This is a genomic window from Nostoc sp. ChiQUE02 (genome assembly GCF_034531305.2).
GTDB lineage: Bacteria > Cyanobacteriota > Cyanobacteriia > Cyanobacteriales > Nostocaceae > Nostoc.
The window spans coordinates 74,274-304,959 of the sequence record NZ_JAVRBN020000004.1; the positions used below are offsets into that span (position 1 = coordinate 74,274).

189 protein-coding genes and 3 pseudogenes (1 of these 192 running past the window's edge) are annotated in these 230,686 nt (G+C 41.5%); 96 read left to right on the top strand and 96 right to left on the bottom strand.

The annotated features are described in order from the left end of the window. A partial coding sequence (locus tag RM347_RS05515) for a hypothetical protein (RefSeq protein ID WP_428850517.1) occupies positions 1 to 455 on the bottom strand: 455 nt, incomplete at its 3' end. Between the two features lie 722 nt (positions 456 to 1,177). Continuing rightward, positions 1,178 to 1,327 carry a hypothetical protein gene (locus RM347_RS05520; protein ID WP_322717367.1) on the bottom strand — a complete coding sequence of 50 codons (150 nt, stop codon included), beginning with the start codon at positions 1,325 to 1,327 and terminating at the stop codon, positions 1,178 to 1,180. Between the two features lie 26 nt (positions 1,328 to 1,353). On the opposite strand from RM347_RS05520, the gene RM347_RS05525 reads away from it, so the two are divergent. Further along, a complete protein-coding gene (locus tag RM347_RS05525; protein ID WP_322717368.1) occupies positions 1,354 to 4,290 on the top strand; it encodes a DUF4157 domain-containing protein in 2,937 nt (978 codons plus the stop codon). A 165-nt stretch (positions 4,291 to 4,455) separates the two neighbouring features. Here RM347_RS05525 and RM347_RS05530 read toward each other — a convergent pair whose 3' ends face one another. From RM347_RS05530 to RM347_RS05540, 3 genes are all read right to left on the bottom strand, one after another. Continuing rightward, positions 4,456 to 6,384 carry an ABC-F family ATP-binding cassette domain-containing protein gene (locus tag RM347_RS05530; RefSeq protein WP_322717369.1) on the bottom strand — a complete coding sequence of 643 codons (1,929 nt, stop codon included), beginning with the start codon at positions 6,382 to 6,384 and terminating at the stop codon, positions 4,456 to 4,458. 72 nt (positions 6,385 to 6,456) lie between these two features. Further along, on the bottom strand, positions 6,457 to 6,873 hold the full coding sequence (locus RM347_RS05535) for a DUF1824 family protein (RefSeq protein WP_322717370.1): 417 nt from the start codon (positions 6,871 to 6,873) through the stop codon (positions 6,457 to 6,459). A 176-nt stretch (positions 6,874 to 7,049) separates the two neighbouring features. Further along, a complete protein-coding gene (locus RM347_RS05540; protein WP_322717371.1) occupies positions 7,050 to 7,898 on the bottom strand; it encodes a prohibitin family protein in 849 nt (282 codons plus the stop codon). A gap of 219 nt (positions 7,899 to 8,117) precedes the next feature. On the opposite strand from RM347_RS05540, the gene RM347_RS05545 reads away from it, so the two are divergent. Further along, positions 8,118 to 9,926, top strand: coding sequence for an ABC transporter ATP-binding protein (locus RM347_RS05545; RefSeq protein WP_322717372.1), 1,809 nt, complete (start codon positions 8,118 to 8,120; stop codon positions 9,924 to 9,926). A 38-nt stretch (positions 9,927 to 9,964) separates the two neighbouring features. Further along, positions 9,965 to 10,393 carry a beta-carboxysome assembly chaperone CcmS gene (gene ccmS, locus RM347_RS05550; RefSeq protein WP_322717373.1) on the top strand — a complete coding sequence of 143 codons (429 nt, stop codon included), beginning with the start codon at positions 9,965 to 9,967 and terminating at the stop codon, positions 10,391 to 10,393. Between the two features lie 66 nt (positions 10,394 to 10,459). Here the strand turns inward: ccmS and RM347_RS05555 are convergent, their stop codons facing one another. The 3 genes from RM347_RS05555 to RM347_RS05565 form a co-directional block, all read right to left on the bottom strand. Then, the gene (locus tag RM347_RS05555; RefSeq protein WP_322717374.1) at positions 10,460 to 12,178 is read right to left on the bottom strand and encodes a HEAT repeat domain-containing protein; all 1,719 of its coding nucleotides are present in this window, start codon (positions 12,176 to 12,178) and stop codon (positions 10,460 to 10,462) included. Positions 12,179 to 12,290: 112 nt separating this feature from the next. Next, a complete protein-coding gene (locus RM347_RS05560) occupies positions 12,291 to 12,698 on the bottom strand; it encodes a helix-turn-helix domain-containing protein (protein ID WP_322717375.1) in 408 nt (135 codons plus the stop codon). 227 nt (positions 12,699 to 12,925) lie between these two features. Next, positions 12,926 to 13,228: a type II toxin-antitoxin system HigB family toxin gene (locus RM347_RS05565; RefSeq protein WP_322717376.1), complete on the bottom strand. Its 303-nt coding sequence runs from the start codon at positions 13,226 to 13,228 to the stop codon at positions 12,926 to 12,928. 246 nt (positions 13,229 to 13,474) lie between these two features. On the opposite strand from RM347_RS05565, the gene RM347_RS05570 reads away from it, so the two are divergent. After that, a complete protein-coding gene (locus tag RM347_RS05570; RefSeq protein ID WP_322717377.1) occupies positions 13,475 to 14,068 on the top strand; it encodes an acyltransferase in 594 nt (197 codons plus the stop codon). A gap of 47 nt (positions 14,069 to 14,115) precedes the next feature. On the opposite strand, the gene RM347_RS05575 is transcribed toward RM347_RS05570, so the two are convergent. Next, on the bottom strand, positions 14,116 to 15,498 hold the full coding sequence (locus RM347_RS05575; protein WP_322717559.1) for a cytochrome P450: 1,383 nt from the start codon (positions 15,496 to 15,498) through the stop codon (positions 14,116 to 14,118). A gap of 261 nt (positions 15,499 to 15,759) precedes the next feature. On the opposite strand from RM347_RS05575, the gene RM347_RS05580 reads away from it, so the two are divergent. After that, positions 15,760 to 16,392: a ParA family protein gene (locus RM347_RS05580; protein ID WP_322717378.1), complete on the top strand. Its 633-nt coding sequence runs from the start codon at positions 15,760 to 15,762 to the stop codon at positions 16,390 to 16,392. A 2-nt stretch (positions 16,393 to 16,394) separates the two neighbouring features. Then, a complete protein-coding gene (locus RM347_RS05585; RefSeq protein WP_322717379.1) occupies positions 16,395 to 17,018 on the top strand; it encodes a hypothetical protein in 624 nt (207 codons plus the stop codon). Between the two features lie 78 nt (positions 17,019 to 17,096). On the opposite strand, the gene RM347_RS05590 is transcribed toward RM347_RS05585, so the two are convergent. Together RM347_RS05590 and RM347_RS05595 are read right to left on the bottom strand one after the other, a co-directional pair. Continuing rightward, positions 17,097 to 18,116 (bottom strand): acyltransferase family protein, encoded by a 1,020-nt coding sequence (locus tag RM347_RS05590; RefSeq protein WP_322717380.1) that lies wholly within the window; start codon positions 18,114 to 18,116, stop codon positions 17,097 to 17,099. A 463-nt stretch (positions 18,117 to 18,579) separates the two neighbouring features. Continuing rightward, on the bottom strand, positions 18,580 to 19,470 hold the full coding sequence (locus tag RM347_RS05595) for an alpha/beta fold hydrolase (protein ID WP_322717381.1): 891 nt from the start codon (positions 19,468 to 19,470) through the stop codon (positions 18,580 to 18,582). A gap of 293 nt (positions 19,471 to 19,763) precedes the next feature. Here RM347_RS05595 and RM347_RS05600 point away from each other — a divergent pair, with 293 nt between their 5' ends. The 6 genes and pseudogenes from RM347_RS05600 to RM347_RS05625 all read left to right on the top strand — a co-directional run bounded on the left by RM347_RS05600 (position 19,764) and on the right by RM347_RS05625 (position 27,114). Continuing rightward, on the top strand, positions 19,764 to 20,075 hold the full coding sequence (locus RM347_RS05600; protein ID WP_094352432.1) for a BMC domain-containing protein: 312 nt from the start codon (positions 19,764 to 19,766) through the stop codon (positions 20,073 to 20,075). An 81-nt stretch (positions 20,076 to 20,156) separates the two neighbouring features. Continuing rightward, positions 20,157 to 20,504 (top strand): carbon dioxide-concentrating mechanism protein CcmK, encoded by a 348-nt coding sequence (locus tag RM347_RS05605; RefSeq protein ID WP_012409276.1) that lies wholly within the window; start codon positions 20,157 to 20,159, stop codon positions 20,502 to 20,504. Positions 20,505 to 21,439: 935 nt separating this feature from the next. Beyond that, positions 21,440 to 22,627 (top strand): HetZ-related protein 2, encoded by a 1,188-nt coding sequence (locus RM347_RS05610; RefSeq protein WP_322717382.1) that lies wholly within the window; start codon positions 21,440 to 21,442, stop codon positions 22,625 to 22,627. 962 nt (positions 22,628 to 23,589) lie between these two features. After that, a pseudogene (locus tag RM347_RS05615) lies at positions 23,590 to 24,150 on the top strand (pilus assembly protein PilB); the annotation flags it as partial. Positions 24,151 to 24,337: 187 nt separating this feature from the next. Then, a complete protein-coding gene (locus tag RM347_RS05620) occupies positions 24,338 to 25,021 on the top strand; it encodes a Crp/Fnr family transcriptional regulator (protein ID WP_322717384.1) in 684 nt (227 codons plus the stop codon). A gap of 311 nt (positions 25,022 to 25,332) precedes the next feature. Continuing rightward, positions 25,333 to 27,114, top strand: a complete 1,782-nt coding sequence (locus RM347_RS05625) for a M61 family metallopeptidase (RefSeq protein WP_322717385.1) — start codon at positions 25,333 to 25,335, stop codon at positions 27,112 to 27,114. 82 nt (positions 27,115 to 27,196) lie between these two features. Here RM347_RS05625 and pyk read toward each other — a convergent pair whose 3' ends face one another. Beyond that, on the bottom strand, positions 27,197 to 28,966 hold the full coding sequence (pyk, locus tag RM347_RS05630) for a pyruvate kinase (protein WP_322717386.1): 1,770 nt from the start codon (positions 28,964 to 28,966) through the stop codon (positions 27,197 to 27,199). A gap of 380 nt (positions 28,967 to 29,346) precedes the next feature. Between pyk and crtR the strand changes: the two genes are divergently transcribed. Then, positions 29,347 to 30,237 (top strand): beta-carotene hydroxylase, encoded by an 891-nt coding sequence (gene crtR / locus RM347_RS05635; RefSeq protein WP_196511176.1) that lies wholly within the window; start codon positions 29,347 to 29,349, stop codon positions 30,235 to 30,237. A gap of 142 nt (positions 30,238 to 30,379) precedes the next feature. Here crtR and RM347_RS05640 read toward each other — a convergent pair whose 3' ends face one another. The 7 genes from RM347_RS05640 to RM347_RS05670 all read right to left on the bottom strand — a co-directional run bounded on the left by RM347_RS05640 (position 30,380) and on the right by RM347_RS05670 (position 38,851). Beyond that, positions 30,380 to 31,747 (bottom strand): diguanylate cyclase domain-containing protein, encoded by a 1,368-nt coding sequence (locus RM347_RS05640; protein ID WP_322717387.1) that lies wholly within the window; start codon positions 31,745 to 31,747, stop codon positions 30,380 to 30,382. 255 nt (positions 31,748 to 32,002) lie between these two features. Next, positions 32,003 to 34,657, bottom strand: a complete 2,655-nt coding sequence (locus RM347_RS05645) for a hybrid sensor histidine kinase/response regulator (RefSeq protein ID WP_322717388.1) — start codon at positions 34,655 to 34,657, stop codon at positions 32,003 to 32,005. Positions 34,658 to 34,666: 9 nt separating this feature from the next. Further along, a complete protein-coding gene (locus tag RM347_RS05650) occupies positions 34,667 to 35,647 on the bottom strand; it encodes an ABC transporter substrate-binding protein (protein ID WP_322717389.1) in 981 nt (326 codons plus the stop codon). A gap of 300 nt (positions 35,648 to 35,947) precedes the next feature. Further along, positions 35,948 to 36,499: an opioid growth factor receptor-related protein gene (locus RM347_RS05655; protein ID WP_322717390.1), complete on the bottom strand. Its 552-nt coding sequence runs from the start codon at positions 36,497 to 36,499 to the stop codon at positions 35,948 to 35,950. Between the two features lie 174 nt (positions 36,500 to 36,673). Beyond that, on the bottom strand, positions 36,674 to 37,087 hold the full coding sequence (gene aroH, locus RM347_RS05660) for a chorismate mutase (protein ID WP_322717391.1): 414 nt from the start codon (positions 37,085 to 37,087) through the stop codon (positions 36,674 to 36,676). A gap of 101 nt (positions 37,088 to 37,188) precedes the next feature. Next, positions 37,189 to 38,010 (bottom strand): signal peptide peptidase SppA, encoded by an 822-nt coding sequence (sppA, locus tag RM347_RS05665; RefSeq protein WP_322717392.1) that lies wholly within the window; start codon positions 38,008 to 38,010, stop codon positions 37,189 to 37,191. A gap of 544 nt (positions 38,011 to 38,554) precedes the next feature. After that, positions 38,555 to 38,851 (bottom strand): hypothetical protein, encoded by a 297-nt coding sequence (locus tag RM347_RS05670; RefSeq protein WP_322717393.1) that lies wholly within the window; start codon positions 38,849 to 38,851, stop codon positions 38,555 to 38,557. A gap of 541 nt (positions 38,852 to 39,392) precedes the next feature. Between RM347_RS05670 and RM347_RS05675 the strand changes: the two genes are divergently transcribed. From RM347_RS05675 to plsY, 4 genes are all read left to right on the top strand, one after another. Then, positions 39,393 to 40,187: an MlaE family lipid ABC transporter permease subunit gene (locus RM347_RS05675; protein WP_181930422.1), complete on the top strand. Its 795-nt coding sequence runs from the start codon at positions 39,393 to 39,395 to the stop codon at positions 40,185 to 40,187. A gap of 75 nt (positions 40,188 to 40,262) precedes the next feature. Further along, positions 40,263 to 40,679 carry a DUF3119 family protein gene (locus RM347_RS05680; protein WP_322717394.1) on the top strand — a complete coding sequence of 139 codons (417 nt, stop codon included), beginning with the start codon at positions 40,263 to 40,265 and terminating at the stop codon, positions 40,677 to 40,679. A 301-nt stretch (positions 40,680 to 40,980) separates the two neighbouring features. Beyond that, a complete protein-coding gene (locus tag RM347_RS05685) occupies positions 40,981 to 42,255 on the top strand; it encodes a DUF3086 domain-containing protein (protein WP_322717395.1) in 1,275 nt (424 codons plus the stop codon). Between the two features lie 108 nt (positions 42,256 to 42,363). Then, the gene (gene plsY, locus RM347_RS05690) at positions 42,364 to 43,044 is read left to right on the top strand and encodes a glycerol-3-phosphate 1-O-acyltransferase PlsY (protein ID WP_322717396.1); all 681 of its coding nucleotides are present in this window, start codon (positions 42,364 to 42,366) and stop codon (positions 43,042 to 43,044) included. Between the two features lie 56 nt (positions 43,045 to 43,100). Here the strand turns inward: plsY and RM347_RS05695 are convergent, their stop codons facing one another. From RM347_RS05695 to RM347_RS05745, 11 genes are all read right to left on the bottom strand, one after another. Continuing rightward, a complete protein-coding gene (locus RM347_RS05695) occupies positions 43,101 to 43,358 on the bottom strand; it encodes a hypothetical protein (protein WP_322717397.1) in 258 nt (85 codons plus the stop codon). A gap of 63 nt (positions 43,359 to 43,421) precedes the next feature. Next, positions 43,422 to 43,661: a hypothetical protein gene (locus RM347_RS05700; protein ID WP_322717398.1), complete on the bottom strand. Its 240-nt coding sequence runs from the start codon at positions 43,659 to 43,661 to the stop codon at positions 43,422 to 43,424. Between the two features lie 391 nt (positions 43,662 to 44,052). Next, entirely contained in the window at positions 44,053 to 44,625 is a 573-nt protein-coding gene (locus tag RM347_RS05705) for a hypothetical protein (RefSeq protein ID WP_322717399.1), read from the bottom strand. Between the two features lie 37 nt (positions 44,626 to 44,662). Then, positions 44,663 to 46,276, bottom strand: a complete 1,614-nt coding sequence (locus RM347_RS05710) for a TrbI/VirB10 family protein (RefSeq protein ID WP_322717400.1) — start codon at positions 46,274 to 46,276, stop codon at positions 44,663 to 44,665. After that, complete coding sequence (locus tag RM347_RS05715) at positions 46,273 to 46,977, bottom strand: hypothetical protein (RefSeq protein WP_322717401.1); 705 nt, start codon at positions 46,975 to 46,977, stop codon at positions 46,273 to 46,275. The genes RM347_RS05710 and RM347_RS05715 overlap by 4 nt, the downstream gene beginning before the upstream one ends. Positions 46,978 to 47,027: 50 nt before the next feature. After that, positions 47,028 to 47,852 carry a hypothetical protein gene (locus RM347_RS05720; protein WP_322717402.1) on the bottom strand — a complete coding sequence of 275 codons (825 nt, stop codon included), beginning with the start codon at positions 47,850 to 47,852 and terminating at the stop codon, positions 47,028 to 47,030. Between the two features lie 122 nt (positions 47,853 to 47,974). Further along, on the bottom strand, positions 47,975 to 49,024 hold the full coding sequence (locus tag RM347_RS05725) for a hypothetical protein (RefSeq protein ID WP_322717403.1): 1,050 nt from the start codon (positions 49,022 to 49,024) through the stop codon (positions 47,975 to 47,977). Between the two features lie 100 nt (positions 49,025 to 49,124). Continuing rightward, on the bottom strand, positions 49,125 to 49,958 hold the full coding sequence (locus RM347_RS05730) for a hypothetical protein (protein ID WP_322717404.1): 834 nt from the start codon (positions 49,956 to 49,958) through the stop codon (positions 49,125 to 49,127). Between the two features lie 110 nt (positions 49,959 to 50,068). Beyond that, positions 50,069 to 52,816 (bottom strand): hypothetical protein, encoded by a 2,748-nt coding sequence (locus RM347_RS05735; protein WP_322717405.1) that lies wholly within the window; start codon positions 52,814 to 52,816, stop codon positions 50,069 to 50,071. Beyond that, entirely contained in the window at positions 52,770 to 53,141 is a 372-nt protein-coding gene (locus RM347_RS05740) for a hypothetical protein (RefSeq protein WP_292718840.1), read from the bottom strand. Before RM347_RS05740 ends, RM347_RS05735 begins: the two co-directional genes overlap by 47 nt. Positions 53,142 to 53,155: 14 nt before the next feature. Next, the gene (locus tag RM347_RS05745; RefSeq protein WP_322717406.1) at positions 53,156 to 53,776 is read right to left on the bottom strand and encodes a hypothetical protein; all 621 of its coding nucleotides are present in this window, start codon (positions 53,774 to 53,776) and stop codon (positions 53,156 to 53,158) included. A 1,882-nt stretch (positions 53,777 to 55,658) separates the two neighbouring features. Between RM347_RS05745 and RM347_RS05750 the strand changes: the two genes are divergently transcribed. From RM347_RS05750 to RM347_RS05760, 3 genes are all read left to right on the top strand, one after another. After that, positions 55,659 to 57,149 (top strand): substrate-binding domain-containing protein, encoded by a 1,491-nt coding sequence (locus tag RM347_RS05750; protein ID WP_322717407.1) that lies wholly within the window; start codon positions 55,659 to 55,661, stop codon positions 57,147 to 57,149. Between the two features lie 783 nt (positions 57,150 to 57,932). Next, entirely contained in the window at positions 57,933 to 58,361 is a 429-nt protein-coding gene (locus tag RM347_RS05755) for a hypothetical protein (protein WP_229550465.1), read from the top strand. A 201-nt stretch (positions 58,362 to 58,562) separates the two neighbouring features. After that, positions 58,563 to 58,796: a DUF3134 domain-containing protein gene (locus RM347_RS05760; protein WP_322717408.1), complete on the top strand. Its 234-nt coding sequence runs from the start codon at positions 58,563 to 58,565 to the stop codon at positions 58,794 to 58,796. Positions 58,797 to 58,934: 138 nt separating this feature from the next. On the opposite strand, the gene mltA is transcribed toward RM347_RS05760, so the two are convergent. Then, positions 58,935 to 60,227, bottom strand: a complete 1,293-nt coding sequence (gene mltA / locus RM347_RS05765; protein ID WP_322717409.1) for a murein transglycosylase A — start codon at positions 60,225 to 60,227, stop codon at positions 58,935 to 58,937. Between the two features lie 109 nt (positions 60,228 to 60,336). Then, entirely contained in the window at positions 60,337 to 61,692 is a 1,356-nt protein-coding gene (locus RM347_RS05770) for a proton extrusion protein PcxA (protein ID WP_322717410.1), read from the bottom strand. 78 nt (positions 61,693 to 61,770) lie between these two features. On the opposite strand from RM347_RS05770, the gene RM347_RS05775 reads away from it, so the two are divergent. From RM347_RS05775 to RM347_RS05785, 3 genes are all read left to right on the top strand, one after another. After that, entirely contained in the window at positions 61,771 to 63,960 is a 2,190-nt protein-coding gene (locus RM347_RS05775; RefSeq protein WP_322717411.1) for a recombinase family protein, read from the top strand. Positions 63,961 to 64,813: 853 nt separating this feature from the next. Continuing rightward, positions 64,814 to 66,475 (top strand): AAA-like domain-containing protein, encoded by a 1,662-nt coding sequence (locus RM347_RS05780; protein ID WP_322717412.1) that lies wholly within the window; start codon positions 64,814 to 64,816, stop codon positions 66,473 to 66,475. 11 nt (positions 66,476 to 66,486) lie between these two features. Beyond that, positions 66,487 to 69,516: an AAA-like domain-containing protein gene (locus RM347_RS05785; RefSeq protein ID WP_322717413.1), complete on the top strand. Its 3,030-nt coding sequence runs from the start codon at positions 66,487 to 66,489 to the stop codon at positions 69,514 to 69,516. Positions 69,517 to 69,699: 183 nt separating this feature from the next. On the opposite strand, the pseudogene RM347_RS05790 reads toward RM347_RS05785, so the two are convergent. Next, a pseudogene (locus RM347_RS05790) lies at positions 69,700 to 70,125 on the bottom strand (YidH family protein); the annotation flags it as partial. Between the two features lie 170 nt (positions 70,126 to 70,295). Here RM347_RS05790 and msrA point away from each other — a divergent pair. Continuing rightward, positions 70,296 to 70,964 (top strand): peptide-methionine (S)-S-oxide reductase MsrA, encoded by a 669-nt coding sequence (gene msrA / locus RM347_RS05795; RefSeq protein WP_322717414.1) that lies wholly within the window; start codon positions 70,296 to 70,298, stop codon positions 70,962 to 70,964. 35 nt (positions 70,965 to 70,999) lie between these two features. On the opposite strand, the gene RM347_RS05800 is transcribed toward msrA, so the two are convergent. The 5 genes from RM347_RS05800 to RM347_RS05820 form a co-directional block, all read right to left on the bottom strand. Continuing rightward, positions 71,000 to 72,193, bottom strand: a complete 1,194-nt coding sequence (locus tag RM347_RS05800) for a serine/threonine protein kinase (protein WP_322717415.1) — start codon at positions 72,191 to 72,193, stop codon at positions 71,000 to 71,002. Between the two features lie 325 nt (positions 72,194 to 72,518). Next, positions 72,519 to 73,580 (bottom strand): dTDP-glucose 4,6-dehydratase, encoded by a 1,062-nt coding sequence (rfbB, locus tag RM347_RS05805; RefSeq protein ID WP_322717416.1) that lies wholly within the window; start codon positions 73,578 to 73,580, stop codon positions 72,519 to 72,521. Between the two features lie 378 nt (positions 73,581 to 73,958). After that, positions 73,959 to 74,957, bottom strand: coding sequence for a glycosyltransferase (locus RM347_RS05810; RefSeq protein WP_322717417.1), 999 nt, complete (start codon positions 74,955 to 74,957; stop codon positions 73,959 to 73,961). 89 nt (positions 74,958 to 75,046) lie between these two features. Further along, positions 75,047 to 75,748, bottom strand: coding sequence for a DUF6391 domain-containing protein (locus tag RM347_RS05815; RefSeq protein ID WP_322717418.1), 702 nt, complete (start codon positions 75,746 to 75,748; stop codon positions 75,047 to 75,049). Between the two features lie 434 nt (positions 75,749 to 76,182). Next, entirely contained in the window at positions 76,183 to 76,446 is a 264-nt protein-coding gene (locus RM347_RS05820) for a helix-turn-helix domain-containing protein (RefSeq protein ID WP_069073632.1), read from the bottom strand. Between the two features lie 364 nt (positions 76,447 to 76,810). On the opposite strand from RM347_RS05820, the gene RM347_RS05825 reads away from it, so the two are divergent. Beyond that, entirely contained in the window at positions 76,811 to 77,788 is a 978-nt protein-coding gene (locus tag RM347_RS05825) for a carbohydrate kinase family protein (RefSeq protein ID WP_322717419.1), read from the top strand. A gap of 68 nt (positions 77,789 to 77,856) precedes the next feature. On the opposite strand, the gene RM347_RS05830 is transcribed toward RM347_RS05825, so the two are convergent. After that, complete coding sequence (locus RM347_RS05830; protein ID WP_322717420.1) at positions 77,857 to 78,537, bottom strand: polysaccharide deacetylase family protein; 681 nt, start codon at positions 78,535 to 78,537, stop codon at positions 77,857 to 77,859. A 229-nt stretch (positions 78,538 to 78,766) separates the two neighbouring features. Here RM347_RS05830 and RM347_RS05835 point away from each other — a divergent pair, with 229 nt between their 5' ends. The 7 genes from RM347_RS05835 (at position 78,767) to RM347_RS05865 (ending at position 89,652) form a co-directional block, all read left to right on the top strand. Further along, entirely contained in the window at positions 78,767 to 79,645 is an 879-nt protein-coding gene (locus RM347_RS05835; protein ID WP_322717421.1) for an RnfABCDGE type electron transport complex subunit D, read from the top strand. 36 nt (positions 79,646 to 79,681) lie between these two features. After that, positions 79,682 to 81,061, top strand: a complete 1,380-nt coding sequence (locus tag RM347_RS05840) for a DUF2330 domain-containing protein (protein ID WP_322717422.1) — start codon at positions 79,682 to 79,684, stop codon at positions 81,059 to 81,061. Between the two features lie 213 nt (positions 81,062 to 81,274). Then, a complete protein-coding gene (locus RM347_RS05845; protein ID WP_322717423.1) occupies positions 81,275 to 81,925 on the top strand; it encodes a sigma-70 family RNA polymerase sigma factor in 651 nt (216 codons plus the stop codon). 462 nt (positions 81,926 to 82,387) lie between these two features. Next, a complete protein-coding gene (locus tag RM347_RS05850) occupies positions 82,388 to 85,039 on the top strand; it encodes a CHAT domain-containing protein (RefSeq protein ID WP_322717424.1) in 2,652 nt (883 codons plus the stop codon). Between the two features lie 226 nt (positions 85,040 to 85,265). Continuing rightward, entirely contained in the window at positions 85,266 to 86,234 is a 969-nt protein-coding gene (locus RM347_RS05855; protein WP_322717425.1) for a DUF1822 family protein, read from the top strand. Positions 86,235 to 86,416: 182 nt separating this feature from the next. Then, the gene (locus RM347_RS05860; protein ID WP_322717426.1) at positions 86,417 to 88,750 is read left to right on the top strand and encodes a CHASE2 domain-containing protein; all 2,334 of its coding nucleotides are present in this window, start codon (positions 86,417 to 86,419) and stop codon (positions 88,748 to 88,750) included. Between the two features lie 77 nt (positions 88,751 to 88,827). After that, entirely contained in the window at positions 88,828 to 89,652 is an 825-nt protein-coding gene (locus RM347_RS05865; protein WP_322717427.1) for a DUF928 domain-containing protein, read from the top strand. 61 nt (positions 89,653 to 89,713) lie between these two features. Here the strand turns inward: RM347_RS05865 and RM347_RS05870 are convergent, their stop codons facing one another. After that, positions 89,714 to 91,819, bottom strand: coding sequence for a M3 family metallopeptidase (locus RM347_RS05870; protein ID WP_322717428.1), 2,106 nt, complete (start codon positions 91,817 to 91,819; stop codon positions 89,714 to 89,716). Between the two features lie 36 nt (positions 91,820 to 91,855). Between RM347_RS05870 and RM347_RS05875 the strand changes: the two genes are divergently transcribed. The 4 genes from RM347_RS05875 (at position 91,856) to RM347_RS05890 (ending at position 94,207) form a co-directional block, all read left to right on the top strand. Beyond that, on the top strand, positions 91,856 to 92,026 hold the full coding sequence (locus tag RM347_RS05875) for a hypothetical protein (RefSeq protein ID WP_322717429.1): 171 nt from the start codon (positions 91,856 to 91,858) through the stop codon (positions 92,024 to 92,026). Positions 92,027 to 92,221: 195 nt separating this feature from the next. Then, complete coding sequence (locus RM347_RS05880) at positions 92,222 to 92,917, top strand: Uma2 family endonuclease (RefSeq protein WP_322717430.1); 696 nt, start codon at positions 92,222 to 92,224, stop codon at positions 92,915 to 92,917. After that, positions 92,898 to 93,062 (top strand): hypothetical protein, encoded by a 165-nt coding sequence (locus RM347_RS05885; RefSeq protein ID WP_322717431.1) that lies wholly within the window; start codon positions 92,898 to 92,900, stop codon positions 93,060 to 93,062. Before RM347_RS05880 ends, RM347_RS05885 begins: the two co-directional genes overlap by 20 nt. 188 nt (positions 93,063 to 93,250) lie before the next feature. Next, on the top strand, positions 93,251 to 94,207 hold the full coding sequence (locus RM347_RS05890; RefSeq protein ID WP_322717432.1) for a hypothetical protein: 957 nt from the start codon (positions 93,251 to 93,253) through the stop codon (positions 94,205 to 94,207). 62 nt (positions 94,208 to 94,269) lie between these two features. On the opposite strand, the gene RM347_RS05895 is transcribed toward RM347_RS05890, so the two are convergent. From RM347_RS05895 to RM347_RS05920, 6 genes are all read right to left on the bottom strand, one after another. Then, positions 94,270 to 94,917, bottom strand: coding sequence for a flagellar motor protein (locus RM347_RS05895; RefSeq protein WP_322717433.1), 648 nt, complete (start codon positions 94,915 to 94,917; stop codon positions 94,270 to 94,272). Between the two features lie 40 nt (positions 94,918 to 94,957). Further along, on the bottom strand, positions 94,958 to 96,133 hold the full coding sequence (locus RM347_RS05900) for a hypothetical protein (RefSeq protein WP_322717434.1): 1,176 nt from the start codon (positions 96,131 to 96,133) through the stop codon (positions 94,958 to 94,960). Between the two features lie 38 nt (positions 96,134 to 96,171). Further along, positions 96,172 to 99,327, bottom strand: coding sequence for a tubulin-like doman-containing protein (locus RM347_RS05905; RefSeq protein ID WP_322717435.1), 3,156 nt, complete (start codon positions 99,325 to 99,327; stop codon positions 96,172 to 96,174). Between the two features lie 29 nt (positions 99,328 to 99,356). Further along, on the bottom strand, positions 99,357 to 100,226 hold the full coding sequence (locus RM347_RS05910; protein WP_322717436.1) for a VWA domain-containing protein: 870 nt from the start codon (positions 100,224 to 100,226) through the stop codon (positions 99,357 to 99,359). 368 nt (positions 100,227 to 100,594) lie between these two features. Next, the gene (locus tag RM347_RS05915; protein ID WP_322717437.1) at positions 100,595 to 102,415 is read right to left on the bottom strand and encodes an ABC transporter ATP-binding protein; all 1,821 of its coding nucleotides are present in this window, start codon (positions 102,413 to 102,415) and stop codon (positions 100,595 to 100,597) included. Positions 102,416 to 102,503: 88 nt separating this feature from the next. Further along, positions 102,504 to 103,304: a DUF6816 family protein gene (locus RM347_RS05920; protein WP_322717438.1), complete on the bottom strand. Its 801-nt coding sequence runs from the start codon at positions 103,302 to 103,304 to the stop codon at positions 102,504 to 102,506. Positions 103,305 to 103,580: 276 nt separating this feature from the next. Between RM347_RS05920 and RM347_RS05925 the strand changes: the two genes are divergently transcribed. After that, a complete protein-coding gene (locus tag RM347_RS05925; RefSeq protein WP_322717439.1) occupies positions 103,581 to 103,919 on the top strand; it encodes a carbon dioxide-concentrating mechanism protein CcmK in 339 nt (112 codons plus the stop codon). A gap of 5 nt (positions 103,920 to 103,924) precedes the next feature. On the opposite strand, the gene RM347_RS05930 is transcribed toward RM347_RS05925, so the two are convergent. The 5 genes from RM347_RS05930 to ffh all read right to left on the bottom strand — a co-directional run bounded on the left by RM347_RS05930 (position 103,925) and on the right by ffh (position 108,029). Then, positions 103,925 to 104,329: a ChuX/HutX family heme-like substrate-binding protein gene (locus RM347_RS05930; protein ID WP_322717440.1), complete on the bottom strand. Its 405-nt coding sequence runs from the start codon at positions 104,327 to 104,329 to the stop codon at positions 103,925 to 103,927. 70 nt (positions 104,330 to 104,399) lie between these two features. Next, positions 104,400 to 105,353 (bottom strand): PhoH family protein, encoded by a 954-nt coding sequence (locus RM347_RS05935; RefSeq protein ID WP_322717441.1) that lies wholly within the window; start codon positions 105,351 to 105,353, stop codon positions 104,400 to 104,402. 360 nt (positions 105,354 to 105,713) lie between these two features. Beyond that, positions 105,714 to 106,148: a KH domain-containing protein gene (locus tag RM347_RS05940; RefSeq protein WP_322717442.1), complete on the bottom strand. Its 435-nt coding sequence runs from the start codon at positions 106,146 to 106,148 to the stop codon at positions 105,714 to 105,716. Further along, entirely contained in the window at positions 106,111 to 106,371 is a 261-nt protein-coding gene (gene rpsP / locus RM347_RS05945) for a 30S ribosomal protein S16 (protein ID WP_012409382.1), read from the bottom strand. Before rpsP ends, RM347_RS05940 begins: the two co-directional genes overlap by 38 nt. A 194-nt stretch (positions 106,372 to 106,565) precedes the next feature. Continuing rightward, a complete protein-coding gene (gene ffh, locus RM347_RS05950) occupies positions 106,566 to 108,029 on the bottom strand; it encodes a signal recognition particle protein (protein WP_322717443.1) in 1,464 nt (487 codons plus the stop codon). A gap of 81 nt (positions 108,030 to 108,110) precedes the next feature. Between ffh and RM347_RS05955 the strand changes: the two genes are divergently transcribed. Next, the gene (locus tag RM347_RS05955) at positions 108,111 to 108,287 is read left to right on the top strand and encodes a hypothetical protein (RefSeq protein ID WP_322717444.1); all 177 of its coding nucleotides are present in this window, start codon (positions 108,111 to 108,113) and stop codon (positions 108,285 to 108,287) included. A gap of 140 nt (positions 108,288 to 108,427) precedes the next feature. On the opposite strand, the gene RM347_RS05960 is transcribed toward RM347_RS05955, so the two are convergent. The 5 genes from RM347_RS05960 to RM347_RS05980 all read right to left on the bottom strand — a co-directional run bounded on the left by RM347_RS05960 (position 108,428) and on the right by RM347_RS05980 (position 119,020). Continuing rightward, complete coding sequence (locus RM347_RS05960; protein WP_322717445.1) at positions 108,428 to 111,631, bottom strand: GAF domain-containing sensor histidine kinase; 3,204 nt, start codon at positions 111,629 to 111,631, stop codon at positions 108,428 to 108,430. Between the two features lie 582 nt (positions 111,632 to 112,213). Next, on the bottom strand, positions 112,214 to 112,450 hold the full coding sequence (rpmB, locus tag RM347_RS05965; protein ID WP_292718775.1) for a 50S ribosomal protein L28: 237 nt from the start codon (positions 112,448 to 112,450) through the stop codon (positions 112,214 to 112,216). Between the two features lie 329 nt (positions 112,451 to 112,779). Then, a complete protein-coding gene (gene htpG / locus RM347_RS05970; RefSeq protein WP_322717446.1) occupies positions 112,780 to 114,771 on the bottom strand; it encodes a molecular chaperone HtpG in 1,992 nt (663 codons plus the stop codon). 260 nt (positions 114,772 to 115,031) lie between these two features. Beyond that, the gene (metH, locus tag RM347_RS05975; RefSeq protein WP_322717447.1) at positions 115,032 to 118,562 is read right to left on the bottom strand and encodes a methionine synthase; all 3,531 of its coding nucleotides are present in this window, start codon (positions 118,560 to 118,562) and stop codon (positions 115,032 to 115,034) included. Positions 118,563 to 118,798: 236 nt separating this feature from the next. Next, positions 118,799 to 119,020 (bottom strand): hypothetical protein, encoded by a 222-nt coding sequence (locus RM347_RS05980; RefSeq protein WP_322717448.1) that lies wholly within the window; start codon positions 119,018 to 119,020, stop codon positions 118,799 to 118,801. A 276-nt stretch (positions 119,021 to 119,296) separates the two neighbouring features. On the opposite strand from RM347_RS05980, the gene RM347_RS05985 reads away from it, so the two are divergent. From RM347_RS05985 to RM347_RS06005, 5 genes are all read left to right on the top strand, one after another. Continuing rightward, positions 119,297 to 119,923 carry a DUF4126 domain-containing protein gene (locus RM347_RS05985; RefSeq protein WP_322717449.1) on the top strand — a complete coding sequence of 209 codons (627 nt, stop codon included), beginning with the start codon at positions 119,297 to 119,299 and terminating at the stop codon, positions 119,921 to 119,923. Positions 119,924 to 120,139: 216 nt separating this feature from the next. Beyond that, entirely contained in the window at positions 120,140 to 120,340 is a 201-nt protein-coding gene (locus tag RM347_RS05990) for a hypothetical protein (protein ID WP_322717450.1), read from the top strand. Between the two features lie 168 nt (positions 120,341 to 120,508). After that, positions 120,509 to 123,280: a COR domain-containing protein gene (locus RM347_RS05995; RefSeq protein ID WP_322717451.1), complete on the top strand. Its 2,772-nt coding sequence runs from the start codon at positions 120,509 to 120,511 to the stop codon at positions 123,278 to 123,280. A 297-nt stretch (positions 123,281 to 123,577) separates the two neighbouring features. Further along, positions 123,578 to 124,456 carry an N-acetylmuramoyl-L-alanine amidase gene (locus RM347_RS06000; RefSeq protein ID WP_322717452.1) on the top strand — a complete coding sequence of 293 codons (879 nt, stop codon included), beginning with the start codon at positions 123,578 to 123,580 and terminating at the stop codon, positions 124,454 to 124,456. 142 nt (positions 124,457 to 124,598) lie between these two features. After that, a complete protein-coding gene (locus tag RM347_RS06005; protein ID WP_322717453.1) occupies positions 124,599 to 125,855 on the top strand; it encodes an FAD-dependent hydroxylase in 1,257 nt (418 codons plus the stop codon). 34 nt (positions 125,856 to 125,889) lie between these two features. On the opposite strand, the gene RM347_RS06010 is transcribed toward RM347_RS06005, so the two are convergent. Continuing rightward, positions 125,890 to 127,410: a site-2 protease family protein gene (locus tag RM347_RS06010; protein ID WP_322717560.1), complete on the bottom strand. Its 1,521-nt coding sequence runs from the start codon at positions 127,408 to 127,410 to the stop codon at positions 125,890 to 125,892. 189 nt (positions 127,411 to 127,599) lie between these two features. Here RM347_RS06010 and RM347_RS06015 point away from each other — a divergent pair, with 189 nt between their 5' ends. Together RM347_RS06015 and RM347_RS06020 are read left to right on the top strand one after the other, a co-directional pair. After that, positions 127,600 to 128,331 carry an MBL fold metallo-hydrolase gene (locus RM347_RS06015; protein WP_322717454.1) on the top strand — a complete coding sequence of 244 codons (732 nt, stop codon included), beginning with the start codon at positions 127,600 to 127,602 and terminating at the stop codon, positions 128,329 to 128,331. 370 nt (positions 128,332 to 128,701) lie between these two features. After that, positions 128,702 to 134,983: an ATP-binding sensor histidine kinase gene (locus RM347_RS06020; protein ID WP_322717455.1), complete on the top strand. Its 6,282-nt coding sequence runs from the start codon at positions 128,702 to 128,704 to the stop codon at positions 134,981 to 134,983. A 334-nt stretch (positions 134,984 to 135,317) separates the two neighbouring features. Here RM347_RS06020 and ctpA read toward each other — a convergent pair whose 3' ends face one another. Continuing rightward, positions 135,318 to 136,562 carry a carboxyl-terminal processing protease CtpA gene (gene ctpA / locus RM347_RS06025; protein ID WP_322717456.1) on the bottom strand — a complete coding sequence of 415 codons (1,245 nt, stop codon included), beginning with the start codon at positions 136,560 to 136,562 and terminating at the stop codon, positions 135,318 to 135,320. 406 nt (positions 136,563 to 136,968) lie between these two features. On the opposite strand from ctpA, the gene petB reads away from it, so the two are divergent. From petB to RM347_RS06055, 6 genes are all read left to right on the top strand, one after another. After that, the gene (gene petB, locus RM347_RS06030) at positions 136,969 to 137,616 is read left to right on the top strand and encodes a cytochrome b6 (protein ID WP_179064867.1); all 648 of its coding nucleotides are present in this window, start codon (positions 136,969 to 136,971) and stop codon (positions 137,614 to 137,616) included. Positions 137,617 to 137,871: 255 nt separating this feature from the next. Then, positions 137,872 to 138,354 carry a cytochrome b6-f complex subunit IV gene (petD, locus tag RM347_RS06035; RefSeq protein WP_322717457.1) on the top strand — a complete coding sequence of 161 codons (483 nt, stop codon included), beginning with the start codon at positions 137,872 to 137,874 and terminating at the stop codon, positions 138,352 to 138,354. 616 nt (positions 138,355 to 138,970) lie between these two features. Continuing rightward, on the top strand, positions 138,971 to 139,414 hold the full coding sequence (locus tag RM347_RS06040; RefSeq protein ID WP_322717458.1) for an ATP-binding protein: 444 nt from the start codon (positions 138,971 to 138,973) through the stop codon (positions 139,412 to 139,414). Positions 139,415 to 139,974: 560 nt separating this feature from the next. Continuing rightward, positions 139,975 to 140,967, top strand: a complete 993-nt coding sequence (locus RM347_RS06045; protein ID WP_322717459.1) for a GDP-mannose 4,6-dehydratase — start codon at positions 139,975 to 139,977, stop codon at positions 140,965 to 140,967. A 6-nt stretch (positions 140,968 to 140,973) separates the two neighbouring features. Beyond that, on the top strand, positions 140,974 to 142,164 hold the full coding sequence (locus RM347_RS06050; RefSeq protein ID WP_322717460.1) for a glycosyltransferase: 1,191 nt from the start codon (positions 140,974 to 140,976) through the stop codon (positions 142,162 to 142,164). Between the two features lie 79 nt (positions 142,165 to 142,243). Beyond that, complete coding sequence (locus RM347_RS06055) at positions 142,244 to 142,615, top strand: hypothetical protein (RefSeq protein WP_322717461.1); 372 nt, start codon at positions 142,244 to 142,246, stop codon at positions 142,613 to 142,615. 42 nt (positions 142,616 to 142,657) lie between these two features. Here the strand turns inward: RM347_RS06055 and RM347_RS06060 are convergent, their stop codons facing one another. Continuing rightward, complete coding sequence (locus RM347_RS06060) at positions 142,658 to 143,089, bottom strand: hypothetical protein (protein WP_322717462.1); 432 nt, start codon at positions 143,087 to 143,089, stop codon at positions 142,658 to 142,660. 390 nt (positions 143,090 to 143,479) lie between these two features. On the opposite strand from RM347_RS06060, the gene RM347_RS06065 reads away from it, so the two are divergent. The 12 genes from RM347_RS06065 (at position 143,480) to RM347_RS06120 (ending at position 154,657) form a co-directional block, all read left to right on the top strand. After that, the gene (locus tag RM347_RS06065) at positions 143,480 to 143,821 is read left to right on the top strand and encodes a hypothetical protein (RefSeq protein ID WP_322717463.1); all 342 of its coding nucleotides are present in this window, start codon (positions 143,480 to 143,482) and stop codon (positions 143,819 to 143,821) included. A gap of 185 nt (positions 143,822 to 144,006) precedes the next feature. Beyond that, the gene (locus RM347_RS06070; RefSeq protein ID WP_322717464.1) at positions 144,007 to 146,166 is read left to right on the top strand and encodes a pentapeptide repeat-containing protein; all 2,160 of its coding nucleotides are present in this window, start codon (positions 144,007 to 144,009) and stop codon (positions 146,164 to 146,166) included. Positions 146,167 to 146,308: 142 nt separating this feature from the next. After that, positions 146,309 to 146,800 carry a hypothetical protein gene (locus tag RM347_RS06075; RefSeq protein ID WP_322717465.1) on the top strand — a complete coding sequence of 164 codons (492 nt, stop codon included), beginning with the start codon at positions 146,309 to 146,311 and terminating at the stop codon, positions 146,798 to 146,800. Positions 146,801 to 146,944: 144 nt separating this feature from the next. Next, complete coding sequence (locus RM347_RS06080; protein ID WP_273769525.1) at positions 146,945 to 147,151, top strand: hypothetical protein; 207 nt, start codon at positions 146,945 to 146,947, stop codon at positions 147,149 to 147,151. 224 nt (positions 147,152 to 147,375) lie between these two features. After that, positions 147,376 to 148,614, top strand: a complete 1,239-nt coding sequence (locus tag RM347_RS06085) for a GNAT family N-acetyltransferase (RefSeq protein ID WP_322717466.1) — start codon at positions 147,376 to 147,378, stop codon at positions 148,612 to 148,614. Continuing rightward, positions 148,595 to 149,092: a Holliday junction resolvase RuvX gene (gene ruvX, locus RM347_RS06090; RefSeq protein ID WP_322717467.1), complete on the top strand. Its 498-nt coding sequence runs from the start codon at positions 148,595 to 148,597 to the stop codon at positions 149,090 to 149,092. Before RM347_RS06085 ends, ruvX begins: the two co-directional genes overlap by 20 nt. A gap of 141 nt (positions 149,093 to 149,233) precedes the next feature. After that, a complete protein-coding gene (locus tag RM347_RS06095) occupies positions 149,234 to 149,806 on the top strand; it encodes a DUF3727 domain-containing protein (protein WP_322717468.1) in 573 nt (190 codons plus the stop codon). A gap of 224 nt (positions 149,807 to 150,030) precedes the next feature. Continuing rightward, the gene (locus RM347_RS06100; protein WP_322717469.1) at positions 150,031 to 150,657 is read left to right on the top strand and encodes a hypothetical protein; all 627 of its coding nucleotides are present in this window, start codon (positions 150,031 to 150,033) and stop codon (positions 150,655 to 150,657) included. 54 nt (positions 150,658 to 150,711) lie between these two features. Next, positions 150,712 to 151,251 (top strand): YqeG family HAD IIIA-type phosphatase, encoded by a 540-nt coding sequence (locus RM347_RS06105; protein WP_322717561.1) that lies wholly within the window; start codon positions 150,712 to 150,714, stop codon positions 151,249 to 151,251. A 278-nt stretch (positions 151,252 to 151,529) separates the two neighbouring features. After that, on the top strand, positions 151,530 to 152,639 hold the full coding sequence (proB, locus tag RM347_RS06110; RefSeq protein ID WP_322717470.1) for a glutamate 5-kinase: 1,110 nt from the start codon (positions 151,530 to 151,532) through the stop codon (positions 152,637 to 152,639). A gap of 293 nt (positions 152,640 to 152,932) precedes the next feature. After that, on the top strand, positions 152,933 to 154,126 hold the full coding sequence (locus RM347_RS06115; protein WP_322717471.1) for a DUF262 domain-containing protein: 1,194 nt from the start codon (positions 152,933 to 152,935) through the stop codon (positions 154,124 to 154,126). A gap of 6 nt (positions 154,127 to 154,132) precedes the next feature. After that, entirely contained in the window at positions 154,133 to 154,657 is a 525-nt protein-coding gene (locus RM347_RS06120; protein ID WP_322717472.1) for a HEPN domain-containing protein, read from the top strand. Between the two features lie 93 nt (positions 154,658 to 154,750). On the opposite strand, the gene RM347_RS06125 is transcribed toward RM347_RS06120, so the two are convergent. Next, positions 154,751 to 155,713 (bottom strand): ROK family protein, encoded by a 963-nt coding sequence (locus RM347_RS06125; RefSeq protein ID WP_322717473.1) that lies wholly within the window; start codon positions 155,711 to 155,713, stop codon positions 154,751 to 154,753. 111 nt (positions 155,714 to 155,824) lie between these two features. Here RM347_RS06125 and RM347_RS06130 point away from each other — a divergent pair, with 111 nt between their 5' ends. Continuing rightward, complete coding sequence (locus RM347_RS06130; RefSeq protein ID WP_322717474.1) at positions 155,825 to 156,046, top strand: hypothetical protein; 222 nt, start codon at positions 155,825 to 155,827, stop codon at positions 156,044 to 156,046. Positions 156,047 to 156,064: 18 nt separating this feature from the next. On the opposite strand, the gene RM347_RS06135 is transcribed toward RM347_RS06130, so the two are convergent. Continuing rightward, complete coding sequence (locus RM347_RS06135; RefSeq protein ID WP_322717562.1) at positions 156,065 to 156,817, bottom strand: Mut7-C RNAse domain-containing protein; 753 nt, start codon at positions 156,815 to 156,817, stop codon at positions 156,065 to 156,067. A 1,140-nt stretch (positions 156,818 to 157,957) separates the two neighbouring features. Here RM347_RS06135 and RM347_RS06140 point away from each other — a divergent pair. Beyond that, a complete protein-coding gene (locus tag RM347_RS06140) occupies positions 157,958 to 158,935 on the top strand; it encodes a sucrase ferredoxin (protein ID WP_322717475.1) in 978 nt (325 codons plus the stop codon). A 242-nt stretch (positions 158,936 to 159,177) separates the two neighbouring features. On the opposite strand, the gene RM347_RS06145 is transcribed toward RM347_RS06140, so the two are convergent. Further along, entirely contained in the window at positions 159,178 to 160,767 is a 1,590-nt protein-coding gene (locus RM347_RS06145; protein ID WP_322717563.1) for a helix-turn-helix domain-containing protein, read from the bottom strand. Positions 160,768 to 161,887: 1,120 nt separating this feature from the next. Between RM347_RS06145 and fdxB the strand changes: the two genes are divergently transcribed. From fdxB to RM347_RS06190, 9 genes are all read left to right on the top strand, one after another. Further along, positions 161,888 to 162,181, top strand: a complete 294-nt coding sequence (gene fdxB / locus RM347_RS06150; protein ID WP_190730863.1) for a ferredoxin III, nif-specific — start codon at positions 161,888 to 161,890, stop codon at positions 162,179 to 162,181. A 506-nt stretch (positions 162,182 to 162,687) separates the two neighbouring features. After that, positions 162,688 to 163,677, top strand: a complete 990-nt coding sequence (locus RM347_RS06155) for a cytochrome c oxidase subunit II (protein WP_322717476.1) — start codon at positions 162,688 to 162,690, stop codon at positions 163,675 to 163,677. 175 nt (positions 163,678 to 163,852) lie between these two features. Further along, positions 163,853 to 165,544, top strand: a complete 1,692-nt coding sequence (ctaD, locus tag RM347_RS06160) for a cytochrome c oxidase subunit I (RefSeq protein ID WP_322717477.1) — start codon at positions 163,853 to 163,855, stop codon at positions 165,542 to 165,544. 252 nt (positions 165,545 to 165,796) lie between these two features. Continuing rightward, entirely contained in the window at positions 165,797 to 166,396 is a 600-nt protein-coding gene (locus tag RM347_RS06165; RefSeq protein ID WP_322717478.1) for a cytochrome c oxidase subunit 3, read from the top strand. Positions 166,397 to 166,510: 114 nt separating this feature from the next. After that, on the top strand, positions 166,511 to 166,996 hold the full coding sequence (locus RM347_RS06170; protein WP_322717479.1) for a hypothetical protein: 486 nt from the start codon (positions 166,511 to 166,513) through the stop codon (positions 166,994 to 166,996). A 32-nt stretch (positions 166,997 to 167,028) separates the two neighbouring features. Continuing rightward, the gene (locus RM347_RS06175) at positions 167,029 to 167,190 is read left to right on the top strand and encodes a hypothetical protein (protein ID WP_322717480.1); all 162 of its coding nucleotides are present in this window, start codon (positions 167,029 to 167,031) and stop codon (positions 167,188 to 167,190) included. Between the two features lie 5 nt (positions 167,191 to 167,195). Then, positions 167,196 to 167,807 carry a cupin gene (locus tag RM347_RS06180; protein ID WP_322717481.1) on the top strand — a complete coding sequence of 204 codons (612 nt, stop codon included), beginning with the start codon at positions 167,196 to 167,198 and terminating at the stop codon, positions 167,805 to 167,807. Between the two features lie 56 nt (positions 167,808 to 167,863). After that, positions 167,864 to 168,334: an ArsC/Spx/MgsR family protein gene (locus RM347_RS06185; protein ID WP_322717482.1), complete on the top strand. Its 471-nt coding sequence runs from the start codon at positions 167,864 to 167,866 to the stop codon at positions 168,332 to 168,334. Between the two features lie 204 nt (positions 168,335 to 168,538). Then, on the top strand, positions 168,539 to 174,058 hold the full coding sequence (locus RM347_RS06190) for a trifunctional serine/threonine-protein kinase/ATP-binding protein/sensor histidine kinase (RefSeq protein ID WP_322717483.1): 5,520 nt from the start codon (positions 168,539 to 168,541) through the stop codon (positions 174,056 to 174,058). Between the two features lie 94 nt (positions 174,059 to 174,152). On the opposite strand, the gene cysK is transcribed toward RM347_RS06190, so the two are convergent. Further along, positions 174,153 to 175,112: a cysteine synthase A gene (cysK, locus tag RM347_RS06195; RefSeq protein WP_322717484.1), complete on the bottom strand. Its 960-nt coding sequence runs from the start codon at positions 175,110 to 175,112 to the stop codon at positions 174,153 to 174,155. A 1,020-nt stretch (positions 175,113 to 176,132) separates the two neighbouring features. Here cysK and RM347_RS06200 point away from each other — a divergent pair. The 6 genes from RM347_RS06200 (at position 176,133) to RM347_RS06225 (ending at position 179,458) form a co-directional block, all read left to right on the top strand. After that, a complete protein-coding gene (locus RM347_RS06200; protein ID WP_322717485.1) occupies positions 176,133 to 176,555 on the top strand; it encodes a hypothetical protein in 423 nt (140 codons plus the stop codon). A 39-nt stretch (positions 176,556 to 176,594) separates the two neighbouring features. After that, complete coding sequence (locus RM347_RS06205; RefSeq protein WP_322717486.1) at positions 176,595 to 176,876, top strand: hypothetical protein; 282 nt, start codon at positions 176,595 to 176,597, stop codon at positions 176,874 to 176,876. A 2-nt stretch (positions 176,877 to 176,878) separates the two neighbouring features. Next, positions 176,879 to 177,190, top strand: coding sequence for a hypothetical protein (locus tag RM347_RS06210; RefSeq protein ID WP_322717487.1), 312 nt, complete (start codon positions 176,879 to 176,881; stop codon positions 177,188 to 177,190). Positions 177,191 to 177,576: 386 nt separating this feature from the next. Beyond that, on the top strand, positions 177,577 to 177,939 hold the full coding sequence (locus RM347_RS06215) for a hypothetical protein (protein WP_322717488.1): 363 nt from the start codon (positions 177,577 to 177,579) through the stop codon (positions 177,937 to 177,939). A gap of 147 nt (positions 177,940 to 178,086) precedes the next feature. After that, positions 178,087 to 179,094, top strand: coding sequence for an LLM class flavin-dependent oxidoreductase (locus RM347_RS06220; protein ID WP_322717489.1), 1,008 nt, complete (start codon positions 178,087 to 178,089; stop codon positions 179,092 to 179,094). Beyond that, positions 179,084 to 179,458 carry a hypothetical protein gene (locus tag RM347_RS06225; protein WP_322717490.1) on the top strand — a complete coding sequence of 125 codons (375 nt, stop codon included), beginning with the start codon at positions 179,084 to 179,086 and terminating at the stop codon, positions 179,456 to 179,458. The genes RM347_RS06220 and RM347_RS06225 overlap by 11 nt, the downstream gene beginning before the upstream one ends. A 107-nt stretch (positions 179,459 to 179,565) precedes the next feature. Here the strand turns inward: RM347_RS06225 and RM347_RS06230 are convergent, their stop codons facing one another. Continuing rightward, entirely contained in the window at positions 179,566 to 180,237 is a 672-nt protein-coding gene (locus tag RM347_RS06230; protein WP_322717491.1) for a Coq4 family protein, read from the bottom strand. 160 nt (positions 180,238 to 180,397) lie between these two features. On the opposite strand from RM347_RS06230, the gene RM347_RS06235 reads away from it, so the two are divergent. Next, the gene (locus tag RM347_RS06235; RefSeq protein WP_322717492.1) at positions 180,398 to 181,000 is read left to right on the top strand and encodes a hypothetical protein; all 603 of its coding nucleotides are present in this window, start codon (positions 180,398 to 180,400) and stop codon (positions 180,998 to 181,000) included. Positions 181,001 to 181,102: 102 nt separating this feature from the next. Here the strand turns inward: RM347_RS06235 and RM347_RS06240 are convergent, their stop codons facing one another. The 12 genes from RM347_RS06240 to RM347_RS06295 all read right to left on the bottom strand — a co-directional run bounded on the left by RM347_RS06240 (position 181,103) and on the right by RM347_RS06295 (position 193,598). After that, positions 181,103 to 182,686, bottom strand: coding sequence for an alpha-amylase family glycosyl hydrolase (locus RM347_RS06240; protein ID WP_322717493.1), 1,584 nt, complete (start codon positions 182,684 to 182,686; stop codon positions 181,103 to 181,105). Positions 182,687 to 182,889: 203 nt separating this feature from the next. After that, on the bottom strand, positions 182,890 to 183,750 hold the full coding sequence (hypB, locus tag RM347_RS06245; protein WP_322717494.1) for a hydrogenase nickel incorporation protein HypB: 861 nt from the start codon (positions 183,748 to 183,750) through the stop codon (positions 182,890 to 182,892). Beyond that, on the bottom strand, positions 183,741 to 184,082 hold the full coding sequence (hypA, locus tag RM347_RS06250; RefSeq protein ID WP_190940092.1) for a hydrogenase maturation nickel metallochaperone HypA: 342 nt from the start codon (positions 184,080 to 184,082) through the stop codon (positions 183,741 to 183,743). Before hypA ends, hypB begins: the two co-directional genes overlap by 10 nt. Before the next feature lie 20 nt (positions 184,083 to 184,102). Beyond that, positions 184,103 to 185,206, bottom strand: a complete 1,104-nt coding sequence (gene hypE, locus RM347_RS06255; protein ID WP_322717495.1) for a hydrogenase expression/formation protein HypE — start codon at positions 185,204 to 185,206, stop codon at positions 184,103 to 184,105. Positions 185,207 to 185,291: 85 nt separating this feature from the next. Beyond that, the gene (gene hypD / locus RM347_RS06260; RefSeq protein ID WP_322717496.1) at positions 185,292 to 186,470 is read right to left on the bottom strand and encodes a hydrogenase formation protein HypD; all 1,179 of its coding nucleotides are present in this window, start codon (positions 186,468 to 186,470) and stop codon (positions 185,292 to 185,294) included. Positions 186,471 to 186,653: 183 nt separating this feature from the next. After that, positions 186,654 to 186,914 (bottom strand): HypC/HybG/HupF family hydrogenase formation chaperone, encoded by a 261-nt coding sequence (locus RM347_RS06265; protein WP_322717497.1) that lies wholly within the window; start codon positions 186,912 to 186,914, stop codon positions 186,654 to 186,656. An 83-nt stretch (positions 186,915 to 186,997) separates the two neighbouring features. Then, the gene (gene hypF, locus RM347_RS06270; RefSeq protein ID WP_322717498.1) at positions 186,998 to 189,346 is read right to left on the bottom strand and encodes a carbamoyltransferase HypF; all 2,349 of its coding nucleotides are present in this window, start codon (positions 189,344 to 189,346) and stop codon (positions 186,998 to 187,000) included. Then, positions 189,336 to 190,553 carry a hypothetical protein gene (locus tag RM347_RS06275; RefSeq protein ID WP_322717499.1) on the bottom strand — a complete coding sequence of 406 codons (1,218 nt, stop codon included), beginning with the start codon at positions 190,551 to 190,553 and terminating at the stop codon, positions 189,336 to 189,338. The genes hypF and RM347_RS06275 overlap by 11 nt, the downstream gene beginning before the upstream one ends. Before the next feature lie 602 nt (positions 190,554 to 191,155). Beyond that, positions 191,156 to 192,001 carry a NifU family protein gene (locus RM347_RS06280; protein ID WP_322717500.1) on the bottom strand — a complete coding sequence of 282 codons (846 nt, stop codon included), beginning with the start codon at positions 191,999 to 192,001 and terminating at the stop codon, positions 191,156 to 191,158. Positions 192,002 to 192,064: 63 nt separating this feature from the next. Further along, entirely contained in the window at positions 192,065 to 192,289 is a 225-nt protein-coding gene (locus RM347_RS06285; protein ID WP_322717501.1) for a hypothetical protein, read from the bottom strand. Positions 192,290 to 192,297: 8 nt separating this feature from the next. After that, entirely contained in the window at positions 192,298 to 192,564 is a 267-nt protein-coding gene (locus RM347_RS06290; RefSeq protein ID WP_322717502.1) for a hypothetical protein, read from the bottom strand. Positions 192,565 to 192,629: 65 nt separating this feature from the next. Next, positions 192,630 to 193,598, bottom strand: coding sequence for a hypothetical protein (locus RM347_RS06295; RefSeq protein WP_322717503.1), 969 nt, complete (start codon positions 193,596 to 193,598; stop codon positions 192,630 to 192,632). 962 nt (positions 193,599 to 194,560) lie between these two features. Here RM347_RS06295 and RM347_RS06300 point away from each other — a divergent pair. The 5 genes from RM347_RS06300 to RM347_RS06320 all read left to right on the top strand — a co-directional run bounded on the left by RM347_RS06300 (position 194,561) and on the right by RM347_RS06320 (position 198,478). After that, positions 194,561 to 195,523, top strand: a complete 963-nt coding sequence (locus tag RM347_RS06300; protein WP_322717504.1) for a hydrogenase small subunit — start codon at positions 194,561 to 194,563, stop codon at positions 195,521 to 195,523. A 220-nt stretch (positions 195,524 to 195,743) separates the two neighbouring features. Continuing rightward, positions 195,744 to 197,339 (top strand): nickel-dependent hydrogenase large subunit, encoded by a 1,596-nt coding sequence (locus RM347_RS06305; protein ID WP_322717505.1) that lies wholly within the window; start codon positions 195,744 to 195,746, stop codon positions 197,337 to 197,339. Positions 197,340 to 197,459: 120 nt separating this feature from the next. Then, positions 197,460 to 197,699 (top strand): antitoxin family protein, encoded by a 240-nt coding sequence (locus RM347_RS06310; RefSeq protein WP_322717506.1) that lies wholly within the window; start codon positions 197,460 to 197,462, stop codon positions 197,697 to 197,699. Next, positions 197,696 to 198,091: a type II toxin-antitoxin system VapC family toxin gene (locus RM347_RS06315; RefSeq protein ID WP_179071789.1), complete on the top strand. Its 396-nt coding sequence runs from the start codon at positions 197,696 to 197,698 to the stop codon at positions 198,089 to 198,091. The genes RM347_RS06310 and RM347_RS06315 overlap by 4 nt, the downstream gene beginning before the upstream one ends. A 177-nt stretch (positions 198,092 to 198,268) precedes the next feature. After that, complete coding sequence (locus RM347_RS06320) at positions 198,269 to 198,478, top strand: hypothetical protein (protein ID WP_322717507.1); 210 nt, start codon at positions 198,269 to 198,271, stop codon at positions 198,476 to 198,478. A gap of 84 nt (positions 198,479 to 198,562) precedes the next feature. Here RM347_RS06320 and RM347_RS06325 read toward each other — a convergent pair whose 3' ends face one another. The 4 genes from RM347_RS06325 to RM347_RS06340 all read right to left on the bottom strand — a co-directional run bounded on the left by RM347_RS06325 (position 198,563) and on the right by RM347_RS06340 (position 200,543). After that, positions 198,563 to 198,835, bottom strand: coding sequence for a hypothetical protein (locus RM347_RS06325; RefSeq protein WP_322717508.1), 273 nt, complete (start codon positions 198,833 to 198,835; stop codon positions 198,563 to 198,565). Positions 198,836 to 199,135: 300 nt separating this feature from the next. After that, positions 199,136 to 199,624: a ParA family protein gene (locus tag RM347_RS06330; protein ID WP_322717509.1), complete on the bottom strand. Its 489-nt coding sequence runs from the start codon at positions 199,622 to 199,624 to the stop codon at positions 199,136 to 199,138. 297 nt (positions 199,625 to 199,921) lie between these two features. After that, entirely contained in the window at positions 199,922 to 200,278 is a 357-nt protein-coding gene (locus RM347_RS06335) for a hypothetical protein (RefSeq protein ID WP_428850518.1), read from the bottom strand. 55 nt (positions 200,279 to 200,333) lie between these two features. After that, on the bottom strand, positions 200,334 to 200,543 hold the full coding sequence (locus RM347_RS06340; protein WP_193946552.1) for a hypothetical protein: 210 nt from the start codon (positions 200,541 to 200,543) through the stop codon (positions 200,334 to 200,336). A gap of 240 nt (positions 200,544 to 200,783) precedes the next feature. Here RM347_RS06340 and RM347_RS06345 point away from each other — a divergent pair, with 240 nt between their 5' ends. Next, entirely contained in the window at positions 200,784 to 201,206 is a 423-nt protein-coding gene (locus RM347_RS06345; RefSeq protein WP_322717511.1) for a hypothetical protein, read from the top strand. Positions 201,207 to 201,436: 230 nt separating this feature from the next. Here the strand turns inward: RM347_RS06345 and RM347_RS06350 are convergent, their stop codons facing one another. Then, positions 201,437 to 202,183, bottom strand: a complete 747-nt coding sequence (locus tag RM347_RS06350) for a GNAT family N-acetyltransferase (RefSeq protein WP_428850519.1) — start codon at positions 202,181 to 202,183, stop codon at positions 201,437 to 201,439. A gap of 26 nt (positions 202,184 to 202,209) precedes the next feature. Here RM347_RS06350 and RM347_RS06355 point away from each other — a divergent pair. Beyond that, positions 202,210 to 202,305, top strand: a pseudogene (locus RM347_RS06355) (hydrogenase maturation protease); the annotation flags it as partial. Positions 202,306 to 202,327: 22 nt separating this feature from the next. On the opposite strand, the gene RM347_RS06360 reads toward RM347_RS06355, so the two are convergent. Beyond that, complete coding sequence (locus RM347_RS06360; RefSeq protein ID WP_322717513.1) at positions 202,328 to 203,689, bottom strand: cytochrome P450; 1,362 nt, start codon at positions 203,687 to 203,689, stop codon at positions 202,328 to 202,330. Between the two features lie 76 nt (positions 203,690 to 203,765). Continuing rightward, positions 203,766 to 204,719, bottom strand: a complete 954-nt coding sequence (locus RM347_RS06365; RefSeq protein WP_322717514.1) for a Rieske (2Fe-2S) protein — start codon at positions 204,717 to 204,719, stop codon at positions 203,766 to 203,768. A 333-nt stretch (positions 204,720 to 205,052) separates the two neighbouring features. Here RM347_RS06365 and RM347_RS06370 point away from each other — a divergent pair, with 333 nt between their 5' ends. Together RM347_RS06370 and RM347_RS06375 are read left to right on the top strand one after the other, a co-directional pair. Beyond that, complete coding sequence (locus RM347_RS06370; protein ID WP_322717515.1) at positions 205,053 to 205,709, top strand: TetR/AcrR family transcriptional regulator; 657 nt, start codon at positions 205,053 to 205,055, stop codon at positions 205,707 to 205,709. Between the two features lie 41 nt (positions 205,710 to 205,750). Then, positions 205,751 to 206,200: a DUF2442 domain-containing protein gene (locus RM347_RS06375; protein ID WP_322717516.1), complete on the top strand. Its 450-nt coding sequence runs from the start codon at positions 205,751 to 205,753 to the stop codon at positions 206,198 to 206,200. Between the two features lie 156 nt (positions 206,201 to 206,356). Here the strand turns inward: RM347_RS06375 and RM347_RS06380 are convergent, their stop codons facing one another. The 7 genes from RM347_RS06380 to topA all read right to left on the bottom strand — a co-directional run bounded on the left by RM347_RS06380 (position 206,357) and on the right by topA (position 215,758). Next, the gene (locus tag RM347_RS06380) at positions 206,357 to 206,725 is read right to left on the bottom strand and encodes a DUF1304 domain-containing protein (RefSeq protein ID WP_322717517.1); all 369 of its coding nucleotides are present in this window, start codon (positions 206,723 to 206,725) and stop codon (positions 206,357 to 206,359) included. 66 nt (positions 206,726 to 206,791) lie between these two features. Then, positions 206,792 to 207,844 (bottom strand): lipase family protein, encoded by a 1,053-nt coding sequence (locus RM347_RS06385; protein WP_322717518.1) that lies wholly within the window; start codon positions 207,842 to 207,844, stop codon positions 206,792 to 206,794. A 317-nt stretch (positions 207,845 to 208,161) separates the two neighbouring features. Next, a complete protein-coding gene (locus RM347_RS06390) occupies positions 208,162 to 210,924 on the bottom strand; it encodes an HD family phosphohydrolase (protein WP_322717564.1) in 2,763 nt (920 codons plus the stop codon). A gap of 255 nt (positions 210,925 to 211,179) precedes the next feature. Further along, the gene (locus RM347_RS06395; protein WP_322717519.1) at positions 211,180 to 212,127 is read right to left on the bottom strand and encodes an ADP-ribosylglycohydrolase family protein; all 948 of its coding nucleotides are present in this window, start codon (positions 212,125 to 212,127) and stop codon (positions 211,180 to 211,182) included. A gap of 118 nt (positions 212,128 to 212,245) precedes the next feature. Then, complete coding sequence (gene aroQ / locus RM347_RS06400) at positions 212,246 to 212,692, bottom strand: type II 3-dehydroquinate dehydratase (RefSeq protein WP_322717565.1); 447 nt, start codon at positions 212,690 to 212,692, stop codon at positions 212,246 to 212,248. A gap of 22 nt (positions 212,693 to 212,714) precedes the next feature. After that, positions 212,715 to 212,855 carry a hypothetical protein gene (locus RM347_RS06405; protein WP_012410890.1) on the bottom strand — a complete coding sequence of 47 codons (141 nt, stop codon included), beginning with the start codon at positions 212,853 to 212,855 and terminating at the stop codon, positions 212,715 to 212,717. 251 nt (positions 212,856 to 213,106) lie between these two features. Continuing rightward, positions 213,107 to 215,758 (bottom strand): type I DNA topoisomerase, encoded by a 2,652-nt coding sequence (gene topA, locus RM347_RS06410; protein WP_322717520.1) that lies wholly within the window; start codon positions 215,756 to 215,758, stop codon positions 213,107 to 213,109. Between the two features lie 443 nt (positions 215,759 to 216,201). Here topA and RM347_RS06415 point away from each other — a divergent pair, with 443 nt between their 5' ends. Further along, on the top strand, positions 216,202 to 216,495 hold the full coding sequence (locus RM347_RS06415) for a hypothetical protein (protein WP_322717521.1): 294 nt from the start codon (positions 216,202 to 216,204) through the stop codon (positions 216,493 to 216,495). After that, complete coding sequence (locus tag RM347_RS06420) at positions 216,482 to 217,579, top strand: DUF6745 domain-containing protein (RefSeq protein WP_322717522.1); 1,098 nt, start codon at positions 216,482 to 216,484, stop codon at positions 217,577 to 217,579. The genes RM347_RS06415 and RM347_RS06420 overlap by 14 nt, the downstream gene beginning before the upstream one ends. 29 nt (positions 217,580 to 217,608) lie before the next feature. On the opposite strand, the gene RM347_RS06425 is transcribed toward RM347_RS06420, so the two are convergent. Next, complete coding sequence (locus tag RM347_RS06425) at positions 217,609 to 218,298, bottom strand: Uma2 family endonuclease (protein ID WP_322717523.1); 690 nt, start codon at positions 218,296 to 218,298, stop codon at positions 217,609 to 217,611. A gap of 449 nt (positions 218,299 to 218,747) precedes the next feature. On the opposite strand from RM347_RS06425, the gene bchB reads away from it, so the two are divergent. Then, positions 218,748 to 220,274: a ferredoxin:protochlorophyllide reductase (ATP-dependent) subunit B gene (bchB, locus tag RM347_RS06430; protein WP_322717524.1), complete on the top strand. Its 1,527-nt coding sequence runs from the start codon at positions 218,748 to 218,750 to the stop codon at positions 220,272 to 220,274. Between the two features lie 62 nt (positions 220,275 to 220,336). On the opposite strand, the gene RM347_RS06435 is transcribed toward bchB, so the two are convergent. Together RM347_RS06435 and RM347_RS06440 are read right to left on the bottom strand one after the other, a co-directional pair. Next, positions 220,337 to 220,762, bottom strand: a complete 426-nt coding sequence (locus RM347_RS06435) for a type II toxin-antitoxin system VapC family toxin (protein WP_322717525.1) — start codon at positions 220,760 to 220,762, stop codon at positions 220,337 to 220,339. Further along, positions 220,752 to 221,009, bottom strand: a complete 258-nt coding sequence (locus RM347_RS06440) for a hypothetical protein (protein ID WP_322717526.1) — start codon at positions 221,007 to 221,009, stop codon at positions 220,752 to 220,754. Before RM347_RS06440 ends, RM347_RS06435 begins: the two co-directional genes overlap by 11 nt. A gap of 479 nt (positions 221,010 to 221,488) precedes the next feature. On the opposite strand from RM347_RS06440, the gene RM347_RS06445 reads away from it, so the two are divergent. Continuing rightward, positions 221,489 to 222,490, top strand: coding sequence for a DUF6745 domain-containing protein (locus tag RM347_RS06445; RefSeq protein WP_322717527.1), 1,002 nt, complete (start codon positions 221,489 to 221,491; stop codon positions 222,488 to 222,490). A gap of 305 nt (positions 222,491 to 222,795) precedes the next feature. Here the strand turns inward: RM347_RS06445 and RM347_RS06450 are convergent, their stop codons facing one another. Next, positions 222,796 to 223,005: a hypothetical protein gene (locus RM347_RS06450; protein ID WP_322717528.1), complete on the bottom strand. Its 210-nt coding sequence runs from the start codon at positions 223,003 to 223,005 to the stop codon at positions 222,796 to 222,798. 222 nt (positions 223,006 to 223,227) lie between these two features. Continuing rightward, positions 223,228 to 223,527 carry a hypothetical protein gene (locus tag RM347_RS06455; protein ID WP_322717529.1) on the bottom strand — a complete coding sequence of 100 codons (300 nt, stop codon included), beginning with the start codon at positions 223,525 to 223,527 and terminating at the stop codon, positions 223,228 to 223,230. Positions 223,528 to 224,501: 974 nt separating this feature from the next. Here RM347_RS06455 and RM347_RS06460 point away from each other — a divergent pair. Both RM347_RS06460 and RM347_RS06465 read left to right on the top strand, forming a co-directional pair. Next, positions 224,502 to 227,669, top strand: coding sequence for a plasmid replication protein, CyRepA1 family (locus RM347_RS06460; protein ID WP_322717530.1), 3,168 nt, complete (start codon positions 224,502 to 224,504; stop codon positions 227,667 to 227,669). Between the two features lie 238 nt (positions 227,670 to 227,907). Continuing rightward, the gene (locus RM347_RS06465; RefSeq protein WP_322717531.1) at positions 227,908 to 229,728 is read left to right on the top strand and encodes a tetratricopeptide repeat protein; all 1,821 of its coding nucleotides are present in this window, start codon (positions 227,908 to 227,910) and stop codon (positions 229,726 to 229,728) included. A 76-nt stretch (positions 229,729 to 229,804) separates the two neighbouring features. On the opposite strand, the gene RM347_RS06470 is transcribed toward RM347_RS06465, so the two are convergent. Beyond that, positions 229,805 to 230,686: the 3' portion of an FAD-dependent oxidoreductase gene (locus RM347_RS06470; protein WP_322717532.1), read on the bottom strand. The gene runs 318 nt beyond the window's last position; 882 of the gene's 1,200 nt are visible here — the last part of the coding sequence; the start codon falls outside the window, past its right edge; the stop codon is at positions 229,805 to 229,807.

Consider the following 230,686-nt stretch of genomic DNA (forward strand, 5'->3'; position numbering starts at 1 on the left):
CATAAGTTGTGGAACCATTCCCATAAGTTGTGGAACCATTCCCATAAGTTGTGGAACCATTCCCATAAGTTGTGGAACCACTCCCGTAAGTTGTGAGATTGCTCCAGTTTGTTGGGGAGTGCGTAGACGCAAAGTGATTTATTGCTAGATATCGCTGCGTAAGCAAAGCTCAACTTAGGCGATCGCGTAGTATTCTGTAGGAAAAACCGATATAGGCGATCGCATTTTATGGAAGGGCGATCGCGATCGCAAGTTAGGCAAATCCAATTGCTGTGTTGTACCCCACAAGCCTGAATCGCACGGGCAATTTCTGCCGTTGCTGTTTGACCCCCTAATGCAAAGATAACTGGAAACAATACTTTAATATCTTGCAGCAAATGAGAGCAAGTGCGAATAGATATAGCAATCCTATTTAATTTGTGAAAATTGCAAGCCGCAGATTCCCGACTTCTCAAAGAAATTGGGAATCTTGTTTCTCACAAGTGATTCAGGATTGCTATAATTCTTCATTTGTTAATTTCAGCAGTGAATAATTTCTAAGTATTTTTACCGTATATTTTTTCTTATCAACTAATCTTAATGACCAAACCAGAATGCGATCGCTCAATTTATGATTTTGTCTAAGGTTCAGATTGGGCATAGTATTTTTGTCTTTCCAGAGTGACCAAAGAGGGATTATAGTTAAAAAAAGCAAAAAGCCACGCGATCGTAAACGTAAGTATAGCAACAGAGTTAACGTATCTGATTTCACAAATTTTGTCTATCTTAAAGAGGTTGAGCCTGGTATCAATGGTATCAAACTCAACGCAACCAAAGTCTTGCATATCTCTTTAAAATAACTGGCGCGGCTGTGCAAATAAAAAAGTTGTAAAAACAAGGGAAAATATGAAATTGCCAAAAACTTCCTCATCCATCTTTTCCAATTCTCCAGCACCAGAAAAAAACCTTCAATTGGCGTATAGACCGTTTGGGAGCCAAATTCAAAAAGTATCAGTTTCACCCAAATTGCAAACAGACATAGATGATGTTGCCTTTACAGAGCAAAAAATGGAGGCAACGAGACTGGAGTTACAGGCCAAGCATAAGACGATTACACCAGAGGGGCAGGAACGGCTGACTGTATTGCAAGCCAAGATGGATGGATTATTGAATTCTCGACTGGAACACGCAACTCAATTTAGTCATAACTTTGCCAATATTCCACTAAGAAGACCAGATACACCAACACTAATTCAGGAAAAACTGACGATTGGGGAGCCTGGAGATAAGTATGAGCAGGAAGCTGACGCAACAGCACGTCAGGTGGTGCAAAAGATTCATCAGCCACAGAGTGAGAAACTTCAGCGAGAAGAATTGCCTGATGAAGAAGAATTGCGAATGACATCAGAGGGTAGTATCCAGCAAAAGGAATTGCCTGAAGAAGAGAAAAAACAATTACAAATGAAACCTTTGGGAGAAACTCCTCCACTGCAACGGGAAGAACTGCCTGATGAAGAAGATGAACTGCAAATGAAGCCGATGGTGCAACCTGTGACAGGCGGCGGTATGGCAGCATCACCTAATTTGTCAGCAGACATACAACGGGCTAGGGGTAGTGGACAGCCGTTGGCTGACAGCATCAGAGTACCGATGGAGCAGGCATTTGGTGCAGATTTTAGTGGAGTGCGGATTCATACTGGTTCCCAAGCTAACCAGTTGAATCAGTCGATACAGGCGAAGGCATTTACAACGGGACAGGATGTTTTCTTTCGGCAGGGGACGTATGAGCCAAGGAGCCAGGGAGGGCAAGAATTGTTGGCGCATGAATTGACTCATGTGGTGCAGCAGAGTGGTGGCGCAGTACAAAGAGAAACTACTGTTCAAGGTAAATTAAGAGACACTATAAAACCACCAGCGTATCAACAAGCGCCAGTTTACTCACCCGCTATTAGTATGGCTCAAACACAGAGTATCCAATGCTTGCGAACTACAAACGAGTTAAAGTCTGACTTCAGTCAAAGAAAATTAATGGGGCTATTCAACAAGCCAAACAAAGATTTGCAAGAAGTGTTCACTGCTCTTGATGCTTACCATACCCATTACAAAGCCAATGGGGTAATTAGTGATGATTCAAGAAATAGAGAAGAACAAGGAGAAAGTATAAAAACTTACTTGGGTATACTTCTCAATAAGACAAATACTTATGTTGATAAACACAAGAAAGGAAAAAAGACTCACGATATCAAGGAATTGTTAACTGATTCTATAAAAGAGCAGAGAAATATTGATGAAGTTGTCCACAGTCCTCAATACACGAATCAGGAGTGGAAAGATGTTCTTCCTAAATGGGAAGAACTGAAATTTAAAGAGATTGAAAAGCAGAAACCGAAAACTAAAGAAGACCTTGACAAGATTGCTGACCAATCAACTTATAAATACCTGTCAAAGATAGTAAATCAAGATCTATACGGTCAGGAATATAGAAGTTCATCTAAGACAACAGAGACTTTTATGAACACAGTCTTAGAAGATTTATCTGAAAGACAGGAAAAACTAAAGACATTAAAAAATCCAGAAGAAATAGCTGAACAAGAAGAATGGATAAAAATGCTAAAGGAAAAAATAATAGACCAAAAAATTAAATTCAATCCAGACACCGGGAAATTAGAAACAGATGTATCAAAATATAAAGTCGAATATCTAACAACAGAACACGAACAAAATCAATTTCGTCTCACTATTACAGGCGGTCAGCTATATCAGAATAAACTGAAGTTTGATACTACCAATATGTTTACTACATTTCAAGGTAGAGGATGGTCACTCTATGTAATGGATCCAAATGGAGAATTCTATGCAGGTTCTTCCAAAGTTGGGTTATTTCACCATTCCAGTTTCCTCGCTGGGGGTGCTGTGGCGGGTGCGGGTGAACTAAAGACAGATTCATCTGGATCTCTTAAGCAAATTAACAACAAAAGTGGTCATTACCAACCCGATCAAGATCAGATGTTCCAGGTACTGACTCAGTTAAAGAATAAAGGAGTAGATCTGAATATTCCACTTTTTCTGATGAATCAAACAGATACATACCCAGGTGGTGCAGCTAATTTTTATAAAGATTATGAAAAAGCGGAAGCTAACGACAAGAAAAGAAGAAAGGAAAGTGAAATCCGCTCGTCAATACCTCGTACTGATCAAGACCTAAATGAAATTGCCAAGAGTTCACTTTATAAAGATTTGCTAAAAGTAGAAGATCAATACATCAACCAAGGAAATGAAGAGTTTGTCTCGTCAGAGAAATCCGTACTAAAAAATGCCAAACAAACAATAGAAGATTTGATTAAACTTGAAAATGAGTTAAAAGAACTTGAGGAATCAATAAATTTAGAGGATCTAAACGAGCAAAGAAAAATACTCCTCGAAAAGAAAATAGCGGGGAAAAAGTCGTTAAAAGCATGGTATTTAAACAAATTAGAAGACCAAGGATTCAAACTAAAAGATTCGTCAACGAAGGAAGTAGATGAATCTCAGTTTGCTAATTACAAAACTCAGTACCTAACCACTCAACCAGAACGGGAGCAATTCCACCTCTCAATTAACAGTAAATTCTCCCAGAATGGTAAGCCTTTCAATACTACCAATATGTATACGGCATTCTGGGGCAGAGGTGCAGCTATCTATGTGATGGATCCTAATGGTGAATTTTATGCAAATTCGCACAAAATTGGACAATTCCATCATTCCAGTTTCTTTGCTGGTGGTGCTGTAGCAGGCGCAGGTGAATTAAAGACTGATTCATCCGGTGAACTTCAAGCGATTAGCAACAAGACTGGTCACTATCACACAGGTGAAGAACACATTTTCCAAGTTTTAGAGGAGCTTAAAAAACATAATGTAGATATTAAAGTGCCTCTATTGTTAGTGGTCAAGGGGAACAAAGATGGTAACGATCACCCAGGCGGAGCAGAAAAATTCTACACAGATAAAAAGCTGGAGAAGGAACAGGCTGAAAATAAATCAGCAGAGGAAAGCAAGCAGAAAGTTGAGGCTAAAAATAATGACAGCCATGAACGCACCCATAAGTTTGATGATGAAGTAGAGGGAAGCAAGCAGGAAATTAAGGCTGAAAATGATTCAAAAATAGATGTTGACGACTATTCCCGCACTCATAAGTTTGGTGATGAAGTAGAGGGAAGCAAGCAGGAAGTTGAGGCTGAAAATGATTCAAAAATAGATGTTGATGACTACTCCCGTACTCATAAGTTTGGTGATGAAACAGACGAATACAAGCAAGAAGATGACGAAGAATAGAGGATGTCTGAGAAGTATCAAATATTTGTTGATCCCCCCTAACTCCCCTTAAAAAGGGAGGAATAAGAGTCTTAAAGTGGTAGGGTGTGTTAGGCGGAACGCCGTAACGCACCGCAATAGATATTTAAATAGTGCGTTGCGCTTTGCGACAACACACCCTACTTATTAAGACTCTATCTCTGCCAATTCTAACCAGCGTTCAGTCGCCACATCGATCGCGTGCTTGAGCTTTTCTACATGATCATACAATTTCTGCACCTGGCTATAATTCCCCGGTGAGACATTCGCCAGTGTTTTCTCAGTTTCTTCTTTCTCAGCTTCTAGCTGGGCAATTTTACCTTCCAACTGCTCAAATTCTTTTTTCTCCCAATTGGATAACCTCCGCCGCTTGGTATTCTCTACATCCTTGGGTGCAGCCGCACCATTTTGGGTTTCGACATTTTTCGGCTTCTCCTTAGTGTTCGCAGCTTGTTGCTGTGCCTCTTCAGCCTTCTTATAGTCCAGATAAATCGAGTAATTACCTGGATATTGGCGGAGATTACCGCCTTCCTCAAAGGAAAATACTGTGTCGATGGTGCGATCGAGAAAGTAGCGATCGTGAGAAACTACAATTACACACCCGACAAAATCTTCTAAATAATCCTCTAGTACTGCCAATGTCTGAACATCTAAATCGTTCGTCGGTTCATCTAAAATCAAGACATTGGGCGCACTCATCAAAACCCGCAACAGAAATAAACGGCGTTTTTCACCACCCGAAAGTTTACTAATTGGGGCATACTGTTGATTACCAGGAAACAAAAACCGCTCCAACATTTGGGAAGCAGTAATTTGAGTACCATCGGTAATTTTGATAAATTCTCCTTCTTCTTTGATGTAGTCAATCACGCGCTGATTTTCGTTTAAGGCTGTGAGCAATTCTTCAGAATGCTGGTCAAAATAACCGATATGAATTGTAGTCCCAATTTCTGCAATCCCGGAATCTGGCTTAACCTGACCAGTAATAATATCCATTAAAGTGGATTTACCTGCACCATTAGCGCCGATAATGCCGATGCGGTCTTCTGGGCTAAATTCGTAGGTAAAATTATTGATGAGGGTGCGTCCATCATAGGCTTTAGAAATGTTATTTAATTCAATAACCTTTTTGCCAATCCGACGACCAACTGTCGAAATATCAACTTTACCCTGAACTTGTTTAAATTCAGTATCCCGCAGAGCATGAGCGCGGTCAATTCTAGCTTTTTGCTTAGTACTTCTGGCTTTCGGCCCTTTTTTGAGCCATTCCAACTCGCGCCGCAACAAGCCTTGGTGTTTACGTTGACTACTTACGGCAGATTCTTCAGCTAGAGCCTTCTTTTCCAGGTAATATGAGTAGTTACCTGTATAGGTGTAAATGTCGCCTCGGTCGATTTCCACGATCCGGTTGGTAACTCGATCTAGAAAATAGCGATCGTGGGTGATGAGAAAAAGTGCGCCGCGATAGCGATTTAAATAACTTTGTAACCACTCTACAGAAAGAGCATCAAGATGGTTTGTCGGCTCATCCATGAGCAAAACATCGGGTTCTGATAGCAAGGCTGATGCTAAAGCAATGCGCTTGCGATAACCTCCAGATAAAGTACTTATCTTGGCATCAAAGTCAGAGATTCCTAATTTTGTGAGGATGATTTTGGCATTTGTTTCTAGTTCCCAAGCACCAGTTGTATCCATCCGTTGCATTACGGCAGAAAGGCGAGACATTAGTTGACTATCATCTGGATAGTGAACCAATTTATCAGAAAGTTCTTCATACTCACCTACCAAAGCCATGTGTTCGCCACTGTCGGCGAAAACTTGCTCTAAAACTGTGTGATTTTCATCTAAATCTGGCTGCTGAGGTAAGTAGATAATTTTAGAACCGGAGTTGATTAAAATTTGACCGCTATCAATCGATTCTAGACCTGCGATCATTTTTAATAGGGTTGATTTACCAGAACCGTTAGTACCGATTAAACCAACTTTATCGGTAGCATCAAGGCTAAAGCTAGCATCTTTTAAAATTTCCTTGATGCCAAAGTCTTTTTTTACTGATTGTAGTGTAATAATACTCATAAGATTGAAGTAGTTAATTATTTTTCATTAGTGAGTAGGCAAGGCTCATACCCTACCTACATTTGCTGAATTTTATACAAATAAATCCAAGGGAAGGTGTCCATACATTTCGTTGATTCCCTGTTCGTCATAAGACTGGCAAGATACTAATACACCACGATGATGTCCATCATAGGAATCGAGATAACACAAACCATTTTTCCCATTTAATTTGATATAAACTGGGCCTTCAGGTGTAAGTAAATTGTTTGGTGGTTCATAACCCAAAGCCAAAGAATAGGTCTTCATTGCCAATATTCCTTCTTCTGCTGTATCAGCACAAATTCCTAAAATTTGGTAATCAGCAAGCTTGGTGAGCAAAATTAAGGCATTACGAACTACAACTTTTTCTGATAGCTTGAGGATAGGGGCAATGTCTAGACAGTTGAATTTGTTCAGTAATTTTTTCGCTTCTTCAGCGGTGAGATTCTGAGGATTGGGGGTTGACATAAACTTCGATTATTATCTTGTTGGTTTTTCTGTTGTGTTTGAGTTGGGACTAGCCCAACTTATACCATTTTGGATTTTAGATTTTGGATTGGGAATCGTCTAGGTGTTGTAAAACTTGTCTGAGGTGAGAGCAAATTTTAGAATTTTAGAGCTTGTTATTTAATGCTCACTCCCTTTTACGGTTGATTTTGGACATTCCCAAGGTTGAATATGAAGGGAACGCCACTTTTTGAGTCACCACCCATAACCAGGACTTTGGGCATCTGAGCACCGCCAGTCTTCCAAGCTTCAATTGCTTCTTTTTGCAGAACTAACTGCCCTCCTTGGGCTTTGAGTGTCTCTGCTAAGAGTCTTTGAGCTTCTGCCCTACCTTTGGCGCGATTCACATCTGCTTGTGCTTCTTGTTCTGCTTCACGTGCTACATAAACGGCTCTTTGCGCCCGTTGTTCAGCAATTTGTTTTTCTTCGACTGCTCTGGCAAATTCTGGTGAGAATGCTAAATCAACTACGCTAGTATCTAACACAATTATCCCATATTTGTCTAAGCGATCGCCTAAGGCATTATCAAAGTCTTCTTTCAATTCACTTCTTTTGGTAATCGCTTCTTCTACTGTTCTTCTGGCTGCGGCAATTTTAAATGCTTCTTGTGTCTGGGGGGCGATGATTTTCGATACAATATTCTCTAATGTTCCTTGTTTCCTTCTGACTTCAACTACCTTGATAGGGTCGAGGCGAAAGTTAATTGCAAATCTCGCAGATAAATTTTGCAAATCTTTAGTGGAACTTTCCGCTGGTACTTCAAACTTTTGCACCGTCAAATCATATACATCTATCACGGTGATAAAAGGTGGTTTTAAGTGAATACCTTCCAATAAAGCACCATCTCTCGCCTTACCCAAGATGCTGATCACTCCTGCTTGTCCTGGGTTGATAATGATAAAGGAATTTAACCCAATAATCACGAGTATTGCTAACACAATTCCGAAAACTGTGGTTTGCCAATTTCCCAATTGCTGATTTTTCAAATTCCTCTCTCCAATATGAATTAGTCATTGGTCATTGGTCATTTGTCATTTGTCATTGGTCATTAAGCATGGTTATTCCCCTTGTTCCCAGTCTTTGAGTAAACTCAGTTACTAGTTTAAGTTTCTCATTAGTCTGTCTGAATCAATCTTCAGACTCAGGATTTAAGACTCAAGACTTTGTTCCGTGGTAATATCAGTGACACGAAACCGCAAAAAGCCGTGGCTACTGCATTAAAATCTCATCGGGCATCAAGAAGGCGTAAACATTCAATGCATCCTCTCCAGCGTTTGCTTGAGTATGGACACCAATATCGTAAACAAATTTGGCTGGCGACTACTTATTCTATCCTCAATAAATTTTTCGACTTGGCACCACCCGGCTTAATTGGCGTGGCGGTGGATGTGGTAGTTAAGCAACAGGATTCCATAATTGCACAGTTAGGGGTACGGGATGTCTTTGGACAATTTTTGATTATTTCCTTCCTAACTGTGGTCATTTGGATACTAGAATCGGTTTTTGAGTATGCCTACGCTCGACTTTGGCGGAATTTGGCTCAGAATATTCAGCATGACTTGCGTTTGGATGCATACAAACATTTGCAAGAGTTGGAATTGGCTTATTTTGAAGAACGCAGCACTGGCGGTTTAATGTCTATCCTCAGTGATGATATTAACCAATTAGAGCGGTTTTTGGATGGAGGAGCGAATGATATTATCCAAGTTTCTGCAACGGTTCTAATTATTGGCGCTGCTTTCTTTATTCTGGCTCCTAGTGTAGCGTGGATGGCTTTGTCACCGATGCCATTTATCCTCTGGGGTTCTTTTGCTTACCAACGACTGCTTGCGCCTCGCTACGCTGATGTCCGCGAAAAGGTAGGTTTTCTCAATTCGCGGTTGTCGAACAATATCAGCGGAATTACTACTATTAAAAGCTTCACATCTGAAGCTTATGAAGCCTCTCGTTTGGAATTAGATAGTGACGCTTATCGCCACAGTAACTCTAAAGCAATTACTCTTTCTGCTGCTTTTGTACCGCTAATTCGGATGCTGATTTTGGTGGGTTTCACGGCATTACTTTTGTATGGCGGGATGGCAGCGGTTTCTGGAGCCATGTCTGTAGGTACTTACAGCGTATTAGTGTTTTTAATCCAGCGATTGCTGTGGCCTTTAACTAGATTAGGCGAAACTTTTGACCAATATCAAAGGGCAATGGCTTCTACTAATCGAGTTATGAATTTGTTAGATACTCCTATCGCTATTCATACCGGTGATGTAGCGTTACCTGTGGATGAAGTACGCGGTGAAGTGCAATTTAACAATGTTTATTTTGCCTATAAAGATAGATTTCCAGTGATTAAAAATCTGTCTTTGGATATTCCGGCGGGGAAAACCATTGCAATTGTCGGTTCTACCGGTTCTGGTAAAAGTACTTTAGTCAAACTTTTGTTGCGGTTATATGAAGTGCAAGCTGGAAGCATTACTCTGGATGGCATTGATTTGCAAAATTTGAATTTGCAAGATTTACGCCGCTGCATCGGTTTGGTGAGTCAAGATGTCTTTCTATTTCATGGCACTGTAGCGGAGAATATTGCTTATGGTAGTTTTGAGACTAGAGAGCAAGAGATTATCACGGCGGCGAAGGTAGCTGAGGCGCACGAATTTATTATTAACTTGCCCGAAGGTTATGAGACAATTGTGGGGGAAAGAGGACAAAAGTTATCTGGTGGGCAAAGACAACGGATTGCGATCGCACGCGCAGTCTTAAAGAATCCACCAATTTTGATTTTAGATGAAGCAACCTCGGCGGTAGATAATGAGACAGAAGCGGCAATCCAGCGATCGCTAGAACGGATTACAGTAGATAGAACTACAATTGCGATCGCTCATCGTCTTTCCACCATCCGCAATGCCGATTGCATTTATGTCATGGAACATGGGAAATTAGTAGAGTCGGGAACCCATGAGCAATTGCTGGAGCAAGACGGGATTTATTCCGGTCTCTGGCGTGTACAGTCAGGTTTGAGATAAGTTTCGCCTATTGTCTGTGTCTTCATTACGAATTATTTATGTTTTTTGGTAATAGTCAACCAGAATCAGGTGATAACAAGTGGCGTCGCCAGTTGGATAAGTTTGTGAAAGCAAATCAGCAAGAGTTGGCGGCGCTGTTTTGGGGATTGTGGTTAGCAAATGGTGATAGTAAGGGTACTGTTGGTATTGATTTGCAACCAACACCGCATTTTGTTTATTGTCCGAAAGTACAGATAGAGAATTTAAATATTAGAGTTGAGAATCGGCTGCAAGAAATATTGGGAATTGTTGAGAATCATAAGCCGGAAGTGGAAGTTGTGATGATTGGGATTGGGAAGGGGGAAATTAAGTTAATTCAGTTTGCACCGGAACCAGCGCCACCGATTTGTTTTGAGGAAGTTGGGAAAGATGTGGATGGGTTATTGGATGTGCTGGAAGAGAGGATGAGGGGGGAAATTGTTTTTTAACGCAAAGGAGCGCGGAGGGAAGCGCAGAGGTTCACAAAGGAAGAGGAAGAACTCTGCGCTTATTGTTTAGTTGATTGCTTTGTAGAAATCTTGGTAAGTCATATTCTCGGCACAATGCCAGATAATGTTAAACACAGCCTCGTAGCAATAAGAACTATTTTTGTAACATGGTTCGCTCAAATAGTCTTTTAACGCTATGACAAGTTCGGGTAAATGTTCGCTTTTGAGTATGTTTGTTAAGGTTTCTGCGATATTTAAAAGATATTCATCCTCAGAGGCTTGATGCTGAGTAGTTTCAAATATCTGGGATAACGTTGTGATAGCCACTTTATTACCTATAGCGATTCCAGTTTTATTTTCTGGATCGATTTTCAGTAAATACGTTACAACGCGATTTATAAGAGATGCACTTGCAGAAGTTTCGAGGATATAGGCTAGACTCTTGAGTGCAACTGCATTACCTGGATCGATTTGCCATAAAGCCTGAGCTGCATCAAAGCAGATTGTATCACCCTGGTTAATCTGCAAAAATTTTATCAAAGAGGCGATCGCAATTGAATTACCCACAGCAATTTTTCCCAAATCCCTGATTGCGAAAAAATTTATTTCTTCGCTCAATGTTGTCTCTATGGTTTGGACTAACGAGGCGATCGCAGTTTCATCACCAACTGATATTTCCTCAAAATTTTGACTTATTTGGCAGAATGTTTGTTTATTTTCAACAGCTGGTGTTAGCCTTGTTAAGTTCGTAGTGTTAATTGCTACTCTATTACCTGAATCCAATTCTCTTAGACGAAAAGTAGCTCTACGGCGCAATAATTCATTCTGAGTGGTTTTAATTCTCTCAGTTAGAATAGTAATTGCAGCTTTGTTACCTGGGTCAATTGCCATTAGATATGCGATAGACATATCGAGCAAAGATGGAGTCTCAGTAGTTTCGAGAATCTGGACTAAAGTATTTAACGCTATGGCATTACCTGGATCAATATCCCATAAAGCCTTAGCTGCATGTAAAAAAATCACATCATCTTTGTACTTTTGGATGAAATCAATCAGGGTAGCGATCGCAATTCGATTGCCATTAGCTATCTTTCCTAAAGCTCTAATCGCATCCTGATATATATCTTCTAAAGTCAAGTACCCATTTGTTGTGATCTCATCAGGCTTCATCTTAATAAATTTGATTAAAGCAGCGATCGCAGTTTCATTACCATAGCCAATTTTCCCTAAGCTACCAATTCCAAACCACCAATAGTCAGATTTATCTTGCTTCATTAGCAGTAATAAAGCTGTGATCGCACTTTTATTACTCAAATCGAGTTCTCCTAGCTTCTCGGCTGCAAGTCTAAGAACTGTGCGACTTTCAGTAGTATGAACCAAATGCACAAAGGCAGCAATTACTCGTTTTCTGTCAGTTAATTCCAGAGTTTTTCTGGCTGTCTTCACCAATGGTTTTGGTAGTATCTGCCAATCTCGCTTATCTTGCCGAAAATAGGCATAACTCCATTTGAGCAGTTGTTCTACAATTGCATCACCCAAGCTACATTCTGGGAACTGGGATAAAGCCTCAGCTGCCAAAAAGTAGGCGCGATAACGATAAAAATCTCCGCAACCGTCATCAAAATCTATTAAAGCTTGGATAAAATCTTCTTTTTGCTGCTTATCCACATCCTCTTGGCTGAACCAGTGGAGAATATCTGCTTTCCACTCCGGCTCAAAGATGCGGTAAATGCCTTGATTTAAATTGCTGCGATCGTGGTTAAAGAAATACTGCCAATCATGCATTGCCTCCTACCCACTTCGAGATGTGGGACGAAAGGGACTTAAATGAATCTTGCTACATCAGTTGGCTTGCTGTCAAGTCTGGACGCGATGAGGATCTGTAAAGTTTTCACTCTTATGATTCAAAAAAAGCAGCTGGGGAAATATGAAAAAACTCCGCAAGTTTGCCAATATGGTTAACTGTCAGCTTGCGCTGTCCACTCAAAACTTCAGATACAATAGACTCGGTTTTAAAGATAGGAATTAAGTCTTTCTGTCGCAAACCAAATTCGGCTATCAACGCTTGAAGTAATTCTACGCCATGAATATCAGGTATAGAATGATGTTTTTGTTCATACTCATAAACCAGAGTACCTAAAACATTGAGATAGTCTTGTTCATCTGGTGTTAATTCACCTTTATCAATCAAGGAATCAATGACTTCTTGCGTAGCCAGAAATTCTTCCTCGGAAGTTATGGGACGAGGAGGAAAAGATTTGAGTAATTTAATATACGTTTTAGTAACACGTGTTTCAGGGGTCATTTTGCCAGATATCTGATGTGTTTCAATCCCTAATAGGGATTTTGATTAATTGTAACTCAAACACTTTGGCTCATATTACCATCCAGATATCTAACAGTTTCAATCCCTAATAGGGATTTTGATTTATTATAACTTAGAAATTATATTTATACTGCTGTTCAAATATCTAATGGTTTCAATCACTAAAAACGATTTTTTAAAATGTTACCCTAAGAGAATGGTTAGCATCAAGCGAACCAACGATCATTTTTCCAGTCATCTTTGTCATATTCGGCATGTGTCAGTATATGGCGAATAAAAACTTTTTGATATTCGTAATCCACTAAAGTAATCAGTCGATAATTATTACCACTGATGTTAAAAACTGTGAAATTACCAACTTGATCTGCTGATGGAAAAGTTTGGCGTAACTCTACCAAATTCTGCCACTCTGCTACAGATGTAAGTTTGTACCATAAGCGTAGGCTAGTTTGTGCATTAGAGTGCTTTTCCCAGAACTCAGAAAGTCTTGCACGACTGATGATGTGCATAAATTTTTATTAAATAGTATTTTTTCATAGCAGTATCTTTTGGTTTTTGGTCGGATAGGAGATGATCTTAGCAAATTAGGAAATTATTATGGGCATTGTCTAGTCAGATTTTTAATAAAGGGTATTCACACGAGAGAAAATACTCTCATTGGGGAAAACTAATAAATATGAAGGGTGCTAAAGTACCTGCGTCGTTTTCTTTCCCTGGTTGAAAGCCAGAAAGTTCTTAAACTTCCGTGAGGTTTTATGAAAGAGATCAAAAATAAAATTACAAATAAATTAGAGCGGCTATTGGAACAATGGTTAGTACCTCGTCTGGTACGGTGGGGAGAATATCTAGAAACCAAAATCAGGCGCTACAAGCATCAAGAACTGAAGAGTCAATTAAAATTTAGTGGCTCAGGTCTACGATTTAAGCGAGACTTGAGAATTGAACACCCGCAAAATGTATCTCTGGGAAATAAAGTCTACATTGGACAAGATGTCATATTAGATGGACGTGGCGGAATTACAATTGGCGACAATACAACACTTGGATTTAACGTTGTTATTCTGTCTGCAAATCATGACTATCAAAGTAATGATTTGCCCTATGAACATAACGTCTACATTCATAAGCCTGTAGTTATCGGTCGCAATGTTTGGATTGGCGGCAATGTTTTAATTATTCCCGGAGTTTCCATTGGAGATGGTGCGATTGTGGCGGCTGGTACGGTTGTAACTGCTAATGTTGAACCTTTAGCAATTGTTGGGAATCAACCGATGAGAACAATTAAATACCGCGACAAAGAACATTATGAAGAACTCGCCCAGAAGCAAGAGAATCAGGATATCTCGTAATTATTACACGATAGTAGGGTGGGGATAAAAATCCCCACCCTAGTTGCCTAAACGAGGGCTGGCGTATTCGCACGCTTAACTTGAGGTGTTGCAACCATCCGCATTCCGGCGGGTGCGGCTAAAGTTAACCCACGGCGCACAGGACGCACAGGACGCTTATTCATTCGCGATACTTGAAATTCTGACAAAACAGTTGCCAAGACGATTTTCATTTCATACTGGGCAAATGCCATCCCAATACAGCGACGATTACCGCCACCAAAGGGTAAATATTCATAAGGTGAATATTGTCTTTCTAAAAAGCGTTCTGGTTTGAACTGTTTGGATTGTGGATAAACTTCTTCTCGATGATGCGCTAAATAAATACTGGGGATTATTACCGTTCCCTCTCGCAGTTCGTAGCCCATAATTGTAATTGGAGTTTTCACAATCCGCGGGAAAGCAGTCATGACAATTGGGTAAATTCGCAGTGTTTCTTGGCAAACTGCTGTCAAATAGGGCAATTTGGCCACACTACTCAAATCTGGGTTAACTCCAATGGTGTTGAGTTCGTGTAGCAACTTCTCACGCACCTCTGGTAAATAGTCAATCCAGTAAAAAGCCCATGTCAATGCAGAAGCGGTAGTTTCATGTCCCGCAACTAGCAGTGTCATTAACTCGTCGTGTAATTCTTCATCTGACATCCCTTGACCATCGTCGTAACGAGCCGCCATCATCAAACTTAGGATATCTTGGCGATTTTGTTCGGCTTGGGCCCGACGTTCTCGAAGTAAAGCATAAATCAGTTGATCAATTTTTTGCCGTTGTTGCAGAACCCAGCCCCACGGACTCCACGCACCGAAATCTTTTTGCATGAACTGGAAGAAGAAGGCGCTGGACATTATAGGCGAAGTGATGAAGTCTAGTAAGTCACTTAGCGATCGCCTCAGTTCCTCAAACAACTGTCCATCATTCAAACCAAATACAACCCGCAGAATAACACGCAAGGTAATTTCTTGCATCGACTCACGGATATTAAAAGGTTTGCCAATTTGCCATTCATTACTCACCTGTCGGGTTATTTCTCGGATTTCTTGGCCATAAGCCCGCATCCTTTCGCCATGAAAGGGAGGAGCTAAGAGTTGCCGTTGCCGCTGGTGGCGATCGCCATCTGATAACATAAAGGAGCGATCGCCAAGCAAAAAACTTAGTCCTACGTTCCCCCTGCCAACCTCAAAATGGCTGGAATCAGCAGTAAAAATCTGCTCAAGCGCTTGGGGTTGACTAAAGTACACAAGATGGTTATCAGACCGACTACTCCTGATTGTGAAAGTATCGCCATAGATTTTGGCAAAATCATCCACATACTTCACTGGCTGACCAATAAACTTGATCATCCGCAGCCAGCGCGGCATTTGAGGCCCATCAGGCAAATTGTAAGTTGCTGTCATAGAATTTTGGGGAATTGATGGCTGATGAATTTTATTGTTACGAGTTTTCATGATATTTAGGGACACAGAAAGCGGTATATTCATCAATAGAGAGTAGGGAGTGGGCACCGGGGAGTAGAGAGTGGGAAAAAAGGATAATAACTAATTAACTCCTAATGAATAACTCACTACTCGTCCACGATCAAAAAATCCCACAACCAAACATAAAACAGATTTTTTCCCCTACTCCCCATTCCCTACTCCTTTTTTCTAGCTAAAGCAGTGCCAAAAATCATCGCTATTCTCAACGGTAAAGGAGGAGTCGGTAAAACGACTACCGCAGTCAATCTGGCTGCAAACTTTGCGAAGAAAAAAAAGGTGCTGCTGATTGATGCAGATATTCAAGGTTCTGCCAGTTGGTGGTTTGGGCGCAGTCAGCAGGGAATGGGATTTGATTTATCTCAAGAAACAGATCCCACACTTTTAGGTGATTTAGCAAAGATAACAGGTTACGATTTAGTAGTGGTGGATACACCTCCCGCCCTGCGCTCTGAAGCATTAGTGGCGGTAGTTGCGATCGCAGATTATCTAGTTTTGCCTACACCCCCAGCCGCAATGGATTTAGCTGTCCTCGTGGAAACAGTCAAGGAAGCCGTCATCCCCTTGGGAACCGCCCATCGGGTATTGCTCACCAAAGTCGATACGCGCAGTCTGGGGGAAGCAGTAGAAGCAAAAAACACTCTCACTCGTTTAGGTATTCCTACTTGTAATACCTTCATCCGTGCCTATAAAGCTCATGAGCGAGCAGCACTTGAAGGTGTAGCGATTACTCAATGGCGAGGAGGAAACGCACGGGAGGCGGAATTAGACTACCGCCGTGCAGCTGATGAATTACAGCGTGATTGGAGAAAATAATAATGGCTAGGAAACAAAGTCTCTCTGACTTACTACAAGAAGAGGCACAAAAATTTACACCTCCAGATGGTGAATCTGCGATCGAAGTTCCAGCAGAAAAAATTCCCGAAGAACAGGCTTCATCTGATGAGGAATCCTCAGCACAGACACCTGAACTAACTTCTACTAAGCGCACAAGTCCCACTAAGGCTGATTTAGAAGCAACTGTTAAAGAGTTGACAAGTAATCTAGAAACAAGCCACAAAAAAGAAGCATCTCTGGAACAGGAAGTTGCTGATTTGCAATCAAAATTATCTAAACAAAAAACATTCGTATCGGAACAAAAATCATTACTAGAACAGCTAACAAAAGAACTTGACGCAACCAAAAAAACAGCACTGCAACTCGCAGAAGCAAATTCCCAGCTTATAGAAGAAATTAATGCTTTAAAACAAACAGCAGAAGATAAATCTAAACTTGCTGTAGCTGTAAAAGAAACTAGTGCTATAAAACCTGTAAAAGAACACTACAATCCACTTAACTACAAAAAATCACATCGCTCATCAGAAACACTAGCTCAAAATCAACCACAAAATCAACCAAATGAGTATCCTGATAGTTCTAATGAGATGTGGTTACTTGACTAGAGCCAATTAATTTTCGCTCCCCCTTCCCTACCAGGGAAGGGTACTGGAGGATTGGTTTTTGATTGCTGAATCGATTGGCTAAATAACAAACTGTTTTAAACGAGTTAACTTTAATAAATAAATTGATAACACAGTAAAAAATACAACAACAAATCCTTCAGTTAGAAAGATTGTACTCAAAGGAGTTCCAAAAGCTCCTGTATTTATGGCAATTTTATAATTATTAATTAACAAAAAGAACAAATATTGCCAGTATTTATGTAATGAAAATAAACCAAGAGAGTATTTGGATAGTTTTTGTACTAATAAATTATCTTTTATTTCTTTTTGGGAAAAAACATAACAGAAAATAGTCATGGCTCCACAAATAATGGCAATTCTTCCATAGATACTTGAGTAATAGCCAAATGTACGCAAATAGATGTCATGGAATGAAAACAATATAAATGCTATTAAGTAGTAAAATTTGAATCTTAATACTTGAGCGGGAAATTTAGCTAAGTAAAAAGCTATGGGAACATAAATAACAAAATTTATTAGCCAATAATAAGGAATACTGATATTGAGTAAGCAACTGGCTTCAAAATAAAACAAACAAAATATTACTACTGTATAAGATACAATTTTTTTTAGAGAATCTGATTTTATCAGTTGATATAAAAAAGCCAAAGTTGTTAAACAAATAAGATTAAATAGAAAATAGAAAACTGAATCACCGACAATTGGTAAGCTTGGTTCTAAACCTGTAATGAGTTCCCATGAAAAATTAGGAATTTCTCTCGTAGCTACAATAAAAAATATATTTTGAACAATCAACCAAAATAAATAAATTTTAATTAGCTTAGTAATTCTTGTCTGAAAGTATTTTACACCACTTGTTTTTTGAAAAAATAAATAAAGAGAAACAATATAAAAAATCGGAACGGCTGTTAAAGATAATTGCAGTTCCAAATCCCTAATAATTTTGGCTATAAGAAATACGGTAACATGAGTAGAATTATTTATAATAAATTGAAATGGTCGTAAATGCCAAATTAAAACAAAAGCAATGCTTAGTGCTTTTAAGATGTCCAGACTATTATTTCTTTCTATTTTCATAGCTATTTCTCTATAAAATGACTTTCTACAACTTTTCAAATCTATCCAGATTATCTGCATGGCTATAGCTATATAGAAATACCTTTAACCTAGCTCCAAGAGGTTGCAATACAAGGTCTCTACACATACTAAATTTCCACAAGCAATCCTTGACTGAACTGTATTGAGCTATATAGTTCCCTAAAATTAGGTGAAAGTAACAGGAAGAAAATAATGGCTTTTGTACAAGCCGTCATCAATAAAAGTTCAAGTTTGTCCCTCTCAGGCTCGGAGAAGGACGGTTTTACTAAGCAAAACCTCTTAGAAGTCTTTTGATTGGGCTAATGAGACAGACACTATATGAGGCGTCGAATTCACATTAAAAATGCTATAAAAATTAAAATCAAAACTAAGTGTGTTTACCATCCAGAAGATTGGAAAGTAATGGTTGAAACTATTAGAAATTATCTGTGATAACTTAATATCATTCACCACAAAAGTTTAAAATATGCTGGGCAGTGATTTGTGGTTGTTCTAAGTGAGGGAGATGCCCACAATCTTGAATCCAAATGAGGCTACTGTGTGGAATTGCTCTTTTAAACCTTGTGGCATCCCTAGTACCCAAAATTTTATCAGAATCGCCCCACAAAACTAGCGTCTGCTGCACAATTTGTGATAGTGTTTTAAATCTAAATGCACTGTAACCACCACTTTTAGTGAAAGCAATCAAAGCTTGATTCCAACTGGGCATTTGTAGGTGTAATGCGCCACAACACAGTGCATCGACAGAGGCAAGACTTTGATTTTTATATCCAATGCGAGAAACGCGATCGCGCACCTTCATATTACTCAAAAACTGAGTTGCTAAATAATCCAACGGGGGAAACATGAATTTAGTCAATGGTGAACCACCCGCTAACCCCGCACTATCAATTAACACCAGCTTTTTTACCACTTCCGGGTAAGTCAGTGTAAAATCAATCGCTGTCGCCCCTCCCATCGAAGCGCCCACCAAAATTACAGGTTGGTTAATCAGGCTTTTCCAGAAATAATAAAGATGGGTTTTAATCGCAGTTGGGCTATGGGTAATTCCTGAGAGTCTATCTGTAAATCCAAAACCCAACAAATCCACTGCCCACGTTTCATTATTTCCAGAAAGCAGTGGCAAAAGCCGCCGAAATTCTAATACAGAACTGTCAAAGCCGTGAATTAATAAAATAGGAGTTCCACCACTTCCTTGCTTGACATAGGTTGTGGTAACTGGTTGATTAATTAAAGGAGTAGCGATCGCAGTTGTTTGAATACTCCGAGCTAGTGCGATCGAAGTAGGTTCTGTGAGTTGCTCAACTGCCGTAGGAAGAAAATTCGGAAACATAAATTTCAGTTTATCGTACTAGCTTGCCTCGATGCATAACTGATTTTGTTAAACAATAAAGTTACACAATCTAAGATGCTGAGGTATTATTTGTAATATATAAAACTTAAACCAGTGAGTTATCAAAATATTCTAACTCCCAACAGACGCGATTAATCACAGACGCGATCAATCGCGTCTCTACCCACTCCCCAAAAAATATGGCATCAAAGAAAGTTTTCCAAAATGTCAAAATGGGGACTAAACCCACGTACAATTAAAGTCGCTTATCCCTTAATCCAGGAGCTAATGCCATGCCAATGGCGGTTGGCGTAATTGAAACTTTAGGTTTTCCTAGTGTTTTAGCAGCAGCAGATGCAATGGTCAAAGCTGCCGCAGTCACAATTGTGTATTATGGTCAAGCGGAAAGTGCTCGCTTGTTAGTCGCCGTCCGGGGACACGTTTCTGAAGTAAATAGAGCTGTTGAAGCCGGAATCGTAGCGGGAGAGGAAGTAAAAGTTGGTACAGTAATTACCTACTACATCGTTCCTAATCCCCCGGAAAATGTGGAAACCATATTACCAATCCATTTCACCGAGGAATCAGAACCTTTCCGTATGTTCTAAGCAATTTTGCTATCAAAATCTGTAGCGAAGCTTCGTACAATTAACTTGTAGCCCCCAGTTTATTCATACAGGAGATTAATAATGTCATTACAGGCAGTTGGAGCACTTGAAACTAAAGGTTTTCCTGCGGTGCTAGCAGCAGCAGATGCTATGGTAAAAGCTGGTCGAGTTACCCTCGTTGGTTATATCAGAGTAGGTAGCGCTCGTTTTACAGTTAATATTCGTGGCGATGTTTCTGAAGTAAAAGCCGCTATGGCTGCCGGTGTTGAAGCCGCAGAAAATGTTTATGGCGGTACACTTGAATCTTGGGTGATTATTCCTCGTCCCCATGAAAACGTTGAAGCTGTTCTACCAATTGCTTATACAGAACAAGTCCAAGGTTATCGAGAATCTGTAGAAAATCCCATTGTTAGATCGAACAATCGATAGATTTAACCTCCTGCGGGGGAATTCAAAACAAAAACTTCCCATAAATGAATTTAAAGAGAAGTTTTTTGTCAGGCTTCTGACCATCAAAACTTTAGAGGGTTGCATTCTTTCTGTTTTTAAATTTTGCATAAGTTGAATTTTGAAGCAGAGGGAAAGCAACAATCAGAGTCAATAGTCAAAATTAATATTGACTGTTGACTATTCATTTTTGGAAATCTAAAAGTTTTAAGAATAACCGCTAATTTACATATATAGATTTAATAAAATCAAAAATATTACGAAACTTAACTTAATAGGATCTAGTAAGGCTTAATCCTTTCTAACCCTCCTTAAAAAGGAGGGATTAAGCCCATTTTAAGAAGAGCCAGCACTGAAGACAAGTTTCCCGTCGCAGGTGACTGGCGTCTGGCTCTCTCTGCCGACTTTTACTCCTAGGTCGAAGTGTCTCCGAACAGGAGAAGCGATGGCGTAGGTTGGGAGAACCTTCCGGGGCAAAATATCACTAACATCAAGCATATTGAGATTTAACTAAGTATTTTCCTATGTAAAGGATTGTAGAAGGTTGAAACTTATACGGGTGAAATAACGTCAGACATTGAGTTAAATTAGATTCGTTCGTTGTATCTGTTACAAAATGTCAGATTTCCCCGATCCATCTCGTGTAAAGGTGTATCCTCACCACTCTAGGCAGATTTCTGTTCTCAGTTAAAAAACATAACTTTACAAAAAGTTTAAATTAACAGACTTGACCTAAATGCTTTATAGGCAAGGGTTATGGGCATTTTAAATTAAAAGCAAAACATTAATGTAGAAATTTCTGCATAATTTTAGTGAATTAAGACGTAATAAAAGTAGAATCACTGAGCTATTTTCATGAAATTCATGAAATTCATGAAATCTGGGGCAGCTGCCAGTTAAACAATTAGGTGGGGCGAATGGGGGTTGTAATGCAAACTTCAAAATTGAGTTTCGAGGAATGCAATCTCACTATGACAACGGATGTAGAAAAACTGGCTCTAGATTGGCGAAAGCGCTTGGCTGTGGAATGTCCAGACCAAAATGAAGCTACTAGAGAAAGCATCGTTCTCTGGCTGTTGGGATCTGACTCAAAACGGTTTGATCTGTTTAATCCGAAAGAACTCGATATCGCCAAGCAAGCGATGGAATATCGCTGGAGGATTTTACGTCAACGCTACTTGGGGCTGGGGCGAGAACGTGCTTATCGCAACTTGATAACCCGATTGGGGAGTTTAGTAACATTACGGAATAAGATTCAGACTTGGGTTTCCCTGAGCCGCGATCGCCAGCGGAGTGTAATGGATGTGTTACAAGAAGTCCTCCAAGAATTACTCCAAAGCGATAGCCAGATACAACAACAAATGGTTGATATTGCCAAATATACAACTGATAGACGACTGGGGGATGCTCTGCTATTTGCCAGTGTAGAAGAATATTGTCTGCGACCAGTACGCAATCAACCCCTATTAGCTTACCGATTTGTGAATTATTTACGTCGCACTCAGCGCGGTGGCTTAACCCAAGTGCCGGGTCGTGACTTGATTAGACTGGTGTCCGAAGAAGTTCTCACAGACGACAATGACAATCGAGTGAACTTAGTCGATAGTCAGGCGATCGCCGAATATCAAGAAGCACAACAACTAGAGGAACAACAAGCACTGCGTCAATCAGTACAAAAAGAGTTTGAAAATTATTTACAAGAAAATCTGGGAGCAGATGCAGTCGAATGGCTACGACTGTATCTTCAAGGTAAGTCCCAAGAAGAGATTGCCCAGAGATTAAATAAGCAGACAAAAGAAGTCTACCGTCTGCGAGAAAAAATTAGTTACCATGCTGTACGTGTTTTTGCTCTCAAAGGGAAACCAGAACTCGTAGACAACTGGCTCTCAATTTCCTTGCAAGAACATAACTTGGGGTTAACGCAAAACCAATGGCAGCAACTTGATGAAAAATTAACTCCTCTGGGGCGGCAGATTCTAGATTTGCGGAGAGCGGGAAACTCAATAGAAACAATAGCCCAACAGTTAAAACTCAAAACCCATCAAGTGTTAGGCGAATGGACAAAAGTCTATCTTGCAGCCCAAGCTTTAAGAACCCAGGAGTAAGCTGTGAGGAATCTAGCTGATCGATTAAGGTGGCGGGAGACAAAGCAGACAAGGGAGAAAATTGCCCCCTTGTCCTCCTTGTCCCCGTCAAAACTCAATATTATCCCCAATCCACAATCTAAAATTCATCTTCTACTTACGTCTACTTAGGTATATATAATTGAAATTTTAACAATCCAACAAAGTATCTTTATTAACTACCTACTAAATTAAAGGCAAAATATTATATAAATAAACACCAAGCAATCAAACCTATGTTGTCTTCAGAGGGTGAACTAACAGATACCACAGTAAATGGGTTACCAGTGCTAACCGCTACACAAACTAGGTGGGAAGAAGGAGGCGATCGCGAGCAAATATTCCAACTGATTGATAGTCTTTTGTCCTTTGAAGCTTGCCTCTACCACCAGATTTTGCCCTTGGGATTAGAAGACAAAAACCTCTTGCTAGGTATGGTTCATCCGCAAGAGGGCGAGGCCCTAGATTATATTGGTGGCATTTTGTCTTATATCAATTACACAATGGTGATTGAGGCGATCGCAGCCGACGCTCACCGCAGAATACTCTCAGCCTACCTCAACCATAAGAATACATCTCAGCTAGATGCCCAACAAGTGCATCAGCCAACAGTGGACTCTCCTTCAACAAATAGCCCAGCTAGCATTGCTGATACACCTATTCCTCCCCTAGATACTGACTCGGAATCAAATCAGCAACCAATATTGATGGTATTTCAAACACAAAAGCGTCAACATTCTGGGCAGCGCGTAGACTTGCCTCCGATCCCAGAGCTAGACCAATTATCTCAAACTACGACATTCTTACCCCCTATTTCCCGAGGTGAAGAGAACCAGACTTCCAAAGCAGCAGCACTAAACAATTTACCGATTTTACCCACGCCAGTTCCCGAACTATTTAGTCCTATTGAGGTGCTGCCAACATTACCACCCAAGAAATTATTAGAAGAATTACTAGGGCGAATCCTAGCTGGGGGAATTGGTCGGCTGTATTTAGAAAGACAAGCTTACCAAGGCAGAATACTGTGGAGTGACAATGGAGTTTTACAGTCTGTATTAGACAAACTGCCGCTCTCGGTTTTCCAAGGAGTACTGAATGAATTAAAGCGGTTTGCTTCCCTACCTGTCACCACGGTTGCAGAACCAAAACAGGTAGAGAAAGAATACGTATATCAAAAAAATCGCTTATTATTACGCTTGCGAGTCATGCCGGGAACCTACGGCGAAGAGGCAACACTCCAAGTGTTACGGGGAGCAGCATTAAAATTTTATCAACAACAACAGTTGGCGCGTCTGGGCCGCGATGCCTTAGGAATTTCTCAGCAACTAAGCATCAAGTTACATGATCTACAAGAACGGCTTTTACTAAATCCCAGGCTTGAGCCTCAGCAATTAGAGGCTTTGGTTACCCTGAATCAATTAGTGAAAAATTTAGATCAACAGATCAAAATACTGGCACTAGATAGCAATCCACCAACAACTAGCAATTCATCGGTCTGTCAGTGAAAACGCTGATTTCGATCGCATACATAATTGTTATGTTGTAATCGAACCTTAGACCGTTCAAGCTTAGAGGTTCATCTTAAATAAATACAAATTTTGCGATCGTATTCTGAGTAAGATTACGGTTTAAACAAACTTATAGTAGCAAAGTTAATTTCCCGCTCTTGAATCCATTTCTTGCAAATATTTCATGCTAACTGAGGTTTTTAGTGAACTTTTCCCCTTAATGAGTACAGCCAATCCACAGACTTTGGAATGGCTGCTCAATGTTGCAATTGAACATGAATACCCATCAGGGCGAGCCGTTGTGATGGAAGATGCCTGGGGTAACGCCGTTTACTTCGTGGTTTCTGGTTGGGTCAAAGTCCGGCGTACCGTTGGGGAAGATTCAGTAGCTTTGGCAATTTTTGGTCGTGGCGATTTTTTTGGAGAAATGGCAATTTTGGATGAATCTCCACGCTCAACCGATGTCATTGCCCTTTCACCCGTGAAATTGCTGAGTATCTCCAGAGAGCGTTTTATTCAAATATTGTTTAAAGACCCGCAGTTACATCACCGCATGTTGCAACTGATGGTGCGGCGATTGCGGCAAATTAACCTACGCTTACAAATGCGGTCTTCACCACCAGCAGTCAAACTCGCCCATACCTTAGTGACTTTAGGCGAAAGCTATGGTCAGGAATCAGATTTAGGAAGAGAAATTTTTAACATTCCCTTCAAAGATTTAGCAGAGGTGACAGAAATCGGCGTTGAAGAAACCACCAAAATCATGGAAAAGCTGCATGAAAAAGGGTGGATCAAGATTGATAGTACCAACAACATCATTTATCTTGTGAACTTCAAACAGTTGATGAACTTGGCTGGCAAGGTGTGATTGCTTTAAGGCACGAGACTCAAAAGATAATAAATATCTGGAATTAGCAGTCAGCGATCAAGCAGAGTGTATTGTTGGAGATGATAATTTGCTAGTGCTAAACCCCTGGAGGGGCATCGAGATTCTGACTACTCAATAATTTTTGGCAAACAACTAGCCTTTGAGATTTGAAAATCAAGTACGGTATATGGACTTTAGTGCCAATAAACTTGGTTCTGACTACCAGCCGCAGCAAATCAAAGTCAAAAGTTAAAAGGCAAATTTGTCATGATAGGAGAAATTACCTATCGACTATTAACTCAGCACGCAAGATGACTGAAGCAACAGCAACTCGTCCCAATGCCTACATCGAGGAAACCGGGCCAACGATTCATTACCTAGTGGCAATGCCCCAACCAGAAACCCATCTGTTTGAGGTGACTTTACGCGTTGTAGATTACCACTCGCCGATTCTCGATTTAAAACTACCCGTGTGGACACCTGGTTCCTACTTAGTTCGGGAATACGCCAAGAATTTACAGGATTTTGTGGCTTTTGCAGAGGATAAGCCTTTACCTTGCCGGAAGATCAGTAAAAATCACTGGCAGATAGACAAAATAAGTGTTTCAGAATTAACTGTACGTTACCGCGTTTTTGCGAATGAGCTATCGGTACGAACAAATCACTTAGATGCCACTCACGGTTATTTCAACGGTGCGGCACTATTTTTTAGAATACCAGGCTGGGAGAAGCAGCCTATTCGCGTCACCATCGTACCACCACACCCGGAATGGCAGGTAACTACTGCGCTACCAGCCGTTGGTGAGAAAACGAATACTTTCTTGGCTGGCGATTTTGATACTCTAGTTGATACTCCGTTTGAGATTGGTCGCCACCAATTATATAAATTTGAGGTATTAGGAAAACCCCATGAATTGGCAATCTGGGGGCAAGGTAATTACCAAGTTCAGCAGTTGATTGCTGATATCCAAAAAATTATTCAGGTAGAAGCGCAGATGTTCGGCGGTTTGCCATATCAACGATATGTGTTTCTGCTACATTTATTTAGCCAAGCTTTTGGCGGTTTGGAGCATAAAGACTCTTGCTCCTTAATTTACCAGCGTTTTGGGTTTCGCGCTCAAGAAAAGTACGATCGCTTTATCCAATTAGTTGCACACGAGTTCTTTCACTTGTGGAATGTGAAGCGAATTCGCCCAAAAGCATTAGAGGTTTTTGATTACGACCAAGAAAATTACACACCATCATTATGGTTTTGTGAAGGCACTACTAGTTACTATGACTTGTTAATTCCTTTGCGGGCGGGAATTTATGATGTTCAATCGTATTTGAATAACTTGGGTAAGGAAATTACCAGATATGAAATGACACCGGGGCGCAAGGTACAACCCGTTTCCGAGTCAAGTTTTGATGCCTGGATAAAACTCTATCGCCCAGATGCCAATAGCGGTAATTCCCAAATTTCCTACTATTTAAAAGGAGAAATGGTATCGTTATTGCTGGATTTGCTGATTCGTTCTACTCACAAAAATCAGCGCTCCCTTGATGACGTGATGCTGAAAATGTGGCAGCAATTTGGGGAAGCTGAAATTGGCTATACCCCAGAACAGTTACAGGAAGTTATAGAATCTGTTGCCGGAATCGATTTGACTGATTTCTTTAAACGCTACATTGATAGTACTGAGGATTTACCGTTTAATCAGTATCTGGAACCGTTTGGCTTGCAGTTAGTAGCAGAGCAGCAGGAAGAACCTTACCTGGGAGTGAGAATAAATACAGAGAATGGGCGGGAGATAATTAAGTTTGTGGAGACTGGTTCACCTGCACAAGTAGGGGGAATTGATGCAGGTGATGAGTTGTTAGCAATTGATGGGATTAAGGTAACGGCGGGTAGCTTAAGCGATCGCTTGAAAGATTACCAACCAAACGATACCATTCAAGTCACAGTTTTCCACCAAGATGAACTGCGTACCTATTCCATCACCCTTGCGTCATCACGTCCCACTCGATATCAGGTAAAGCCTGTTGAGCATCCTGATTCTACACAGCAGCAAAACTTTGCTGGATGGCTTGGGGCTGCGATCGCAACTGTTTAATAGAGGGGCGGGGGGCAGAGGAGAAACTCTTCTCCCTTGCTCCCTGCTCCCTGCACCCTTGCTTCTTCCCCACTCTCCAGTCCTAAGACGTTCTCACCGCCCCAGAGTAAATCAAACCCCGTTGTAGATCCAGCGTTATAATTGCCCCATCCCGAATCGCTTGTGTTGCTTGCTTCACACCAACAATCACTGGCACACCAAGACGTAAGCCAATTACTGCTGCGTGACTTGTGAGACTTTCATCTTCCGTAATAATCCCACCAGATTTACGAATTGCCTCGACAAAATCGGCACTAGTGCGAGGTGCAACCAATATGTCTCCGGGATTAAAGTTACTAACATCCATGCCAGTATTAGCCACCCGTGCGCGACCACTCACTGAACCTTGTCCCAGTCCAATTCCGTGACCTAATATCGCCGTCACCACCTCTACCTTAATCAAATCTGTGGAGCCGGAAATTCCCTGGAGTGTACCAGCGGTCATCACTACTAAATCTCCCTCAGACAGTAACTTAAGTTCCTGAGCCACATTAATCGCAGCTTGAAATGTCTGACCTGTGGAAGGTAATCCTAGTACTAACAGCGGTTTGACTCCCCATACCATCTGTAACTGCCGTGCCACATTCACATGGGGTGTCACTGCCAAAATCGGTGTATTGGGACGGAACTTAGAGACATTACGAGCTGTTGCGCCGGTTTGCGTTAGGGTCATGATTGCCGCTGCACCTAGTTGTTCGGCAATTTGACCTACAGCTTGACTAATAGCATTGGGAATGGAGCGTCGGGCATCTCTCGAAGAACGTAAGTTTAAGTGTTGGGATTCTTCCTGCTCCATCCGCTCGGCAATTCGCGCCATTGTCGCTACTGCTTCTACAGGGAAGCTACCCACAGCGGTTTCATTAGATAGCATCACCGCATCCGTGCCATCTAGAATCGCATTTGCCACATCCGATACTTCAGCGCGAGTGGGACGGGGATTGCTCACCATGCTATCTAACATCTGAGTAGCGGTGATGATGGGAATCCCCAAACGATTTGCTGTGGCAATTAGCCGCTTTTGGAGTACGGGAACATCTTCCGCTGGCAATTCAACCCCTAAGTCGCCTCTGGCAACCATCACACCATCACACAAAGCCAGAACCGCCTCCATTTGTTCGATGGCTTCGTGCTTTTCAATTTTGGCAACCACTGGCACTTGCTTGCCTGTACTAGAAATTAGTTCTTTAATTTCGATCATGTCCTGCGGATTGCGGACAAAGGAAAGTGCCACCCAATCTACACCCTGATCTAGACCAAACATCAGATCCTCTCGGTCTTTGTCGGTCATTGCCTTAATTGACAGGTAAACCCCAGGAAAGTTGACACCTTTGTTGTTAGAAAGTTTACCAGGCACGGTGATGCGACAATGCAAATCACCTTTGTCTCGGTTAATCTCCTCCACAACCATTTCTACTCGTCCATCATCGAGGAGGATTTTTGCGCCAACCGGGACTTCTTCGGCTAAATAATCGTAGGTGACGCAGCTAATTTCTTGAGTACCTACCACCGGACGATTTGTCAAGGTGAAGCGATCGCCTTTTGCCAAAACTATAGACCCGTTATCAAACTTCCCCAAGCGAATTTTTGGGCCCTGCAAGTCTTGGAGAATAGCCACTGGCTGATTTAATTCAAAGGCGGTTTGCCGAATTAAGCGAATACTACGCTGATGATCGGCATGAGTTCCGTGGGAGAAGTTTAGCCGCAGCGTCGTGGCTCCCGCTTCAATAATCGCCTTGAGCATTTCAGGACTGCTAGTGGCGGGGCCAATAGTAGCGACAATTTTTGTCCGGCGCAGAGAATCTCTTAATTGCATAGGGGCTGAAGTTAGGGAGCTATCTGGGAAGTCATCGTAACTTAAGTGGCATCTCCTTTTCAGTCACTGCTATATCAATAAGATATAAGCAGTTAGAGAGGGTTTATGGGAGAGTGGGGCTGTGGGATAGACTAGATATAGTACATCAATCTTGTATCCATCCTCCCCATGAAGGAGTTTATCCGATAAACTTCTTGTCGATTGTCATACCCCACTTACTTAGTAAAGACTAGCCCTCGTCTGGAATCATAGCGTTATTCATCTGCTGATATGCAAAGCTGTGGATAAATCTTGCTATACAGAACTTTGCAAAACTTTATTATTCTATAATCTTTATCGTATATTCGTAATGTTTGCTCAAGAAGGAGTCAATGTTAGAGATGATCACATCGGAGGCACAAAAGCCACTGACAATCCCGCCTAAGGAATTTTTAGCGCCTCCTGGTGATTTTAATCCCACGCTGCTGCTGTTTTCTGTAGCTGTGGCAATGCTGGTGTTATCCAACTTTGGTTACTGGCTTTGGGAATGGCCGCACTGGCTATGCTTTTGCGTTAATACTATTGCCTTACATTGTGCTGGGACTGTAATTCACGACGCTTGTCACCAATCAGCCCATCGCAACCGGGTAATGAATGCGATGTTAGGGCATGGTAGTGCGTTGATGCTAGCTTTTGCTTTTCCTGTATTTACGCGGGTGCATTTACAGCATCATGGACATGTCAATCATCCCAAGGACGACCCAGATCATTATGTCTCTACGGGTGGCCCGCTGTGGCTGATTGCGGTACGGTTTTTGTACCATGAGGTGTTTTTCTTTCAACGGCGATTGTGGCGTAAATATGAGCTATTAGAATGGTTTATCAGCCGCTTAATTGTCGGTGTAATTGTTTATATATCAGTGCAATACCACTTTTTGGGTTACATTCTGAATTTTTGGTTTATACCTGCTTTTGTGGTGGGCATAGCACTGGGATTATTTTTTGACTATTTGCCCCATCGTCCTTTTGCGGAGCGCGATCGCTGGAAAAATGCTCGCGTCTACCCGAACCAAGTTCTCAATATTCTGATTATGGGACAGAATTACCACTTAATTCATCATTTGTGGCCTTCTATTCCTTGGTACAATTACCAACCTGCATACTATGTCATGAAGCCGCTGTTAGATGAAAAAGGCTGTTATCAAACTTCAGGATTGTTGCAGAAAAAGGACTTTTTTGAGTTTGTTTATGACATCTTTTTAGGAATTAGATTTCATCATCAAAAAGAATAGATTTATTGCATAAAGCGATGCCTAGGTTGGGCTGCGCCAACACGTCAAAAATCTCTGATTTCAAAAACCACACCCGGAGCGATCGTTGGTAGAACACTGGGAACACTGGGTATCAATGAAAGTCGTACATGGCGTTATATATCTAATGAGTACAATAGCGATCGCGCCCCTTTTCTTTGGCATTGTACAGTGCTTTATCGGCTGAAGCGATGAGTGTATCTGGCTTGATGTCGCAAGTGGGTATGACAGAAGTAATACCTAAACTAACTGTGACGATATTCTTGATATCAGACTGTGCATGGGGAATGGCCTGATCGTGAATTGCTTGTTGAACCCTTTGTGCTACTTTGATCGCTCCTACTAAGTCAGTATTGGGGAGGAGTACCGAAAATTCTTCTCCTCCGTAACGCGCTACTAGATCGCCAGGACGACAAACCATCTGTTGCACTGTTTGTCCTATCCTGATTAGACAATCATCGCCTCCAAGATGACCATAGTAGTCGTTGTAAGATTTGAATTTATCAACATCAAATAAAATCAGTGACAAGGGTTGTTGTTCTCGTGCAAGGTGTTTCCATTCTGCTTGCAGTCGTCCATCAAAGCAGCGACGGTTGGCCACCTGAGTCAAACCATCTAGATTTACCAGTTGTTCTAGTTTCTGATTTGCATCTTGGAGAGCTAGTTCAATTTGTTTACGTCCAGTAATGTCGCGTATGGTAATAGCAAACCCATCACCTAGCTTTACTGCCACAAAGTGATACCAGCAAGAATTGCCTAATAGATGGTAAAAATCCCGTTTTAAAGGTTCCCCCGTTTCGACGACATTAATCAGGTGATTAAAGAGTTCTGGTTCTAGACGGGCTAATAATTTTTCGAGTAGTAATTTACCGATCATATCTTCACGGCTACTGCCGAAGACTCTGGCAATGACAGGGTTGACAACTAAACAACAGAAATCCTCGATGTCCCCGGTTGCGGGGTTACGGACAGCTTGCATAGCAGCAATACCATCCAGTGAACTATTCAAAATGCTGGCTAGCATTGCCCTGGACTGAAACAGTATCTCTTCTGTTTTCCTACGCTTAATATTTTCTTGTTCTAGAAGCCGTTGCTGGCGTTGAATGGTTAACTGATTTTCTAGACGCGCTACGACTTCTTGCATCTGAAAAGGTTTGGTAATGTAGTCTATGCCCCCTGACTCAAAGGCGGTTACTTTATCGAAAATATCATCTAAAGCACTAATGAAAATGACAGGAATAGTGCGTAAAACTTCATCCGCTTTGAGAGTTCTACAGACTTGATAGCCATCCATTTCTGGCATCTTGATATCTAAAAGGATGATATCTGGTCGCTTCACTTTTACTGTTTTTAGTGCCATCTGTCCACTAGTGACACTGCGAACTGTGTAGCCGAGTTTGACAAGAGAATCGCTTAATAATTGTAAATTTTCGGGAATATCGTCTACTAAGAGAATATTACCTTTATTTTCTTTGTGGAAATTAAGATTCATTGCTGATTAGAGATTCGGCTAAATCAATTAATTACTCAAATTTAAATTGCCGAGTAAGTTTTGTCAGTAATTGGATCAAACGAGTAGGAGCAATTCATAGGAAGTCGCGAGGAAACTCTATCCCCTTGATTAGGTGGAGAGGGACAGCTACCTGCCGACTTAGGCCAAACAGTGTAACTTCTTTCCCATACTTTATGCCCCATGTCCAAAAACTCCACCCACAAGGAAATGGATGGAGTTTTTGGTGAATTGCCCCTACATTAATAGGGGTTCAACTAAATCAACAAGCTGTTCAAATTCAAATTTACGGGCAAGTTTTGTTAAAGATTGGATTAAAAAAGTTTCTGTTTTGGGAACATCGCTAATTAATTCCATGACAAGATTAGTATTTGCTTCTAAAGCAGCTTCATAAAATTGATTAATCCATTCTTGAGACATACAAATTAGATTATCAGATGTTAAAGAATTTTCTTCTGTATATTCCAGATTTGAAGAATTATTTTCAGCAAATATATATTTAACACCTAGATGTTTCGCTAGTGTATCAAAAATACTGTGTTCTGTAAAAGGTTTACGCAGAAAGTCATCACACCCGGCTGAAAGCACGATCGCTCTCTCTTCTTCTAAAACACTTGCCGTTAAAGCTATCACAGCCGTAGCATTGCCTTTGGTGGTGGACTTGATGTATTTTGTGGCTTCGTAACCGTCCATAATCGGCATTCGCATATCCATCCAAATCAGGTGGGGTTCCCATTCATCCCAAATAGCGATCGCTTCTTTTCCGTTACTGGCTTCTTTCATCTCAAACCCTAACGGTTCTAAAAGTTTAATTAGTAATAGGCGATTAATAGATTTGTCATCTACTGTTAAGACTTTGTAAGTAGGCTGGCCGGGGGCAAGTGCCAACACGCGCTGCCGTACTTCTGCACCATTGGTATTTGTTAGTTGACCTAATTTAACCTGAATATTAAATTGAAAAGTTGTACTTTTTCCTAATTCACTTTCTACTGATATATCACCACCCATCAGTTGTACAAATTTGCGACTTATTGCTAAACCTAAACCTGTACCTTCTTGCATCTCTTTTCCCGCTTGTGCTTGGGTAAAGGCTTCAAATAAATTTGGCAATTCTGTGGCTGCGATGCCTACACCTGTATCACGAACTATAAAATTAAGGGTAAAAATATCTTCTGTTATTTTATTTTCATTAACTACAGTCAAACTAATAAATCCATATTGGGTAAATTTAATCGCATTACTTAATAAATTAATTAATACTTGATGAAGCTTGACGGCATCGGTGCATATATAACGCGGGACATTTTCACTTCGTTCAAATATCAATTTTAATCCTGCATTAGTTGCTCTAAAATGAAGCATATCTTCTAAATCATCCAGTAAGCAATACAAATCAAAATTGCTAGGATTCAGAGTGGTTTTACCTGCTTCGACTTTAGACAAATCCAGAACATTATTAATTAGTGTGAGTAAATAATCACCACTACGATAGATGATACCTGCATTTTCATATTGGTCTGCGGGGAGATTGTTAGCGCGTAACATCAATTGAGAAAAGCCGAGAATAGTATTGAGAGGCGATCGCAATTCATGACTCATGTTGGCAATAAAAGAACTTTTAGCTTGATTAGCAACTTCTGCTTTTTCCTTGGCAATGACTAACTCTGCTGTTCTCTCCTGTACCCGTTGTTCCAAAGTTTCAAAAGATGTTTGTAACTGAAGTGCCATGTTGTTAAACGATTTTGCCAGTTGACCTATTTCGTCTTTTGAGCTAATTTTGGCGCGGATATCTAAGTTACCTGCGGTAAACTGGAAAACTATATTGGTAAGGTAAATTATTGGCTTTGTGAGCAGTTGCCCAATGGCAAAAGCGATGATTGTCACTACTCCAGCAATAATTGCAAATAGAAACATTGCGTCACGAATTTGCTTTTTTACAGGTGCTAGAGCAATAGCAAGGGGCTGTGCGAACGACACAGACCAAGATTTATATTTTAAACGAGCGATCGCAATCAGATTAACCTGATTACCTGTTGCTGACAAAGATGAAATTAAATACGACTGTTTCTTATCCAATGCTTGCTTAAGTTTTGACTCATGAGTTGCCAATTCTTTGACAGGAGAATTAGGCAAACGCCCTTCCCGTTGCAGTTGAGTTACAACATCGGAAGGCAGAGGCACAATAGATTTAAAAAGCAGTTGGGGTGCAGTGCTATGTGCCAGATAAATATTATTTTCATCTAAAAGAATAGCAAAGGATTTTGCTCCAGCCCGTTCAGTTTCTCGAGTTACTAACTGCTGGACAACAGTAGCATTGTATGAAACACGTAATACACCTAATATATCTCCCTTGGCATTGCGAACCGGGCTGCTAAAAAAGAGGGTAACAAGGTCAGGAATTCTAGGCGATCGCTTCATGCTAGAAACAAAGGATAACCCAGTTTCCACTGGTTTTTTAAAATAATTTTGAACTGATTCATTTTTACCAATGTTCGGTGTATATGTATCCAATACATTTTTCCCGTTTAAGTCGAGCAAAGCGTATGAGAGAATATTGATCATATCTTTGCGACTGAGACGGATTAATGTTTCTGTCGCCAATTGCATTTCGGGGCTGTCATCTCGCTGTTTTGGAGTGAGGCTGAGGTAGCGTGCCAAACCTGGTAAAATCGCCTCTACCCGCACGGCATTGAGATTTCCATCAATAAAGGCATCTATTCTGTTAGCGGTTTCGTTAGCCGCCGCAGATAGGGCTTGTTTCGCGTTTTCCGTTAGTGCTTTTTCAGTTGTCTGTTTGTTGATAAATTCCAATAACAGCAATGGAACCAAAGCAACAATGAGAAATGAGGCAATCAACTTTGTCCGGATGCTGCCCAAAACAGAGTGCTGCATGGCTTTAAACTAGGAGGTAGGGTTCAAGAAGGAAGAATTGAACAAACTTTTTAGCTCAGGAATGCGCGTCACGTTTCCAGAGCGAATAAAAAAGTCTGCATATATCTTGGCAGTTTTGTAGATAGAGTTAGGGTTGCTAGATTGAAAGAATTTTTGATTTTCACCTAAATCAGTTAAGTATACTCCCTCCAGAGAGATTGTATTGCGAGGAATTTTTAACGCTTTGCTGATGATAGCGTTTCCTTCCTGAACATTTGCTTTCCAGTAAGTCGCGGCTTGTAACCATCCTCGCACAAATGCACGAACGTCTTCGGGGCGATCGCGGATTGTCTCACTGCGAAAGACAATCATATCTAAAATCAAGCCAGGGGTTTGTTTGCTGGTAAATAGGATATGTCCCCCTAATTTAATAGCTTCAGAAAGATGGGGTTCCCAAGTGTGTCCGGCTTGAATAAGATTATTTTTTAGACGTTGAGGAATTTCTGAAGCCTCTGATTTAACTAAGTTCACATCATCGCTAGTTAAGTTGGCAGTTTTCAACATCTCAGTCACAAAAACTTCGCTAAAACCGCCTAGATTTGCACCCAGCTTTTTCCCTTTCAAGTCAGCAATGGTTTTGATTTGTGATTGGGCGACTACCACATCTGCTCCTGTTGATTCATCTACAACCATCACGCCTTGTATATCTGGATTTGTGGCACTCAAGATTATAAAACTTCCCAAAGAAGACATAACACCATCATACTTACCCGCACTGAAATTTCCTTGTTCCAATTGGATGTATCGTTTATGAATTAGTTCCACATCTACCCCTTGGGCTTTGAAGAATCCTTTTTCTTGAGCAATGATACCTGGATACTCCCCAACAAAATATCCAAATGGTATTTTCAAGGGAGGGCGTTTTAATTGGGTCGGTGCCCAAGCATGACAAGCAAATACCAAACTGGCAGTAATGAGAAAAATACTAATGTATCTGAGTAGTTTAAACATAGAATATTTGAGATTTTTTAATCATTGTCAATCAAATATTCAACTAAATCAATTATCTGTTTAAATTAAAATTCACGAGCAAATTTTGTTAAAAACTAACTTAAAAAAGTTGAGATTTAGAGTTTTATCTAATTAATTATATGACAAGATTATTATTTACTTCTAAAACAGCTTCATAGAATTAATCCCTTATTAAAACATACAAACTAGATTGTCAGATGTTAAATAATTTTTTTCTGTATATTCAAAATTTGAAGAATTATTTTCAGCAATATATATATTTGATACCCACATTTTTCGCTACCTTGTCGCATTTGGTTTGACTGCAATTGTCCAATACTGAAATGTTTCACCTCCAATCCGATCGCTATCCTCACGGTAGATTTGCCGCAAGCATTCATAAAACGCTTGGGCTTCATTCTCCAACCCAAATGTTATTAAACACTTTAAGATACGGGTGATCCGAAGATAATTGTGGTCAAATGTACAGACCCATTCGCGTTTACGATTCGGATAGTCTTCTGACTGGCTGACAAGTATTTTTCCGTCATTACTCTCGTGGCGTTGCAATCCATAAAACTGAAGCATGACTGTGAAGGAACGCAGCAAATTTTGACGTAGGTGTGGGTTACTTTGAAATGCTTGAATTACTTCCTCATCAACAATGGGTGCATCACTATTGAATGCACTTCGCTCAGGCAAAGGGAACAACCACTGAATGTAATCGTGGGCACACTCTAATTCTTCAAAATTCCAAGTCCAAATATCTTGAATCATGCGACCTTCTGAATCTCGTTGCTCCCCTAAGTAGAACGGAACAAGCATTGCAGTGAGTTGTTTTTGATGATTCATTGCAAACTCCCTTTACAACTCAACATCTTGATTTTGGGCGCGATCGCCTCACCAATGACCTCAAATCACTATGAAAAACTAGTAATATTCTCCCACCAGCAACAGGTTGAGCAGCCGCATCAGCACACAATGATAGTTTTGTGCTGTTTATTACATATATTTTATTTAAGTAATTTACACTTTTGACTTAACAGCTTGCTGTGATGCTTGTAACGGCTGGGGTAAACTCCAGTCGGGACGCAAGCTAGCGGCGTTGCGTAAATAGATATGATGAATTGAGGCGGAGGCTGGCAGATAGGCGTGGATTAGGAACCGAATGCAGCGCTGTAAGCTGCCTTCGACGTGCATTTGCTGCACATCCAACATAGCCACATTATCCCAACCAGGACGCGCTCTAGCGATCGCAGCTGGAAAAATAACATCCAAATCGCGTGTCACTGAGAAAGTCACACTAATCATGTCTCTCGGCTGGAATTGATTCCGGTTTTCCAGTTCATCTAGTAGTTCTGTCACTACCTCTCGGACTGCCTCAACAGTATTTTCTGAAGCAGTTGTTGCTCCGCGAATAGCCCGCATTTGCCACTCCACGCCAAAATCCTCCTTAAAACACAAAAGTTAGGAGTTAGAAGTTAAGAGTTAGGAGTTAGGAGTTAAAACTCTCAACTTCTCACTCATAACTCCTACTCAAGCTAGGGTCGATATAACCACAACGGTAAACCACTAGTAGACATTTCAAATTCGAGCCAATCAATACCAGATCGAATTCCTGATGAAACTTGACGACTTCCTGGTAGAAGGCGACTCAATAAGGGTTTACGTTCTTCTAGGGTATAGCAGAGAGTTTTTTCTGGATCAAGTCCGACCAGTTCTGCTGTCCACCGACGGGCATCTTCTTCTGTGCCCAGGCGATCTACAACACCTAACTCTAGGGCTTGCTGTCCAGTAAAAATCCGGCCATCGGCGAAACTTTTCACAGCTTCTACTGTTAAAGAACGGCCATCAGCTACCGTTTGGACAAACTGCTGATAACTTGTGTCAATCAACTCTTGCAGGATGTTTTCTTCTGGTTGAGTCAGTTCCCGATCGAAAGACAATATGTCTTTGTAAGGCCCAGACTTAATTACCTTGAAGGAAACACCGATTTTTTCTAACAAGCGTTCCAAGTTATTCCCACGCAAAATCACACCAATACTACCCGTAATCGTACCCGGGTTGGCTACGATGTGTTCGGCTCCCATACCGATGTAGACTCCTCCAGAAGCCGAAATATTCCCAAAGCTAGCGACGATTTTAATTTTTTCGCGTAAACGCTTCAGGGCACTGTAGATTTCTTGGGAATCTCCGACTGTACCGCCAGGACTATCGATACGTAGCAATAATGCCGGAAACTTTTTTTCCTCTACAGTTTTCAGGGCTTCTAGGACGCGTTTGCGAGTAGCACCGGCGATCGCACCAGTAATTTCAATCCGCGCAATTTGTTTTCTAAACTTGGGCTTAAACGGCCAAACCATGAGCTGTCAACATACCTCGTAATAAATTCAATATAAGATGCCCAACGGTCAGACGACCTGCTTGGCTCTGTTAAGAAACATGAGCAGGCATTGTGCTCATCAGGATTTTAAGGAAAATTTTATATTTTGCAGTGAGTTTTATTTGATATTCTCAATAAATACTAATCAAGTCCTTAAAAATTACAGCTAACACAAAATGCCAAACTCTAGTCTAGCGTCCAACGTGATGATTTAGCACAGACTATTTTAGCTGTTTTGCGGAATCCAAAATTATAAAACCGTTGGTATTTTAACTTTTAGACTTTTTGAGAATTGGTTTACTATGGTCGCGTACCTGCACTAGTTGTCAGTAATTAATAACTAATAACTAAATAAATAATAAATATTTAATTAATAACTTCGGGACTCAATTTAATTAATAAAAATTCATTCAGCAACACTAATCTCTATCTAGGTTAAGACCAGTAGTACTTTCCCATGTGGAAATATTACTTTTTCCTCTCTTCTACAGCCTATGACCACCTGACGAAGCTACTTCCACTATTTATGAATCTATTCGTAAAATTTGACACCGATAATAAACGTACATATCAAACAGTGCTCCGACGAAAGTACAGGTCAAGCTAATTACAAATAATCCCCGTAGGGGAGTTCCACTGCCAAAGGTGGCGAGAAAATGCATAATCTCAGTAGCGATCGCCTCACTTAACTCTTGTAAGCCAGGGAAATGACCGATGAGGGATAGAAAAAGCAGTCCGCCGCCAATGAAGAACATGGGAGCGACAAAACTAAAAATGGTCGTCAGTAGTAGGGAGCGGAGAAAGTTAGTGAAAATAGTCATTTAAGACAAACTCCGTGAGTAGAGATGACAATTGCCCGATAGCGGTTTGTCATTTTCTACAATACGTGCGATCGCTCCTGAACAGACAATCTGTCAAGAATCTTAAGTTTTCATTAAAAGAAACAGCTACCAGTTACAGCACATGCTGGGTAGATCCAAAATGACTTAAATCTGTAAAAACCTTGCCAAATCAAGGTTAAAGCCAAGGTTAGCATCTATTTATTGTTTTGCAGTACGTTGAATCACAGCTTCATTTTCTGAGAGCATCTTTAATCTAAGTTAATGTTCAGGCTTCTTAGTGGAACAGGAAGAGGCAAGGGAGTACGAGCAGAGTGCAGGGTGCAAGGGGAGAGTGAAAGGCTTGATGCAGGTTCTTTTTCCCCTTTTCTCCCAGCAAGAACTGCCCCTTGTCCTCTTTCCCCCTGCCCCTCAGCCTCTTTCCAATTCCCCATTACCCCTTATCCTCAGAGGGTACTCCACCTTCCCCATTCCCCATGACTTCCGCTATTCTTAAGGCAGTTACCGAGTTAGCTACAGAACATTGAACCAGACTACATCCAAATCCAGTTTAGGAGAATGGAGTCAGCGGCTGCTGGCAGCGATTTTTCTGGGTGGGCAAGTACTAGTTCACCTATTGAGGGGCAAAATCCATCGGCGCAACACCTTAGAACAAATGGCAGCAGTTGGGCCAGATTCCCTATTTATTGCCCTATTGACGGCTATTTTCGTTGGCGCAGTGTTTACCATTCAGGTGGCGCGGGAATTTATCAACTTTGGCGCAGGAAACATTATCGGCGGAGTGCTTTCTGTAGCGTTGACACGAGAACTCGCTCCCGTGTTGACAGCAGTGGTTTTGGCGGGGCGAGTCGGTTCTGCCTTTGCAGCAGAAATCGGTACCATGCGAGTCTCAGAACAAATCGATGCCATGTTGATGTTAAGAACAGACCCAATCGATTACCTAGTTATCCCCCGCGTTCTTGCTTGCTGTTTAATGCTACCAATTTTAACCCTCCTCTCTTTGGTAACAGGGATGTTCGGGGGATTAATAATTGCGACAAATATCTACAACCTGTCTGATACGGTATTTCTAGATTCAGCCCGTAGCTTTCTTGGGATCTGGGATATTTTTAGCGCCATGATTAAGGCGTGTTGCTTTGGCATTTTAATTGCCGTAATTGGTTGCAGTTGGGGGTTGACGACAACAGGAGGAGCCAAAGGTGTAGGACAGTCAACTACAACTGCTGTTGTGACTGCCTTGCTGATTATATTTGTTAGCAACTTCTTTCTTTCTTGGTTAATGTTTCAGGGGACTGGCAGTGCATTCTTAGGCCTCTAAAATTGATGAGTTAGGAGTGAGGAGTTTTAACTCATAACTATTAACTCATAACTCCTGACTCCTAAAATAGGAGAGATGCCTAATAATAAAGCAGGATTTAAGACTGTGACCAGTTCATTTGCTCCTAACTCCACATCAACCGTGGAACTCAAGCCTAGTTACAATATACCTATAGTGTTGGTGATTGCCGCTATTCCACTACTGTTGGTACAACCGTGGGTAGGCTCCATTTTCACACTTTTTGGTTTGTTTCTCATGTTTCAGGCGTTAACGCTGCGTTTGCAATTTACCGCCAGCGACTTAGATATTTACAGAGGCGAAAAATTGATTCGGCGCTTTCCCTACCAGGAATGGCAAAACTGGCGAATCTTCTGGAATGGAGTCCCTGTCCTGTTTTACTTTAAAGAAATTAAAAGTATTCACTTTTTGCCAATTTTATTTGACCCCAACACCTTGAAAACTTGCTTAGAACAACGTTGTCCGCGTATTTAGTGCTGAGTGCCATCTTTGTTGAGTCGTTTTGATCTAGACTCATAACGAGCACGAGAAGTCGGAGCGGCGGCTACCCTGCGGTTTCTCCGAAAGAATTACCGCTGTAGGCGCAGCCCACTGTAGGGATCTGAACTTCTTCCTTGGCGTTAACGAGTCCGCTCGTCTGGGTTTCCCTAAGTGGAGCAAGTGGCGTGAGACGCCAAGGGCAAACAATAACTCATGACTCAGGACTTTTATGGCAGGTCAATTGTAATATTTCTGAAAGCTATTTATTCGCGTCATAGGAATTACACTATTGTTTATGAACCCAGAGGCATCTCAAACCCCAGAACCAATTGATGATCGATTGGCAGAAAAACAAGAAGAAAACAATGCAGTTGAACATCCAGTAAATCCATCTGTTGAGTCAGTGGTAGAAACAGGAGCTATTAGCTTATCAGAGGACTACGCAACTTCTGAGCCACTTATTTCTAATGCAGAAGTGGTAGATTCTACAGTAGAACTTACAGAAAATTCAAATGGCGAGTTTGTAGCGCAGTTAGAAGCGGAAAATGTCGCACTGGGGTCAGAAATAGAATCAGGAAATAAGTCATTATATGCAGAAGCAGAGCAGCGAGTGGCAGAGTTGCAGAGCGCTGAAGTAGCCCTCAAGGAAGAAATAGCCAAACTGCAAGCTTCTTACAAAAATCTTCAGGCACAAGTGAGTGAAACTCAAACCTCACTGGGACGACTCGTGCAAGAGTCGCTGGTGCAATTAGAACAACGCAAACAAACCCTACAAATTTCTGTAGAACAACTAGAACGCCGTCAAGAACGTATCCGCAACGAGATGCGAACCACTTTTGCTGGTACATCCCAAGATTTGGCAATTCGGGTGCAGGGTTTTAAAGACTATCTCACGGGTAGCTTACAGGATTTGGCCTCTGCTGCTGAACAGTTGCAACTGACACCAAGTGTGGTGGAACGAGAAAAACCATCTGTAAAAGAGGCTAAACCAGCTGAACCCCAACCTGGAATACCTCAATTTGCCCAACAGCAGTTTCAAGATACTACAAAACAAATTCGCCGCTTAATTGACCAATACCGCAATAAACCAGATTATTACGGTCCGGCGTGGCAACTGCGTCGCACTTTTGAACCAGTCCACGCTGAACGAGTTTCCAACTGGTTTTTTACCCAAGGGGGACGGGGTGGTTTGCGGACAATGGGTAGCCGCTTACAGAATATTTTGATTGCCTCAGCCGCAATTTCGATATTACACAAGTTGTATGGCGATCGCGTCCGTACTTTAGTCTTAGCTAATACACCAGAGCGATTAGGTGAATGGCGGCGCGGCTTGCAGGACTGTCTGGGAATCGGTCGCCCAGATTTCGGGCCAGACCGGGGCGTGGTATTATTTGAGGCGTCTGATGCTTTGGCTCAGAAAGCAGACCGATTGACGAAAGCGAATCAACTACCCTTAATTATCATTGATGATTCAGAGGAGCAAATCAGTCTGTCACTGCTGCAATTTCCTCTGTGGTTAGCTTTTGCTCCTGACCCCAAAACCGTGAGAAACTATGATGATGACTTTTAAATGAGTCATTAGTCATTTAGTCATTGGTCAAGAGTAATACCTCTTGACTTTTTTAAATTTTGTTAGCGTAGCGTTAGCGAGTCTTCGAGCGTCATTTTGAATTTTATTATGGCTATTTGGTTAACTCTGTGCGGGGCAATTATCGTCATAGCTTACCTATTGGGTTCTTTTCCCACTGGGTACATTGCTGTGAAGCAGTTAAAAGGTATTGATATTCGGGAAGTTGGTTCAGGTTCCACTGGTGCAACTAATGTACTAAGAACCTTGGGCAAAGGGCCGGGAGCATTCGTTTTAGTACTTGATTCTTTAAAGGGAGTATTAGCGATCGCTTTAGTTTATGGGTTGTTCAATTTTGATCCGATTCAAAATTATATTCCCCCAACAGTAGATGCACAACTGTGGCAACCGTGGCTGGTAACAATATCTGGGTTAGCTGCCATCCTGGGACATAGTAAATCAATTTTTTTAGGCTTTACTGGTGGTAAATCTGTTGCTATCAGCTTAGGGATTTTATTAGCAATGAGTTGGCAGATAGGTTTGGCAACAGCGGGTGTGTTTGCCGTTGTTGTGGCAATATCGCGGATTGTCTCTTTGAGTTCAATTGCAGGTGCGATCGCAGTTTCTATTTTTATGGTACTTTTGCATCAACCTTTACCCTATATTCTGTTTGGGATTGCCGGTGGATTGTATGTGATTTTGCGCCATCGCACTAATATTGAACGACTGCTTGCTGGTACTGAGCCAAAAATTGGGCAAAATGTAGCGACGGAACCAGAACAAACAGCATGATTGACCAACCGCAAATAAATATATTTTTTGCCCCTGTGCTTCAGCCGGGGTTAAGCTTACGAACTAACTTTGCCTTTAATTAAACGGTGGAAAAGGCGGCAAGGCCACAAAAAAGCTCCACAGATACTTACTGAGGCGATGGCGGCCACAACTCGCCAAGTCGAATTAGACCCAGTGGCAGACTCTGAAGGATGAGCTTGTGTGCTTTTAGCTAGTTCTGGTACCGAATGAGATAGCTGACTGGCTGTACTCACCCCTTCAATCGCTGCTCCAATTAGATAAGCTACTAGGGCAATTACTAGCCAGTGATTCATAATATTGCACTGTTTGAACTCTGAGCGTATGCTTGGCAGTGAGCAATCATTTGATTTCTCGTACTAATGATTGCCACCTTGCCCTAAAGATAATCGACCTTCAGCCGTGTCGCGAATTAGGGGCAGTTTAGATTTTATATAAGTATTGAGGGTGCTATCTGCCTGGGCATCAAGCCCCTGCTTTGCTTTTAACTGCTGGAGGAGCAATTGTACTAAAGCAGCATCGTCAAACTGGAGCAGGGTATTGACCTGGGTAGACTCGATTACAGCCCAAAGCTGTTGCATCATTTTGGCAGTGACCATGAGTCTGTAACCTCTTAAGCTTTTCTTTATATTTACACGAATTTGAAATTTATGGTTAGTTGATTATCTGAAGATTTATAAAGATGTAGGCTGGAAACGTCTGAGTAAGGCAATACACCTAAGTTCTGGCGTTTTTTAATTGATTGGATAAGGTTGGGGATTAGGAAGAGGCAGAGGGGCAGTTATTGCTGGGAGAAAAGGGGAAAAAGAACCTGCATCAAGCCTTTCACTTTCCCCTTGCACCCTGCACTCTGCTCCCTACTCCCTTGCCCCCTTGCTTCATCCCCACTCCCTACTCCCTTGACAAGCCGCAATGCAGACATACGTAGGTATCAGCGCTTTTTGTGGAGAGGAAACTTTAGTGATTGCATTGAGTACTTTTGCCAGAAGTTTATTGTGAAACTCTTGCACAAGAAGCTTCTTGACCAGAAGAATCGGGAAAAATTGCTAAGGTATGATAACCGGGGTTATCTGTTCCATATATGACTCGAAAAGTATACAACTTGTTTTTACCTTGACTTTCGGTAATAACTGTTAAAAGTGTATTGTTAGTGGGAGGAAGTCCAGGAATGTTCAGTTTTTTAATTCGTCTGAGTTGAATTACATTCGCTGCGGAGTTTTTACAATCTCCTGCATTAGTATTAGGTTTTGGGCCAAACTGCATACATACTGGCCCATCAAAATCCATAGTTACCTGTGATGGATCGTTTAACCAAACTTTTTTAATTACTTCTCCAGCCGGAATAAAGCTTAAATTTGTTCCTTGCTGATAGGAAACATCGATAGTAGGTATTAGTCCCCCTAAGCCTTGCGCTTGGCAGGAAAGTATGGAACGCAGAACGGCGTTATTCGCCACAGCGCGACCTACCAACAAGAACATAGCAACCGAGAAAATTAAGGAAGCTATAGGTAGGAAATAAGAACGTTCTGGATTATTTCCTGACAAGTTAATATTCTTTTTCATGGTTGCAAATATCTAAAATTGGTATAAATCCTACCCCTTAAAACTGGGTTGGTTGATTAACGTATATTTCAATATTTGTGCCTGCTGGTAAAAACCAAACACCAGTTTGTTGTGACATTTGGGCGATCGCCTGTTGATTACGTTGGGCAATTTGGGGTACTACAGAGTTCAAACCACCTTCCACAATCCCGGCTGCAAGGTCGCGTCTGTTCTTAGTGACAGTAGTCAGAGTTGTGCTGCTACTGGTGTTGCCGTCAACGGTAGTTTGTGAAGTAAGTGGTTGGAGTTCAGTATCACTACGATTTATTAACTCTGCTGCTTTACCGATACCTCCCAAAACAAATAGTCCTACATCCATCGATGCTATGGACGAACTTTGACCGGGAAATTTATTTGCAATTAAAGGTTTACCTTGGGTACCACGAAGAATAATTGCATTGTTGGGTAAGCTTCGTTCTATGGGGTTGCCATCATTTTGCGAGATAACTTTAACTATGTTCATCTGCAAAAGACCTTGTTCGGAAAGCGAACCAATTTCAGCTAGGAATTCGGTGTTTGCAGGGAGAGCGATCGCACCATCTGTAGATTTTAGTGGTTCTTTCAATCGGATCACAAATACGTTTTTCCCTTCACCTGCTTCATCACCACCACTTGACTTAGTAGTAGTTTCCCCAAATATCGCTGTTGCTAACACAGCTTTAGCACTACTCCCGACTGCTACAGATTTCTCTCCCTGCGCTTGCGCTTGACTCACCGCAGGAGCAGGAGTTTCCTGTTGTGAAGCTGGGGTTTGCTCAGGATTCGGGCTTGGCGTCTGTTCCTGCGGCTGCGGATTGTTTGCAGGTTCGGGAGCAGCTGCAATGTTATTAGGTTGATCGGTGGCATTTACTTGACCGTAACTACCTAACTTGGCTAATCTTGCCCACTCTTCAAGTGGGCTTGGTGGGGCTGGTGGAGTTGTATTAACTACCGGTTGAGTGTTTGGCTTCACAACTGGTGGCTGGGGTGATAGCGAAGGTTGATAAGTAGGTACTCTAACGATGCGTTCAACTGGCGCTGGCCGAGGCACGTAAGCTGTTGGTGGGGATGTTGGGATCACTGTCTGTCTACCTCTGGAAGAAACTGATGGTTCTTGTAAGGCTACTTTAGGCATTGTTTTGGCAATTCTAAGCTGTTGTTGAGCAGCTTTCACCATCTGTGCCTGTTCAGTCAGAGCTAATTTCGTTTTGAGAGTATCTATTTGGCCTTCCATCTGTTGAGATATGGATTCATTAGTGGGCTGCTCTTGCACTGGTGGAGAAACAATATTTTTTGGCTTTTGACTGCCGGTACCCATCAACTGGGACAAAAACACACCACCCACCAAAATGATCGCAAAAGTAGCAGCCCCTACCAAGCCTAACTTTGCAAAGGGATTAGATGAGAGTGCTTGCTTAGTCTGAACATCTTGTGGTTGAGAAAGCGACTCTTGCTGTGTTGCAGAGTCTTCCGATCCTTGGGTATCGCTAGAAGAAGATTCTTCTTCAAAGCCGACCAACCTTGACATCCGTGATTCCCAATCTAAAGATTCTACTTCTGGTTGGCGATCGTCGGTGGTTAGAGAAAATCCATTTTGGGGAGGTATTTGGGCAGGAATTGAGTATCGAGTCATGGTAAAGCTTGGTTGGGATTTCCAGAACAATTTTTATCTTGGATTTCACAGACATTATAAATTTCTAGTCTGGCTTCACCAAGGCGGTAAGTTGCGAAGTGCGATGGTAGTGGTGCATTTGGTAGTGAAGTTGCTGGTTCATCGATGGCTCTAACTAAAATTTGTTTATTAAAGGAAACTGATTTTCCCAACTTATCATAACTGCTAAAAATTAATTGATTGGCAAGCATCTCCACTTTCCACTTTCCATTGCCTATTTCTGTAGGTTGAGAAATTTTTTGGATTACTAATACATTCTCCGCTCCTCTGTTAACATTTTCAAATTGGCTATCTGGATCTAAATTAGTAAGCTCTGATTTAAGTTTTTGTTTAAAATCATCAGCTACAAGTTGAGAGGTAATTTCCCAGACTTGTGTTGGCGGCTGTTGCTGTGACCAGGTAAGCATTAAGCTCATAGTTTCACCCACAAAGCGCCGAATAGCCTCTGGCTGTCGTTCTAAATTTGGTTGGGGGTCTACGGTTATAGTACGTCCATCAACAAGTTGTACTAAACTTTGAGGTGTGAGTTGCCGACCTAACTGTTGTAACATAGACCCGTGAAATACTAGTAACAGCAAGGTAAATAGATGTAAACCAAATGTTCCTACTGCCAACAGTGGTAATGGGCTATTTTTTTTATTTTCTGGTTTGAGTAATTGCATTAACAATTGATTATATAAATTTAACTATCTTCAAATGAAATAGAAATCGTTTATCTGATAAAGCTATCAGATGTTTGTCCAGTTCCGCATTGTTTTGATTTAGCTTCGTTAAGGTTGTTGTAGTCATCTAGCAAACATAAGTTACGAATTTCATAAATTTCTAGTTTATCAGCGCGGACACTATAAATTGCTTTTTGTAAGTCTGTACCATTGTGGGCTTGAGGATTACCAAAATAATCTGCTGCCCTGACAAGTAAGTCTTTGTTAAAAGGAGTTATGAGTTTTGCACCACCAACTCGGTTTCTTTGAATTAAGTCGGCTACCATACCCACTCGCCACTTACCGGGTGCAATTTCTTTTGGTGGATAAACTCGCTTAATAACTAATTGTGATGTCATCGCTTGGCTGGGATTTTCAGAGAAAACTTCTGGCGGTGTCATTTCTGCAACTGTGCTTAAGAAACCTTTGCGAAAGTCTTCTGATAAAGCAAAACTAGCTACCCAACTGCTGGTACTAATCTTTTGACTACCACCTTGAGATGTGTTGATCAGAATTCCTAAATCTGCTTTGGGGTTTGCGACTTCTTCAATAGTTTGTGGTGGTAAGGTTCCAGACCAGCTAAACATTGATATCATCGTTTTGCTGGTGAATCGGCGAATTGCTTCTGGTTCTCTTGCTAAATCGTCAATATTAGCTACTGGTTTACCATCTATTAATTGTACAAAGTTAGGAGGTTTTCTCAGACTGAGTTGGCGAATATTTAGCCCTTGTAATAAGAACAAAAGCAAAACTAATATATGTAAACTGAAGGTAGCGATCGCAAAAAATGTCAAAGCACTTCCTGTTTTTTGTCTTTTTTCTAGTAAACGCACCATTTACTCATATCCTCCTACAAAAAAATTAGCTATTATGTATCATGTTTTGCATATAATTACTACTTACGATACTTACAACAATGTTATTCATTCTTAATTTTTAATTTTTAATTTTTAATTTTCTATATCCTCTCCTTTACTAAAGAAGCCGTATTGCTAATAGCGCTGAACACTGCAAAACCGCCAGCAGCAGCCACAAGTAAAGATAAAATTGGTGCTAAAATGCCTAGAAAAATTATGAACCACATCAAATCTGGATCAACATTAGCATTTTGACCTGGCCCATTGACAATAACTGCGGCAGTCAGTACAGCAATAATATTAAATGAAATCTTGGCGATTCCAATAGATAAAAATCCGGTCAGCCATGCAAAAATTGGTTTGCCAGCGACAGGTAGTAAAGAGCCACCTACAGCGAGTGGTCCTAAAGCTGCTATTAGCAACATAGTAGCTTCTATCAAATTCTGGAAGGCATATTGTAAGGAAACGAAAAAGTTTTTGATACTCGTTTGGACTGTAGAACCTAACAAAGAATTAAATGAGGTTTCTGATACAATCCCAGTCCCATATCTAATGTTATCTACCTTAGTTTGTAGTCTAGCTATCCACCTTTTATTTCCGTATATATCTCTATATTTCTGCCAGAGAATGTTGACTTTCTCCGCAGCTTTGACAAAGCATTGGCTTTGTTGTTCACCAGTTAGTGATTGGCAAGGACGCAGCAGAGAACCAGCTACTTCTTCAGCAACACTCATATTTAGTGCTTGCTGGTACATTTTGTCTGCATCTGCTGATACTACTACTTGCTGATTTACAGTGTTTAAAAAATTCCGCACTCCCAGTGTCAGATTAGAAAGGATACTTCCATTGCCTGAATTACTTAAGAGTACTACCACAATAAAAGGCCAAATTAAGGCTGATATTGGACGAGTATATTCATAGGATATTAAGTCTTTGAGGAATTGTATCATAAAAAATAACAGGGTTCCTACAGCAAAAAAAATGCCCAGATTTGTTAGTGCTCCATACAAGTTATTACTGGTGTTATTTTGTAATAAATCCAGCCATTGTTTGTCCCAACCTTCGGCAATACTTTGGGAAGTCGCGGCACCATTATCGAGAATCTGATCAATGCCTACTTGGGCAAAAATTAGTTGAATAGCAAGTTGCATTTTAAATTTATGGGCTGTTTTTTAGATTTCCTGTTGGTTAGTAAGAAGTTTAAGCATTAAAAAAAATGTATGTGAAATTAGAGTTTTTTATTCTAAAATCCTACTTATTACTTTTTCTGCCAAACAAATCTAGTTGAGAAGTCGCTCGCAAAAGTCGCGCTGCTTCTGTAGATGTTTCTACTCTCCGAGCGCGATTCGCCTCTTCTGTCTGTTGAGAAATGTTTGCTAAATTTAAGTTAGAATATTGTAAAGACTGATTCGTTTGTATTGTCTGAGCAAATGTTTCGCCAATAATTTTTGATTGTTCCTGTTGAATTTTAATGGTATCTTGGTTAGTAGTTAATAATGCTAATAACCCCTGACCTAATAAATTGTCCGCAATACTGATAACCTGTTTAACGGTTTTGTCAATTCCAGTACTTTCTAATTTATTCTTAAAGCTATCAATCTGGCTATCAGCATTATTTGAACCTGCGATATCTTGTAGACTTTTCTCTGTATTTTCTAACTTCGTTTTTGTCCGAATTTGCCCATTTTGACCGAGAATACCTACCGCTACTCCACGGGTAATTATACGGTTTAGTTCATTACTAACTAAATTTCCCCGCACTGCTGAATTATTCTCAAAGCGACCTGATCTAGAGTCTGAATTAGAAGAGTATAGAATCAAATTATCACGAACCTTTTGTCCCGCAGCGACAGGGTTAGGTATGTTCAATTCTCCTTTTGAATTACTCAGAGCATTTTGACTTTGTACTTCTACAGGCTTTAAAGTTTCGCTCAGATTATTATATTGAAGGTAGTTTTGCAAATCTGTGGAATATGATTGAAAATCAGTCCAAACCTGGCCTAATCCTCCTGTCTGAATTTGTGCCATTGCTGGTAGGATTGCCAGGGATAGCGACGCAAGAGTAAAAATGGTAATTTTTCGCATACATCTGTGCCTGAAAAAGGTAGACGATATTATTTTAGTGAGTTAGAAATTTAGCTTTCTAACTATGATTTATACTTTATGACTCACTGTTAACTGCTTACATAACTCAATTAACTACTACGTAAAGTAGCTACTAACTGACGTGCAAATGCAGAAATTGCTTCATATTTATCGCTGTGAAGTTGCATCATTTGGCTACGTGCAGTTTGTTCATGGGGATTATTAGCAACTGCTGCCAATTGTTCGTAACCTGGATAGTAACGACAGAATGTATAAATACCGTTATCATCTAGCAGCCATTGGCTATAAACGCCTTCTTTACGGGGAAAAAAGCTTTCTGAAGCATTACGAGAAATAACTTGGCGGGGATATTTTAAGATGTCTGCAAAACTGTCCACTGCAACTGGTTGAATGCGTCCAATCAATCGTGTTGTCAGGTTTTGCAAAATTTTAGATGCTGCTTTAGATTTAGCTATGGTGTCAGGATCTTGTCCTGATAAGATGACTCTAATCCCGGCTTTAGCGCCGTTAGCACAAATTCTGCCAACTAAGTCAGAAATTTGCTCGAATTCAAATAAAATTGGTGCTTCATCGATAAAGAATATGGAAGCTGGACTACTTAATGCGCGTCGGAGTGCGGCTGAATAGGCACTCAAGGATAGTACGGCTGCATCTTCACTATCTGATAGGTTTCTGAGAGCAAAAACTAAAAGTTGGGCATCGGTAGGAAAGCTGGATGGTGCAGAAATGGCTTGTCCCACGCGGCTAGAAAGCCAAAAGCGTAAGCGCAATTGAATTTGACTAAGGGCGTCTTCTACTCTGCCAGTTAAAGAACTTAGTTGCAAGTGTTCTGGTGAACAGAAATAGAGAAAATCTTTTAAGGTAGGGGTTTTCTGCCAAGCAAGAGTGCCAAATCCTCCCGCCATCGCCTGTTGATATCGCTCTTTTATACCTTCATCAGCAAAAAAGGCTTCTAAAGCGAGGTTGAGCAGCGATCGCACGGTTTGCGATAAAATTTGACTTTCAGTGGACGATCCTAAAACCATTGTCATTAACGCTGATTCTAGGAAGGCGGTATAATCTGTGAAGCGATCGCGCTGTTGTTCTGGATCTAGCGATCGTAAATCTGGCTGTTCAAATAAGTTATTCGATTGTTTGGAAATATCAAAATAGGCTCCATTTCCCTCCATAAACTCTGTGTAGTCAGTAAAAGTAGATGTCCCATCAGGTTTAGGGAAATCTAACGCCACAACTGGAATCCCATGCGCCAAAGCCTGAGTTAAAATTCCTGATACCAATACCGATTTTCCAGCACGAGTTGTAGCAAACAAAGCTAAGTTTTTGTGTTGATTAAATAAATCTAAATGTATGGGTGTTCCACCTTCTTCAGCAATCAACTCAAAGCCTTGCCTATCACCTCGTTTAGTTAAAACTAGAGGCATTAATCCGGGAACTTCACTTGTCAAATATAGCTGGCGACGATTGAAGGGTGTTGCTAATAAACCCTCCCAAACTATCGGTAGAGTTTGCAGCCAAATTTTCCAGGCGTATTCAGTTTCCCTAATTACCCTGGCTGGACGTTGAAAACAGTTTTCAATATATCTTGTTGCCTCATCTAATTTCTCTACAGTTGGACGATGTACCAAAATAGCAATACTCGTATAAATCGGGACTGCGCCTTCAAATAATTGTTCTTGCGCTGCTACCGATTTCTTCAACTTCAATTGAGCGTTGACATCAATAGTCTTACTTTTTTCTTGAGCCAAAATTGTTGTCATGTTTGACTGCTTTAAGACTCGTTGCAGAGTTGTTTTCACTAATGCTGGATTTGCGGCAGTCAACTCACAAAAAATCTCTGTATCTACTACTGTTTCTCTGGCCAACAGTTCCCATAAATAGCGTAGTTGAGCAGATTTATTTGGCCAACCTCCGGGTTTTTCCAGAAACGACAGTGCGCCAATATAACGATTGTTAACATTAACCCAGCGGCGATCGGCACAAGGTACGCTAGACTCCATCAACAAAGTTGTGCCGTGGATATTCTCTATCAGCAATTTAGTACTAGCTAAATCTGAATTAACTTGCTCATGCAGTCCTTGTTCATCTAAAGTCATTAACTGGGGAATATCTATTGGCTGCGTATCATTAAACCTTTTCCAGATGTCTCCCCATAGTTCATCAGCAGTCAAAGGCTTGACATCCAAACCCATTTTGTTGGATAAGATTTGTTCCCAGCGGAGAAAACCTTGATTGTAAGCATTTGTGATTAGAGTTTCAATTCGTTGGTTTTCTACTTCTGAGAGATCGCCTTTAAATTTCAACCACCAGGATTCAGCTTTAACTAAAAGCTTTTCTATCCAATCATCTGCATTTTGCGAGTTGGATTCAATTGTGTAAGTAACATAAATCCGCAAAAATTTGGGCTTACGAATCCCAGAAACAGTCAGTTCTTTAACTCTGGCTCTCTCCGCCATCAACAAATATTTGATGTCGCGTGATGGCGCATTTCTGATTAGTGTTGCTAATTCTTTTTGACGCTCTTTGTCTGAACTAAAAGAACCCAAGTGCAGTGTCATCCTTTCGCCGCTAGGGATGTCTTTTAAGCCAGCTTCAATATTATTAAAAAGTGTATCGATTTGTTCAGGTCTTAAGGTGGTATGAATTCCCTTACAATCAAAACCAAAAACAAAGCAGAACCGATCTTTTTGAGTGCCTTTTGCCAACAGGTAAGCGCCAATATCGCGTCCATTCATTGCGACACGCAGCATTGTCGCCAAGTGCAAGGCATCTTCAAATGGTGTTAATCTACTTTCACTTCCGGCGACGCCGACGCTTTGTTTTCCGATTTTTTGCTTCATGGTTAACTTCCAGTAAGCTTTGATAACGAGCAAAGCCTCTTGTCCAAGCGGGAACGCCAATAAATTTACTTAAAAAACTCCAACTCCTACCACCAGTTAAAATCCACCAAGTTCCTATTCCCCAACCAGTCATTAGTACTGTCCACAACCATTTTTGAAATTCTTCTTGGAAAAGACCCCCAAAAATTCCATTGATAATAAAGTAGGAGGCTAAGGCGATTACCGTCCAAGGAAGAATTTGATCGGCAGGAATTGGCCCTAATGAAGGTTGACTTCCCAGAACCTGATTGACTGGACGAAATTCTTGTTCCCGCTCTTGAGACATTTGAAATATCTGAATTATTTACTGCTATCGCCAATTACAAAGCGTGTGAGTACATCAGCAATGGTAACAGCAACAACCACTAATAGGGGAGTTCTGGCGATGCTTTGCCAATCTTCATCTTTACGCACTGCGTTAATCACACCAACTAGGGAGATGGCAATATAAAGTAAGTAAATTGCCCGCAACACATTAAATATCAAACTTACTGCTGTGTCGCTACCACCAGCATTGGTTGATGAACCATCTTGTAAGGTTTTTTTGAAAAACTTTTCAGCTTCCCCAAAAAACTGTGCTTGTGCGGGGGCTGCAAAACAGTCTAACCAATATAAACTCAGAATGATGGCTGCTGCTAAAATTTGTAATAATATTAGCGATCGCCTTGGTAAATTCACCTGCTGCCCAATTTGCTGGGTGATGACTGCAATTAAACTACCAACTAGTAAACAAAAGAGCAGGATAGGACTTTTTAGGCTGATAACGCTTACAAGTACAGCACAAGCAATCAAAAAAGGTACAGATTCAACCAGAACAATCAGACCGGATTCTAGCCCCCGTCTTAACTTATAAGATCCTTTGACTGCATTACCAGTTAAAGCTTTGAAAAAGTTTCTCTCGTGAGAACTTTGCCTAGACATTTGCTAATTTTCCTATGGTGTACTATGAATGTTGGTTGTCTAAAACTTTACAGTTAGTTACAATTTTACACGATTGAACATTCATTTTTAATGAAATTATGAAGTTGGCAGTAAAGTTCTACATTATATACAAACTATTATTAAGTTGAGTTAATAAAATATTAATTTTCGTTTAAAAGGTAAGTATGCGTGGTTCCAGAAACTAGGTTTCGAGCTTTAAACCAAAACTGCTATAATCCTCCTAAACTTCTTCTATCCCAGCGATTTTGCCTCAATTAGAGGTTGGGGAATCCGGTAGAAAGGCGAGACAATGCTTTGGAGCATAGTTACAAGTTCTATAGAAAACATTTTATTCCTCCAAGCAAAAGTTTTATAAGGTGTCATCCTTCTCCCGTTGTATTACCAATTACTACATTAGTTGCTACAAATTTAGGGAAGTTTGCAACCTAGTGGCTACAGTATCCCATTTGCAAAGGCCTTTGGGAATACTTTTGGAGATTATGTTAGCACTACCATTAATCTAGGCGTTAATTAGTCTACCGTTAATAGCATGAAATAGACTACGCTTTATCCTTTTACTTAAATATTCTGCATGTTTACAAATTGGTTTATTGTCAAGAAAAGATACTAAGACTAGCCCTTTCGAGGTTACTCGTAAAATCTCTTGTTTTTTCTCAGCACTTCAGCGTATCCCTACTCTTAAAGCTTGTTAGGCATAGGGGACTTCCAATTAAAAAAATATCCCATCGTTTTGAAGGCAGGGGAGCAGGGAGCAGGGAGCAGGGGGAGGGAAAGTTTTTTTGAAAGATTGAAATTGGATAATTTATTTTTTGGAGTTCCCTAGCGTCTGCCTTAGGAAAAGTTTTAATTTGCGGCTTTTTCTGCTCAGACTTCTCTCTGTGCATCTGCGACTTGGAAGTATTTTATTTAACCAAAGTTCCACAGAAAGAAGAGCTTAAAGAGAAATTTATGGATTAAAATTTCTACCCACCTGCAAAGGGCTAGGGCTAGATACTATGACTTACCCTTGACATAAAATACTAAATACAAAGTATAGGTTTCTGGTATTATAGCTAGATTTTTCAGCTATTTTTTTTGCAATGCCTGGCTTGGGCTACGCCTACACAACTAATAAAAGGATGATTGATAAAATGCTGAAACAACGTATTTTCGTTGATACACATGCTGATGAATTTGTAAACTGCATACACTCTATTAAATACTTATTAAAAATTTAAAAAAAGCTTAATAAACAAAACCATATATAAGTGAAAGTTTCAGATTTTACTCTGGCGAGATGAATAAAAAAGCGTTACAAAAACCACTTTTCAAGCAGTTATAAACTCCAAAAATATATTTAAGTTTTTTAATCATTCCATAATGTAATCATGATTTGAGCTTTACCTTAAGATTATACTGTTGATTCCGTTGGCAAAATTTAACAGCTATTAAGTTATAGCAGTCCTAAAAGATTCATGAAATCGGGATTTTCTTTACTTCGCACATTAGCGGTAGTTTGTAGCAAAGTGCTGCATATTTACATTAAAGAAACTGATTTTCATAATTCAGTTAAAATTGCCATTCAACATAAATAAGTAAGTAGGTAAAACTAAACATGGCTTTTTAAAAGGGAATAAGAGACTGAGAAAGGGAATTGAGGTGTGATTCATAGTACCTACTAACTAATCCCTTCCACTAAAGCCACTTAATGTTTATTTATACAAGCTTACTTTAGAGTCTAGAGTTTTTAACTAGCAAATAATCATGTTATAGGGTGAATTAGCAATAGCTAAATACCCTCTACATCTTTAAAGTTTTGTGCAAACTTTTGATTTATTAATAACCTTCTTCCTGCAAATTTGTTGTGCTTAGAGAAGGTTATTTGTCATCGCAAGTTTGGCACTTGATTTGGATTAAATCGGGTGTGGAACCAGAAATTAATTTGAAGGAGCTTGACATGGCTTTTTATCGCGGTCGTCAATTGACCTATTTGGCAAGTTCAATTTCTGTACTTGTCATTGCAACTGGTTTAGTAGTAGGTCAATCTGCTACTCAGAAATCTCTAGCTCAGACCTCCACCACTCCTCCCCCATCTGGAGTGACCTCAATAAATGGTGCAGGTGCAAGCTCTATAACTACTTTGTTTATAGGTACAGGAACTTCCTACCCTCTCGCGCCGAAAGACTCATGGTTTAATGCTTACGGTGTTGGAAATCCTCCATCCCTCAATAATAATGTACCTCCAGCCCTAGCCGGATTCCCAAACGGAACTTATGGCCCAGTCAATTCGGCCGTTACATTCAGATATGCTTCGGTTGGCAGTGGTACAGGGTTAACAGCTTTTTTCACTCAAACCCGACCACCAGTACCACCCAATACTGCTACCATTAATAACCCAGTCTCTTTTGCAGCTACTGACGACCCCGTATCAGGAACAGAAAGAGTTACTGGCGCTCCCAATGATGTTCCCACCCCCGCAGGCACCCCACAAAGCCCTCTTCCATACATCCAAGTGCCTGTGATCAGTGTCGGAATCGCATTAGCTTACAACCCCACTGGTCTAACTATACCAGCAGGTGGAATTAAGCTTTCACGAGCTACTTACCTTGGTATTCTTAACGGCACCATCACTAATTGGAATGCTCCCCAAATTAAAGCAGATAACGGCGGCGCAACAATTGCAGTAAATAAGCCCATCGTTGTAGTACGTCGTAGTGATGATAGTGGTACCACTTTTGCTTTAAGCAGTCATCTCAAAGCGGCATTTGGTGCTACATGGAACAGAGGAGTTGGTAAAAAAAGTATTGCTCAACCTGCTGGTGGTATACCCAATCCGCTACCAGCCGATACAGTTGTTTGGCCAGCTAGTTTCCAATTTGCTTCAGGAGGCGGAGGTGTAGCCACCAAGATTAAAACTACTGCTGGTGCAATTGGTTATGTGGATAGTGCTACGCGGTTAGCTAATAGTCTGCAAGCTGCTGTCTTACGCAACAAGGCAGGTACTTACAATACCATCTCACCAACTACAATTTCAAATGCTTTTGTAGGTGCGACTGACCAAGATACAAATGCTCGGCGGATTAAACTGGTAGTTACCGATCCAACAGCTGCAAATGCTTATCCCATTGTTACCGCGACTTACGTGCTATTTTATGACAAATACGCAGACGTTAAAGTAGCAAATGGTATTAAAGGATTTGTCAACTGGGCTTTAGGAGTACCACCTGTTCCAGCACCAGGAACAGATGTGACAATCGACCCGGACAAGATAGCTATAGCTCGTGGATATGCCCCTCTTCCCGCTACGATTAAAAATCTATCTCGAGGTCTTGTCAATACTTACGTGAATACTGTTTTTAATCCCGCTCCATAATTGCGTTAATACTGTTTTTAGTCTTAACTGCCCTTGCCTCCTTTAGATTTATTCATGAAGGCAAAGGGCAGTTCTTGCTGGAAGAAAACTGCTCTCTGGCTCAGTAAAGCATTTCCAATAACCGTAAGATAGGTAGTGCCCATAAGCTAAAAACCAGAGATATTTAGTAAAAATTAGAACTAGCTAGCAAGTATAATGATTTGTAATAAAGTCGTAATTAATACTATTTAACTGTTTTTAGTTACCGTATATCTATGGGTCAGAATAGTTGAAAAAAGTTCAGCCGTCAACTATGTTATGATTAGATATGTTGAGAAATATTTTCGGTCATGTGACTGACTATATAGACGCCTCTCCGAATCTAAATCTCTACATCCTTTGATTCTCAAGGTGTTTGATGTCAGTTAATCTTGCTAATCTATCCAATGAGGTTGAAGATGACGGTCTAAAACGGGTCTTCTCAAAGCATGGGTAGGGAGTTTTGCTGTCTACCAACTAGAAAAGTGGTAACAAGAGAGGATTTGCTGTTGTATAAATTGAAATAGATACTGAAGAAGTAACCTCTATTCAGGCGTTGAAAAATATCTTAGGGATAGGTCACAGTCTCAAAGTTAACAGAGCTAAGACCTTTAGAGATACAAAAATTGAAATTTTAGTTAGCCGGACTGTATTGGAATACATCGCGTGACGCTAATACATCTAACTGTCAAAAAAATGTGCTATGAAGAACGGACAGTAAAGTGTATCACAGACCCAGACAACATACGGATAGTATTTAAATTTATGCCAACGGATATAATTACCCGTCCTGAGTCCCTCACAGAAGATTGCTTCTTTACTTACGCCCTTGGGACTGATTTGCATGATACTAATTCGACAGCCAAATATTTACGCCGAATCAGAAAAGAAGATAAACCATATATTGACATAGCTGTTTCTCCCAGACCTGGCTATCGTTTTGAGGTTTGCCTTATCCCTGTTGAAGGGTTCGCTCAAGAAACAATATTGACAAAAGATGGATTCGCTAAAGCTTTAGCGATTATTTGTGCTGTATCTAATAAAGCTAGGAAGCGATTCCCTTCAGGAAATGGACAAGATATAGTTAGGTGTCAATTTAGTAACTTAGCTGATGCAGTCGCTGTAGCGAACAGATTGTCTGCATTGCCCTCTGATATGTATGAAACTCTTGCCAAGCTACCAAATGCTTTGTGAGATGGCATCCGCTTGAATATTTATTATTAAAACTGACGCAAAGACATTTTAATGGTAAGTATCTAGACGGACTTGAGATAAAAAACTCAATGGTTCATATTTTATCTGTTGAGAAAAAGCTTGTTATACAAGACTTTTAACCTTAAAGTACAGTTTTGATGTTTTTGCACAGTAACCTATAATTCAAAGTGAGTTTTTTTTATGCCTACAAGTCCTTTGCGTGAAGAACCTCGTAACCAGCGAGCGCCTGTAATTCGTACAAGTAATGAATTTATTCTCTTGGAATGGCTAAAGTCAACTGGTCGTCTAATCGAGCGTGAACATCAAGAATCTGAGTATCTAAATGAAGTAGAAGAAATTTCAGAAATGATAGACCTTGACGATATTCCTTACGATCATGACGATGACGATGCTGATATGGATTTAGAAGCCTAGTACTGTAATTTGTAATTCGTAATTACTGTGCAGCAAGCGTTTCGCCGAATTTGAATAGGTGCTTCATTTACCCCGAAAGCCTCAAATTCCCGACTTTTTCAAAAAGTCGGGAATCTTGGTATTAAAATGCAAGGGTGTTTAATTCTTGGACTTGAGTAATAGATAAAATAATTGTCCATTGCTGACTGTAACACCAGCGCGATCGCCTGCTAATTTCCCAGTACCTAAAAAATAATCTACTCTACCTGCACCTTTAATTGCACCTCCGGTATCTTGGTCAAGAACATAGCGACTAATAATGTGCTCCTGCATTTTTCCGGTAGGATTAACGAAGGGAATGGAAGCCCGAATCAACGCTAAAGCACCAGGAGGCATGAGAGATTTATCTGTAGCAATAGAACGCTCTGCCGTTAATGGCACGTTGATAGAACCTTGAGCTGGCTCACCGTGATTTTCTTGAAAAAAAACAAAGCTGCGATCGCGCGGAATATAAATATTTAATTCTTGGGGATGCTTTTGGAAATAGTCGAGAATAATTGGCATAGTCATACCTTGTAGCGGTAATTTGCCATCATTCGCTAGTTCTCGCCCAATGCTTTTGTAGTTATAAGCGTTATTACCAGCATAGCCCATTGTTGTTTGAGTCCCATCGGGAAGCTGAAGTCTTGCCGAACCTTGAATTTGAGCTAGATATGGTTCGAGGCGATCGCGAAACCAAAACAACTCTAATCCTCGCAATTTACCTTTTGCGCCTTGTAAACCATCTGCTCCTTCTAATTCCAAGCGGGTAGGATGAGGCTGAGGCCAGGAGTTCAAATCAGGAGGTAATCGATAAACAGGATAACGATATTCTGCTGTGGGGACACGACTGGCTGTGTAAAGTGGTTCATAATAGGCAGTGAATAAAACGGAACCTTTGGTGTCTTTACCGACTGACTGGTAAAGAATAAATTCCCGCTCGATGGCTTGGTGTAATTCTGTTGCAGAATTAGTTTTTAATAGGAGTTCGCGGAATCTTTTCAAGCTTTTTAAAACGCGATCGCGCGTAATCCCAGCCACCTGATAGTTTTGATAAGCAGCCGCAGCATTAGCTGTTTGCAGGTATTGGAGACTACGAGCGATCGCACTCATCAGTGCCTTTTTCTCTGGTATTTCTCCATAAATAACTTCATCCAAACAAGAGGTATCATCTTGACAACAAGTAACTGGTAGTCTTTCGATTAATGGTGCTTTTTGCTTTTCTGGAAATGCATTCTGATTTTCACCAGTCAATGACACTGGTAGATTCCACTTTTTCACACGACATTCTGGCGGACTGAGTTTCGGATGCGCTAAAGATTGCATCCGCACCAGCAAAATTGACAAAACCACAGGTAAGCTGATGGCGATAATTCTGTTAAACTTTCCTAACCCAGTAAGTGTGTTTTTCATCAAAATTAAAACTTTTGAGATTATCCCACTTCGCTCCAATTCAAAAATCAAAAGCCAAAAATAATTTCATTATTTTACAACACCAAAAATTTTCCTCAATGCCCAATTCCTATTCATTCATATTCCGGTAAGTAGCAACTGCGGAAGGCGATATCCGATTCAAATATCGGAATATCCAATACTTGAATATGGTATCTAAAATTACCGGAAAGGTGGCAATAAATAAGAAGATAAAATCTCGATTTGCCGGTAATCCCCAATGGCGCGATACACCTTCTAACAGTACTTCCCAGCCATGAGGAGAGTGGAATCCTACAAATATATCAGTAAACAAAATGATGATAAATGCCTTGGCACTATCACTAAGTCCATAGACAATATGATCGAAGAAATCTTTGATCACAGCAATAGAAGACTTGCTGACGAGCAAAAGCCAGATAAAAGCAACTACCGAGAAAACATCTGCAAAAACATTTTTAATCGCATTAGCGCTTTCTTTCCGAAATTCTTCAGCAAGCTCAACAGCCCTCTTTTTTAGTTCAGTTTCCATCTGCTCAGACGACAATGGAGGGGCTTTTATAATCAGATTTTCAAACTTGAGCTTTTCTTCAAATCTTTGTAATTCTACAAGGGCTTCCTCTTCCATTTCTGTATTGAGGAATATCTGCATTTGCTCAGTGCTTCTAAACCGCTCTATAATTGGGCCTACGACGAAAGCTTTTGCTATCTGATGCGTCAAAAGTGGTACAATAATTAATAGTAAAATAAACCTGATAGATATTATTGTTCTTCTTTGAGCCTGACGAAAACTCTGAATTACCTCTTGTTCCGAATTAGGATCTAATTCAACTTGCAGACGACTGATAGTACTTAAAATAGAGCGGGGTAAAACGCCCATTGTATCGGCTTTACGCTTTGTTTTTGGTTTTTTATCTGAGTCTTGAGTTGGTATTTTGGGTGGTAACGTTGGAGTATTGACAACCAGCGACTTGTCGTCAGATATCACAGAGTTAACTGGTAGATTTGGAGGTTTGACCACTAAAGCTTTGGAAGTTATTGGATCGGGAATTGTTGTGTATTTCGATGTAACTTGATCGATGAAGTTTAGCTTTTCCAAAACCAAAGAAGGGCTAGGATGCTCTATACCTGCTTTTTGAGCAGCTTTTTGATTTTCTTCATTTAGAAACCAACGGCTTGCTCTAAACTCCGTCAGCCGCATCCTGGCAATTTTTAATAGCTTGTTGAGGTCTGACTCAAAATAATCCATTACGCTATTACTGTACATGGTTGAGTCAATGTCTATTTTATTACCATTGAAATGCTTATCTTCTATTTCCTTAATCTTTAATGCTGCATCGTAAGCTTCATGTAAAGAACGTTCAGGAGTCTGTAAGTACCATCGATAAGCAGCAAGTAAGAAAGAATAGATTTTTTGGCTAAAAACAGAGTTTTTCATTGCAAACAATCATCCAGCATTATTCGGTGATTCTTAACCTTAAGTTAACGCACGAGGTATACTAACAAATCTACAAGGAGAAAGTTTGTGGTTTCTCATTCGGTTTGGATTGTTGGCACTAGCCGCAGTGGTAAGACGGCTCGCTTGGTAGAGCAATTTCGTAGTTGGGTAGAACCTGAAAAGCAGTATACTGAATCATTTTATACTAAAAAGAATGGACGTAAAAAAGGCGATCGCATACGCGAATTTTTATATCTTAAACAAACAGAGCCAGGAGTTTTAGTCTTAGCTGCCAATGATGATAATCGTCGAGAATTAGGTGATATAATTGTTACATCTACCTTAGGGAAATATCCGGTTCGTGCCAAGACGCCGCTAGGTTTTTTCCAGGACGAAGTTATTTTATTTTGGCCGTTGCTAATTAACTCATTGAACCTGAAGGCACAGTTTCCAGTGAGATTGCGGCCAGAAACAGAACAAGAGTTAGCAACCAAACTCTGGCGTCCCCAATTAGACGAAGAAATTTTACGGATTGCGGGAGTGAATGAATCTCGCTTGGTACGTCGCATCCTAGACTTATTGCAATTAGCAGCTTACAGTGGTACATCTTGCGAAGATATTGCCCAGATTTTGACAAGGGGTCTACGGGAAAATGCTACAAATTTAGAACCAGAATTTCTAGCCTCTTTGCTCCTAGACTGGCGTAACTGGTGTTTAGAGAGGGGGTTACTGACTTATGGCATTATTACTGAACTTTATAGTCAATATTTGTTAAGCGATCGCAATTACCAGCAACACCTAACTAAACGCTATCAGGCGGTACTAGCGGATGATGTAGATGATTATCCTAGCGTAGCGCGTCTTCTGTTTGAGTTGCTATTAGATCAAGGCGCAGTCGGGGCGTTTAGCTACAATCCCGATGGTGCAGTGCGATTGGGATTGGGAGCAGACCCCAACTACCTAGAAGGGCTAGCAGAGCGTTGTCGGGTAGAAATCTTGACCGGCCCGCCTCCTGAGTCCCTTGGTGAGCAACTCACTAAACAGATGGTGGAATTAGTCACAGAACCGATGGTAGTTTTGAGTTTACCAAAAACGGTGCATTCAATTCAAATCACCTCCCGCGCCCAATTGTTACGGCAAACAGCCGAGGTAATTGCTAATGCTATCCAATCACAGCAAGTACAACCAGAACAAGTGGCGATTATTGCACCAGGTTTAGATGCGATCGCTCGTTATACTCTAGTAGAAATTCTCGTCAAGCAAAATATCCAGGTCGAATCACTCAATGACCAACGTCCCTTAATTAGTTCACCCATCATTCGCGCATTACTCACCATGCTGGCACTAGTTTATCCCGGCTTGGGACGCCTGGTAGATCGAGATGCCGTGGCAGAAATGCTGGTTGTATTGAGTAGGAAACAACAACCATCAGAAAACTCCTCACTTCTAACAGACGCGATTAATCGCGTCTCTACTGATATTGACCCGGTACGTGCTGGTTTGATTGCAGATTACTGCTTTGTACCCCATCCCGATCGCCCCAACTTGCTACCAGTATCAGCCTTCGAGCGCTGGGATAGAATCGGCTATGCAGCTACTACAGCCTATACTGAGATATTACAGTGGTTAGAACAGCAGCGATCGCAGCAAGAACTGCGGTTAATTCCCAGTCCCATTTCCCTCTTAGACAGAGCAATACAGCGCTTCTTGTGGAATGGTAGCAATCTCCCCTACGAACAACTAGCAGCATTGCGGGAATTATTAGAAACCGCCCAACACTACTGGGAAATTGACACCAGATTACGACAAATTGGCCCAGTTGAGACAACGCCTTACACAACTATTATCGAATTCATTCAACTACTGCGACGTGGTACAATCACCGCCAACCCTTACCCTGTGCGCCCCATTGGTGGAGCCAGAAGGTCTGTCACCTTAGCAACTATATTTCAATATCGATCTAGTAGGCGATCGCACCGTTGGCATTTTTGGCTGGATGCTGGTTCACCTCTATGGGCGAAAGGTGGTGCAGCAACTTTGTTCGGTGCGCCCTTCTTTCTGCGAGACAGGTTAGGCGAACCTTGGACAGCAGAAGATGAGAAATTGGCAGAAGAACAACGACTGCAAAGGATTTTGACAGATTTACTATCTCGTGTATCCGAGAGAGTTTATTTGTGTCACAGCGATTTAGCCGTGAATGGACAAGAACAACTTGGGCCGCTGTTACCCTTAGTGAATTCTTGTGTGACGGTTATTTCTGAGGCTACTGTTAACTAATTACTAATTCATAATTCATAATTTTTGTTCAGTAAGATAGCGTGTACTTACTTCTACGGGTAAATGCTGCGATCAAGCCTGAGTAAACACATAGCAAGTATTTGGTTAAAGCTCTTCTATGACTTTAGTCAATTCACAGCAAGGAAGATATTTTGCCAAAGCTCGCCAAAGCGTGCTGTTGAAATCTTTACTACCAGCCACAAGTCTTCCTGCCTGTACCAGACACCGCCGAATCTAGCGCAGCGTTCCCAGTTGCGTCAATATTCCAGTCCCGGTTTTTGTTAACGATCGCTTGACTTTTAAGACAGTAGCTACAAATATTTTATTTTTTCAGAGTTAGGACTTACGCAAAATTTACGTAATTGCGTCATTACGAGCGATAACGACGTAATCACCTAAAACTCTGGGATTGCTTCTCTACACTACGTTCCGGTTGCAATGACAAATTTTGCTTGCGTAAGTCCTGAGAGTAATAAAAGAGCATTAAGCTTAACTACTATCGGAAATCTACTCATATTGCTAATATCAATCTGGAATCCTGTTCTGTACATTTGTATCTTTGTATAGATACTACCTAGAATAGTCGTTATGTATAACAATAGTACATAAATAATTTTATACAACAAACCATGTAATTTCTGTATTGACAAAAGTGACTAGACTATAAATAAAATTTTCACCTATTCAAGTTTGATTTTTAAATATTTAGACAGCGATGCCTGGGTTAGGCTACGCCTATGGTAGTGATCTAAGGTTAGTCGCCAATAACCTGAAACGACCGAATTTTGTTAATACACATGATAGTCATCAAAAAGTTAGCTAAATCTTAATCTCTAGAATTCCAAAATAAAGAATGAATAGTAACATCAGTCAATCCCGCAAAATCTTAATTTTGACGGCTATTCCAGACGGTCTGCGTTTGGATAAGGAAATTCGGGAAATTGAGGATGCAATACGAAGGGCAATCCGGCGAGAGCAGTTTGAGATTAAAATCAGGACGGCAGTACGTCCTCAAGATATTCGTAGGGCGATCGCAGAAGAATATCCCCACATCGTCCATTTCTGCGGTCATGGTACTTCAGATGGCTGCTTGGTTTTGGAAGATGATGGAGGAAACCACAAACCCGTACCACCCCAAGGACTGGCTGCGTTATTTAAGTTGCACGCGGAATATGTAAACTGCGTAGTGCTAAATGCCTGTTATTCTGAAAAACCCGCTTATGCAATTAGCCAACACATTAATTATGCTATAGGCATGAACCAACCCATTGGCGATAAAGCAGCCATTGTATTTGCTGTTGGGTTTTATGATGGGCTGGGATACGCAAATTTAAATAATCAAGATAATTTTCAAAGAGCTTATGACGAAGGTTTGGTTGCCATTCAAATGGAAGACCTAACGAGCGGGTCAATACCAGTTTTAAACAAAAAACTCCCAGCAGCCGAATCTCCACACCCAAGCTATTTAACAAACACTCCTTGTACATCAGAATTGAAATATCCATTGGAATATCCAGACGGCCATGTGCCGCTCTCTTCTACTTTTTATGTAGAGCATGATGGCATTGAGTCTCTTTGCTACGAAACACTGGTAAAACCTGGTTCTCTAATTCGGATTAAAGCACCAAAGCTGATGGGGAAAACTTCTTTACTGGCTAGGATTATTGCTCATGGCTCTCTTCAGAATTATCAAGAGATTTATTTAGATTTAGGCAGTATAGATAAAGCAGTACTTACCAGCCTCGATCGATTTTTGCGCTGGCTTTGTTCCAAGGTTAGCTCAGAACTTGACCTCGAAAATAAAGTGGACGATGCTTGGAATACAAAAATTCTTGGTAGTAATGACAACTGTACTGCTTATTTTAATAAATATATTTTGACTCAAATAGATTCTCCTTTGGTCTTAGCTTTGGATGAAGTAGATCGGTTATTTGCACATAGTAAAGTGGTTGAAGATTTTTTTGGGATGCTACGCTCTTGGCATGAAAAAGGAAAAATTTCTGATGTTTGGAAAAAACTGCGGCTGGTATTAGCACATTCCACAGAAGTTTATATTCCCTTGGATATCCATCAATCTCCCTTTAATGCCGGAGTACCTGTCGAGCTAGAAGAGTTTAGTCAAGAACAAGTACAAGATTTGGCACAAAAGCATGGACTAAAAAGAAAAAACACTCGCATAGAAGAATTAAGGTCAATGGTAGGAGGACATCCCTATTTGGTACGGTTGGCAATGTATCATATTGCTGCTGAGAAAGTCTCTCTAACAGATTTGTTAGAGTCGGCAACAACAGAAGCAGGAATTTACGCCAATCACTTGCGATCGCTACAAGACATCTTGCAACCAGTACCAGAACTAGCTCAAGCACTAAAAAAGGTAGTTAACTCAACTGTTCCAGTAGAATTAAACTCCATGCAGATTTACAAGTTACACAGTCTAGGACTGGTGCATCGACAAGGCAATCATGTTGTGCCCCGTTGCCACCTTTACCGTGAGTATTTCCGCCGCGTCTTGTAAGGAGCAACAATATGACAGCACCTATTTATAACTTCTATCAGGTTGGAGCAAGTCTCCCGGTTAATGCTCAAAGCTATGTCAAGCGAGTAGCAGACGAAGAATTTTACCAAAAATTGAAAGCGGGTAAGTTTTGTTATGTGCTTAACTCCCGGCAGATGGGTAAGTCTAGCTTGCGAGTGCAGACAATGCAAAGGCTGCAAGCCGAAGGAACAGTGTGTGCTGCGATCGATCTGACGGGGATTGGTAAGCATAAGGTAACGATGGAGCAGTGGTATGGAGGGATTTTTTACGCTTTGGTAGAAAGCTGTCAGTTAGAGGACACATTTGATTGGCAGACGTGGTGGCAGAAGCAGCAGGAAGTTCTTTCCCCTGTACAATGTTTGAGTTTGTTTATCCAAAAAGTATTACTGGTAAGGATTCAGCAACCAATAGTGATCTTCGTTGATGAAATTGACAGGGTGCTGAGTCAAGATTTTTCTCTGGATGATTTTTTTGCGCTCATTCGATTTTTCCAGAATCAGCGAGTCGATAATCAGGCTTTTGAGCGACTTACCTTTGCTTTATTAGGAGTGGCGACTCCCAACGATTTGATTACTGATAAAAGCCAAACCCCTTTTAATATTGGTGAAGGAATTGAACTGCATGGTTTTCAACTCCACGAAGTGCAGCCCCTGATTACAGGATTACAGGGAAGATTTAATAGTCCTCAAGAGGTAATTAAAGAAATCTTATACTGGACGGGAGGACAACCTTTTCTGACACAAAAGCTGTGTTTGTTTATGGTCGAGGAGTCGTTGAAAGAAAATCCGCGTACCGTTGAACAAGTCGTGCGATCGCGCATTATTGAGAATTGGGAATTACAGGATGAACCAGAGCATTTACGAACTATACGAGACAGGATTCTTAGAGATGAGCAGATGGCACCTTACCTGCTGGAGTTATATCAGCAGATTCAACAAAATGAGGAAATAAGTACTAATAATAATATTGAAATTAGCGAGTTACAGTTATCGGGTTTAGTTGTTAAACAACAGGGCAAGTTAAGAGTTTATAACCCTATATATAAACAAGTTTTTGACCAAAAATGGATTGAAACTAAGTTCAAGAATCTGCGACCCTACTCTGAGAATTTTAGGTTTTGGTTAGCTTCTGGTGGTAAAGACAAATCCCGACTGTTGCGAGGAAAGGCATTGCAGGACGCTTTGAAATGGGCAAAAGACAAAAACTTAAACTATCAAGATAAGCAGTTTTTAGCAGCCAGTCAAACACAAGAACGAGAAGAAAAAATTGCAGCATTGGAAAAAGAAGCTCAATTAGAACGTGAGAGGAAGGATAGGGAAGCAGTAGAGAAAAGAAATTTAGTACTAGATGAGGCCAATAAGAAAGCTCAACAACGTATTACTATTGGAACAGTTGCTCTATTGTTTACTTTAACAGGTGCAGTAATATTAGGTACAAGAGCAGCTAACCTAGCTATAGAAGTACAAGGAACACAGAAAGAAATAACAGATCAGGAGCGAAAAAATCTAGACTTAGAAAATAATCAAAAAAAATTATTAGCTAAGAAAAACGACTTTGAAACACAGGTTTACATTTTAAATAAACAAGCTACAGAAGCCAAAAAAGTAAATCAACAAATTCAGAGGGAGTTACAGAGAAAACAAGACACTTTAGATTTGATAAATGAACAAAACTTAGAATTGTCCAAAGCATCAAAGAGTAAACAAAACGAAATTTATTCATTAAGAGAAGATCAAAAAAAACTAACAACACAAAATGATCAGCTTAAATTTAAGGTTAACGAAAACAAGGAAAATTTGGATAAAACCCGACAAGAACTTGACAATGCTAATACACAATATGAAAAATTAAAAGAAGAATCGTCAAAAACACAAGAATATTTTACAGCAGCTCAAGAGCTAGTTAAACTAGCTGGACAAATTGCAGATCAGGGTTTCAACCCAATGGTCACTGAAGAGCTATTTTCACAAGCAGGTCAATCAGCAAAAATCAAAGATCATTATCTGAGACAAACTATTCTCAAATTGGGAATATCTTATGCCTATTTAAATATTGGAAAGAAAAACTCAGAGGAAATTACAAATGACTTAAGAAAAGCTAAAGATTATCTTGAAAAAATAAAAATAAACTATAAAGATGATTCTCAAGTAGCTTTACAAATTCGTATACTCTACTTTAAAACTCAAGCCAATTTATTTACGGAGCAGAAGCAAAATGCTGATGCAGCTAATGCTTACAAGGAAGCTTTCACTGCTTTGAAAACTCTTAAAGAAAACAATACAATTGAAGAAAATAATACAATTAAAAAAGTCAGCCCACCATTTAACGGCAAAATTGAACCTAGATTGTTATCTAGCAAAAATGTAGAAGCACTTCATCAAGAATTTATAACTTTAGCAGAATCTATAAGATCAACCAAACAAGACAATATCTTGAAAATAATCGAACAAGATGAGCAAGAAGTTAAGGAATCTTTAAAGGAACACTATTTTGATGAACTCAGTAAATATTTGACAGATTCTAAATGGAGGGAAGCTGACCTGCAAACAACAAAACTCATCTTCTATATTGCTGAGATAGGAGATAAAGCTACAGAATTGATGCTTGAGGTGGACAATGATAAGAAAGGAGAATTATTGACGAAAGTCGTCAATAATATTTCTTGCGAAGACCTCAACAAAATTGACTCATTATGGGTAGATAAAAGTAAAAGAAAATTCGGCTTCACCATTCAAATACCATTGTACAAAGAGACAGGAAATATACCGGGAGAATACGACAATAAAGCTTTCCTTCGTTTTGCCGAAAAGGTAGAATGGCAGAAAAACACTGATGATGGAGGCTTTACAATTACTTTTATTGGAAATGATAATACTAAAGGACATTACCCAAAGTTTACACCTCCCGATATAATACGCACTTCAACTCAATTCGGTGCCACTTTTGCTGTTAGGTTACTTCTGAGAAACCGTGAAACTTTATCCTACATACTTGGCCGCGTTGAAAAATGTAAACTCTAGCATATAAGCATTCCATGCGATTGGTTATGAGTGAATCACGGTATGCAGATTGAGCCTCTTCGGGCTGTAAGAAACTTAGATCCCCGACTTCTTAAAGAAGTCGGGGATCTTGTAAAATATTTGTTTGTATAAAGTAGTAATTGTCCCCTTTTTTGCATCGGATTTTGGGGTTGATATTTGCTTTCGGGACTGTGGTTGAATTGGAACAGGAGAATGAGAAGGGACTTTATCACGCCATAGAAGCAAAGGAATACTGAAAATTCCTAAAATCATTACTACTCCGGTCATTATCCAAACCATTAACCTATTTGGTTTATAATCTGCTCGTTCAATTTGCCAGAAAACTTGATTGTATCGCCATGCAGCTAAGGCAATAGTCGAAATTCCAAAAATTACCAAAGCAACACCCAAATTTTCCGAGTTGGATAGTTGATGTACCGGAGGTTCTTGTTGAGTAATAGCAATATTCAACTGGCGCAGAAATATACCAAATCGGGCAATAGCAAAACCAAACCCAATCAATGCAATAGAAGTGCGTAGCCAAGCCAGAAATGTCCGTTCGTTCGCTTGATGCTCCCTTTGGCGGTCAATTTTCGGTATTTTATCCATGAGTACTTTTGACGACTATTTACCCTTGAAAAGTATTCATAACGATGAATAGCATGAACTAGCGCCACAAGGTCAACACAGTCTAGGTAGGACTCTGAGAAAACCCCAAGCGATCGCTAGAATCTTTACAATAGTAAATAAGGTAAAGATATATATCAGAGTCAAAATCAATGGCACTATTCGGATTTGGCAAAAAAGCAGTTATGCCCACACCTGAGGAAGCTTTGTCAGGAAGGGCACAATCTATGTCAGTACCCGCAGGTCATTATGTCAACAAGAATCCCTTAAAACCTCCTTATCCCGATGGATTAGAGAAGGCAATTTTTGGCTTGGGCTGTTTTTGGGGTGCAGAACGCAAATTCTGGCAACTTAAAGGAGTTTACACCACCGCAGTGGGTTACGCTGCTGGGTTGACACCCAACCCCACTTATGAAGAGGTATGTAGTGGACGCACCGGTCACAATGAAGTGGTGTTGGTTGTCTTTGATCCCAAAGTAATTAGTTATTCTGAGCTGCTCAAAGTCTTTTGGGAAAGCCACAATCCTACCCAAGGAATGCGCCAAGGTAATGATACTGGCACTCAATACCGTTCGGGAATTTATGTATATTCTGAAAGTCAAAAGCAGCTAGCAGAAGCATCGCGGGAAGCTTATCAGCAAGCCCTCAACGGTGCAGGTTATGGTAAAATAACCACCGAAATCTTGGATGCACCTGAGTTCTACTATGCTGAAGCTTACCATCAGCAATACCTGGCTAAAAATCCCAACGGGTATTGTGGTTTAGGAGGGACAAACGTATCTTGTCCCGTGGGTGTAGTTGAATCGCAAGTTAGTAGTTAAGAATAGAGTAGGGGCGCACAGATGTGCGCTCCTAGTTAAAATGCAGATTTGAGTAAAACGATCGCTCGAACCCACAACATAATACTAATAGGCGCTCCAATTAGAATACCAACGATCGCCCAGCCTCTTTGATGTGCTTTGAATTGTTCAATACTGCGCCACGGTCTACTTTTCCAGGCCCATTCATTCCCTTTAGCGCCAAGAGCGATCGCCATTAGCCACCAACCGTGGGGTATAAAACAGAACAGTCCATACCAGACTTGATTCGGCCACATCCACAGCCAAGGCATCAAAAATGCGCCCCAATTCCAACCGAGAATTTCCTCTGGGACTGTTTCATTGTAATTATTTATCCCACATCCAGAATTGTTGATTATTTCTTTTAGCGGCAAAAGTTGATTCTTATTTGCAGATTTGACAGCCAAACCAGATTTGAGAGTACTTAGCGCTTCGCGGGCATTAGTAAATCTTTGTTCTGGAGCAGGTTCTATCAACTTTTGTAGCCAACTGACAAAACTGGGACTGAGGTTAACTCGGTCTGTAAATTGCAGTCGCAAATCCTGCTGGGGTAAATCTGAAGGGGAAGTTCCAGTAAGCAAATGAATTAAAGTCGCTCCCAATGCATAGAGGTCTGATGCTGCAACCGCCCGACCACCAAATTGTTCCATTGGGGCATAACCATAAGTACCCACAACAGTAAAAGTAACGCCTTCTTTTGCCGCTTTATCCTGAACTGCACCAAAATCAACTAAATAAATCCGATTATCTTCGCCCCAAATTAAATTACTCGGTTTAATATCTCTATGCAACACCCCTGGATTCAACTCATGTAGATACGTGAGAATATTTAAAACCTCAACAGCAATTTTTCTAGCTCGCTTTTCAGTAAACCTTTTGCCAACAGCAAGTTTCTCCTTGAGTGATTCACCAGGGATATATTCTTGTATTAAGGCAAACCAGAGTGTGCGATCGTCGATACAAAAATAATCAATATACTGGGGAATTCGGGGATGATTTAGCTGTTTGAGAATTTGTGCTTCCCTCTCAAAAAGTTTCAAATCATCCCACTGTACAGTACCGCCAAAGGCTAAAAGTTTGACCACAACGGTCGAATTTTCGCCATCAGAGGCTTGTAAATCCAATGCTTGCCAAGTTTGGCGAATTCCATTGTTGCCGAGTTGGCGTTGAATTTGATAACGGTCTTGTAATATCTGTTCTGGTTGCAGCATTTGACACCTGCTGGCAATTTACTCTGATTCCCTTACTATTTAAGGATAGTCATTATCTAGAGAAACTGTGAGAGCCAGATAATTGATTCAAAGCAGTTGAAGATTTCAACTTTGGGGTTTTTTAAAAAATGGGTGCGAATTGTGGAGGCGACAAAAGCATACAGTTTCAAGACATTGAGGGCACAAAAGCTTACTGGAAGGAGTACCTAAGCCGTGAGAAAATTTAAAACACTCGATGAATTTGAAGAAGAGTACTTCCACTAGCACCCAGAAGAAATCGACGATTATTTGAGCCAGATATTTCAGGAATACGGAAAAGACAACGTTACAGATAATTTTTGCCATAGTAAGCTTGATATTCCGCAGACAGCAGAGGTTCCCACCAATCACGATGATTCAGATACCATTCAACTGTTAAACGTAAACCCTCAGCAATTGTTACTGAAGGTGTCCAACCAAGCTGAGTTTTAATCTTGTTTGCATTAATTGCATATCTCCGATCGTGTCCCTGTCTATCCTTGACAAAAGTAATCAACTGCTTTGCCGGACGCACTGGTAAATCAGGTGCTAATTCATCCATCATCTGACACAAAAGTTGCACCAGGTTTAAATTTTCCACCTCATTGTTCCCACCAATATTGTATGTTTCTCCTGGTTTACCGTGATTGATTACCACATCTAAAGCACGACAATGATCCCGCACATAAAGCCAATCGCGCACATTTTTGCCATCACCATAAACAGGTAATGGTTTACCTATTAAAGTGTTGATGCACATCAGAGGAATTAGCTTTTCGGGAAACTGATAAGGACCGTAATTATTAGAGCAATTTGTGATAATAGTTGGAATTTGATAAGTATGATAATAAGCACGCACTAAATGATCGCTACCCGCTTTTGAAGCTGAATAGGGACTATTAGGAGCGTAGGGTGTAGTTTCACAAAAAGCTGGATCATCTGCGCCTAAACTACCGTAGACTTCATCTGTAGAAACGTGGAGGAAACGATAATCAGATGGCTTTGCTTTTGCCTCCCAATATTGTCGAAAAGCTTCAAGTAGGGTGAAAGTTCCTACCACATTAGTTTGCACAAAAGCAGCCGGCCCAAGAATCGAACGATCGACATGAGATTCAGCAGCAAAATGGGCGATTGTATCAATATTTTCTGTTGATAATAACTGATCTACAATGGTGCGATCGCAAATATCCCCCTGCACAAACCGAAAATTCTTTCTTTCCTCAACCAGTGCCAAATTCAGACGATTTCCCGCATAGGTAAGAGCATCTAAGACCACTACACGGTCATCTGGATAAACCTGACACCAATAATGCACAAAATTCGCTCCAATAAACCCCGCACCCCCAGTAACTAATAACCGCCGACTCATTCAATTTCCTCTCTTCTCGTTGTATTCTCTGCATCTGGAGCGATTCTTTTAAGTAAGCAAGAATAAATCAAATTATGTTACGCAATATAAAATTAATTAAATTGGCTTTTAGTAAGCGTCTCTAGCAATTGAAAACCTTATCTAGAGCTATTAATCGCTCACTGCGAAACAAATTTTTATCTTATAATTAATTACGTCTATAGGACTAGTATTTGATTTTTGAAATACACGTAGGGTGTGTTATGCCGTAGGCTAACGCACCAAAATCTTCGGATGGTGCGTTACGGAAACCGTAACACACCCTACACATACTTAGATTTTTTCATAAATCAAATCCGATTGCTATATCTAATTAATTATTCCCACCTACCTACTTATTTAAACCTTAAAATATTTCTTCCTCAGCTTACCATATATCCTCTGAGCAAGTAATTTTGCCACACGCATTTTCGTCAAGCTTTTAATATTAGATGGCTGCTGTATCTTGTGGTCAAAAAACTCGTTTAACTCATCCAGAATAACTTGAAAACGCTTAATAATATTTTCAGTCCGATGTTCAACCAAAAGTTCTTCAGAGAGACTAAAAACTACTGAAGATTCAACTACTTTCAGAATACGTTGAACATCATATTCTTGGGAATATCCAGCAATTTTATAGCAATTAAATCCAGGATCTAAGTAATCAGCCAGCCCACCATTGACACTAGAAAATACTTGACAACCACAGGCAATAGCTTCCATTGGTTGCAGACCAAATCCTTCACTAACACGCTGTTGTGTCCAGTACTCAGCAGAATCATACAGGTAAACCTTAGCTCGGTTGAATAGTCCAGGTAAATCTTCTATGTATGAATCAACAACCAATACTTTACAACGTTTTTGCAACGCCGGAATCAATTCTTTAATTAAATACTCAGAAGATTTCCGAGCTTGAACTAAAACATCAATATCCCGTTCCAGACCTAAATTTTGAAACTCATCAGAAATTTGATTGGGCAAATAATAAATGAGAGAATTGGGTGATTTTTCTCCCCAGTAACCCATTGTATAGCGGCTAACAGTAACGATTGGAATACTCGCAGGTAGCCTAAATGGATAACCTGCGCTATGTGCATGGTAAACGACATTGTATTGCTTAAGTTTAGCCACGAGTTGAGCTATATCAAATCCCCAACTGATGACAAAAATTACATCATTTAAATTTTTCTCTTTTAGTAAATCATCAATGAAAAGCTTACCTGTTTCCCGTTGACGATAGGTTACAACATCAGCACTACAGAAATTCTGAACCAGATTCAGTGCTTTTAATTCAGCCCAAAGACCACCACAGGCAAATTTGCCATCTGTGCCAGGGAGTAAGAAGTAAAGTTTTCTCATAATTTTCTTAGGGGAGTGGAGAGTAGGGAATGGGGAGTAGGGTAGTAATTTTGAATTTTGAATGTTTCCCCCCATCCCCCGAAGTCTCTTTATTCTTGCCAGCCCACTTTAACAAAATGTGCCTCCCGCCCCCAAACGTCTCGTCTACGGGTAATATTTTCAATTGCTAGGTTAAAAGGAATGGCCGTTGTTAGGTAACGCTGTGCCATAGAGCCTAAATCAGGTGCGAGTTCAGCCGCTGTCGTCGCCGCTAACCCCAAACCTATAAGTTGCTCGATTGGTCGAAATGGTAGCAACAGATGCACACCCACAGCTAGTCCAGCTGTTAAGAGCATTGCTACTGATAAATTTGTGCCACAACGGGGATGTACAGCCAAATCCCATTCTCCACTAGTGAGGCGATGTCGAGCAAGTGTGACTGCACGCCGCAAATCACTAATATTTACCTCCCCATACAGGTAGAATCCCTGCTCAGTAGACAAACCGCCTAATAGTTCATTATCTAGTTGAACGTTAGTGGATTCTCTTGTGGCAGAATAGGCACTTTTTGATTCGCTAAGAACCCAAACAGTAGCGTGTTCTAGAGCGTGAACCTGCCGCACCATCAAAATTTCTTTCAACCCTGGAATAAACGATAGCTGTCTGAGTAAGTCGGCATCTTGTGTGGGTTGCGGAAAGTCTGACAATTGGTCTTCAAGACTAGGAACTTTCTCAGATACGGGTGTCGTAAAATCAAAGTTCAAAAACTCAAAGGGAGACCAGCTACCCTGAAAAGAAGCGGAAGTATTCATTGGAACACTGCTCCCAAAGCCGATGGGGCAATATAGATTTCTTTCAAATGTAACGCTTGCACCACTGAATTGTTGCTAATTTTTGTGGATTATTGTTGAGTTTGGGCATGGGGCATTGGTATTGCAAATTATTTTCCCCAGTCTCCAGTCCCCAGTCCTAATGCCCTGCCCAAACCCTTAATTTTTCGTTACTAATGCCTAAGTCCTAACATCTGTTCTGCTGAATTTGGAAAGGAATTCTGATCTTTATAGTTTCCGAGTCCGAGGGCCAGCTGGCTCCACTAACATAAACTCCAGCTGAGTGAAGGACTCGGAACTTTTGGTAGAGTGTTCACACTGAAAACAAAGGCGTGAGGAGGGGAAAATCAGTAAACCTCAAAATTGGCTTGTCACCATAACAGATCAGAGCAATTACGTTGGTACTAGTAAATTGTTTATTCGATCTGGTTAGGCAGAGTACAGCAATTAACATCATTCAAACAGACTTTGCCCCACTGTAAAGCCCAGCGGACAAGGGCTACTCGATTTTCTGTCTCAGTCTTGGTGAGAATATTACTGATATGGTTATCAACTGTACGCTTGCTAATCTCCAGTTTTCCTGCAATCTCTTGGTTAGTTAAGCCAGCGGCCACTAAGTCGATAATTTGCAGTTCTCTGTCTGACAGACTAACGGGGGTCTCAGACTTGCCACCAGCCATGACTATTTCTATCCTCCCTTGGTATATGTACTTAATCGCTCTCTCTAATTCTAGAAGATTCTTTTGTTGGTAGGGGTTTCAAGTTTTAGCAGTAATACGATTGTCAATATTTTCTTTGGATTTCAAGTTGGCATAAATCTAATCCACGCAATATTTAAAGTAATAAATATAGCCAATTATAGCAAATATAACGTCTAAGCACTGAGCTATAATGAGCGCCGATTAGAAGCATATATTATGTTATAGCAGTAGTAAAAATTGCTATTTAATTCTATGAAGGACTGGCGACAGATTAGCAACAATTATTGTAGATTTTATACTGTAAATTCCTAATCCCAAATCGAAATCTAAAATTGAAAATGAAATGAGCAATCCCCGTGTTTTGTGCCTTGGTGAAATTTTGTTTGATTGTTTAGCCGATCAATTGGGGCTAAAGCTGGAAGAAGTGAAATCTTGGACTCCCTACCCAGGAGGGGCACCAGCGAATGTAGCCTGTGCTTTAGTTAAGCTGGGGACACCAGCGGGATTTATCGGAGCCGTTGGTGAAGATGAACCAGGGAATGCACTGGTCAAGCTATTACAAGATATAGGTGTAGAGACGACGGGGGTACAACGCCATCCCACAGCACCAACGCGGCAAGTTTATGTTACACGGGATCTGTCCGGCGATCGCACTTTCGCCGGATTTGGTCAGTATGATAGTTCGGAATTTGCCGATACTCACCTGCAAGCTAAACAATTGCCAAATTCGCTGTTTCAAGAGGCAGATTTTCTGGTTTTGGGTACTTTGGAATTAGCCTATCCTGAAAGTGAAGAGGCAATTCACCGCGCTCTAGAGTTAGCAGAACATTACGACTTGAAGATTGTGCTGGATGTCAACTGGCGTCCTGTATTTTGGGATGAGCCAAACATCGCTCATCAAAAAATTCCAGAATTATTTAAGCGAGTCGATTTCCTCAAACTCTCCAAAGAAGAAGCTGAATGGCTATTTGAAACCGCAGATCCTGGAGCCATCACTTACCGTCTAGCTTCAATTGAGGGGGTACTGGTGACAGATGGGGAAAACGGTTGCGCCTATTGTCTAGGTGAGAACGAAGGCAAATTACCTTCCTTTTCCATCCCTGTAGTTGATACAACTGGTGCAGGGGATAGCTTTTTGGCAGGATTCATCCACCAATTGAGTCAGTATGGTATTCACAGCTTGCGGGATGCAGAAACAGCAAAACGCATTGTCACCTATGCCAGCGCTGTTGGGGCGCTGACTACCATTAAAGCAGGTGCGATCGCTTCTCAACCCACTGCTGCTGAAGTCGAAGCTTTTCTCGCCACACATCAACTCTAGGAACTAGCATAAGCCACTGGAATATCAGCCACCAAAGGCTGATACTCCTATCCTTAAATCTGTAATAGTTAATGGTTAGCCTTAGCTTGCTGCCATAGAGTATCAACGGTCACAAACTTATATCCTTGTTGTAGCAGTTGTGGAATGAGAATTTGAATTGTGGCAGCAACATCTTGTCCACCACAAGCACCATCATGTAAAACAATTAGCGAACCATTTTTGACCTGCTGCATAATTCGCTGTACCACGGTGGTTACGCCTGGTCGTACCCAGTCTTCTGGTACAACGCTCCACATAACTGGGCGGTAATTCCACTGAAAAAACATTTTTAAAGTAGCAGGTGTAAATAAACCATTGGGAGGACGGACATCTTGCACTTGTTCAGGTTGCAGATTGCAGGCATTGTAAATGGCAGCTTGGGTTTTTTCTAAACTGTCCTTCAGGTCATTTGGGGAAAGCATGGGAAAAGAGCGATGATCGTAGCCATGCAATCCGATCCAGTGTCCGCGATCGCTAACGGCTTTCGCAATGGCTGGTGAACGGTTGACGCAAACACCCAACCAAAAAAAACTAGCTGTAATTTTGTAACGATCTAACACTGCCAAGACTTCGGGTGTGTATTGAGGATGCGGCCCATCATCGAATGTGAGTGCGATCGCTTTAGCATGGGGATTTCCACCCCAAAGGCAGTTGGGAAAACTTGGTTGGAGAATGCGGTAGAAAATTGGGAACAGGGGAGCTAGTTGCATTTTGCGTTATCTGCTGCTGACAACTTTTTGTGGGTGTTGCTTAGGAAACTGCGATGTCTGCGACGGGCTATTCGACGTTACTTCTGGCAATAAAGCATATTTCCTTAAATGGTAATCTACATCTGTTTTGTCAGTCTTTGTAACAAAATCTGTAACAGCAATACCATTTGAGCTAGCACTCGTCTAAATTGATGAAAAATCTACGGGTAATCCCGGAATTTAAAGATTAATGCTGCTCACAGATATACGAGATTATCAGATTCTATTTCTCGGCTTATTCCTAGTCTTGGGAATCGGTACGCGAGATTGGACGCTGCGGCCAGAGTTAATTGGGGTAGCGATCGCCACTTGTCTTGCAACTCAATGGATATTGTCATTAGTCATTAGTCATTGGTCATTAGCAAACAACAAAGGACAAATGACAAATGACAAAAAACAAATGCCGAATCTTCGTAGTGCTTTAATTACCTCACTGGGACTCAGTTTACTATTGCGGGCTGACCACTGGACGACAATGGCAATAGCTGCGGCAATTGCGATCGCCAGCAAGTTTATCTTCCAAGTTGGCGATAAGCATTTCTTCAATCCCGCCAATTTTGGCATCATATCTGCCTTGATTCTGACCCCTGATGCTTGGGTTTCACCGGGACAATGGGGTGAAGAGTGGTGGTATGGGCTATTATTTCTCGGCACTGGCGGCATGATTTTGCAGCGCGTTGGTCGCTGGGACACTACAGCAGCTTTTTTGGGTTCCTACTCTTTGCTAGAGGCGATTCGCAATTTCTGGCTGGGTTGGACTTGGGATGTTTACTGGCATCGATTGATGAGCGGGTCTTTGTTGCTGTTCGCCCTATTTATGATTACAGATCCGCGATCGATTCCCAATTCCCGAATTGGGCGTGTAGTTTGGGCAGTTTGCATCGCCGGATTAACTTTTATCCTGCGAAATTATTTCTTTGTTTCCACAGCAGTTTTTTGGGCACTGTTTGCCCTTGCGCCGTTGAGCATCTTGCTAGATATTCTCTGGTTAGCCCCAAGGTTTGCTTGGCGAGAGGGAGATGAGGGAGCAGGGGAAGCAGGGGAAGAATTTCTTACTCAGCACTCCTAATTAAGCACTTAGCAATTAATAAAGTAGAGGTATAAAATGAGATTTTTTCGACTTTTAACGCCATTATTGTTAGTAATTGTAGCTGTTTTGTGCTTTGCACCAGCAGCTTGGGCATTTTGTGGATTTTATGTAGCCAAAGCTGATACAAAACTGTATAACAAAGCTTCTCAGGTTGCGATCGCGCGGGATGGCAATCGCACCGTCCTAACAATGGCAAACGATTTTCAAGGCGAAGTCAAAGATTTTGCAATGGTAGTACCAGTGCCAACGGTGCTGCAAAAAGAACAAGTTCGCGTCACTGAACCCAAGATTATCGAGCGCCTAGATGCTTTTAGTGCGCCGCGACTGGTTGAGTATTTTGACCCCGATCCTTGTCTCGCAATAAATAATAGTGCTGAGATGGATGCACTACCAGCGCCAGCAGCAAGCAATCAGTCAGCGCGTAAGAGAGGCAGTGATGCTAGTTTAGGTGTGACAGTCGAAGCACGTTTCAACGTCGGCGAATACGACATTGTGATCCTCAGCGCTAAAGAATCTGGCGGATTGGAAACTTGGCTCAAACGTAATGGTTACAAAATCCCCAGAGGTGCGAAACAATTACTTCAGCCTTATATTCGCTCCTCAATGAAATTCTTTGTTGCCAAAGTTAACTTGGATAAATTCGAGCAATCTGGCTATCAATTCCTCCGTCCGCTACAAATTTCCTACCAGTCACCCAAATTCATGCTGCCAATTCGTTTGGGCATGATCAATGCTACGACAGAGCAGGATTTGATTGTTTACATCCTCTCGCCCCAAGGACAGGCAGAAATCACTAACTACCGGACGGTGAAAATTCCCTCCGACACGAACATTCCCATATTTGTCAAAGATGAATTTGGTGAATTCTACAAATCCATGTTTCAAACTATCTACACCAAAGAAAACAAGAAAGTTGGTTTTTTGGAATACGCTTGGGATATGGGTAGTTGCGATCCCTGTTCTGCTGAACCCCTGACTTCAGAGGAACTCAAGCAAGCAGGCGTATTTTGGCTAGATGATAATTCTGCAAATGATGTACCAGTACGCCCCAGCTTTCGTCGTCCCTTTCCTAGAAGTAGTGTCTTCATCTCCCGATTGCATGTCCGCTACACCCGCGACAAATTCCCTGAAGACTTGATATTTCAGCAAACTGCCAACAGTGAATCTTTCCAAGGGCGTTATGTTTTGCAACATCCGTTCCAAGGGGAACTCAAATGTCAGGCGGGTAGAGAATATAAGCGGTCTTTGCCCAAGCGTTTTGAACAAGAAGCGCAAACTCTGGCTAAACTAACCAACTGGAAAATCCAAGATATTCGCAACAAAATGAAGCTGAGTGTAGGTAATCTGAGATATTCTTGGTGGGAAAATTTATTTTCCTGGCTGGGATTATATTGAGGGAACTAGGGATTGGGGGATAAAAAGAATTACAGCCTCGGTCATTCACCTTTGAACTGGATTGATTGACTTCAAATACTCGTTCATCCACCTCAAAGACTCAAACCTCCCAGTCCCCAATCCCCAATCCCCAACATCTTGACGAAAGGTAATTCTTTAGCGCGTTGTTATACGCAATACTAAGATATTCTTGCTTTCTTCGCCAAGATTGTCATGGTTCAATTCGATGATCAGCTACGCTGCTTAGTTACCGAAGCCTGTGGACATCCACCTGGAAGCCCTCAGCGTCAGAAGCTGCTCACGCAAATTATTCGCTTGACAGCAAGTAGACTCTGGAGGGAAAGTACTCCCTACTATCAAGATGCACTACAACAAACTTGGTTGTATTTCTGTCGCAATGTTTGTGAAGGTTTGACAGGTCAAATCTATGACCCCAATTATGGCAGTGTCATCACTTGGCTAAATGCTTACCTAAAAAGGAGACTACAAGACTTTTACCTTAACCAAAACCGGGAACAAGCCACAACAGTCCCTCTGAGAATTCGTCAGTCTACATCGGGTGGAACAAGTGAAATGATTGACCCTGTAGATAATCTCCCGGCTAGTCCCCAAGCACCTCCGATTCTAGAAGACTTGGAGATGTGGGCACAGACCGATTCTGATGGGGAATTGCGCGGTACTTACATTAAAGGGCGTCCAGATGTGAATTGTCAGGTGTTGATTCTCAAACGCCTACCCCCGGAAGTTAGCTGGAGAGAATTATCTGAGGAATTTGGGCTGTCAATTCCGACATTAAGCAGTTTTTATCAACGCCAATGTCTACCGCGTTTACGTAAATTTGCAGAATTGGAGGGATTGTTATGAAGGTTGATTTTTAATTATCTCCATGCCTGTCAGCCTCTGGCTCTCAGTGTGAGTTTTTGATTAAGGTTAGCGATCGCCTTTTAACTATACTTTGCTGCTCAAGTTTCACAGCGATCGCTAAAAAATCACTATATTCTTCCAATTGCAATAAATAAGATTGTGGAAGCTCAGGGATAGGTAAGGTATGAGAATGGTAACATTACCCTGGTAGCCCAAATACATATAGTTCATCCTGTGCCTTCCTGGTTATCACCTATACCTTGTCATGCTTATGGCTAAAACAACTAGGATTTTTGGCACGAATTTTGCAAAAGTTAAAAGGCAAAAGGAGCCAGGCTTTGCCTATTGTCCCTACGTTGCAGGACTTTAAGACTTATGCGGAAGAGATTCCCCAACCCCTTTAAAAAGTTGGCTCTTAATATACCCTCCTTTTTAAGGAAGGATCGAAGTTTCAGGTTTTCAATGCGTAAGTCTTGGACTTTTTACTTGTTACGTTTGCCTCTGTACTTCCTGATCGCTTTGCTATGCATTGTCGGTTCACCGGTGCTGGCAAAAGTTCCTGCCTCAATCAATTCCTCACCCCAACTGCCAATAAACAGTCTGACATCGCTGGATGTGGTCACTGACCCCGCCTCACTACTACAACAGGGCAAAGTTTTATACAGTGCCGGCAACTTTGCCAAAGCTGTAGAAGTGTTGCAAAAGGCTGTCGAGGAATATAAGCAGCGAGGCGAAAACCTCACACTAGCAGCGACACTGAGTAATCTTTCTCTTGCTTACCAGCAACTCGGTGCATGGAGCCAGGCGCAGCAGGCAATTACAGAGAGCTTAAATTTGCTCAAAGGACAGGATAAGAACGAAAATCTGCAAATATTTGCCCAATCACTAGATATTCAAGGTCGTCTGCAACTGGCAATGGGACAGGCTGAAGCGGCTTTAGCAACTTGGCAGCAGACGGAAGAAATTTACAAGCAAGCAGATAATAAAAGTGGCGTGGTGCGATCGCAAATCAATCAAGCACAGGCGTGGCGCACCCAAGGATTTTACCCTCGGGCTGTCAAAACACTCGAAGAGGTAAGTGAGACGTTAAAATCTCAACCAGATTCTATAGAAAAGACAGTGAGTTTGCGATCGCTCGGCGATGCCCTTTTGGTATTGGGCGATTCGAAAAAGTCACGCCAAGCGCTAGAAGAAAGTCTGATGATTGCTCGAAACCTGCAATCAAGCGCTGATATTGGGGCTAGTCTGTTCAGCTTGGGGAATAATGCCCGTAAACAACTGCAAAAGGAACAGGCGATCGCCTATTATCAACAAACAGTTGAAGTATCTCCCTCACCCCTAACAAAAGTCCAAGCGCAACTGAATCTCTTGGGTCTCCTCATTGAAGATCAAGAATGGGCAAAGGTTCAAACTCTTTTAGGGTTGATTGAGTCCCAACTCGACCAACTCCCCCTCAGCCGTGCTAGTATTTACGCTCAGGTTAACTTTTCACAAAGTCTGGCAAAAGTCAAGAGTGGTACCTTACAAGCATCAAGTCAAAGTTATTACTCAGGATTCAGCACCAAAGACTCAGCAGTATTACTCGCCAAAGCCATCCAGCAATCTCGCAGTTTAGGGGACAAGCGAGCAGAGGCCTATGCCTTGAAGAGTTTAGGTAGCTTGTACGAAGAAACCGGACAGTGGTCAGAGGCGCAAGACCTGACCCGGCAAGGGTTAGCTTTGGCACAAAGTAGCAATGCACCAGAAATTACCTATGCCTTGGAATGGCAGTTAGGTAGATTGCTTTGGGCAAAAAAAGATATTAATGGTGCGATCGCAGCCTATGATGCTGCTGTGGAGACTCTCCAGTCTCTCCGCAGAGATTTAGTAGTCAATAAAGACGTAGTGAACCAGGATGTGCAATTCAACTTCCGGGACAGCGTGGAACCCGTCTACCGCCAGTCAGTAGAGTTACTGCTAAAATCTCAAGAAGGAAAATTATCAGATGAAAAAATATTGGAGAAAGCACGCGAGCGGATTGAAGCACTCCAACTAGCAGAATTGGACGACTTCTTCCGGGAAGCTTGTCTGCAAGGTCAGAAAGTAGCCCTAGATAAAATGGTAGAGCAAGATAATTCCAAGGCTGCCATCCTTTATCCGATTATTCTTCCTGAAGAACTCCAAGTAATTGTCAAAATTCCTAAACAAAACCTGCAAAGCTACAGTACCAAGATTTCCCAAACAGAAGTAGAAAAGCTTTTAGTAGAACTGCGAAAAAATCTTGTCAATCCCACTGCTACCAAGACCGTCCAAACCCAATCGCAACAGGTTTACAACTGGCTACTCAAACCTATTGAATCACAATTGGAAAAAAGTGGGGTCGATACTTTAGTATTCGTTTTGGATGGGCCGTTACGCAATTTACCAATGGCAGCCCTCTACAATGGTAAACAATACTTGGTAGAAAAATATGCGATCGCTCTGAGCGTCGGTCTCCAACTCCTCGACCCAAAACCGCTGGTGCGACAGCAGCTCAGAGCACTAACCGCAGGACTGACTCAGCCCCCGCCAGGATTTCCCAAGTTTGCACCATTGCTTGCGATTAAATCTGAATTTGACGGCATTACCAAAGCAGGAGTTTCGACAACTAGCTTACTGGATGGGGATTTTAAGAAAAAGAATTTAGAGAGTGAAATTGGTGCAGCTTCATTCAACATAGTGCATCTGGCAACCCACGGTCAGTTTAGTTCCCGCCTTGAAGAGACTTTTATTTTGGATTACGACGGTGAGATTAATGTCAAAGATTTTGATACTCTCTTCCGCAGTCAGGGTAAAACCATAGTAGAACTATTAGTTTTGAGCGCTTGCCAGACAGCAGCAGGAGACAGTCGTGCAGCACTAGGTCTAGCAGGAGCAGCTGTACGAGCCGGAGCACGCAGTACTATAGCTTCCCTGTGGCAGATTGATGATGAATCAACAGCGATGTTTGTGAGTGCCTTCTATCGAGAACTCAAGAGTGGCAAAATCACCAAAGCCGAAGCAGTCCACCGTGCCCAGCTAAAACTGCTGAAACATCCCAACTACAGAGCACCAAGCTTTTGGTCTGCCTATGTATTGATTGGCAATTGGTTGTGATTTGGGGAGTGGGGAATGGGGAAGAAGCAGGGAGCAGGAAGAGGCAAGGGAGTAGGGAGCAGGTTCTTTTTCCCCTTTTCTCCCTGCTCCCTGCCCCCTGCTCCCTGCCCCTTTGCCTCTTGTGCCCGATGCCCAATTTTCTAATAATCATTCTCTATTTTGTGGCATAAATTTAGTGAATGCGGGTGATATGTACATAGCAGCATTGATCACTAGAGATTGACTTATGAATAACTCCACCTATCAGCTAGAAGATTTCGCTTTAACATTGCCGATTTCCCAAACCGCTCGCATAACTGCCCAGCAATTTGCTAACCAGCAGCCAAATCCTGAAAAAGCAGAGCAAGTCCGGCTGAATACTCTGGCTGTATGGGTGGTGAATGACTATTTGCAGATGATGGATATTCCTACTGACCTTCAAGCTAGCGACAGCTGGAACCCCATTATGCGCCTTTGTGGAAATGTAGCTGACTTAGAGGTGCCCTCAATTGGTCGTCTGGAGTGTCGCCCTGTCCATCTGCATCAGCGAATATGTTCCATTCCTCCAGAAACTTGGGAAGAACGGGTGGGTTATTTAGTAGTTCAATTTGATGAATCGCTCCAAGAAGCGAAGCTGCTTGGTTTTATTCCTAGTGTCGCGACTGAAACATTGCCTTTAAGTAAACTGCAACCATTAGAAGCGTTTATCGACCACCTGTGGGAACTGCGTCAATCCCCACTCACCTCGTTGGTGAATTTGAGTCAGTGGTTTGCTGGGATATTTGAGACCGGCTGGCAGACTATTGAATCCCTGTGGAATGTGCCGGAACTCAGACCAAATTATGCGTTTCGCAGTACTGAAACTTTGGAACTAAATGCTCTCAACCGACCAGAATCAATTACTAAACGGGCAAAACTGATTGATTTGGGCATTCAAATTCTCAACCAACCAGTCATGTTGATTGTGGAAATCAGCCCCGAAAAGGATCAACAAACCAGTATTCATCTGCAATTGCACGCCACTGGGAATCAAATCTACTTGCCACCAGGAGTTCATCTCACCGTTCTAGATAGTTCGGGAGCAGTATTTCTAGACGCTCAATCGAGAAAATCAGACAACTACATTCAGTTGCAGTTTCGTGGTGAACCCACAGAGCAATTTAGCGTTAGGGTAGCCTTGGATAATACCAGCATTACCGAACATTTCCGAATTTGAAAAATGTAGCTATCTTCCCTCTTAGTCGGTAATTTATTAAGTGGTAATTGGTTAATTAAAAATTAAAAATTAAAAATTCAAGCTGGCTTTTGGGGACTTTAAAAAAGTCTGTAAACGCTTGTAGAGCTTGTTATGAGACATTAGAACAGGGGATGGTTTTGCACAGGGAGATAGCGACGGTCATGAGTAAGTTAGTGGTGATGAAATTCGGAGAGGGTAGTTTTGAGCAGGGGTTTGCTGTCACCCTCCAAATTGGTGAAGAACACGAGCGGGCTGCAACAGAAATCACGGGGAGGCTACCTTCATTCCCTCAAATGCCGCTCTATTATAGTCATTGGCAGTCTAGTTATCGGCAGATAGGCAATCGTTATCGTCTCCATGCTGACCAAATGCAGGTGACAAATGTATCGATGATTCAAGACTGCGAAAACACTTCCCATATTTTGCGGGCACGTTTTAATACCTGGCTGCGAGCAGAAGAGTTTCGCCCTTTAAGGGAAAAATGGTTAGAAAGATTGTCGTCCACGGAAGAAGTACGGGTAATTTTACAAACAGAAAATAGCCAATTGCAGTTATTACCTTGGCATCTGTGGGATTTGTTAGAACGCTATCCCAAGGCTGAAATCGCCCTTTCTTCACCATCGTACGATCGCATTCACAAGCCACGCACTCCCAATCAATTAGTTAACATTTTGGCAATTGTGGGTAATAGTCAAGGGATTGACACCCAAGCCGATCAAGCTTTACTGCAACAGTGTAGTAACGCAGAGGTGAGCTTTTTGGTAGAACCACAGCGTAAAGAATTGACTGACCATCTCTGGGGAAAAAACTGGGATATTCTCTTCTTTGCCGGCCACAGTTCCAGTAACAAAAATGGAGAAAGCGGACGAATTTACCTGAATAAAACTGATAGTCTGACCATTGGCGAGTTAAAGTATGCTCTCAAAAAAGCCATTGAAAACGGTTTGCAATTAGCTATATTCAACTCCTGTGATGGATTGGGATTGGCGCGAGAACTGGCTGATTTGCAAATTCCTCAAATGATCGTCATGCGCGAACCTGTTCCAGACCAGGTTGCGAAGGAGTTTTTAAAGTATTTTCTCCAAGGCTTTGCCGGTGGCGAGTCTTTATATCAATCAGTACGCCAAGCGCGGGAACGCTTGCAAGGACTTGAGGATCGATTTCCTTGTGCGACTTGGCTACCAGTAATTTGCCAAAATCCAGCCCAGATACCACCCACTTGGGATGAATTAAGGTCTACAAAAACTGAAGATGTACCAAATTTAGCTTTGTCTAACAAACGCAAATTTCAGACAACTTTGTTATCCAGCTTGGCAATTACAGCCTTGGTTTGTGGAGTGAGATTGCTGGGATTGCTGGAAAATCCAGAGATTCAAGCTTTTGACCTGATGATGCGATCGCGCCCTGCGGAGGGACTCGATCCGCGCTTGCTAGTAATCACAATTGATGATGATGATTTGGCGACTCAAAGACAGAATGGTGAGTCTTTGATCGGCGCTTCCATTTCCGAAAAATCTCTCAACAAACTCCTGGCAAAACTAAATCAATACCAACCCCGTGCGATCGGCTTGGATATCTACCGTGACTTTAACGCTAAAGAGCCAGATTTAATTACTCGTCTCCAAAAAACTCAGAACTTGGTTGGCGTATGTAAGGGGAGTGATAGCTCAGGAAATATCAAAGGTATTAAGCCGCCACCAGAAATTCCCTCAGGAAACCTGGGATTCAGTGACTTTATTCACGATCGCGATGGAGTTATCCGTCGACATCTTCTGTTCATGAACCAGGAGGCGACATCGTTGTGTTCTGCTCCCTATGCCTTCAGTGTACAACTAGCCTCCCTCTATCTGCGCCCTTCCGGAATTCAACCCAAGTTCACCCCTGAAGGAAATTTGCAGCTGGGTAAAACTATTTTTCCAAATTTGAAGTCTCGCACTGGCGGCTATCAAAATATTGATGCCAATGGCGGTCAAATCTTACTCAACTACCGTTCTCCCAAACAGATAGCCCAACAGGTGAAGCTAACACAATTTTTATCTAGTCCGGTTAACGCCAGCGCTATCAAAGACCGGATTGTTCTGATTGGTGTGGTGGCAAAGGGGGATTCTCCAGACACCTGGCCGACGCCCTATGGCGCTCCTTTAGATGAGCAAATGCCAGGAGTGTTAGTACAGGCTCATATGGTCAGCCAGATTCTCAGTGCAGTCCAGGATGGGCGACCGTTGCTGCGGGCTTGGTCACTGTGGATTGAGGTGGTCTGGATTTGGGGCTGGTCTTTGGTGGGAGGAGTCCTAGCTTGGCGCAGGCTTTCGTTACCCTGGTTGGCCTTGACAGTCGGTGTTACCTCTAGTGTTCTGTATGTAGTTTGCTTCGGTCTATTAATTTCGGGTGCTTGGGTACCGTTTGTACCTTCGGCTTTATCACTGGTAGCGATGGTAGGCTTGATGTCAATTTATAATTCAAAAACAGAAGTGCGGGTGGGAAGTGGGGAATGAAGAAAGATTTTTTTATTAAATTTTTGAATACCCAGTAGATAAATTTACAAGCTTTACATCTTTAAGGGAAAGTTTTTATGAATGCAAATTCACAACCGATAAAACTGTTTTTAGTAGTAGCTTTTAGCTGTACAAGTTTACTAGTTAGCTTAACTCCAGTACTGGCAAAACCAACCCAGAATCGCTCTGATGCTAAAACAACAGTTGCTCAAGCCACAACCTTTAATCAACCTCCAATTCCACTCGGTCCCCCTCCAGGAGGTCGGGTTCGTGGTGGAGCGAAGCGCGGGCCGGTGGGGACGCTGGCTGCATGTCCACCTACTAAACCTGACCTAACTGCTTTAGTACCCTTTACTGAGGAAGATAACTCAGTAATCAATGTCTGGGCACAAACCACAGTAGAACGCCCAAGTTGGTTTTTCTATGTGCCATATACCAAAGATTTGCCATATACAGTTGAATTTGTTCTGCAAGATCGGGACTCTAACGAGATTTACAAAAATGCGATCGCTCTACCGGATAAGCCAGGAGTCATCCGCGTTTCTCTACCTACCACTGCTCCCGCTTTAGCAGTAAACAAACAATACCGTTGGTTTTTCACCATTAACTGTGACAAGCAAAAGAATTCGCCCCCGACTTTTGTTGAAGGGGTAATACAACGAGTCGAACTGAATCCAGCCACAGTTAAAGAGCTACAAACACCAGAACTCCTAAAGCGCTATGCTCTCTATGGCCAAAAGGGAATATGGTACGAGGCACTGATGACGCTGGCTGAACTGCGTCAAAAAAATCCTCAAGATGCGGCACTGCAAGCAGAATGGCGGAATTTGCTAGGCAGCATCCGCTTGAATGATATTGCAACAGAACCGCTTCTCTTGGAAACACCCAGTAGTGCTAAGTAAAACTCCATCAAAAACAGCCAGGGCATCGGGCATTAGTCAATTAATTACTTAGCACTCAGGCTCACAACTGGGCACTCACTAAACCATTGTGCCTGAGTAAAGCGATCGTACTCGGTTCACGACCCCGGAAAGTTTTAAACACCTCCATTGGATGCTTGCTACCACCGAGTGCCAACACCGTATCCCGATAACGCCCACCTGTAGCTTTGATCGCTTCTTCATCTTCTAGCCCAGCTTCTTCAAAAGCGGCAAAAGCATCAGCACTCAGTACCTCAGCCCATTTGTAACTGTAGTAGCCTGCTGCATAGCCACCCTCAAAAATATGTCCAAAAGCACATAACATTGAATCTTCTGGAAGTGGTGGTAAAACAGTAGTAGTCTTGGCTATGCGATGCCGCACATCTGTCGGAGTTTCATCGCTACCAGAACGATAGCGGTAGTGTAGTTCTAAATCAATACTGCTAAAGTGAATCTGCCGCAACATCGCAGTACCACTCATATAATTACGCGCCGCTAGCAGCTTTTGATAATAATGCTCCGGTAGTGCTTCCCCAGTTTCGTAATGTTTAGCCATGCCAAACAAAGTGGGTCGCTCATAGCACCAGTTTTCCATAAACTGACTGGGTAATTCCACTGCATCCCATTCCACATTATTGATGCCTGCGGCTCCAGCATAGTCAACCTTGGTAAGCATGTGGTGCAATCCATGACCAAACTCGTGGAACAAAGTTTCTACTTCATAGAAAGTCATCAAACTCGGCTTGCCATCTACTGGGGGAGTTTGGTTACATATCAAATAAGTCACAGGTAAGCGGATGCTAGTTACACCATTTTCAGTAAGTTTGGCACGATTGATGCACACATCCATCCAAGCACCACCGCGTTTTTCTGCTGGACGGCTATAGGGATCTAAGTAGAAGTAGGCAATGGGAGAACCAGTTTCATCAGCTATTTGGAAATAACGGACATCCTCATGCCATACTGGGGCTTGACCATCGGCAGGGGTGACAGTAACGCCAAACAGTCGCTTGACAAGTCCAAATAAGCCATCTAAAACTTGGGGAAGGGGAAAATAGGGACGCAATTCTTCAGCGGTAAAGGCAAATTTTGCTTCTCGTTGGCGTTCTGCCCAAAAGCTGATGTCCCAGTGTTTTAAATTCTGATACTCTTGTCCATGTGATGCGGCGAAAGCTTGGAGTTCTTCTAAATCTTTGACAGCAGCATTATAACTAGCCTGGCGCAGTTCTTCTAATAGTGCTTCGACTGCCTCAACATTAGGAGCCATTTTACTTGCAAGGCTCAACTCGGCAAAACTCTTAAAGCCAAGTAAATCTGCGAGTTCTTGCCGTAACTCCAGAATACGCACAATTAACGGGTTGTTATCTAAATCGCCATTAGAAGCGCGAGTGATATGAGCTTTGTAGAGCTTTTCACGCAAATCCCGACGGGTGCTGTGTTGCATGAAAGGGCCGAAACTGGGGAAGTCTAGAGTAATACGCCAGGGGCCGTTTTCTGGTGTAGCCTTTTCTTCTCCCGCCGCCCGAGCCACTTGGGCGGCTAAACTCACTAAACTTGGTGGTAAACCGTCAATTTCCGCTTTTGTTGTCAAGGTTAAGCTAAAGGCTTTAGTGGCATCAAGTACATGGTTAGAGAATTTGGTAGAAAGTTCTGCCAACTCCATCTGAATGGCGTTGAAACGCTCTCTTGCTTCTCCTTCTAAGCCAACACCAGAAAGTTCTGCATCTCGAATCGCGGCTTCTACAATGCGTTGTTGGGCTAATTCTAAAGTTGTCCAACTCTCACTGCTACGAAGTGTTTTAAAAGCATTGTAGATGGGTTGGCTTTGACCGAGCTTGTTGATAAATTGTACGACTAGTGGCTGTACGATTTCATGAGCTTCGCGCAGTTCCGGGCTATTTTTAACACCCATTAAATGATTTACCGCCCCCCAACTCCAGGTAAGCCGTTCTGTCAGCTTTTCTAAGGGTTCTACTAAACCACTCCAAGTCGGCTGTACATTGGCCTCTAAGGTGGCAAGCTGCTGGTCAAGTTCTGCCAACAACTGATTGAAGGCTGGTACTACTCGTTCTGGTTTAATCTCTGCAAAGGGAGGTAAACCAGTGCCTTGGAGTAACGGATTGTCGAAAATAATGGTACTTGCACTCATGATTTTGTGTGAACTGCGAACTAATAAAAATCAACAATGATTTTTATTTATATATCTTCTAATGTAGCGATCGCTGTGCTAATTAGTATTGCCATTCTGGCAAAAAGCCAAAAAAAGCGAGAATTACTCATAAAAGTATCCCGATACAGCTATTTTGTTTGGTGTGTGAACAATACACTTGTAAAAAGTCGGGGCATTGGGCATTAAGTACTTGTACTGAGCTTTGCTGTTGGCGCAGCCTCTCCAAGAGTTGTATTGGGCATTAGTTCTTCTCCCCCTGCTTCCCCTGCCCCTCTGCTCCCTGCCTCTTTGCCCCCTTCGACTCGGCAGTTCTAGAAATGTCAGGGGAAGTCTCTAAGATAATATAATCATGCACCCATCTTCTCAATCAGGTGGCTAATTATGACTAGCCTCTTACCCAGTTCGCAATCAACAGAAGTTTTTTACCCAAGCTCGGATGGTAAACCTTTGGCTGAAAGTTATGTTCATTTATATGCTCTACTGGCAACTTTAGAAGTATTAAGGCAATATTTGCTGAGTCGGCAAGCAACGGTTTTAAGTAACCAGTTTCTCTATTATGCTCAGGGTTTTCCGAGGTTACGGGTAGCTCCAGATGTGATGGTGATTTTTAATGTCGCTCCTGGAGGCCGCGATAATTACAAGATATGGGAAGAGGAACAAGTGCCTGTAGTAATCTTTGAAATGACTTCAGAGGGCACTAAAAACCAGGACACGGGTTTCAAGAAGACACTGTATGAGCAGTTAGGAGTACTGGAATACTGGTTATTTGACCCCAAGGGAGAGTGGATTAAGGAGCAATTGCAAGGGTATCGGCTGCGAGGCGAGGTGTATGAGCCAATTACAGATAGTCGATGTGAACCTTTGCAGCTGCGCTTGCAAATAGAGGGGCAACTGATTGGTTTTTATCGAGAAGACACTGGGGAAAAGTTGCTGATTCCAGAGGAGTTGGCAGAGGCACTGAAACAGGAAAGATTGGCGAGGGAACAAGCCCAAGAGCAAGCAAAACAAGCAGAATCACAGGTGGAAAGGTTGAAAGAACAATTGCGATCGCTTGGCGTTGACCCTGATACTATCTAGTCATACATTTGCGATCGCCTATGGTGGGTGCGCCATTGCAGAGTGCATTCACTTACCTCAACCTGACCAAAGGCGATCGCTAAAAGACATCATAATGTACTATGTCAAACAGGTAGCTCGTCCATCAGCATGGGCGTTACCCTAAAAGCACAGTTCAACCCAGGAATTCTACGCTTTCAAGGCGTGGGATCGTCAAATTAACTGAGCGTGATTGAGCGTCCTTACCAAACCGAAAAGGGAGGCTCTACATTTATGATTTTATTTGGCAACTCATCTTTTTACTCGTAAAATCGAAGACAAGATCAAGGTCAGTAGAAAAGAGTCTCTAAATTAATGAGTACGTTAATCAGTCAGGATGGAAGAGCTATCACTAAATTTCAGATGGTAGACAGGATAAACGATATCGCTTGGCAAGCTCACCAAGGTAGCGTTGCTGCGATTATTCAGTTATTGAACGAAAAGCTAGCCAAGTCTGGTGTCAGAACTAGAGCCATTTTTTCTGATGGTGTGTTACAACTTCTGTGCGAGGCAGCTAGGGTAGAGCAACTTGAGCAATCTCCCCTCGTAGAACAAATCCAGCAAATTCTTGAGTCCATCGCCCCGCGTCACATTCGCCGAGTCAATATCAACAGTAGGATTGTTCGGGAACAACAATTACTGTGGTTAAAAGAAATAGATAGCGATCGCGAAAACCAACTGCTTTGGTCACAGGAAATTACATTAATTCAGCCTAATATTGTCAAACAACTAATTAAAGATTTCACAGAAGCTCAAGCTGAACTAGGAAAACCAAATTTTCCTAAAACTCTAGTCTCTCGTCCTTTAGTACTTATTAACAAAGAAAAACACAAAAATCAACCTAAAACAAAGATATTAGCAGCGGCTGGTTTATGCTCATTGTTGTTGCTTAGTTGGGTTGTTTATGCCCAGTTAGGTAATAAATTGAGAAACCTAATGCAACTAGAAACTTCCAAATCTTTAAGTACAGAAAATACTAACGAGAAAAAAGCCCAAACACCATCCCGTACTGCTAACAATAACCTTTCTGAGCCATCTGATGACCCATTTTCAATATCTGTGCGAATTGCAAATCTTGCTTCTGCATCTGGTAAAACAGCCACAACCTCAACTCAGTGGTTAGAGATCGCTGCTAAGTGGCAACGTGCTTCAGATTTAATGGGCACGGTGCCGCAAAACCACAGCCGTTATCAGGAAGCTAAGATTCGTACTCAACTATATAAGAAATATAGTGAGGCGGCGCAGAAAGAAGCGGATAAGAGTAAATCTTAGTTTTTTCTGATTGGAAGACTTCAATTCTTGAATTAATGTTCTAGCAGTGGTGAATGGATTATTTACTTTACTTCTCGCACTTCACCCAAGCGGGTAAAACGAATTTCAATGCGTCGCCGCTTCGATTCTGGGTGACGCTTGTCTTGGGGAATAGGAGCAAATTCACCAGTTGGTAATATTAATTGTGCCGCAGAATAAGCGCGAAATTGAACTCCTGGCATCTTATTCTGTTGCTGGATTTTCAGCAATTCTTTAACCACTGCAAGGGAACGCATCAATCCTAAATCAGCATTAGAACCTGCCTTAAGTGTACTAACTGAACCACCTTGACTAGCAGCTACCTCTAAATTAGAGTCTAGATTGCTGCTAATAATGCCAATAGGTTGCTCATCAGTATGTCCAATAATTTCAACTGTATTAATGTTGTAAGATTTTGTGTTTTTTTCTATATCAGGTACAAGTTTATTTTTGATGTAATCTAACATTGTTGTTGGAATTACTGCGCTACCTGGATCAAACCTTGAATTTTCATCTTTAATCAATAAAATTGGTGGCGTTCCTGGATTAGATATTTGCGATATCGTATGCTTTGTAGTAGCTATTAATAATAATAGTAGCAATATCATGAAAGCATTAGACATTAAATCTGTGAAAGCAGGCCAAATATTTAAATCTTCGTTGTAGCCACTATACTGCGATCGACGAGCCATAATTTAAGATTTTAATTTCAAATAATGTCAATGTAATCAGTCAGAGTTTTTCTACTTGCTTTTCCATTCCCTGCCTTAATCGAGAAATTTCATCTTTAATATTGTTGACATCTTGATTAAATTCTTGAATATTATTGATTAACATTTCTAGTCCTTTTTTATTTATTTCTGTTTGCTGAATAATTCCTTTAACGATGAGAGCGCTGACATTTTTATATTCATTATTAAAAGTTTCATTATCTTTGTGGATAACATCTATAAAATCTGATTTAGACATATCGAATTTAACGCCTAATTGATTAGCATATTCTTCAAAATTGGTAATGGCAGCTTTAACTTGTTGGTTATTAGAACCCATCTGCTGAGATAAGTTTAAAATCAAGCGATCGCCTAAAGCTTCAATTGCTAAATTAAGTTGCTCTGTATAGCTTTTAACAACTTCTATTAACTCTGTTAAACTATTAGCTTTACTAGCAATCCCTTGCTCTAATTTATCGAGTTTGTTAATCGCTTTGGAAAAACTACTAGCTCCTTGCTTGAGTTGAGGAATAATCTCACCAAGGGAATTTTGATTATTTTGATGTAACTCTAAAACTTGAATTGAAGTTTGATTAGCCTTTTTTATATCTCCTGCCAAATTAGTCAATTCTTGAGTACATCGCTGAACTTCTATTACTGATGTTTCAATTACTTTGGTTGTTTGTGCCAAACTTATAGCAGATTCTGAAAATCTTTCTTGCATGGTAGTCAAATTGGCTGTAGCTGTTGATAATTTTTGAGGAAACTGGCTACTAGCAAATATTTCAGCAGACTGTTTAAATATGTGAGATTTTGTATTTAGTTCAGCATTAAGTGTGATACCTAGAAAAGTACCAAGTAAACCAAAGGCTAAGAGTAAATTAGGAAGAATACGACAAAAGTAATCGATTTGTTCACAAGTAAATCCCCAAACTTTTTCCTGGCTATAAATTTGGTCGATTAACGCTGCTGTATTAACCTGATCTAAGTTTTTACTAGTTTCTCTAAACCTTCGTTCTAGTTCTTCTAAGATTTTTGGTTTCTGTCCAGGTGATTGTCTATTAATTAGCCTTCTTACCTTCTCTTCCAATAAAAATACATGTTGATACAGAGCCAAGCGGATAAAAATCGTAGCTATAGATGGGAGAACGACGAGTACAAGAGTAATAAATATTAAATAACCTGGGATTGGTGGCATCAAAAACACCTTGATAGTATGATTTTTTCCTAAAAAGACTAAATTGGGTATTTAGCAAAGATTTTTTGTTTTTGGCGATCGTACTCTTCTTCACTCATCAAATCGTCCGCTAAATCTTGCTTTAGTCGCTCCAGTTCTAAGCGCCTTTTTGCTAAATTATCAGTAGATTCTATAGGAAAATCAACAACTATCTCACCAACAATAGCTTTTTTATTTCCTATATCTCTGGTTTGGATTTGGGAATTTTTAAATCGCTCATTCATCTTTCTCCGAAAACGATTGATAATTCCCTCTTTAGCTACAGTATCAGTACTTGTAGGAGTTCCAACTACTGCTGCTTTGTATGGATAATTGGCACTATCTTCTGGAAATTCATCAACTTGTTTGACAAATTGCCGCAATTTAACTAAATAGTTATTTTCCCAAAGTTCCGGTTGTCTTTCTATTCCAGCAATCTCATCATCTAAAAGCTGTTGTAAAGCTTCAGTCATATCCTTACGGTTAGCAAGTTCCTCCAAAGCTTGACTCCACTCTGGACTTAAAGAAGCAGTGGTATAACTATCGCGTAATGGATCGTGATATTGAAATTCTAACTGTTGATTGCCCTGATTTTTTTCTAATAAAGCCAATGCTAAACAAGGATAAAAAACATCTTCCAGTTCTTCCATTTTCCTGGCATCAGGTGGAATAATATCAGGAAATGAAACGTTATAGTCGTTATGAAGAAAAGATGTCGGAGAATGCTGTTCGCGTAGGTAAGGGTTTCTCATTCTTGATAAACTACTAATTAGTCTGAGAGGAAAACCAGCATACTCATTCACAATTAAAATTTCATCTTCGGCTTGGGTTGCTTTTAAGACACTTGGTTCCACTCCTATATCCTGTGTAAGCAAAGTTTTAAATTGTCGGACTTCTAACTCATCTGTATCCTTAAAACCAACTAATTTACTACTTTTGGCAGGATCTTCTCGAAAATAGGGATCAGTTAAATTCAAACGCAAGAGAGGTTCAGCTTCTTGCATAACTTGTGCTAAACGAGTTGAACGTACTGCTAAAGAGTAGTTTTGCATAAAACGTTTAATTACAGAGTTGACAATATTAATACTCCGAGAAGCAAATAATTTATCAACTTTCAAGTCAATTTCTTTGTGTAACTGATCTGGAGTGGTACGTTCTCTATCTATAAAACTTGCCAAAGATTGTCCTCTACCAGTTTGTTCTGTAATTGTCGAACTTACTAACACAAACTGGCGACGTAAATCCTCTTCCGGTAAAATATTTTGATAACATCGATCAATATCTTCACCATCAAATATTGCTTCACCACTCATTTCATCAAAATTTAATTGTCTCAAGTCCCTATCTTGCTTTTCATAAAAACTTTGTAAATCTTCTACTAAGCTATTAAAGGCAGCAACTTGAGTTGTTCTCTCTTGAACATGCTTTTGTAAGTTATTAACAATTTTTAGTGACTCTTGAACGACTGTGACATCAAAGTTATGCTGAATAATCTTGCAGATTTCCTGTACTGATTTTTTGGCTTCATCTTGGAATTGGGTATTTTTATTATTTAAAAGTGGAATACCAGGTTTCTGTTCAATATCCTCGATTGTTTGTTCAATGTCTCGCCATTTTCTTTCTAAATCTTCCAAAATTTTCATTCCACCACGATCAGTGATTTTTTCTTGCAAGTTTAGTTGATAGTTATGCAATTCATGTTGCAAACCATCTAGCCAGTCACGGGTACTTTTAATGGAGAAATTAGAATCTGTAGGTGTGAGTAATTGACTTAAATAATCATCAATATTACTCTTTAGCTCCTTGGTAGTATTTGGAGAAATTTGTAGTAACCTAGTGAGCCAAATTCCTCTAGTGCTTTCAGTTTCACCTGGCTGAACTTTGCGGAATTGCTCTCTAAATTCCCTTGGTAACTGTCCGCGAATATCATTGCGATTTTCGCGTTTTTGACACTCCGAAATTTGCCGCTCTAATTTATTTCTCCAGGTACTAATAGTATTACGAAAACTCTTGTTGTTCTCTTGAACTGATTCTGCTAGTTTTGTAGTGAAATTATCCTTATTTTCTGGATCGTTGTGCCAATGATACTGAATAAGGAATTGCTCAATTAATTTTACGGGATCTGGACTTTGACCTTTGCCGTTTAACCAAAATTTTACTAGCTCTAAACTAACGCGATTTAAGGCAATTTGTACAATAGTATCGCGGGGAAAATAGATAGCCGCCAATCCAAATGTTAAATACCGTTGGCTATTGGGACGTGGGTGTTTATCACATTGGATCATGTGTTGCAGAAAGTTGTCTCTACTGCCTTTAATTGCTGGTGCTAATTCACTAGAAAAATCTAAAGCAATCTTATGGGCAATAACATTACATAGTTTACCTTGAACCAAGATTGAATACTCACCTGCTGTTTGACTTGATACTAAATAGGTATAGTCAAATGGTGGACGCTGTTCTTGGATAAAAACTAAATTTTGCAAGTCATAAAATGCTTCAAATTTTGTGCCTGGTGTGCTGTAATAATTTAATTCTTTGAGAGCGGCATAAGTATTAGCGCTCATGCTAGGAGCATTACCATACAATTCTGGACTAATCACTAGATAGCCAAACATTTTGGCGCTCTGATCGCTATAAAGCTGTCTGAGGCTATAAGCAATGTCCAGAAACATGCCGCTACCTGTACCGCCACAAAGAGAACCGACAACAAAAATGCTTAGTCCTGGTTCAACTCTTAAAGCAGCTTTCAGCAATAAAGAATCATGTCCTCTGGTGCGCCTCTCTGCGCTTTCAATTGCTGTTTTAACCTTTTGATAATTGTGGAAAAAAGCTAACCTACCTACAGGTCTAATGCCTTTTGCACCTTCTTCAACTGCTTTAATATTTCGCAATAGTTGTGGTGGAAACCATCTGCCAATATGGTCGTATGGGCCATGACGAGTATATTCTGATCGTCGCTCCAATCCTTCGACAAACATAGTAACTTCGTTGGAGGACATTGTAGCGCTGACTTTTTCTGCCTCTTTAAAGCTGAGGTCAACACCATGATATGTACTTCCTGTACGAATACCGGTGACTTGGGTTGCGGCTTTATCTGTGTCAATATGAATAAAACTCACAATTGGGAGATTGCTTAAATCTCCATAACGGTCAACAATTAACCGCCGGATTCGCATCAAAACATCGCGTCCAGTACCGCCTAAACCTATGCAAATTGTGCGGTTGCTTCAAAGTCAACTATAAGTTCCCATTTTTTTCGGAGACGATATAATTTTAGTCCAGCTAAGAATAGACCTATTAGGATTAATATTGAAGTTAGTCCAGGCAACCATAATTTTCTAATTAAATAAGGTGTGACTAAACAAGTTTCTTGATTACCTGGCGCTGGTGTACAAAATTCCTGGACTGTAGGAGCAATATCGACTACCGTAAGTTTATACTCTTGATTATTTTGCGTTTTAATTGATAGCGATCGCTTCTGAATGGGCAAATCTTTAATCCAAGCTTGTCGTTGTTGGCTTTCTGGAGAATCTACTATCCGAAAAGGACTAGTAGCAGGCGTTTCTATCCAAATTTGCGACGTAATTCCTGGTTCGGTAAATAGGGGCGCATCTGTAACCCAAACTACTGATTGTGGTTTTATAGATTGGTTTTCTTGCAGGCGATTTTGATTAATCTGAGCTAGACCTTGATAAATAGTAAATTCAGCTTGCTGAATATCTGTACCATAGTATTTTGAATCTGGCGAAGGTATTCTTGCTAAAATTTTGTCAATATTTTCTTGATTATTACTAATAAAGGAGATGGGTGTTCCCAACGGATTTACACCCGCTTTAACTTCATTTAAAACTACATCTTGAGCAAAAGGAATAATGTAGACAGTATCTCCAGGCTTAAGGCTATCTTGAATGATCTGACGTAAGCGGATACGACCTTCATCATTCAAGCCTACACTTTCTGTCAAATCAATCGCCAAGACAACATCTCGTCCGCCACCCAAAACAGCAACTAAATCTAAGCCAACTTTTTGTGTAGAAGTAAGTGTTTGTCCAGGAGTAATTTTAGTTATAGTCACAGATAATATAATTTAATTAAATAATTAATAAGACTTATTGCATAGATACCTAGCGAATGTATCAGCGTTTTTATCCCCATGTAAAAATGGCAATAGCAAAGACTCAGTTTATATATTTAACATACGCAAATTGCAAGCCTCACTTCTTGGATTACTTAAGCAGGCAGAGTTCAGTGGACTATGATTTTTATCTGAAATCCATTATCACATATTGTATACATTATGACTGGTGACTGAGAATTTCTAGTTTTGTACAAAATACTGTTGGGACAAGTTAAAAATCGACCTTATTGACAATACAATAAGGTCGATTTAATCAAGGATATTGATTTATGGGATCAATGCAAAATCCCAAATGTCTATGTTCCCTAACTCAGAAGTTCTCCTGTTTCTTGCAGGGAGTGTAAGCGGCGGTAAATGCCCTCTTGACGCAATAGTTCATCATGGCTACCCACTTCTACAATCTTTCCTTGCTCCAGAACCACAATTTTATCTGCTTCCCGCACTGTGCTTAGACGGTGGGCAATGACGATGGTGGTGCAAGTGCCCTGAATCGATCGCATCGCTAGCTGAATTGAACGCTCCGACTCATAATCTAAACTAGAGGTGGCTTCGTCAAAAACCAGCACGTCTGGTTCCACTAGCAACGCCCTCGCAATTCCCAAGCGTTGTCTTTGTCCTCCAGATAGCCTGACGCCTCGTTCTCCCACGACAGTGTAATAACCTTGGGGTAAGTGCTGCACTACTTCATCGACTCTGGCAATTTTACAGGCTTCTTGAACCTGCTCCAAACTGGCATTCATTCTACCGTAGGTGAGATTATCCAATATAGTACCGTTAAAAACATCTACTTCTTGGTGAACGATCGCTAGCCTCCGTCTATATTTACCCACATCCAAAGTCCGAATATCTTGACCATCAATCAAAATTTGACCTGCTTGAGGTTCAAAATATCGCAACAACAACTTCACTAAAGTAGACTTACCAGAACCGGAACGTCCCACTAATGCGACTGTTTGGTATGGCTCAATCAACAAGTTAATATCTTGCAAAACTTGACGGTTGGCATCATATCCAAAACTGACGTGTGACAGTTCAACTTTTCCAGTAAATTTATAAGGTGATTCTGTCTGGTTGCTCTCTTCTAAAAGGCTAGCTGAATCAGATGCAATTGGCTCTTGCAGAAATTCGTGGAACCGCAGCATGGAAGAATAACGACGGGCAAAAACTTCTGCCAAGCTACTAATAGGTTCTAATTCGGCATAAGCCATGCTAGAAAGAGTTAAAGTCATGACAAAGTGACCAAGAGAAATTCTCCCATTTAGTGTTGCTGCTAAAGTCAAACCCAGGATAGTAAACACACAAAACTGAATTACAGTTTTTTGCCAAGTACCCAGTATCGTATAACCTTTGTGGATGCGATAATTAAGCACCGCTAGTTCACGATCTAAACGTTGTTTTTGCCGTTTCAGTTCCCTAGCTTCTGTAGCAAATGCTTTCACCGTTTTGATATTGGTGATCAATTCGGAAGTGCGGCTTTCGGTGTCCTCTCCATATTTATCCACACGAGTTTCGTACTCAATTAACTGCTGTAAATTCTTCAAGCTGAAGCTGAGAATAATTACAAAGGAAATTAGATATAAAATTGCAATTCGCCACTCAATGAACAAGATAAACACAAAAATTCCCAGAACACGAACCAGTTTAGGAATCAACTGTCCGGCAATTTCAGGATACGCCCAAGTGTGGTTAGCTACACCTCTAGCGACTCTTCCGGCAATACGTCCAGGGTTATTTTCATCATAAAATTCTAGTGGCAGAGTCAGAACTTTGGCGATCGCTGTTTCGGTTTTATCTCGACGCGATCTGAAAGCTATATCCCAGTGAAACCAATTGCTTAACCAAGGCTGTGTCGGCGCTCTCACTACGGTGACAACAAAAATCAAACCTAGTAATACACTCAAAGATAGAGCTTTATTAACTGGGTAATTGGTGATATCTGAAAAAGTTGCGATCGCACTTTGAAGTGGTTTATCCAAAGGTTGATCGGACAAAACGTTTAAAATCTGCCCGATCGCATAAGGGACAACCAAATCAATAATTTCGTAAATGCTGGATGTGGTAATACTGAAAACACTCAGCTTCCAATCAGAGCGAAAGTAATTGACAATATCTTGAAATTTGGCCATGATGCACACTGTCCAAGGGCGCGATCGTAAACTTGGAATTTATATACTACAAATGTATTATAAAGTAGTCAAGGGCTATAGATTTAAATCACTCTTTTGGAGTAGTAGGCATTTGTGCGGGGACAAATTCTAGGCGATAGCGATAGAGAGCAACTGGTCGAGAACCAGCTTTAAAGTAATCTGGATCTTGGGGTGAAAGATAGACAGCAGTAACTTGATCTGCCTCAATTGCCGGATTAGATGTTGGAAGTTTATGATAAGCGGTGGTAGATTCTACAGAATTTAAATAGGGGCGTGAACCGCCTTTGAACAGTTGTTGAAACAGTTCTGTAGTGATGAACTTGCCATTAGAGGTAGTTTCTGTTGCCCGTGCAGTCACAATAGAAACTAGTTGGCGACTGCTACGCAAGAATGTAATCTGACGATTAGGTGAATCTGGATCTACTTTGACTAGTAACACTGCTTGATTCCCCAAATAAGCCCGTGCCAAATTTAAGCTATTAAACGCTCTATCTGCAACTAAATTTGGGGATTTATAATCTATCTGAGGAAATATTTTTAACCCAGGAATATGTGGTTGCTCTTTCACAAATCTTACTAAAAAACTCACAGGTTGATTTAATTGTTGGCGATTACCTTCGAACCCTGGCGTTACGATCTCTGGTGCTAAAGGTGCAGCTAAATCTACCAACGTACTCGTAACTTGCCAAGAGCCAGCCATCCATCCAGGGTAAACCAAATCACCCGAAGCTGGTTGCACTGAAGTTAATTTTTCCCACTGGGGAAAATTTGCTAACCGTTCAGACAACTCTCCTGCAAGAGCTTCGCCACCCCACAATAGAAAAAAAACCAGCAAGCAAAAACTCCAAATTCCCTTTATTGCAAACATTAGCAGTTTTGTATTTAACCATTAAAAATTAAGTCAGTTTTTCTAAAAATTAAAAGTTTGTAGTCAGTGTTTTAGCATAAAGCTTTTAGTACTTTGTATTGTTCAGTTTATTTGCGCCAATTTTGTTAATCTATGGGATTATAATGCATTTAAGCTATTGTGTATTAACTTACTAACTATTCACCTACAGAATATCGTTTAGTCACTAATTTACCATCGCCAACAGCTAACAAAGTTAAAGATAGTTAACCTACAATCCCAAATTATGGTAACAGCATGACATTGGCATTAGGCATGATTGAAGTTTATGGCATTCCCACAGCAGTGGAAGTGGGAGATGCTATGTGTAAAGCTGCCCGTGTTACCCTTGTTGGTTATGAAAATACTGATTTGGGAAGAATTACCGTGTTAATCCGGGGGGTTGTGGGCGAGGTGAATGTGGCGGTGACAGCAGGATTAAAGGCGGTGTTGCAAGTTAAGGGTGGCAAAGTGATTTCTTATCATATTATTCCCCGCCCCCACGAAAATTTAGAATATGTTTTACCGATTCATCGCAGCGTTAATGTAGAGGAATTCAGTGCAGATATCCGATTTCCACCACCCTTATCAGTTTAGCTGTCTTAAATTTCTGCTGGTAAAGGTTGCCAAATATCCCCATACTGTTCTCGAAGAAACTGCCAAGCTTCCACCTGTCCTGGTTCATATTCTCCTGGTTTACCCCATTGCAAAAATAGACTTAAGGCAGGCTCTTGTTTCTCATCTAAAAATCGGATGGCATAGGTTGTAAAATTACCCCTCTTGGCTTCGCCTGTTTCAAATTTAACCTGAGTAATTTTGTCCATATTTAAGTGAAACTCAAAGCCTTCGGTGTGCATATTCGCATACTTTCCTTTGGGCAATTCTGCATAAAATAACTTTTCTACTTTGCCTCGTGCTTCTAATACAGCAGCGCTGCTAGTAACAATTAAACGCAAAGTTCCCAAAGTCTCGCAAGCTGCTAAAAATTCTTTTAAGGTTGTGGTCATTTGTTATTTGTCCTTTGTTATTTATCCGTTGTCATTTATTAGTTTTTTACTAATGACCAATGACTAATGACTATTTTTCATATTGTTCATAAGCAGCGACAATACGCTGAACTAGAGGATGGCGCACGACATCCTTTTGAGAAAATTCGCAAAAGGCAATGCCTTCAACGTGTTTTAAAATTTGTAAAGCCACTCCTAAACCTGATTGTTGGTGAAGTGGCAAATCAGTTTGTGTCATGTCGCCTGTAATCACCATCCGAGAACGGAAACCTAAACGAGTCAGAACCATTTTCATCTGAGCAGGTGTAGTATTTTGAGCTTCATCCACAATTACAAAGGCGTTATTGAGGGTGCGTCCCCGCATATAGGCAAGTGGTGCGACTTCAATCACACCGCGTTCCATTAAGCTGGGTATTTTTTCTGGGTCGATGAATTCATAGATAGCATCGTAAAGTGGGCGAAGATAGGGATTAACTTTCTGCTGCAAGTCTCCAGGCAAAAAACCAAGTTTTTCACCGGCTTCGACGGCAGGGCGAGTTAAGATCAGCTTTTCAAACTGGTTAGCAAGGAGTGCTTGCACGGCGACAACAACAGCGAGATAAGTTTTGCCGGTTCCAGCGGGCCCAATACCAAAAGTCAGGTCACGTCTACGGAGTGCGTCGATATATTGACGCTGGCGGAAGGTTTTGGCACGAACTTCTTCACCCCGACGACTTTTAGCGAGGATATCTCGCTGTAAATCTTGCAGTTCCCCTTGCCGATCGCTATCTATAGCTTGACGAGCTGTTAAAATATCGGCACTGGAAATAGTATTGCCTTTAATCCAGAGGTCTTCAAGCGATCGCACTAATCGAGAAGCCAGATCGATTTGCTTTTCGGTACCAGAAATCACTAATTCCTGTCCGCGTAGCACTAAACTGGCTCCTGTTTGCCGAGATAGGATTTTGAGATTTTCTTCTCCATCTCCTGCAAGAGCGATCGCACTGGGAACATTCGGCAGCTGAATTGTTAAGGCACCTGCCATAGGATTTCGTAATTGGTGAGGATCTGTGTTTGACAAAGGTTAATATTTTCTCGTTAACGGCGAAATTACGTTTTTATTACTTATTTTTTGGAAAAATATTTGCAACAAATTAATCGGCTATAGTCAACTTAACGTTAAAAGGGCGGCTAGAAACCGCATCTACACAAGCAAAACCTACGTCCGTGGGTTTCAAAACCTCAATTTTTCTTTAGTCAGCCTCTGCGGACTACCTTACGGGAAGCCGCAAAGCGTCTATGTTTGTGTAGCCGCGAATTTTATTCGCCCTCTTGACTTTCCATTTTTACAAAAATTCTGAGCGGAGGTTACTACAACCGCTCAGACTTGCTCTCTAGTTTCAACCTAGCGGAGGCGCGGTTTAACAATGGGTTTAGGCCCATCATTTGCACGCGGTTCTCTCCTAGTCGGCGGTGGCGATCGCTCTTCTGTCTCTTCATCAAAAGACATACCCTCACGGCCCGGCGTGGTGCTGCCGTAGATATCCAGGTATGTTGATTGCCCAGCTGCGGCTGCGGCTGCGGCAATTACTGTACGAATCGCCTGGATATTGCGTCCCCCTCGACCAAACACTTTCCCTTTATCTGTGCTTTCAAAGGCGATGCGAACCCAAACCCGATTGAGGGCCTGAGAAATTTCACAATCGACACTTAATGTCTCTGGAGATTCCAAAAACGGCTGCACCAAAAACCGAACCAGTTCAACATAGTTGGGACTAGCTGTTGGTAATTTTGTTCCGAAATTATGATGCGGCTGTTGCACTGACCTGCTCAAAAACATTAGCTTTTACTAGAATGCGACGGACGGTGTCAGTGGGTTGAGCGCCTTGTTGTAGTCGCTTGACGATACCGGGAACGTCTAGTCGCACTTCATCGGTTCTGGGGTTGTAGAATCCCAACTCTTCTAGGGGACGGCCATCGCGGCGAGCAAGGTTGTTAATGGCGACGATGCGGTAACTTGCTTCCCGCTTTTTACCGAATCGCTTCAAGCGCAGTTTGATCATGGTTGAAGAATCATTCTCCTGTTGTTAGATATTAGTTAGCAACTAATTGGTGAGGAAGTAACCTAAATCTGGCTGTTGCCGAGAAATTGAGGGTTAGTTTCCTCTGCTGATAAATTCTGAGGTCGAAATGCTAATTTTAGCACTGCCTAGCATTTGCTGCTATTTGTCATTAGTCATTGGTCATTACTTAATGACTAAAGATTGCCAAAGCCTTTTTTCTTTTTATCTTTGGGTTTTTTCTTTTTCGTGGCTGGGACACCATCATAACCTCGCCATCCTGGAGCAGGGGGACGATTACCAGCACCGGCAAAGGCGTTGCCCATACCGCCACCGCCGAACATTCCTGGCATTCCAGGGAAGCCGCCTTGACCCATTTGCTGCATGAGCGATCGCATTTTTTGGAAATCACCCACCAGTTTCGTGACATCGGACTCTCTATAGCCGGAACCAGAAGCAATCCGCCGCCGCCGACTGGGAGAACTGGCTAATAAATCGGGGTCATGGCGTTCTTGGCGAGTCATGGAGTTAATCATCGCCTCACAGCGCTTCAACTGGGTTTCTCCCTGCTTCAGTTGATCGTCTGAGAGCTTGTTCATCCCTGGAATCATCTTGATGAAGCCTCCCAGAGAACCCATATTCTTCAGCATCCGCAACTGCTTGAGAAAGTCAGTAAAGTCAAACTTCGCTGACAGGATTTTCTCCTGCATTTTCTCAGCATCGGCTAAGTCAAACTCTTCTTGGGCTTTTTCTACCAGGGTCAGTACATCGCCCATACCCAGAATTCGCGATGCCATGCGATCGGGGTAAAACGGTTGCAGTGCCTCAACTTTCTCGCCGACGCCCACAAATTTAATCGGTGCTCCCGAAATCTTTCGCACTGACAGCGCTGCACCACCACGGCTATCACCATCCATCTTAGTGAGAATTGCCCCAGTAATTCCGATCTGCTCATGGAAGGTGCGGGTAAGATTCGCTGCCTCTTGACCAGTCATCGCGTCCACCACCAACAGAGTTTCATGGGGTTGGACGGTTGCTTTGATCCGGGCTAATTCCGCCATCATATCTTCGTCAATTTGCAGGCGACCAGCAGTATCAATAATTACTGTGTTTACACCTTCTGCTCTGGCGCGTTCTACACCCCGTCGGGCAATTTCTACGGGATCAGCGTCGCTTCCTAGTTCAAATACTGGTACGTCAATTTGCTTACCCAACGTCAGCAACTGGTCGATCGCTGCTGGGCGATATACGTCAGTCGCCACCAACAAACAGCTACGCTCTAATTTTCTCAGATGTAAGGCTAACTTAGCGGTAGCTGTGGTTTTACCAGTACCTTGCAACCCAGCCATTAGCACAATGGTAGGCTGTTCCTGGGCTTCTGCTATGGGAACATTCTCTTCTCCCATTACCTGCACCAGTTCATCGTGAACAATTTTGATGAACTGTTGGTCAGGTCGCACGCCGGTAATCACCTCGGCTCCCTGTGCCTTGGCTTCGACTTCGCTAATAAAATCTTTGACTACCTGGAGGTTAACATCTGCTTCCAACAAGGCGCGGCGCACTTCGCGCAATGCATCTTGAATGTTGGATTGAGAAATTTTGTCCTGTCCCCGCAGTTTTTTCCAGGCGGATTCTAAACGGTCAGATAGAGCATCAAACATAATGTAATTACAGGTAGTTCGCCAATGGGGAATTTTGAACCGCCGATGAATGCGATTCCGAATTTCCGCTAAAGTTTAAACGTGCTATCTACCAGCTTAGTATTTTTCACCCCGACTGTAGCAACCAGATACGGATTGGGGACTGGGGAAGAAGCAAGGGAGCAGGAAGCAGGGAGCAAGGGAGAAGAGTTTTTGCCTCTGCAAGAGCAGCACCTTGCCCCTCTACCTCTTTTAAATTGTGGGGATTGGGGACTTTGATGCTTGAATACTTGCTAACGCTGATGCGATCGCTAGTTCGTAATTATAATACTACCGTGACCAAAACAGTAGTGAGTGCTGAGTAAAAAAGTGATAATGTTTCAGGTGTACGGCTGAAAATCATCACTTTGCCTCTTTGCTTATACTTGGTCTAACACCTGGACTTTAGCTACTGATCTTCTAGCTGCGACCTGACGAATCGGCAACTCAACCACAAACTCTGTACCTTTGCCAAGTTCAGATTGGCAGTATATCTTGCCATTATGTTTTTCTGTAACTATCTGATAGCTGATAGACAGTCCCAGCCCTGTACCTTTACCGACAACCTTGGTAGTAAAAAATGGATCGAACAGTCGAGAAAGGACTTTTTCATCCATGCCGAGTCCGTTGTCAGCTATCCGAATGACAATCCAATCTTTATTGAGCAGGGAGGTTGAAATTTGGATTTTGCTGGGGTTTTTTGCCAGCGCTTCAGAAGATTGCTGCGTGGTTCGTTCTTCTAAGGCATCAATGGCATTGGACAGCAAATTCATAAATACCTGATTCAACTGACCGGGATAGCATTCTATTAGAGGTAACATACTATAGTCTTTGCTCACATGAATGGTGAGGCTATCGGCTGAGGGCTTCAAGCGATTTTGCAAAATCATTAATGTACTGTCGATGCCTTCGTGAATATTTGCTGGCTTGAAGTCAGCTTCATCCAGGCGCGAGAAGTTCCGCAAAGAGGTAACAATTTCGCAAATACGCTCAGTGCCTACCTGCATGGATTGGAATAATTTAGGTAAGTCGTCGAATAAATACTCTATTTCAGCTTTATTGAAAAACTCTTTGATCTCTGGTGCGGCATCGGGATAATGATGCCAAAAAAGCTCCACATAGCGAAGCAATTCTTGTGTGTATTGGTGGGCGTGTTCCAAGTTGCCATGAATGAAATTAATCGGGTTATTAATTTCATGGGCAACTCCCGCCACCAGTTGCCCCAAACTAGCCATTTTTTCAGCATGGATAATTTGCATTTGGGCAGTCCGCAGCTCATTCAGTGTCTGCGCGAGTTGATTCGCTTCTTCACGAGTTTGACCCAGCAAACTGGATTGTTGAAACAAGTTGGCTTGACGTAGCGCTACACTGAGTTGAGCCGCCACTTGGGTAACAAATTCCAATTCAGCTTCTTCCCAATGACGTGTATGGGTGCATTGGTGAATGCACAACAACCCCCACAGTTCATCACCTTCTATCAACGGCACAATAATCTGTGCTTTGACTTGGAATCGCTCAATTACATCCAGATGAGGCACCTTGGAGCCAACACTGTTGACATCAGATATTACTTGCACTTGGCCTTGGGAATATTGCGGTGCGTATTGGTCACCGAAGCAATAGTCTTGCACCTTCACGGCGAGGGCAGAATCGAACTTGGGTAACACATCTTCAGCAATAAATTCACCGCTGCAAAAACCGACATTCGGGTCAAAGCGGAAGATGCCAACTCGATCTGTATTTAGCGATCGCCTTACTTCCAGTACTGTAGTCTTAAATATCGTCTCCAAATCCAAGGATTCCCGAATTTTGACAACCAAATCAAATAAAATCCGCCGCTGTTCAGCCGATTGTTGCAGTTCATCAGCGCGAGTTTGAATTTGAGTCACCATTTGAGAACTTTGGAGCGCTACTCCCAGTTGGCTAGCAACCTGTCCCAAAAATTCCACTTCCACACTATCCCACTGGCGCGGTGCAGAATGTTGATAGGCAGCCAACAATCCCCACAGATTTCGTCCCACAAAAATCGGGGTTAACGCATAGGCACGAATCTTGAACTGCTCCAAAATATCTAGGTGGCAGCGCGAGTGTCCGGCTTGGTAGATATCCTCTACAGCAAAATTTTCGTTGTTGCGGTAGCGTCCGCCTTTGGTTTCTTGGAGGTGAGTATCTTCCCAAACTAGATTTTTGCCAAAGGGATTAATGCTGTCCCACTGTGCCTCAACCATGCCGAAATTACTCACGAATTCGCCACTCCAGTCTTCATTGAAGCGATAAACGCCAACCCGCTCAACTCGCAGCAGTTTACATACTTCTTGGCAAGTAGTTTTTAGGATTAAATCAATATTTAAAGAGGAGCGAATTTTACCGACTACTTCAGTTAATGCTCGTTGCCGAGCGATCGCATCTTGTAGGGCAGAAGCCTGTTGTTTCGACTGAGCCAAATTCTCGGCTTGCTGAATCGCTACTCCTAATTGTGCCCCTACCTGTCCCAGAAACTCCACTTCGTAATTTGCCCATTGGCGCGGCCCGGAGTGTTGATATGCTGCGATCAGTCCCCACAGTTTTGGGCCGATGAAGATGGGCGCTAAGGTATATGCCCGAATCTTGAATTGCTCCAAAATATCGATGTGACAACGCGAGTGTCCGGCTTGATAGATGTCGTTGACAACAAAACTTTCGTTATTGCGGTAGCGTCCACCTTTCGTCTCTTGGAGGTAGGTATCTTCCCAAACGAGATTTTTACCAAAAGGATGGATTCTATTCCACTGTGCTTCTACCATCCCGAATTGGCTGACAAATTCGCCGCTCCAGTCTTCATTGAAGCGGTAAATTGCTGCCCGCTCTAACTTCAGGAGTTTGCAGAGTTCTTGGCAGGCAGTATCTAGAATAATTTTGGTATTTACAGACGAGCGAATATTTCCTACGACTTCCGTTAAGGCACGTTGCCGCGCGATCGCATCTTGCAGTTCTGCTGTGCGTTGTTTAGTCTGTTCTAAATTTTCTGCCTGCTGCATTGCCACACCAAGATGGCTGGCAGCTTGGGCAAAGAATTCGACTTCATGAGGATACCATTGCCGAGGAGCGGAGTGTTGATAGGCTGCCAGCATTCCCCACAGTTTTGCACCAATAAAAATCGGTGCGATCGCATAGGCCCGAATCTGAAACTGTTCTAATACTTCAATATGACAGCGAGCGTGCTCTGCATCGTAAATGTCAGCCACAGCAAACGGCTCATTTTTGCGATATCGCCCTCCCTGAGTTTCTTGCAAATGCGAATCTTGCCACACCAAGTCCTGTCCAAAGGCGGTCAATGCATCCCAAGGATGTTCTGCAAAGCCAAAACGATTGATAAAACTACCGCTCCAGTCAGTGTTAAAGCGGTAGATTGCAACTCGCTCAATCTTCAATTGCCGACAAATATCTTGACAAGAAGTCGAACAGAGGGATTCTATATTTACAGATGCGCGAATCTTAGCCAGAATCCTCGCCAATATTTTTTGATATTGAACCGTTAGCTGTAGCTGTTTGTGACACTCTTGCAGGTCTAAGTGGTTCGACGCTTCATAACTGTTCGTTGTCATAAAGTATAAATAAAATAGACTACCTGCTTTCAGTATTCCCTTGTTTTTTTGTAATTGCTCAACTAGTCTTGGTTGGTGGAGAGTCTTGATTACTTGCAGCTTCCAGTGCGGTTTTTCGTTTCTGGATTTCCTTTTATAGCTCTACTATCAAGCCTTCTATTGCCTCGTTCGTTAGTTGCAATTACAAAATTAATTCATAATTAATTTTGGGTACAGAGCAGTCTAAGTTCAATTATGAGAAATACAAAACTGATAAGTATCTTTATTCAGAGACATCAGGTTTTATCCGTAGTTTAATAATTACATATAAAACTCATATTTTATTGCGTGAAAAAACTCAGTACAACTTAACGAGTGTTCTCTCCCGTTGCCTCTTGCCTGCCTATCGCACTTCGCGCACCACGTAAGTAAGTTCTCCAAATCAAAACGGATTCCTATATTTCTCTTTTGCTGCCAACAGAATTCAAAATAGCCTGCCATTCAAGATGTAATAAACATTAGAGGCGCACAGCTAGCTGTGCGCCTCTACGAATCACCTATATTCCACCCTACAAAAGTTTCGGGTTATCAAATCCAGATTACTTAGTAATGATTTAGGTTAATACCAGCTTCTTTTGCCATTGCTTCTAAACCATTAATTTGTAGGGTTTTGATTGCTTTGGTAGATAGCTTTAATTTCACCCAGCGATTTCCGCCTTCCCACCAAACACGCTTGTTTTGCAGATTAGCGTGCTGAAGGCGTTTAGTACGGCGGTGGGAGTGGGAAACAGCAAAGGCGTTATTTGCCTTCTTACCAGTTAGTTCACAGCGACGGGACATAGCAAGTATCTCCAGATTGTTATTTTAATACAGCCTTTCCATTTTAGGTCTTAGGCAACAGAAGTGGAGAGTAAGGGACTTCCAACTAAAAAAATATCCTATCGCTTTGGAGGCAGGGGGGCAGGCTTGCCGCGAGCGTAGCCGAACGGGAGCAGGGAGCAGGGGGAGAAAGAAAAATCTTATCTGAGTAAATTTGGATAATTTATTTTCTGGAAGTCCCTAAGAAGATGAGGGAGCAGGGGAAACAGAGGAAGCAGGGGGAGAAATAACTCCTAACTCCTGTAGAGACGCGATTAATCGCGTCTCTTCTGTTAACTCAGCACTCAGAACTATTTACTAGCTTGTTCTGTCAGCTTGGTGAGTACCTCATTCGATCGCTCGACGAAGGATTTCATTCCCTCAGCGTCAAATCCTTTCTGAGACATCAGCGCTAAATCGTATACGTGTTGGCAAATCAAGTTGACTAACTGATCTGTAGGCGATTGACCGTCACCTTGAATGATACTACCTTGGTTAATATTTGCCAGATTTTGAATCAGCGGGTGAGCAGTATTCACCAGCAAAATGTGGTCTTCGGGAAACTCTGCTGTTTGCTGCTGCATCATGGCGTTCATTTCTCGCAGGCGGCGGAGAATCTCTGGTAAAAGCACGATCGCAGGTGGTGTCCCTTGAGGATCGTCTGATTTCAAAGCTTCGGTACGGATGTTGAGTTTGGGTTTGTTGAGGGATTTCTCAAATAACTCTTTGATCGTCTCACTCCGAGTTTTGTTCGTCTTGGGATCGACAATTTCCGTAGCTTTGTCTTGTTCTAGCAGGGTATTATCTAAATCGGAGTCTACTCGCGTAAACTTGACATCCTGATATTCGCGCTCTAGAAAGTTGATAAAGTGAGTGTCGATAAAGGAGTCCATAAATAGGACTTCCAAACCTTGATTTTTGTGCAGCTCTATGTATGTAGCTTGAGTTGCTCCATCAGTGCTGTAGAAAACCCGGTTTTCGTGACGTTCTTTGTTACGTTCTAAATACTCTTTCAGAGTCGTGTAAGGTGCGCTGGGTGTTGAGTTCTCAGAACTGGGTGAGGGAGGAGTCACATCTTGCCAAGCATCCCCGTCTGAAGACTGGACTTCAACCACTGGAGTTTCAGCAGCAACTTTTTCTGTCAGCTTGGCGGTGGTGCGGAAGACGATGATATCTTCAATTTGTTTTTTGAATTTTTCGTCGTTGAGAACGCCGAATTTTACAAAGGTACCGAGGTCTTTCCACGCACTAATGTATTGTTCACGATTATCGCGGAAAAGTTCTTTGAGGCGATCGCCTACTTTTTTGGCAATGTAGTCACCAATTCTCCGCACGGTGCGATCGCCTTGCAAGGCACTGCGCGATACGTTCAGGGGAATATCGGTGCTATCAATCACACCCCGCATCGGCATCAGAAATTGCGGGATAATTTCTTCGCAGTTGTCGCTGACAAAAACTTGATTGCAAAATAGCTTGATCTGCCCTTTCGTAACATCTACATCCGGTCTCATTTTCGGGAAATACAGAATCCCGTTGATGATAAAGGGATAGTCTGTATTTAGATGTACCCACAACAGTGGTTCTTCTTGAAAAGGATACAGATAGCGGTAAAACTCTAAATAATCTTCTTGAGTTAGGTTACTTGGAGACTCTCGCCACGGTGCTTTTTGCTTATTTATTACTTCGCCATCTAGTTTAATTGGGACTGGCAAAAAGTCGCAGTATGTCTTGACAAGATTCTTGATTCGTGCAGATTCAAGAAATTCCTCTTCTTCCCCTTGCAGGCTGAGAATAATAGTAGTACCGCGAGTTGTCCGGGGCGATTCTTCTAGGGTAAATGCTGGGGAACCATCGCAAGTCCAGTGAACCGCCTGCGCCCCTTCTTGATAGGATAGGGTATCAATTTCTACCTTTTGCGCCACCATGAAGGAAGAGTAGAAACCAAGACCGAAGTGACCGATTATTGGTTGATCTGATTTGCCTTCATACTTATGAATAAATTCTTCAGCACTAGAGAAGGCAACCTGATTGATATATTTCTTAACTTCTTCTGCGGTCATCCCGATACCGTTATCGGAGATGGATAGGGTTTTCTTATCTTTGTCAATGGCAATTTCAATTTCTGGTTCGCCGATGTCTCCAGCATAATCTCCGGCGCGAGATACCATTTTCAGCTTTTGGATGGCGTCTACAGCGTTGGATACCAGTTCCCGCAAGAAGATTTGGTGATCTGAGTAAAGCGACTTCTTGATGATCGGGAAAATATTCTCAGTATGAATACTGATAGTGCCTTGTTCTAGCATAATTGGTAATCTTCGATGTTAGTATCTGAAATGATGATAGTGGCTAATACAGGCTAACCTTCTGTTTTCCAGGATAAACCCGGAGAACACAGAAGGGCATGATACCAATTAGGATTTTAAAAGCATAACTTAGGCGATGTCTACGACGGGCTGCGCCTACGCACCTTTTTTGAGCGTTGTTTGCCCCCATTTTCTGATTCGGATTTCCCTACTCCCTATTCCCTCGCCTCACTTCCGGCGAGGGTTGAAGGGGTAGGATTCTACGCGCTAAAGTATTTGGCTAATGGGTGATAGGTAATAATCGCGGTGGTAGACTGTTCTGGATAAAGTTGTTCACTTTCATCCATATACAAGTTAATTCTGTCAGTCTGCAATAACTCCAGTTGCTTGTACTGATCCTGAATATTTGGACAAGCTGGATACCCAAAACTATACCGTGAGCCACGATAGCGTTGTGCTAATATATCCCGAATATTGTCGGGTTCTTCAGCAGCAAAACCTAACTCTCGGCGAATTCTGGCGTGTGTCCACTCAGCTACAGCTTCCGCTACCTGCACCGCCATGCCGTGGAAATACAGATAATCGGTGTATTGATTGGCAGCAAACAGCTTTTGGGCAAACTCTGTGGCAATTTCCCCTACAGTCACCGCCTGCATCGGGAACACATCAATAATTCCCGATTCCTTCGGTGCAAAGAAATCTGCTATGCACAGCCGCCTTAACGACTTTTGTCTAGGAAACTCGAAAGTTGTAACCTGCTGTGATTGGTTCTCAGAGTCATATATATGTAGAGAATTTCCCTCAGCTTGACAAGGGAAATACCCGTAAATCACCTGGGGATGCAACAGATTTTCTTCAATAATTCGCTGTTTCCAAGTTTCTAAAACTGGGTAAACTTTCTCAGCCAAGAAAGCCTGATATTCTTCCTTGGATTGTTCCTTTGGCTTGCGGAATTGCCACTGTCCAGCAATTAAAGCTTGTAAATCCAAGTGCCAAAATATTTCCTCGATGGGAATATCACTAGGCTGCAATAACTTCGTTCCCCAGAAAGGCGGCGTTGGACGTTCAATATCTATGGCCACAGCATCGGAACGCCGCGTATCTACTTCTTTGGGTTCAGCAGATGCTGTTTCTTCAGCAGTTGTCGCTTTTGGTTCTTTGTGGCCATTTGTCGAAACTTCAGCAGTTTCCACTTCATTCAAAAATCCCTGCAAATCTTCCCAGTTACCAGTGGCCTTTGCTGGCATTAATTTATCCATGAAGTGCAAGTCAGAAAAGGCATCTTTGCCATAAACAACTTTACCTTTGTAGGTTTTTTGGCAATCTTCATGCACAAATTTAGGAGTCAGCGCCGCACCACCTAAAATTACGGGGACACTAATTCCCTTTTCGTTGAATACCTCCAAGTTTTCTTTCATGAAGGCGGTGGATTTTACCAGCAATCCACTCATGGCTATACAGTCAGCTTTGTGCTGTTCGTAAGCGTTGATGATGTTTTCCACCGGCTGCTTAATTCCCAGGTTAATCACCTTATAGCCGTTGTTGGACAAGATGATATCCACCAAGTTTTTACCAATGTCGTGGACATCGCCTTTAACTGTGGCAATGATAAAGGTTCCCTTGGCATTGTTGCCTGATTCTGATTTTTCCATGAACGGTTCTAGAAATGCTACCGCAGCTTTCATGGTTTCCGCAGATTGCAAAACGAAAGGTAGCTGCATTTGTCCAGAACCGAATAATTCCCCGACAACTTTCATGCCATCTAGCAAGAAGGTGTTGATAATTTCTAAGGGGGGATGTTCTTCTAAGGCTTTTTTCAGATGTTCTTCTAAGCCAATGCGTTCGCCGTCGATGATGTGACGCTTGAGACGTTCTGGGATAGGGAGACTTTCATCTAAAGAGCGATCGCGTTTTGTCGTTACCCCAGCAAAAGCTGTGGTAAGCTCTCCCAAGGGATCGTAAACGCAAACATTACCCTCAAACTTCCGCTCATCATAAATCAACTGACGACAGATTTCTTGATGGCGGGCGTCAATTTTCGATAGCGGTAAAATTTTGTTAGCGCTGACAATGGCTGCATCCATTCCCGCCGTCGTCGCTTCGTGCAAAAACACCGAGTTCAGCACCATCCGCGAGGCTGGAGTTAAACCAAAGGAAATATTAGAAACACCCAAAATTACATGACATCCAGGCAATTCTTCACGAATGCGTCGGATAGATTCAATTGTGGCTTTACCATTTTCTCGGTCTTCTTCAATTCCGGTGGAAATTGGTAACGCGAGGGTATCAAAGAATATTTCTGTGGGTGGTATGCCATATTCTACAGCTTGACGGTATGCGCGTTGTGCGATCGCAAACTTTTTGTCTGCTGTCCGCGCCATCCCATCTTCATCGATAGTACCAATGACTACACCAGCACCGTATTTTTTCGCTAAATCAAGCACTTTCAAAAAGCGCGGTTCCCCATCTTCGTAGTTGGTGGAGTTCAGCAAACACTTACCACCGGCAACCTTTAAACCCGCCTCCATCTTTTCCCATTCGGTGGAGTCAAGCATTAAAGGCAATGTCACATTATTGACAATGCGCGAAACTAATTCGTGCATATCCCGCACGCCGTCACGTCCCACATAATCGACGTTGACATCAAGGATGTGTGCGCCTTCTTTGACTTGCGCCCTCGCCATTGAAACGAGTCCATCCCAATCTTCGGCATTTAGCAAATCGCGGCACTTCTTGGAACCACTGGCGTTGAGACGTTCGCCAACAATCAAGAAGGAATTATCTTGGTCGTAAGGCTGAGTGGTGTAAATTGATGCTGCTGCTGGTTCTAAGCTAGGTTGTCTAACTTTTGGCTTCAGACCTTTAGCTACTTCTGCCAATTGTTGAATGTGTTCTGGACGTGTCCCACAGCAACCCCCGATCACTTGGACACCCAAATCTTCAACAAAATGCATCAATGACATCCGTAATTCCAACGGTGTCAGGCGGTAGTGCGCTTGACCGCCCACGTTCTCAGGTAAACCCGCGTTAGGAATACAGGAAACGATGAAAGGTGAATGTTCTGCCAAATACTTGATATGTGGTTTCATCAAGTCTGGGCCTGTGGCACAGTTTAAACCGAGAATGTCAATTGGGTAAGGTTCCAAAATTGTCAGCACAGCGCTGATTTCGGAACCAACCAACATTGTGCCCATGCTTTCCATTGTCACAGACACCATCAACGGACGGCGATCGCCTTTTTTGGCAAACACTTCTTCAATGGCATTCAGCGCCGCCTTAATTTGCAGCACATCTTGGCAAGTTTCCACCAGAAATAAATCGACACCACCATCCCACAGCGCCTCTGCTTGTTCGGCAAAATTAGCTTTCATGGTGTCAAAGTCAATATGTCCCAAGGTAGGAAGTTTCGTTGTCGGGCCGATGGAACCTGCCACAAACCGGGGTTTTTCTGGCGTGGAAAATTCCGCAGCGACACGCTTCGCCAATTCTGCGGCTGTCTTGCTGAGGTAGTAGGCTTGGTCTGCTAAGTCATATTCTGCCAGCACCAGGGATGTACTGCCAAAGGTATCCGTTTCAATCACATCTGCACCAGCCGCGAGAAAGTCGCGGTGAACCTTAGCGACAGCTTCGGGTTTCGTGTGAACTAAGTATTCGTTACAACCTTCATACTGTGGGCCGCCGAAGTCTTCAGCAGTCAGGTTTTGGGTTTGTAAGTTGGTTCCCATCGCCCCGTCGAAGACGAGGACTGGTCTATCTGGACTACGCAGGCGTTCAAGGAAAGGATGAGTCATATTTTCCTAGAAGAAATGAGGAAATCAAGTGAGTCTTGTGATACTCGACTTACTTTATTATTTTCCAAGATTGTGATATTTTCGGCATCTTTTAATAAAGTCTGTTTTGCTGAAACTCACCATTGGCTCATTTTGACCTGATTTCTCAAGGTTGGCGACGGCAGAATTATGCAAAAGCTGTCAAGGAATAATTGACGAGTCCATTCTTTGTAGAGACGGCGATTTATTGCGTCTCTCTAACGTGTCAGTCTTTTAGACGCGATAAATCGCGTCTCTACATGAGCGATAAATCGCGTCTCTACATGAGCGATAAATCGCGTCTCTACATGAGCGATAAATCGCGTCTCTACATGAGGGGTTTCTGGCTTATCCCAAGCGTATTGGGATAAAACTGGTGACTTGTTTATACACCGTAGCCAAAGCATCGGGGGGTGGGGTGTAATGACTGTGGTTAGCATAACTAATTATGCGGACATGATATCACTCTAGAAGTCGGTGGCTCACAAACAAAGTCCTGAAAATTTTGAGTTGAAGAAGGAAACGCAACCTACATTGGAGTTATTTTTTAGGCAAAACCTACGCAGTATTGACGCAGGTGGGGTTTCACTGAATTCTACACATAGTCAGATGAAATATTTTCGCCAAGTTTCTTATCTTGGGATCACAACTTAGAGTTGTTACTCCGTTCAGCTCAAAGATGGAAAAAACACCAGGAGTATAACTTGAGTCCTACTATGGATTTAAATTCTTTGTTCAATCTAAATACATTTATTGAATTATTACTGGGGATTAGTTTGAGCGCTGCAGCTGGCTTCCGAGTATTTGTACCACTGCTAGCATTGAGTGTGGCTTCAGTTTTTGGACATTTAGATTTGCCGACTAACTTTGATTGGCTGGAAACACCTCAAGCTGTAATTGTCTTTGCAGTCGCTTGTTTACTGGAAATTATCGGTTATTACATTCCTTGGTTGGATCATCTGCTGGATATTGTAGCCACTCCTGCGGCATTTATCGCCGGGACAATTGTCACAGCATCTGTTGCTCCAGAGATGAATCCACTAGTGCAATGGACCTTAGCTTTAATCGCTGGTGGTGGAACCGCAGGATTAACTCAAGGATTAACGAATATATTGCGGATAAGTTCTACTGGCGTTTCAGGTGGATTAACCAATCCTGTTGTGTCAACCATTGAGTTGCTCATTGCAATCGGACTGTCTGTACTAGCGCTAGCTTTACCAGTGGTAGCAGGAGTGATTGTGATTGGTTTTCTAATAATAGCTATTCAAAGAATCTGGAGTTTCTTCAATAAACCATCTTCTCAAATTAACGAAACCGTCTCTTCATCAAGAGAATTGGGATAAGTACTTATGGATTTGTTTTAAAACTGCGTAGGCGTAGCCCGTCGTAAACATCGCAATTATAAAGCGATCGCTCTAACTATATTCAATGTATGCCATAAGGCGATCGCCTGTAGCGTTGGTGATGCGTAGGCGTAGCCTGTCATAGACATCGCAATTATAAAGCGATCGTAGTCTTCGGGTGTGTCAGCACGAAAGCGTAACGCACCTTTGATACTCGTGAATGAACCTCAGAGCTTTGTCAATGAACCTCAGAGCTTTGTCAATGAACCTCAAAGCTTTGTCGATGAACCTCAGAGCTTTGTCAATGAACCTCAGAGCTTTGTCGATGAACCTCAAAGCTTTGTCGATGAACCTCAGAGCTTTGTGAATGAGTCTTTGAACTCCGTTAACGAGTCTTTGATACTCGTGAATGAGTGAATATTATTGCGAGGTTAGCGATCGCACCCTGCTAATTTAAACATTACAGTCGTTTCTACACAGATGGAACACATTAATCTAGTTCCATTCCCCATTTCCTACTCTCCATTTCCTAGTTGCAATACACTATTCTGGTAAATATAGCTACAGAGTTGATGAGGTTTACGGGTGACAAACGAAGAACTATTGCAAATTATTGAACAAGCTGCCAAGGAAAAGGCAACGGAGCTAGACCTCAGTAACAATCAACTTAGCAGCTTGCCGCCAGAAATCTGCCAACTCACCCAACTGACGGAGCTAGACCTCCGTAATAATCAACTGAGCAGCTTGCCACCAGAAATCTGCCAACTCACCAGTCTGAAACTGCTGTCCCTTTATAACAATCAACTAAGCAGCCTGCCGTTAGAATTCGGCCAACTCTCTCAACTGACAAAGCTATATCTTCATAACAATCAAATAAGCAGGCTACCGTCAGAATTCAGCCAACTCACCAATATGGAGGTTCTATCCCTCAATGACAATCAACTGAGCAGTCTACCGCTAGAAATCTGCCAACTTACCAGCCTAAAGGTGCTATCCCTGTATAACAATCAATTAAGTAGCCTGCCGCTAGAAATCTGCCAACTCTCTAACCTGACAAAGCTATCGCTTCTTAACAATCAACTGAGTAGCCTGCCGCTAGAAATTAGCCAACTCTCCAACTTGACAAGGCTATCCCTCGATAACAATCCACAATTAACTTCGCCACCGCCTGAAATTGTTGAGCAAGGAACACAGGCTATTTTGACCTATCTTCGAGAAAGGTTAGAAGGTAGCTTACGGCAGTGGGTTTCTAAACTGCTAGTAGTTGGTGAAGGAGGTGTAGGTAAAACATCCTTATTAAGGGCACTGCGAGGAGAAGAATTTGACACCCAGGAATCCACCACCCACGGCATTGAAATTAAATGGCTCCATTTAACCCATCCTAGAAAAGCAGGGACTAGCATACATCTGAAAACCTGGGACTTTGGCGGACAGGAAATCTATCACGCAACCCATCAATTTTTTCTCACCAACCGCTCCTTGTTCTTACTCGCCTGGAATGCTCGACTAGGATTTGAGCAAGGTAAACTCTACTACTGGCTGGATATTATCAAAGCCTTAGCCCCAGAATCTTTGATTTTACTCGTCGCGACCCACATCGATGAGCGAGATGCAGACCTTCCTCTGGCTGAGTTACGCCGCAAATATCCCCAGATTGTCGAACACTGTAAAATTAGTTCTAAAATCAGTCGAGGCGTTGAAGAACTGCGGCGAGCAATTGCTGAAGCAGCCGCCAAGTTACCCTTAATGGGTGAAATCTGGCCTACTACTTGGTTAAATGCTGCCAATGCCATCCGCACCCAGTCAAAGAAATACATCACACCTCAGCAATTGTGGGACATCATGGCTGAGTCCCAAGTAACTGAAAGTCAGGAAGTGCTAGCACGATGGCTGCATGAATTAGGTGAAATTCTCTACTTCCAAGACAATGAAGAACTTAACGATACTGTTATTCTCAAGCCCCAGTGGGTAACTGAATATATCAGTAAAGCACTGGAAAGCGAAGACGTAATCAACCGCAAGGGCATTTTCACCCGTCAGGAAATGAATCAACTTTGGCGCGACTTAGAGCCATCAATGCGGGATCACTTTTTGCACCTCATGGAGCGTTTTGACCTTTCCTACCGCACTCAAGAAAACCGGGATCTCAGTCTGGTTGTGGAACGTTTGCCCCTCGACGCGCCTAATTATGAACAGAAATGGCAGCAAATTAAACAAACAAATGAGTGCAATGAAATTTCGATGAAATTTCAACTCAATACCATTCCGGCGGGTATTCCCACTTGGTTTATTGCGCGTCAACACCGCTTTACAACTGGCATTCATTGGCGTAACGGTGTCTTATTTGCTTATGAACAGGAACATTTAGCATTAGTGGAAGCTGTTAAAAGCGATCGCTATATTAAATTAACAGTGCGAGGCCCTAACCCGCTGAATTTCTTTGTCCTGCTTCGAGATGGCATGGAAGTCACTCTTGCCAGGTTTCCCGGATTAGACATTCAACGCACAATTCCATGTTTTGGTCATAATGGTCAACCATGTACCCACGAATTTGACTATAAACAACTATCGCAACGCTGGGAAAAAAAGAAGGGGACAATTGAATGTCCAGAAGCTATGGAAGATGTATCAGTGCCAGAACTCTTATATGGCTTAAACTGGAATACTCAAAATGCAGTGCTAGAACGCATTGACGAATTAGAAAAAACAGTTGTTGACGGACAAGCAGTAATTCTCGATGAATTTAAAAATCTCCTAGAACTGACGCAACGGGGATTTACTAATGCATTCCGCCGCGAACAAGCAACCATAGATTCTCATTGTCCCAATGTCTTTGTCCTGCGTCCCCGTGGTGGTAAAGCTTGGCAAAAGAATCTAACTGGACAGAAATTAGATTTACAACTCTATTGCCAAGCACCCGGCTGTTGGCATCCCACCCAAGAAGGTGGTTTATATGAAATAAATGAACCTGCCAAATGGCTGAGAGTAACAGCACCTTATATTGGTAACTTATTCAAAGTCTTGAAATATGCGGCACCGATAATTGGCCCTTGGCTGGGTGTGGTAGATCCTAAAGAATATGAAACGCTATTTAAAAATGACTTAGAACTATTTAAAGAACTAGCAGCAAAATTACCTGAACTGAAAGAGTCTGAAGATTTAGAATTAGCAGACAAAATTGCTAGAGGTGAAGATTTAGATCCAGAACGCGCCGATGGTGCAGCTTTGCGTGCCTTGCGTCAACTGTTACAAGAAAAAGATCCCCAGCAGCACTGGGGTGGATTAAAGAACGTTTTGACTCCAGAGGGACATTACCTGTGGCTATGCGAACATCACGCAGCAGAGTATAAACGCTAACTATATTAGATTTGAGATTGCGATCTTGAATTGTAGAGACATAATTCATCAACTATTCCCTGAACCAGTAGCAATGGTTTTGATAGCATTTAAATAGCTCCATGACAAAGGAAGCATTTAAAACAATTACTTAGGATTCCAACATATACTAGTAGCGTATATTTAACTAGCCTTAAGGTATTATGGCGATTCTCGTTTGGATACCATAGGCAGTAGAGGTTTACAGAAGTGCGCCTCTACGAAGGATACGCCAGTTCAGCTATAAGTTTATATCTACGTTTTACGGGTATTAGAAAAATGAGGTTTAAAGACTGGGCGACTAGGGTGCTACTAATCTCGCTGATGTTCATGGCTTTAAGTGTAGTGCTGCTAATTGGACGAGCGACAAAATTACAAAATAATCCGACAACATCCCGGACATCCAATCCACAGATTACAGCTTTCAGTAAATATCCCCAAGCGCAATTTCAATCAGCGAAAGAGCCAGAGAAGAAATCTCAAAATGTTATCAAGTCCCCAGTCAAGACTAACAAGCCTGTAGAAAGGTATGTAACTACTCAAGCTTTTGCACAGTACAGACCTAATTATCAAGTTGTCTCAGTTGACCCAAGTAACTATGGAGAACGGTACGCTCAAGATGTTAATGGCATTCCTCTCAGCAACCAACCAATTATCGTCATCCATGAAACTGGTTATTCAGCTTCTAGCGCCATCAATTTCTTTCAAGTAGCTCATGATGATGAAAGTGTGCAAGCAAGTTACCACGCTTTAATCAAGTTAGACGGAACGGTGGTTTATCTAGTACCGCCAGAAAAGCGGGCTTTTGGTGCAGCTAACTCTGTGTTTGATGGTTCTCAGGGAGTGGAAACTGTGCAGACTAATCCAACTTTGCCAGCTTCTGTGAATAATTTTGCTTATCACGTCTCTTTGGAAACACCGCCAGATAGTTATGATAGTGGCAGTCAACAAACCCATAGCGGCTACACGGAAGCTCAATATAATTCTCTTGCTTGGTTAATTGCTCAAAGTCAAGTCCCAGACGATCGCATTACTACGCACCATCTAGTTGACCGTTCTGGTAAAAAAGTTGACCCGATAAATTTTGATGGGAATAAATTTCTCAGCTTACTTAATACTTATCGTCAGGTTAGACCAATCTATCGAGTCAGCAAATAATTTGTGGAGACGCGAAAATTCGCAAAGACGCGAAAATTCGCGTCTCTACTAGGGTTCTGGATAAAATTTTGAATTGTTAACTTGCTCAAGGAGGCGCGATCGCGTCAAAATAAGAGTTAAGACGCTGTAATCTAACTTAACAATGGCCATAACGCAGCTTGAGCAAATTTCCCCTCAACTAACACCGCCAAATGAGCGGGGATATGAATATGATTTGGTAATTGTCGGCGGTGGGATTATTGGGTTAACTCTAGCCTCTGCTTTAAAAGATTCTGGCTTGAGTGTCTTGCTGATTGAGGCGAAAGTGGCATCAGCAGCGGTAGCGAAGGGACAAGCTTATGCAGTTCATAAGCTTTCGTCGCTAATTTATGAAGGAATTGGCGTTTGGGACAAAATGTTGCCGCAAATAGCCAAGTATTGCCAAGTTCGTCTTTCTGATGCTGATTATCCGAATGTGGTGGAATTTACCACAGATGATATAGATACAGCAGAGTTGGGTTATGTAGCGGAACACCAAGCGCTGTTGCAGCCGTTGCAAGATTTTGTGCAAAATTGCCCCAATGTGACTTATTTGTGTCCGGCTGAAGTGGTAAATACGCAATACCAGCAGAATATAGTCGCGATAGAGATAAAAATTGGCGATCGACTAAAGACAGTTCGCAGCAAATTAGTTGTAGCAGCAGATGGATCGCGATCGCCTATTCGGCAAGCTGCTGGAATCAAAACTTCGGGCTGGAAATATTGGCAATCTTGCATCGTCGCCTTTGTCAAACCAGAAAAACCCCACAATAACACCGCTTACGAAAGATTTTGGTCTAGTGGGCCTTTTGCGATTTTACCTTTACCGGGGAACCGTTGCCGCATTGTGTGGACAGCACCCCATGAAGAAGCAAAAGCCTTGTGTGCTTTAAATGACGAGCAATTTTTGGCAGAACTAACCCGCCGCTATGGCGATCAGATGGGGAAACTGGAATTACTAGGCGATCGCTTTGTTTTTCAGGTACAACTCATGCAAAGCGATCGCTACGTTCTCCCCCGACTGGCATTAATTGGTGATGCGGCGCACAATTGCCATCCTGTCGGCGGACAAGGTTTAAATTTGGGTATTCGGGATGCCGCGGCTTTGGCGCAAGTAATTCAAGCAGCGCATAAAGCGGGTAAAGATATTGGCGATATTCAAATTCTTAAAGGTTATGAACGCTGGCGCAAGCTCGAAAATCTAACAATTTTAGGTTTCACCGATTTGTTAGATCGGATGTTTTCTAATAATTTCTTACCTGTGGTGGTGGTTCGTCGTCTGGGTTTATGGTTTTTGCAGCGAGTACCTATGTTAAAGGTGTTTATGCTGAAGTTGATGATTGGCTTAAAGGGGCGGACTCCAGAATTAGCAAAACGATAAGGCTTGAGAACGCGATCGCTGATACCTTTACTTTTTAAATTTGCAAAAAGTTAGCGATCGCCTGCGGTAGCGGCAGAACAATTATAATCAACAAAGCCATTGCCATTAATCCCCAAATGTCACGTTTATTATCCAATTCAGTGACATCATTCAGCGCAGGCTCATCAATCAATGGCATAAATAATAAGATAATTGCCCACACCAAAAATTCTTCCCGAACTAAAGAAAGTAATAGCAACAACACGCGAGCAATTTGACCAATTACAATCGCAGTTCGTTGTCCAAACATTGCATGGACAATGTGACCTCCATCTAGTTGTCCCACAGGCATTAAATTTAATGCTGTGACAATAAGTCCCAGAAAACCTGCTACTGCAACTGGATGCAGGTCAAGGGCTGATTTTGCGGTTAACTGACTTCCCAAAGCTAACTTCGAGAGTAGCGCTAGTAAAATTGAATACTTAGGATTGAGTCCATCAGGATTCAAAAGTCGGGTTTTTTCGGTGATGGCAACCACGTCAGAATTAGCCAAGCCCCATATTAGTAATGGCAAAGTAACAACAAAACCTGCAATTGGGCCAGCAATACTAATATCAAATAAAGCTTTGCGGTTGGGAATGGGACTACGCATCTGAATAAATGCGCCAAAAGTTCCTAAGAAGAAAGGTACGGGAATAAAGTAAGGCAACGTCGAGCGAATATTGTAAAATTTAGCAGTCAAATAATGCCCAAGTTCATGAATGCCCAAAATAGTCATCAGTCCTAAGGAATATGGCAATCCCTTAAATAGGACATTTGGGTTAGATAGAACTTTGAACAAAGAACCAATTTCCCAGAGAGGCGGCAGAGAAACACCAGCAATTTCTACTCCCACCAAGGTAGTAGTTAGCAAAGTAGCTACTAGTAGTAGAAGCGCTAATCCTGGTCGAGTTAAGCGTTCCTGGTCGCGTCGTGGTGTATTTGTCTGTTTAGCAGCTTGAGTGTTGGGAACCAATACAAAGAAAGGTTTGCCATTGAAACCTTCTTGAAAGATCAGCAAGAAGCGATCGCCAAATTGTGCTTCAATATTAGTCTTAATCTGCTGGTAGGCGTTGCTAGCTTTAGTTCGCAACTGACCACGGCAAATCACAGCTTGTGGTCGATACTCAATATTTTGAACGTAGTATACAGACCAAGGAAAACAATTTCGCAGTTGGGTTTCTTCCGTTGGCTCAATGGGACGCACGATTGGTTCTGTAATAGGCTGAATAGTCGGCTGTGATTCTGAGGCTTGGGCTTGAGCTTCGGTCTGTGTATCTCTGGGGACTCGACGCCCCCATTGAAACAAGATCCAGTACAACAGTGTGCAGACAAATATCGACCAGATGAGCGGCGCTGGCGGCGGAGGTTGTTTTGCCCCATATACCAGCGTCCATCCACTCAACAGAAATGCTGGTGTCATTAAAACCAGCCACAACAACCATACTGGTGTCCGGGTGATGTGAGCGACACTGTGCTGCACCATTAGATAAGTAGCTAGCCCCAGTAGGAGGATAAACAGAAACCAAAATGCCATGTTATCTTCAGTAATTTTGACAAAACGCCCCACCAGTAGCTTCAGCACCATAGCATTAACTACAAGGCAGACCTCAAATCCCAATTTCACAACGGTTAACAGTGCTGGTTAACGCTCAAGTTTCAATTCTTGAGAATTTCCCCACTTTAACCAGATTGTCCACAACTCCTCAGTTTCGGTTCTTTGATCATGTGCCCTTTACCTCAACAACCAAGTCATACAACTAAGCTGCCACGGGCTGTCTTCCCTAACGAAGTTCCTAGCGAAACTTCTCTGCAATCGGACTTCGCACAAAAGAGCATTTTTGCCTTTCCACCCAATCGGGACACATTAGGGGGAACCTCTTATTTTATTGTAAGAAATGAAGGCAATATCCTCATAGACTGCCCTGCCCTAGACCAAACAAATCAAGATTTTTGGCGATCGCATGGAGGCGTGCGTTGGTTATTTATCACCCATCGAGGCGCTATTGGCAAGACCGCTGAAATTCAGCAAACCTTTGGCTGTGAGGTGCTGATTCAAGAGCAAGAAGCTTATTTATTACCAGGCTTAACCGTAACTACCTTTAAGCAAGAATTTACTCTTGATGCAGCAACACAAGTGATTTGGACACCAGGTCATTCTCCTGGCTCATCCTGCCTCTACTACAGTGAACTTGGAGGTATATTATTTTCTGGTCGCCATTTACTCCCTAACCAGCATGGTAAAGCAGTACCATTACGGACGGCAAAAACTTTTCACTGGCCAAGACAAATTCAGAGTCTTCGATTATTGTTAGAACGTTTTACACCAGAAACTCTCCGGTATATTTGTCCTGGAGCTAATACAGGCTTCCTTAGAGGCGAGCGTGTCATAGATCAAGCTTATCAACACCTCGCTTCGCTGGATTTACCAGCTTTGCTGCGGATACAGCCCTTTTAGAAAGGCGGTTTTTGCTGGAGGAACCCACGCGCAACTGCATGGAATTGGAGCAAAGACTCGTTGACAGAGTTCTGATACTACTTTGGGAAATCATCAAAAAACGATCGCCACATCTACATGAAGATGCTTTCCTAGCTTCTACGTCTTGTGTCAATACTTTTCAGATAAACCCAACAATCTCTCTTTTGGTTTGGGAAAAGGTTACTAGGCTTGGGGTAAAGGTAAATTTAAGCCCTTTCCCCTTTTCCCCTTAACCGAAAAGTATTGCCTTCTGTGCCCAATCCCCAATGCTACTTTATCTAACGTTTGTTAATCAAGATATAGTCCTGGGAATTATAACGCTAGTATACAAAGATTCTCGTAAAAACTTATGAGCGCCAAAGCTGATGGAACTTTAAGGATCGCTGGCTACCGAACTATAGAGCAACTATATTCAGGTTCTCGCACGCAAGTTTATCGGGCTGTACGAGAATGCGATCGCTTACCAGTTGTCATCAAGCTCTTAAAACGAGAATACCCAACTTTTAGCGAATTAGTCCAGTTTCGCAACCAATATGCGATCGCTAAAAACCTAGATATTCCCGGCATTATCAAACCCTACAGCCTGGAAGCCTATCACAATGGCTATGCCCTAGTCATGGAAGACTTTGGTGGTATTTCCTTGCGGCAATTTACTCAAGGAAAAACACTGACATTAGAGCAATTCCTACCTATTGCTCTGCAACTGCTAGACACCTTACACCAGTTACATCAACAGCGCGTCATTCACAAAGACATAAAGCCAGCCAACATCCTGATTCACCCTGACACCAAACAAATAAAGCTGATTGACTTCAGTATTGCCTCACTCCTACCACGAGAAACCCAGGAGATCCAAAGTCCCAACGGATTGGAGGGAACGCTAGCTTATCTGTCCCCAGAGCAAACCGGACGGATGAACAGGGGCATAGACTACCGCAGCGACTTCTATTCGTTAGGTGTAACTTTCTTTGAACTACTAAGTGGAAAATTGCCCTTTGAGTCCCACGAACCAATGGAGTTAGTGCATTGCCACATTGCGAAACTTCCACACTTCCTCTGCGATTTCAACCCCGATTTGCCTTTAATGCTAGGTGAAATTGTCCGCAAACTGATGGCGAAGAATGCTGAAGACCGCTATCAGAGTGCGCTAGGACTTAAACATGACCTTGTTACCTGCTTAGAACAGTGGCGAGAAACAGGTAAGCACACCTGGTTTGATTTGGGACAGCGCGATCTCAGCGATCGCTTTCTCATACCCGAAAAACTCTACGGACGGGAATTGGAAGTGCAAACGTTACTAGAGGCATTTGGTCATGTTGCCAATGGTGGCTCCGAACTGATGCTGGTGGCAGGTTTCTCTGGGATTGGCAAAACCGCAGTCGTCAATGAAGTTCATAAACCGATCATTCGGTGGAATGGCTACTTTATTAAGGGCAAGTACGACCAGTTCAACCGCAACATTCCTCTGTCTGCTTTTGTGCAAGCCTTTCGTGACCTGATAGGACAGTTGCTTAGTGAAAGTGATACCCAACTAAAGCAATGGCAGAGCAAGATTTTAGCGGCAGTTGGAGAGAACGGGCAACTTCTGATTGAGGTGATTCCTGAACTGGAGCAGATTATTGGCAAACAGCCTGCGATCGTTGAACTATCGGGCAGTGCGGCACAGAATCGATTCAATCTGCTGTTCCAAAAGTTTATTCAAGTCTTCACGACAAGAGAGCATCCGTTGGTGATGTTTCTCGATGACTTGCAGTGGGCAGATTCGGCATCGCTCAATTTGCTAAAGCTGTTGATGACTCAGAGCAATCGCGGTTATCTATTCATTATTGGTGCATACCGCGATAACGAGGTGTTTGCAGCTCATCCACTCATGTTGACGTTAAATGAAATTGAAAAGGCATCCTCCTGCGTCAACACTTTGACTCTATTTCCCTTGAGTCAAGCGGATGTGAACCATTTAATCGCCGACTCCCTCAGTTGTGCAACAGAACAGGCGCTACCCTTGACAGAGTTGGTTTATCAAAAAACCAAAGGCAATCCCTTTTTCACAACTCAGTTTCTGAAAGCGCTGTATGAGGATGGGTTAATTAGCTTTGACCCCCCTCAGTCCCCCCTTGCTAAGGGGGGAAGTCAAGGGGGGTGGCAGTGTGATGTAGCGCAAGTGCGATCGCTTGCTCTCACTGATGATGTGGTGGAATTTATGACACAACAGCTTCAGAAATTGCCCGACATCACTCAAGATATTGTAAAACTGGCAGCCTGTATTAGCAATCAGTTCGATTTGGGGACATTAGCGATCGTTTCTGAAAAGTCGCAAACTCAAACCGCTTCGGACTTGTGGAAAGCATTGCAAGAAGGATTTATCATTCCCAGCAATGAGGTCTACAAGTTTTATCAAACTGAAGCATCAGCCGCCACCGTCCAAACATCAACACTGAAGGTTGACACCTGTGCTTACAAATTCTTGCACGATCGCGTCCAACAAGCCGCCTACTCCCTGATTCCAGAGGAGCAAAAACAGGGAACTCATCTCAAAATTGGACAGTTACTTCAGCAAAATTATTCAGAAATAGAGCAAGAGGAAAAACTGTTTGATATTGTTGGGCATTTGAATCTAGGACAGGAGTTAATCACCCAACCGAGCGATCGTCAAGAATTAGCCGAATTAAACCTAGTGACAGGGCAAAAAGCCAAAACTTCTACCGCTTATGCTGCTGCAAAGGTCTATTTGCAAACAGCAATGGGTTTACTGACAACAGACTGTTGGCAAAATCAGTATGAATTGACTCTAAATATTTACGTCGCTACTGCCGAAGCTGAATATTTAAATCTTAACTTTGAGGAATCATTAAATTTAGCTAAATTGGCGATGACAAAAGCCAATACTTTACTCGATAAAGTAAAAATTTATGAATTACAAATGCAGATTTATATTGCTCAACTAGAGATGGTAACGGCAGTAGATATTGGATTAGAAGTTTTAGAAAAACTAACAATTTATTTATTAACGATAGAAGTGGACAAGGAGTTAATAATTGACTTACCAAATCTTGAAAACTTAGAGAAATTACCAACTATGACAGATCCATATAAGCTGGCAGCAATGCAGATTTTAAAAATACTCTGTGCTCCTGTTTTTATGGCAAAACCAGAGATTTTTCCGCAAATTATCATCACAATGATTAATTTGTGTCTCAAATATGGTAATTCGTCGATATCATCTTTCGCCTATGGCTTTTACGGTTTATTGCTAGTAGGATTTAGTCAATTAGATAGAGGTTATCATGCGGGTTTAATTGCCTTAAGTTTATTAGATAAATTTAATGCTAAAGAGCTAAAAGCTAAAGTTTATAACTTGTTTAATTCCAATATTCGCACTTGGAAAGAACACCCCAAAAATAGTATTGTTCCTTTGCGGGAAGGCGTACAAGCAGGGCTAGAAGTAGGCGATTTAGAATGGGGTGGATATTGTGCTGCAAATTTGTGTAGTTATTTATTTTTTACAGAGGAGAATTTAGAGTCTACCGTCCAGCAACAAGGAGTTTATGTTGATTTGTGTATTAACATTAAACAAGAAATTCCTATTCACTTTTCGCAAGTATGGCGACAATTAGGTTTGAATTTACAGCGTCAAGCAGCAGATTCCCTATTATTCAACGGTGAAAGTTTTGATGAAGAGAAAATTTTGCCCCGCATCATTGCCGCTAAATCAGGGACAGTTTTATTTGTTTTCTATGTGGCTAAAACTATTCTACTTTACTTGTTGAACGATAGTAGCCAAGCCTTAAAAAATGTGGAACTAGCACAGGAACAAGCTGGAGCAGCTTTTGGTTTTATCCAAGTGGTAGTTCTCAATTTTTACCATTCGCTAACATTGCTAAATCGTTATCCTAAAGTCACAGTTAATGAACAAGAAAAATACTTTGATCAAGTTAATCTTAATCAAGAAAAAATGAAGTTCTGGGCTGAGAATGCGCCAGAAGCAAATCAACATAGATATGAATTAATTCAAGCGGAGAAAGCGCGAGTATTAGGGATTAATTGGCAAGCCGCAGAATTATATGATATCGCCATTTTGGCAGCGAAAAAACAGGGCTATGTTTGCGAAGAAGCACTTGCCAATGAACTAGCCGCTAAATTTTACCTCGATTGGGGCAAAGAGCGGATAGCTGGGGAATACATGACCCAAGCCTACTACGGCTATGCACGTTGGGGCGCTAAAGCCAAAGTCGCCGACTTGGAACAACGCTATCCTCAACTCCTCGCCCCCATCCTCCAGCAAACCCGTTCTCCCCTCTCAATTAACGAAACTCTTTTCACATTGGGGAGTGTCACCTCCACCAGTTCCGCCACTTCCACTAGTAGCAGCGTCTCTGTTGCTTTAGACTTAGCTGCCATTCTCAAAGCTTCCCAAACCCTTTCTGGGGAAATCGAACTCGAAAAACTGCTTTCAGCTTTGCTGCATATCGTCATTGAAAATGCCGGAGCCGATAAGTGTGTGTTCATGCTTTTGGAGTCAGGCCGTCTGCTAATTCAGGCTTTAGCACAGCTTTCTCAGAATGCTGTACAGAACCAGGCTGCTAAAATCGATTTTTACCCGATGTTGCTCAACCCAGAACCTGTTGAAGACTCTGTTGATGTGCCAGTTAGCTTAATTAATACCGTCAAACGCAGTTTGAAACCAACAGTGATTATGAATGCCATGGAGCATCCTCAATTAATCAATGACCCATATATTCAGCAACAGCAGCCCAAGAGTATCTTGTGTAGCCCGATTTTGCATCAGGGTAAGTTGCTGGGCATATTGTATCTGGAAAATAACCTAGCAACCGGAGCCTTTACGAGCGATCGCGTCGAACTGCTGAACTTACTTTGCGCTCAAGCGGCAATTTCTCTGGAAAATGCCCGACTTTATCGAAATTCCCAGAACTCTGCTCAACAATTGGCACAATCTCTAGCAAAATTGCAGGCTAGTGAAACCCGCTTTCAAAACTTGGCGAATAATATTCCTGGTATGGTGTATCAATTCCGTCTGGCGGCCGATGGTTCAACTTCAACACCCTACGTTAGCTCTGGCTGTTTGGACTTGTATGGGTTAGAGCCAGAATTGGTGATGGCAGGGACGCATAGCCTTTACACCATGAATCATCCTGACGATCAATCAGCTATTGCCCAAGCGATCACCAACTCAGCTCAAAATCTGACACCCTTTGAGGAAGAATGGCGGATTATCCTGCCTTCAGGAACCGTGAAATGGATTCAATCCGCGGCTCGGCCAGAGCTACAAGCCGATGGTGCAATCATCTGGGATGGGGTGGTGATTGATATTAGCGATGGCAAAGAGGCCGAAGTATCTCTAGCCAAAGAACGAGAGTTCTTGAATGCTATTATTCACAATATTACCGATGGGATTGTTGTTTGTGATGCTAGTGGCAAATTGACTCTATTTAACAAAGCAACTCGTGAATTTCATGGTCTCCCAGTAGAATCATTACCAGCAGAACAATGGGCAGAACACTTCGATCTCTATCAACCTGATGGTCAAACACCCCTATCAAAAACGGAAATTCCTTTATTTCGCGCCTTGCAAGGGGAAATCGTCGAAAATGCCGAAATGGTAATTGCGCCGAAGCATGGTTCTACGAGAATTTTGTTAGCTAGCGGACAAGCGATCTTCGATGCTTCGGGTAATAAACTTGGTGCAGTAGTTGTGATGCGAGATATTAGCGATCGCAAACTTGCTGAACTTGCCTTGCAACAAAAATCACTTGATTTGCAACAAGCATTGAACGATTTACAAAACGCCCAATTACAAATTGTTCAAAGTGAAAAAATGTCGGCACTGGGCAATTTAGTTGCTGGCGTGGCTCACGAAATGAATAATCCCCTTGGTTTTATTGCTGCCAGTCTCAAACAAGCTAAACCCACGATTGCTGATATTGTTGAACATCTAAAACTCTATCAATCAAGCCTGCCCAATGCGAGTGATGAAATTCTTAACCATGCCGAAGAAATCGACTTGGATTATAGCTTAGAAGACTTGCCCAAGATGATTGATTCCATGAGTATGGCGTGTGACAGGCTAAAAAATATCAGCACTAGTTTACGGACTTTCTCGCGTGCCGACAAAGATTATAAAGTACCGTTTAATATTCAGCAAGGCATCGACAGCACGTTATTAATTTTGAAACATCGTCTGAAAGCTAACGAGCAACGTCCAGCAATTGAAGTGATAACTGAGTACACCACTTTACCTCAAGTTGAGTGTTTTCCTGGACAATTAAATCAAGTATTTATGAATCTGATAGCAAATGCTATTGATGCCTTAGAAGAATCGAATATTGGACGGAGTTTTGACGAAATTAAAGCAAATCCTAACTATATTACAATTACAACTACAGGAGAAAATAATCTAGTTAAAATTACAATCGCCGATAATGGTAAGGGTATGCCTGAAGAGGTAAAACAAAAAATATTTGACCATTTATTTACGACTAAAGGTGTTGGCAAAGGAACAGGATTAGGACTCGCGATTGCAAAGTCTATCGTCGAAGAAACTCACGGCGGAAAATTGAGTTTTAACTCATTCCTGGGTAAAGGTACAGAATTTATCATTGAAATTTCGGTATAATTTTTAGCTCTCTTTCTTAAAGAACTTCTGATATTTGGGAATACTAAATCCAGAATTGGAAAATGCGCGACTGAGCGATCGCATAACTATGCCCAACAGCTAGAGCAGTCATTCGCCGAATTGAGTGCCAGTAACTCTTTAAGAAACTTGTAGATAATTTTCCTGGCGTTTACTGTTGTCAGCATAAGCTAGAAAATCACAGTTGTTGATTGTAGGATAAAAATGTCCTTGTGGCTCTGGTGCGAACAAAGAAGGCGGAGCCTCCTAATTGGTCATTCCCAGTCTCTGACTGGGAACAAGGCAAGGCAATTCCTAACTCCTAACTCTTAACTTTTTACGCTTTTCCCGCCACCACCGAGTTTTTAACCAAAAGTTCCATTGCTGCTTGATATTGCAGATCCGCTTCGGTGCCAATCTGTTCGCGGTTAATGGCTGCTTGAGAAATCACTTTATCCGGCTTAATACCTAGTTTATTAATATCTCGATGTTGAGGAGTTTCATACTTAGCAATTGTGACTGCCAAACCCGAACCATCAGATAATTCAAATAAGGATTGAATTAAGCCCTTGCCAAAGGTAGTTTCCCCTACCAATTGGGCACGACCATTATCTTGGAGCGCGCCAGCGAGAATTTCACTAGCACTGGCAGTCCCTTGATTCACCAAAATAACGAGAGGATCGTTCGTCAGGGCTGGTCCAAAAGCTTCAAAACTACCTTGAATACCTTGTCGGTTAACAGTGTAGACAATCGTGCCGGAGTCTAACCACAGACGAGCGATTTCAATTCCTGATTGCAATAGCCCCCCAGGATTATTTCGCAAATCCAGAATGTAGGCAGTAGCGCCTTTTTTTTCTAGACTAGAAATAGCATGTGCCAATTCTGTTGAGGCGTTGGCATTGAATTGGGTGAGGCGAAGGTAGCCAATGGACGTACCTTCAGTGGAAACACGCAATTCTGAAACCACAGGATTAAGAGCAATGCGATCGCGTGTCAGTCTAATTTCCGTTTCTGCCTCCCCGTCCCGTTCGATGAGGAGAGTGACAAGGCTGCCACTCGGTCCGCGCATTCTAGTCGCAGCTTCATCAAGAGTGAGATTTTCTGTGGAAACACCCTCAATTTTCAGAATGCGATCGCGTGGTCTAATCCCCGCTTTATCTGCTGGTGAACCTGCGATGGGAGCCACTACTTCCAACTTCCCACTCTCAGGATTCAAGGCAATTTGCAATCCTACCCCAGTCAGTTCCCCAGAAGTATTGACCTGTAAACTGCGGTACTGTTCTGGATCTAAAAAGCGAGTAAAAGGATCGTCGAGACTTTTGAGCATCTTCCCAATTGCCGTATAAGTGGCATTTGAGTCGGTGAGTGGCTTTTCCAGAACCTTTTGCCGAACTGCCGCCCAATTTTGATGATTAAACGTCTCATCTAGATAAGTGCGATTCACAATTCGCCAAACTTCAGAAACCAGCTTTTGTTCCGTCGTCAAAGCCATCGCCGGCTGGGTGAGCGTACCCAACGCCAACCAAAACGCCATTAACAATGAAAATCCAACCCGAAAGACTTGTTTGTTCATGAACCCCATTATCAATTCCACCTCAACCCAAATTGCCTAGAAATGCTCACTTCCCCTGTTGTTGATGAAATCTATCTCTCGATTATGTTACTTTTTTTATAGAAGTGGTGCATTTTTCTCATCAAGTTGTTCAGTCAACTGATGCATCGTATCCACTCACCAGAGGATAAAATCTACTTTGTGTCCACCATTTTGTGTGTAGGGGCGTAAAGAGATCGCAATATATTCTATCTTTACAGAGTGTAAAGTTTCTGAAGTCTCTTAGCACGCTGAAAGCTGACAAGTAAACAAAAAAACTCCCCTTTACTAAAATCCCAAAATTGCTAATTGGGAGAGAAGTCTGAGTGAAGGCTTCTGCCGATTCAGAACTTCGGGATTTATCAACCGCAACCGACTTTTAGGAACTTGAGATTGTATGGCCAACGTTTACGACTGGTTTGAGGAACGCCTGGAGATTCAGGCACTCGCCGAAGATGTCACTAGCAAGTACGTCCCTCCCCACGTCAATATCTTTTACTGCCTGGGTGGAATTACACTGGTTTGCTTTCTCATCCAGTTTGCTACTGGATTTGCCATGACGTTCTACTACAGGCCAACAGTTACTGAAGCTTTCTCCTCAGTGCAGTACATCATGACTGAAGTAAACTTCGGTTGGCTAATTCGCTCCATCCATCGCTGGTCTGCCAGCATGATGGTGTTGATGATGATTTTGCACGTCTTCCGGGTTTATCTCACAGGTGGTTTTAAAAAGCCCCGCGAATTGACCTGGGTAAGTGGTGTGATTCTAGCTGTGATTACCGTTTCTTTCGGAGTTACCGGCTATTCCCTACCTTGGGATCAAGTTGGCTACTGGGCTGTGAAAATCGTTAGCGGCGTACCAGAAGCAATTCCCGTGGTTGGCGTTCTGATCTCCGACCTGCTGCGCGGCGGTTCTAGTGTTGGTCAAGCAACACTAACCCGTTACTACAGCGCACACACCTTTGTGCTGCCTTGGTTAATTGCAGTCTTTATGCTGTTTCACTTCTTGATGATCCGCAAGCAAGGCATTTCCGGTCCTTTGTAATCTCAGCTATTAGCGAAAGGCAACATTTGTTAGTTTTCAGATCAAGTTGTTTGTTTTAAACTTATGAAACACAAGAAATTAATTGCACATAAGTTCGAAAAAACAAATACTTGTATCTGAAGCCTAAAGCTGTAGAGAATCTCCAGGTGGCTGACCGTAGATAGACCAACGCTGTTTGCCGCCTGCTGATTGCCTAGTAGCTGATAGCTTTCACAAATGCTTTAATTTAACTTAAGCAGGAGAGCACATTTCAAAATGGCAACACAAAAAAAACCTGACCTGAGCGATCCTCAGTTAAGAGCCAAACTCGCTAAAGGCATGGGTCACAACTACTATGGTGAACCCGCTTGGCCTAATGACCTACTTTACGTCTTTCCAATCGTGATCATGGGTTCGTTCGCTGCGATTGTGGCTCTAGCTGTGCTAGATCCCGCGATGACAGGTGAACCAGCAAATCCTTTCGCGACACCATTGGAAATTCTACCAGAGTGGTACTTATATCCAGTTTTCCAGATTTTGCGATCGCTTCCTAACAAGCTTTTAGGAGTGTTAGCAATGGGTTCCGTACCAGTGGGTCTAATTCTCGTTCCCTTTATTGAGAACGTCAACAAGTTCCAAAACCCCTTCCGCCGTCCAGTTGCAACCACAGTGTTCCTCTTTGGTACTCTTGTTACCATCTGGCTGGGTATTGGTGCTGCCTTGCCATTGGATAAATCTTTGACCTTGGGACTATTCTAAATTAGTCACCACAAAGTGCTTTGACGCCTGTGAGTTTCAAGAGCATATTGCAGATGTGCTTTTGAAAACAATCAACAGGCGTCAATTTTGACAGGAAAGGCAGGAGGCAGAAGGAATTCTGCTCTTTGCCTTAGTAAAGCGACCAGAGGGAGCAAAGGTTTAAGTCCCCCACCAAAATTTTCTTTTTCCCTTTGGGACACTGCGCGAACTATTTGGTGACGCCAAGGGAGAAAACCACAGTGGCTCCCCATGAGCGACTTTGTGTAGCATCACCTGTAGAGTGACTTAGAATTAGATGGGCTTGAGAGCAACAGATAAATTTCTATCTTCTGCCTCCTGCCTTCTTCAATAGTTCAGATTTTATCTGGGATCTGAATTTTTGGATGGAAAAGCTATTCCCAAATTTCAAATCACCAAAGTTAACAAATACAAACATTTTTCACTTACTTAACCTAAGTTGCTAGTTACAACCCTCGGAATGCCAAAATCGTTCATGTTTTGTATTTTGGTAGACAGAATATGTAAATTTAGATTTTTTTATATCAGAGAAATTTTGCGAAAAGTGCAAAATTTGATAACTAGCAACTTGGGTTTACTTATATTCAAGTCACAGTTAATGCTTAGTATAGTGCAGCAAGACCATCTGACGGTTAAGAGCGAACTAAGGCTCCTAAACCAGGTGCAAGAATGGTTTGAGCAATTTTGTCTGCAACATTTGTCTCAACTTGGCTGGTCAAAAACCCAACTTGATCGCCTCAATTTAGCATTAGCAGAAGGCTTTACCAACGCTGTTCGCCATGCTCATCATGCTTTACCACCAGAAACAACCATCGAGATTAACGTTTATTTGTGGATTGACCGACTAGAGATTAGAATTTGGGATTATGGTAAACCTTTCAATCCTGATGCGATCGCAGAACCAGCTCCAGGTACTCTGCAAGTAGGCGGGTATGGATGGTTTCTCCTCCGACGGTTGGCTGACCGTGTTGTATACGAACGTGGTGCAGATGGTAGAAATTGCCTGCTCATCGTCAAATACTCTTTAGAAGCACAAAAGTAAAAGTGAAGCAGTCAAGGGTAAAGGAAGGTAAGAATATTTCTGATGCCGATTTTGAGTTTTGAGCAAAGGCAGAGCGTAGAAAAGGAGTACTGACAGGTTGTGAGGGCGTGTCTTATCTACAAGAAACTACGCATAGCTTGACTATATTTAGCAGTAGAATAAACAAAATTTCTCCTATGGTCGCCGCTGCGTGTAGCTTCCCCGTAGGAGTATGAAGATTTTGCCCAAAGTTACACTACTTGTTTCAAAACAGAAGCATGAGTGGAAGGAGTATCTGCTCAAATATATAGTTATTTGATTGATAGAGCATACTCCTTTTTTAATATTATTTGGATTAAAGTAATATATTTTTTACGTGAAATTGCTTACTTATTATAATTTTTTTGTAAAATCTCAAAGAATATTTTTGTATAAAAAGAATTAGTGAATGCAGTAAAGATAGCATTCGAGTTAAACTAGCTCCCTTGTTAAGATTTGTCAGCAGTGTTGAGAGCCTTATTTTTTGATCTCCAACAAGTGCCATTTGTGCTTAAAGAGATAGAGGGAATAGGGGACAAAATATGACTAAGACAGCCCTAATTACAGGAATTACTGGTCAAGATGGCTACTATCTCAGCCATTTGCTCCTCAACCGTGGTTACCGAGTTGTAGGATTAGTATCCCCACATCGACAACCTAATTTGACAAAACTGGGCACACTGGCAAATCAGGTAGAAATTTTTACAGTTGACTTGAGGGATAATGCTGCACTGTTGACCGCAGTTGAACAACTCCGTCCCCAAGAAATTTACAATTTAGCGGCTCCCAGTTTTGTACCCGACTCGTGGAACGATCCGTTAGGAACCCTAGATTTGATAACTGGTACAGCTACTAGACTCTTAGAAGCTGTACGAGAGGTTGGTTTATCTACCAGATTTTATCAAGCCAGCAGTTCAGAAATGTTTGGCGATATATTCCTCTCGCCTCAAGATGAAGAAACCCCTTTTCGTCCTAAAAATCCTTATGCTGCGGCCAAGATGCACGCTCACTGGACGATGGTACATCACAGACAGCGCTATGGACTATTTGCCTGTAGTGGAATTTTATATAATCACGAGTCTCCTCTACGCGCACCTCAGTTTGTTACACGAAAAGTTTCTTTGGCAGCTGCATCGATTAAATTGGGTTTAACTGACACCTTAGAAATGGGTAATCTAGATGCCAAACGCGATTGGGGCTTTGCGGGAGATTACGTAGAAGCAATGTGGCTGATGTTGCAAGTTGATGAACCCGAAGAATATGTGATTGGTACAGGTAAGTTGCACAGTGTTAAAGATTTAGTTGCCACAGCTTTTGAGTCTGTCGGCTTGGATTGGACACACCATGTAGTCCTAAATACCAGTTTATTGCGACAAGACGAGCATTTTCAACTAGTAGCTAACCCCAGTAAAGCTAAAAGAAACCTCGGCTGGGAACCGCAAGTGAGCTTTGAGGAACTTTTAGAAAAAATGGTAAAAACAGATTTGGAGCGGTTACAGAGCGGTGCGATTGCGCCCTTACCGCGAGTTAAATAACCTAATATGCACATCACTACATTGACAGAAGACCTAAAATTAGGTGATAAAGTTAACAAAAAAACTAACCATGTCTTCGTGTTTTTAGAAATTTTTGCCCACGAAGGTGGTATTCAATCATATATAAAAGATATTTTTCGTGGCTATTTGGGATTGAGCCAACCCTACAAGGCAGAAGTCTTTTTGCTGCGAGATAGTCCTGATAGTTTAAATCCGTTTGAACACGAGAATTTAAAATTTTATTACTTTAAAAATCAGTCTCCCTATTTGGGTAGACTGCAAATGGCAGCGGCTTTACTTAAGTGTTTGTTGCAAAGCCGTCCGCAGCAGGTTTTCTGCGGTCATATTAACTTAGCAGTATTAGTACAAACTCTTTGCCAGCCTTTGGGGATTCCTTACACAGTGCTAACTTACGGCAAAGAAGTCTGGGAACCGCTAAAAAATCAAGAACGTCGCGCCCTGACATCAGCAGCTGGAATTTGGACAATTAGTCGCTATAGCCGCGATCGCGCTTGTGTGGCTAATAGTCTAAACCCCAAAATGGTACAGATGATGCCTTGTGCAATTGATGGGGATAAATTTACTCCTGGTTCCAAGCAGCCAGAATTAGTCCATAAGTATGGCTTAACTGGTGCTAAGGTGTTAATGACAGTAGCGCGGTTATGGTCAGGAGATATTTACAAGGGTGTAGATGTAACAATTCGGGCTTTACCACAAATCGCTCAGGCTTTCCCAGAAGTCAAATATTTGGTAATTGGTCGCGGTGATGACCAACCGCGGTTAGCTAAACTAGCAAAAGATTTAGGTGTGAGCGATCGCGTTGTGTTTGCTGGTTTCGTTGCTACAGAAGCATTAATGGCACATTACCGCCTTGCTGATGCCTATATTATGCCTTCGCAAGAAGGCTTTGGCATTGTTTATCTGGAGGCAATGGCTTGTGGAGTACCTGTATTATCTGGTGACGACGATGGCTCCGCTGACCCTTTGCAGGATGGTAAACTGGGATGGCGAGTACCACACCGCAGTCCTGATGCTGTAGCAGCCGCTTGTGTAGAAATGCTTCAAGGTGATGACCAGCGATGTGATGGAAAGTGGCTACGAGAACAGGCGATCGCTCTGTTTGGTATAGATGCCTTCCAACAGCACTTGCAGAAAATGCTTCTATCCTCAGTTTTGAGTCCATTTGAGTCCAAATGACAAATGACAAATGACTCATGAGCAATGACCAATGACCAAAATCGTTATCCTAGAGGGAGAGCAGGACGATATTTAAAAAATGAGTTTTAAGTCATTTCAATTGAATCTTTTAAATCTCCGCCCTTGGCTCACCCTGCTGGCAGTTATTTGGTTGCTGGCATCACTGGGCTTGGGTTGGTTGGTTAATTCGTTGCTAATTATTGTCGGGTTGCTGTTTTTGGCACCCATTGTGGCTTTTTTTGGCTTTCGTTGGTGGCTGCAACGCAACTTGGTTGCTGACCAGTGTCCCGTCTGTGGATATGAATTTACAGGTTTAAATAACAGTCAATTGCAGTGTCCTAACTGTGGAGAGTCGTTGTTAGTACAAAATAGTCATTTTCAGCGCTTCACACCAGAAGGCACAATTGATGTCACTGCTGTCGAAGTTCCAGCCAAATCACTGGAAGATTAGTAAAGGGTCATTGGTCATTAGTAAAAGAAAAATGACTAATGACTATTTATTTTTTTGCGAGATTGAGAGGGTGGAAGTATACTGTTGCGGGGATAGTTCGCCCAGATACAGCGAATATTTTCCCGCCTGCCAGTAACCAGAAAGTTCTGACTTACTTCCAGAGTAGCTATCTGCCATTACACAAAAGCGCCCCCCAGGCCCGTCAATCAACAGCGTTGGCTTTCCTTGACTCTCTACTGTTAATCGCAAATAAGGTAGAGACTCTGTAACCTCGATAACTTGATTAGGTTCAGTGGTAATATTGCCGCAATTACTTTTGACAGTTCCCCCCGACTTTCCGTTCAAAACCAGTGGATCTGGTTGGAAATTCCGATTAATTTGGATTGTTGGTGTCTGTGCCAAATTAGTCTGGGCGAAAACCAAACTCATCGCCAAAGCTGTGGGAACAATTGTAAGTAGCCTAAGCGTTTTCATTTTAATTAATGCTCTAGAAAAATCTAGAGCAATATTGTTATATTGTCTGATTTAATAGACGACAGCAATCTGTCTTAGTTCCAAAGTGTGTCGTATAAAGCAATACCATTTAGTTAAGGATTGTTTATGAAGATTTGATGGGTATAGACACCATCAATCGTGCAAATTATCTATATTTGGTAGTGCTTTTATACCGAAATTATTTCACCCTACATTCTGGACTTCGATCCGTAACAGGCTAGTCTTTTAAAATTCATCATAATAAATTTTATCTGTGCAGAAAGCTCTTGCACGCACAGACATTAGCTAAAATCACTAAGACAACCACCAAAAATAGAATTTGGTTAGTCTATTGTTGAACAAGTGTGCTAGCTGAGGTAGAAAAGATTGATGAATCCTCAACCAGAAGAAGACTTACAGCGTCGCCTCGATAAGCTAGAGGCAGAAATTAATTCCCCACCTGGGGTAGTTTCTCAACCACAAGAACAAAAACAAACGCCTCAGTCTGTTTTTGCCAACTTGAACTTGCAACTGGAGCGATTTCAGATTTGGTTCAACAGCTTGTCTGGGACGAAAAAGCTGGTAGTTTCGGGTATGGCGGTGCTAGTAGGCTTGGCGATGCTGCAAGCAGTGTTTAAACTAGTTGCATCTGTAATCAGTCTGGCACTTTTGGCAGTGTTAGTGTATGTTGGATACAAATTTTTTGTGTCTAGTAGCTTTCAACGTAAGTAATAAGTTGATATGCATTTACTTTGCACTCTGCCCGGAGTTATGAGAGTCAGGAGCCAGAATACAAATGGCTCTTGACTAATGACTCCTAAATTCTATTTGAATATGCTTTTCTTTTTGCCGATTAGCTTAGTCTATTTTAATTGTGCCGATCGCGGCGTAAAAATAATGTCAAAGGGAATTATGCGATGACGACACCAATTGTCAGGAGAACTAGTAATCAATCTGGTCAGTCAAAAGAACCGGAAAAAGCCAATTCGCTGTTGCTATCAAGTAGGCGTTTTGCTGCTTGGGCGGCTGAAATCACACTAGTGGTTACTAGTGGGTTGATTCCCTTCGGCATTGGTGTCTATGCCAATTCTAGAAGCGATCTTAATCGAGTGCCACTGAACCCGGTGTTGGTAGTCACGGAAAGAGCGATCGCTAGGCCTCTGGCTCTGCCTGTTAGCTATGGCATCCGTAACGTAGCATGGCCGACCAATATTTTGTGGACAATCGCCTTATTAGCGCCTGTAACTCTCTCGTGGTGGCAATTATATTTACTCGCTAAGACTGGTAGCACAATTCCTAAACGTTGGTTAAAAGTGCGGGTTGTCAACCAGCAAGGTAAACCGCCTGGTTTAGGGGCAGTTGTGATTAGAGAAGGAGTTGGACGTTGGACTGTACCCATTTCTATCGCCTATCTACTGTGGCGCTACAGCTTTGCTTTTCCGAATTTAGGATTATTCACATTTTTGTCTTTGTTAATGATTGTGGGTGAAGGGATAGGCTTACCGTCGCGTCGGGGGCGTCGCGCACTGCACGATCAACTTGCAAGCACTTATACAATAGATGCGACTCGCCCCTTGCCATCCTCACTCTTAGCTAGCAACAAACAAGCTCAGTCTGCTGGTGGTAACGATCAAGGAGAAGAATGGCAGGAGGGAGAAGAATTAGCAGCAGACCAAACCAACCAGTCGCCTAATCTGTGGCGGCGGATACAACAAAATCCTAATCTTACCTTGTTTGGGGTAGGGCTTACGAGTATGACCGCTGTGTTGGCAACTTTAATCGGCACTCAAGTTTATATCCAAATTCAACAATCCCAGCGAGCAACCAAGCAAATCAACAGCCAACAGTTCCTCGAACTTGTCAAACAATTGAGTCCCAACTCTGGGGCTACTAATGAGCAACGCCAAAGTGCAATTCTGGCTATGGGTGGTCTTAATGACCCACAGTCCATTAAATTTTTGGCGGATCTCTTGGTTAGCGAAACCAACCCCAGCCTTCTGGATAGGATTCAACAAGCTTTGACAACTGTCGGGCCCAAAGCCATCCCGGAACTAAAAAATAAGAATCAGTTTTTGGTGGGTGAACTGGAGTCTGTGGGTAGCAGTGCAACCCAAGAACGAGGATTGCGGCAAGGGCGGCTACAAAGAAACCAGCAGACGATTAACAAGATTCTCTCTGTATACAGCGGTAAAATTGAGGGTGTTGACCTTAGTGGCACCCAATTAGGTCAAAGCGGTACTCCAGGAAGTTCCTTTTTCAACTTAGTGCTAGACAACCTTGATTTATCAGGAGTTAAGTTTAAATCTGCAAATCTTAACCAAGCCAGTTTGAAGGGTAGCCGCTTTCGGAGCGTAGGTGAAGATGGACGCTGGGATACCTACGACGATGTAATGGCTGATTTAAGCCAAGCTCAGTTGCAGCAAGCCAATCTTACTGATGCTAATCTCAGTCGTGTCTTAATGAACCGGATTGATTTGAGCCGCGCCACTCTCAACAGAGCCAACTTATCCAACGCACGTCTATATGACGCTAAACTCAACAGCACCCAACTAGTAGGAGCCGATCTGCGAAACGCAGTTTTGGAAAAAGCCAGCTTGACTGGAGCAGATTTAGGCGACGCCAAATTGAACGAAGCCAATCTGTATGCAGCACGTTTAGGTCGCGCCACTGCTATAGGAACCCAATTATCCTTTGCCAACTTAACTAACACTGATTGGCAAGGGGCAGATTTATCAGGAGCCTATTTGGATCGTGCTAATCTCAGCAATGCTAACCTCAGCGCCACTCGTCTAGCTGGTGCTGTTTTGCGTTCTTCCCAGATGGAAAACGTTAATTTGCAAAATGCCGACCTGAGCCTTGCAGATTTACGGGGAGCAAATGTCGCAGGAGCAGATTTTAAGGGAGCAATTCTCGCTCCTAGTAAACAAGATCCAGCAGATCAATTTGTTCAAACCCCAGATTTAGGCTCAGTATCTGCTGTAGTCCAAGGAGTTGATTTTTCTCAAGCCAAAAATTTAGATCCCAAGCAATTAGCGTACATTTGTACTCAAGGAGGCATTCATCCTCGTTGCCCGTAGAATGAGAGGGGGAGCAGGGAGCAGGGAGCAGGGGAGGCAGGGGAGGCAGGGGAGGATGAGGGAGATGAGAGGGACAAGGGAAGAGTTTTCCCAATGACTAATGACTAATGACTAATGACTAATTGGTGTGAGGAGTTGGGTTATGAAGTATATTCCATATTTGGTTTCAGTTTTGGGGGCTAGCTTGGTATTGAGTCTGGCGAGTACGAAACCAGCACAAGCTCAAGTAGCCTATGGTAGTTATATCGGTATAGGCCCCGCTATTGGTTTTACTGATGGGATCCAAATTGGAGGGGTGATAGCGGGTCGCTACAAGCTTTTGGAAGCACCGATTTCACTGCGTGCCCAAGTGTTAGTTGGTAATAATACGGCAATTGTGCCAACAGTTTCCTACGATTTCCCCCTAAACTGGCAAGCTGATGCCTACCTGGGTGCTGGGTTAGTGTTGGCTGGTGGTGGTGGATCTTCTCCTGTGGGCGACAAAATTAGTTTTGCTTTACAACCGGGCATTGATTATATGATCCCAAATAGCAATACTGTGCTTTTTGGCAATGCCATCATTGCTTTTGATGCCTACCGTGATAGCGGTGGTACAGCTATCTCTGTACAAGGCGGTGTTGGTTTGAGATTTTAATGGGCAGAGAAAAACTCTACTGCGATCGCTATCCCTAAGAAGCGTTAAACTTCATTGCAAATTAAGAAGTTAGTCCAAACAACGTGATAGTTTTTGGTCATGAAGAGAGACAGCACAGGATTAACACAGGAGAACACAGTGGCAATGGAATCAAATTTATTAACAGATGCGGGCGCAGATGAAGTGAATCAAGATTTCAGTGAATATGTCGCCAACCTGCAACTTCACATGACTCTGCAAGCTCGCAATCTTGTTCCAACCCTGAAGCAAACACTGGTAGATAGTCGCCAGCAGTTACTCCATCAAACCCAAGCCCACTTTGAAAAGCTAGTTTCTCGACAAGGGCTGTAAATATATACAAATTTTAATCAAAATTCAAATAAAATAAAGGCAGATGTTGTTGGGTCAATGCCAATGGTGTTCTCACAAGGTCTGCTTTTTCTGCTTTTTTTAAGTATTAAGTTACTAAAATCACCCTTTTGGCGCAATAGTAAGGGGCAGAAACTAGTTAATATTATTGCAGCAGTTCCTTTGAAGAGCAGTTAGTTAAGGCTAAATGGCGGCTCGAAATTAAAATGACTTCATTACTTCCCCGAAACCTCAGCGTTGTTATCCGACCAGTTCAATACCGGGATCTGGACGGGATTGAGCGCATAACTCAAGAGTCATTCGCAGCCCTAACTCCGAAAGGAGCAGGTTTTGCCATCAGCCAGATGCAAAGGCTGCGTCGCTGGTATGGATTACTCAAATTTTTGAGTTGGTTTCCTAACCCGCTACAGTTTCGCCTCTGTGCTTATGTTGCAGAGCAAGGGCGGACGCTTCTAGGAATGATTCAAGTGTCACCCTTTAACCGGACACGCAGCACTTGGCGGATCGATCAAGTGCTGTTGGAGCGTGGTGTCGATAAACAAGGAATTGGCTCGCAACTTTTGCGTCATTGCTTTGAATCGATTCTGGAAGCTCGTACTTGGTTACTGGAAGTTAATATCAACGACATAGAGGCGCTAGCACTATATCGACAAAATGGATTTCAGCGTCTGGCAGAAATGACATATTGGGAAATTGGGCCAGAATTACTAGCTGAATTGGCACAAGCAGAGCCAGACTTGCCCAACCTCTTGCCAGTGAGCAATGCTGATGCCCAATTGTTATATCAACTAGATACGGCATCAATGCCACCTTTAGTACGTCAGGTTTTTGACCGTAACACCCGTGACTTCAAAACCAGTTTATTCGGCGCTTTAACTGAGGCAGTGAAGCAATGGGTGACTAAAACAGAAGTAGTGAGTGGTTACGTATTTGAACCCCAGCGCAAAGCTGCGATCGGCTATTTTCAGGTGCAACTCGACCGTAAGGGCGAAGTCCCCCACGTTGCAACGCTGACGGTTCATCCTGCTTATACCTGGCTGTATCCAGAATTACTATCTCAACTGGCTCGTATTGCCCAAGATTTTCCCCAGCAAGGGTTACAACTAGCCTCCTCAGACTATCAGGCAGAGCGAGAAGAGTATTTGGAGCGAATTGGGGCAAAACGCATAGAACATACATTAGTTATGTCTCGCTCTGTGTGGCATAAGCTACGGGAGTCTAAATTCGTCTCCTTAGAAGGAATCCAGTGGACTGATATGCTGCAAGGTTTACAACCGGCACGTAAACCCATACCAGGTGGAATGTCATGGATACAACCAGGAAAGCTGCCATCGTCAGATAAACCACTACCAACTAAATCAGAACCGATTAACTTTTCCGGAAAAAACCCTAGCATGGAAGCATCGCCGATTTCTGAATCAGCAGATGCACAGCAGGAGAATTAGTGTGATATCCCAAGAGCAACCAAAACCGTTTATTTCAGCATTGGGACTAGATTTCGGTCGCAAGCGGATTGGCGTGGCTGGGTGCGATCGCACGGGTTTAATTGCCACGGGGATCACCACAATTGAGCGCACATCTTTTGAGCAAGATGTCGAGCAAATCCGAAAAATAGTTAATGAACGCGAGGTGCAAATCCTAGTTATGGGCTTGCCTTATTCAATGGATGGCTCACTAGGATTTCAGGCGCGTCAAGTTCAGAAATTTACTACAAGACTTGCTAGAGCGCTGAAACTGCCTGTGGAATATGTGGATGAGCGATTAACTTCATTTCAAGCAGAGCAACTGCTGATCGCTGAGAACCGCTCCCCGTCACGCCATAAAGGATTGATTGACCGCAAGGCAGCCGCTTTGATTTTACAACAATGGCTGGATGTGAAGCGTGCCAACTCCCGCAGTTCAGTGGCGGCTATTGAGTATTGATACCTTTTAACATGATATTCTGAAAACGATTAGCCAGCAGTTGTATCTATGTATAAAGCTATTTTGTTGACATAATATGTCATTAAATAGTTAAACGATTTCCAAACTTGCTGGTATTTATTAAATTTCTACATTTCGGCTATGTTTTCCTCTCCATTTCCTGAAGAAAATGATAACGCTCATGCGGGTTCCATCACTTTGACCGATGACAAAGGGCGATCGCTCGAATGTTACATAGAGCATTCCCTCGAAGTAGATGGACAAGAATACGTTTTGCTTCTTCCTGTAGACTCACCTGTAGAAATTTTTTCTTGGGAAGGTGACGGTGAGGAAGAAGAAGCAGTTCTGGTAGAAGACGACACCATCATTGATCAAATTTTTGCCACTGCCCAAGCTGTACTATCTGAGCAAAACCTGATATTGAAGAACACAGCCTATGCTCTGACAGTTGCAGGTGATTTACCGCCAGTTGAAGAATCAGAACTCTTCACCTTAGAAATCGAAGACGAAGAGGCAGATTTAGAGCCTGAGCAATTACAGCTACTCGCTAGCTTTTATGATGAAGATCAGGAGTATGCAATTTATACACCCCTAGATCCCCTGTTGTTTTTTGCACGGATAGCAAAAACAGGTGAACCTGAATTACTCTCTCCAGAGGAATTTCGCAAAGTGCAGCCTCTGTTAGAAGAACATCTTTTTAATGAAGTCGAATAAGATTAAAAATTCAAAATGTTAAATTTTCATTTTGAATTTTTTAATTGGGAATTTTCATTCTCAACACAATCTACTTAAACTTTTGCCATATCCCATTAAATGTTGAAGGAATGAAAGATTAACATTAAATTGGGAAGATTAGTATTGTTTAAAATCCTAAAAAAAGCATTTTAGTTGGTAGAGGTTTTCAACCCAAAAACCAAAATTAGTATGAGGTGCTGAAAATGGCTTATAGCGATTTTACATTAAGTCAATTTAAAAAGTCATTCAGCATCCGCATTGATGAGGAAACTGATTTATGTGCTGACATAGAACCTTTACAGACAAGTGAGAAACTCAAAAATTATTTAGAAGAAACCACAGAACTGGCTTTAGCAATTAATACTGAAAAAGCTCGTTCAGAAATGATTATCACTCCGATACTGTTGGAGATAAGACGCAGGGCTAATTATCCAATTAGTTTATTTTCGGGAACAGATTTTAATGTAGATGTAGAAAAAGGTTTGAATGACTATTGTGACTTTATCATCAGTCGTTCTCAAGAGCAACTAACAATTAATGTGCCTGTGGTGGTTATTATTGAAGCCAAAAATAAAAATATTAAAGGTGAATTAGGTCAATGTGCAGCAGCAATGTTGGCAGCACAATTGTTTAATCAACAAGAAGGAAATGAAATTAGGAAAATTTATGGTGCGGTAACAACGGGGGATATCTGGAAGTTTTTAAAGTTAGAAGAAAACGATATATTTATTGATTTGAGTAATTATTACATCAAAGAGATAAATAAAATTTTAGGGATTTTCTCTCAAAGTGTTCAGGGAGATATTCCAGGATGGTGTTCGACTAACTAAACTGTATTAGGTTATGCTCATTTGTCTGAAGCTATTGAAATGTGACTGTTGACTATGGCCTGGAATAATCTTTTGCAACCTGACTTGATTTTAGAAGGTTCAGTGTTGAACCTAACACCAGATATTATCCAAAAATACGGGCTTAAGGGGCTGGTATTGGATGTAGATGAAACTTTAGTACCCTTTACAGTGGGAATGGCTTCCCCAGAACTGCGAGAATGGGTAGAACAAATCCGTATCTGTACTGCATTGTGCTTGGTGAGTAACAACCTCAGTGAAGCGCGAATTGGTGGAATTGCCCGATCGCTTAACTTGCCTTACTATTTGGGTGCAGCCAAGCCTTCCCGACGCAAAATTAGGGCAGCACTTAGGGGAATGGATCTACCAGTGCATCAAGTGGGGATGGTAGGCGATCGCTTGTTTACCGATGTTTTAGCAGGTAATCGCCTGGGAATGTTTACTATTTTGGTCGAACCAATTGTTCATGCCGATGCGGCTCTCCGCTCTCATCCCGTCCGCAACTTTGAAGTTTGGATATCTGAAATTCTGGGAGCCTCTATTACCCCCAAGAAAACCAAGATTCACAAAAGTTGAAAAACCGTCAGGAAACTAAATCTAAAGAAATTATTAAGGAATCTTATTGGAATCCAAAAATCGGGGATCATAAGTATTAATAATATGGGGTCAGCCAAAAAAGACCCTAACTCATACTAAGTAAATATAAACCCGTAAAGCGTCAGCCTTCACTATAGAGGGATTGGCGCTTTACAATTTCTTTAGTCATTTGTCATTAGTCCTTTGTCCTTTGCCTTTTTGCCTACCAATTACTAATGACTAATGACTATTAACTAATGACCAATGACTAATGATCAATGACCAAAACAATTGTTGTCAAAATCGGTACTTCTAGCCTAACTCAACCAGAAACGGGACAATTAGCACTTTCTACTATCGCTACCTTGGCGGAAACACTCTGCCATTTAAGACGCCAGGGACATCGGGTAATTTTGGTTTCCTCTGGCGCGGTGGGGGTGGGTTGTGCGCGGTTAGGCTTAACTGAACGTCCTAAAGCGATCGCTCTAAAACAAGCGGTAGCGGCAGTCGGGCAAGGTAGGTTAATCCGGGTATATGATGATTTATTTAATACTTTACAACAGCCGATCGCCCAAGTATTACTGACTCGCAGCGACTTAGTACAGCGCAGCCGCTATCTCAATGCCTACAACACCTTTCGAGAACTATTCGGACTGGGAGTGATTCCCATAATCAATGAAAATGATACCGTAGCAATAGATGAATTAAAATTTGGTGATAATGATACCCTTTCGGCATTGGTTGCCAGCTTGGTAGAAGCAGATTGGCTATTTTTGCTTACCGATGTCGATAGGCTGTACTCAGCCGATCCCCGTTCCGTACCAGATGCCCGGCCGATCGCCTTGGTTACTAGCATTAAAGAATTAACAGAATTACAGATACAAACAGGTTCCCAAGGTTCGCAGTGGGGTACTGGCGGTATGGTAACAAAAATTTCGGCTGCGAGGATTGCCATTGCGGCTGGAGTACGGACTGTAATTACCCAAGGGCGATTTCCCCGGAATATTGAAAAAATTATCCAAGGTGAACTGATTGGGACGCATTTTGAACCGCAACCTGAACCAACTTCGGCGCGAAAACGTTGGATAGCTTACGGACTTGTGCCTGTGGGTAAATTGTATTTAGATGAAGGTGCGATCGCGGCAATTTCTCTAGGGGGAAAATCGTTATTAGCAGCTGGAATTAAGCTGGTGGAAGGAGAGTTTGACACACAAGAGGCAGTGCAATTGTGTGACAGCAACGGTAACGAAATTGCTAGAGGACTTGTAAATTACAACAGCAATGAACTGCAAAAGATTCGCGGCTGTCATTCGCGGGAAATTTCCACAATTTTAGGTTATGCGGGTGTGGAAACCGTGATTCACCGAGATAATTTGGTTTTGACTTAGTAAAGTCAAGCGAATAAATTGAAGCAAAAATTGAAACAGACATGGTTATTTACACTGAAGATAAGTGTATACTATAATTTATGTCAACGACTTTATATGCTTTTAGACTAAAAGTTTGAAGCTATATATACTTAGCTTACTTGTGTAAGCTAGTAACCTTATAGTGGTTTCTGATCTAGTGAGGTATGTTTTCAAAGCTACTAACCTTGCTAAAAAAGATTTATGTGTACTTCAATTGCTTAGGAAACGCTATATAAAGTTAATTTAATTAATCCGATTCATTTAAGTAGCAGATGCAGGATAATTCTGAAGTTACGTTAAATTGGTTTGAATCTTATGATGACTCCCCAGAAGAGGAATCATACACGATAAATGAGTATGAGATAACAACATCTCCTAATGATTTTAATACTCGAACAATGTATGACTTTATGGAATCTGGTGCAATTAAGATCCCGGCTTTTCAGCGTAACTATGTATGGGATATTAAACGAGCTTCAAAATTAATTGAATCTATTATTATTGGTTTACCTATTCCACAAATATTCCTGTATGAAGAGTCAAGAAATAGTTTTCTTGTGATAGATGGACAGCAACGCCTGATGTCAATTTTTTATTTTATAAAGCAAAGATTTCCGAAAAAAGATAAAAGAAATTTTCTGAGGAGAGTTTTTGAACAAAATGGTAAAATACCTGACAACGTTCTTAATGATGATGAATATTTTACGAGCTTCAATCTACAGTTACCTGTAAACACACCTCAACAACCAAATAAATTAAATAAACTCAATTATTCTACACTTGCTGAATATAAATTTGCATTTGATTTAAGAACCATTCGAAATGTTTTTATTAAGCAAAACTTTCCTGAAAATGATGATTCATGTATATATGAAATATTTAATAGACTTAATTCTGGCGGTGTCAATTTAAAGCCTCAAGAAATACGCATGAGTCTTTACTATTCAGACTTTTACACAATGCTCTACAAACTGAATACTCTTCCAGAGTGGCGTAAAATTATTGGTGTGAATGAACCGGACTTGAATATGAAAGATATTGAAACCCTGTTGAGAGGATTTGCAATATTGATGGAATGGGAAGGATATCAATCTTCAATGGTTAAGTTTCTTAATGACTTTTCCAGAAAATGTAAGAAATTGAGTAAAGAACAAATAAATTATCTTGAAATTTTATTCAACTCTTTCTTACTAACCTGTTCAAATTTACCTGAAAAAGCTTTTTATTTAAAGACAACGAAGAAATTTAATATATCTATGTTTGAGGCTGTGTTTTTTGCTCAGTGCAGCAGTGCATTTAAAGAACAACGCTTAGTAGAAAGAAAGATAAATTCTGAAAAGCTTGAATCGCTAAAAAATGATGCAGAATTTATAACAGCTATTCAATCTCAGACAACAAGTAAAGAAAACGTAAAAAAAAGGCTTGAAAGGGCAATGAGTATTTTGTGCGAGCAAACACTATCTTGAGGTAAAATGGGAGACACTATTGTTGATCGCATATATAAAGATAACTTAGAATTACTCGAATATCTGAACCAGCAAAAAGAAATATCTTTTGCTAGTCAGTTCGACGTAACTTTTAAAAAATCCCTTTTGTTGTCATCAGCAAGTTTTTTTGAGGAAGAAATTTGTAAAATAGTTCAGACTTTTGTTGAGCGTAAGACTAGTAATGATAAGTGTATAACTTCTTTAGTTAAACGGAAAGTAATTGAAAGGCAATATCATACTTATTTTGAATGGGATGCCAAAAATGCAAATAAATTTTTTGGATTATTTGGTGATGACTTTAAAAATCAATTATTACAAAAAATAAAAAAAGAGCCTAGATTGGATGTCGCGATAAAAGCTTTTTTAGAGTTAGGCAATATAAGGAATTGTCTAGTTCATCAGAACTTTGCAAACTATACAATTGATAAGACTGCCCAAGAAGTATATGGCTTATATCAAGAGGCTATGATATTTGTGCAATGGCTATCTGATAATTTCGATAATTCCTAAATTTTGTCAACGCATTTAGTTTGGATCAAGGAAGTATAAATATCCAGGCTAAAAGTTTTCTACAGTAGTGTTCAGTGATTTTTATGATCTACTTTATTCAGCCATCCTGATTTCAGCCAATCTCACCGCTCCCCACAATGGCGCATCATCTCCCAACACTGCCGACACAATTTCAAAATCAACTTCCGGCAAAGCCGTCTCCCGCGCCACCTGACGCACCACCCGCCAAAAATCCTCCCCCGCCTTCGTCACACCGCCTCCCAACACAAAGCGCTGCGGATTCATCAAGTTCGCCACATTGCCAATACCCACACCCAGCGCCCAAGCAGCCTTATGCAAAACTTCTTTAGCTAAATCATCACCAGCTGCCGCCGCCTCACTTACCAGCTGTCCCGTTAACAATGTTAAATTATCCCCCACCAAACCCCTCAAAACCTCTCCTCCTTCGCGTCTTGGTGGTTCGTTCTCCAAAATTTCCCTAACATTTTGCGCCATATAAGGCCCCGACGCCAAACGTTCCACACATCCCCGCTTCCCACACAAACAAACTGACCCAGCAGGATCTACAACGATATGTCCAATTTCGCCAGCCATCCCACCAGCACCCCGCCAAGGCTGGCCATTGAGTATCCAACCACCACCCACACCAGTGCTGACAGTTATATAAAACAGGCTCTCGTATCCCTGACCAGCACCAAAACGATGTTCACCCAAAGCAGCAACATTGGCATCATTGTCTACACCAACAGGAACACCAAACTCATTCTCCAACAAACCTTTAAGAGGAATATTTTCCCATCCAGCCACATGATGAGATAGTCGCACTGTCCCTGTAGAAGCGTCTACAGGGCCGCCAAAGCTGACACCGATCGCAGCAGGTTTTGTGTCTTGCAGCAGAGAGTAAATAAGCGATCGCATAATTTCTAAGTCAGTACTAGCATTTGCATTCGCTGGCGAGAGACGACGTTCATAACGCAACCACTTTTTAGAACCGATATTTACCAATGCTGCCGCCAGCTTAGTTCCACCAAAATCGAGAGCTAAAATTAATGTCATAGTTTTTTATACCTCTTTTGAATTATTACAATACGTGGTTTCTTTCTCAAGAAAGATGTTGGCAAGCAAAATAAATTCAACACTAAAGAAGACTGTATAATTTAGTAACTTATGACTTCCGATCAACCCAATCCACTTATCGATTTTTCTCACGCCAAAGAACCTCCTATTTCTCTTGATATCGAGAAGGATCAAGAGACAGATCCCATTGAACCAGAAGAAGTTAGTGGACAGAGTAAACAAAACCCCACTCCTGATGATTTGAATCGCGAAGATGAAGATCCAAGAATCGGGGGTAGTCAGATAATTAGTGCCAATATTTCAGGTAGTTAAATAATTACCATTACTAAGTTACTCACCTCTTTGTGAGTTAAGTACTCCATCAATAAACTGTTGTAATCGTTCATAATGTGAACCTTTCCAATAAATGCGATCGCAGTCTTGGCAACGCTGGAATTGATCAATCTGCGATCGCACATTTTCTGGCAGTTGGTCAATGATGGATTGCTTATCTACAAGTTCTAATAATCCATTGCAACGCAAACACCGTTTAAATGGTGAGATTAATTTAAACAAGTCGAAGCGTTCCAGTACTTCTATGGTTTGTTGTTGAGGGTTAGTGTTTCTAACATAATACCCATGCGTTACCAAACTACGCATCAATAGACCTTTATCACGAGTCAAGAGAATCCGCGCTTGGCTGTAGGATATTTGGGCTAATTTCTCATCCTCATAGTCATTGCGGTATAAACTATCAAAACCTAAAAGTCGTAGAGATGTTGCTAGCTTGCCCAAATGGATATCTAAAACAAAACGGATAATACTGAGTGGTTTTGGCAGAACAGAAACACTTGGGATAATAACACCCCTAGCTGAAATTGGATAAACATTGATAGTATCTTTATCCGAAACTATGTAAGAAAAATTTACATATTCACCATTGACTTCTATAAAATCAACTTCTGGATGAGGGACACCCAACGACTCAATCATGTCCTTAATTGAGGCTTTCTCTTCAAAAAAATGTGAGATTCTCACCTGCTTATGATGCCGTGGTAAAAAATGATTCAATTCTGCATGAAAGTAGAAATATGCGATCGCCATAGCCACAGATATTTGGATTAGCAGGGGTACACAGTTGTATGCTCCTACTGGAAACAATTTGTCACAATTGCAAAACTTTATCTATTGTATTGAAAGAATCAACACTTGTTCAAGTCAGCTATCTCCACTATAAAATGCCCATTAACCTTGATTTAACCAACCTTCTAGAGGCGAGAAACGATCGTGAAATTATAAAGATTCTCAAATACTTGCATTTATTATTGAGTTCAGTTACAGTCAAGGCAGATGCATATAATCAAACCCTGACATAAGCTTCAGTAAGTTAGATTAGGTAAAAGGGTAAAAAATAACAGGTTTGTTAATGTTAATATCAGTGACCCTGCTAATAATTAGTCACTAGTTTTGATCGTTAACTTCTCGCGCATGAAGTACAGGGCACTAAAGTATGTACCCCTGATTTAATTGTTTTTATTTTTTCTAAGCTAATTGAGAATTAATTGCAATATGTATAGATGGATTAATACCTTAAAAGCAGATAGTGGGGGAAAAGTTTTAAAACAGTATTGGCTTATAGAGCGATTATCTGTTTCTCAAGTGTTTCCGCATCTATCTTTAGAAATACATTCCTCACAATAACAGCACAAAATTATCTTCTTATATCTAAAAACAGGAACTGTAACTAGCTATGTAGATAATTTCAGCAAAACTTTAAATAACTATGTTGCTGTTAGCAATATTTTTGATTGTAATATCAGCTACATAAATATTGTCAGCAAGTTGAAGCAAGTCTGAGAACAAGCTGCTTCTTTAGGAGACGCTCCGCAAATGCATCTACGCACAATATTGAACATATTTGATTTTGGAAAGAAAACAAGTTCAGAAAAGCCGAGTTTCTGCAAGTTAAAATTTATGAAATACCAAATAACAATAAAACTAAATACAAAATTAACGCCGTTCATACGGAAAAATCTATCTTGACACTGTTTATCTTTATTGTGGAGAATTTATTAACCGGAAAGACCTTGATCAAGAATGATGTTATAAAGTGGCTACCTAGTTTTAACTGGGAAATGAATATTGTTCTTTTTTATTTCCTTTAGCCAAGGATATTGTAGTTAAGAACACAATTGTATTTTGTAATACCTTTTGTCCAGAAAATACGCTAATGAGTACAGCGAGATGAATACTTTTTTTTGTTCTGACGATTCACTGCAAGCGGGAGAAGATATTATTGGTAGCGCCACCAATTATCAAACTTATATTTTAGTTGAGTGTCCTTTACCTTGGACATCAGAACCCTTTAATTCTAAATGGGTGCCCCAGAATTTGAGGATTTTGGTAGAGGAAGTGAAGCGTGCTAAACTACCGATTAGATTCCTCTTAATTGCTAATGATGTATCACATAAAGTAAACCACACTACGCTTTTGATTTATCAAAAAAAAGAGGGGCTAAGTAATGGATACCATAAACAAGAGTTTAAGCTAGCAAATATTGAGCAAGTAGCAGCAGTTGTCCAAAAATGGTTATGGGGTATCAGTTCTAATTCTGAGGTAGAAACCAGTTTAACTAAAGATATTTTAGTTTGTACCCACGGTAGCCATGATAAGTGCTGTGCTAGATATGGCGCTCCCTTTTACTTCAATGTTACAGCGAATAAAGCTAATTTGTGTTTGGATAATGTGCGAATTTGGAAATCATCCCACTTTGGTGGACATCGATTTGCACCAACAGTCATAGACTTGCCAGAAGGAAGATACTATGGTCGTCTCGATCAAGATTCATTTAGATCGATTTTGACTCGTACTGGTGATATTCAATGCTTACATAAAGTCTATCGAGGCTGGGGAATTCTGCCTGCTGCACTTCAGATTTTGGAAAGAGAATTAATCCTCTGCAACGGATGGGATTGGTTTAATTACAAAGTTGCAGGCAAAATTTTGGAGCAAAGTTTAGATAATAATACTATCCTAGCTGAACTAAGTTTTGAAAAGCCTTCTGGTTCTCTCTACACTTACCAGGCCAAACTCGTTAAAGATGAAACCAAGACTCAACAACTGAAGAGTTCATGCAATGCTATACAAGAGTTGGTAGTTACTAAATATGCTGTAGCGAGTCTCTGGATTACCTCTAGTAAGGTAATGAGTTATAGTACATAGAAGTGTAACGGTTTTAAACGCAGAGGGACGCATTCGCAAAGCGTCTCGCAGAGAAGGTAAACGCATAGGCGCTTCTCTACGAGACGCTACGCGAACGCCTTCCCGCAGGGTAAGAATGCAGAATCTTACTGAATTTAGTTCGCTACGAATTAATTAAATGCTGTATTTAGTATAACGCTGCACAAATTTGTAACAAAATCTCTGCGCCCCTCTGCGTTTAAATTCCAAATCCCAAATCGAGATTAAGCCATATTTAAGACTTTCCGTAACAATACTTGGTCTTCTAACTTGGCTTTTAAACGACCATTTTCGATATCTCGAATCCAGCTTTGGCTTTTACCTGTGAGCTTTGCTAACTCTCTTTGGGAGAGATTCAAATTTTTTCGCGCCTGCAAAATCTGTTCACCCAGCAAATCGCTTGTAGTTTTGGGCTTCCTTTTAGCTTTAGCAGTTCTTGTTCTCTTTTTTTCCGATTCTGAGATTTGCTGTTCCCATTCTGGTGGGAGTTCAAAAGCCAAAATCCGCGCATTCATTAGCAGATTCCACTTACCACGGGGGCCTGTGTCTGTGAGGCGAGTTTCAGCACCACCGTCATTAGTCCAAAATTCCAATGCTTCATCTGGGTCTTCGGGAAGATCAACTAACTTCGCCCATAAAGGTTGAATTTCTGGTGGGTAGGTAACTGGGTCGAAAAGCGGTTTCATTCCATAGTGATTGAGAATTTCCAAATCGCTTTCAAAAGTTCGCAACAGACGTTTGCGTTCTTCCCGTTGTCTAGATGCAAGGGCGACTTTTTCCTCACCGTAAGCAATACGCAGCAAGGTAGGAATGGTAATGCGTTGTTCTTTGCCCATTTTGGTTTTAAACAGCAACCACAACATTAGTCGGACTGCGCCTTCATGTTGCTGCCAAATGCTCATGACTGTGGTTAACAGCGTTTTCGGGAGACTACCGTATTGATAGAATGCCGTTCGCTCTTTACATGCTTGTTTGTTTAAGAAATATTGTGCCCATAAGCCTGCTCTGACTTTAAAAGTTAGCCCAATAAGATATTTGCATCCGAGATTATCTTCTTGAAAGTGGTGCTGAATGTCTACTAAGTGCCATAGGCGGCTGCCTGTAACAGAGAATCCGTCAATTCGACCTTGTTGGGGCCAGTCAATGGAGATAATCAGGGAGCAAGCTTGCTGGACAATATTTTTCATTAAAGCCAGCTTGGCAGCTTTGCTTAAGTCTTTGCGTTTTTCCATCCCCAAATATTTCTCGATTTGTCGCTCATCGATCGCAAATTCTTGCTCCCAAGGTTGATCTAAAGCTGTGGCATAAGCTGCAAAAATCAGATGTATGCAAGCGGCTCTGATGTCAAGCCCTTCAATTGCGGCTAAATCTGTGGCTTTGTCGTTAACTTTGAATGGATCTTGGATGTGAAAAGCGATCGCTCCTCGACCTTGGTTGACTTGTCGGCTGTAACTTATGTAGCCTTCTTCATCATTTTCCCAATGTAGGGATGTTCGTTGCGCTAATACATTACAAGCTTCCCAGATAGCGATCGCTGAAGCAAATGGATTATTCTTGCCGTTAGAAAACAAGTCTAAGCTGGTAGCATCCCTCGGTTCAACTTTGCATCTCCCCTTTTTCGCCTGCCAGGGAATAGGAGAATTAGTTGGACAAGCTATTACACATTGTGGTTCCGAATAATAGCCCTCACAATTATTACAAAGACCAGGATCAACCCAGTATTCATTGTCCTCTATTCTGATTGCACCCGTAGGACATTGGGGGCGGCAGTTGTCACATCCAACGCAACTGTTGTTAGGAATTGTATAAGGCATATGGCTCTCTTCCCACTCTAATCGTTGAGATGTCTGGCTCAGGTCTCCCCTGGATGAGTCCTGTTTATTCATGACTCGCTACCACATTATTTTTCTGGCGAGAATAATCTTTTCTCACCACACTCACTCCCCACATCCTTATTTTGACTTTGCATCCAATTGGAAGCTATTTAAGGCTTTTAAAGCGAGCCTAATCAAACTTGTTTATTAACTATACATTTCATATAAAAAATGATTAATTTGTTCGTACTGAGCTTAGAAAAAAATCTTAACATTTATTTAATTAGCTACTCAATGAACATTTTACCTTTGACCATAAAACTTTGCCCTAAGTGTTTTTAGGAAATGTTTATGCCTATTGCAATTGGCTCTGATCTGATTTATTAATAATTTTAATATTTATTGTATGGTAAGTTTCTGCCATCAAATTTACAGTTCCTTCATAAATTAATGCTGTTTCTTCACATGAAATAATAATATTCCTTTTAATACTATTTATTTAAATATTTTAATCAAAGCTAAAGTGAAAATTATTGCTTGATAAAATACATATTGCATATATGAAAATGTAACTGATGAACATCTAAAACTGTATATATGTATACTGATTATCTAGATTTATTTGCCTAAACATAAATATATTTGATAAAGAATATCAACACTCTTATAAATATAGTTAAATCGGTGATTATAAACCGCATCTACACAAGGCTTGACCCACCTCTGTGGGTTTAAAACTCTGAATTCTCCTTTCTTTCGTTCCTATGCTCTGCATGGAAATGGCTGATTACGGTCTGCTGCCTTTAGTCAGGCATTGAGTCAGAGACTCAATGAATGCATTCCCATGCTTTGCATAGAATGAGGAAAATGCACAGCTATATGCTCCTACGAAAGTCTTAGATGCAATAAAAAACCGCTATAGACACTAAAGACTTATCATAATTATTGGCAATGATTTTCATCTGTATATTGAAATATTAAATGCTTTTTCATTGTGTTCAAAGTCATCGAATTCTGATGATATAAAAGTAAGTTTTGAATACAAAAAAAGAAAAGATTAGGATAATATGATGATTAATGCATAAACAGATTGACAGGCAAAATTGCCGAGGAATTATTCATGGCACAGCTAACAGGTTTGACATTTGGCGGTAAGGCTTGGACACCAAAATTTGCTCAGGAAATTGACAAGGATAAATGTATCGGCTGTGGCAGATGCGTTAAGGTATGCGGGTACAATGTGCTAGGTTTGAAGGCGCTCAATGAAGAAGGGGAATTTGTGGAAGATGAAGATGATGAAGAAATTGAACGGAAAGTAATGGCAGTTACTTCTCCAGAAAACTGTATTGGTTGTGAAGCATGTTCACGGATTTGCCCCAAGAATTGCTACACCCATGTTGCGTTAAACAATTAAGGTTTTTGGAGTTAGTCCAAATTGTTGTTCATTTAAGGAGGCACTGTTTGTATAAAGCGCAAATGCGCTAGGCAAGGTAACTTGAGGGGAATCTTAAATATTTACCGGAACTAATAAAAAGTTCACAGTAAACAAATCCGTAAATCGCAAAATGTTAGCTATTAACAAATTTAAACTTGCTGCTAATATAGCCTAATCAATATTAGGCCTAACAGTGCCCTCTTGGAACAACTAGCTTTTCTGAAAGCAGAGGGCTAACTTTGTCATAGGAGTTGAAATATAATTTGTAATTTTCTGGGGGAAAGATATGGAAAAAATCTGGAAGTTTCCCCCATTTTTTATGGCTGCACGTTAGAAAGTTAATAAGTGAAAACAAAAAAACGCTGCCCTGTGAAAGGGACTAGGAATTAGGGATTGAGGGATGGGGAATAACTAACAATGTCCAATGCTCAATACCTAATACCAGAAAATCACACCTTTAAAGACTGTTTACACAGGTAGCATGTATGCAACAAGTTCCTGTTTCACTATGGACTCTGGTTGCTGGGATAGTAGTTACAGCAATCAGCATTTGGATTGGTCAGAATAACACTCTGATGCCGGTGCAAGCATCGTTACAAGCGCCTTTGGTAGACGGTTTTTTCAACGTCATGTTTACCATTGCGATCGCACTCTTCTTGGTGGTAGAAGGAACAATTGTAATTTTTTTGATTCAGTTTCGTCGTCGTCGGGGTGACGATACCGATGGCGTGCGAGTCGAAGGCAACGTTCCCTTAGAAATCTTTTGGACAGCAATTCCTACAGTGATTGTCCTCTGTTTAGGCATCTACAGTGTAGATGTTTTTAACCAAATGGGTGGTTTTGAGCCTGCGGGTCATCCTCATTCAGCAGTTCATGTTGCTCATAAGTCGGGAACCGCGATTGCTGCTACATTAAGCGATACCTCTGAAGCAACAGTTGCTCCAACAATTGCCCCAACAATTGGGATTGGCGCGTCTCCTCAAACTCTAGGGAAACCAGCCGACTTAGTTGTTGATGTCAAAGGGATACAGTACGCCTGGATATTTAATTACCCTGATAGTGGCATTACCTCTGGAGAATTGCACATTCCCGTCGGTGCTGATGTGCAACTCAACCTTTCAGCACAAGATGTAATTCACTCATTCTGGGTGCCAAACTTCCGCTTGAAACAAGATGCACTTCCCGGTATTCCAACTGAACTACGATTCGTTGCCACTAAACCAGGTACATATCCCGTAGTTTGTGCTGAGTTGTGTGGTGGTTATCACGGTTCAATGCGGACACAGGTAATTGTCCACACACCGGAAGAGTATGATAGCTGGCGGACAGAAAACCAGATTGCTCAAAAGGAAAATCTAAATCAAGTCGTTGCAGTTAATCCAGCCGACTTATCAACATCAGAGTTTCTCGCACCCCACACCCATGATATGGGAATTAGTGCAGCAACTCTAGAGTCAGTAGTCATTGGTCATTAGTCATTAGTCATTGGTCATTAGTCATTGGTCATTAGTCATTAATCATTAGTCATTGGTCATTAGTTATTCGTAACGGACAAATGACAACGGACAAATGACAACAGACAAATGACAAACGACAAACGACAACGGACAAATGACAACGGACAAATGACAAACGACAAAGGACAAAAATATGACACAGGTAGAATTTCCACGGAATACTCCACCAGAAGAAAATAAACCGGAAACTCTGGTGCTTGGCCATACCTCCCATCCGAAGGCGTGGAAATGGCAGGACTATTTTACATTTAATGTTGACCACAAGGTTATTGGTATCCAATACCTGGTAACGGCGTTTGTGTTCTATCTCATCGGCGGACTGATGGCTGTTGCTATCCGTGTCGAATTAGCAACACCAGATGCAGACGTACTTGACCCCAATCTGTATAACGCTTTCATGACCAATCACGGGACGATTATGATCTTCCTGTGGATTGTCCCTAGCGCCATTGGGGGATTTGGTAATTATTTGGTGCCGTTGATGGTTGGTGCTAGGGATATGGCTTTCCCGAAGCTGAATGCGATCGCCTTTTGGTTAAATCCACCAGCAGGTGCGCTCATATTAGGTAGTTTCATTTTTGGCGGTTCGCAATCTGGTTGGACAGCTTATCCACCCTTGAGCTTGGTGACAGCACCAATCGCTCAAACTATGTGGATACTTGCGATCGTCTTAGTGGGAACTTCCTCAATTTTGGGTTCGCTGAACTTTGTGATCACCATTTTGATGATGAAGGTTCCCAGCATGAAATGGGATCAAGTACCCCTGTTTTGCTGGGCAATCTTGGCAACCTCCCTGCTAGCACTTCTCTCCACACCTGTATTAGCAGCCGGTTTAATTCTGCTGTTGTTTGACCTCAACTTTGGCACCTCCTTCTTTAAACCAGATGCAGGCGGTAACGTTGTAATTTATCAACACTTGTTCTGGTTTTATTCCCACCCGGCAGTATATTTAATGATTCTGCCGATCTTCGGCATCATGTCGGAGGTAATTCCAGTTCACTCCCGCAAGCCAATCTTTGGTTATAAAGCGATCGCTTATTCTAGTGTAGCCATCTGCGTTGTGGGTTTGTTCGTCTGGGTACACCACATGTTTACCAGTGGTACACCCGGTTGGATGCGGATGTTCTTCACCATCTCTACTCTCATTGTTGCAGTTCCTACTGGCGTGAAGATTTTTGCCTGGGTTGCTACCCTTTGGGGTGGTAAAATCCGCTTCACAGGTGCGATGCTTTTCGCCATTGGCTTGTTGTCCATGTTTGTCATGGGCGGTTTAAGCGGTGTGACAATGGGAACAGCCCCCTTTGATGTTCACGTCCATGACACATATTATGTTGTCGGACATTTCCATTACGTTCTGTTTGGTGGTTCCGTGTTTGGCATCTACGCCGGTATTTATCACTGGTTCCCCAAAATGACCGGACGAATGCTGAATGAAACCTTGGGACGCATTCACTTTGCTCTTACCTTCATCGGCACTAATCTGACCTTTTTACCCATGCACGAGTTGGGTTTGAAAGGAATGCCCCGACGAGTAGCAATGTATGACCCCCAATTTATCGACCTTAATCAAATTTGTACCTTTGGTTCATTTGTTTTGGCGATATCAGTAATTCCTTTCACGATCAACATGATCTACAGTTGGCTGAAAGGGCCCTTGGCTGGTGATAATCCTTGGCAAGCTTTGACTTTAGAATGGACGACTAGCTCACCACCCGCAATTGAAAATTGGGAAGTGTTGCCGGTTGTCACTCATGGCCCTTATGACTACGGTCATGGTCATAGTACTGAAGTACAGCCATCTGCAACGCCGGAAGCTAGCGCTTAGTTTGCGATCGCTGTCAAGGTGACTGCAATTTCTAGCCATTTGATTTGAGAACTTGAAACTCCGGGCTTGGAACTCGCAACTCCGAGCTTGGAACTCGAAACTCGGAATTTTGAGAATTCCTGAACAAGTGAAGAGTTGAGTTAAACAAGGATTTTGGATGAAGAATGAAAATTTTGCCGCTTCAGATTTCAGATTTCATTCTTCATTCAAGCTTCCACAACAGACGCAGCGGATAATATTGTCAAAAAATCTATGACTATAGCCACAACCACAAGCGAAGCTCACAGTGCAGGACACGAAGAACATCCAGATTTAAGAGTTTGGGGACTGTTAACGTTCCTCGCTTCTGAATCCCTGATGTTTGGGGGATTTTTTGCTACTTATTTGTTTTTCCGAGGTACTACAGCAGTTTGGCCTCCAGAAGGAAGTGAAGTAGAACTACTTGTACCAACGATTAACACCATTATTCTGGTGTCTAGTAGTTTCGTCATTCACTTCGGTGATACGGCGATTAAAAAGAATAACGTCAAGGGAATGCAACTGTGGTATGCAATTACTGCAATCATGGGGGCGATTTTTTTGGGTGGTCAGGTTTATGAGTACTCGACTTTAGGATATGGTCTGACTACCAACGTCTTCGCCAACTGCTTTTATATCATGACTGGGTTCCACGGTTTGCACGTTTTTGTGGGACTGTTATTGATATTACGTGTATTGTGGCGATCGCGTCTTCCCGGCGAATATTCTGCAACCAATCATACTTTCATCGAAATGGCAGAAATTTACTGGCATTTCGTAGACATTATTTGGATTGTTCTCTTCACCTTAGTGTACGTTCTCACTTTGTTTTAACAAAAGTTAGGAGTGAGGAGTGAGAAGTGAAGAGTTAAGAATTTATAATTTCTAACTCGTAATACACAACTTCTAACTCACAACTCCTAACTCCTAACTCTCCAGGACTTTATTATGCAAGCTAATACAAAGAAATTCTCATGGTTCCAGGTTCCAGAGGACATCAAAAACCTATTAATTTTAGCTGCACAAAACTGGGAAAATACATCAGAGTCAGAAAAATATATTAAACAAGCTTTAGCCCAGACTGATGAAAATACAGATGTCTTGGTAGCAGCATATAGATTTTTCTATTATAAAAATAATTATTCTCTTGCACTACAAACAACAGTCAAATTATTAGATAAAATTAAAGAACTAGAAAAATTACCTGATGACTGGGAGCAACTTCAGCCTATATTAGTCAATCGCAAAGAAGACCCACAAATTCGATTGTACTTAAATGCTTATGCTGCTTCTGGATTAGTACTAGCAAAGTTAGGAGAAATTGAGCAAGCAAAAGAAATCAGCACCAGAGTCAAACAGATAGACGAAAAGAATGATTTTGGTTCTGGGATTCTGCTGGATATTTTGACACGTCCAGTAGAAGAAGACGATTAATTAGTCAGCAATGAAAAGTCAAGGTGAAAATCATGAACAATTGGTTATCTACTAAATCCTATTCTCTATTAGGAGCAGCTACTGATAGTAACTCTATCTTCCCTGTGATTACCATACCTACTAAAGCTCCTGTAGGTAATATTCCTAATGTCTCACCGATCATTGTGATCCAATCTTCCCCGCTATCAATTTAAAAGTTATGAAAGGTAGGGATTGGCTGCTAACAGGGGACGGTCAGCATCAAGCCTGTAAATCTGTAAGATCCTGGGATTTATTGAGAGAAAATTACCGCCTTTATCGGTTTTTAACTGAGGTGGAAGATGTTCTCAATGGCAGTGACAATGAAACCAATTGTCTGCCAGAAATTCGGATGCTTGTAAGGCGCTTGATTGTAAATTCCTACTGGGTGCAAAGTCAACATTTAGAGCCTTCACCCAAAACGGGAAACTCTGTTTTACTCCTATATGATGAATTGGGATTTCCGTTGACGGTGCAAACAGTAACATTTGCACCGGGAACCCGATCAAACATTCATAATCATGGAACGTGGGGAATCGTGGCGGTGCTAAAAGGCCAGGAAACAAATAATTTTTGGCGACGCACCAATAGCCCAGAATTTGAGGACAAAATTGAAGCAACGGGAGAGGTAACTCTCTTCCCAGGAGACATTATTAGCTTTACTCCCGATGCAATTCACAGTGTAGAAGCAGTGGGTGATGAACCAACTGTGACTTTTAATATTTATGGCGAAACTGATCCGAATGAGAGGTTTGAGTTTGACTTAGTTAGCCATAAAGCTAGGAATTTTTAATTTCATCGGTTCGTAGTTGGTGCTTTAGCGCTAAAGAGTAATTAGGAGATAGTTGAATGGCAAAGGTAATTTTCTATAGCAAACCAGGCTGTAAAGGTGGTGTTAAGCAAAAAGTTTTGCTAACAGCTGCTGGTCATGAGGTGATACCACAGAACCTGCTAACAGAACCTTGGACAGCTGAACGGTTACGCTCATTTTTTGGCGATCGCCCCGTAGCCGAATGGTTTAATCTTTCCGCCCCCAAGATAAAATCTGGTGAGGTGGTTCCTGAAAAAATCGATGCCCAAACCGCTTTGGCGCTGATGCTGAAAGAACCACTGTTAATTCGCCGTCCTTTGTTAGAAGTAGGCGATCGCCGTGAGGTAGGATTTGATGTACAAAAGATTGATACTTGGATTGGCTTACAAGCTGTGGATGAATCGTTGCAAGAAATCAGCGACAAGCTTTTGAAGCAAGATTTGCAAGGCTGCTCCCACGGTCACGATCATAGCCATGAACACCAAAAGCAAGGCAAATGTAAACATTAGTACAGGATTTTTGCAGTGATGTAATCTGTTAAAACCTGAGTTATTAAGTTTGAGATGCGACAATGCTCTCAAGTCTTAACTACAACTTTGGAGTGAATTAGTTTTTGTAACATCTCGTGAAATTATCCTTACTTTTGTCACAAATGTTACAAAGCTAGACTTGCATGGGCATAGTAAGAATGCTTAATATTGCAAGAAAAAACAATGACAGCTACTTTATCTGGTTATCAACTCCTTGAAACCCTTCATTCTGGTAGTACAACTGTTATTTATCGTGGACGGCGAGAAACCGATAACGTCTCTGTCATTGTCAAAACTCTCCTGTGCGAACATCCACTTTTAGAAGATATTGCGCGACTGCGCCACGAATATCAAGTCATTGAACCTCTGCAAATCCCTGGCATTGTTAAAGCCTACGAGTTAAAGAATTATCAGCATGGCCTGGCTTTGGTTTTGGAAGACATTCCAGGTTGCTTGCTCAAAGAACTGATTGCAACTCAAACAACCACCTTGATTACTTTTCTCAAGGTGGGGATTAATCTGGCACATACTTTAGGAGAGCTGCACGCCCAACAAATTATTCATAAAGATATTAAGCCGCACAATATTATAATTGACCCCGATTCTGGCGAAGCCAAACTGATTGACTTCAGTATCTCCTCACGGCTTGATAAAGAAAATCCCACCTTGAGCAATCCTAATTTGCTCGAAGGTACGCTTGCTTATATGTCGCCTGAGCAAACAGGCAGAATGAACCGAGCGCTTGACTATCGCACCGATTTTTACTCGTTGGGTGTCACCTTGTATGAAATGCTGACGGGTACCTTGCCCTTTCAAGCTGTTGACCCGATGGAGTTGATACATTGTCACATAGCCAAAATACCAGCTGCACCCTGTAGCGAAACCGTATGTCGTGTTCTGGAAGATGTGCCAGACGCAATTAGTGCAATTATTTTGAAATTATTAGCGAAAACAGCAGAGGAGCGGTATCAAAGCGCCTGGGGACTAAAAGCGGATTTAGAGGAATGTTTGTTTCAACTTCAAGCGACTGGAAAAATTGCAAACTTTGTACCGGGAAGACGAGACAAATCTGGGCATTTTTCGATTCCGCAAACGTTATACGGACGCGAAGCAGAAGTAGCAACATTGATGGCTGCATTTAAGCGTGTGGCAAGTGGTAGTAGCGAACTCATGCTCATCTCTGGTTATTCGGGGATTGGAAAGACAAGTGTCGTCAATGAAGTTCATAAACCGATTGTGGGGGCAAGGGGTTATTTCATTGCAGGTAAGTTTGACCAATTCAAGCGCAATATTCCCTATGCATCTTTGATTCAGGCATTCCAATCTTTAATTGGGCAATTGCTCACCGAAAACGAAACCCAAATCCAAGTTTGGAAAGAAAAACTGCTAACAGCGTTGGGCGAGAATGGGCAAGTCATTATCGATGTGATTCCAGAAGTCGAACTAATTATTGGCACTCAACCACCTGTCACACAATTGGGCGCGGCTGAATCTCAAAATCGCTTCAATCGCGTTTTTGGACAATTCATTGGAGTATTCACAACCCAAGACCATCCCTTGATTGTGTTTCTTGATGACTTGCAGTGGGCAGATTCGGCATCGCTGAACTTCATTGAGCTATTGATGACGGATAGCGATGCCTACGGCGGCAAGCTACGCAAATATTTGTTGTTAATTGGGGCATATCGCGATAATGAAGTGTCGCCCACCCATCCACTAATGCTCAGTTTGGACAAGATTCAATCCTCTGAGGCGGTGGTAGATAACATCGTCTTGGCACCATTACAGTTAACGGATGTGGAAGCGTTAATTGGTGACACGTTGAAGAATCAGAGAGAACACACCAAGCCTTTGGCAGAATTACTATTACACAAAACTGCTGGCAATCCGTTCTTCTTAACGCAACTGCTCAAAACCCTGTACCAGGAAGATTTGTTAACGTATGATTTCCATTCAGGGATGTGGGAGTGGAATATCCAACATATTCAAGCGATCGGCATCACTGATCTAAATGTTGTTGAACTAACGGCGAGGAATATTCGTAAACTGTCACTAGAAACGCAAAAAGTTCTTAAACTGGCTGCTTGTATTGGCAACACGTTCAATCTAGATGTATTGGCGATCGTCAATGAAGCATCTTCTTTAACAACTGCGGCGCAATTGTGGTCAGCCTTGCAAGCTGGGTTAATTCTGCCGTTAAATCAGGATTACAAGATTCCTTTAGTATTTAGTCAAGAGGAATCAGGCGGCGTAACCTTAACTGATATCAAAGTTGACTACAAGTTTTTACATGACCGAGTACAGCAAGCGGCGTATTCTCTGATTCCCGATGAGGAGAAGAAAGCAACGCATCTGAAAATTGGTCAATTGCTGCTGCAAAATACTACACCAGAAGAACGCAAAGAAAATATATTTGCTTTAGTTAATCAACTCAATTACGGGACTGATTTACTGATATCTGAAACAGAAAAATATGTACTTGCAGAACTCAACCTCATAGCAGGTCAGAAAGCCAAAGCAGCCACAGCGCACGATTCCGCCATCAAGTATTTGCAAATTGGTTTGGGACTGTTAGCAGAAGAAAGCTGGAAATGTAAATATGAACTGACATTAGCACTGCACTCAGAAGCAGCAGAGGCAGCTTTTTTGAGCGGTGATTTTGAAGGAATGCAGAGATTCTTTGAGATAGTACAAAACTGTGCTACTACGCTGCTGGACAAAATTAAAGTGTATGAAGTCCAGATGCAAGCTTATATGGCGCAGAACAGGCTGCTAGAAGCGGTTAACACAGCGCTACAAGTTTTAAAGCTGTTAGGGGTGGAGTTTCCCCAAGAGCCGAACGCGTCAGATATTGGGCAAGGATTGGCGGACACTGCGGCAATTTTGAGTGGAACGCGAATTGAGGATTTAATTGACCTGCCTCAAATGAGCGATCACTATAAATTAGCAGCCATGAGACTTTTATCAAGTATCTTTGCTCCTGCATACATTGCTGCTCCTGCACTGTTGCCCTTGACGGTGTGCAAACAAGTAGAATTATCCGTCCAATATGGTAATGCTTCCGTTTCTCCCTTTGCTTATGCCAATTATGGTTTTCTTCTTTGTGCCATTGTAGGAGATATTGATTCAGGTTATCAGTTCGGTCAATTAGCTTTAAGTCTATTGTCAAAGTTAAATGCTCAAGAAATCAAAGCCAAGACAGTCTTCATAGTAAATCTATTTATCCGACATTGGAAAGAGCATCTGAGAGAAACCTTAGAGCCTTTGGTGTCAGGTTATTCTAGCGGAATGGAGACAGGAGATTTAGAATATGCAGGCTATAGTCTACTACAGTATTCCTGTTTAGCTTACTTTAGCGGTAAAGAACTGACTGGACTTGAAAGAGAGATGGCAATAAACAGAGATGCTATTCATAAAATCAAGCAAGAAACAGCGCTTAATTATATAGAAATCTATTGGCAGGCTACCTTAAATCTACTTGGAAAAAGTGAAAATCCCTGCCTTCTAAAGGGTGAAGCCTGCGATGAACAGATAAGGTTGCCACTGCACCAGCAAGCAAACGACAATGCGGGAATTAGCTACATATATTTGAACAAATTTTTGCTTTGTTATTGGTTTGAAAATTACTCGGAAGCGATTGAGAATCTGGCTATAGCAGAGAAGTATTTAGATGCAGTGGTAGGAATGCCCCTTGTTCCTATATTCAATTTTTACGATTCTTTAGTACGCCTAGCCGTGTATGCCAATAGCCAAGAGTCGGAGCAAAACGCCATCCTCGATCGCGTCCAAGCTAATCAAGAAAAAATGCAAAAATGGGCGCATCATGCCCCAATGAATCATTTACACAAATTCTATTTAGTAGAGGCAGAACGGCATCGGGTTTTAGGCGAAAAAATCGAAGCGATCGAGATGTACGATCAGGCGATCGCACTTGCTAAACAAAACGAGTACATCAACGAAGAAGCGATCGCCCACGAACTCGCTGCCAAATTCTATTTGTCATGGGGTAAAACAACAATTGCCCGCACCTACATGACAGATGCTTACTACGCTTATAGCCATTGGGATGCGATCGCTAAAGTCAAAAATTTAGAAGCACGCTATCCGCAATTGATTGTGCGGGCCAACACCCAAAAGCTAGAAACAAATTTTAAAGAATTTACACTAGACAGCTCAACAACTAGCGGAAGCGCTCAAATTCTCGACTTGATGACAGTGATGAAAGCTTCACAGGTCTTGTCAGAAGAAATAGTACTGAGTCGCCTGCTCGAAAAATTGATGAAGAATGTCATCGAAAATGCTGGCGCTATCCAAGGTTACTTTATTGCCAAGCATGAGAATCAATGGATGCTAGAAGCAGCAGGAACAATTGAAGGTAAAGAAGTTAGCGTTGTTGTTAATCGGCAGGATGAAACTGATCTACCCTTACTCCCGGTTGCCATATTCAACTATGTGGAAAGAACCAGAAACAACCTGGTTTTAGACGATGCTGTTAAAGACTCCCGCTTTGCGATTGATGCTTATATCGCCACTTACCAATCTAAATCGATTTTGTGTCTACCGTTGATTCACTCTGGCAAGTTTACTGGTCTTCTTTACCTAGAAAATAATCTCATTCCTGGTGCCTTTACCCCAGAACGGGTAAATGTGCTGAGTTTATTGATAGCCCAGATTTCGATCGCGATCGAAAACGCCCGTCTCTACACCAACCTCCAAACCTACTCGCAACAACTGGAAGCCAAATCACAAGAACTCGAAATTAAAAACGAAGCTTTGCAAGCGTCAGAAACGCAAGAGCGAGAAAAAGCCGAAGAACTCGAAAAATATCTCCATAAACTGCAACAAACCCAGGCTCAACTTGTGCAGACTGAGAAAATGTCGAGCTTAGGGCAACTCGTAGCTGGCGTTGCCCACGAAATCAACAATCCGGTCAATTTTATCTTTGGCAACCTAACCCATGCCAATAACTATACTCAAGAGGTGCTGGGACTGCTGGAACTTTACCAGAAACATTACCCATCTCCCCATCCAGAGATTCAGGAAGAAGCAGAGGCTATCGATCTAGAATTTGTGCTAGAAGACTTGCCTAAGCTACTGTCTTCTATGCGGGTTGGCGCAGACCGAATTCGCCAAATTGTTTCTTCCCTGCGAACTTTCTCACGCATGGACGAAGCCGAGATTAAAGCCGTTAATATTCATGAGGGCATTGACAGTACGCTAATGATTCTGCAACATCGCCTCAAAGCAAAGTCAGATCGTGTCGGTATTGAGCTTGTTAAACACTATGGCAACCTCCCCCTAGTGGAATGCTATGCAGGGCAGCTAAATCAAGTGTTTATGAATGTGTTGAGTAATGCGATCGATGCTTTGGATGAGTCATTAGCGAACAATCATGGACAAATAACAACTCCAACCATTACTATTTACACTGAACAAATTGATGCTCATCAAATCGAAATCCGCATTGCAGACAATGGTCTAGGTATACCAGAGTCTGTTCGGCAACGTCTGTTCGATCCCTTCTTCACTACAAAACCTGTGGGCAAAGGAACAGGTATGGGCTTGTCGATTAGCTACCAAATCGTTACCGAAAAACATGGTGGTTCACTCTCTTGCACCTCAGAACTCCGCAAGGGAGCGGAGTTTCAAATCCGCATTCCAGTTTGCCAGGAAGTTAGCAAGAACGTTGCCGTTGATGTTTAGAGGCTGACATACCACTCTCAATACGGTTCGGTGAAAGGGGAAAGGGGAAAGGTTTTGAATACATCCTTTCCCCTTTCCCCAGACCATTGTCTCTTTAACGAACACCAGCAGTTTCTAAAGACAAATCTTGAAACATTGGTGTGCTGAGATAACGTTCGCCGAAAGAAGGTTGAATCATCACGATTAAACGTCCGGTGTTTTCTGGACGTTTACCTACTTGAATTGCAGCACACAAAGCAGCACCAGAGGATATCCCAGACAATAAGCCTTCTTCTTTTGCCAAACGGCGTCCATAAGCGATCGCTTGTTCATCGCTGACTCTAATTACTTCATCAACCAATTCTAGGCGGAGAACATCGGGGATAAATCCGGCACCAATGCCTTGAATTTTATGTGGCCCGGCTTCACCACCAGATAGGACTGGGCTGTTGCTGGGTTCAACTGCGATCGCTTTAAAAGTCTTCTTGCGACCTTTAAGTACTTCTGCAATCCCAGTTATTGTCCCACCAGTACCTACCCCAGCAATGACGATATCCACTTCTTTGTCTGTATCTGCCCAAATTTCTTCTGCGGTAGTTTCTTGATGAACTTTCGGATTGGCAGGGTTGCGGAACTGTTGCAGCATAAAAGCATTGGGAGTGCTAGCCACAATTTCTTCGGCTTTACGAATTGCTCCCCGCATTCCCTCAGCGCCTGGTGTCAACTCTAAAGACGCACCATAAGCTCTAAGCATAGCCCGTCGTTCTTGGCTCATCGTCTCTGGCATTGTCAAAATCAAACGGTAGCCACGCGCTGCTGCTACCATCGCTAGAGCAATTCCTGTATTACCTGAAGTTGGCTCCACTAAAATGGTCTTTCCAGGAGAAATTGAGCCAGCGGCTTCTGCTGAGAGTACCATACTTAAGCCAATGCGGTCTTTCACCGAAGCCGCTGGGTTCATGCCTTCTAATTTGACAACTATCCTTGCTACTACTCCCTCAGCTTGAGGAATCTTGTTCAGTTGAACTAAAGGAGTTCGTCCAATCAGTTCTGTTACGTCTTGAGCAATCCGCATTATTTAACTCCTAAAATCCTAAATCTTAGTACAGAGTATTTACTTATAACAATAAGTTTTTGTGTATTTAATTTGTCGTTTAGTGTTAATGAGTGCATATACTATGTATTCTAACTAAACCATGAATTATGAAAGTTTAGGAAGAACTTTTATCAGATGTTCTCATTGATTCTCACTTCAACAGACGGCTAGCTTGCCATACTTGTATTTTAGCATTTGAAATTGCTGACTATTGTCTGCTGGGTTGAGATTCGATTTTTATAATTCTGTATATATGCATATTTTTTACTATACTTTCTATTTGTTAGAGAAATATAATTTACTTTTAAAAAATTTAATTGCTTTTCCGAAATTATTAGTCTATCTTTATCAAAAGACATTGATGTTTTCTTTTGAGTGCAGGTTTTGTCATCTCAAAATTTCATCAAAAACAGTCCTTAATCATTGCCTACATTGCTTTTAAGTTGAGTGCAAAAACACCAGAACCCCACCTCATAAATACTAGAACCTCGTTCTAAAAACACTAGCACCCATACCCCAATAAATTTTTGTAAGACTATTCAGGTAAGGATTACAGGCTTTGAGTACTATTCTAATGAATTTAATAATCTTAACGTGGCTGGGGTAAACTGTTTTGTGGAGAGCGGCTGATATAAATCGTATAGGATTTACGCAGAGATTCCCCTCTACCCCCCAACATTCCTGAGCGAAAGCTTAGTGAACTAGGGGGGACTTCTTAATCTCTCTTTTGAGAGTAGGATGAAACCACATACCTTGAATCTGAGTGTGTTATTTCTGACTGAATAATTCTACGTTTTGTGAAAAGCTTGGTAACTTTTCAGTAGTCAGTGGTCAGCGGTAATTAGAAAAATAGCTGACAACTAACGATTTTGAAAATTACCGTTTAGACATATTTTAATATCAAAACTGTTTGAGAGGTAGAAATATATAGCTACTTTAGATCAACAGCAAAAGATATTTTCCTACTGGGTGCATACTACCTAGCAAGGGAGAGCCAAGATGAAAGCCAAACTTTTAAATGTTCTTACAGTTTGTGTAGTTACCTTAGCAGTGCTTTCTCCAGAACTAGTAGTATTTGGCATAGTTTGGGAGCGACATCTGGAGTTAGTAAAATCTCAAAATTTGGTTTGCGAAGTTAACAACACTAGTACAGATGCTACCGCCTTGGCTCCCCAGACAGAGGGTACACATTCTCCTCAGACTAGTATCCCATATTCTGATCGTAATGTGGTTCATCAAATGCTGACTGTTGCTGAACAATATAATTTTGCCACTATCCTGCAATGGTTCTTCTTGTTAACCCCTATTTGTGTTGGATTAGGGATTCTCTTTTACGACAGATATCTTGTTTATCGTGCTGCTGTTTTAAAAGAACAAGTTGAAATGTTGGAAAGACTGTGGCAGCAAAGTATTGAACAGTAACCAATTCACAATTTACTCACTCAACTCAACAAACTTATCATGACAGAACAACGCCAAAGCCTATATTTTAATCTGATTGATGAGTTACTCAGATGCCCTAATGGTCAAGAACCAGAAATTTTGGAATCTAAACCAGAATTGATTGATTCCGGCTTAGTAGAAACAATGTTACAAGTAGCAACTATGTTTGCCCATGAAGGCAATCAAGATGGTGCACAATTTTTATTTTTTGTGGCGCGTGAGCTAGCTAAAGAATTAGGCTTATACCCAGAAGTTCCCAATACTGAAGTTGCAAATCCTGAAGCTGCAAATAAGGAGTAAAAATGCTGTTGACTTCAACGGATGCGGGACAAATAGCTTTAGAACTGCTCATGGCAGATTGGAATATTTCAGAAGAAAACAGAGAGTGGTTTACAATCTTTAACTCTCGTCTGATTGGCGAAAGTTGGTACACTGTGGAATTAGGTGTAGAAGGATTTCCAGATAGGTGGTTTATTCAAGTATATGACAATGGAGTGTGCGATCCAAACTATACATTTATTTCACCAATCCGTGGTTCTGAAGGATTTACAGACTTTATAAATGTGCCTGATATCATAGCAGAGGTCTTGGTTTGTGAACGCAATGCTCGATAATAATAATTAAAAATTCAAAAGTTAGAATTCAATCTTGAGATATGCTAATTAAATGCATTCTATTTGAATTCATAATTTTCAGTATCATAGTATTTGGCAATATCTCACCTTTGGTAAATATACCTGGCAATTAGAAATTACGGCTACTCCGGGAATTTGAAACCCACAGCTCTGGGTTTGATCTGTATAGCTGCGAATTCTATTTGCCAAGGCTAAGGGTATTCAAACCAATACTTTGATATGACATTCAAAATAAAGATGCTTTACGCAAATCTGAGGTGATACCAAATAAGGTACACCTCTTTTTTTATTTAATATTTTATTTAAGCCTAATAAGCTATTTTGTCATCTTTAACTGACAAAATTATGTTATATTAAATAGCGTGATGGACGCTACAGAAATATCAGTTCCAATGATTGCTGAAGATATCTTAGCCAAAGAATTCACAAGAGTCGTCAACCATTACTACCCGCAAGTTGGGGAATTGCTGGATGGGTGTTATGTGAAAGTCATCACCTGTTTTTGGGGACGACCTGCCAGACGCTTGCAATATATAGGAATTTATTGCTCTGACGAAATGATTTCCTGTGTGCAAGCTCAAAAAGAAATACTCAGAGAAGTAGCAGACAATATGGGTCTAATGCAGGTAGTCTGCATGAATGCCAAGCGATTGTTGCGCGATCCGATGTCGAAGGTTAAACACAACAACCCACGCCTATGGTTGGAGTTGCAGTGGGTTGCAAGTTAGTCTTTCATCGCATTAATTAAAAGAGGGAAATGCGTTTGTAGAGAGGACTAAAGTCCTCAAATATTTAAGCACTTTAGTGCTTACTACAAACCTATCACCACTAGAATAGCTAGCACCGTCGGTGAGTACAAAGTATCAACGCAAGTAATGAAAACTGGAATTTTCTGCAATTACGATAATTATCACCAAGATGCTCGTCGTGCCATCTTTGAGCAAGTCGCGCTGGTAAAACAGGCAGAAAGTTTAGGTTTTGAGGAAGCCTGGGTGAGTGAGCACCATTTTAGTGAATCCAATCTCAGCCCGTCCATGTTGGTGTTAATGGCACACTTGGCGGGGCTGACTTCAACTATCCAATTAGGCACTGCGGCGGTGTTACTGCCATTCCATAACCCGATTCGGGTAGCGGAAGATATTGCCACTTTGGATAACCTATGCAATGGACGATTATTATTTGGGGTTGCTAAAGGCGGCCCCTTTCCCCAACAAAACAAGCATTTTGCGACTCTACCAAGTGAATCCCGTCCCAAGATGCTAGAGGCGATCGCATTGATTCAAAAGCTGTTATATGAAACTGATGTATCATTTAATGGGCGATATTATCAATGCGATCGCCTGACAATTTACCCAAAACCATTGCAGAATCAAATACCAGTGTACGTTGCCACTGGCGGTGATGATGGTATCGAGTTGGCTGCCAAACATTCCTTCAGCTTGATGGGTGGGCCGCCATTTTCCCTAGAGAGATTGAAGAAAACTGTTGCCAAATATCGAGCCTTAAATTCTAGTGGTGCAGAAAAATTCGTGCTGGCACGCTTCTTTTATGTTGGCAAAACATTTGATGAGGCTGTGAGTGAAGCGTTACCTTTCATTCGCCAATTTAGCCAGAAAATGAAAGCTAATTCGGCTCAAGTATTGCAAAATGGTGCGAATCCCAACCAAAAACCATTTGATCGCACAAATATTTGTTTCGATGAAGACTATTTGATTGAGAACTCAATTATCGGTGATGTGGAGACTTGTCGAGACAAAATTAAGAAATTTCAGGACGAATTAGATTTAGGTACGCTAGCACTCAAACCCTCATCTGCGGATGTGCAAAAAAACCTGGAGAGTTTGAGGCGCTACAACCAAGAGGTGCGAAATTATGTCTTCTAAACTATACTTGCTTCCTCCTGATGATTTACCTCCTACTGAGGTAACGAAACAGGATGGAATGCTGCAAATGGAGCTAGAACAGTCTACTGGCAGATGCTTTTATCTAGCCTGCGATCGCATTACGCGAGTTCTATTATCTAATTGTCAGTGGTATCTCACAACAAATGCTAGCATCCTCACATTAATTATCGACTGCCCTGACTTAGTATCTTACTGGCATATCGTCAGCAATATTGCCCAGTTGGGTAATAGGTTAGAGCGGTTTGCTAGCAATGGCAAAATCCGCGTTTATCCGCCATTTGGCAAGGGGATGCCATTTGAAATCAGCGTAAATGAAATATCTGCTTATCGAGATTGGCTTTGAGGTAAATAGAAACTGGGAATCACACAAAATATAGCTGTCTTACACCCTGTACTCCTAAAGTGCAGGGTGTTGCAATTTTTATCAAAGCTGCTCTCAAAATAGCAGTTTTACAGAATAGAATTCACTCCCAGACGCTCACGAATTTCGCTGACTTGTACATCCCAAAGTTGATCCCATTTTTGCGCGATCAACTTGCCTGGAGTATAAGAACCCACTCTGTAGCCGCGAGATATTTCTGTCATCAAAGCTTTAAAATTAGTAGGTTGATAAAGACTAATCATCACCATGCCAAAACTCAAAAGCATGACGCTGATGGGAATTGGGGTCTGAGCTAAGAAAAAAGCTTGTAGACCAATTTCACCAACTACATTTGTGTCAAATCCAGCGACTACATGATATATGTCATGGGTGGATCTCCAAAGCATTTTAAGATAGGAAATGTCATCAACAACAGGAACTTTTTTATAAAAGTAGGGATCGAATCCTCTAGCTTTCATTCCTCTAGCATAAACATGACCTAGTGTTCCTTCTGGGAGTTTGCCTAAATCATCTAAATTGAAAGGGGCCGGTAGCCAGCGTTCTGAAAACAAGGCATTGACTTCAGGGATTTTTTTTAATTCATCAACAGCTAACTGTGCCATTTCTGTTTGGTCGAGTGCGTCCTCGAAGTCAAATACTCTATCAGTATTACCATCTCCGATTTTGTAGGCACTAGATGCCAGAAATTGAATGTAAGCAAGGAGTCCTTTATCGTTGTTGTAAGTAATTACATTCTCCATAGTAATTCTCTACTTTGAGATCCAATTTTGCTAATTTAAATCTGAGTCCTCAATATTGGAATATACTTATCCGGCTTTTCATGAATCTTCAGAGGTATTTAGTGAAAGTTTCTACTAAAAATATGTCTAATTAAAAACACTATCTCAGAGGATAGATGAGATGAACGATCAAGAAACGGAGCAACATATTAATCCAAAAATTAAGAGCTTCCTGTTAGCTGCTATTACACTGTCTTTAAGTACGTGGGATCTCAGCTTTAATCTGGGAGCCTTTAAAGTTATTTTCTTCGAGAAAATCTTCTTGATTTGGGTTGCTTCATCCGCAACTCTCCTAGCGTGCCTTTTACTTCCACGCAACCATTCACCAATTAAATGGCCAGGACTACTGTTAATGAGTATCCCGACGTTGTGGTTTATCCTGCCTTTTGTGCCTTTTCAGGAAATTTCTACGACGGGTGCTTTGCGAAAGATAGTTAGTCTCGGCTTAGGAATTGTTGTTTATCTGATTTGCCTACCTTATACCCTCTACATGGTTTTTGCAATTATCAATCAAGATATTGTTCAGCTTTCTAAAAAGCTGATTATAAAATTGATAACGATCCTTTTAATTATTGGCTACATTGGATATTTCGTTGGTAGCCATAACTATCTATTTTTGTCATGCTTCGATTTTAAAGTGAGTGGCAATGATTTACCTACGAATTGTCTACAAGAAAGCTACAAGCCATTAAGAAGATTTTCTGGAAAATCGGATAAAAATTAGAATGTAGATATTTAGTAATTGCAGGGGCAAAGCATTTGGTAAAAGTTTATAAATTTAAACCAGGTTTTTATCCCAAAGCTTTGCCTCAATGCTGGTGTTTGCTTACGCCAAAATCGCCATTCCTGAAGGAGGCAAATCAATTCGCACAGTTGCGCGACGGTCGTTATGATGTTGTACAGCTACAGTTTGGTCGCGGGGTGGATGGCGTAAATATGAATCACTCCAATCGCTTTTGTATAAAAAGGTCATAGTCGAGTCTTGAGGATGCATGTAAGTATCTACTGTCACTTCGGCACCGCGATTTTCTAAGCCGTTGGTGTTCAGTACCATCAACACTTCTGTGTCAAATAAAACTTGTGACCAAGCAACTAATTCGCCTTGTTCGGGAATCGAGAAGGGAGAGTTATAAAAAGATGTTTCGCGCAGGTAGTGATGTCCACGGCGCAATGCTTTACCAATTTTATCGTGACTGTTGCGAATCCGTGCGATCGCAGCTATCCGCAAATAGGTAGGATGGTCGATATCGAAGAAATGACAGTCTGCTGTTTGAAATGCGCCAAAAGCACCGCCAAACATTGCTTCTTTGATATATCTATCTTCGGCAAACCTTCCACCTTCTATGCTGTAATCGTGATAACCTTCATTCCCATCAAAAGCCTGTTCTGTTCCATAATAAATAGCAGGAATTCCTGGCATAGTTAATTGCACAGCGACAGCATGAGCAACTTGCTCATAGAGATTAGGCACATTACTGTGTGCGGCAAATCGCTGCTTATGAGTCCGGAATGACATATCATCATCATCCAAAACAGAAACATGATATGTCCCAATTTGGCGGTATTCTCCAGCGAGGTTGTTTTCGCTATACAAATCGAAAAATTGCTTTGGATGTACTAACCCTTTCGCAAATGCAGTCAATTCATTAGGAGCGTGTACGATGTCTAATACAGCACTGAGGTTGCGACCAATAATGTCTATGTACGCACCAGTCATACTACCGGAAGTCATTTCCCCAGTCAGTAAAAAATTGTCTTTACCGATAGATTCGGCGTACTCGCGGATAGCAGTGCAGAATTTGCGGGAATCTTCTGGAGAAACGTGCTTGAGGGAATCTATCCGCAAGCCATCGCAGTCAGAAAGAGCAATCCAATATTGATAAACTCTGGCTAGAGCTGCAATTACATCATTTTTGTTGAACCAGTTATCAGTACTCTGGTTGTAAATTACATCTAGGATGACATACATCCTGCGATCGTGAGCAGCATCAATTAAATCTCTTAAATCTTGACGAGTGCCAAAGTGGGGGTCAATATTTAAAAAGTCTTGAATACCGTCGCCGTGGTAAGTTTCTAAATCAGAACGTTGTCGCCAAGGTGGATTAATCCACAGTGTTGTTACTCCCAATCGTTGCAAGTAGTCCAACTTACTCTTAACTCCCCTAAGGGTACCACCAACAAACTTTGTACCTGCTGCCATCCAGCTAGCTTTATCTTTAACTTGGAATTTTGAAGGGTTAGTGCGGTCAAAGAGTTCCCTTTGATTTTCATTGTCGTCACTGAACCTATCTAATAGCAATTGGTACAAAAACTGGTCGCGCCAACTGATAGGACTTGGATAAACTCTCCCTCGTGGTTTCAGGTCTGTTTCGGAGAGTTGCTGGGGCGTCAATTCTTCAACTTTAGCCATGAGGATTTACGCACAGATAAGAAAATGGAAGTGTGCATCTCCAATGTTGGAAAAACTACTTCCAGTTTTCATGAACCCGCAGAGGGATTTCCTAATTCAGTGACTTAAGTTTGTGATAATAAGTTTTTAAAATTATCTATCTTTTCCTTTGCGTCCTTAGCAGTAGCTTATGGCAAGCCTCTTTGCCTCTACGTTAAAAAAATTTAGGTATTTTTCAAGCGACAAGGAAGTAATGTTGACAAGTTTGTCACCTTTTCAGTTAGCCACGCATACCAACTCTCTAACCCAGCACCAGTAGTTGCAGAAACCTGAAAAATCTGAATTTGGGGATTTACTTCTTTAGCATATTCTATACACTTTTGAACATCAAAATTTACATAAGGTAGCAAATCAATTTTAGTAAGAATCATGATGTCACTGGCGCGGAACATATGCGGGTATTTTATTGGCTTATCTTCTCCCTCTGTGACAGAGAGAATCACGACTTTTGCATTTTCTCCCAAATCAAATAAGGCTGGACAAACCAAATTTCCGACATTTTCAATCATCACAACTGAATTCAGTGGCGGATTCAGTTGTTGTAAACCTCTGTCTATCATTGATGCATCTAAATGACAGCCTGTTCCGGTGTTGATTTGGATGACTTTAGAGCCTGTTTCTTTAATTTTTTTGGCATCGTTAGCAGTTTCTTGGTCGCCTTCAATGACACTAATAGATAATTGATGCTTTAAATCATTAATGGTTTGCGTCAAAAGAGTTGTTTTCCCAGCACCGGGAGAACTCATTAAATTTAAGGCAAGAATATTTCGACCTTTAAACCATCCCCGATTTTGGGCTGCTATTAAATTATTCTTTGCTAATATATCTTTTTCTAAAGATATTGTTGTATTGTGTATTTTGGCATGAACTTGAGATGCTTCTATATGAGTGTCGTGATTGTGGGAATGAGTAATGACAGTACCATCTGGTAAAGTGTGAGTATGATGGTTATGTTCAGCTTCACCTGTTTTTAGATTAGTAATTTTAGTTTCGCCATCATCAGAACAACCGCAGGTTACACACATAATTCCTCTATTTCTATTTCTTTAATTTTCAGTTCTTCACCAGTAATTAAATCTAATTGCACGCTTCCACAACTACAGATACCAAATGGTTTATCTAGATAAATTTCTGCGCCGCATTGGCGACATCGTCCTAATCCAGGAATTTCTAAAATTTCTAATGTCGCCCCTTCTAAAACTGTGCCTTGAGTGCAAATATCAAAACAAAATCGGATAGCGTCGGGCATAATGGCTGAAAGTTTGCCAATCTCTAATAAAACTCGCTGCACTTTTGCGCCTTTGGCATGTTCAGTCACAATTGCCACAATATTTTGGGTAATTCCAAGTTCGTGCATACTATAAAATCTATTAAAAATTAACAAATTCGTGGCAATTGGTCGCCTACCAGCATATCAACAATCCTTTCAGCACCAAAAACTGTTTTTAACAATACAATACCTGGGGGTGAAGGAATAACTTCGCCAATAATACAAGCATCTTTTCCCGCTGGATGCGATTTCATAGCTGATAAAATATTGTCAGCATTCTCTTTGGGAGCCATCACAACTAGCTTACCCTCATTAGCTAAATACAACGGGTCTAAACCAAGAATTTCGCAAACTCCATTGACTTCTTCCCGCACTGGAATAGATTCTTCATAGAGACGAATTCCTACATTAGAACTTAAGGCAAATTCATTTAGTACTGTAGCTAAACCACCGCGTGTAGCATCTCGCATAGCATGAACTTGGGGATATGCATGGAGAATAGTTTCGACTAAACTATGCAACGGCTGACAGTCACTTTCAATATTAGTATCTAAGGCTAATTCCCCACGGGCAATTAAAATTGCTGCTCCATGATTGCCTATTTCACCATTAATAATTATGACATCTCCAGGTTTGATATTGTGGACGGAAATGTTAAATCCTCGCTGGATAATACCAATACCAGCAGTATTAATAAAGAGTTTATCGGCAGCACCCCGATGTACAACTTTTGTGTCACCAGTGATAATTTGAACACCAGCTTCTTTTGCGGCTACTTTCATGCTGTTTGCGACACGCCGCAAAGTTTCTACAGGCAATCCTTCTTCTAAAATAACGCTACAAGTTAAATATAAAGGTTTAGCACCGCTGACAGCTAAATCATTAACTGTGCCGTTGACAGCTAATTCTCCTATATCACTTCCGGGAAAAAATAATGGGTCTACAACATAGGAATCTGTTGTAAATGCGAGTCTGTCTCCTTGTTGGAGGAGAGGGACTAAGTTGAAGCTGGCTTGGTCTTCTAGTTGCGAGAGAATTTGGTTATCAAAATTACTGACAAAAATATCATCAATTAAATCATGCATGGCTTTACCACCGCTGCCATGTGCGAGAGTTATATGAGTATCTCGCACCTTACCTTGGCGACGGCGGACTTGTTCGATTTTTTGGAATAGAGGATTTTGTATTGAGTTTGTGGGGGGAATATTCATATTTAAATTTTTTTAAACGAAAGGAACGCAGTAGACGCTTTTGCGGCTTGCCGCAGGCTGGGAAGCGCAGAGGTACGCAGAGTATTTAGTCTGAGGAGAAGCCGCAGGCGGGGAGAGGTTCTTGAGTTATTTTTGGTTTTTGGGCGATTGTTCTTTTGGCAATAGTGGAGAGTCGCCCATATTTGTAATAAGCTGCACAAGCGCCTTCAGAAGATACCATGCAAGTACCAATGGGTGTTTCTGGTGTGCAAGCTGTACCGAATACTTGACATTCCCAAGGCTTTAAGACTCCTTTGAGAATTTCTCCACATTTACAAGCTTTATGGTCGGCTACTTTGAGATTAGGAATGGTAAATTTAAGTTCGGCATCAAATTGAGCATATTCAGGTTTAATTTGTAATCCTGAATAGGGAATATCACCCAAGCCGCGCCAATCAAAACTATTTCGCACGGCAAAAACTTTATTTATGGCTTGCAGGGCTGCTGTGTTACCACTTTTTTGGACAATTCGGTTATATTGGTTTTCGACTTCACAACGATTTTCTACTAGCTGTTGCAATAGCATCCAAATTGATTGAAGAATATCTAAGGGTTCAAACCCTGAGACAACAATTGGCTTATTATATTGTTGGGAAATAAATTCATAAGGCTCAGTGCCAATTACCATACTGACATGGCCAGGCCCAACAAATCCATCAAGTTGTAAGTCGGGATTATCTAATAGTGCTTTGAGGGCGGGAATCACGAGAACGTGATTGCAAAACAGACTAAAGTTATCAATTTCTTCGGCTGCTGCTTGCAGAATGGTGAAGGCGGTGCTGGGGGCTGTGGTTTCAAAGCCTAAAGCGAAGAAGACTACTTCTTTGTCGGGGTTATCTCTGGCAATTTGCAAGCTATCTAGGGGAGAGTACACCATACGGATGTCTGCGCCTTGTGCCCTAGCTTGTAGTAAAGTGGTTTTGGAACCAGGAACTCGCATGGCGTCGCCAAAGGTGGCAAAAATGACGTTATGATTTTGAGAGATTGCGATCGCATCATCTAATCTCCCTTTTGGCATCACGCATACTGGACAACCAGGCCCATGAATTAGTTCAATGGCTTCGGGTAAAATTTCTTCGATACCGTATTTAAATATGGAATGGGTATGTCCACCGCATACTTCCATGATTTTGATAGGTTTTTCTAGTCGATAGCATAATTTGGCAATTTCACGGCGTATAGCTTCGGCTTTTTCAGGTTCGCGGAATTCGTCAACATATTTCATAGGAAGTGAGGAGTAGTGAGTTTTATGTATCAGTTAATTTCGCTTTTGTAGTAGAAAGTTTTTTTAACGTAGATGCAAAGGGGCTTACCGCAGGCTACCATGTTCGCGCAGCGTCTCGCAGAGAACAAAGGCATGAGTTTTCAATTATTTTCTGCGCCTCTGCGTGAGAAAAAAGTCTATTATTTACGTACTAATCCCTGCTTGTGCTGCTGCTAATTCTTGGAATAGTTGTAATGTTTCTGCCGCTTCTTGTTCGTTAATTCGATTCATCGCAAAGCCAACATGTACTAATACCCAATCACCAATACAAGCTTCAGGGGGATGTTGTTCATCAACGATACAAGCAATATTTACTTGGCGCTTAACACCACCAATATTAACTATAGCTAATTTGTAGTTAACATCAGTTATTTCAATAATTTGTCCGGGGATTCCTAAGCACATCTTTTTATTTGTCAAGTTAAATAAACCGCACGAAGCAAGAGAGAAGCAGAGAGAATTATTTATGAGACAAAGTTTGTCAAATATCAACACTCATGTATTAATTGTGCGGCTGCAATAACTGCTTGTCCTAAAGATAACCCGCCGTCATTAGCTGGAACTAAGCTGTGAGTGAGTACTTTTATTCCCAATGTTTGTAATCGTTTGGTAACTTGCTCTAACAATATACAATTTTGAAATACTCCTCCTGTTAGGGCTACCTGACAAATCAGATTTTCTTGACAAAGATGCTTAACCATTTCCACAATTGCATTAGCTAAACCTTGGTGAAATTTGGCGGCTATAACTGGTTGTGGAATCTGCTGCTGTAAGTCATCGAGCAAGGCTTGCCACATTAGGCATAGGTCTATACAATAAATACTATCTGAAAAGATAAAATTAAAAGGATATATTGGCGTTTCTTTATCATTATTTAAGCTGCTAACATCTACTATAGCTTCCATTGCGATCGCAGCTTGTCCTTCATAGCTACATTCATCTCGACAAATACCGATAGCCGCCGCCACTGCATCGAACAACCGCCCTACTGAGGAAGTTAGAGGAGAGTTAATTCTTTTCTCCATAAGTTGATTTAGTAGTTTTAGTGGCTTATTTCTCAGAAATTTTACGATTTCCAAATCAGCATATTGCTGTTGGCAATTATCCCAAAGATTACTAGCAATTAATTGAGCATAAGTATTACGCCAAGGCTGATAAATTGCTTGCTCACCACCAATCATTTGCACTGATTTAAATGTTGCTAGCCGCTGAAATTTACGGTAATCTGCTAAAATAAATTCTCCGCCCCAGAGTGTACCATCATCACCGTAGCCTAAACCATCTAAAGCAATACCTAATACTGGAGGCGAATCTAGAGGAATACTATTTTCTGCCATACAAGCAGCAATGTGCGCGTGATGATGTTGGATTTGGGAAATTTTGATTTGATTTGTGTATGCAAGTTCTTTACCAAATTTGCTTGAGAGATATTCGGGGTGTTTATCAATGGCGATTATATCTGGTTTATGTTCAAATAAATTTAAGTATAAATTCAAAGTTTCTTGGTAAGTATTAAAAGCCGCAGCATTTTCTAAATTTCCCAGATGTTGAGAGAGAATTGCTTCTCCTCCACGCAATAAGCAAAAAGTATTTTTTAACTCACTACCCATTGCTAAAATTTGCGGTACCTTGTGAAATCCCGGTGGTAAGCTAATAGATGCTGGTGCATATCCTCTAGCACGGCGAATTGTTTGGACTTTACCGCCGACAACACGCACAACAGAATCATCTACTCGATTAATAATCTCTCGGTTGTGAAAAAGAAAATAATCAGCAATTCTTCCTAATTTTTCTCTTGCTTCGTCATTATCAATACACTGTGGTTCATCGGCAAGATTGCCACTTGTTAAAACAATTGGGCGATTCATTCGCCGGAGAATTAAATGATGTAAAGGCGTATAAGGTAGCATGAAGCCGAGAGTATTTTGCCCCGATGCTATCGATGGTGCTAGTACTTTTTTACCTGTCGCTTGTAATAAAACAATTGGTGCAGCAGAACTTGTCAATAATTCTTTTTCTTTGGCGTTGACACTACAATATTGTTCAATTACCTCAATATCTCGCGCAATTAAAGCAAAGGGTTTATGATAGCGCTTTTTGCGCTGACGCAGTTTTTGTACAGCAGTTTCCTGAGTTGCATCGCAAGCTAGATGAATACCACCTAACCCCTTAATTGCGACAATCTCCCCCTTTTGCAACAAGGTACAAACGGCATCAACATCATCTAGCATAGAGAACATCGAAGCAGTAACCGATTTACCATCAGCGCGTTCTAACCAAGCTGTAGGGCCGCAAGCATGACAAGCAACAGGTTGGGCGTGAAAACGGCGGTTTTCGACATCATGGTATTCCTTTGCACATTCTGAACACATAGCAAACGCAGACATACTGGTATTGCATCTGTCATAAGGAATCGCGCGAATAATACTCACGCGGGGGCCGCAATGAGTGCAGTTAGTAAATGGGTAACGATAAAAGCGGCTAAAGGGGTCGAATATTTCTTGTTGACATTGTGGACAAGTGGCTGCATCAGGGGTAATTTCTGTTTTAATGGCATTACTGACACTAGTAGAAATCACAAAATTATCAAATTTCAATTCACCTTCATAAATAATTCTTGTTAGTTGATTAATTTTTGCCAACGGTGGACATTCTGTTTGTAATCTAGCAACAAATTTGGTTATTCCTTCCTCACTACCAGATACCCTAATTAAAACACCTTGGCCATCATTACAAACATCTCCACGCAAACCACAGGCTTTAGCAAGACGATATACAGTAGGGCGAAATCCTACTCCTTGAACAGTACCACAAACTCTAATTTCTTCACTCGGCATAGTTAAACTGCCACAGCAAAATTCGGTTATTTCCAGAATCAGCTATTACCGCCGTACTACCACAAATTTTTATTCCGTAACACCAATTTAAACTATCTCGTTTTGGCAGTCCAAAATTACGATTTTCATTTTTACTTTGAAAATTGATTTGTCCTGCCAATCCATCTGCCACTACACCTTGCAATGATAAAATTGATTCTGGCTTTCTCCATCCTAATAGACGGGAATTAGCAGTATCTGCAACTACTAACCAATCTCCAGCAACATCTACACCATAAGGCATACTCAAACTACTAGCACTTGGCAAATAAACTCCTTGATTCATTTCCACAAAATCAAAGCTTTTTTGCCCTAAAACCACCGCACAAGGAGCATTATTTTCTGTTGGTATTCCCTGCCAAATCATTACCCGATGATTACCTGCATCGCTGACAACCAAATTCTCTCCCCAAAAGGTAATATCGTGACACCAACGCATACTCGCTGCGGTTGGAGAATCACCGCCGTTTTCATTGCGAGATATCATATCTGGTTGTCCCAAAACTAAATCAGCAGGTTGACCATTTTCTGTTGGTAACTGATGCCAAATTAATACCCTTCGATTACCAGTATCAGCAATAAATAGCTGTCCTTGATGATAAAAAACGCCATAGGGCCAGTGCATTGTACTAGCAGATGCTATTTGATTTCCTTGATTTGGTTCATTTTCGGTAAAATCAACTTGCCCTAACACCAAATCTGCTGGAACATTGTTATCTTCTGGTAATTTTTTCCAAATCAAAACCCGATGATTCCAAGCATCTGCTACAGCTAACCCTTCGCCGCAAGCACAAATCCCTGTTGGTACGCTTAGGGTTGCCCTTCCCGGTGTACTTTTAGCATTTTGTCCTTCGTGATAAAAGTCAGGTTGTCCAATTACCCAATCAGCCGGTTGACTATCTCTCGTGGGTAATTTCTGCCATCCTAATAATCGATGATGTCCCGTATCTGATACCCATAAGGGGCCAGTTTCTGATAATAAGCAAGCAGCACGAGGCCCGAACATTGTTGTGGGACTCGGTTCTACAGGTATTACTAATTGCTGTGGTTCAATAATGTTGCCTAAAATTACCTCTGCACCTTGAGGTGATAGAGGTAATTCTTGAGAAATTTCTGTTGCTTCTAGCGGTAATTGTGATATTGGATTAATTTTGGTTGGGATATCCATGAACCGCAGATAGACGCTGATAATTATTTAAAAACATTAATGTTGATTAGCATGTAACAACAGTTACAATTTTTCAATCTGTTTTTTCTATAAAACTTTTAAAAAACTCCCCTATTAATCAATCTTAAAAAATCCCAGCCAAACTCCAGTACCTTTTGTTACATAACAATATTTGTAATGAGTGCGCGATGTACTGAAATGAGAAAGCAATTAAGCATTTTGAGAAAGCAATATGCCTTTTTGCTTGCGGAAAACACCAAAATGAATGCGCGATATACTGAAATGAGAAAGCAATCACACAGTTTTAGAAAGCAATATGCCTTTTTACTTGCGGAAACCACCAAAATGAGAAAGCAATCACACAGTTTGAGGAAGCAATATGCCATTTTGAGAAAGCAAAATGACTAATTACTTTCTCAAAACACCAAAATGAACAACTGAATTACATAAATGAGAACCAATTCAGGTATATTGATAAAGTAATCTGCCTTTTGCTTGCATAAACGACTAAAATCAATACGCGAACTACTGAAACGAAAAGGCAAAGTTATTGTAATTTGCTAATTACTGAGTATATTTGCTGAAATGTTGTTTTCGCATCATCATTTTTGCAATTTCACAAAAATCTTATTGTCTTTAATCTTTACTAGATACGACTGAAGTGAAACATCAGGTGCAGTTAAGCATTTACCTGTCTCTAAACTGTACTGAAATCCGTGGGAAGGACAGGTAATAATACCATTTTCAACTTTACCCTTTTCTAAGGGAGATCCTAGATGAGTGCAAGCATTACGGTAACATTTTACCGTAATACCTTGACGATGTAAAATTAGTGAAGTACCAGCAAGTTGTACTGCCAATACACTAAATTCAGGAACTTGATCAATAGTCGCCACTTTGATCCAAGTAGAAGTTATTTTTGAAGAGAATGGACTGATTAAACCAGAATTTGCATTGTTAACAATAGGGTTGTAATTGACCGCAACTATTTTGGTAATTTCGGGACAATGGTTTTTGATTGCCTGTTCTACTCCCTGAGATAAAGTCAAAGTTGAAGCTGGACAACTGCTGCAAGTTCCTATTAATCTGACTTCTACTGTATCTGGTGGCTTAATTGCGACTAGTTCTACATCCCCATTATGGCTTTTTAAACCTGGGCGAACTTCTTCAAGAGCTGTATGAATGCGCTGTGCTAATGGTGGTTTTGGTGGTTTAACTAGTTCGTGATAAAGTAGTACTGCATACACTACTTCATCAGCAACAGCATGACGCAAAGCTGACATTGATTCTTGTTTGAGGCTTTTAATCAAACTAGTCAATGCTGCTTTGTGCAAAGCTTCGATTGATCTTTTTAAACCTACTGCTACACATCGTTGGCTTTCATCCCACTCGGATATAATTGCCTCAAAGCGGTTAATTTCCTGAACTAATTCTTCAAGGTTGGTCATTAGTCATTAGTCATTAGTCATTGGGCATTGGGCATTGGTTATTCATAAATAACCAATGACAAATTACTTCATTTTGAAATCTTTGAGGAGGAATGGCATAATTATGCCCGTTACTAAACTAGATAATATTATTGGGAAGTAGAAGGGAATTGGCGCTTGTGCAAGTAACACTAGCAGTAAAAAACCTACAGCAATACCAATAGTAGTTTGCTTGACAAAATACATCGGGTCGCGCAGTAGCTTTCCTTTAAAAAATAGCTTGGCAGAAAACCACCCAATCTCTAACATGTTTTCTCCTAATAATTTGCCAATAAATTTAAGGCAGCAAGACCTAAGAGGATGGCGGGAATTACACCCGCAGGAGCAAATAATGCACCAAGCATTGCAGAAAACTGATAGCCTATATCTTTTCCAGCTAACAGCATTCCTCCAATTGCCCCGCCGACCATAGACAAGGCTGCTGCTATGATTAGCCACACAAATTCTGTTGCTATGTTCAGTTCACCATCTGCTAAACTTGTGAGAAAATTTATCGCATTTGGATAGGTAAAAATATCTCTCATGCTGTTTTGTCCTCATTGTTAAAGTGAAGAGTGAAGAGTTATAAATCTAATTTGATCCCTAACTCCTAACCCTTCATTTCTGCTTCTACATCTTGTAGCGCTTGGGCTACTACCTCTGCTTGGGCAATCTGTTGGTATTTCGTAAATATTTCTAAAGCGTCTTGATAGTAGATACGCGCTTGCAAAAGGTTTTGAGGATTACCAGCTTCTGGTTTTTCCTGGTCATCTGGTAAGTTGAATAGGGCGTTGGCTTTGTTAGAAATTGTGTTAGCGTACTCTAGGGGTGTATCTTTGGCGTTACGCACTTTTAGTGCTTCGTCATAAGCTGCGATCGCACGCAAGTTATTCTCCACAGGATGGGAACTCACTAAATATTGCAAAGCGTTACCCAAATTATTTTGCAACATCGCATATTCTCTGGGATGGTCAATCAGATTAATATGCTTGAGTGCCACCTCAAACGATTGCACTGCTAACCCTTGACGCAAGTATTCCCGTTCCGATGCTAGGGGCATAGAAAGGTAAGCGATCGCAATATTGTTGTATAAAATCGCGTATTCCTGGGGATAGTCCTCCCAAGTAAACACCCGCAAAGCCTCATGATAAGCCTGGATGCTGTCTGTTATCCGTGCCAAATTGAATGCTACAAGCGACTGCAACACCAGCCCAAAATTCATCTGTGTCTCTGCCACTTCCTGAGGCGTTGCTAATTGTTGTAAAATCGGTAGCGCCTCTTCATAACCTGCTTTCGCTTGCAGCAACAGTTGGTATTCAGCATCCGGTATTGCCTGTAACGTCCCTGCCATGCCGACTTGGGCCCTGGCTTTCAACAGGGGATACTCCTCACCACACATTTCATAGGCCCGGTAATATAACCCAACTGCATTTCGCAAGTCTTGGGCAGCTTTCGGCTTTTTTTGAAAGCCTTGTGCTATCTCGATCAGCATCTGGATTTTTTCCTCTGCTGAGGCTGACTCCGATGCAACAGCTGCGATCGCAGCCTTCACCGCTGAATCTGTAATGCTGGGGGTCATACTCTGCCGTACTCTAGCCAATTGGGAATTGAGTCTGTTAACACCCATGAATAATCGAAACACGCGATCGCATCTCATCAAGGGCCATACTGATTTACGCAGGCTTCGAGTCCTTTAGGCGGAATTCCCCTTTTTTGTCTGAAACTAGGGCTAAGGATAGAAAAGAGAAGATAGAGGACAGAGGACAGTTCATAAACTCTATCCCCTGTAACTAATTCCCTTTCTTATACCCCATACCTAATAATTGAGTGAATCAATTTTTCTACTATAAAACACTCTATTTCTAAAATTCTAGGGGGAAATTGCCAATATTTATGTCAGCTTTAAACACCTTACATTTTTCTCAGGTGTTTTGTATCATGACCTGACATAATGCAGTTACTCTATATTGTTTTGATAACATTTCAAGGATTTATCACCTAACTTTGTTATCAGAATTTAACTATTTAAAATAAAATTTATTTACCATTTGATTTATTTAGTTTGCAGTCATATTCCTTTAATTACAAGATTTTTATGGTTATACTTTTAATTTATCTATATAAAATCAGTGTATTTAGTCTCTTATTCAAACTTTTGTGAAAAAGTCTGTTAGCTATATAACTTTTTAAGTAATCTTAATTAGATTTTAATTTCTGGTAATGATTAATTTTTATTTAATAAAATCTAATTAAATAAGAAATAGATTAATATTAATAAATAAATATTGATATAGCACTTCTGGGTTGAGTTCAATACAGACCTAAACAAGAACAGCCCCAACGCTACAAGGGTTGGGGACTAAACCTCGAAGCCTCTCTTGAAACAAGAGAGAGGAATGGATAGTGATGTCAAAGTGTATTGCATACAAATGAGCGTAGACGCAGAGCGGCTTGTCGTAAGACATCGCTATAAATACGTGAAACTCTACAATTATTATCCCTTGGGTCACGTATGGTAAACAATACAAAAACACATAGCTGATGACTAACGTACTATGGCTACAAGGTGGTGCTTGTTCAGGCAACACCATGTCATTTCTCAATGCTGAAGAACCGACAGTCTGTGATTTAATTGCCGACTTTGGCATCAAGTTACTTTGGCATCCCTCTTTGGGATTGGAACTAGGTAACAACTTACAAAAGCTGCTACGGGATTGCATTTCTGGGACAATTCCCCTAGATATTTTGGTATTTGAAGGCAGCGTTGTTAATGCCCCCAACGGTACTGGCGAATGGAATCGGTTTGCCGATCGCGCCATGAAAGATTGGTTAGCAGACCTCGCCAAAGTTGCTAAATTTATCGTCGCCGTGGGAGATTGTGCTACATGGGGAGGAATTCCCGCCATGTCACCCAACCCCAGCGAATCAGAAGGTTTGCAATTTCTCAAACGTCAAGAAGGCGGTTTTTTAGGGAAAGATTTTCTCTCGCAAGCCGGATTACCTGTAATCAATATACCTGGATGTCCCGCCCATCCTGACTGGATAACGCAGATATTAGTAGCGATCGCTACTGGACGCATAGCAGACATTGCTTTCGACGAACTAAATCGTCCCCAAACCTTCTTCAACACCTATACCCAAACAGGTTGTACCCGCAACGTCCACTTTGCCTATAAAGCATCAACCGCCGAATTTGGTCAGCGTAAAGGCTGCCTATTTTACGACTTGGGTTGTCGCGGCCCCATGACTCATTCCTCCTGCAACCGCATCTTATGGAACCGCGTCTCTTCCAAAACTCGCGCCGGAATGCCTTGTTTAGGTTGCACCGAACCAGAATTTCCTTTCTTTGACCTCAAACCAGGAACAGTATTCAAAACCCAAACAGTCATGGGAGTTCCCAAAGAATTACCGCCAGGGGTGAACAAAAAAGACTACGCCTTACTCACAATGGTAGCTAAAGACGCAGCACCACCTTGGGCAGAAGAAGACTTTTTTACAGTTTAGTTATTTGTCATTAGTCATTGGTCATTAGTCATTTGTCATTTGTCCTTTGTGATTTGACTAATGACTATAACCTTTCACACTCCTCTATACCTCTCAACGAGGAATCAAAGGTTTCGACTATTTTGCAGTGGGGCGAGTGAATAATTACCAATGACAAATAACAAATGACAAAGGACAAATGACCAAGGACAAATAACAAATGACAAAGGACAAATGACAAATGACAATTCAATCATTAGATATATCGCCCGTCGGTAGAGTTGAAGGCGATTTAGATGTCCGAGTCGATATTGAACATGGGCGTGTAGTCAACGCCTGGACACATGCCGAACTTTTTCGCGGATTTGAAGTTATCCTACGCGGTAAAGATCCCCAAGCCGGATTAATTGTCACACCTCGGATTTGCGGAATTTGCGGCGGTTCTCACCTGACTTGTGCATCTTGGGCGTTAGATACAGCTTGGGAAACAGAAGTTCCCCGTAATGCAATTTTAGCGAGAAATCTTGGTCAAATTGTCGAAACAATTCAAAGCATCCCCCGGTATTTTTATGGTTTGTTTGCTATTGATTTAACCAATAAAAAATACCGCCATAGTCGCCATTATGACGAAGCTGTAAGACGCTTTGCTGCTTTCACAGGCAAATCTTACGAACTAGGCATCACAATTTCCGCTAAACCCGTAGAAATTTATGCCCTATTGGGTGGACAATGGCCCCATTCCAGCTACATGGTTCCTGGCGGCGTGATGTGCGCCCCCACTTTAACAGACATCACCCGCGCTTGGGCGATTCTAGAATATTTCCGTACCAATTGGTTAGAACCAGTGTGGTTGGGTTGTTCTTTAGAACGGTACGAACAAATCCAGACTTATGACGACTTTAGGAACTGGTTAGATGAAGACCGAAATCATCGAGATTCCGACTTAGGTTTCTATTGGCGCATGGGTTTAGATATCGGTCTAGATAGATATGGCGTTGGTGTTGGTAAATATGTCACTTGGGGATATTTAGCCCATGAAGATAAATACCAAAAGCCGACTATCGAAGGACGAAATGCGGCGATGATTATGAAAAGTGGAGTGTACGACAGCTTTGCAGACACTCATGTTTTAATGGATCAGTCATTTACCCGCGAGAATACAACTCACTCTTGGTACGATGAAGGGACAGAAGATATTCACCCTAGCGATCGCACCACTAAACCCACTGCAATCAATACCAAAGACTTCGATAACGCTTACTCTTGGTCGAGTGCAGTCCTTCACAAAGACTTCGGACGCTTGGAAACTGGTCCCTTAGCACGGCAATTAGTAGCTGGTGGTAAACATGGCGAATCTTGGCAACACTACGACGGATTTATCCTTGATGTCTTCAAACGAATGGGTGGTGCTAGTATTCATGTGCGTCAATTAGCACGAGTTCACGAACTTGTCAAGTTATATCGGCAAGCTGAACACTGTTTGCGCGAATTTAAGTTAAACGATCCTTGGTATATCAAACCCAAAGAAAAAGATGGTCGTGGTTGGGGTGCAACGGAAGCAGCGCGGGGTTCCTTATCTCACTGGGTGGAAGTAGAGGGCGGTAAGATTAAGAACTACCAGGTTATTGCCCCAGGTACTTGGAATATCGGCCCTCGTGACGGTGAAGGAATCCGTGGCCCCATTGAAGAAGCGTTAATTGGCACACCCATTTACGATTCTAGCGATCCAGTAGAAGTTGGTCATGTGGCGCGATCGTTTGATTCATGTTTAGTGTGTACAGTCCACGCCCACGATGCTAAGACTGGTGAAGAGTTGGCGCGTTTTCGGACTGCTTAAAAGATGCTAATTTCTAATAGCTAATGGCTAATTATTTTTTGGTTAGTCATTAGCTGTGTTTTTTACTATGTTAGATATTATGCCATGATTAGAAATAGCTAGGGCATGAGGTAAAAGTTTATGACTATAACTATAGAAGCTGTTTATGAACAGGGTGTACTCAGGCTATCACAGCCGATTCCATTAGCCGAAGGAACTCGTGTTGAAGTCACTGTAATTTCAACTGAGGCTAAACCTCAAAACAAAACTCCTAGAGAGATTTTGGCACAAATTGCAGCCATGCCCTTAGAAGTTAGCAATGATAAATTTTCTGGTCGAGATCATGACACTATTCTTTATCCTCCCCATAGTGCAAAATGATCTTTGTAGATACCAGCGCCTGGTTTGCTAGTATTGTTCCTTCCGATACTGAGCATCAGGCAGCGTCTTCATGGGTTAATCAAAATATTCAGCCATTGCTAACAACAGATTACGTTGTCGATGAAACCTTGACCCTTTTGAGAACCCGTGGAGAAACGTTGAGGGCAATCAGCTTAGGAGAGGCATTCTTTTCAGATAATCTGACGACCATTTATTACCTGACAGAAGAGGATATTCAACAAACTTGGCAGGTTTTCCGTCAGTTCTCAGATAAAAACTGGAGTTTCACCGACTGCGCCAGTCGGGTTGTGATGAATAAACTCCATTTAACTCAGGCATTCACTTTTGATCATCACTTTCGTCAATTTGGGTTCGTGAATGTTGTACCTTGAGAGTTGCGCGATCGCGTAATGTTTGGTGTGTACAGTTCACGCCCATGATGCTAAAACAGGTGAAGAGTTAGCGCGTTTTCGGACTGCTTAATTCTCAAATATCAGATTGTCTAGCACAATGCATATTCAGTTACACTGGCTCTACAAGTAGTTGCAATTTTGCTAGACATACTTTGTATGGTTGAAATTATTCAGATACCTGTTGAGTTGACTCACTTTCAACTTCCTGAAGCTGTTCACGAGCGTCTGCAATTTTTGCTAGATCGCCAAGATGCAGGCGAAGTGATTACCCAAGCAGAACGACGAGAAGCAGAAGGGCTGGTTGAGTTGGCAGAATTTTTATCTCTGCTGCACTTACGCTCTCAACGTGTGATGCAGCAGGGATAAATGGTAACGATTTCAGCCGCTTTACGTCAATTGGTTATCCAAAGAGCAAGCGATCGCTGTGAATATTACTTTTTTAGAAAATATTTATAACTTACTCACTAAATTTCCAATTGTTTTACGACATTCCTCTCTTTGTTCTTTAGCTACTTGTATTCTTTCTTCATAAACATAGTAAATGTTTTTATCCATTTTACTTAGCGGAATTCCTTGATTTGCAGCAACAACACCTGCACTATTAAAATCACGTAATTCAGCGCTATACAATGCTTCAAAACTTTCTTGACTATCTATAGAAGAGTTACTATCAATATCAATATCAATAAAACGATTAGGATTTTTACAATACTCATCATACATTTTTTTATCGCTTCATTTGACAAAGCTTTAAATGCATGAGCGGCTCCCTTTTTTTGTGTAAACCTATTCCCAAGAAGCAATGCTATTTTCGGCCTTTCAATATTAAAATTATCTACTTTTGACGAAAATGTATACTTACCATACACAGGATGTTTATTTTCTGTCCCCCAGATAAGATTAAAAAGCCCAGTGATTGCAAATATAGATGAGTCATCTGCATTGATAGGGACTAGCAGATATTCACCCGAAAGAATTGCTATTTGGGTATATACAGAAAAGCTAGGATTAGTATCAATAAAATTATGTACACGGTTTATCACTAACTTGTCGCTCAGTAAGATTTTTAATAATTGAATGTACACTCTCCCACGGTTTATCACTTTCAGATAACGGTGTTGCATCAGCTCTTTCTGATAGCAATGGCGCAATCAACTCCAGATTGCCATCACCTGATAACAAATACATATTTTCAGGCAAATTAGGGTTAACTTTATGTAGGTCTATTATGTATTTAGTTAAATCACTAATGTCTGATTTGATTATGCTATCAGTTATATAACCAACAACTGTTTGGGGAGTTCTCATAGTTATAAGACCTTGAAGATGTTCTTCAGCTTTCTTTCCCCCGCCCATAAGCATCATTGAAACATTTGCTTGAGGACACATATCTATTACAACAACATCTCTATCAGGATTGTTTTCTGCATAAACAGAAGCAACGTGGAATGTTATGGTACTTTTACCAACTCCACCTTTATTATTCCAAATTACATAGCTTTTATTTTTCATAATACTTTCTTGTTTCCTATTTTACATATTTTGCTATCAACAGTTGAGTTTAACACAGATGGCTAAAATATATTGCGTGTAAATACGTAGCTTTGCGAATTTGACAATGAACGAACCACAAAAAGCGCATTTACTTGATTGACTAAGTAAGCACACCAACCTTGCGATCGCTATACCAAAAAATGATAGTTACTGTTTATACTACTGACCGTAGCGGTCGCCCCTAATCTATACTCAACTAAAATGTGATCGCGTAGTATGTCAAAAGCGATCGCATCATTGACAAATTCATATTTATTACTCAGATTTTGGTTCAATCTCAAATTCAAGTTTGGAACGGTAGAAACACACATCAAACTCTAGGAAAAAGTTTGTCTGTCCAAAAATTAAGGGTACATTCGCTCTTCTCACCCAAGCAAATACCAGTTCAACTGGCGCAAAATCACCGATCTCAACGTTCGCCAAGAATGGCATTGCTGGCAGATTGCTCAGGTTGTCTGCTAATTGAATAATCGCCCTGCTATCATCCCAAACCCCACCTAACTCAATACCAATTTCATAGGGCAAGACATTTACAGTTGCACCACTGTCCACCAGTCCAAGAGCTTCAACCGTTCTATCACCTAGACAAAGACTCAGTGGAATCCTTGGCAAACTGTCAAACTCATTTTGAGAAGTATCAATAGTCGAGTATTTGAATCGCATTTGGTCACATTTGATCTGTCTGTTTCAATGCCTGCATAAGAACTTCACCTGCACCAAATGAATTATAAGGTGTAGGCAAATCATAGGTTTTAAATGGTTCTAGAGGCGAAATATCTTCGTTAGTATCCAATTCTTCTGCCAAAATGCGGATTAGCTTAAGTTTTTCTGATACAGAGAGTTTGCGAACAGCAGGAAGTAGCTCACTGAGTGTCATGTTTCGCGCTCCATTTATCCAACTAGGCTCACTTACAGCTTACTAGATCGGTCATCTACCTGAGTAATTGTCCAAAAGATAAATTTGGGGAAAATGAGAGATAAATAACCTATTCCCAATGTCCTATTCCCAATGCCTCATATTCAAAACTCGTAGCGTAACACACTAAAACTTATAGAAACAGTGCGTTAGGCTTGCCTTAATGCATTTGCATAAAACAGCAATTTACACGGTAAGCTTGTGTCTGATTTAGCGCTACATAATTATCTTCCTCGCGTTCCCGATGCAGCATTGCAAGAATACATAGAATGGTGTGTTTTAGAGCAAGCTCAAGCCGCAGAATGTAACTTTACTCCAGATAGAAGTAAGTTAGATAATTTGCCCCCAGAAGACTACGTTCCTAAACTTGTCGAGCAGTTCATGAAAGTTAAACCAGACCCAATTAAAGCTGGTTTGGTAGCTGCGATCGCAGGTAAGGAAGCTGACAAACATGGTTTATCTGGTTTAGCGATCGCAGCCGATTTTGTATCTCTTTATGTCAAGTATTTAATTCCTAAAGAGGGAAGTACTAGAGAACAGGCTGAAGAGATATTAACTCAAGCATCACAACATCAGTGTGAGAAACTTACTGAAATTGCCAAAAAACATGGTGTAGAGTTATAGTTTCCTGCTGATAAACTATTTTTCCGAGGCTTTGTCTGTATTATTAGTCAGAGGTTGTTTGAAAAGTGTTTTGTGGTGACTTTAGGCACTTTTAGATCGCCCCTAACCCCCCTTAAAAAGAGAGGAACCAGAATCAAAGTCCCCCTTTTTAATGGGGATTTAGAGGGATCTGAAACTTTTGATACCGACAAGAGGACTTTTCAAACATTCTCTCAGAGCCTCTGTTTCAGTCACTGCTGATTGCCTGATATACAGCCTACTCGATACCAGTACTCATACATTGATTCATAACCGAGTTTTTCATACAGTTTGCAAGCTGGAATATTTGCCTTGACTACCTGTATATAAGAAAAGTAAGCTCCTTTATCAATACCCCATTGAAGCAAACCCTGAATAATCGCTGTGGCATAGCCGCGTCGTCTTTGCATCGGACTGGTAACAAGGTCAAAAATACCTAAATAACCGCTTTCTAAAACACCTATCCCACAGGCAACAATTTCTTCATCTTGCTTGAATGACACAAACAAAATTTCTGACTTTATTCCTGCCAATATCATCCGATGAATAGTTGATTGCTGCTCTCCCAAAGCTTTCAAGCTATGGTAAGCAACCAACCAATCATTCAAAGTTTCTTGATTTATATAATATGTGCTATTGAGCGATCGCTCTGATAATATCAGCCCCATAACTAGAGATGGCTCAATGATTTCGTAACCTCTTGCAGCTAGCTCGCCATCTAACATTTTTGGGTTGGTGAATGAAAGCAAGCGGAAAATAGGCTTTTGTTTACGTGCTCGATATTGAGACTCGCAGTAGGTAATTTTTTCTTCAATATCTAAACCAACTCGATCAAAAACTGTCACTGAATTCGCTCGCTTGGTGTAACCATTTGCAAAACGCATCAGCCAACCATAATGGTTGATAGTTTCAAAAGCAGGCCATGCTTTCAATGATATTTCTTCAACTACTCTATGCATCTTGCTTAAGCGATCGCCATTATTCTATGCTTATTATTGGTTGCGGTCATCTCAATCGCAATGACGACGCAGTAAGCATAATCATTGCCCAACGCCTACTGCAATACCTCGTTCAATATCCTTTCGATTTGTTCGATCGAAGATTTATGTTTGACTCTTCAAGGGATGCTCGATCGCTAAAGGCTCAATATATGCTTGTAAAGTTTCCTTAACTTTAGAAGGCTGACGAACTGGAGCGATCGCAGAATAATCCGGTTTTACTGTCCAGTCATAATAACGAAGCAGTGTGGAAAGCACGATTTTCATTTCCATCTGGGCAAATTCCATGCCTAAACATCTGTGCGAACCATAACCAAAACCCACTAGTGCCAAGGGATGTTTTTTATCTTCTTCACGAGGTGGTGCAAAGCGATCGGGGTCGAAGCGATCAGGATCGGTGTAGAGTTCTGGTAGACGGTGAGTCAGCATCGGCGAGATGGTCACAAACCAACCAGCTGGGATGCGATAACCTGCATACTCAATATCCTTGAGGACGCCACGATTATAAGCATACACTGGCGGATAGAGCCGTTCTGCTTCTTTTAAGACGTTGGTTAACTGTGGAAGCTGTTTGAGATGGGACAGGCTAAGGGGATTATTTCCCACAACTGCTAATTGTTCTTGGCGCAGTCGCTCTCGCCATTCTGGGTGATTACCTAATTCAAATATTACCCAACTCAGCAAGGAGGCTGTCGTCTCGTGTCCAGCAAACAGCAATAATAATGCCTCATTGATTACTTGTGTTTCGCTCAATTTATTGCCGTCTTCATCAACAGCTGCTAGGAGCAATCCTAAAACATCTTTTGATTCCTCTAAGTTACCTTGCTCGATACGCTCTGCGATCGCTTCACCCAAGAAAGCCACTAACTTACCCCTAGCATTTTGACCGCGACCATATAAAGTAAAAGGAACATTCCATTTGAATATTGCCATACTGCTATCTAGCAGTTGTGTAAACCACTGACTGGTTTGCTCAACTTCGCTCTTATTCTGGCTTCCCAAGAAGAGGCGAGTCGCAACCATCAGGGTAAGCTGACGGAAACTAGAATTTAAGGGAATTGTTTTCTGTCCCCAATCTTTGAGGAAGTCTTGCACAATATTTTGGATGGTGTCGAAGTATGTAGCGATCGCTTTTCCGTGAAATGCTGGATACATTAAGCGACGAGTTAGCCGATGTTCTTCCCCATCTTGTAATAAGATATTGTTGCCAAACGTTGGTTCTAGGAAATACCATCCTATCTGCGACGACATATTTTCCGCTTGTTCCACCAGCACCAGGCGATTAGCATCAGGGCCAATTAAATAAGCACGTTTGTATCCCATGACACTCGTCTTAAAAACTGAACCATACTGCTGGAATCGCCGCCATATATACAGTTCTAAATCCCGAAATATTTCTAAAGTCTCGCCCAAGATCGGCAAGCCATAGCTACCAGGCATTTCGTCGGCGGATTTTAGCTGTCGCATATTTGAGTACCTCCAGCAGTGATTAGCTACAGAATCTACTTAATTGTAAAGTGCAGTTAGGCTTTGCAAATCCAAATTACCAATCGCGGTAGAGTTTTTCTGCGTAGAACATAATCTCTTCATTTGGCAATCTAATTTTTGGTTTTTGCCGGGGATACAAACTTTCAACTGCACCTGTATCCTGTTCAATGACTGTGGCTCCTGCTTGTAAAACTGAATTTTTAAACAGAAACTTCATCAAAGGATTGACGACTTTAGCATACATCAAAATAAACGTCTTGGTGATTTTTTCTGTTTCCGGGTAGAGAATATGAATTTGAGCAATATCACCAATAGGCGTTTTAGCAAAAAAAGCTGTAGTTGAAGGAAAAGCGTATTCAAGTGTGTTGGCAAGCCTTTTCGGTAAGATTCCCAAAATAGGATTTTTAATAATTTCTCCTAGCGCGTTGCTGGCTCTCGTCAGTTCTTGTTTGACTGTGGCATAGTATTCTTTTTCTTCAAAATAACTCACATGACAAGATGTAATTTTAAATAGTTCTTTATGAGTACCATTTTGGTGGTTATAGTCATAGTTTACCATCAGGTTACTCAAAAAGTCACCCTGAATACTTTTGTCTCCAGCTACTCCGATGAACTCGTATTCGTCTACAATTTTCTGATGCAAATCTGGGATGGGTAATCTTGGCTCAAATCCAGCATAAGTCCAGATGCAATCATTACTAATAATTAGCTCTAATGGCTTGGTAATTGGCTGATTATCCTTTTTTTCTCCTTGCTGTAGTCTGCCTTTTCCATCAAATTCGAGTGCATGAAAAGGGCAAGTTATAGTATCTCTCTCTTGACAAACCCACCCGTCTGATAAGGGTGCTTGCATGTGTGGACAGATGTTATCAAGTGCAAACACTTCGCCTTTTTGATTTTGCCAAATCACATAATCTTGTCCATTTAATATGATTTTATTAGGTTTATTCACTCCTAATGTAGATTTGTGCGCGATTAACCAAGGCGCACCAGGTAAAATTGATTCCATTTTTCCTCCAAAATATTCAGAAATTGTTTATTTAAAGTTCAGTAGATGCGTTAGTGAAACATCACACAATCTTCAAAGTTGTGCTTGACAACCTTGTGTCGCCTGTCTGATATCTTACTTTTGAATGCAAATTGGGATAAGTAAAGTCTTGTCTGCAATGGACGAACTAATATTACCGAGCAAATGCTCGGCTAACTTTGGCTACTGCATTGCTTAACTACTTAATTAACTAATTTTTTAGTTAATGAGTATTAATTTAATAAATTTCATCTTCTATGTCAACTACTAACCAATTTTTTAGTTAATATATTTTGGTTATGATAATGGAGCAACGTGGGTCGTTCAACGCAGTCAAAATTCTCAGCTAAAAAGCCGCGTCAGGTACGCGATGCAGAAGCGACGAAAAAGCAGATTCTCGATGCGGCGGAAGCAGAGTTTGCCAGAAATGGACTTAGTGGGGCGCGGACAGAGGCGATCGCTAGAGGTGCAGGTGTCACCACAGCGATGATTTACTACTATTTCCAGAGCAAGGAAGGGCTATACCAAGCTGTTATACAACGTCCGGCGGTGGAAATGCATGAAGGGTTTCAACAGCTAAATTTGGATCAGTTCCCACCAGAGGAAGCCTTAAAACTGCTAGTCAAAGAAGCGATTGCCTACGAAGCTGCTCACCCACACAGAGGAATGCTTTGGTTTCAAGAAGCAAACCAAAATCAGGGAAAGTATTTCAAAGAGGGGAATTGGCAAGAAAACTTTAGCTATCTCATCAAGATTTTAGAGCGGGGGATGGCAGAAGGTTATTTCCGTCAACTCGATCCATTTCTCACCACCCTGCATATTGTTGGGGTTTGTAATTTATATTTCAACGCTTACGAAAACATCAAGCATACTAGACCAGATTTGCAACTGCTGAGTCCAGAAATGATTGAGCAGCATACTCAAGCAGCAATTAATTTTATTTTGGCTGGTGTGCGATGTACTGGGGAATAGGGATTACCAATTAAAACTACTAAAAAAGTGGCGAGAATATCATGGTTAAGAAGATTGCGGCTACAGAAGAATTAAAAGAAAAGCTAGTCAATACGAGAGCAAAGTCAGATGCGATCGCCACATCTGAACCACGGGCTACTCGTGCTTTTTATGATGCTTATTTAGGAATGATTATAGTTTTCTTGTCCAACAAATGTATGTTTGGGTTCCCTTTAGAGCTAGGCCAAGGACTGGCGGATGCTTCGATCAAGGACTTAGCAGAAGTAGAGGTAACACCTTCTGGTGAAGGATTACACTGGAAAACTCTAGATGTAGATTTGAGTGTTCCTGCTTTGATGAACGGAATATTCGGAAGCAAAAAATGGATGGCTGAACTTGCCAGAAAGGGTGGAAATTCCACTTCTTTTGCAAAATCTGAGGCATCTCGACTAAATGGTACAAAGGGCGGTCGTCCCCGAAAAGAAATTGTACTAACTACTGATGAAGCTTGACGTATTAACTCACTTCAGTGACTATCAAGCGATCGCGATCGCATCTAAAGTTGGGGTGTGGAATCAGCTAGGATTAAATAAGCCTTGAGATTATCGCAAGACCCAAAGAGAAAATTGTTAACAAGTAAAAAGCAAACGTATTGTTAACTTTGCCCGTTAATATTGAACAAAAGCTAACCAAACAAAAATCAGCGCAATGGATGCAGGAAGTGTCTGAAGTACAAGAGTTGTTCGTTTTAGAGTTAACGCACCAAAGATACCTGCAATTACAACACACACCAGAAAGAAGACCCGAATTGATAGGACATCACTTTTAGTGAATGCTCCCCAAATTAAGCCAGCAGCAATGAAGCCGTTATATAACCCTGCATTTTTGACAATTGGAGCCACTTGACTTGCAATGTCGGCTGTAAAACCAAGTCTCTGATGAACAACAGGATTTTTCCACAAAAACATTTCCACTACCGAGATAACAATATGTATAAATGCAACAAATGCAATAGCGATAGTGGCAACAATTTGCATTCTAAAACACCTTAGACTCCAGATTTTTTTCTGATAACTAAAATCTTACAATGCAACCGACTCTAATTATTCTGATTTTGTGAATCTCAAGATTCCGCGCATATAAATCTCTTCTAAATTGTGGTGCTGCTCTAAAGCAGCTGCATGAATCGTAAAACAAACTGGTGTACCAGTATGTACATAGTCTGGCATCCTTCTTTTATGGTCACCCAATATTTCTTCGCTTCTGTTATACATTGCCTTAAAGAAACCAAAAAGTGGGTTTGGATTTCTTGGTTTTCCCTCTTTTGAAGTCACTTCTCCACTCCCAATTGCCTTTTCTTCTTCATCTTTTGGTAGTTTCGCTGTTGTCTTGAAGATATTTCCTGTTGGGAACGGAATCATAGTCACGAAATCTTCAGTATTAGCAATCCTCCAATGTTTTACGCCCTTAGCTCCAAACTCAGTGGCAAATTCCCTATCACCACATCGAGGACTGGCGAAAGTATACAAGATAACTTGTTCAGGCTTAAAGTCGGTATTTGCAAGAATGTCTGGGATTGCTAGGGTTGCCAATGCACCACCAAGGCTGTGTCCTGTGACAAAAATCCGAGAGTCTGGATCGCGGTCTTGAAGCGCATTAATCATTGCATCTCTTAGACTGATATAGATTTGTCTAAAACCTACAGTGACACGACCAAAATCGCCAACTTTCGGAATCTCAACTGGGGACTTAATTAGCTGTATTCTGTCCAATTTGTCTCCTTCTCGATTTCTACCGTCATGATAAGAAACAAGTGGAATATTTACATCCTGAAACCACTCAGCAAAAGTTTTCGTACCACGAAAAACGACAAATACATCGTTGCTACTTTTTTTAGACGCAACGAAGCCGAAAGGAAGACCGTTTTCCTTTAGCTCATTTATTAAGTGGTAATCCTCACCCAGTTTTGGTTCATTTATTTCATCAAATTTCTCACCCTGTTTTCGTTTATTTATCTCATCAAATTGCTCATACACTTTTTGGATTAAACCTGCTAATTTTTGAGCTATTAAAGAGTTAAATTCTTCGTAATTAGAGTCAAAAATGGATATGTCTGCTCTTTCGATTGTTTTATTAGCATCCGCCGAAGAAGTCATCAGTCCCACCCTATGTAGTAGTTTAAGGCACTTGTAGTTTAAATTATTCTCTAGTCACAAAATAGACAGAGATTTTCTAAATAATATCTACAAGCAGGTATCATACTTGCCTTATACGTATACTGTCCATATTTTGGGTAGATATCTCGAAAAATTCTGGATAACATGAATTTTTCTTAATCTGCCCTGGCCGAATCCTTTATATTGGTTAATTTGGAAACTCAGCATATATTTAGAGGAAACAGCGATCGCACCTCAAAAAAACCTCTTAACAAAATTATCAATAGATATAGGCGTAGCCCGACGTAGATATCACATTACGAATTCCGCACAGTACTACTAGCCTTCAACTTCGGATAAGCAATTCGTTTGTGATGAAATTGCTGCCAAACATCTACAAATATCTGGGCAATTTTTGACATTTCTTCTCGTGTTAGCCCTGAATCTACGAGTTGATTGTCTTGCCATTTGGCACGCAGGATATTATTCAGCATTGTTAAAGCTTGTTCGGTAGAGACATCTTTGAGTGATCGCTTTTCTTCTCCTAAAGGAGATGCTGCACGAAGGGGACGCTTACCCGAAGCCGATGCTTCGAGCGATCGCAGCGCTGCCTCACAAGAATCTGCTAACATCACTATTCCGGTTTCTCGTGATTGGGGAATCGGGCCATCGTAGCGAAAATCTGCGTCGTCTACTATTAAACTTGGATCTTCCTGAGCCATTTGCTGGGCTTGGTGATGGAAATATGCAATCAGCATTGTTCCCTGATGCTCTGGAATAAAAGCTTGAATCGCTGTAGGTAAAAGGTGTTTACGCGCCATCACCAACCCTTCAGTTACGTGCTTTTTAATAATTTCTGCACTCTTCCAAGGGTCTTTAATCTCTGTATCATGTTTATTCGGTCCCCCCATTTGATTTTCAATAAAGCCAAGAGGGTCGTGCATTTTGCCAATATCGTGATATAATGTTCCAGCCCTGACTAGTTCAACATTGCATCCTAGTTCTTTGGCAGCAGCTTCGGCAAGGGTAGCTACAAACAGCGTATGTTGAAAAGTTCCAGGAGTTTCAGTAGCGAGTCGTTTTAATAAAGGGCGGTTAGGGTTCGCCAACTCTGCTAGGCGGATTGGAGTGACTAAATCAAAAACTTTTTCTAGATAAGGACTCAAGCCTAAGGCGATAACACTCCAGCCTAAGCCGGATAAAGCAAATAACGCGGCTTCTCGGAGGACGATATACCAGGTTGAACCAAATGCTTGACCAATTAAGACTTTAACAACTAGGTAAATGCCGCCCTGAGTTAAGGCGATCGCAACACCCAATAATGCCAATTCTTCACGCGATCGCAATCGTTGTGCAATATAACTACCTAATATTCCTCCCCCGACACCAGCTAAAAGCGCAGCCTTACTCATATCCAAGCTAATGCCTAATATAGGCAACAGCAGTCCCACAACTGTCAACCCCAAAGTGGGGCCATAAAAGCTTCCCAACAATAAACCAAGGGCACTCCAGGTGCTATAAGGCAGTCCGATCGCGATCGCTCCTGGCACACTCAGAGTTAGCAGTAACACCAACAAGCGATCGCGTTGTCGCAATTCGTAATCGATATGCCGTTCTATCCAGACAAACATGCCAATGGCGATCGCAATAATGCCTCCTAACTTCAGCAACCCGTGCCATTTTACCTCCCGACGAATCAGGTGATAATGCTCCAGCACCTCCAAGTTCCATGTAGTAATCTGCTCTCCTTTTTTGACAATCACCTCACCATGCCGTACCTTCACCATCACAGGTGGCACACCAGCCGCAGCCTTTTGAGCGTTTTGTCTGGTTTGTTCTTCATCTTTTTGCAGATTCGGCTTGAGCACAGCTAACAACAGGGTCTTTGCCAAAGGTTCAGCAGATTCTGGTACAAAGGTCTGCAATTGTAAGCTCACTGCATCTTGTAAGATATTTTTTGGCAGTCCTTGTGGGATGCCTTGGGTGAGAATCCGCTCTATACTCTGATGGATTCCCATTTGGGTTTTTTCCCACTCCACATCTGACAAATCCAAAAGGAGGGATTCCTCGTATACTGCTTCTGGACTAACAGTTTCTAACTGTAAAAGTTTGGTAGTGGCTTCGGTATATCTTTGGCGTACTTGAGAAATTTGGGCAATCAGTAAGGATAAGTTTTTCTCAGAAGTTGTGAGGCGGTAAGATTCTAGTTCTGCTATTGCTTGAGTAAAGTCAGTGTTTTGAGAAAAATCAACTGGATCTGTTTTCTGTGGCTTTACTTGTGAACTCTGGGAATCAGATTTGGATGGTGTTGTGCGTGGCTGGCGTTGCTGATTGGGTGCAGCTATAGATGATGGACGGGATGAGGCGGCGGTTCGTCCTGTTCCTTTCTTCTGCTGATTTTTACTATTTTCTACAGCCGATAGCAGTGCTTGCCATTCCGAGTCAGAACAAGAACGGAGGTGACGTTGAGTATAGATGGGCAAAACTACAGGATCAAAAAAAGGAAAAGATCCAGCAACAGCGCGAATTTCGTTGCCATCATCCAAAAGTTGTTGCAAATTTTCGTTGATTTGTTCGTTCATTCGCGCATCAAGCATCAACATTTGTAAAGAGCTATTTCTGACGGCTTTGCGCTCGATTTCTGTTGTTTTCCGATCTTCGATTTTAGCTGTGTAGGGCGCTGTAATTGTCTGAGGCGCGGGATTTCCTATTTGGAGTTGAGTCTGGTTGTATAGTTTATGTCCAATAACACCTGTGAGGGACACTACAGCGATCGCCAAAATCACCGAGGAACGCTGTTTATGTACCCAACCTAAAACGACTGCATAAATACTACTCTTAGTTTTGACAGATTTTACCTTTGACTGGAGCGCTCTTTCTTGTTTTCGGCGATTGCTTTTTTCATTAGTTTTTGATAAAAACAGGAATACATTCTTGAACATAGTCCTTAGAAGTTCCCTTCTATGGCTTTTACCTTTGGGACTTCTCATTAACTTTCCCTTACGGCGTAGTGATTTGCACTGTCGCCGCCATTGAGTTAGTTGCTGGGTCAAGAACTGCAAAAATTGCTGCATTTTCATTATCTCTGCCTGCAATTGCCGACTTTGATACCTCAAAAAAAAGACAATCATCAGGAAAGTTTGATTTGCGGCTGCTGTAACTAAGGTGGTGGGGCTTTTTTGTTGCCTATTTGCCACAATAGCTATCTACAGAATCAGTCCGAGGGTTTGCTGAAAAATTCTAGTATATAAGACTAGTACATTGTGGCGGAAGTTGGCCTACTTTTAATAAGGGTCTTAAGCCCCTTGTTAAGCTTCTTGTCTGGCTAATTGAGATTAACGCGACCGAATAACGCGAGGAGCTGCGTAAACTGAAAGCAAAGCCACCTCACATTCCTCCTCTGTTAACTCCCTTGGATTTAAGGCAAGATCGTACACTCCTGACCATACTGCCAGTAATGCATCGGTTAATTTTAACATTTGGGAAAAGCTAGTTAGTCCCCATGCTGGAGAATTTCTCTGCAAGAGCAAGACTTGCCAATTTACGGGAATTCCACCTGTACCGTTATATGCTCCTGATAAAGCACCAGTAATTGCACCTGTAGCTTGTGAGCTTACAAGCGTAGCATCTTGCACTTTAAAATTGCTTTTGTGAGTAGCCTGCAAAATTGCAAGGCGAAAGTCTTCCAAAGTACTCAAAAAGCAGTAAAATGCCATAGCAATAGTGTTACTGAGTTTTTCTTCTCTAGCAAACTCAGCTTGCGCCCTTGACAATCCAGCCCCTTGCTCTAATAAATTCTGGACTCTTAATAATTTTTTTGGTATTGATGTCGGTGTTTTTCCGATAAAAGAAATTGTTTGCGGGATAAGGGTTAGTGGGTCGAGTTTTTCAGTTAGGGCAAGAGCGATCGCATATCCTACTGCTAGTGTTCCATCTCGTACTACTGGGTCATCCTCCCAGATTTTTAGCACATGCAGCAAGTTTTGTCGGAGCTTAATTGGATTTTCGTGAAAAAAAAGTGCTACTGGTAGTGTGGCAATAATTATTTTTGTTGATATGTCATCAGTTGCTGCTAAATGAGGAGATTCTTGTTGCTGACGCCCTATCCAATCATCTAAATCTAATCTACCCAATGCAATCAAACTCTGAGTACCCAGAACCGCCATTCTGCCCAAATCTAGGTAACTCTGAAATTGTAATATTTCACCACTAGAGGCTAAACTTTCCCCCAGGAATGCTCCAAGTAAAGTGCCTCTAAACCGACTTATAGGAGAGTAACGCATACAATTTTGGATTTTAGGTCGCACCTTTGGTGCGCTTCCAGCGCAACTTAGATTTTAGATTCAATAATTTAATCCAAAATCCAAAATCCAAAATCTAAAATCAATTGATTTTTCATGCTTATATGGTTTTTAAATGGTTCACTAATGCCTGTAAGCCCAACAAATAACTTTGGACGCCAAAACCACTTATTTGCCCGATCGCTACTGGGGCGATGTACGAATGATGGCGAAAATCTTCCCGGCGATAAATATTACTCAGATGTACTTCTACTGTGGGCAAGTTAACAGCAGCGATCGCATCTCGCAAGGCCACACTTGTGTGCGTATACGCTCCTGCATTAATCAAAATTCCTTGATGTTGTCCTAATGCACTATGAATAGTATCTACCAAAATCCCTTCATGATTTGACTGCAAAGGAAAAACTTTCGCCTGTAACTTGAATGCTTCTTCTTCTAACAGGCGGTTAATTTCAGCTAGTGTCAACGAACCATAAATTCCTGGTTCTCGCTGTCCTAGCAAATTTAAGTTTGGCCCATGCAGTGCCAGAATACTTAAGGGTTGCAACGTCGGGTTTACCACTGTGGGTTTAGTGGCGACGGCGCGAGCGATCGTTTACAGGAATCGGAATCAGTTCCGGTTCCGGTTCAGCCTCTGGCCCTAATAGACTCTCAATGAGCCTACGAGCTAATTCCTTAAGCTTTTCCAGCACCTTTTCTATATAGTCCATGAACTGACCGCTCCTGAGATACTACCTCAATTTTTGATTAACAGGTACGCAGAAAATAGTATTTTTTCGCACCTCTGGCTTCCAATCGGGCCGATACACAAACCCGTACTTGGGACATAAGCCACTTCTAAAATTTGGCGTTGTGTTTTACCTTACTTTTTAGAGTATCACACTTGCAACCTATCGAACTGTATCCTATCAAGGATGGTTATCAAGGGTCAAGAGTCGGATTTTGGACTCTTGACCTGAAACTAGCCTTCTGTAACCTTTTTTTTCGCAGCAGTCGTTGACGATTTAGCAGTTGACTTAGATTTGGAACTCGTTGATTTACTCGTTTTGCGAGTCGATTTCCCGGTCGATGCCTTAGCTGACAACAAGTTCAGCGCCTCAGCCAGGGTTATATTTTCTACTGTTTGACCTTCTGGGATACTCACATTAGTTTTGCCATGTTTGATGTAAGGCCCATAGGGGCCATCGTAAATGTTAACTGTTTCCCCGTCCTCTGGATGCGTACCCAATTCGCGTAAGGCTGCCTTGGACTTGCTGTTGGTGGAACTGCGTCCCTTTTTTGGTTCGGACAATAATTCCAGTGCACGCTCTAGGCTAATTGTCAATACATTGTCAGCAGCTTTGAGGGAGCGGTAGTCTTTTCCCTCCTTACCCTGATCGTGAACAACATAAGGGCCAAAGCGCCCCAAACTTGCTTGGATTTTGCCGCCAGTAACTGGATGAACTCCCAATGTCCGGGGTAGTGCCAACAGACCAACAGCCATTTCCAAGGTAACGGTTTCTGGGGTGACACCTTTGAGTAGGGAGGCTTGTTTCGGTTTGGGGTTTTCGTCGGTTTTGTCACCTAATTGGACATAAGGCCCATAAGCGCCAATTTTCACATAAATCGGTTCGCCAGTTTCGGGATGCCGACCTACCTGGTCAGGACCTGTGGTTTTTTGTCGCAGCAATACTTCTACCTGTTTGGGGTCGAGGTCGGCTGGTGTCAAGTCTTTGGGAATTGAGGCAGTGATAACTCCGTCACCATTTTCAACTTCAATATAGGGACCATATTTACCAATGCGGACTTTGGCATCTAGATTTTCCAGTTCTACAGTCCTAGCTTTGGTGGCATCAATTTGACTTTCCTGCTCTTTTACCAGCGTTTCTAGTCCTTTGTCTCCCAGATAGAATTTCTGCAAGTAGGGCAGCCATTTCGCTTCACCTGTGGCAATGTCATCGAGGGTTTGCTCCATCTTCGAGGTAAAACTGGGGTCAACGATGTCTGGGAAATGTTTTTCCAGCAAGTCGGTGACGGCGAAAGCGGTGAAGGTGGGAATGAGAGCGTTAGTCACCAAATGGGCATAACCCTTGTCGATGATTGTGCCAATGATGCTGGCGTAGGTACTGGGACGACCGATACCTTCGCTTTCTAAGGTTTTCACCAAAGAAGCTTCGGTATATCTAGCTGGTGGTTGGGTTTCATGCCCAACTGCTTCTAGCTCTGTACAATTTGGATGATCTCCCACTTTCAGATTCGGCAAAATTACTTCCTGGTCTTCCAGTGCTGCTTCCGGGTCGTCTGAGCCTTCAACGTAGGCACGTAAGTATCCGGGAAATTCAATCCGTTTGCCAGAAGAACGAAATCCAGCGTCCTCGACTTGCAATTGCACGGTAATTTGAGTTTGCCGGGAATCAGCCATTTGACAAGCGACAGTCCGCTTCCAAATCAAATCGTAAACGGCAAGTTCCCGACCACCCAAACCAGTTTCTTGGGGAGTGCGGAAGCTGCTACCTGCTGGACGAATTGCTTCGTGTGCCTCTTGTGCGCCTTTGGATTTCGTGGTGTATTGCCGAGGTTGAGGACTGAGGTATTGTTGACCGTAGAGCTTTTCTACACAACTGCGAGCAGCTGCGATCGCTTGATCTGACAAATGTACCGAATCTGTCCGCATATAGGTAATATACCCCTGCTCGTACAAATTCTGGGCAACCCGCATCGTGTCACGGGCTGAGAGACGCAGTTTCCGGTTAGATTCTTGCTGCAACGTCGAGGTGGTGAACGGTGGCGACGGTTTGCGCGTCACTGGGCGTTCCTCGATGTCGTTAACACTCCAGGTTTTACCAGTTAAGCGTTCCTTGAGCGCTACCGCTTGGTCTTCATTGAGCAACAAGACATTGCGTCCTGCGGTAATTTGTCCGGTAGCTGCGTCAAAATCACTGCCGTTAGCGATTTTGGCTCCTCCCAATGTGACCAGTTGGGCACCAAAGGGGGTTTTTTCCTTTGACAAACTAGCTTTCAAATCCCAGTACGTACCCTCATGGAAAGCGCGGCGTTGGCGTTCCCTAGTGACTAAAAGCCGCACAGCTACAGATTGCACTCGCCCAGCAGATAATCCCCAGGCGATTTTTTTCCATAGCAGGGGAGACAGAGTATAGCCGACAAGCCGATCTAAAATCCGTCGGGTTTCTTGGGCACGAACCAACTGCTCATCAATATTGCGGCAGTTTTTCAACGCTTTTTTGATCGCCTCTTGGGTAATTTCGTGAAACACCATCCGCTTAGTCGGAACTTTTGGCTTCAGCAATTGGTATAAATGCCAACTAATGCTTTCACCTTCCCGGTCTTCGTCCGTTGCCAGAATCAGTTCATCTACATCCTTGAGGGCATCTTTGAGCTGGGTAACAATTTTCTTTTTGTCTTTCGGGACAACATATACCGGTTCAAAGTCGGCGTCCACATTTACCCCTAGCTGCGCCCATGATTCCCCTTTGACGGCAGCGGGAATTTCACTAGCCGACTGGGGTAGGTCACGTACATGACCCATAGACGCCTCCACCCGATAGCCTGCTGGCAGGTAGTTGCGAATGGTACGAGCTTTGGTTGGAGATTCGACGATGACGAGAGTTGACATGGAAATTTCAATAAAAAGAAGAGCTACTAAGCCAAACAGTCAAATTGAGGTAATTTTTGCAAATTGTCAAGATAAATGGTCACGCTTAGGGCGGTGATTTAATCCTCACATAAACTGCCTGCTTGGGAGAAAATCCGCTGAACTTAATGCCCAGTCTGTCCCAGAGGATAAATGAGGGTACGCTGGGTCTGAATTTCCAGCTATTTCAATCTTTAACTTATCTAACGCATAATTGGCGACTACAGTTTTTAAAATATCCCAATTGGGGCATTGGGCATTGGGCATGGGAGATGAGAAAGCAGGGGGAGCAAGGGAAGAATAATTATTGAATTTACCTATGCCCAATGCCCAATTCCCCACCTTAATAGAGCTTGTGCCAAAATTAAATCAAACTTGAGAGTAAAGCGAAGTGGGGTTTGTACCCATGTCAGGAAAGCAAAAATATGCTACCAATTCGTCAGGGTGATGTAATCTTACTACCTGTGCAGCAGGTTGAAGGACAAAAAATACTTCACTTAACTTTGGCAGAAGGCGAAGTTACGGGGCATAAGCATCGTATTACTGAGGGGAATGCAGAATTATACGTTAGAGATAGCACGCTCTACTTACGTGTGTTTTCAGAGTCGGCATTGCTAGCTCATGAGGAGCATCAAGCTATTTCTATTCCCCAAGGTGACTGGATAGTGAAAATTCAGCGAGAATATCAGCCTGAAGGTTGGCGTTATGTCACTGATTGAAAAATTAACGCCTGAGCAAGAGGCTTTGATTCCAGTTTATCGGGACAAGTGGAGAGCGATCGCGCTTTCAACTGAGCGAATTGATCGTGAAAAAGCGGCGGAAGCAGTAAAAGCTGCCTATATTGCAATTGACTTTGGCTATCAAGAGCCTGAAATATTTTTTCAGGCTAGTCCTTATGCAGCCTGCAACTGGATGCTAAAACGACTTTCACCTCAATTTATAGACAATTACCTCAATGAACCAAATAGTATAGGAAGCTTATTTTCGGCTCATTTCTTTCAGGAACTTTCAAATAAACTCAATCAACAGTTTGGAAGCCAAGTACGTAGGCAATTAGACAACTGTTTTTATTATGTAGCAGATGATCCTTTAAATCATGAAATATTCAACGACTTAAATGAGAAATTTAGCACTCAATTAAACGAGCAACCAGAGGATCATTCGTGGTGGATTGAAATGCAACTTAATGATTGCTTTAAACCTGAAAGTCACGGTAATTGGATGACTGGGTTTGATTTCTGTGTCTCTATTTTGAACATTGTTCATCCTCAACAGGAATGGAAAGTATTTCAATCTTTAATTCAAGAATGTGGTTGGTTGTTTGCGTATGATGACATTTGTATTATCTGCGATCGCCCGCTTCACCTGCGCTTCGACAATCAAAATCGCCTCCACGCTGAAGGCGAACCCGCCATTGAATTTACTGATGGATATAGCCTTTACTCATACCACGGTGTAACCTTGCCTGAAAAATATGGTAAAATCCACCCGCAGCAATGGCAATCTCAATGGCTTTTGACAGAGGAAAACGCCGAACTACGCCGAGTGTTAATTCAGGGTATCGGTTACGCCAGAATTTGCAAAGAATTGCAAGCTATTGAATTAGATACTTGGGCTGAATATGCACTATTAAAAATTGATGCTGATGTTGATGAAGAACCAATTTATTTATTAAAAATGACTTGCCCTAGCACAAGCTTTATTCACGCCTTGCGAGTTCCACCGAATATGAACTCAGCGCGTGAAGCAATTCGCTGGGTAAATTGGGGTGTAGATCCAGAAGAATTTGGTGTGCAAACATAGCTTAAGAGACTTTCCCTATTTAAAACGGGTTAATCACTACCCAATTTCTTGATAAAATCCCCATGTTCAGCAGATTGCAAACCTGCTTGTAAAACCTTCAACACACCCTGCATATTACCTGCTAATAACTCCGTCGCCGCTAACCACAACCCTGGAAATACCCGACTTCGCAAAATGCCTTCATTGTCAGGTATTAATTCCAAATATTCACCCTGTTCAAGAGAAAACCAAGTCAATTTTTGGTCTAAAACTTGCCAAACTATATATTCTTTGACACCGTTGCGACGATAAGCCTGTTTTTTGCCATGAAGATCAATAGCCGCACTACTAGCAGCAATTTCCACAACTAACTCTGGCGCACCTTCAATATAATCATCTTCACTCAGCCGTGTTTGACCACCTGCTTCCGGTTCAATCAGGAGAACAGCATCGGGTTGAGGTTCGTTATCTAAGTCTAAGCGGACGGTAGGTTCAACTCCCAACGCTACACCAGAAGTCGCAGCTTCGTAAGTAACTAACCAACCAATAATCCAACCATGCGGTTGACCGTGACTTCGGAAACGCAGGGCAGCTGGCATAATATAGACAATCCCTTCGGTTAATTCAGCTTTTTTCAGGTTAGGGGTGGCATTATAGCGACGCTCAAATTCGTAGCGGGTGAGTTTGTCGCCATTTTCCAAAGGATGAATTGTCCAAAGCTGGGAGGGTGTTTTCACCATAATTGTTGTGAAAATGAGCTTGTGTACATCCTAGCGAATTAAGTAAAAACGCAACTGACTAGGGAATGAGAGATTAATCAACAAATTTACTTGAACATTAAGATTTTTTTACAAAAATAACAGCAATGTTGTTTAAATTGATAGCTGTATCCCAAGCAGTAAATAGGTTTTAGCTATATTGCTTCCCCTAAAACCCGCAACAAACCTTATTTTTTTTCAGCCAGCAGGTTTGAGAAAATCAGAAACGATTTAATAATCAAGCACTTATAAGTAAATGGGCTGAATTAAAGATAATACCTCTCTCCAAACCTCTCCCCTTCTCTACTAACGGCACGCTGGGCGATGCCTACGGCGTTAAACTACGCACCGAAGGGGTTGGTGGTAAGCTCTATCTTATATTTTTTACGCCCACTTACTTAGTTATTTGAATTTAAAAGGGAGACACAAACATGAAATTGGCTTACTGGATGTATGCTGGCCCAGCCCACATCGGCACTCTGCGAATCGCTAGTTCTTTTAAAAATGTTCATGCGATTATGCACGCCCCCATTGGCGATGACTACTTTAACGTCATGCGCTCCATGCTATCGCGGGAGAGGGATTTTACTCCGGTGACAACCAGTGTCGTCGATCGCAACGTTTTGGCACGCGGCTCCCAAGAGAAGGTGGTAGATAACATCACCCGCAAGGATGCTGAGGAACACCCAGATTTGATTGTGTTAACTCCCACCTGCACCTCTAGCATTTTGCAAGAGGATTTGCACAACTTTGTGGAACGGGCGCAGTTGGAAGCGAAAGGAGATGTCATGCTAGCGGATGTGAACCACTACCGCTACAACGAACTGCAAGCCGCCGATCGCACTCTCGATCAAATCGTCCAATACTACATTGAAAAAGCTCGGAAGCGGGGCGAATTGCCTGAGGGCAAAACAGCAAAACCCTCAGTTAACATTATCGGTACTACTACCCTGGGTTTCCACAACAATCACGACTGCACCGAACTCAAACGGCTGATGGCTGACTTGGGAATTGAGGTAAATACCTTAATTCCTGAAGGTGCTTCGGTGAACGACTTGAAGAAGATGTCCCAAGCCTGGTTTAACCTGGTGCCTTACCGCGAACTCGGTTTGACCACAGCTCGTTACCTGGAAGAACAATTTGGCACACCTTATATAGACATTACTCCAATGGGCGTAGTGGAAACTGCCCGTTGTATTCGCAAGATTCAGCAGGTAATTAACGCTCAAGGTGCAGAAGTTGACTACGAAAACTTCATCAATGAGCAAACCCTCCATGTCTCTCAAGCTGCTTGGTTCTCTCGTTCAATTGACTGTCAAAACTTGACTGGCAAAAAAGCTGTAGTCTTTGGTGATAATACCCACGCCGCCGCCATTACTAAGATTCTGGCGCGAGAAATGGGGATTCATGTTGTTTGGGCTGGAACCTACTGCAAATATGATGCAGACTGGTTCCGCGAACAGGTTAGCGAGTATTGCGATGAAGTGCTAATCTCCGAAGATCATGGTGAAATTGGGGATGCGATCGCTCGTGTCGAACCCTCTGCCATTTTCGGCACTCAAATGGAACGCCATGTTGGTAAGCGCTTAGATATCCCCTGCGGCGTAATTGCAGCACCAATCCACGTTCAAAATTTCCCGATTGGTTACAAACCATTTATGGGTTACGAAGGCACTAATCAGATTACAGATTTGATCTACAATTCCTTCACTTTGGGAATGGAAGATCATTTATTAGAAATCTTCGGTGGTCATGATACTAAAGAAGTTATTACTAGGGGAATTTCTGCTGATTCTGATTTGAATTGGACAAAAGATGGTCAAGCAGAATTGAATAAAATTCCTGGATTTGTGCGCGGCAAAGTGAAGCGTAATACTGAAAAATTTGCCCGCGATCGCGGTTTCAAGGAAATCAACGCTGAGGTATTGTACGCTGCGAAGGAAGCTGTTGGAGCGTAAGTTAGCAGGTTAGCGATTCTTAATAATAAAGGGCATATTCTATAAATGCCTTTTATTATTACTTATTCTGACTTCAGCAGACGAAGAAAGCCAGCTTGTTCAAAGTGGTGATCTGTAGTTAATGCCTCTTTAATGCCAAGCTGTTGCATGACTATAAAAGAAGTGCTATCCACCAAAGACCAAGCTTTATCTTCTCTACTTTTGAGTAGCTCCCAAGCTGCCGAATCTATTGTTGGTTCAATATAAATCAAGTTGATATAAGGAGCAGTTCTGACAGCTTCTACGTATTTAAATAACTGCGGACGAGGTACGCGTAAAGGGCTATTCAGCAAAGCCACCAGTTCAAGAACAACATAATTAGTTGTTACCATTGCTTGATCTTGCTGAGGCCTATGTTGAAACCACTGCTTTGCTTGTTCATGGTAGGACTCAGTTGCAATAAATAAATTAGCCCACCCCGATGTATCTATAAAGACTTTATTCGCCAATTTTTAACTCCTGTTGCAAAGTTTGCTGGAGATATTGATCGTGGTTTTCTCCTACATCAGAATTATCAAATTTCAATGTACCTAGTAAAGGTAAAATTGGATCGAATTCGGAGATATTTTCCTGTTTAGCTGATTGAGATAAGGATTGCAGAATTAAATCCTCTAAAGATAAATTTAGTTTTTCCGCCTGAGCAGTTAATTTACTTTCTAATTCATCTGACAACTGTATTGTTAATGTTTTAGCCATTTCATTCACCAGTTAAAAATGATAAAAAGAACATTATAAGTGAATATTTAACTTCAATGTTCATAATCTCATTATATGCCCAAATATCAAGTGGAGGACAGTGTTTGTCTACCTTGGGAAAAATCGCAAATATTTGTAAAAGATGAATGACACGTTGTACGTTTTATTCAGTAATAATTTCAGTTAACAGAATATAAATCTATTGCAGCACCAATAAATTTGTCTGCGATCGCGGTTTCAAAGAAATCAACATTGAGGTGTTGTGCGCTGCCAAGGAAGCTGTCGGGGCTTAGTTTAGAGTTTAATTGAGAAGATTGAGGGGTGAGAAGTTATATATACTCTTTACTCCCATTTTTTTGCTTTAGTGATAAAAATTAAATTCCACAATATATCCGCAATCGCGAAGTTGCAATTTTTTAAATTAACCAAGCCAACTAACCTGGTTTAATACAAGATAGGTACTGTATCACATACCCGCCATGTCCGCCAACCATCTGACACCAGAGCAACACGCATTGATATCCCGATATCGAGAAAAATGGCAACATATCGGGCTATCCACCGAACGAATCAATCAACAACACGCCAAAGATGCAGTTCGAGCAATATATACTGTACTCAGACTCAACGAACCCGAAATAATTATCGTTGATAGCCCCAACGCCGCCTTCGAGTACATCTGGAATTTGCTCCAAGTCGGTTCCCATACAATTCTGGGCGATGCCATAGATAGTTCCTACTGGAGCAGGATTTACAGTAATTTGCAATCAGAGTTGCTTGTACGACTACCCGTTAATCTACAAACAAATTTACATTCGTTGTTTGATAACCATCTTGCAAAAGAGTATGCCACTTTACTGCAAAAGCATTTAGAAAACCAGTGGAAACAAGTTTTCTCCCAGCACCTTGGTAAGGGCGATCGCAACTTACTTAAAAACATATTCTCTTCCTGTCGAAAACCCGAAAGTTTAATTGCAGGAGGTAGTTATTTTGATTTTTGTATTTATGGTTTAAACTACCACCAATTTAAAAACAAAGTAGTAATTTTAGAGGAGTTTGTTAAGAATTGCGGCTGGACTTTCTTTTTTAAGAATATTGCGATTATATCCAACCATTCGACGACAATAAGTATTGATAGCAACAACCACCTGCACACCGAAGATACACCTGCTATAGCGTTTGCAGATGGATATAGCCTGTATGCACAGCATGGTAAAACAAGGTTGGAACGCACGCGCCAGCCAATCGATGATATCGGCTGGGCACGCTTTTTGGAAAAAATCAATGCGGTCGAAATTGACTCCTGGGAAGAATACAGGTTGTTACGTATCGTTAAGCAGCAAATTAATGTCCAGACTATGCAGTTCCTCAAGGCAACAAATCCTAATACAGGGGAAGTACGCGTTTCTAGGGTACCTCTGCGGATCGCGTCTGCTATTGAGGCGGTACACTGGATAAACCAACGCACAAAGCCAAAATAAATCTAGACTTTGAACCACATCTGTTGTCAGCAAGTAAGGTCATAGCAATGCAGTGTCCCTACAGTGTGGTTTATCTAGTTGGAAATAGCCGTAATATTGAATGATTTATGTTTTGGTAGTCCCTTCGGTGAAAGTCTTGCAAAAAATTAGTGCGATCGCTTGTATTTTTCTCGCAATTGCGGCAAGTAATCATAACTGTTCACACCAATAAATTTAATAATGTTAGTTCAGTTTTGTAACAAGACTGAAAAGCAAGAAGCTTTTCAGTCCGTGATAATTTGTTGCACAGCTGCGGTAAGTGGGGCTTAATTTAGTTTTTGTTTTTGGATTTGTTCCCATTCCCCTTGAATACTTTGTAATGCCTTCAAGGTGCGATTTAAACGGGCTTTCTTTAACTCAGGAGTCTCTTTTTGGAATAAACTCGGAGAATTTATTACTTTATGTAGTTCAGATTGAGTGGAATGCAAGCGATCGCTCAAACAGCGTTCAAAAATTTCATCATTACCACTGCTCACATTTTCTACTAATTGGTGACATATATACTCTTTAGAACTGATTTGACCGTTGAGGGCTGTATTAACAATTTCCTCGATTAACTTGTGGTAGCAGTCAGATAAGGAATCAGATAGTGCGGCTGGCGTAGGTTCTGCTGCTAGATTATTTGTTTCAGAAGTAGAGGGATCGGATATTTCTTCTTTAGTTGGGGTTACGAAACTTTCCTCAGAACTAGGGGATTCTTATTTAGTTGGTGTTGGTAAAGTTTTCCGAGAATTTGTAGGTGAAGAATTTGCTTTAGAATTAGATAAGTAATAATCTGCTAAAGAGCCGCAGAGGAACTCTTCACGAAAGCGGTTTATTTTGGCAAGTGACTGGATTTTGTGGTAACGACGTTTCTGATACCATAAACCAGAAATGAGTAAGCCTGCAATGGCTCCTATGCCAACTCCTGCCATACCAACCTTGGCATCTTCTAAAGCTTGATTTTGTTGCCCAGATTCGACAGTCGGATTGGAAGATGCATTTTGAGCAATAGTCATTTGCTGAATTTAGCTCCACGCTAGTGGCGATCGCTGCAACCGACAGTATAAATCTAAATATTAACTTTGATTTCCACATAATTTGACAGTTTAAAAATATGTTCTCTATTTCTGGAGGCCAACCGCCTCCCCAAAGAGTGGGGAGTCAAAAATAAAACTAACTAAATCCTTTTTTTTCCCCAAGTAAATTACATTCATATAGAAAATAAACTTTGTCAACAGTAGTTTCCGGAAGATGTTGTTATTTCTTAACAATATTTATGCGTCTAGGAATTTTGCCAAAGCCAGATATTAATACTATTTCTCAAAGGATCTGTATCAGGTATTTCGTAAAATGGTTAACAAGTTATAGCGATCGCCACTAGCGTAGAGCATTGAGTTCGGTAGGTAATGGTCGAGGATATGCGATCGCCACTAGACTCTTTGTTGGTATTTCATATTACTAAGCATAAAGTCTCTGATGACATTAAATTGCTGGTGCAAAATCAGAAGTTGGCATGGATATCATCAGTGCCTCATCGATTTAATTTCTCTATGTGCAGTTCTGTTTATAGAATAGGTGCTTCCCCTAAAGTTCAATTGATCGGTTGCTGGTGGTGTAGTGGCTCCAGTCGATTGGGCGTTAGGATCAGAGGTTATATCTCACAGATGAGGTGTGGTACAGGTGGAGGCTCAGTGTAAAGCCTTTACTGAACTTGATGAACATATTACCTCACAGCGATGTCATACAGCGATCGCATTCCTTAAGGCAGAAATTTACTGATAAATAAAAATTAAAAGCGAACAAATATCACAATACAAAATTATTACTTCGGGGATCTAATAGGCAGAATAACCCACTAGAGCTTTAACCGATGTATCTCCCGCCACGAAGTAAAAAAAGCATCATAAAAGCCTCGCAATCTCGCGTATTAAAAAAAAGCAGATGCATGTTACTGTTTTAATCTCATTGTCTTCCCTTCGCGCCTTTCCCTATGCATCTGCACTATTTACACCCCCAACACCTTGAAGAATTAGTCAAGAGTAGTGGTATAGACTTACACTTAGTGCATCTCAATTTTAGGTCGCTCCAAGGTGTAACAGCTTATGAGTACCTGTTGATTTCTGAGCTACTTCCCCGCACCAATACCGGAATGGTGAAAAGTAGTTGGTTGCAGCGTTATGCTCACATCACTGAAGGTGGTTGGTGGTGTTCGGGACTAGACCCTGTGAATAATTGGCAAATGATGGAATGGGGATGCTTTAAGCCAAACCAACCCCGACAAAATCACAATGGTAAGTCCATCAAGTACGAGCATCCTCCCAGTACGCCAACGCGGGTGTTTTGTTTGCGGGTAACGTTGCAAGTGTGGCAGCAAGTAGCTGGACGTTATAATCTGGTCATGCCCGACAATATCACCATTACTCCAGATGGTGAAGCTGAAGGCTTTTGGCAATGGGTAATGCAACAGAACATCCCTATCATCATCTGCGAGGGTGTCAAGAAAGCAGCCACATTGTTGACGCAAGGATATATAGCTATTGCCATTCCCGGAATTACTAGTGGTTATCGGGTTGTTAAAGATGAATTTGGCAAAGTTACCCGTCGTCAGCTAATTCCCGACTTAGCAGCGTTTGCGATTACAAAGCGCAGCTTTTACATTTGTTTTGATTTTGAAACTCAACCCAAGACAATTGCTGCTGTAAATAATGCTATTTCTCAACTTGGTTGTTTATTCCAGCAAAAAAATTGCCCTGTTAAAGTCATCGAGCTTCCAGGAATAGAAAAAGGGGTTGATGAGTTTATTGTTGCTAAAGGTGCAAGTAGTTTCGATAAAATTTATCGCCAAAGTGTTGATTTAGAAATTTATCTTGCTCAAACCAAACCCCATACCGAATTAAGCATTCCGGCTGCACTCATATTCAACCGTCCTTATATAGGTGAAATACCTTTCCCCACCTCTGGATTAGTAGGAGTTAAATCAGCGAAAGGAACGGGGAAAACTACAGCACTACAAGGCGTTGTTAAGCAAGCAAAAAGTAGAAATCAACCCGTTTTATTAATTACTCATAGAATTTTACTAGGACGATTTTTATGTGAAAAAATTGGTATTCAATGGGGAACACATAAAGAAGATGGGGAGAAAAGGATTGATAAAACACTTGCCCCTGCTCCTCCCATCCTCCGTTCTCTGTTTCCTCAGCCCTCCCTCGGCTTGTGTGTTGACTCGATTTGGAAACTTAACCCAGAAAATTGGCGCGGGGCAATAGTAATTTTAGATGAAGTAGAACAATCTTTGTGGCATCTGTTAAACAGTAATACTTGTAAGCATAAGCGTGTAAAAATATTAAAATTATTTCATGAGCTAATTTCCACAGTTTTAACAACTGGTGGGTTAGTAATTGCTCAAGATGCCGATTTATCAGATGTTTCAATTGAATATTTACAAGGATTGGCAGGAATTAAATTAACACCTTGGGTAGTTCTCAACCAGTGGAAACCTCAGCAAGGTTGGGACGTGACTTTTTATGATTCGCCGAACCCAACACCGCTAATTCACCAACTGGAATTAGATTTACTTGCTGGACGTAAATGTTATGTTACTACTGATAGTCGGGCTGGGCGTTATAGTTGTGAAACAATTGAACGTTATTTGAAAGAGCGGCTACAAAAATTACGGCGACAATTTCCTAAAACTCTGGTAGTTAGTAGTCATACTATAAATACACCTGGTCACGCAGCAGTTGATTTTATCGCAGCTATTAATCAAAAAATATCTGAATATGACGGCGTTTTTGTTACCCCTAGCCTTGGTACAGGAATTAGTATTGATGTTCAACATTTCGACCGAGTTTATGGCATTTTTCAAGGGGTAATTCCTGACTCGGAAGCAAGACAAGCGTTAGCAAGAGTCAGAGATGATGTGCCGCGTATTGTCTGGTGTGCTAAACGAGGTATTGGTTTAATTGGTAGTGGTAGTACACATTATCGCTTACTATCTGATTGGTATCAGGAAAATCAAAAAGAAAATTTAGCTTTGCTTAGTCCATTACATAAAATAGATGTAGATTTGCCTCTAGTTTATGACCCAATTCATTTGCGAACTTGGGCAAAGTTATCTGCAAGGGTAAATGCTTCTATTCGCCTCTACCGTCAATCGATGCAAGATGGTTTGATTGCTGATGGGCATCAAATTCAGATGCGGAGTAATGCAGTTCACAATAATATTATTCGAGATTTACGTCTGGCCTTTTTGGCAACTGACGCCAATGATTTAGATACTCGGAAAAGATTAATTTTAGAAATTGTCAAAGTTCAAAAAGATTGGGCACAAAGCCGTCAAAAAGCTAAAGAAATTAAACGCAAAATTAAAGATATTAAACAGCAAAATCAATTAGCAGTAGCAACTGCTATCTCGAATGCTAAAGATATCGATTATGTAGAATATGAGCAATTATTAGTTAAACATTCTTTAACTAATGGAGAACGCAATCAAATCAACAAATATATTCTCAGACAAAGGTATGGCATAGAAGTTACTCCTGCGCTGAAATTACAGGATGAACAAGGATATTATTGTCAATTGTTAATTCACTATTATTTAACTCACGAAAGCGAATATTTTCACGTTAGAGACCAACAAGAATGGCATCAACAATTGTCTTGGGGTGAAGGAAAAGTTTTTCTCCCAGATTTAAAAACTTACACGCTAAAAGTTGAAGCTATGAGAGCTTTAGGAATGCTTCAGTTTCTTGAAGTAAAACGGGAATTTACTGAGAATGATCCAGATTTGATATTGCTAAAAAATGTTGCTTTCCAGCATAGTAAGCATATTAAAAGAGCGCTTGGTATTAATTTAGTCGGAGAGAAAGAGCAGGTTTCGGCAATAAAAATACTCAGCCGACTGTTAAATTTATTGGGTTTGAAGCTGAAGCGAGTAAATGAGTTTTATCAAATTGACCTAGAAACGCTATATGATGGCAGGGAGAAAATATTTGCTGTTTGGCATCAACGAGATGAGTTGATGTTGGCTCATGTTAAGAGTGTTGGTTATGAGTTGCCTGATTATTCTTCAGAGTGGAAGTTTGAAATTACGCAAACGCAGTCTGTAAAGGCAAACTATATGGTGTCTATGCCTACTCTTCCTTTATCAAAGATATAGCCATCCTGAATTATTTGTGAGAATTGCAAAGCTTTTAGAGATTGTCTCGCTCCCAGTGTCTGACTCCTCAGTTAAAGGTTATTGGTGTAGATAATTGGTCTTTCAAGACGCGATAAATCGCGTCTCTACAACTGGGTTTTGGGTATTGGTCTGTGCCTAATTGGAATAATTTTCAAAACATATCGTTAGCAATCCTAATGCTTTAGGCTAGAGAATGTCAAAAGCCAAAAAAAATTATATGAATACTGAAGATTTTTTTAACCAAGGATTAAACTACTATTTGCAAGGGGACTATCAAGCTGCGATCGCAGCTTACACCCAAGCAATCAAGCTAAATCCTGACTATGCCGAAGCTTACCATAATCTAGGGCTGATTTTAAGCGATCAACTCAAAGATTATCGCACTGCGATCGCCAATTTCAATCGCGCAATCAAAATCAATCCCAATTTTGCCACAGCCTATGGCAACCGAGCTAATGCTCGTTATTTTTTAGCAGATTACGAAGGAGCGATCGCAGATCATAACGCAGCATTACAATTAGATCCCAATCTGGCGCAATCTTACCACAGCCGGGGAAATGCCTACTTTGCTTTGGAAAACTACGACAAAGCGATCGCAGGTTATATCCAAACTATAGAAATGAGTACCCAATTAGCTGATAATATCAATATTGATATTGCTAATGCCTATCATAATCGGGGTGTAAATCGTTTTGAACGAGGCGATCATCAAGGAGCAATCGCAGATTTTCAGCAAGCTTTACAGTGGCATCCCAATTTTGCCGCAGCTTACAGCAATCGGGGCAATATTCATCATATTTTAGGAAATTATCCCGAAGCGATCGCTGACCATAACCAAGCATTAAAATTAGATCCTAACTTGGCGGAGGCTCATCATAACCGAGGCAATGCCTACTACGCTTTAGCAGATTATCAAAGTGCGATCGCAGATTACAACCGCGCCTTAGAAATCAACCCTAGCTTTGCTGGAGCATACTACAATCGGGGTCTAGTTCTTGCTCACCTCAAAGAATATCACCGAGCAATTGAGGATTTCAACCAAGCATTAAAATTGAATCCTGATGATGTGCAAGCCTATTGTGAACGAGGTCTTGTCCGTAGTACTCTTGAGGACTATGAAGGAGCGATCGCAGATTATGACCAAGCGTTAAAAGAAAATCCGACTTTAGCTTTAGTATACGGCTTTCGGGCTAATGCTCGTCGTAGATTGGGAGATTATCAAGGTGCAATTGAAGATAGCAATCGCCTATTACAACTCAATCCTAATTTAGCTGAAGGATATTGCGATCGCGCGGCGGCTCGTCGTTCTTTAGGAGATCATAAAGGAGCAATTAAAGATTACGATCGAGCATTGCAGATTAATGATAACTTAGCCGCAGCTTATTATGGTCGGGGTATTGCCCGTGAAGCACTGCAAGATTTACAAGGAGCAATTGATGATAACACCCAAGCCATAGAGCTTGTTCCTGATTTTTCTCAAGCGTACTGCAATCGGGGAAATGCTCGTCGTCTTTTAGGAGATGAACACGGCGCGATCGCAGATTATAACCAAGCATTAAAAATTAATCCTAATTTAATTGAAGCATATTACAACCGAGGTTCTACCCACTATGCTTTAGAAGAATATGAAAGTGCGATCGCAGACTACACCCAAGCCTTGCAAATCAATCCCCAATCTGCTGCATTTTACAGCGATCGCGCGAATGCTCGCTATGCCGTAGAAGATTATCAAGGAGCAATAGAAGATTACAGCCGAGCGATCGCGATCGACCCCAGCTTTGCTGAAGACTGGTTCAATCGGGGTCGTAGCCGTTCTTTATTAAAAGACTTACAAGGAGCGCTTGCAGACTTAAACCAAGCCTTACAGCGTCAGCCTAATTGGGCTTCTGCTTACATCCTTCGAGCAGATGTCTACCACAATCTGGGAGACATTCAAGCAGCAATTGCCGATTTCCAAAAATCCGCAGACTTGTATTACCAAGAAGGAAATATCCAATATTATCAACAAATCATTGAGCTAATTGAACAACTTCAATAAAAGAATCCCACCCCTAACCCCTCCCCGCAGGCGGGGTGGGGTTCTCCGGGTTTAATAAGATTCAAGCGACATAATATCACTCGTTTTTTTCAAAGTGAAAGCGTTCCATGAAGCGGCGGTCAATCCAATCTTTATAATGCCACAAGAGCTTGTGAGGTGGTAAAGTAAAAGTGCCTCTGATTGCTATTGCTCGTCCGTCTGCTGTACCAATTAAACTCAAATATTGTTTCTGTGGTCTATAGGGTTTGAGCGGCTTGCCTAACAAAAATCGCTGCAAATTCTCAAATAAAGGTTTACCTTGCCTAACAGCAAACACCCCAGCTTTTGGACGGGGATAATTTACCATTGTGGCAATGTCACCAGCAGCAAATATCTGCGGGTGCGTTTGAGATTGCAACGTGTCCTCTACCAAAATAAAGCCTTGCTCATCAGTTCCTATTCCAGCGGTTTTTAACCACTCAGGTGCTGAAGCTTGTGTTACCCAAAAAATTTTATTACACTCTACTGTTAAACCAGATTTGCATTTAATCTCAAATACTTCTTTAGCTTCATTGTGTGTTTTAGGTGCAATTTTACACACAGTTTCTCCAAGATGAAGCTTAATACCTTGCTCAGTAAGAATTTGCTGAATTTGATGCCGCACTGATTGATGGTAATTGGACATCAGTTCTTGTCCACGCTGGAATAAATGAATTTCCAGATTTTGAATTGGTTGTTGAGTTTGACGTAAAATCCGATGTAAATGAGATTGCATCGACAGCGCCAATTCTACACCGCCCGCGCCACCACCTACAATCGCAATACTAATTAGTTCTTGAGGATTTTTACCTACAGCTTCAATTAGTTCATACCAATGTTCCAATAGCTGCGATACTGGTTTAGCTGCGATCGCATATTCTGCTGCACCTGATACAGACACTGTGGCCGGTGTGCTGCCAATATCAATAGACAGCACATC

Coding starts and splice junctions, on each gene's coding strand:
- RM347_RS05590 (WP_322717380.1), bottom strand. CDS start 18,116: ATGAAAATAGAAAGAAATAATAGTCTGGACATCTTAAAAGCACTAAGC.
- msrA (WP_322717414.1), top strand. CDS start 70,296: ATGGCACTATTCGGATTTGGCAAAAAAGCAGTTATGCCCACACCTGAG.
- RM347_RS05865 (WP_322717427.1), top strand. CDS start 88,828: ATGAATGCAAATTCACAACCGATAAAACTGTTTTTAGTAGTAGCTTTT.
- ffh (WP_322717443.1), bottom strand. CDS start 108,029: ATGTTTGATGCTCTATCTGACCGTTTAGAATCCGCCTGGAAAAAACTG.
- RM347_RS06065 (WP_322717463.1), top strand. CDS start 143,480: ATGAATCCTCAACCAGAAGAAGACTTACAGCGTCGCCTCGATAAGCTA.
- RM347_RS06165 (WP_322717478.1), top strand. CDS start 165,797: ATGACTATAGCCACAACCACAAGCGAAGCTCACAGTGCAGGACACGAA.
- RM347_RS06225 (WP_322717490.1), top strand. CDS start 179,084: ATGTCTTCTAAACTATACTTGCTTCCTCCTGATGATTTACCTCCTACT.
- RM347_RS05850 (WP_322717424.1), top strand. CDS start 82,388: ATGCGTAAGTCTTGGACTTTTTACTTGTTACGTTTGCCTCTGTACTTC.
- RM347_RS05890 (WP_322717432.1), top strand. CDS start 93,251: ATGAGTACGTTAATCAGTCAGGATGGAAGAGCTATCACTAAATTTCAG.
- RM347_RS06300 (WP_322717504.1), top strand. CDS start 194,561: ATGACTAACGTACTATGGCTACAAGGTGGTGCTTGTTCAGGCAACACC.
- RM347_RS06290 (WP_322717502.1), bottom strand. CDS start 192,564: ATGAGAGATATTTTTACCTATCCAAATGCGATAAATTTTCTCACAAGT.
- RM347_RS05710 (WP_322717400.1), bottom strand. CDS start 46,276: ATGACTCGATACTCAATTCCTGCCCAAATACCTCCCCAAAATGGATTT.
- RM347_RS06420 (WP_322717522.1), top strand. CDS start 216,482: ATGTCACTGATTGAAAAATTAACGCCTGAGCAAGAGGCTTTGATTCCA.
- RM347_RS05625 (WP_322717385.1), top strand. CDS start 25,333: ATGACTGAAGCAACAGCAACTCGTCCCAATGCCTACATCGAGGAAACC.
- RM347_RS05655 (WP_322717390.1), bottom strand. CDS start 36,499: ATGAATCATCAAAAACAACTCACTGCAATGCTTGTTCCGTTCTACTTA.
- RM347_RS05940 (WP_322717442.1), bottom strand. CDS start 106,148: ATGTTTTTGAGCAGGTCAGTGCAACAGCCGCATCATAATTTCGGAACA.
- RM347_RS06295 (WP_322717503.1), bottom strand. CDS start 193,598: ATGACCCCCAGCATTACAGATTCAGCGGTGAAGGCTGCGATCGCAGCT.
- RM347_RS06405 (WP_012410890.1), bottom strand. CDS start 212,855: ATGGACTATATAGAAAAGGTGCTGGAAAAGCTTAAGGAATTAGCTCGT.
- RM347_RS05985 (WP_322717449.1), top strand. CDS start 119,297: ATGGATTTAAATTCTTTGTTCAATCTAAATACATTTATTGAATTATTA.
- RM347_RS06315 (WP_179071789.1), top strand. CDS start 197,696: ATGATCTTTGTAGATACCAGCGCCTGGTTTGCTAGTATTGTTCCTTCC.
- RM347_RS05640 (WP_322717387.1), bottom strand. CDS start 31,747: ATGAATCTTAATTTCCACAAAGAAAATAAAGGTAATATTCTCTTAGTA.
- RM347_RS05555 (WP_322717374.1), bottom strand. CDS start 12,178: ATGCATGATTGGCAGTATTTCTTTAACCACGATCGCAGCAATTTAAAT.
- RM347_RS05810 (WP_322717417.1), bottom strand. CDS start 74,957: ATGAGAAAACTTTACTTCTTACTCCCTGGCACAGATGGCAAATTTGCC.
- RM347_RS06375 (WP_322717516.1), top strand. CDS start 205,751: ATGGTTAAGAAGATTGCGGCTACAGAAGAATTAAAAGAAAAGCTAGTC.
- RM347_RS06280 (WP_322717500.1), bottom strand. CDS start 192,001: ATGACCAACCTTGAAGAATTAGTTCAGGAAATTAACCGCTTTGAGGCA.
- metH (WP_322717447.1), bottom strand. CDS start 118,562: ATGACTCATCCTTTCCTTGAACGCCTGCGTAGTCCAGATAGACCAGTC.
- RM347_RS06105 (WP_322717561.1), top strand. CDS start 150,712: ATGGCCTGGAATAATCTTTTGCAACCTGACTTGATTTTAGAAGGTTCA.
- RM347_RS05880 (WP_322717430.1), top strand. CDS start 92,222: ATGACTAGCCTCTTACCCAGTTCGCAATCAACAGAAGTTTTTTACCCA.
- RM347_RS05915 (WP_322717437.1), bottom strand. CDS start 102,415: ATGGCCAAATTTCAAGATATTGTCAATTACTTTCGCTCTGATTGGAAG.
- RM347_RS06200 (WP_322717485.1), top strand. CDS start 176,133: ATGAAAGCCAAACTTTTAAATGTTCTTACAGTTTGTGTAGTTACCTTA.
- RM347_RS06365 (WP_322717514.1), bottom strand. CDS start 204,719: ATGGAATCAATTTTACCTGGTGCGCCTTGGTTAATCGCGCACAAATCT.
- RM347_RS05610 (WP_322717382.1), top strand. CDS start 21,440: ATGGGGGTTGTAATGCAAACTTCAAAATTGAGTTTCGAGGAATGCAAT.
- RM347_RS06155 (WP_322717476.1), top strand. CDS start 162,688: ATGCAACAAGTTCCTGTTTCACTATGGACTCTGGTTGCTGGGATAGTA.
- ruvX (WP_322717467.1), top strand. CDS start 148,595: ATGCACAGCAGGAGAATTAGTGTGATATCCCAAGAGCAACCAAAACCG.
- RM347_RS05925 (WP_322717439.1), top strand. CDS start 103,581: ATGACATTGGCATTAGGCATGATTGAAGTTTATGGCATTCCCACAGCA.
- RM347_RS06045 (WP_322717459.1), top strand. CDS start 139,975: ATGACTAAGACAGCCCTAATTACAGGAATTACTGGTCAAGATGGCTAC.
- RM347_RS06330 (WP_322717509.1), bottom strand. CDS start 199,624: ATGAAAAATAAAAGCTATGTAATTTGGAATAATAAAGGTGGAGTTGGT.
- RM347_RS06085 (WP_322717466.1), top strand. CDS start 147,376: ATGACTTCATTACTTCCCCGAAACCTCAGCGTTGTTATCCGACCAGTT.
- RM347_RS06190 (WP_322717483.1), top strand. CDS start 168,539: ATGACAGCTACTTTATCTGGTTATCAACTCCTTGAAACCCTTCATTCT.
- hypB (WP_322717494.1), bottom strand. CDS start 183,750: ATGTGTGTAACCTGCGGTTGTTCTGATGATGGCGAAACTAAAATTACT.
- RM347_RS06185 (WP_322717482.1), top strand. CDS start 167,864: ATGGCAAAGGTAATTTTCTATAGCAAACCAGGCTGTAAAGGTGGTGTT.
- ctaD (WP_322717477.1), top strand. CDS start 163,853: ATGACACAGGTAGAATTTCCACGGAATACTCCACCAGAAGAAAATAAA.
- hypF (WP_322717498.1), bottom strand. CDS start 189,346: ATGCCGAGTGAAGAAATTAGAGTTTGTGGTACTGTTCAAGGAGTAGGA.
- RM347_RS06380 (WP_322717517.1), bottom strand. CDS start 206,725: ATGCAAATTGTTGCCACTATCGCTATTGCATTTGTTGCATTTATACAT.
- ctpA (WP_322717456.1), bottom strand. CDS start 136,562: ATGGGGTTCATGAACAAACAAGTCTTTCGGGTTGGATTTTCATTGTTA.
- RM347_RS05760 (WP_322717408.1), top strand. CDS start 58,563: ATGCCTACAAGTCCTTTGCGTGAAGAACCTCGTAACCAGCGAGCGCCT.
- RM347_RS05685 (WP_322717395.1), top strand. CDS start 40,981: ATGAACCCAGAGGCATCTCAAACCCCAGAACCAATTGATGATCGATTG.
- RM347_RS06240 (WP_322717493.1), bottom strand. CDS start 182,686: ATGGCTAAAGTTGAAGAATTGACGCCCCAGCAACTCTCCGAAACAGAC.
- RM347_RS06440 (WP_322717526.1), bottom strand. CDS start 221,009: ATGGCTAAAACATTAACAATACAGTTGTCAGATGAATTAGAAAGTAAA.
- RM347_RS06385 (WP_322717518.1), bottom strand. CDS start 207,844: ATGACTTCTTCGGCGGATGCTAATAAAACAATCGAAAGAGCAGACATA.
- RM347_RS06325 (WP_322717508.1), bottom strand. CDS start 198,835: ATGTATGATGAGTATTGTAAAAATCCTAATCGTTTTATTGATATTGAT.
- RM347_RS06215 (WP_322717488.1), top strand. CDS start 177,577: ATGGACGCTACAGAAATATCAGTTCCAATGATTGCTGAAGATATCTTA.
- RM347_RS05960 (WP_322717445.1), bottom strand. CDS start 111,631: ATGACAACGAACAGTTATGAAGCGTCGAACCACTTAGACCTGCAAGAG.
- RM347_RS05905 (WP_322717435.1), bottom strand. CDS start 99,327: ATGCGAATCCGGCGGTTAATTGTTGACCGTTATGGAGATTTAAGCAAT.
- RM347_RS05600 (WP_094352432.1), top strand. CDS start 19,764: ATGCCAATGGCGGTTGGCGTAATTGAAACTTTAGGTTTTCCTAGTGTT.
- RM347_RS06305 (WP_322717505.1), top strand. CDS start 195,744: ATGACAATTCAATCATTAGATATATCGCCCGTCGGTAGAGTTGAAGGC.
- RM347_RS05605 (WP_012409276.1), top strand. CDS start 20,157: ATGTCATTACAGGCAGTTGGAGCACTTGAAACTAAAGGTTTTCCTGCG.
- cysK (WP_322717484.1), bottom strand. CDS start 175,112: ATGCGGATTGCTCAAGACGTAACAGAACTGATTGGACGAACTCCTTTA.
- RM347_RS05695 (WP_322717397.1), bottom strand. CDS start 43,358: ATGAATCACTGGCTAGTAATTGCCCTAGTAGCTTATCTAATTGGAGCA.
- RM347_RS06130 (WP_322717474.1), top strand. CDS start 155,825: ATGACTTCCGATCAACCCAATCCACTTATCGATTTTTCTCACGCCAAA.
- RM347_RS06360 (WP_322717513.1), bottom strand. CDS start 203,689: ATGCGACAGCTAAAATCCGCCGACGAAATGCCTGGTAGCTATGGCTTG.
- RM347_RS06170 (WP_322717479.1), top strand. CDS start 166,511: ATGCAAGCTAATACAAAGAAATTCTCATGGTTCCAGGTTCCAGAGGAC.
- RM347_RS05800 (WP_322717415.1), bottom strand. CDS start 72,193: ATGCTGCAACCAGAACAGATATTACAAGACCGTTATCAAATTCAACGC.
- RM347_RS06275 (WP_322717499.1), bottom strand. CDS start 190,553: ATGGATATCCCAACCAAAATTAATCCAATATCACAATTACCGCTAGAA.
- RM347_RS05570 (WP_322717377.1), top strand. CDS start 13,475: ATGAAAGAGATCAAAAATAAAATTACAAATAAATTAGAGCGGCTATTG.
- RM347_RS06395 (WP_322717519.1), bottom strand. CDS start 212,127: ATGCGTTACTCTCCTATAAGTCGGTTTAGAGGCACTTTACTTGGAGCA.
- sppA (WP_322717392.1), bottom strand. CDS start 38,010: ATGGTTTGGCCGTTTAAGCCCAAGTTTAGAAAACAAATTGCGCGGATT.
- RM347_RS06075 (WP_322717465.1), top strand. CDS start 146,309: ATGAAGTATATTCCATATTTGGTTTCAGTTTTGGGGGCTAGCTTGGTA.
- petD (WP_322717457.1), top strand. CDS start 137,872: ATGGCAACACAAAAAAAACCTGACCTGAGCGATCCTCAGTTAAGAGCC.
- RM347_RS05585 (WP_322717379.1), top strand. CDS start 16,395: ATGGCTAGGAAACAAAGTCTCTCTGACTTACTACAAGAAGAGGCACAA.
- RM347_RS06340 (WP_193946552.1), bottom strand. CDS start 200,543: ATGACACTCAGTGAGCTACTTCCTGCTGTTCGCAAACTCTCTGTATCA.
- RM347_RS05840 (WP_322717422.1), top strand. CDS start 79,682: ATGAGATTTTTTCGACTTTTAACGCCATTATTGTTAGTAATTGTAGCT.
- RM347_RS06230 (WP_322717491.1), bottom strand. CDS start 180,237: ATGGAGAATGTAATTACTTACAACAACGATAAAGGACTCCTTGCTTAC.
- RM347_RS06125 (WP_322717473.1), bottom strand. CDS start 155,713: ATGACATTAATTTTAGCTCTCGATTTTGGTGGAACTAAGCTGGCGGCA.
- bchB (WP_322717524.1), top strand. CDS start 218,748: ATGAAATTGGCTTACTGGATGTATGCTGGCCCAGCCCACATCGGCACT.
- RM347_RS06350 (WP_428850519.1), bottom strand. CDS start 202,183: ATGCATAGAGTAGTTGAAGAAATATCATTGAAAGCATGGCCTGCTTTT.
- RM347_RS05830 (WP_322717420.1), bottom strand. CDS start 78,537: ATGCAACTAGCTCCCCTGTTCCCAATTTTCTACCGCATTCTCCAACCA.
- RM347_RS05930 (WP_322717440.1), bottom strand. CDS start 104,329: ATGACCACAACCTTAAAAGAATTTTTAGCAGCTTGCGAGACTTTGGGA.
- RM347_RS06020 (WP_322717455.1), top strand. CDS start 128,702: ATGAGCGCCAAAGCTGATGGAACTTTAAGGATCGCTGGCTACCGAACT.
- RM347_RS05575 (WP_322717559.1), bottom strand. CDS start 15,498: ATGACAGCAACTTACAATTTGCCTGATGGGCCTCAAATGCCGCGCTGG.
- RM347_RS05530 (WP_322717369.1), bottom strand. CDS start 6,384: ATGAGTATTATTACACTACAATCAGTAAAAAAAGACTTTGGCATCAAG.
- RM347_RS05645 (WP_322717388.1), bottom strand. CDS start 34,657: ATGCAGCACTCTGTTTTGGGCAGCATCCGGACAAAGTTGATTGCCTCA.
- RM347_RS06080 (WP_273769525.1), top strand. CDS start 146,945: ATGGAATCAAATTTATTAACAGATGCGGGCGCAGATGAAGTGAATCAA.
- RM347_RS05755 (WP_229550465.1), top strand. CDS start 57,933: ATGCCAACGGATATAATTACCCGTCCTGAGTCCCTCACAGAAGATTGC.
- RM347_RS06040 (WP_322717458.1), top strand. CDS start 138,971: ATGCTTAGTATAGTGCAGCAAGACCATCTGACGGTTAAGAGCGAACTA.
- RM347_RS05920 (WP_322717438.1), bottom strand. CDS start 103,304: ATGTTTGCAATAAAGGGAATTTGGAGTTTTTGCTTGCTGGTTTTTTTT.
- RM347_RS06445 (WP_322717527.1), top strand. CDS start 221,489: ATGTCCGCCAACCATCTGACACCAGAGCAACACGCATTGATATCCCGA.
- RM347_RS05745 (WP_322717406.1), bottom strand. CDS start 53,776: ATGTCTAGGCAAAGTTCTCACGAGAGAAACTTTTTCAAAGCTTTAACT.
- RM347_RS06070 (WP_322717464.1), top strand. CDS start 144,007: ATGACGACACCAATTGTCAGGAGAACTAGTAATCAATCTGGTCAGTCA.
- rpmB (WP_292718775.1), bottom strand. CDS start 112,450: ATGTCCCGTCGCTGTGAACTAACTGGTAAGAAGGCAAATAACGCCTTT.
- RM347_RS06135 (WP_322717562.1), bottom strand. CDS start 156,817: ATGGCGATCGCATATTTCTACTTTCATGCAGAATTGAATCATTTTTTA.
- RM347_RS05565 (WP_322717376.1), bottom strand. CDS start 13,228: ATGCACATCATCAGTCGTGCAAGACTTTCTGAGTTCTGGGAAAAGCAC.
- RM347_RS06120 (WP_322717472.1), top strand. CDS start 154,133: ATGGGAGACACTATTGTTGATCGCATATATAAAGATAACTTAGAATTA.
- RM347_RS06220 (WP_322717489.1), top strand. CDS start 178,087: ATGAAAACTGGAATTTTCTGCAATTACGATAATTATCACCAAGATGCT.
- RM347_RS05855 (WP_322717425.1), top strand. CDS start 85,266: ATGAATAACTCCACCTATCAGCTAGAAGATTTCGCTTTAACATTGCCG.
- proB (WP_322717470.1), top strand. CDS start 151,530: ATGACCAAAACAATTGTTGTCAAAATCGGTACTTCTAGCCTAACTCAA.
- RM347_RS05875 (WP_322717429.1), top strand. CDS start 91,856: ATGATTTTTATTTATATATCTTCTAATGTAGCGATCGCTGTGCTAATT.
- crtR (WP_196511176.1), top strand. CDS start 29,347: ATGATCACATCGGAGGCACAAAAGCCACTGACAATCCCGCCTAAGGAA.
- RM347_RS05860 (WP_322717426.1), top strand. CDS start 86,417: ATGAGTAAGTTAGTGGTGATGAAATTCGGAGAGGGTAGTTTTGAGCAG.
- RM347_RS05560 (WP_322717375.1), bottom strand. CDS start 12,698: ATGACCCCTGAAACACGTGTTACTAAAACGTATATTAAATTACTCAAA.
- RM347_RS05785 (WP_322717413.1), top strand. CDS start 66,487: ATGACAGCACCTATTTATAACTTCTATCAGGTTGGAGCAAGTCTCCCG.
- RM347_RS05870 (WP_322717428.1), bottom strand. CDS start 91,819: ATGAGTGCAAGTACCATTATTTTCGACAATCCGTTACTCCAAGGCACT.
- RM347_RS05595 (WP_322717381.1), bottom strand. CDS start 19,470: ATGTTTCCGAATTTTCTTCCTACGGCAGTTGAGCAACTCACAGAACCT.
- pyk (WP_322717386.1), bottom strand. CDS start 28,966: ATGCAATTAAGAGATTCTCTGCGCCGGACAAAAATTGTCGCTACTATT.
- ccmS (WP_322717373.1), top strand. CDS start 9,965: ATGTTTTTTGGTAATAGTCAACCAGAATCAGGTGATAACAAGTGGCGT.
- RM347_RS05900 (WP_322717434.1), bottom strand. CDS start 96,133: ATGCCACCAATCCCAGGTTATTTAATATTTATTACTCTTGTACTCGTC.
- hypE (WP_322717495.1), bottom strand. CDS start 185,206: ATGAATATTCCCCCCACAAACTCAATACAAAATCCTCTATTCCAAAAA.
- RM347_RS06180 (WP_322717481.1), top strand. CDS start 167,196: ATGAAAGGTAGGGATTGGCTGCTAACAGGGGACGGTCAGCATCAAGCC.
- RM347_RS06055 (WP_322717461.1), top strand. CDS start 142,244: ATGAGTTTTAAGTCATTTCAATTGAATCTTTTAAATCTCCGCCCTTGG.
- hypD (WP_322717496.1), bottom strand. CDS start 186,470: ATGAAATATGTTGACGAATTCCGCGAACCTGAAAAAGCCGAAGCTATA.
- RM347_RS06460 (WP_322717530.1), top strand. CDS start 224,502: ATGCATCTGCACTATTTACACCCCCAACACCTTGAAGAATTAGTCAAG.
- RM347_RS06415 (WP_322717521.1), top strand. CDS start 216,202: ATGCTACCAATTCGTCAGGGTGATGTAATCTTACTACCTGTGCAGCAG.
- RM347_RS06425 (WP_322717523.1), bottom strand. CDS start 218,298: ATGGTGAAAACACCCTCCCAGCTTTGGACAATTCATCCTTTGGAAAAT.
- RM347_RS06095 (WP_322717468.1), top strand. CDS start 149,234: ATGTTTTCCTCTCCATTTCCTGAAGAAAATGATAACGCTCATGCGGGT.
- RM347_RS06205 (WP_322717486.1), top strand. CDS start 176,595: ATGACAGAACAACGCCAAAGCCTATATTTTAATCTGATTGATGAGTTA.
- RM347_RS06465 (WP_322717531.1), top strand. CDS start 227,908: ATGAATACTGAAGATTTTTTTAACCAAGGATTAAACTACTATTTGCAA.
- RM347_RS06235 (WP_322717492.1), top strand. CDS start 180,398: ATGAACGATCAAGAAACGGAGCAACATATTAATCCAAAAATTAAGAGC.
- RM347_RS05650 (WP_322717389.1), bottom strand. CDS start 35,647: ATGTTTAAACTACTCAGATACATTAGTATTTTTCTCATTACTGCCAGT.
- rpsP (WP_012409382.1), bottom strand. CDS start 106,371: ATGATCAAACTGCGCTTGAAGCGATTCGGTAAAAAGCGGGAAGCAAGT.
- hypA (WP_190940092.1), bottom strand. CDS start 184,082: ATGCACGAACTTGGAATTACCCAAAATATTGTGGCAATTGTGACTGAA.
- RM347_RS05740 (WP_292718840.1), bottom strand. CDS start 53,141: ATGTCTCAAGAGCGGGAACAAGAATTTCGTCCAGTCAATCAGGTTCTG.
- RM347_RS05620 (WP_322717384.1), top strand. CDS start 24,338: ATGCTAACTGAGGTTTTTAGTGAACTTTTCCCCTTAATGAGTACAGCC.
- RM347_RS05815 (WP_322717418.1), bottom strand. CDS start 75,748: ATGAATACTTCCGCTTCTTTTCAGGGTAGCTGGTCTCCCTTTGAGTTT.
- RM347_RS05735 (WP_322717405.1), bottom strand. CDS start 52,816: ATGAAGCAAAAAATCGGAAAACAAAGCGTCGGCGTCGCCGGAAGTGAA.
- RM347_RS05845 (WP_322717423.1), top strand. CDS start 81,275: ATGGTTCAATTCGATGATCAGCTACGCTGCTTAGTTACCGAAGCCTGT.
- RM347_RS06100 (WP_322717469.1), top strand. CDS start 150,031: ATGGCTTATAGCGATTTTACATTAAGTCAATTTAAAAAGTCATTCAGC.
- rfbB (WP_322717416.1), bottom strand. CDS start 73,580: ATGAGTCGGCGGTTATTAGTTACTGGGGGTGCGGGGTTTATTGGAGCG.
- plsY (WP_322717396.1), top strand. CDS start 42,364: ATGGCTATTTGGTTAACTCTGTGCGGGGCAATTATCGTCATAGCTTAC.
- htpG (WP_322717446.1), bottom strand. CDS start 114,771: ATGCTAGAACAAGGCACTATCAGTATTCATACTGAGAATATTTTCCCG.
- RM347_RS06005 (WP_322717453.1), top strand. CDS start 124,599: ATGGCCATAACGCAGCTTGAGCAAATTTCCCCTCAACTAACACCGCCA.
- RM347_RS05720 (WP_322717402.1), bottom strand. CDS start 47,852: ATGGTGCGTTTACTAGAAAAAAGACAAAAAACAGGAAGTGCTTTGACA.
- RM347_RS05825 (WP_322717419.1), top strand. CDS start 76,811: ATGAGCAATCCCCGTGTTTTGTGCCTTGGTGAAATTTTGTTTGATTGT.
- RM347_RS05670 (WP_322717393.1), bottom strand. CDS start 38,851: ATGACTATTTTCACTAACTTTCTCCGCTCCCTACTACTGACGACCATT.
- RM347_RS06285 (WP_322717501.1), bottom strand. CDS start 192,289: ATGTTAGAGATTGGGTGGTTTTCTGCCAAGCTATTTTTTAAAGGAAAG.
- RM347_RS05535 (WP_322717370.1), bottom strand. CDS start 6,873: ATGTCAACCCCCAATCCTCAGAATCTCACCGCTGAAGAAGCGAAAAAA.
- RM347_RS05895 (WP_322717433.1), bottom strand. CDS start 94,917: ATGGCTCGTCGATCGCAGTATAGTGGCTACAACGAAGATTTAAATATT.
- RM347_RS06265 (WP_322717497.1), bottom strand. CDS start 186,914: ATGTGCTTAGGAATCCCCGGACAAATTATTGAAATAACTGATGTTAAC.
- RM347_RS05820 (WP_069073632.1), bottom strand. CDS start 76,446: ATGGCTGGTGGCAAGTCTGAGACCCCCGTTAGTCTGTCAGACAGAGAA.
- RM347_RS06455 (WP_322717529.1), bottom strand. CDS start 223,527: ATGACTATTGCTCAAAATGCATCTTCCAATCCGACTGTCGAATCTGGG.
- RM347_RS06175 (WP_322717480.1), top strand. CDS start 167,029: ATGAACAATTGGTTATCTACTAAATCCTATTCTCTATTAGGAGCAGCT.
- RM347_RS05835 (WP_322717421.1), top strand. CDS start 78,767: ATGCTGCTCACAGATATACGAGATTATCAGATTCTATTTCTCGGCTTA.
- RM347_RS05935 (WP_322717441.1), bottom strand. CDS start 105,353: ATGGCAGGTGCCTTAACAATTCAGCTGCCGAATGTTCCCAGTGCGATC.
- RM347_RS06060 (WP_322717462.1), bottom strand. CDS start 143,089: ATGAAAACGCTTAGGCTACTTACAATTGTTCCCACAGCTTTGGCGATG.
- RM347_RS06140 (WP_322717475.1), top strand. CDS start 157,958: ATGAATACTTTTTTTTGTTCTGACGATTCACTGCAAGCGGGAGAAGAT.
- RM347_RS05725 (WP_322717403.1), bottom strand. CDS start 49,024: ATGCAACTTGCTATTCAACTAATTTTTGCCCAAGTAGGCATTGATCAG.
- RM347_RS05980 (WP_322717448.1), bottom strand. CDS start 119,020: ATGCTAACCACAGTCATTACACCCCACCCCCCGATGCTTTGGCTACGG.
- RM347_RS06015 (WP_322717454.1), top strand. CDS start 127,600: ATGTGCCCTTTACCTCAACAACCAAGTCATACAACTAAGCTGCCACGG.
- RM347_RS05780 (WP_322717412.1), top strand. CDS start 64,814: ATGAATAGTAACATCAGTCAATCCCGCAAAATCTTAATTTTGACGGCT.
- RM347_RS05730 (WP_322717404.1), bottom strand. CDS start 49,958: ATGCGAAAAATTACCATTTTTACTCTTGCGTCGCTATCCCTGGCAATC.
- topA (WP_322717520.1), bottom strand. CDS start 215,758: ATGTCAACTCTCGTCATCGTCGAATCTCCAACCAAAGCTCGTACCATT.
- RM347_RS06010 (WP_322717560.1), bottom strand. CDS start 127,410: ATGGCATTTTGGTTTCTGTTTATCCTCCTACTGGGGCTAGCTACTTAT.
- RM347_RS06115 (WP_322717471.1), top strand. CDS start 152,933: ATGCAGGATAATTCTGAAGTTACGTTAAATTGGTTTGAATCTTATGAT.
- RM347_RS06320 (WP_322717507.1), top strand. CDS start 198,269: ATGGTTGAAATTATTCAGATACCTGTTGAGTTGACTCACTTTCAACTT.
- RM347_RS06310 (WP_322717506.1), top strand. CDS start 197,460: ATGACTATAACTATAGAAGCTGTTTATGAACAGGGTGTACTCAGGCTA.
- RM347_RS06050 (WP_322717460.1), top strand. CDS start 140,974: ATGCACATCACTACATTGACAGAAGACCTAAAATTAGGTGATAAAGTT.
- petB (WP_179064867.1), top strand. CDS start 136,969: ATGGCCAACGTTTACGACTGGTTTGAGGAACGCCTGGAGATTCAGGCA.
- RM347_RS05700 (WP_322717398.1), bottom strand. CDS start 43,661: ATGGTCACTGCCAAAATGATGCAACAGCTTTGGGCTGTAATCGAGTCT.
- RM347_RS06210 (WP_322717487.1), top strand. CDS start 176,879: ATGCTGTTGACTTCAACGGATGCGGGACAAATAGCTTTAGAACTGCTC.
- RM347_RS05705 (WP_322717399.1), bottom strand. CDS start 44,625: ATGAAAAAGAATATTAACTTGTCAGGAAATAATCCAGAACGTTCTTAT.
- RM347_RS06390 (WP_322717564.1), bottom strand. CDS start 210,924: ATGAAAATGCAGCAATTTTTGCAGTTCTTGACCCAGCAACTAACTCAA.
- RM347_RS05680 (WP_322717394.1), top strand. CDS start 40,263: ATGCCTAATAATAAAGCAGGATTTAAGACTGTGACCAGTTCATTTGCT.
- fdxB (WP_190730863.1), top strand. CDS start 161,888: ATGGCACAGCTAACAGGTTTGACATTTGGCGGTAAGGCTTGGACACCA.
- RM347_RS06000 (WP_322717452.1), top strand. CDS start 123,578: ATGAGGTTTAAAGACTGGGCGACTAGGGTGCTACTAATCTCGCTGATG.
- RM347_RS06145 (WP_322717563.1), bottom strand. CDS start 160,767: ATGCCTTATACAATTCCTAACAACAGTTGCGTTGGATGTGACAACTGC.
- mltA (WP_322717409.1), bottom strand. CDS start 60,227: ATGAAAAACACACTTACTGGGTTAGGAAAGTTTAACAGAATTATCGCC.
- RM347_RS05715 (WP_322717401.1), bottom strand. CDS start 46,977: ATGCAATTACTCAAACCAGAAAATAAAAAAAATAGCCCATTACCACTG.